We start from the raw sequence: 181,703 nt of genomic DNA on the forward strand, positions 1-181,703 counted from the left end.
CGTCGTCATAGCGCAGTGCCTCGTAAAGCGAGAGGTTGCGGTCAAGCTCCGGCTGGATGCCGTGCAGCGCCGACAGCGAGGCCTGCGGATCGAGGTCGATGGCGAGCACCCGGTGGCCGGTCAGCGCAAGATATTGCGCCAGATGCGCCGCCGTCGTCGTTTTGCCCGAGCCGCCCTTGAAATTGACGACCGATATGACCTGCATGGGATCATGGGCGCGGCGGTGCGGAACGTAGCGCTTGGACTCGCTGCGCCCATGCTTGTCGAGATAGTGCCGTAGTTCCAGCATCTGCTGCGCCGTATAGGTCCGCCGACCCGACGGCGTGGTCTGCGGGGTAGGGCCCTTGCCCTCCAGATGCAGCTTCTTGATATTGCTCTGGGTGATGCCGAGAAAGGTCGCCACCTCGGAGAGCGAGAAGGAGCGCAACCCCTTGGTGGCATTCGGTGGATATTGCTCGAAACGCAGGATGTTGAGCTTGTCCGAAATCAATTCTCCCTGTGAGAGTATGATCTCGTCAAAATCGGTTTCTGCCTGCGGATTGATCATAAGGTTCATTTCTGACGGGCCTGAATAACGCTTTTTCGAGAATATCCGAAATTCAAGCGTGAATTTGATCCGATTCTCGCCAGCCTGCAAGGAATTTAACTTTAACAAAAGGTTAACGATAATACCGGCTGCCGCCGGGCACATCGGGCGAACGAACGCGGTGATTCTATTTAACTTATTGATATAATTATTATTTTTAACGTTTTGCACGGCTGTCAAGCCGTCGCACCAATATCCAGGGCGGCGATCAGGCGTCGCAGGAAACCAGACGAGGCCGGAAGGGCAGGGCAGGGGAGCCACCCACTGGCCACGGTTCATTTCAGCACCGGAACAGTCTGCTTAACCACGAATCATCCCTCCATCATCCAACGTACGGGCATCATCCGGCAGGGCAGGGGAGGGGTGAATAGATTCTCGGAGTTTTTTTCGACGCTTTTTTACGCGACCCGCTGGTCAGCGCGACAGCCTGCCTTCGTCGTCGATCAGGGAGAGCAGGGCAGGGGCCTTTGCGCCCCACCGCCACAGGACGAGGTTCAAATCGTCTGCGTCCGCGCCTGCGGCGAAGCTGCGCACCAGCAGGCCACTGTATCCGGCGGCGATAAGCCTGCGCGCAAATGCCTGCGTCGGTGCTTCGCCGTCGCGCTTCATCCGGTCGCGCCATGCGGTGTCGGCGAGGGCAGGGGCCTTCATTCCAAATGCCGCAAGCGCCGCCTCGTCGCGACAGTCGAACACTTCCGCGACGGAGGCGTAATAGGACACGAGGGTCGTGGGCTGAAGGCTGCCGGCCTGGTTGGCTTCCCTCAGAGCAGTGACCGGCGAAAGCGATAGATAAAGCGCAGGCAGGCCCTTCGGGTTGAAGCGTCCGCCATAGAGTTCCGCGCCGCGACCGGAAAGCGGCTCTCGCGCATAGACCGGATTGAGCGCCCGGTAGAGCTTGCCTTCAAAGTGCAAGAGGGCGTCTACGCGTGAACGCCGGCATCGACCGCGTCGATATAGTCGAGCACGTCATCAGCGCGGCCCGAACGCACAAGCTGCATCGCGGACTGGCCGGAGAAGCCGGGCAGGGGCTCCGAACGATACCACGCATAGGCCATCAGGGCGGACCCGAAACGCGGCTCCACCTTGTTGAGGATCTCGACCATCTCGCGCAGGCGGCGCTGTGTCCGGTCAGACCTGACCCTGTCCTTGCGCTGGATCGCATCCTTGCCGAGACCGACCGTCCGCGCGATTTCCTCGCTGGTCGTCTGGAGCGCCTGCGCGATGCGGCGCGGCGCGAAAACACCATTGTCCGCATATTGGGCGATGCTCATGGCGCACTCCGTTCAATTTCCATGCCATTCATACTGACGCAATATAGCGTCTGAATTCGCGGAGTTCAATGTATCTTAGAATATGGGCCGGTATCGCCATGAACGCATGACGCAACAGCCAGTAGTTCCATAACATACCTTATGCGACTGGCAATCAAGACGGCGTTGCGTCGCCTATCGTCCGCCGACCCGACCAAAACACTCCTAGCCGAAGCGGCGGCTGCTCCACTGCTCCAGCCGCTCGCGAAGCTCTTCTTTTTCGGCCTCCGACAACATGCCGGTGACCTCGGTCAGGCGCTTTTGCGCTTCCTCGTTTCCTTCGCGCGACGAAAGCGTGAACCAGAACGCGGCCTCGGTCAGGTTCTTCTGCGTGCCTTCGCCGGCCATGCTCAACTGGCCGAGATTGATATAGGCGGCCTGGCTGCCGAGATGCGCGGCCTGCGTGTAGTACTGGAAAGCGCGCTTCGGATTTTTAGGCGTGCCGATGCCGGCCTTGAAGGCATTGGCATAATTCACGAGGGCCGGCGCATTGCCCAGATTGGCGCCCTTGCCGAACTCCTCGAAGGCGCGCTCCGGATCCTTCTTGACGCCCCAGCCATTCAGATAGAGCAGGCCGAGCTTGTCATAGGCGGTAGCCCAGTTCTGGGCAGCAGCCTTTTCCAGCCAGAAACGGGCCTTTTCATAGTCCTTCGCGACCCCCTCCCCGCGCATATACATGTAGCCGACATTCGACTGGTCCTCGGGGTGGCCCTTTTCCGCCGCGTAAAGATAAAGCTCGAACGCCTTGCCGATGTCCTCGGGAACGCCCAACCCCTTGCGGTAGAGATTGCCCATATTGTGAAAGGCGGCGATGTAGCCGGCCTTCATGGCGGCTTCGTTGAGCACGGCCGCCTCTTCGCCGCGCCCGGCCTTGTCCAGCGCGCGCGCCAGCAGCGACTTGAACCGCATATTGTCCGGGTTGGCCGCGACCGCGCGTTCGCAGGCCGGTATCGCAAGCTGCGGATCGAGATTGGCATATTCGACGCTCGGGCCGACGCGATCCGGGTCAGACGGATGGCCCGCCGCGAGGTCGCACGCATCGGGCGCGATGGCGACCGGCTTGTCGGCTTCCGGATAGAGCACCACGCTTTGCAGCAGCGCGGTCGCGTCCCACGGAATCTGGGTTCCGCCGCTGGAGACGACGACTCGGGCGCGCAGCATCTTGAGCAGCGAATCGAGGCCCTTGCCCTGCGATTTCAGGATCGTGGCAAGCGAGCTTGCATAGTTCGCCTTGCGTGAGGCAACGGACCCCGGTGCAGCCGAAAAGGCGATCAGCGTGCCTGCGGGCAGGTTCGTCACGCGGGCGAGGCCGTCGCCGATGGCATCCGCATCGGCCATCGCCGATTGATCAAAGGGGTTCTTGTCCGCCGCATCGACGACAACGATCGTGGAGGCCGATGCGCGACCGCCCAGTTGCTGGAGAAGGTCGTCGAGGGCGACACCCTGACCGGGAAGATCGGATGCTTGCGCGAGCTTGAGGTCGACCGGCGCGAGATAGTTCTTCTCGCCGAATTGCAGCGCACGGCCGGAATAATAGACGAACAGGATTCCGTCCTGCCCGGCCTTTGCCTTGGTGGCCGCAATGGCTGCCTCGAAGTCCTTCTTCGAAACGTCGTCCACCGCATCGACCTCGAAGCCGATCGACTTGAGCGACTTTGCCACGAGATCCGCATCGGCAACCGCCTGGCGGTCCGGCTCAAGCGCGGCATAGGCCCCGTTGCCGATCACCAGCGCGAGGCTCTTCGGCTGTTGGGCAATCGCGCCTTGAGAAAACAGGACCAGCGCGAGGCAGGCCGCGCCGAAAGCACGCAAAGGCATCATCCCGAAGCCGCTTTCAACCGCGCTCATCCTTCCTGCTCTCAATGAGTTCAATAGTCCCCGACGCCGGAGGCTTTGGTCTTGTAGCCGGTCGCCGGCTTCTTGGGCGGGACCTTGAGGCAGCGCTCGGTTTTGTTGTCACAAAGCTGAGGCTTGAAAAGGGGTGTCGCACACCCGCTCAGGATCACGGATGTCGAAAGGAAAGCCGCTGCGGAAGCGATTTTCGCCGCAAGAAACTTTGCCATGAGAGTGCCGCCTTCGTCGAAAAAAGTCGAAACACTTGCGTTTGTCAAAGTAGTCTGTTCAACGAGATGGGCCATTTGGCCTCAAGAGAACCACCCGCGTCAAGCGCAATCTCACAGGCGGAGGCACGGCGATGGTCGAAATCCGGAGACGCGCGCCGTCTTTGCCTGCAAGACATATGCAAAGGCACAGGGCTGTCACCAATGCTGCTGCCGCCATATAACGGGTTATCGGGATTGCGCCGGCTGGTCGGCGACGACCCCTGGGCAGGGGTGGCGGCGCAGCGTTTCCTGAAAGACGCAGAGGCCGTGCTCGATACCCCGCCCATCGCCCATGCGCTCGACCGCAGGGGCACGATGCTCGATGTGGCGCGGCGGATATCGACCCGCATCCAGACCCTGGGCGTAAGCTGGATGATCTCGGGCGACCCACGCTTCCAGAGACGCATCGTCCGGGAGCTTGTCTCGGTGGCCGCCTTTCCCGACTGGAACAGGTCGCACTTCATCGACACCGCTGAAACGATGGCGGCGGTCGCCATTGGCCGGGGCTGGTGCGAGCCGGTGCTGACGCGCGAGGAGGATGCTTTCATCATGGAGGCGCTGGCGCGGCTGGGGCTGGTCCCGGCGCGGTCCTCGCTCCAGCGCCCGTCGCCATGGGTCACGGCTAACAACAACTGGACGGTGGTCTGCGCGGGGGCCTCGATCCTCGGCGCGCTTTCGGCGCGCAAGGCCCGGCCCGAACTGGCCGCAGAGGTGCTGCGCGATGCCAAGGCCGTTTTCGCGGCGGCGCTCAGGATATTCGAGCCGGACGGCGGCTGGCCGGAGGGACCCGGCTACTGGGCCTATGCGACGGATTACGCGGTGCTTGCGCTCGCAGCCCTCGACGCGGCGGGCGACCGCGATGTCGAGCCGCCGCGCGCGTTCCTCGAAAGCTGGCGGTTCAATCGCGCGATGACCTCGCCCGCCGGCCTTTCCTTCGACTATGGCGACAACCTGCTCGAACCCGAACGAAGCCACGGCCTCGGCTGGCTGGCCCATCGCTCGGGCGAGGCGCAGGCGGCGGCATGGCAGCGCGCGGCCCCGGGTGCACCGCGACCCTTCGACCTGATCCGGGGAGCAACCATGGCGGCAGCACCCGCAAGCCGCGCGCAGGTGGACAGGTTCGAGGCGGCAGGCGTCTGCATGCTCCGCGACGGCGACATATGGGTCGGCCTCAAGGGCGGTTCGAACGCGGTCAACCACGCGCATCTCGACCTCGGCACGATGGTGGTCGAAATGCAGGGCCAGCGCTTTTTCGGCGAACTCGGGCGCGAAAACTACGAGGCCCCCGGCTATTTCGAACCGGAGCGGCGTTTCGGATATTTCCGCACAAGGACCATGGCGCACAACACGATTGCCTTCGGCGGCGCGGACCAGTCCATCGGCGCCAGCGCTACCTTGCTCGGGCCGCGCGCGGCGGGTTCGATCTCGGCGGTGTGCACCGTCCACGATCCTGATGCGCCCTGCCTGTTCCGCCGCGCGGTAGAGATCGTGCCGGGCGGCGGTGTGGTCGTCGCCGACAGGGTGACGCCGCGTCCGGGCGTGCGAGTTGAAGCCGACTGGCTTGCCTATACGCGCGCCGAGGCGACGGAACATGAGAGCGGCGCGGTGCTGTCGCTTGGCGGGTGCCGCGTCACACTGAAGATGGTCGCCCCGCCCGATGGCCGCATGGTGGTCGAGGCCGCGCCGAGCCCGGCAGGCGAAAGCGACAACAGCGCCTTTCGGCGCATCCGCATGCGGTTCGCGGTCGGCGGAGAGGCGGCGACGCTGACGACGGTGCTGGCGAGCGATCCTGCGGCCATCCCGCTTCTTCTCGAACAGGCAAAGCCGCTTCACGCCTGGCTCGCGGAGCAGGCTGCGGAGATATGACCTACAAGCTGTGGACGATGTGAACGGCAGTCGAAATGCCGGGCAATGCCATATAGAAAGCGAAACCCCCGGAGGGCCTCTCGGCTGTCCGGGGGTTCTATCCATCCGGGTTCGCTTGCGAGCAGTGGCGAAGTCCGGCTTGCCTGGCAAATATGGTGAACCGTGCCGATCAGTCAACACACAATCTATGAAGAAGTTCCGGAAGCCCTCATCGCAGCTTTCGAACGAACCATAACACCGGCACGGTTGACCCCATATCTTGCAGCGGCAGGCTTCGACCACCAGCGCGCGGTCCATCTCTACATATGGAACACGATGATGGGACAAAGTTTCCATTTCCCCGTCCAGACATTGGAGGTGGCCTATCGCAATTCGGTCGCCGCCGTCTTCCGCGACAAGTTTGGTGACAAATGGTGGCGCGAGAGCATCGCCGGCAAATTCCTCGACAAGCGCAGCTTGGAGGAACTCGCCAATGCCAGACGCCGCCTGAAGGCGCGCAGGATCGAGCCGAATGCCGACGAAATGGTTGCCGGGCTTTCCTTCGGCTTCTGGGTCGCCATGCTGGCGCCCAGATACAAGCCCATCCTGTGGAGCAGTCGTCTGGTGCAGGCCTTCCCCCATATGCCGGGAACGGCGGACCACAAGCAAATCTATGGCCGGGTCAACAATGTGCTGGACTTGCGTAATCGCATTTTTCACCAGGAGCCGCTTCTGGGCCTGAACCTGTCCGGAAACTATTCCGAAATCATGCAACTGCTGAAATGGATATGCCCCGAAACACAGGCCTGGGTGAAGGCGAACTGCTCCGTGCCGCGCTTCATTCGCGCCAGGCCTTGACGAAAGACCGTTGAAGGGCTGGAATTGAGGCTCAAGTGCAAGGGTGACGCGACAGAGATTTCGTGAACCGGGGAGCACGCCTTGAAATCCATCCTGAACTTTTTCTCGGCGGTGAAGGTCAATCCGGTCGCGGAGAAGGAACCCTTCATCTACAAATCCGGCGGGCCGGTCCACATCGTGATGATCGTCGTCATCGACGTGGACCCGTCCCTCATCGGCGACATCATGGCCACCGCCGAAGCGAAGTTCGGCAAGACCGACAAGCTCGTCTATGTCACCGACAACAGCGATTTCACGAAGTTCCGGGAAAGCCGCGCCGCCTTCGAATATCTGCCACCGCTCGTGCACCAGCGGCTGCATGCCGCCGATATGCCCTGGCAGGCCTATCTGCGGGAGCGCTGGGGCCTGCTGCTGGCGAAGTGGAAACCCCGCCTCGTGCTTTCCTACGGCATGAACATCGAAGCGTTTCTGAACGCGGCGCCCGCGCGGCCCGTTCAGGACCCCGTCGCTTGACACGCTTCGACATCGTTTTCGTCGCCGACCTTCGCTTCGAGGGCGGCTCCTCGACCGCGCTCGCGGTGGAGATCCGCGAGGCTGCGCGCGCCGGGCTGAAAACCGCCATGCTGTTCGTCAAGGGGCCGCTGCTCGGCGCGGCCTTTCCAGTGCATCCGCATCTTTCGGCTGTGCTGGAACAGGGGCTGACGCAGCGGCTCGACCCCGAGATGGAAACACATAGCGACCTCGTGCTCCTGCATCATCCCTCGATCATGGAGAACAGGGTCACGCGCCGCCTGCGCCTCGCGACCGAGCGGCTGGTGGTCGTGCTCCACCATCCGGCATTCGATCGCAAGGGCGCGCGGCAATATGACATCGACCGGATCGTCGCGAACTGCCGCGCCTCCTTCGACGCCGATGTGCTGCTGGCTCCGGTCAGCAGTGTCGTGCGGGATTCGCTGCCGCGCCTCTTGCCGAAGGGCGCGTCGGTGCTCGACCGCGACTGGGTGAACCTGATCCGGCTCGACGACTGGCCGCAGCGCAAGGCGGGACATCCCGCCGAGCCGGTGGTCATCGGCCGCCATGCACGGCCGCACAGGCAGAAATGGCCCGACCTCGCCGAGGCGGCGATGAGCGCCTATCCCGTCGACAGGCGCTTTCGCATCCGCATTCTCGGTGGCGGCGGCTTCCTTGAAGAGATGTATGGCCCGCTGCCCGCCAACTGGGAGGTGCTGCCGTTCGAGACCGAGGGCGTCGCGCAGTTCCTCGGCGGCCTCGATTTCTACGTCTATTTCCACTCCGACGCATGGTCCGAAGCGTTCGGCAGGACCATTCTGGAAGCGCTTGCGGTCGGGCTGGTGGTGATCCTGCCCGAACATTTCCGCGAGTTGTTCGGCGAGGCGGCGGTCTATGCCGAGCCAGCCGGGGTGCAGGCCGTGATCGCCAGATTCGTCGACAATCCCGATCGCTTTGCCGCCCAATCCCGACGCGCCCGCAAGTTTGTCGAGGAGCACCACGACGCGTCGCTGTTCGCGCCAAGGATCGCGGCGTTGTTCGACCTGCCGCGCAAGGACGGCGCGGCGCCTGTGACGCCGATGCCGCCGCTGCCCGTCAAGCCCGTTCTGTTCGTGTCGAGCAACGGCATCGGCATGGGCCATCTGATGCAGCAGATGGCGATTGCGCAGCGGCTCGGGCCGGACCTGAAGCCGGTTTTCGCCACCATGTCCTATGCGATGAAGATCGCTGCGGATGCCGGCTACCATACCCATTTCATCCCGCATCACCTCGCGCTCGACGCGAAGGTTTCCGACTGGAACGACATCCTGGCCGACGAGATGTTCGACCTGTTGACGCATCTGAGGCCGCGTGTCCTCGCCTATGATTCAACGGCCATCTTCTCCGGCATCGTTTCGGCGCTGGAAATGCATCCCGATATCTTCTCGATCTGGGTCAGGCGTCCGATGTGGCGCGAGAGCCACCGGCACCTGCTGGACGCCGCGAACCATTTCGACGCGGTGATTGAACCCGGCGAACTCGCCGCCGATTTCGACCACGGCCCGACGCGGGCGCTGCGCGACGACGCCTATCTGGTGCCTCCCGTGCTGCAACTTGCGCCGGCCGAACGGCTGGAGCGCAGCGCGGCACGGCGCTTCCTCGACGTCGCGGACGGTGTGCGGGTGGTCGCGCTGCAACTCGGCTCTAGCGCCAATTTCGACATGGGGCCGGTTCGCGAGGCGGTCATCTGGTCGGTGCTGGAAAGGCCGGACACGCTGGTGCTGGAACTGCGCTCACCGATCCGCGCGAGCTTCACGGACGATGCGCCGCGCCATGAGCGGCACCGCATCGTGGAGCTTTTCCCCGCCTTCCGATACAGCCGGGCCTTCGATGCAATGGTGGCCGCGCCCGGCTACAACACTTTCCACGAAAACATCCTCGGCTGCGTTCCGTCCATCTTCGTGCCCAACGAGGCCGACGAAATGGACCTGCAACTCAACCGTGCGCGGTGGGCCGAACTGTCCGGCATGGGATGGACACTGCGCCGCGACCACGACCTTCCGCATGTCGGCGAACTGGTCGAAAAACTTCTCGACCCGGACGAGCAGGCCGCCATCGTCGCGCGGTGCCGCCGCATCCCTTGGACCAACGGCGCGGACGACATCGCCCGCTACATCCAGGACCATGCGCGGCTGGTGCGCACGGACTGGGACATCACCAGGGCGGTCTAGAGAATATTGAAACATATCCCGCCGCCAGCAATCGTCTTCCTGTCATCGAACGGCATCGGCCTCGGCCACCTGACCCGCCAGATGGCGGTGGCAAGCCGCCTCGCGCCGGGATCTCGATCGATCTTCGCCACCATGTCCTATGCCGCTTCGCTGGCTTCCGCGGCGGGCTATCCGACGCTCTTCCTGCCGCACCACCGCGCCAACGGCACGGATGTGGACGATTGGAACCTGCAGCTCGAATTCGAGCTTGACGCACTGATCCGCCATGCGGGCGCGACAACGCTCGTCTTCGACGCCACGGCGGTGTTCGGCGGCGTCCTCGCCGCGATGAACCGGCACGAGGGCGTGCGTTCCGTTTGGCTGAGGCGCGCGATGTGGTCGGAACTCAACCGCAAATTCGTGGAACAGTCGGACTGCTTCGACCTCGTCGTGGAGCCGGGCGAACTGGCAGACGAGTTTGACGAAGGCCCGACCAAGGCGCTCCAGTCGTCGGTGGCGCGCGTGCCGCCTGTGCTGCTGGTCGATCCGGGGGCAAGGCTCGACCGCGACAGCGCGCGGCGCGAGCTTGGCCTGCCGGGCGATGCGGTGGTTGTGGCCATGCAACTCGGCTCCGGCATGAATTTCGACATGAACCCGGTGCGGCAGGCCGCGCTTCGGTCGCTCGCCGCGAGGCCGGATGTGGTGCTGGTCGAACTGCGCTCTCCTGTGCAGGCGCGGGCCGAGCCGCTTGAGGGCACGTCCGGCAGGCATGTGGTGCGGAGCGTGTTCCCGGCGTTCCGCTACAGCCGCGCCTTCGATGCGGCCATATGCGCGCCGGGCTACAACAGCTTCCATGAAAACGTGCTGGGCGCGATCCCCAGCCTGTTCGTGCCGAACGAGGCCGAGGAGATGGACCGCCAGATCGACCGGGCGCGCTGGGCCGAACGGGAGGGGCTGGGCCTCCTGATGCGCCGCGACGACCATGCGCGCATCGACGGACATCTCGACCGTCTGCTGGACGCGGGCGAACGCAGCCGCATGACCGAGAATTGCGGGAAGATTGGTTGGCACAACGGCGCCGACGACATTGCCCGCATGCTGGACAGCGGAGCCACCAACGGCATTCATCATGAAAGCGTCTAATCAGGACCGCGCAATGATGCTAGAGCATTTCATGGTCAGGTTGAATCATTCTGTTTGTCGTTTGGCGAGGCGATCCACAAGGAAGGTCGCGAAGAACGGGCTGGTTGCCCGGTCGAGCGGCATGACGAAGTGGGTGCCCGCCAAACGCAAACCCGAAGGGCCGGGCCGGTTTGCGCCAAATCCTTCGGTCTTTGTCTTGTCCGGGCCACCAGCCCGACCTGCGACAAACCCCTTGGCCTTGTCGCAAACCGTCGCCGGCAGAATGCTTCAACCTGACCATGAAATGCTCTAGTCTTTGTTTCTCGAACATGACCACGGGCCGGCGTCGGGATGACCTCTGACGACAAAACAAGGATACAGGTGAACAACCGCTTCGCGCCCGGCGTGCGGCTGAACGACACCTATCAGCTTGACGAACTGATCGCTTCGGGCGGCATGGGTCAGGTGTTTCGAGGGCATAATATCGAGACGGAAGAACCCGTCGCCATCAAGACCATCCTGTCCGAACTTGCCGACGACGACACGATCTTCGCGCTCTTCAAGAAGGAAGGGCTGATCCTCGGTCGGCTCAACCATCCGACCATCGTGCGCTATTACGCGTTTTCGCGCGACCCGAAAATCGGGCGGCCCTATCTCGTCATGGAATATGTGGAGGGGCAGTCGCTGGCCGAGCGGATGCGGCTCGGGCCCCTGCCTGTGGACGATGCGTTCCAGCTTTTCTCGCGCGTGGCCGAAGGGCTGTCGGTCGCCCACAGGGCGGGCGTCATCCACCGCGACCTGTCGCCCGACAACATCATCATCCAGCACGGCAGCCTCGCCGAGCCGAAGGTCATCGATTTCGGCATCGCGCATGCCGCCAACGCGACCACCACGCTTCTGGGCAGCAGTTTCGCGGGAAAGTTCAGCTTCGTGTCGCCCGAGCAGATCGGGCTGGCGGGCAGCCAGGTCACCAACAGCTCGGACATCTACAGCCTCGGGCTGGTGATGGCGGCAGCGCTGCGCGGCACGCCGATCAACATGGGCACGATGCCCGCCGAAGTGATCGAGCGGCGGCGCACCGTTCCCGACCTCGGCGACATCGATGCGCGGCTGCGGCCATTGATCGAGCAGATGCTGCAACCCGAAGCCGCCAACCGGCCCGAAAGCATGAGCTTCATCGCCGACTGGCTGGCGCGCGCCGGGGGGCTGGCCGCGAAAAACGCGCGGCTGGACACCGAGCCGACCGCGCCGTGGATGCCCGCCGCAGGCGGCGCGCGCTTCGTGCCGCATGTCGCGCCGATCCTGCCCGGACGCCCTGCGACGCCTCCGCCGCCCGCAGCGGAGACCGCCCCCGCCTCGCCTCAAGGCGGCAACGCGCCGCGCCGACGTTCGCCCCTGCCGCTGGTCGCGGGCGCGGGCGCGGTGCTCGCGGCGCTGGCCGTGGTCGCCTACGCAACCGGCTGGATCGGCATCGGCGAACGGCCACGCGCGGACATTGTTGCCGAAAACAGGACGCCCGAACCTGCGCCAGCCCCCGAACCTGCGCCAGCCCCCGAACCTGCACCTGTGCCCGAGCCTGCACCCACCCCTGCCCCGCCGCCTGCCGAGGATGCCGACACAGTGAAGGAAGAGCCGGTGGCCCCGCCCGACGAGCCGGATGCCGTCACGCAAGCCGCGCCACCCGAACCGACTCCCGCGCCCCCGGTGGCCGCACCCGAACCTTCGCCGCCGCCTCCTGTGGTCGCACCTGAACCCCCGCCACCGCCAAAGCCTGTCCAGGAGGCTGTCGCACCGCAGCCTGAGCCGGAACCGACGCCTCTGCCGACGCCGACCCCCACCCCGGCCCCGACCGAGACGGTCACGCCGCCGCCCGTCGCAGAGGCCCCGCCGGAACACGAGCAGAAGGATGAGGCGGTCGCGCTCAACACGCCGCAGGCCGACACCACCCCGCCCGTCGTCGAGCCGGAACCCCGGGCGCAGATCGATCCCGAGGACTGCTATTTCGCGGCGATCAAGGCGCAGTCCGACGACCGGATGGCGGTCAAGGGCGTCGGCCTTTCGCAGCAGACCTTCGACCGCATCAAGTCCGCGCTGGCGGATTCGGGGACCGGCGAGGCCAATATGGACAGCCACATCATTTCCGCCGACCAATGCCCGGCGACGAAGTTCCTGAGGACGATCCACGAAACCACCGTGGACAATCCGAACCTGTCCTTCACCTCGCCCGGAACGAAGCGCGGCGACAAGGTGGCGGGCGTGCTCGACGATATCGGAACACGCACGCCGAGCCTGTTCATGGTTGACGCCACGGGCCGTATCTATGACCTGACGGCGGAGCTGGTCGCGACCAGCGCGCCGCCGCTGTTCGACGTGACGGCGCTCGCCGCGCGTTCCGATTTCGCAGGCCCCGGCCTGATCGTGGCGGTGACCGGCGACAAGCCGCTCGACCTCGCCCCGTTCAGGACCGCAGCGGACCTGCCCGCCCTTGCCGAGCAGCTTGTGACCAGGGGCGCGGTGGACGGCGTCGATTTCGGCTTCTTCCCCTACGGCGCGGTCGCCGAATCGACGGCGCAATAGCAGCCCCTTTTTAAGTGGCCGGAACTGTGAGAAGCTAAAACCTCATGAAGCGGAGAGCCTTGAAATGGAGGCGGGCGGACGGCGGTCATCGCAGAGCTTCAAGCGCAAGGAACTTGTCGGCAAACTCAACGCGACCTGTGTGCAGGCCTTCAAGGCGGCTGCGGACAGCGCCAAGATGCGCGGCAATCCTTACGTCGAGCTTGTGCATTTCATCCAGCAACTGGTGCTTTCCGATCGCTGCGACGTGCAGATGATCCTTGCGCATGCGGGCGTCGATGCCAGCCGCATCGCCGCCGACATGACGCGGGCGGTGGACAAGCTGCCCTATGGCGCAACATCCATCGAGGAGTTTTCCGACCACATCTTCCACGCCATTCAGGAAGGCTGGAGCCTCGCCAATCTGGAATTCGGCACCGATGAGGTGCGCAGCGCCCACATCCTGCTCGCCTGCCTGAAAACACCGGCGCTCGAAGGCATCCTGTCCAAGATCAGCGGTGAGTTCGACAGGATCGACGCCGACGAGGTCATCGCCGGTTTCGCCGATGTCGTGGCAGGCTCGCGCGAGGAAACGGCGGCGGCGAGCGCTCCCGCCGAAGCAGCGCCGAAGCGCGGCCCGGGCGGAGAGTCCGCGCTGGCGAAATACGCCACCGACCTGACGCAGCGCGCGCGTGACGGCAAGATCGATCCCGTGGTGGGCCGCGACCCGGAAATCAGGCAGATCATCGACATATTGATGCGACGGCGCCAGAACAACCCGATCCTCACGGGCGAGGCGGGCGTCGGCAAAACCGCCGCCGTCGAGGGTTTTGCCATGCGCATCGCGCAGGGAGACGTGCCGCCCGCCATGCAGGGCATCAGCGTGCGCGCGCTCGACATCGGCCTCATGCAGGCGGGCGCAAGCGTCAAGGGCGAGTTCGAGAAGCGTCTCAAGGCCGTCATCGACGAGGTCCAATCCTCCGAGACGCCGATCATCCTGTTCATCGACGAGGCGCATACGCTGATCGGCGCGGGGGGCGCGGCGGGAACCGGCGACGCGGCCAACCTTCTCAAGCCCGCGCTGGCGCGGGGCGAGTTGCGCACCATCGCCGCGACCACTTGGGCCGAATACAAGCAGCATATCGAGAATGACCCCGCGCTCACCCGCCGCTTCCAGGTGGTGAAGGTCGACGAACCCTCGGAGGCGACCGCCATACTGATGCTGCGCGGCGTGGTGTCCGTGCTCGAAAAGCACCACCGCGTGCAGGTGCTGGACGAGGCGCTGGAGGCGGCAGTCACGCTCTCACACCGCTACATTCCCGCGCGCCAGCTTCCCGACAAGGCCGTCAGCCTGCTCGACACCGCCTGCGCGCGGGTGGCCGTGTCGCAGCACGCGACGCCGGCAGCCGTGGAGGATATCATCCGGCGGCGGCAGGCGCTGGAGATCGAACAGGGCATCATCGGTCGCGAGGCGGCCATCGGCATCGAGGTCGAGGACCGCAAGACGCGCGTCGAGGCGGCGCTCGCCGAAACAGCGGAGGCGCTTTCCGAAGCACAGGCGCGCTGGGACAGGGAGAAGGTGCTGGTCGGCGACATTCTCGACCTGCGCGCCCGGCTGCGTGGCGAAGGCGTCTCGCCGGATGCACCGCCGGACGAGCCAACAGGAGAGACGACGGACGAGACCGCGGAACCCCGGCCCGAAGGCGAGACCCCGGCGGATGCGCCGGACCCCGCCGCCGATCTCGAACGGCTGCGGGAACTGATGGCCGAACTGGCCGAGGCGCAGGGCGAAGCGCCGCTCATCCTGCCCTCCGTCGACCGCAACGCAGTTGCCGCCGTGGTGCAGGACTGGACCGGCATACCGACGGGCCGGATGCTCTCCAGCCAGACCGAGAAGGCGCTGAAGCTCGCCGAGACGCTTTCGGCGCGCGTGGTGGGTCAGGACCACGCCATGGAGATGATCGCGCGGCGCGTGCAGACCAGCCGCGCCGGGCTCGGCGCGCCGGAAAAGCCGGTCGGCGTGTTCCTGCTGTGCGGCCCCTCTGGCGTCGGCAAGACCGAGACGGCGCTGGCGCTGGCCGAAACGCTCTATGGCGGAGAGCAGAACCTGATCTCCATCAACATGTCCGAGTTCCAGGAAGCACACACCGTATCCACGCTGAAGGGCGCGCCGCCCGGCTATGTCGGCTACGGCAAGGGCGGCATCCTGACCGAGGCGGTGCGCCGCAAGCCCTATTCCGTCATCCTGCTGGACGAGGTGGAGAAGGCGCATCCGGACGTCCACGAGATATTCTTCCAGGTGTTCGACAAGGGCATGATGGACGACAGCGAGGGCCGACGCATCGACTTCAAGAACAGCCTGATCCTCCTGACCTCGAATGTCGGTTCGGAGGTCATCATGGCGAAGACCGACAATGGCCGCGTGCGCACCGGGATCGACGACCTCGACGACGCGCTGCGCGGCCCGCTGCTCAAGGTCTTTCCCGCCGCCTTCCTCGGGCGCGTGGTGACGATCCCCTATTATCCGCTGTCCGACGACATGATCGAGGCGATCACCCGGCACCAGTTCTCGAAGATCGCCAAACGACTGGCGACCAACAACGATGCGGAGCTTGTGATCGGCGACGGCGTGATGGACCTCGTCAAGGCGCGCTGCACCGAAATCGAGTCCGGGGGCCGCATGATCGACGCCATCCTGACCAACACGCTGCTGCCGGAACTGAGCCGCGGCGTGCTCAACCAGGCATTGGAAGGCAAGCGTTTCTCGAAGGTCACCGTGGGCGCGGCGGCCGACGGATTTACCTTTACTTTCGAATGACGTTGATCTGCCGGGCGGAAGAGGCGATCTTGCGCGAGGCCGGTTCCCTTACGGAATGCAAATGCCCCCGAGTAGACAGAAAAATAGAAAGGCGTATTCTATATTCAACCGAGGGTAGTGGGCCGGCATTCATATCTTAGACGTTTAACCATTCGATAGCCGCATGAGCAGCGGGGGGTTACGTGATTGATCTTGCTCTCTGGCTGAACCCGCTGACCGGAGACAATCCGTCTGGGGATGACTTGCGCAACGATGCCGGCTTTCACGAGCTGGAGCGGCTGGCCGAACCTGCGATCAAGGTCGAATATGACGAGCGAAACAGGCCCGTCGCCCAGACCACGGTTGCGCCCGACTGGTCAGTCATCTTTGCGCGGGCGGACGAGCTGCGCCAGAAGGGCCGCGACCTGCGCCTCATGGTGCTGGTAACGCGGGCGCTGGCGGGCGAAGAGGGGCTTGCGGGCCTCGCGCAAGGGCTTTCGCTGCTCGGGCGGACACTCGACGAATATTGGGACAGTCTGCATCCGGCGCTGCGCGGCGGTGCGCCGCGCGAGGCGGCGTTGCGGCGCACCAATGCGCTGCTCGACCTCCAGAACCCGGAAGCGGGCGTGCTCGGCGAATTGCGGCGCAAGGCGTTCTTCACACTGCCGGGCATCGGCCCGGTGTCCGGTCGCGACCTTGAAATGGGAACGCTGGACGAGCGCGTCATGCTCCAGGAGGCCGCGCAGGGGCTTGGCGTGAAGGAGAAGGCCGTGCTGGCGGAGGCCCATGCGCAACTCGTGTCGCGGGTGCGCGGCGCATGCGCGGGCTTTGCCGACCGCTCCCCCGACGATTTCGCTGCGCTCGTGCAGGGCGGGCGCGATTCGCTTTCGGCCATGGACGAACTCGACCGGGTGCTCAACGCCCGGCTGGAAACGCATGGCCCCACCGTGCCGGACCTCAAGCGCTTCGTGGAACGGGTCCTGGCGACGCTCGAACGGACCAACGCCATGAAGAAAGCCGATGCGCCTGCCATCGCCGCGAACGGGGAAGCGGCGCCCGCCGCACCCAACGGCGTCTATCGCGAGCCGCAGCCGATCATGTCGGGCGGCGGCCTGCCGGACCGCATCGCCTCGCGCGACGAGGTGGTGAAGTGCCTCGACCTCGTCGTGGATTTCTACGACCGGACGGAGCCGTCCAGTCCCATTCCCCATCTGGCGCGGCGCGTGCGGCGGATGGTTCACATGGATTTTGTGGAGTTGATGGAGGATCTCGCCCCCTCCGGCCTGAAGGAATTCCGGCTGCTCGCCGGAACGCCCGAGCCCAAGAAGGCGGCGGTCAAGGACGAAAGGTAATCCAAAATGGCTGAGAGCAAGGCAAAAGTCATCGAGCGAAACCGCGCGCCGCGCGTGCAGATCGCCTACGATGTCGAGCACTATGGAAGTCCGACGACGATCGAACTGCCCTTCGTGATGGGCGTGATGGCCGATCTGGCGGGGAAATCGGAGACGCGGGAGGCCCAGAAAATCCTCACCGACCGCTCCTTCGTGGAAACCGATGCGAACCGCTTCCCGAAATTCATGGAAGCGCTCGGGCCGCGCGTGAAGGCGCGGGTCAAGAACGTGCTGCCGCAGGCCGAGGGCCAGGAGCAGGACGAGGAACTGGCGATCGACGTCAGCTTCAGCAGCATGGGCGACTTCGCCCCCGACAAGATCGCCGAGCAGGTGCCCCAGCTCGCCGAAATCCTCAAGATGCGCCGCCAGCTCGAAGAACTGCTCGGCATGATGGACGGGCGGGTCGATGCCGAAAAGCGCATCGCCAAGCTGTTGAACAACGAACCGTTGCTGGCGCAGATCGCGAGCCAGGCGACCGACGACAAGAGCGGGGAGTAAGGTGATGGCAGAACAGCAGAAAACCGCCGCAACCGGGGCCGCCGAGGCGGAAGCCGTCGATCTCGGCGAGTTCAGCGAACTCCTCGAAAAGGACTTCAAGGTCAAGCAGGACGAAAGCGAGCGCCTGCAGCAGCTTGTGCGCAACCTCGCGCTGGCCGCCCAGTCGCGCACCGAGACGACCGCGATCTCCTCCAACGCCATCCGCTCGATCAAGTCGCTGATCGCCGGCATCGACAAGATGCTCTCGGCGCAGATGAACGAAATCCTGCATGCGCCGGAAGTGCGCGAGATGGAGGGAACGTGGCGCGGCCTCTGGTATCTGGTGAACAACACCGAGACCGACCAGAAGCTGAAGATCCGCGTCCTCAACATCTCCAAGGAGCAACTGGCCGACACGCTGGAGGACTATGAAGGCCAGATGTGGGACCAGAGCCCGATCTTCAAGAAGGTGTACACCGACGAATATTCGATGTTCGGCGGCGAGCCGTTCGGCTGCCTCGTCGGCGCCTACGAGTTCACCAACCACCCGCGCGACGTGGGCCTGCTGCGCAACATCTCGGGCATCTGCGCCTCGGCGCACACGCCTTTCATCGCCGCTGCCTCGCCCCGCCTGTTCCGCATGGATAGCTGGCAGGAACTGCCGAACCCGCAGGACCTGCAACAGATCGTGTCGAACCCGGCCTATGCGTCGTGGCAGTCGCTGCGCGAGAGCGAGGACTCCCGCTATATCGGCCTGACCATGCCGCGCGTGCTGGCGCGGCTGCCCTACGGCGCGGACACCATTCCGGTGAAGGGCTTTTCCTTCGAGGAAGAGGTGCAGGGCGACCACAATAAATATGTCTGGATGAACGCCGCCTTCCCGATGGGCGTCAACATCAACCGCAGCCACAAGCTGTTCGGCTGGGGCACGCAGATACGCGGCGTGGAAAATGGCGGCACGGTGCTCAACCTGCCGGTGCACAGCTTCCCGACGGATGACGGCACCACCGCGATGAAATGCCCGACGGAAGTGGCGATCGACGACCGCCGCGAGGCGGAACTGGCCAAGCTCGGCCTGATGCCGATCCTGCACCGCAAGAACACCGACCTCGCCGCCTTCATCGGCGCGCATTCCCTGCAGGACGACGATGCGCGCGCCGGCCGCCTCGTCGATCCCGACGCTCAGGCCAACGAACGGCTGAGCGCCAACCTGCCCTATCTTTTCCCGGTCAGCCGCTTTGCGCACTATCTCAAGGCGATTGCCCGCGACAAGGTCGGCTCGTTCAAGGAACGCGCCGACATGCAGATCTGGCTGACGGAATGGATCAACCGTTACGTCCTGGCCAACCCCGCCTTCGCCGACGACAAGGCGCGGGCAAAGCGGCCGTTGGCCGCCGCAGAGGTTCAGGTGGACAGCGTCGAGGGCCGCCCCGGCTATTACAACGCGCGCTTCTACCTGCGCCCGCACTACCAGTTGGAGGGAATTAACGCCTCGCTCCGGCTCGTCTCTGAACTGCCTTCCGTGAAGTCCTGACCAGATAATGGAAATGGAGACAAGCGATGCCAGAACCTACCATCAAGATCGACGGCTTTCTTAAAGTACCGGACATACCCGGCCCCAGCACGCGCGACGGCCATGAAGATGAAATCGAGATATTCGGCGCGGATTTCCAGATCACCGCGCCCCACGACCCCAATTCACTTTCGCGCCGGGGCCGCGTTTCCCTCGGCGTTTTCACCGTCTGGAAACATTACGACATGTCGTCGCCCTACCTGAAGCAGGCATTGTTCGAGAACAAGAAGCTCGACGAGGTGGTGTTCTCGGCACGCCGCACCATCGACGGCTCGACCAGCGACTATCTGGTCGTGACCATGACCGACGCCTCCGTCATCACCTACCACATGGAGCCGGGCGAGGGCGACGAGGCCGATCTCTTCGTCGAGAAGGTCGGCTTTGCCTACAAGGCGATCAAGTTCAACTACGATTCCGATCATGAGTATGAAATGGATGTCCATGTCGGTGTCTGACGCCGCAGGCTTCCGCCTGGCCCCGATGCCTATGGGCTGACGGCATGGCGGAAAAGACCAAAGCGCCATACCGGGCCACGCGCGAGGCGGTCCAGCCTTCCCTCTGGGACCGCCTCGTCAACGACCTGCCGGGCCTCGGCTCGGAGATCGACGGCCTTGAGCAGGGCCTGCGCGGAGAGCTTGGCGACCGGCTCGACGCGCTTGTGGCCGGCGGCGTGCGCGCAATCGACGCCGACGGCACGCTGACCACGGAGCAGCGCAAGCGGCTGCTGCGTCTCGGCTTCCAGCACCAGCGGCGCGCCGAACTGGAGCGGCGCGGCGTCGTCGTTTCGCCCGACGTGCTGCGCGAGGCCGTGCGCCGCGACATCGAGGCGCTGTTCAACACAGAGCGCTACCAGTCGCAGCCGCTGCTTTCCGACGCCGAGGAGCACAAGGCCGCGGGCTACCTGCCCGACCTGAACGACTTCCCCGAAGTGCGCCGCAGCGTCATCAATTACGGCGTGCCGTCCTTTTCGGGCCGCTCGGCGCGCGACTTCGACCGCGACGCGCTGGCGCGCGAAATCCGCGCCGTGCTCGCCACCTTCGAGCCGCGCCTCAAGGAGAGCGAGACGAAGGTGACGGTGAACACCGGCGACAAGGGCGGAGGGCTGAGGATCGAGATCGACGCCGTGCTCATCATGACGCCGACGCCCGAGCGGCTGAAGCTGCGCACCACCATCAACCTCGACAACGGCGCTGCCGACACACGCTTGCAGGAGGCCTGATGGATCGGGTCTTCCTGCAATATTATGAAGAGGAACTGACCCATATAAGGTCGCTGGCGAGCGAGTTCAGCGACATGCACCCTGCGGTCGCGCGCAATCTCTCGCTCGACACCGTGCCCTGCCCCGATCCCTATGTCGAGCGGCTGCTGGACGGCGTGGCGTTTCTGGCCGCGCGCACGCGGCTGAAGATCGACGGCGAGCGCTCGCGCTTCTGCCGCGCCATCCTCGACGTGCTCTATCCCGACCTGATCGCGCCTACCCCCGCCACGGGAACCGCCGTTCTCACGCCCGGCAAGCAGGTGCAGACCATGCTGGGCGGTCATGTGGTGAAGCGCGGCGCGAAGCTGGTCTCCAGCCTGCGGCCCGGCCTTGCCACGCGCAGTACCTTCACCACCGCGCAGGACGTCACGCTGTGGCCGGTCGAGATCGCCTCGGTCGATTATCTCCAGGACCGCAGCGCCCTTCTGTCCGCCGGAGTCCAATTGCCGGGCGCGACCGCGGAGGCCGCGCTGCGCATCACGCTCTCCGTCGTCGGCAAGGCGCGCATGGGCGAGCTTTCGCTCGACCGGCTCGACCTGCACTTTCCGCGCCGCGAGACAGCCCCGACCCTGTTCGACAGCCTGTTCAGCGCCTGCGCGGCGGTCGGCGCGCGCAAGGCGGGAAGCGCCAACCGGCTTTCGCGTGCGGCAGGCCCGGCGATGATCGGCATTGGCGACGACGAGGCGCTGATGCCGCGCACGCGACCGACCTTCGAGGGCTACCGGCTCTTGCGCGAATATTTCATGATGCCGGAGCGCTTCCATTACATGCGCATCGACGGGCTGCTGCCCGCCGTGCGGCAGGCGGAGGACAAGCTTGAGATCCTTCTGCTGCTGAAGCGCCGCGCGCCTGAACTTTCCGGCATGGCGGCTGCCGATTTCGCGCTGTTCGCGACGCCGGTCATCAATCTGTTCGAGCGCGAATGCGACATCGTGGAAACCGATCTGCGCAAAACCCGGCAAGTGCTGCACGCCGACCGCACCCGGCCCCGCGACTTCGAGATCTACCGGCCCATCCGCGTTTCCGATGCCGACGCGGAAGGAGCGGAGGCCAACATCCCCGCCCTGTTCAGCCTCGGGCAGAACAGCGGCAGGGGCTGGGTCTATTCCATCGAGCGGCGGCCCCGCCGCCCCGCCGACGACGAGCGGCGGCAGGGCATGACGCGCACCTCCTATCTTGGCGACGACGCTTTCCTCGCCATTTCCCGGCCCGTCGATGCAGGCGCTACGCCGCCTCCCGCAAGGCTGGACGTGGCGGCGCTCTGCACCAACCGTGACCTGCCGATCCTCGACGACCAGCCGACGCTGATCCTTGAAAGCGGCGATCCGGTCGAGACGATCCGGCTGCTCGGCGCGCTGCGTCCTCCGCGCCCGGCGGTGGCGGCGGCGCTGCCCACCAGCGCGGCAGGCGAATCCCGCGCCGAGGAACTTGCCTGGCGGCTCATTTCGCAGCTTTCGCTGAACTTCCTCAGCCTTGCCGAGGAAGGCCGGGGGGCCGACCCGCTGCACGCGGTGCTGGACCTCTATGCCGAGCGCGGCGACCCGGCACTTGCGCGTCATGTGCGCTCCATCGTGCGCATCGAAAGCCGCCCGGTTGTCGAACGGCTCGCCATACCGGGGCCGATGTGCTTCGGTCGCGGAACCGAGATCGTGCTGCATGTGGACCAGTCGGTGATGGCCGGCCACAGCACGCTGCTCCTGTCGGCGCTGCTGTCGCGGCTGTTCGCGCGCTATGCGGGGGTCAACGGCTTCGTGCGCACGCGCACCAGGCTTCTTCCCGGACAGGAGGATGTTGCATGGCCGATGGCGCCCGGCAACCGTCACCTGATCTGACCGCCGCCGGCGGCCCGCCCCCGGAGCTGTTCGATTTCTTCGAACTGCTGCGGCGGCTTGAGGCGGATGGCAGCCTGTTCGGCCATGCCGGGCGGCCCGAGCGCGAGCCCGCGCGGCTCGGGCAGCATGTGCGGCTGGGCTTTGCCGTGCAGGATGTGATCGGCTTCCGGCAGGCGGCGGGAGAGCCGACGCGCGTGACGGTGGCCAATCTGGGGCTGCTCGGCCCCGAAGGCCCGATGCCGCTGCACCTGACACGCTGGGTGCTCGACCGGCTTTCGCAGCGCTGGTTCGTGGGCGGCGCGGAGCGCGAGACGAGCGACACCACATTCGTGGAATTCATGAATGTGCTCCAGCACCGGATGATCGCGCTGTTCTATCGCGCATGGGCGGATTCCACCCCCGCCGTGCAGGTGGAACGGGTGGCGGGTGGCGGCATTCGCGCGCTGCTGCAATCCATGGCGGGCATCGGGCTGCCGGGAACCTCCGGCGGCGCGACCGCCGCGCTCGACCTCGTAAAGTTGCAGCAGGCAGCCGCGCTCGCGAGCCAGGTCGAGGGCCCGGAGCGGCTGACCCTGTTCGTCTCGCAGGCATTCGGCGTGGCGGCGCGGCTGAAGGAGTTCGTCGCGGCCTGGATCAAGGTGCCGCCCGCGCTGCAATCGCGGCTCGGAACGGCGCATATGGCGCTCGGCGGCGGCGCGGTGATCGGCCCGCGCGTGTTCACCCGCCAGAGCCGGGTCGAGCTGGAACTGGGGCCGATGAGCCTCGCGCAATATGAAACCTTCCTCCCGGCTGGCGCGAAGTTCGACATGCTGCGCCGCGCCGTTCTGGAACTGGCGGGCGGCGGGCTGGACGTGGATCTGCGGCTGGTGGTGGCGGCCCGCGAAGTGCCCCCGCCGAAGCTCGGCGCGGTGCGGCTCGGCAGAACCGCATGGCTTGCACGCCGCCCTGAAAAGGGGGATGCTGGCGACATGCGTCTGCGCGCTGTCGTGGGATGGCGGCCTGAACCGATGGGAATCGGCGCATGAGCCTGATACTGAAGCTGGAACATGGGCCGCGCACCCAGGCGATGCGCGAGGCCCGGCTCGACAAGGGCGAACTCCTGATCGGTCGCAGTTCGGAGGCGGACTGGCAGATCGAGGACCCCGACATGTTCGTTTCACGGGCGCACTGCCGCATCACCGGCGACCAGAGCGGCTATTTCGTGACCGACCTTTCTTCCAGCGGCCTGTTCATCGACGGCTCGCCCGATCCGCTGGGCTCCGGCAATTCCACGCGGCTCAGGAACGGCATGCGGCTGCGGCTCGGCGACTATGTGCTCTGGGTGGAGGTGGCGGCGGGCGGCGACGCCCAGCCCGCCCCAAGCGCCGCGCGCCCCGCCCCCGCCAACAGCAGCAACCTCGAAAGCGACGACTTTTTCTCCATCCGCACCGAGGAGGAACCGGCAAGGCCGCGCCCGTCCGACCTGCCCACGCCCTTCGAGCAGCAGCGCACGACCGGCCACCAGCCGCCGCCCGCCGCAGGCAATCGCAACGGCCCGGCCTTCGACGACCCGTTCAGCCTCGATCCTCTCGCCTCCCCCGGTCCCGGAAACGATCCATTCGGCGGCTCCGCGAAACCCCGCCCGCCTGTGGAGCGGACGGCGATCGACCTCCCGCAGGGCCTCGACGATTTCAGCTTCGGCACCAGCCGTTCGGAGACGTTCGGGCAGGCTGCGAAGCCGGCTAACGGAAACCCTCAGCCGGCTGCGAAGGAGCCCGCGCGGCCCGACCCATGGGAGCTTCCGGCCCCTGCCCCGGCGCCCGTCGCCCCGCCGCCGCCAAGCGTGGCGCGCGCGCCCGATCCGCCGGCTGCCGCCACGGTTTCCGAACAGGCGTTGCGCGCGGCATTCATGCGCGGCCTCGGCCTTCCCGACCATGATGCGGCGGACGCCGACCCCATCGCGGAGATGGAACGGCTCGGGCGCGAATACCGGCTGATGATGGACGGGCTGATGCAATTGCTGCGCAAGCGCGCGGAGGAGAAGAACAATGCGCGCGTCGCGCAGACCGTGGTCGGCTCGACCGAGGTCAACCCGCTGAAATTCCTGCCCGGCGTGGACGATGCGCTGGCCGTGGTCCTTTCGGGGCGCAGCCCCGGCTTCCTCAACGGGGAGGCGGCAATCATCGATTCGGTGCGCGACCTCGCGGGCCACCATGTGCGCGCCTGGCGTGGCGTGCAGGGCGCGCTGCGACGGATGATCGACCGCTTCGACCCGGCGGCGATCGAGGAGGAGCTGAAATCCGGCTCAACGCTCGGCGCGGCCCTTTCGGGGGGCCGCCGCGCGATGCTCTGGGAGCTTTACCGCAAACGCCACCGCGAAATCGCCCAAAGCGCCGAAACGCGCTTTCTGGGCGAGATCGGCGCTGATTTTCGTGACGCCTATGAGGAAGAGTGAACCATGATAAACCGTCGTGACCTCATCGCAGCCTTCGGCGCAACCGGCTTTCTCGCCGCCTGCCAGAGCGGCCCGCCGAAACCGTCCACCGTCACCGTGAACCTTGCCGGAAACGCCGGGATGAACCCCGGCCCCGGCGGCGGCGACCGCCCGGTCACGGTGATGATCTACCGGCTGCGCAGCACGGCGGCGTTCAACCAGGCCGACTATTTCGCCTTGCAGGGGGGTGCTGCGGGCGTTCTCGGCGGTGACCTGATCGGCTCGGACTCCATCGCCGTCGCGCCGGGGGCGACCGCCTCCAAGACGATCACGGTGGAGCCGGAGGCGGCAGCGCTGGGCTTTGTGGCGCTGATCCGCGACCCCGGCGGGCGAAACTGGAAAACCACCAAATCCGTCTCCGCCGGATCGACGGTAACGATCAACGTGAAACTGGGGAGCGGCGGGATTTCCGCCTGAGGCAGGCCGATGGATCGCAGGAACGTGCGGGCATGACCGACGCGAACAGGGTGTTATGGTCCGAGGGGCTGTTCCTCAGGACACAGCACTTCCAGCAGCAGGACCGCTACATGGAAGCGACGGTGCGCGGAGCGTTGCAGGCGGGCCGCCTGCAAACCTACGGGTTCCGCTCGCTGACGCTGGATCATGCGCTTCTGGAGGCCGGGCAGGTCGCGGTGCTTTCGGCGCGCGGCCTGTTCCCCGACGGCACGCCCTTCGCCATACCGGAGACGATGGACCCCCCTGCCCCGCTGGCGGTTTCCGCCGACGTACCGGCAGGCCCGGTGCTGATCGCCGTGCCGCTCGAACCGGAGGGCGGCGTCGGCTTCGACCCCGCCCATGCCAGCCCGAGCGGGGCGCGCTATCGCGGCCGCATCGTCTCGGTCAATGATGCCGTGCAGGGCGGCGCGGACCCCGAGGAAATCGAGATCGCGCGGCCCGAGGCGCTGCTGCTGCCGCCCGGCAAGTCCGTGGGCGGCTACACCGCGCTGCCGATCGCCGAGATCAAGGGGCTGAAGGCCGACGGCAGCGTGTCGATGGTCGATACGTTCCTGCCGCCGACGCTCATCACCGCCGCCGCGCCCTGGTATGCCCGGCTGTTGCAGGAACTGATTTCAGGGCTCGACGCCATTGCCGACGCGCATGGCAAGGTGGTGCTGGGCGGGCCGGGGCGCAGCGTCGAGGACCTGCTGATGCTGCAATTGGCCAACGCCGCCCGCCCGCGCCTTGCCCACATGCTGGCGCAGGACGTGTTCCACCCCGCCGAACTCTACATGGAGCTGGCGGGGCTGGCAGGATCGATGGCGACCTACGGATCGAGTTCGCGACGGCTGACAGAGCTGCCGCCCTATGACCACATGGCGCCCGCGCCTGCCTTCGTGGCGCTTGCCGACACGCTGCGCTCGCTGATCCTCAGCCTGCGCTATGTCGAGCCGAAATCGCGCGCGCTGCCGGTGATGAAGCATTCGACCAATGTGTGGAAGGTGCGCATCGACAATCCGAAGCTGCTGACGTCGAGCCGCATCGTGGTGCGGGTCGGCTCGGAGCTTTCCGAGGATGCGCTGCGCAAGATCTTCGTCAACCAGGTGACGGTGGGCGCGGCGGACGAGTTCGAAGGGCTGTGGAAATCGCGCCTGCCGGGCATCCCGCTGAAGCCGCTTCATTCGCAGCCGCGCGAAATCCCCTATGACGGCGACCGGCTGTGCCTCGAACTGGACCAGCGCAGCGAGCACTGGGCCTCGCTGCTCGACGCGCCGGGCTTCGTGATCGGCGTTTCGGGCGTGCTGCCCAGCGAGCCGCAGGTCGACTGCTTTTCGGTGAACAGGTAGGGCCATGAGCAAGGACGATCCTTTCGGACTGTCGGAGGATCGAGAGCGGACCCGCATCCGCCTTGTGGACACGCCCGCGCAGCGGCGGGGCGCGCCGCCCGAGCCTCAACCCTATGCGCCCGGCCCTGCCTATGTGCCCTCCTCGGCCAATGCGGTTGCGGTGAACCGCGCCCGCGCGCACCCAAACGCGCTGGTCAGCGCCTTTGCGCCGCTGCTTGAATTCGCGCCGGAACTGGAAAGCGCCCTGCCGCCGGAAAACCCGGAAACGCTGCGCACGCGCCTGCTCGACACGCTGGTGCGTTCACGCGATGCGGCGGTGGCCTCGGGCGCCTCGCTGGAGCGCGCCGATCAGGCCGCATGGGCGGTGGCCGCGCTGCTCGACGACCTCGCGCTCAACACGCCGTGGGGCGGCGCGAGCGCCTGGCCGCGCCAGCCGCTGGTGGTCATGCTGCGCGGCGATGTGGACACCGGGACCCAGTTCTTCGTGCGGCTGGAGGAACTGGAGCGCAATCCGGCGCGCGACCCGCAGCTTCTCGAACTGCTCTATTTCTGTCTGGCGCTCGGCTTTCGCGGAAAATACCGCGTGCCTGGCCGCGCAGGCGACCGCTCGCTGAACGCCGTGCGCGTCGCCACCGCGCGCTTCCTGCGCAACCCGGACACCGAAAGCGCGCCGATCTCGCCGCACTGGAAGGGCGTCGTCGCGTCCGACGAGCCGCCGCGCTTCATCGTGCCGATCTGGGTAATGGCGCTGGCTGCGGTCGTGCTCGCCACCGCCGTCTATGCGGGGCTGTCGATGGGCCTGTCCTCGCAGGCGACCGAGCTTTCCACGCTGGTGCGCGCCCTGCCGCCGCCCGACCGCGTCGGCATCACCCGCATGGTGGCGAAGGAGCCGACGCCGCCGCCCCCGCCGCCGGTGGTGGATTTCGCGCTTCTGCCGGAGTTTCAGGCGGCGGCTCCCGAGGCGCTGCGCGCAGCGCTCAAGGGCAATGAGAGCATCTCGCTTGCCCGCCTCGTCATACAGGCTTCCGACCCCGAGCTTTTCCAGTCGTCGCGCGCCGAGCTTTCCGACGGGTTCGATCCGCTGATCGCCTCCGTGGCGAAGGTCATCGTCGACAATGAGGAGCTGATCGGCAACGTCACCGTCGTCGGCCACACCGACAGCGTGCCGCTCCAGCGCAGCAATCCGCTGTCCACCAACCAGCGGCTTTCCGAGGCGCGCGCGGCGACCATCGCCGACATCCTCGTGCAAAACGGCGTGCCGCGCGATCGCGTGAAGTCCGAGGGCCGCGCCGCCACCGACCCGGTGGCGGACAACGCGACGCGTGAAGGGCGCGCCCTGAACCGTCGCGTGGAAGTGCTGGTCGAGAAGAGGCTGTAGGATGTTCATCTTGCGCTTCATCTGGGCGGTCCTCACCTCTCGCATCCTGTGGATGCTGATCGGGCTTGCGCTGCTTTCGCTGCTGATCTGGGTGTTCGGCCCGATCATCAGCGTGGGGTCCGCGCAGCCGCTCGCCGACGACACGGTGCGCATCGTGGTGATCGCCGCGCTGGTCATATTGTGGCTGATCTGGATGATCGTCGCGCAGCGCCGCGCTATGCGGGCAAACCGCATGTTCGTGCAGGAGATCGCCGCGCCCGCGCCCGAACCCGCCGCACCCTCCCCCGGCGAGGAAAGCGTCGCCGCCGTCGGCGCGAAGTTTCAGGGCGTGGTGAGCGAGTTGCGCCGCCGCAAGCTCGGCAAGCGCTTCCTGCGCGAGATGCCGTGGTATGTGATCGTCGGGCCGCCCGCCACCGGCAAGACCACGGCGCTGAAGCAATCGGGGCTGAACTTCCCCTTCGACCTGTCGGACGACCTTCACGGCGTGGGCGGCACGCGCAACTGCGACTGGTTCTTCACCGAGAACGCGGTGCTGATCGACACCGCCGGGCGCTATGTGCAGCAGGAAAGCCAGCCCGATGTCGACGCCACCGAGTGGCTGGGCTTTCTCGACCTGTTGAAGAAGCACCGCGGCCGCCGCGCGCTGAACGGGGTCATCGTCGCGCTCTCGGTCGATGCGCTGTCGGAAGGCGACGACGCGATCCGCGAGCATGGCCGCAAGATACGCCGCCGCCTTGCCGAACTGAACGAAAGGCTGGAAATCCGCCTGCCGGTCTACCTGATGCTGACCAAGGCCGATCTCATCAAGGGCTTCGAGCAGTTCTTCGGCGGGCTGTCCACCGCCGGACGGGAACAGGTCTGGGGCACGACCTTCGCGCTCGACAGGCGCATCGACGCCAAGGCCGTCGCCGCCGAGATTTCGGCGCTCTCGCGCGAACTCGAAGGGCAACTCGTGCCGAAGCTGGAGGCGGAGGACAATCTTCAGGGCCGCGCCGAGATTTTCCGCTTTCCGGCACAGCTCGAAAGCCTGTCCGAGCCGATACAGCTTCTGATCGAGACCGTGGCGGGTGAGACGCGCTATGAGGAAGCGCCGTGGCTGCGCGGCATCTACCTGACATCGGCGACGCAGGAAGGCGCGCCGATCGACCGGCTGACCGCTGCCCTTTCAGGCTCTTTCGGCCTGCCGCCGAAGCGCTCCATGCTGGCCCCCCGGATCGAGCGGCGCAGCTTCTTCCTCAAGAACCTGCTCACCGAAGTCATCTTCAGGGAGGCGGGGCTCGGCACGTTCGATCCGGCGGCGCTGAGGCGGCGCGCGTGGATCTGGCGCGGCGCGGCGGCCGCCTGCGGCCTCGCGGTGATCGGCGCGGGCGCGCTGTTCACGCTTTCCTATTTCGACAACCGGCAGGCGGTCACAACGCAGTCGGGCCAGCTCGAAGCCTTGCAGCGCCCGCTCGCGGCGGCTGCCGCCGAACCCGTGCAGGTGGAGCAGCCGAGCCTCGACACCGCGCTGGCGGCAATGGACGAGGTGGTCGCGGCGCGCGTCGAGCCACCATCCGCGCTGCGCAACGAGGCCGGGCCGTCCGCCGGGGCGGAACTGGCGCAGGCGCAGGCCGACGCCTATGACCGCACGCTGCGCAACGTTCTCGAACCGCGCATGGTGGCGGCGCTCGAAGCCACGATGTGGCGGCAGATTCGCGAGCCGGAATTCATGCTCGGCGCGCTCAAGACCTACCGCATGATGACCGGCCTGTCGCAGATGGACACAGATTTCGTGCAGGACTGGTGGGTCAATCAGTTGCCGGATTTCGCACCGGTCGCGCTGTTCCCGACAGAGACGGCGGAAGAGCACCAGCTGGCGGCGATCCGGCGCATGGCGATCGACGACAGCTACATCCAGCCCGACCAGGCGCTGGTCGCCGAGGCGCTGAAAAGCGTGTGCACCATCTCGCTGCCCGCCCGCGCCTACAAGCAATTGCTGGCCGATCCCGACGTCGCCGGGCTGCCGGAATGGGTCCCCGCCAATTTCGCAGGACCGAACGGGGCGAAGGTGTTCACGCGCACCTCGGGCAAGACGCTCCGCAGCGGCATTGCGGGCGCCTTCACCTATGCGGGCTTCCATGACGCGATCCTCGACCGGGTCGAGGATGTCTCGGCGCAGGCCGCGCTCGACCGCGCGGTCTTTGCGGGCGGCTGCTCGGAAAACGCGGAGACATCCGTGCCTGCCCTGACCGAGGACGTGCTGAAGCTCTATTACGAGGACTTCATCGCGCAGTGGGACAGCTTTCTGCGCGACATGCGCCTTGCGCCGCTGACCAATCTGCTGGTCGCCAGCGACAACCTCAAGGACTTGTCCTCGGCCGACTCCGCGCTGAAGCGGCTGCTGACCGCCGTCGTGCGCGAAACGGACCTGACGCGCAGCGAGGACGAGGACGAAGGCGGCGGCGACAACAAGGCGCAGAAGAAGGCCGGGAACAAGCTGCTGGGCAAGCTCGGAAAGCTCGGCAAGTTGGCGAAGGCGGGCGCGAAGCTTCTGCCCAAGGCGGGTTCGTCGGACCAGGTGGACCTGACCGGCACGCTGGTGGCGGAGCATTTCAAGCCGCTGAAAGGCACCATCGCCGAAGTCGACGGCCAGCCGCCCGCGCTCGACGCCGCCGTGGTTGCGCTGACCGCGCTTTCCAACGTGCTCCAGACGGTCAACGCGACGCCCGACCCGAGCGAGGCGATCAAGAAGCAGGGCGGACTGGCGGAACTGACCGGCGCGGTGGCGCGGCAGGCGCAGATCCTGCCCGACCCGGTTGACGACTGGCTCGGCGGCATCGCGGGCGACACGAGCGGCCTGACGCAAAAGGCAGTGACGTCCGAGCTGAACGCCATCTGGCGGGCCGAGATCCTGCCCTTCTGCCAGGCAGCGCTCAACAATCGCTATCCCTTCGACGCCAGCAGCGCGGTGGATGTCAACGTCAAGGATTTCGCCCGTCTGTTCGGGCCTGCCGGAATGATCGACGCCTTCACCAACGACCACCTGCTGACCTATGTGGACACCACGACCCAGCCGTGGAAATGGCGCGCCGATTTCGGCCTCGATCCTTCCGCGCTTGCGGCATTCGAGCAGGCCCGCCACATACGCGACGACCTGTTTCCGGGCGGGACCGGCCCGGTGATGAGCTTCACGCTCGAACCGAAGGACCTGTCGCCCACGGTCTCGCGCGTCTCGCTCAATCTCGACGGGCAGACGCTCGTCTATTTCAACAATGCGACGCGCCCGCAGCCGATGACATGGCCCGGCAAGGACGGCACGGGTGCGATCTCGCTCGCCTTCCAGCCGATCGACGGCTCGCCGGAGGTGATGGTCACCGAAACCGGAAGCTGGGCGTGGCTGCGCCTGCTGCGGGCGGGCCGCTTCACCGCCACCTCGCTGGCGGACGTCTACAATCTGCGTCTCGGCGCTCAGGGCTTCTATGCCGATTTCGAGCTGAAGGCCGCCAGCGTCGAGAACCCCTACAATCTCGAAATGTTCAAGAAATTCACCTGTCCGGCACAGATATGACCACCGGCTTCTTCGGCAAGATTCCCGCCACGGGCGACTTCATCGCCTCGGGCCTGCCGCGCGTCTTCGTGGACCGCTGGGACCGCTGGATGTCGATGGAACTTCGGGCGCGGCCCGACGACGGCGCGCTCGACCCGCGCGCCTGGCGCTTCGCGATCCGGGCGGGCATTTTCGGCGACCAGCCCTGCGCGGGCGTGTGGCGCATGAGCCGCGACCGCATCGGCAGGCGCTATCCGTTCGCGGTCGTGCGGCTCGGGGCCCCGCCCGACGCCGCCGACCCGTGGTACGACGCGGTTGCGGCGATCGTGCAGGGCATGGTCGAGGAGGAACGCGCGCAAAACTGGATCGCCGGGCGCATCGCCGCCTTGCCCGAGCCGGGCAGCGCCGACAGCCGCGACCGCATCGCCTTCTGGCTCGACGACTGGGAGGTGCACGAACTGGCCTTTGCCGACATTCACGACCTTGCCGAAAACGGGCTACCCGCCATGCGCGCGGCGCGGCCGGAAACGGAGACGCTCTAGGTGGCATGCACCGTCTTTGCAGAGAAACTGGGCTGGTTCCACCAGAGTAGTGGCGGAACCGGCACGGCGCCCGGCGACGTGTGCCTCAGCCCACCTCCGCCGCCGACCGGTCCTGTTCCCGTACCCTACGTCAACATGCTGTTTGCCAGCGACCTCACGAAAGGCAGCAAGAGCGTCAAGGCCGACGGCAGCCCGACCGCGCTGGAGAACAGTTCCGAGATCGCCACCAGCACCGGCAACGAGGCGGGCACGCAGGGCGGCGGCGTGGTCACCCACGTCACCAAGGGGAAAGGCAGCTTCTCGCTTTGGTCCTTCACGGTGAAGGTCGAGGGCAAGGGAGTTTGCCGCCATACAGATCCGATCTTGCAGAACGAGTCATGCACGCCACCGAACTGCACCGCGCCGGGCGCGAGAACGCTTCTTGAAAACAAGCTCATCGAACTCGGCATCGAGCCGGGAACGCCCTGCCCGAAACCGTATGAAAGCGAGAAGCATCGGCCCGGCATTACCCAGGCACAGGAGGACGAGGTTTACGGCAAGAAGTGTTGGGAGTGCGCCAAGCAGATCCGGGCAGGCAAAAAGCCAAAGACCCCCGGCGGCAAGTGGATGCGAAAGTCGGGCTACGAAGCGAGGTACGGCAGGAGGCGGAGGAAGATATACAAGAACCGGGATCGCAAGAGAATGACCCCGGACCACCAGCCCCCGCTAAACCGCGCATGGGAACTTGGAGGCTGCCATCTCAAGACTGCCGGGTTCAAGGAACTGATGAGCCAGCCGGAAATGGTCCGGCCGCATTGCCGCGCACATTCAAACAGCCAGGGCACCAAGGTCAAGGCAGCCGCCGACGCATTGCGAGCCAGCCGCGGAGGCTAGAGAGAGAGGCGATATGGATCAGCGCTACGAGGATATCCAGGCACGCTACCTCGCCGAAATGCGGCAGATCCTGCCCGAAATTACGGCATGGTGGAAAGCCAATGCGATACGCGACCCGAGCGACATCACGACAAAGCCGGCCAATGATTTTGAAAGACGGTGGCCCGCGGGCCCTACCGCCCACCCGCGGGTCCTGCATATCTTTCGCAAATATTTCCTCGAGATCGATGCCCTCAATGTAGAAAACGAAACGCGCGAACCATCATCGGCAACCGCTTCGGAAGAGGACTGGGGCACAGACGAGGACGAGGAAGCCGATTTTCAGCTCCCCATCGACCTCCTGGTGGATGATCTGCCGGATGTAGCGCCCGATGTGTACGGGCTGGTCAAGGCGATGGTCTTCGTGCCCATCGGGCTTTCTCCCGACGAGGAGTATTGCTGACGTGGCATTCAAGATCGTCCACAACGTTCAAAAGGCGGTGCAGCAGCTCCTCGAAGCGCCGGACGACCTCGCTCCACTGGTCACGGACCAGGGCCGCGCACGGCCTCTCACCCAGGCCGGCAGCGAACACCAATCGCTTTACGCCCAATATATTACCGACTTCGAGACCGCCTATGAGATCGGCGACGCATGGTGGCAGGACTGCGTTGACGCGTTTACGGAGGACGGTCACCCGGAAGACGAGGCCGTCGATCTGGCCTATAGCAAGCGACTTGCAGGGCCTGCCTCCGCGCCGGAAGTCGTCTGGTTCTTCCGTACCTACTGGCTGGCATTCGATGAGGTCAACCGGGCGCTGCCCCCTGAAGACCGTGTGCCGCCGCAGGTCGCCTTGCTCGGTTGGCTGGTCGAGGAGGACCGCACGGAGTATATTCGCCTGCTTACATGCATGCCTTACTGGCCGATCGGCCTTGACGAAAATAGAAACTGGTCCTGAGCGATGAGTGCGGCTGTCTGGCTTGAAAATCGCACGCCTTTTGATGCCGAAACGCATATCCAGCTCAATTCAGATGGTCAGGAAGTGCTGGTCGTGATGCTGTCGGCCAGCTTTCAGTCCGACCCGGAAGACGGTGGATTGCGCCCCGCTGATGAGCAGCTGCCCGTTACGTTTGGCGACGTGCCTTTCGGAAATCCGGTCCTTTCGTCGAACCGCTACGAGGCCGACATAGCGCCGGTCAAGCCGGCTGCGGAAATACTCGTCAACGGCACTGCGTACGCGCCGAATGGCAAGCCTGCACGCGAGATGCAGGTCGGCATCCGCGTCGGCGCGATGCGCAAGGTGCTCAATGTCGTTGGGGACCGGATCTACGATATGGGCAGCTTCAGCGCGCCCGCTCCATTCCGCACCATGCCGGTCGTCTACGAGCGCTCCTATGGCGGCACGACGCCCGATGGCAAGATCGATCAGCGCAATCCGGTGGGTGTCGGCTTTCACCATGCGCCTTCCGCCGATCCCTCGGTGAGGACGGAAGCGCCCAACATTACCTATCCGGGCGAGCCTTTTCTCAGCCCTTCGGATCGTCCAAGACCGGCCGGTTTCGGCGCTGTAGGACGCGGTTGGCAGCCGCGCCTCAGCTATGCCGGCAGCTATGACAAGGCCTGGCTCGATTCACAATGGCCCCTGCCGCCGAAGGATTTTGATCCGCGCCACAATCTTTCCACCCCGGAGGACCAGCAATTGCCGCGTCTTGCCGGCGGAGAAAGTGTCACGCTTGTTGGCCTCACCCCGTCAGGACGCTGGGATTTCCGGCTGCCGCGCGTCACTGCTCCGGTCAGGCTCATCTTCGACGACAGGATCGAAGATACCGAATTCGCGCCCGACACAGTGCTGATCGAGCCTGATTTCGAACGCATCACCCTGAAGGCCCGGCTATCCTTTACGCTGCGTCGGAACGCACCCTCGCTGAGGGAGATCGTTTTCGGCCACGTATCGCCGGTATGGCTGAGTGCTCGACGCAAGCGCAAGGCATATTTCAATCCTCTGGGCGGCGACGGCACCTTGACGGACCAGCCGGTATGGCATCCTTGAAGCGTCCTCTCTACCTGACAGGGGCCGGCGCGGTGACGCCCGCCGGGCTCGACGCACGGCAGACACTCGCCGCCATCCGTGCAAGCCTTTCCTCATTCGAGGAAATGACGCTCACCGACCCTATCGGGGCGACCCAGATCGTTGCCCGTATCCCCACTCGGCATAATCTTCGCCGCACCCAGGGCGAATGGCTGGTCAACATGGCCGCGCGCGCAATCCGTGAGGCGGTCCATGGCATTCCCCCGCAAACAGTTGCCGCGACGGCGCTGTTCATTGCACTGCCTGAGAATTTCCGAAACCATCCCGCCTTCGAGGACATACCGCCACGGAATTTTCTCGCGGCAGTGAGCGAAGCGAGCGGCCATGTTTTTCATCCCGCATCCCGTGCAATCGACGGAGGTGCTGCCGTCACCATCGGGCTTGCGGAGCGGGCCGTCCACCTTATGGAAGAAGAAGGCGTCGCACAGATACTGCTCGGCGGCGTGGACAGCCTTGTCAACAAGGCGGACCTCACGCGCCTTGGACAAGCGGGGCGGCTCAAGGGGCCGGACAATGGCCAGGGTCTCGTGCCGGGTGAAGCTGCCGTATTCGTGTGCCTGACACGTGACGGCTCGGGAAAAGCGGGGACTGCAGTCGCTGTCTCCGGCATAGGCATCGCACAGGAAGCCGACAGCGTCCTTTCCGACCGCTACAGCCAGGGCCGCGCCATGCTTGGTGCGCTGCGCAACGCAGCTTCCGGACCTGGCCCGTCCGAACCGGACATCGACTTCATCGTCTCCAACAGCAATGGCGAGCGCTATGCCGGGATCGAGACGCTGATCGCGGGACCCCGCTTCTACCGCACCCGCCGCGATATGTTCCCGATTGCATATCCCGCGATGACGGTCGGTGAAATCGGCGCGGCGGGCGGCGCGCTGGCGCTGATGCTGGCCGCCGACAGCTTCCGCAACGGCTATGCACCGGGACCCGTGGCCATGTGCGAGGTGGCGTCGGAATCCGGTCTGCGCGCCGCGGCAATCGCCAGTGCCGTGCGTCGAAGATAGAGCGTTTCACATCCACATCGGATAGGAACGCGTCCTGCGCCAGTTGCCGAGCACTCGGGCAGGTTCGGCGATCGCCTCCGTCAGCGCATCCAGTCGCTCCCGGCGCATCGAGCGGAAAGGCCGCATTCCTCGGCCACCTCCCCGTCCATCGTCCCACCATTGGGAGACTGCGTCAGCTACAGGCAGCGCGAGCGCATCGATATCGGCGAAGGTTTCGCCAAGGCTTGACGGATCGGCAGTGAACAGGCTGACGTCTCCAAAATCGACCTCGAACAGGTCGCGCAACGCCAGCCCGGCGGCCTCGCACAATTCGGGGTCACGCATCCGCTCGATCAGCCAAGGCATGATCGTCCGCTCGCCGAAAAGGCCGATCGAGCGAACCGCTTCGGCGCGCAGGTGCTGCCTGCCGAGATTGCCCTGAAGCCAGCGCTTCGCCTGCTCTTTCGGGGTGGTCAGAAGCCGCAGTTCGATGCATTCCAGCGCAGTTGCGCCGCCGGCCAGCACGATGCGGTCGAGCACCGGATGCGCCAGCCGCGCTTCACCGAGCAGGCAGGCGGCGCGCGCGGCTGCCATGCGCTCCTCCTCCGCCTCGGCGTCGAGCGCGACCTGTACGGGCACCAGCATGTCGACGCGGCCAAGCGCGCCTGCAAGCGCAAGGGCAGCGCAGCGCACGCCCGCATCCCGGTCGCCGATCAACTCCGGCAGCCGGTCGCCGGGATCGGCGCGATAGTGCCGCAGCACCGCGAGGCCCAGCCCGCACAGGAACGGATCGCGCGCGTCGATCCATCCGGGGAGGTGGCCGCGCAGCCCCTCACGCGGGCCGTGCAGCATCGCGGCCGAGAGCGCCGCGACGCCCTCCGCGCCGAGTGGGCGCGCGAGGTCGAGAGCCTTGCCGAGCGCGGCGTCCTCCCCCGAGCGTAACGCGATCGCACCTATGACAAAGAGTTCCGGCGGCTCGGCATAGTCCTCGAAACGGTTGAGCGCGGCCTGCCAGCCAGCCTCGCCCGCCGCCATCAGCCCTTCGAGGTTGGCCTCCAGCCGCTGGTCGATCCTGCCGATTTCCGTGGCGTCGAGGAACGGGCCGTCGATCTCCAGCCTGCGCCGCGACCACAGGAAGGCCGCGTCTTCCGCGTGCAGGTCGACGAGCGGGGGAATGGTGGCGACGCGCAGCATCCAGGGTCAGAGCCTGTCAGTTGAGGTGCACGGCGGCGCCCTTGATGCGATTGACGCCGCGCGCGTGGCTGGTCAACTGCGTGCCGCGAATGGAAATCCTGCCGTCCTTTTCAAGAATTATGGACGCGTCGCCGCACCGCAACTCAAGACGCGCCTCGGCCTCGATGCAGACGGTCTGCCCGTCGCGCACCACCTGCACCTCACTCTTTTTGACCGCCGGGGCGACGATCCTGCCGACGATCAGCGGCCTTGCCGGATCGCCCTCCTCGAACAGCAGCGCCACTTCCGCGCCGACCGCGCTGCCGTCAAGCTCGCACAGGCTGCGCGCGGCGAGCGCGGTGTCGGCGGGATTGGCGGCGAACACCACCAGCGGCGCGCCCGCGTCGAATCCGATCAGCAGCCCGATCGCCACGCCGTCGATGCGACTGAGAACTTCCATGGCACCCACCCTCAATTGTTGTTGATCGTACTGCCCTTGATCTTCACATCCGAGGAAGCGTTGATGTTGATCTTGCCGCTTCCCTTGATGGTGATGTCCTTGCCCGAGACCTGGATGGTCCCGTCCTTCTTCATCATGATCGAGGCGCTGCCGCACTTGATCGTCACCTCGTCGGCCACGTCGATCATCAGCTTCTTGCCGACCTTGACCGTCATGTCCTGCTCGACATTGGTGGAACTGGCCTTGCTGACGGACAGTGCATAGGCGCCGCTGACGGCGGTGCTGTCGTCATTGCCGATGGAAGACGAACGCTTCTTGGCGACCGAAAGTGTCTGGTCCCCGCCGACGGAGGTCGACTGGTTCGCGCCGATCTGGATGGTCTGCGCGGCACCGACGGAAACGCTGTCGCTGGCGCCCACCCTGTGGCTCTGGTCCGCGCCGACCGAAACGCTGCGCGTCGCGCCGACGGAAATGGTTTGCGCCGCGCCGACCGTGCGAGCCTCTGTCGCGCCCACCGTGTCGACGCGGGCCACGCCGACCGTCACCGACTGGTTGAGCGCCACCGTCTGGGAATGGTTCGCGCCGATGGTCTCGGTGGAATTTGCGCCGATGCTGATGGTCTCGTTGGAGCCGACGGAAAGCGCGCGGTTGTTGCCGACGCTCTCGGTATCGTCGTTGCCGATGGTGCCGGTGCGGTCATGGCCAACCGAAAGCGTCTTGTCGTTGCCCACGTCCTCGTCGAGATTGTGCCCGACGGAGTGCTTGGCGTCATGGTCGATGCGGTCGCTCTGGTCATGGTGAACGGTCTTGGTGCGGTCGTTCTCGATGACCAGCACATGGTCCTTCTGGGCGTGGAAATAGACCTCTTCGGACCCTGCCTTGTCCTCGAAGCGCAATTCGTTGGAACCGCCGCCGCCCAGCGACGAATTTGATTTCCAGCCCGATTGGGTGGCGCTGCCCGGCAGGCCGTAGGGCGGCATCTGCTCGTCATTGTAGACCCTGCCGGTGATGATCGGCTGGTCGGGATCGCCCTCCATGAAATCGACGATGACTTCCTGGCCGATGCGCGGAATCTGGATGAAGCCCCAGTTGGCGCCTGCCCATGTCTGCGAAACGCGCACGAAGCAGGAGCTGTTCTGGTCCTTCTTGCCCTCGCGGTCCCAATAGAACTGGACCTTCACGCGCGCATATTTGTCGGTGAAGATCTCCTCCCCCGACGGCCCGACGACGACGGCGGTCTGCGGCCCCGCCATGTGCGGACGCGGCGTGATGCGCGGCGGGCGATAGGTCAGCGATGTCGGCGAAAGCCCCAGCACGACGCGGAAGGTCGGGCCGTCCGGGTCCGCGCCCGAGCGGTATGCCGGATCGCTCAGATGATATTCCGCCGTCACCACCAGATAGTCCTGGTTCTGGTCGTCGCGCGGATGGTCCTCCAGCGAAAAGGTGCAGCCGGGGAAAAGCCCGCGCACATTTCCGGCCGCCGCGATGCGCTGGTGCGTGGCCTGCAATTCCTCGCGGCGGATCGCCGCGATGGCATCGCCGCGCCCGGTGTCGAGGTGGACGCCGGGATCGGCATAGACCTCACCCTTGGCTTCGGCATGGCCGAAGGGCTGCTCCGACTTCGCCATGAGATCGGCGCCGGGCTTCTGGAAATCATAGTCGGTGTGCGCATAGGCGCCGGGGCGCACCTCGCTGCCGCTGGCCCATTCGGTGAGGTATTCCCTGTCGCGACGGCTGTCGCCGCCGCCATAGTTGAACACGACGGTCTTGTAGTCGGGAGCAGGCTTCAGCTTGCTCATCGCATCGGCCAGCACCATCGTGTGCTCGCCGTCGCCATGCTCGAAGAAGTAGAAAATGCCCTCGTGCTCCAGAAGCCTCTGCACGAAGTCGAGGTCGCTCTCCGAATACTGGACACAATATTCGCGCGGCTTGTAGGACCCTTGCAGCCGCTTCTCGAATTTCGCGATGCCGTATTTGGAGAAGATCTTCTCGACGATCTCCACAACCGTCATGTTCTGGAAGATGCGGTTGTCGCTGGTGTTGGAAAGAAACCAGAACCAGGGCCGCACCATCGCCTCGTAATAGGCGAGCTTGCCCTCGATCCTGATCTGCCGGAACTCCGCGCAATGGCCGGTGAACCACCGCTTCGGATCGGCTTCCAGCTCCACCGACACGATGCCGCCAAGCATGGCCAGCGGATCGACTTTCAGGTCGGTGCTGACGAAGCGCACCCTGTAGCCGAACGGGCGGCTGATCTCGTCCCGACCGGCGAGATGGGTGAAGATCAGCGTGCTGTCGCCGAGCGGTGTGTGGGCAACCGCCACGCGCTCATCTGCCATGGGGCCTCTCCTGGGGCGTGGGACCCTGTATATAGTTCTATCACAACTCAACCGTGTGGCGCTATCCACCGGAGCGTGTGCGCAAACCGGACTGTAACCTTCCCGCGCTATGCTGATACAATGCGATTGACCGGCTGATCTTCCCGAACTGGACGGCGCTGTTTGCGACCCGCTGATGACCATTCGACTGACGATTGAAAATGTGGACCGGTTGCCGAACGGCGGCCCGCCCAGCTTCTCGTCCTCCGGCGACTTCCGGATAGGCCGGGAGAATTGCGACTGGGTGCTGCCCGACCCCGACCGCTTCATCTCCGGCGTGCATTGCGAGGTGCGCGCGGCGGATGGCGGCTACTGGCTGGCCGATGTTTCCCGCAACGGGACGTTCCTCAACGGGGCAGGCGCACGCATCGCCTCCCCGCACAGGCTTGCGGAGGGCGACCGGCTGCGCGTCGGGCGCTATGTCATCAGCGTCGCCATCGAGGAAGCTGCGCCCGTGCCGAAGACGAAGCCTTTCGGCGAGCCGTCCGTGGTGACGCCGCCCGTGCGCACGGAAGACGCGGCGCGGATATTGCGCGACATCGCGGCGGGCGCGGGCGTGTCGCCGGACGTGTTTCTGCAACGCGACCCGCAGGAGGTCGCCGCCGAGATCGGCGTGTTCCTGCGGATCGTCGTGGACGAGCTGGCGCTGCTGCTCAAGGCACGCGCCGCCGCGAAGGTGCTGGCCCGCAGCACCGACCGCACCATCCTCAACAGCACCGGCAACAATCCGCTGAAATTCGTGCCGGGAACGGAGGAGATGCTGGAAAAGATGTTTGCGCGGCGCAGCCAGGGCTATCTCGACGCGCGCCGCAGCCTTGAGGATGCGTTTGGCGACCTGAAAACGCATGAGCTTGCGACTTATGCGGCGATGCAGTCGGCATTGGCCGCGCTGCTCGACGAGCTGTCGCCGGAAGCGGTCGAACGCCGCATCGTTTCGTCGGCTTTCGCCTCGAAGAAGGCGCGCGCCTGGGACGCCTATGTCAAGGTCTGGGAAAACAAGGAACAGCGCAACGAGAACGGCATGCTCGACGCCTTCCTCGAACATTTCAGCGAGGCCTATGCGAAGGCGAGCAGGCAGAAGTAACCATCCGCCGCAGCCCTCTGGATTGCCCGCGAAATCTCCGGCGACATCTGGTAGACTTGCCCGAGGATCAACGGGCGGAGACCGGCTGGCGGCATGAGTTCGAAGGACGATCCCTTCGGCGACGGAAAGACGGTGATCGGCAGGGTGCGGCAGGCAGGGCGCGGCGCGGCGCCCGTCCCCCGCGCGCCGACGCCGCGCGCCGAAGCGACAGTGTTCGATCCGGGCTTCGCGGAGCGGCATGTGGCGGGCTGGAGCGAGACGCCGCCCGCCGCTTCGCGTTTCGACCGGCAGGTGCTGGAGGAAGCCGGCAGCGGCATCGCCACAAGGTCCGCCAACCCGCTGATCGCCGCCGCTGCGCCGCTGCTGATCCTGCTCGGCCAGTTCAGCCGGTCGCCGCCCGATGTCGAGCCGCAGGCGCTGGCCGACCGCCTGGCCGAGCTTGTCGACGATTTCGAGCTTGCCGTCACGCGCAGCGACGTGCACGAGGGCGATGGCCGCGTCGCGCGCTATGTGCTGTGCGAAACCATTGACGACATGGTGCAGGCGCTGCCCGGCATCGGCCCCGCGACATGGATGCCGATGGGCATGCTGGCGCGCTTCTTCCGAACCGACGCGGCGGGCGCGGGCTTCTTCGACGCGCTGAACCGCGCGCTCGGCAATCCCGAGCCGCATTGCGACGTGATCGAATTGATGTATGCCTGCCTGTCGCTCGGCTTCGAGGGACAGTATCGGGGCATGGAGGACGGCCCGGCCCGCCTCGACGCCGTTCGCCGGGACACCTATCAGGTGCTGCGCTATTTCCGGCCCGCGCCGATGCGGGACCTGTCCGCCGAATGGCAGCCGGTCGTGCCGGGCGGCAGGCGCAGCCGTCGCGCAATTCCGGTCTGGGTTTTCGCGGCAGCGGGCTGCGCGCTGGTCGCGGGCGCGTTCGTGGAGGTTCGCGGGCGCATCGCGCGGCAGGGCGAGGCCGTCGCCGCCGAAATCCTATCACTGACGCCTGCGACCCCCGTGGCAATCGAACATGCGGCGTTCGTACCCGTGCTGCGCGCAGCCCCGCCGCCTCCCCCGCCCGCGGAACCGCCGCCACCCGCCGATGTCCAGCTCGAGCGCCTGCGCGCAGCACTTGCCCGGCAGATCGAGGATGGAAGCCTGACGGTCGCCGCCAAGGGCGCTTTCATCGTCGTCGAAATCGGCAACCAGCAGCTTTTCCAGCCCGGCAAGGCCATCTTGAAGCCCGAGTTCGAAGGCCTTGCCGAACCGCTCGCCGCCGCCCTCGGAACGGAGCGCGGACCCGTCAGGATCGTCGGCCACACCGACAGCGACAAGCCGGGACGCACCAGCATCTTCAAGTCCAATTACGACCTGTCGGTGGCGCGCGCGCAGGCGGTCCAGAAGCGGCTCGCGCAAGCCATCGGCGGCAAGGTTGCGCTTGAGGTGGAAGGCAAGGGCGAGGACGAGCCGGTGGCCGACAACGCGACGCCCGAAGGCAAGGCGCGGAACCGGCGCGTCGACCTGCTGATCGCGCGCGGGCAAGGCGCATGAGCGTGGCCGGCGCGTGTTTGCGGGCAGCGCAATGCTGAACTGGCTGCTTCGCCTTGTCAGCCTCGCGGCCCTTGCAGGCTTCAGCGCCGCCGTGTGGTATGCGGGGCCGCTGATCGCCTATGACGAGGCCCGCCCGCTTGAAGGCGAGGCGGTGCGGATCGCGGTCATCGCGGGCGCGCTCGGCCTGTTCGCCGTCTATTACGGCTTCCGGTTCTGGCAGGTGCGGCGCGCCGAACGGGCGCTGGAAGAGGCGATGGCGCGGGCCAGCGACGAGGAGAGCGACGCCGCCGTGCTCAAGGAGCGCATGGCCGCAGCCGTCGCGACGCTCAAGCGCAAGCGCGGGCGCGGCTTCCTTCAGGAGCAGCCCTGGTATGTGATCACCGGGCCGCCCGGCGCGGGCAAGACCACGGCGCTGGTCAATTCGGGCCTCGACTTTCCGCTGGCCGGGTCCGACGCGGCGCAGCCGGTGGCGGGCGTCGGCGGAACGCGCTTCTGCGACTGGTGGTTCACCGACGACGGCGTGCTGATCGACACGGCAGGCCGCTACACGACGCTCGAATCCGACGCCGCGCGCGACCGCAAGAGCTGGCTGGCGTTCCTTTCGGCCCTGAAGAAGCACCGCCCCCTGCAACCGCTCAACGGCGTGATCCTGGCCATCAGCCTGCACGATCTGATGACCCTCGACGGTCATGCGCTGGGCGTCCACACGGCGGAAATCCGCAACCGGCTGGACGAGATCGCCGATACGCTGAAGATCGATTTTCCCGTCTATGTGCTGTTCACCAAGGCTGATCTGGTGAGCGGCTTCATGGAGCTTTTCGGCGACCTCGACGAGAATGGCCGCAAGGCGGTGTGGGGCGAGACCTTCCAGACCGACGACCGCACGCGAAACATGGTGGAGCAGTCGGCGGCGTCCTTCGATGCGCTGGCCGACCGCGTGGCGGAGCGCGTCACCGACCGGCTTGCCGGAACCGTGGACCGGCAGGCGCGCGCGGCGGTCTTTGCGTTTCCGGCGCAATTCGGCGCGCTGAAGGACAAGACCGTCAATTTCCTGCGGCAGGTGTTCGACCCCGCACGCCCTTCCGGCGCGATCCTGCGCGGCTTCTACTTCACCTCCGGCACGCAGGAAGGCAGCCCCATCGACCAGTTTCTCGGCACGGCGGGCCGCGCCTTCGGGACAACAGCGCCGCTCTCCGGGAAGGGCCGCAGCTTCTTCCTGCACGACCTGTTGAAGAAGGTGGTCTTTGCCGAATCCGGCTGGGTTTCCTATGACCGCGCCATTGCGCGGCGCGCAGCCCTTCTTCGCTTCGCGGGGCTCGGCGCGGTGTCGCTGGCGGTGGTCGCGGCGCTTGGCGCGATGGCGCTCGCGCTCCTGCGCGAACAGGCGCGCACCGCCGACATCCGCGCCGCGCTCGACAGCTACCGCACCGATGCACCGCCTGCCGTCGCAGAGGCGACGGTCACGCAGCCTGACCTCGAAAACGTCATCGAGCCGCTCGACCTGATCGGCGAGCTTCCCGTGGCGGGCGAACCGGGCCTGTCGGCAAGGCCCGGCGAAGCGCTGGGGCTGGACCCCGGCCGGCGGCTGCAATCGGCGCGCGGGATTGCCTACCGCCGTGGGCTGGAGCGATATTTCCGCCCTCGCCTGCTGCTGGAGCTGGAACAGGCGATCACGGCGGGCGCGGCCGATCCCGCCGGGCTCTACGAGCCGCTGAAGGCCTATCTGATGCTGACCGGGGCCGCGCCGCGCATCGACAATGATTTCATCGTCTCATGGTTCACGCGCGACTGGGAGGACAGGCTCTACCCCGGCCCGCAGAACCAGCAGGGCCGCGCGCGGCTGGAAAGGCACCTGCGCGCGATGCTCGACGTGGACGACGCCTACGACCCGCTCTATCCGCCCGACCGGCGGCTGGTCGAGGCGGCACAGCGCGCGCTCGGCACCCTGCCGCTGGCGGACAGGGCGACGGCCATCGTCGGCTCGGCGCATCACGCCGCCTCGGCTCATGACTACGCGCTTGCCTCGGGCGGCGGCGCGCAGGCGCAACTCGTGTTCGATACGACGGATGCGAGCAGCCTTTCATCGGTTTCGGTGCCGGGCTTCTACACCGCGCGCGGCTTCAACGAGGTTTTCCTGCCCGCCCTTTCCGAGATCGCCCGCAGGCTCGTGGACGACCAGTGGGTACTGGGGCCGGGCGGCGCGCTGCCGGACCTTGAGCGCGACCTGCCGAAGCTCGGCCCCGAACTGCTCAACCGCTACGGCAAGGATTTCGTCGATGCGTGGACGGGGGCAATCGAGCGGTTGAAATTCAGGTCGCTGGCGGATGATGCCCCGCAATATCCGGCACTCGCCGCGCTCGCCGCTCCCGATTCGCCGCTGGTCGGCGTGCTTCAGGGCATTGCCGGCCAGACCGCGCTGACGCAGGCGGCAGGCGACGACACGAGGCTCGCCGCCGGGCTCGCGCGCATCGGTCTGGTGCTCTCCGGCGGCAAGTCGCAAGCCCGCGCGGGCACGGCCCCCTCGGCGGCGGGGATGCCCGCGGGTGCTGCAATCGCGGCGCAGTTTCGGCCCTTCCAGTCGGTGGTGGACGGCAGGCCGGGCGAGCGGCCCATCGACACGCTGGTCCAGAATTTCCGCGACATCTATCGCAGCTTGCTGATCGCCGACGCGGCGGCGCAGCGCAGCGACCGGGCGGATTCGAATTTCGTGCTCCAGATTTCGAGCCTGCGCAACAACGCCTCACGCCTGCCGAAGGTTTTCGCGGGCATGGTGCGCGCCGCCGCCGACGAGTTCGAGGGCGAGGCCGCCGAGACCTCCATCGCCCAGATCAACGCGGCGCTCAAGGAAACCGTGACCGGCGCCTGCCAGGAGGTGATTGCCAACCGATATCCCTTCAACCCCGGCGCGAGCGAGGAAGTGCCGCTCGACGCCTTCGCCCGGCTTTTCGGCCCCGGCGGCACGATCGACCGCTTCTTCGCGCAGAACCTGTCCTCGCTGGTCGAGTTCAGCGAGCCCGAATGGCGCTGGAAGCAGGACGGCAGGATCGGGCGCGAGCTTTCCCCTGCCGCGTTGCGGCCCTTCCAGCAGGCGGCGCAACTGCGCGACGCGTTCTTCCCCGAAAGAACGGCGCTGCCCGCCGTTGCGCTCACCGTCACGCCGGTTTCGCTCCACAACGACGCCGACCTCGCATTCCTCGAAATCAACGGCCAGGTGGTGCAGAGCTACCAGACCGGCAATGCGCCGATGGTCGTCAACTGGCCCGGCGATTCGCCCGCCGCCTCGGCCAGCCTCGCCATCATGCCGGAATTGCAGGGCCGCGAATCCCGCCGCCGCTTCACCGGCCAATGGGCGGCCAAGCGGCTGTTCGACACGGCGAGTTCCGAACAGGCGGCGGACGCCACGCATCTGCGCTTCATCCTCGGCGGGCGCGATGTCGCCTATGCGCTACAGGCCGGACAGGTGGGCAATCCGTTCGGTCTGGCCGCGTTTTCCGGCTTCGTTTGCCCTGATTCATTGTGAGACGACGAGAGCTATACTCAGTTGCGTCCGGCTGTGGCACACTCGGCCCGGACTTGCATTGTCGGTGCCATTTTCGACGGGTGCAACACACATGAACAAGTTCGCCCTGCCGTTCGAGAGCTACGGCGTCACGCACAAGGGGTGCGTGCGCGAGGGCAATGAGGACAATTTCCTGATGGACCCGCCGAACGGCGTCTGGGCCGTGGCCGACGGGATGGGCGGGCACGAGGCGGGCGAAGTGGCCTCGGCCAGCATCGTGGCGCATCTTGCGACCATCGGCGCGGCCACCTCGCCGCCGGACCTGCGGGCGCGCTTCGAGGACCGCCTGCTCAAGGCGCATCACGAGATACGCGCCCTTTCGCTGGAGCGCGAGGCGACAATCGGCTCGACCTTCGCCGCGCTGCTCGCCATGGAAGGATGGTTCGCCTGCCTGTGGCTGGGCGACAGCCGCGTCTACCTCGTGCGCGACGGTTCGATCTCGCAGATTTCCCACGACCACACGGAGGCGCAGGAACTGCTCGACCAGGGCGTGATCACCGAAAGCGAGGCGAGCAACTGGCCGCGCAAGAACGTCATCACCCGCGCCGTGGGCGTCAGCGAGGACATCGTCATCGATGCGCGGCAGGGCGAGCTTCTGGCGGGCGACATATTCGTGCTGGGCACGGACGGCCTGCCCGCCCATGTGCGCGACGACGAGATCGAGGAAGCAGTCACCAGCGGCTCGCCTCAGGCGGCGGGCGACCGGCTGCTTTCGCTGGTGCTGGCGCGCGGCGGCACCGACAACGTGACCATCATCGTGGTGCGCGTCGCGGGAGAAGGCGAGGCCGCCGGGGCGGGCGAGGCATCCGGTTCCGACTGGGGCCGATGGAGCTGAAGGTGGCGCGCGCGCTTCGGCCCGCGCTGGCTGTGCTGGCGCATTTCGTGGCATTTTTCCTGTGTGCGCCCGCGCATGCGGAGTTCACCGTCTGCAACCGCACCCTCGACGTGGTGAACCTTGCCATCGGCAGGGAGGTTGACGGCGCATTCCAGACCGACGGCTGGTGGACCGTCGGGGCGAATCAGTGCGTCGATGCGGTGCGCGAGGAACTCACCACGCGCTATGTCTATGTCTATGCGACCGACGTGTTTGGGCAGGCGATCCTCGACGGCGGAACGACCATGTGCGTCGAAAAGCGCCGCTTCACGATCCGGGGCATCGACGCCTGCTGGCAGCGCGGCCACATCGCCGCGCCCTTCCACGAAGTCGACACGCAGGCCCAGATCCGCTGGACCTTCTTCCTGAGCGGAAGCGACCCGTGACGCACCAGCTCGACGCCAGCTTCAGGCAGAGGAAGCAATCCTTCGCGGCATGGCGGCGGCGCGCCCGGATGCGCAGGTTCTATGCCGCGCTCGGCGTCGCGCTGTCGCTCATGCTCGCGACCGCCGCCTATTTCGCGTGGGACTACTGGATGAACCGCGATCTCGACGAGGAAATCGCCATGACCGACGACATGGTGGACCTGCCGGACGACGCGGCGGTCTATGTTCCGGCCATCGTCGACCTCGCCGGCGATCCGATCTGGATCACGCTCTCGCAGGACGCGTCGGGTTCGCCGCGCACCGTGCTGGTCGACCGGCCGGAGCAGCTTTCCGGCTCCGGCGTCTCGCCGAAGATCGAGCTGCTGTCGGACGAGATGCTGAGTTCGAGCGAGGAATTCATCACCACCATTCCGTCGAGCCAGGAGGATTTCGCCTTCTTCCAGTCGCAGCGCGGCACGGCGGCCCCCGCCCCCGCCCCCGCTGACGACACCGACATCGACCTGCAACCGACCGACGAGCCGACGGATGCCGCCCCCGCGCCTGCGGCGGGCGACGAGCACAATGCGGGCTGGGACGATCTCGGCGGCGCGCCTGATGCCGCCCTGCCCGGCTTCGAAAAGACGGCCATCGAGAACAACACGACCGTCGCCACGACGACGCCCGAATCCGACCGCTTCGAAAGCACCCGCGACAGGTTCGTGCGCGTGCTGGCGGCCCGCTCGCTGGAAAGCGTGGCGCTGGAGGCGGGTTTCGGCAGGGACGATGCCCGCCTTGCCGACGCCGCGCTCAAGTCGGTTTTTGGCCGTGAGGGCCTGGAAGCGGGATTTGTCGTGGCGATGCGCGGCTTCCGCATGCGGCGCGGCGGACCGGAAGCGCTGATGCAGCTTTCCGTCTATGCGCGCGACACCTTCATCGGCACGCTGGTGCGCGGCGACGACGGGCAATATGCGTCGGGCGCCGATCCCTGGGTCTCGAAGGACCTGTTCAACTATTCCGGCATGCCGGACCGGGGCGGCGAGAAACGGCAGTACCGCCTGCTCGACGCCATCTATTCGACCGCCGCGCGCAACAACGTGCCGAGCGGGGTGATCGGCGAGGCGATCATGTACCTGTCGCGCGGCAACGACCTCAACCTGTTCGCCGCCGAGGGCGACCGGCTGGTCATGGCCTATTCGCAGGAGGCGCGCAGCCGGTCGGCGGGCGGGCGCGTGCTCTACGTGGCGATACGCGGCCCCGACCGCAACATAGAGTGCTACGTCTTTGCGCAGCCGAACGGCGATTTCGTATGCGTGAGCGGCGACGACAGGGTCCAGTCCGCAGCGGTGGCGAGCGGCATGACGGTGCCCGTGGACGGCGTGCTCACCTCGACCTTCGGGCCGCGCAAGCATCCGATCCTCAATGTCGTGCGCCTGCACAAGGGCGTGGACTGGAAGGCTCCAGTCGGCTCCCCTGTCGTCGCGGCCTATGATGGCGAGATCGTTTTCGAGGGCGATGGCGGCGGCTACGGCAATCTGGTCAGGATCGCGCATGAGGGCGGGCGCGAGACGCGCTATGCGCATATGCAGCGCTTCGCGATCGAGAACGCGGTGGGCACCCGCGTCAAGGCCGGAACAGTGATCGGCTATGTCGGCACCACCGGCCTTTCGACCGGGCCGCACCTGCATTTCGAGATGTATCAGGGCGGGCAGGCCGTCGATCCGCTCGGCACGGTCACGGTTGCCGTCGCCGCCGTCTCCGAGCCTCTCGTCGCCACCACCACCGCCGCCGAGGACGAGGCGGTGGAAATCCTCACCAACAAGATCATCCATGTCGAGAGCGGCGGCAGCGCGCGCGCCAAGAACCCGCTGTCATCCGCGACCGGCCTCGGCCAGTTCATCTCGAAAACATGGATCAGGATGATGAACACCTACCGCCCCGACCTTGCGCGCACCATGACCACGGCGGAGCTGCTGGAACTGCGCTTCGACCCGACGCTGTCGCGCGAGATGGTCCGCAACCTCGCCCGCGAAGGCGAGGCCTACCTGAAGCAGCGCGGCCACGGCATCACGGCGGGGCGGCTCTATCTGTGCCATTTCCTCGGCATGGAAGGCGCGCACCTCGTGCTCTCAGCCGCACGCACGGAGGCGCTGGTCAACGTCGTCGGCGCGGGCGTGATCCAGGCGAACCCGTTCCTCGCGGGCAAGGAGGCAGGCTATGTGGTTGACTGGGCGGAGCGCAAGATGCGCGGCGCGCGCGGCCTTGCCTCGGCCCCCTCGTCACAGGCGCCATCGGCCCCGGTCGCCGCCATGGTCGAGGTCAGGCAGGACTCGCCCGAGTTCCAGAGCTACAAGCAGGCCATGAGCGCGATCATCGCAATGGCCCAGCCGATCGGCCAGCCGTGAGGGCAGCGCCTTCCGCATTCGCGAACAGCCAGGATTCGATGTCGTCGAGCACCGCCTCGCGCGGCTTTGACGCATCCGCTTCCAGCGCGCGTTCGTCCGCGCCCGGCGCATCGAGCGCAAGGAACTGGCTCTCGACGAGGCTCGGCGGCATGAAGTGGTCGCGGCGCTCGGCAACGCGGCGCTCGGCGGTGGCGCGGTCCACGCTGAGATAGACGAACAGCATGTCCGGGCGGAAGCTCCGCAGCCGGTCGCGATAGGCGCGCTTCAGCGCCGAGCAGGCCGTGACGCTCACCCGCCCGCCTGCGCCAAGCTCGGCGATCCTGCCGCCGATGCGGTCGAGCCAGCCTTCCCGGTTCTGGTCGGTCAGCGGCGTGCCGCTCGCCATCAGGGCGATGTTGCCCGGCGTGTGGAACTCGTCGCCCTCGACGAAGGCCGCGCCGAGCCGTTCGGCGAGCGCCCTGCCGATCAGGCTCTTGCCCGACCCGGCGACGCCCATCACCACCACGGCAAGCGGATGCGGTTCCTCGGCCATCGGTTCAGCGATCCGCCGGGGTGCGCCCGTAGAGCAGCAGCATCAGCACGATCACCAGACCGTAGATGATCTGGCGACCGGCCTCCGGCATCTGCATCACTGACAGGATGGATTGCAGGAGCGTGATGAGTATTGCGCCCGCGACGGTGCCGAGATAGGAGCCGCGCCCGCCGAGAATGGAGGTGCCGCCCAGCACCACGGCGGCGATGGCTGGCAGCAAATAGGCGTCGCCCATCGACTGCGCCGCCTTCGAGGCATAGCCCGCGAGCAGCACGCCGCCGAAGGCCGAGAGCGCCCCGGCGATGGCGAAGGCGGCCATCACCACGCGCCGCGTGTTGACGCCCGACAGGTAGGCCGCGCGCTCCCGGTTGCCGATGCCGTAGACGACGCGCCCGAAGCCGGTGCGGGTGAGCACGAACACCATCGCCGCACCAAGTGCAGCCCAGATGATGACGGCATTCGGAATGCCCGGTATGAACGAGCCGGTTGCAATATAGCGCATGGCCCGGGTGGCCGAATCCTGTGGCGAGAAGCCGCCCGTATAGACGACCATGACGCCTTGCGCGACTGCGTTCGTGGCAAGCGTGACGATCATCGAGGGAATGCGCAGATAGGCCACACCGACGCCGTTGACGAGGCCGATCAGCACGCCGCACAATATGCCGAAGGGGATCGCCAGCGCCTCGCCCGCCGGGCCGTAGGCGGCGGCCGCGCAGGCCATCATCGCTCCCGCCGTCACCGTCCACGGCACCGAAAGGTCGATCTGGCCGAGCAGGATGACCAGCATGGTTCCGGTCGCAATGACGCCGAGGAAGGAGGCCACCTTCAATTGCTGCAAGAGGTATTCCGCCGACAGGAAACTCGGGGAATAGAGGCTGCCGACGACCAGCAAAAGCAGGATGCAGCCGAAGGCCGTCAGCACGGCGGGGTCGAGGCGGCGGATGAAGGCCGGCAGGCGTTGCTTCAGGGGTGCGCTCGTCACCTGTGTCACAGGAACCACTCCAGCCTGTTGCGCACCCTGAGAAGGGCAAGCGCCCCGATGCTGACCGCCGCGAGCAGGATCAATCCCTGGAACAACGGCTGCCAGAGCGGATCGAGGTCGAACACGAACAGCAGGTCGCCGATGGTGCGGAACGCCAGCGCGCCGAAAATGGCGCCGATGGCGCTGCCCTTGCCGCCGAACAGCGAGACGCCGCCGAGCACCACCGCCGCGATGGAAAACAGCGTGTAGGCGTTGCCGCTCGCATAGGCCGCTTCGCCCGTATAGGTGAAGAAGGTGAGGAACAGGCCGCCGATGGCCGCGACCAGCCCGGCCAGCGTGTAGGCCAGGAACTTGCCGCGCCGGATCGGCATGCCCGACATGTAGGCCGCCGCCTCCGACGAACCCGCCGCATAGGCGGCGCGGCCATAGACGGAGCGGCTGAACGGCACCCAGACCAGAAGCACCGTTGCGGCAAGCACGATCAGGCTGGCGGGCACCACGCCGAACACGCGGCCCGTCAGCGCATCGGCGAGGTCCTCGTTGACGGAGCCGCCCGGAAAGGGCCGGAGCAGCAGCGCAAGGCCGAAAAAAATCGCCCCCGTGGCGATGGTCGCGACGATCGGCTGGAGCCGTCCGTAGATGACGATGGCCCCGTTGAGGGCGCCGCAGGCCGCGCCCGCCGCCAGCACCACCACCACGCCGAAGGCGGTTTCGAGCGGCGTGCCGAGCACCAGCCACGAGGCGATGCAGTTGGTGAGCAGGAAGATCATGCCGACGGACAGGTCGATGCCCGCCGTGATGACGACCAGCGTCTGCGCCATGGCCACGAAGGCCAGCAGCACGCCCTTGTTGGCTGCCGTCTGCGCGACGCTCGCCGACAGGCCCGCCGGATGGTTCGACGTGTAGATCGCGAACATGACGAGGAAGATCGCCAGCGCCGCCAATGTGCCGCGCTCTTCGGCCAGCCGGTAGTTCCAGTCCTTCATCAGGCGGCCTCCCCGCGTTGCGGCTCGCCGGAGCCGACATTGAGCGCAGCCGCGATCAGCGCATGTTCGGTGATCTCGTCGCCGCCGAGTTCGCGCTTGACGCCGCCGTCATAGAGCACAAGCACCCGGTCGCAGCAGCCGATGAGTTCGGCATAGTCGGTCGAATAAAACAGGATCGCCGCGCCTTCGTTCGCGAGGCGGCGCAGCAACTGGTAGACCTCCTGCTTGGTGCCGACATCGATGCCCCGTGTCGGGTCGTTGAGCAGGATGATGCGCGGGTCGCGCATCAGCCATTTGGCGATGACGACCTTCTGCTGGTTGCCGCCCGACAGCGAGGCGACCGGTGCGTCGAGGCTGCCGGTCTTGATCGAGAGCAGCTTCACCATGCGCTCGATCAGGTCGCGCTCCCGCGCCGTGTCGATCACGCCCGCTCTGCCGCAAAGCCGGTCGAGCGAGGCGAAGGACAGGTTTTCGCGCACCGTCATGGGCAGCAGCAGCCCTTCCGTCTTGCGGTCCTCGGGTATGAGCGCCATGCCGATGCCCTGCCTGCGCGCCTCGGCGGGGCTGCGGATGTCGACGGGTTTTCCATCGGCCAGCACCTCGCCCGTCAACCCGTGCAGCACGCCGAACAGGGCCAGCAGGAGTTCGCGCTGCCCTTGCCCGTCCAGCCCGCCCAGGCCGACGATTTCCCCCGGTCGCAGCGCGAAGGAAATGTCATGCAGACGGTCGGTCCAGCCGAGATTGCGGATTTCCAGCACCGGCGGCCTGTCCGGCACACGCTCCGGCTTCGGCGGATAGACATTGCTGTATTCACGCCCGATCATCATTTCGATGACCTCGTGGTCGCTCCTTGTGCCCGCCACGTAGCTGGCCACCTTGCGCCCGTTGCGGAACACCGTGCATTCGTCGGCAAGCTCGGCGATCTCGTTCATGCGGTGCGAAATGTAGAGCAGCGCCAACCCTTCCGAGCGCAGCCGCTTCAGTACCTCGAACACCTTGGACACGTCGGAGGCGGTCAGCGCGGACGTCGCCTCGTCGAGCACCAGAATGCGCGGCCTGCGAGCCAGCGCCTTGGCGATCTCCACCATCTGCCGCCGCGACAGCGGCAGATCCTTCACCAGCGCCAGCGGATGGATGTCGGGAGCGCCAGCGCGCGCCAGCGCCTCCTCGGCCAGCCGCCGCTGCGCTTTGCGGTCGATCATGCCGAAGCGGGTCGGCGGGTTCGAGATCACGATGTTGTCGGCGACGCTGAGGTCGGGAATGAGCGACAGTTCCTGGAACACGCAGACAATGCCCGCATCGTTGGCCGCCGCCGGGCCGGAAAAGCTGACCTGCCTTCCGTCCAGCAACATGCGGCCTTCGTCGGGCGCAACGACGCCCGACATGATCTTGATGAGCGTCGATTTGCCCGCGCCGTTTTCGCCGAGCAAGGCGTGGATGGTGCCGGCGCGGACGGAAAGCTCCGCATCGGCCAGCGCCCGGACCCCGCCGTAGCGTTTCGATATCCCCGCCATCTGAAAGAGCGGCGTCGCGCTTTCCATGCCTCTCTCCAGGATTTCAGGTCGAAGTCGGAAGGCACCGCAAGACGCGATGCCTTCCCTGAAGGACTACTGGTTTTCCTTGGTCTGCCCCATGATTTCCTGCGCGGAGAAATTGATGCCGCATGAGGGGAACGAGTTGCCGACGAAGAAATTGTCGGATTCGCTCGGGAAATAATCCTGGCCTTCCTTGAAGTCCGGGTCGGAGACGATGGCCAGCGGAAGCTTGACCTCCTGCGGCACGACCTGTCCCTCAAGCGCGGCGATCGCCGTCTTGACGGCCACCGCGACCTGCGCCGGGCCGGACCCCGCCGACGTGCATTTCAGGCCCTCGCCCGCATATTTCGCGCAGAACTTGCGAAAGCCGTTTTCCGTCTCGCCGCCGAACGGCACGAAGGGATGCTTGGCGTCTATCATCGCCTGGACGATGCCCGTGTCGCCGCCCTGCCCGGTGATGCCGTCGAAGGGGCCGCTGGTGGCGATGGCGTCCGCCGTGACCTTCTGGGCCACGCCGTCATCCCACTTGCCCATGACTTCGGTGACCTCGAACTTCTTGCCCGATGCGTCGAGCTTTTCATGGATGCCGTTGTGGCGGTCGGTGTCGACCGACGTGCCCGCCACACCGCGCACCTCAAGCACCTTGCCGCCGTTCGGCAAATGGTCCACCAGCCAGTTGCCCCAAAGCTCGCCCAACCCCTTCTGGTCGACATTGACGTTGATGGCGTCCTCGGTGTCGAGAATGTTGTCGAAGGCGACCAGCACGACGCCGGCTTCCTTCGCGCGCTTGATGACCGGCGTGAAGGCGGTCGGGTTCTGGGCGTTGACGACGATGGCGTCATAGCCGGAATCGATGAAGTTGTTGATCGCCGAAATCTGCGCCGGAACGTCCTCGCCCGTCGAGACGACCTTGAACTCCTTGAGCTTGGCCGCGACCTCCGGCTGCGCCGCATAGGCCTTGGCCGTCTGGATCATCTGGATGCGCCACGTATTGGCGATGTAGCCATTGGCCAGTGCGATACGGTATGGCCCGTCTTTCTTCGGGAACTTGAAGAATTTCGTATCTGCCGCCCAGGGGGCGAAGCAGTCCGGTTCGGCCGCCGGGCCGGACACGACTTCCGGTTCGGCGAAGGCGGCAGAACTGAGCATGAAAAGAGCCGTGGCGGCGACAATGCCACCGGCGAGTGCTTTAACCATCGACATTTCCTCCCTTTTGGCGCGCGCCCAGCGCCGCGGACCTCCAGTTGGGGCCCTGCGTTTCCAGACCGATTTTCGACCTTTCCCGGACCAAGGCGCGTTGCTTGCCCGGCGGCCACCGACCAGCGCTTGGTCTCCTCCCAGAACGCGGCGACATTCATATGGTAGCGTTACCATTTTGGCTTGTAAAGACGCTTTCGAAAGCCCGATGGAAACGCACCGTTTCAGAAAAAACCATTTGTTTTCTGTTATATAGCGTGAATTATCCTTGACTTTCCGTTTACCTTTCGCTGTGATAGCGCTACTATTTCACAGCCATCACATGGCATGCGGGCGAAGTTGCGTTTCGCGGCTTGCGGCCCTTGAGGGAGGAACTGAGATGCCATTTGTGCGCGTCACCATCGTGCGCGAAACGCTCGCGGACGACCCTGCGGGCAAGAAGGCGAGGGTTAGCCGCAAGATCGCGGAAGCGATCTCGGAGGCGACCGGCCTGCCGCAGCATGAGATTTCGATTGTCTTCGATGAAATCGACGCCGCAAACTGGTATGTGGGCGCCAACGATGTCGAGACCTTGCGCTTCAGGACATGACGAAAGTTTCAGACGTGGCGAAGGACCCCGCCCAGACGCAAACGGGCAGCGCGCGCAAGGCGAGCCGTCGCGGCGGGGGCCGCCCGACCATCGCGGACGTGGCGCGGATGGCGGGCGTCGCCACGACCACCGTGTCGCGCGCCCTGCGCGACCCGTCGCTCGTGTCCGCCGAACTGCGCGGGCAGATCGATTCCGCCGTGGCGCGGCTCGGCTACATGCCCGACCCGAATGCGCGCGCGCTGGCCTCCTCGCGCGCCGACGTCATCGGCGTTCTGGTGCCTTCCCTGACCAACATCGTCTTTGCCGACATCGTGCGCGGCATCCATGACGAGCTGGGCGAAAGCAGGTTCCAGATCCAGATGGCCAACACGCATTATTCGCCGCATGAGGAGGAGCGACTGGTCAGGACCTTCCTCGGCCAGCGGCCCTCGGCGCTGATCGTGTCGGGCATCGACCAGACGGACATCACCCGCAAGCTGCTGGAAACCGCCGGCTGCCCGCTGGTGCAGATCATGGAATATGCGCGCGACCCCGTGGACATGCTGGTCGGGTTCTCGCATTTCGACGGCGGCAGGGCGGCCACCGCGCACCTGCTTGATGCGGGCTATCGCCGCGTCGGCTTTGTCGGCGCGCGCATGGACCCGAGGTCGCAGCGCCGCCTTGCAGGCTACAGGTCGGCGATGGAGGAGGCCGGGCTGTTCGACCCGCAACTGGTGACCACGACGCCGACGCCGTCCAGCGTTTCGCTTGGCAGCCAGTTGCTGGCCGACGCGCTGGCCAAGGCGCCGGACCTCGACGCGGTGTTCTGCAACAATGACGATCTTGCGCTCGGCGTGCTGTTCGAATGCCAGCGCTCGGCGATTCCCGTGCCGCAGAAGATGGGAATATGTGGCTTCAACGATCTGGACATGATGCGCGTCGCCTATCCGTCGCTGACCAGCGTGCGCACGCCGCGCTATGAGATCGGGCGCCGCGCCGTGCGCATGGCGCTGAGCCGCATTGCCGGCGAAAATGTCGAGGAAGGCATTATCGATCTCGGCTTCGAACTCAAGGCGCGCGAAAGCACGGGGCGCAACCGTTTCAGTCAGGATCGAGCCGCGTATTGAGCATGATGGCGGCAACGATGATGAGGCCGCTCACCGCGTCCTGAAGATGCGGCGAGATGAGAAGGATGTTCATCAGGTTCGACAGGCCGACCAGCAGCAGCGTGCCCGCGAAGGCATTAAGCACAGTGCCCTTGCCCCCCGCAAGGCTGACGCCGCCGATGACCACCGCCGCGATGGTTTCCAGCAAAAGGTCTCCGCCCGACCGCGGCGCGACCGAACCGGTGCGGGCGAGGAACAGCAGCCCCGCAATACCTCCGAGCAGGCCGCTCGCCGTATAGGCGAGAATGGTGATGCGTGCGACCGGAATGCCGGACAGGGCCGCCGCGCGCGGATTGCCGCCCGACGCATAGAGCTGCACGCTGAACTTGCTGCGCGACAAAAAGAGGCCGAGGCCGAGCGACAGGCCGAGGAAAACATAGACCGGCAGCGGCAGGCCGAGCACCTTCGTCTGGCCGAAGCGCTCGTAGAAGGCGTCCGGGTAGTGGACCGGCGAGCCGCCGGTCGCCAGCATGGCGAGCCCGGTCAGCGCAAGCGACATGGCAAGGGTCGCGATGAAGGCCGGTATCCTGAGCTTCACCACCACGAGGCCGTTGATGAAGCCGGCGAGCGCTGCCCCTGCGATGGCGATCAGGATCGACGGCAGAAAGCCGAGATAGGGCAGGATGCCGGAAAAATTCATCATGATCTGCCGCTCCGAGCCGCCCGCGCCCATGACCACGGCGGCGAGGATCGCCACGGCGGCAATCGACAGGTCGATGCCCGCGACCAGCATGACCAGCGTCTGGCCGAGCGCCAGCACGCCGAGCACCGAGCTTTGGAACAGGATGATCGTCAGGTTGGAGGGTGCGAGGAAGCGACCGCCCGTGGCGAGGCCCGCCAGCGCGATGAAAACCAGCAGCGCCGGGATGATCGCGTTGCCGGCCAGCGCCCTGCGCCAGCCCATGCCTGCCGCCACGCTCGCCGAGCCAGGTGTCATGCGCTCCTCCGGTAGATCTTGCGGCCCGCCTTGCGGTTGCGGAAGATGCTGAGGCCGACCGCCGCCACGATGACGCCCGCCCTGACGATGTCCTGATAGAAGGGGTCGAGGCCGCTGAGGTTCATGACGTTGGCGATCATCTGGTAGATCATCACGCCCGCCATGGCGCGCATCAGTCGCCCCTCGCCACCGAACAGGTTGACGCCGCCGATGACGATGGACGCGATGGTGTCGAGCTCCCAGCCCATGCCGCCGAGCGGCACGCCGCTTGACGAGCGCACCACCATGACGACGCCGGTCAGGCCGCTGAGCAGGCCGGAGGCGACGTAGACGCCGAGCTTGATGCGGTCCACCGCAACGCCGGCCAGACGCGCCGTCACCTCATTGCCGCCGACCGCGTAGAGATGCAGCGCCTGACGCGTCAGCCGCAGCCACGCGACGGCCACGGCAAGGGCCGCGAACCAGACCAGCGTCGGCGTCGACAGCATGCCCACCGAAAAGCCGCGCAGCGCGGCGACCGTCGCGTCGTTGACCAGTATGCTTTTCTCCGAGATCGACAGCGCGAGCCCGCGCGCGATGCCCATCATCGCCAGCGTGGCGATCAGCGGCTGGACGCGCCCTTTCGTGATGACGAGGCCGTTGAACAGGCCGCAGGCGCCACCTGCAAGGACCGCAAGCAGCGCCGCCGGGACGAAGCCGAGGCCGACGAAATGCGCGAACACCAGCGAGGAAAAGGCCATGACCGCCGCGACGGACAGGTCGAAGCCTCCGCTGACCACGACGAGGAACTGAGCGATGGCGAGCAGCCCGAGCAGCGCCGACTGGGTGAAGAGATTGCCCAGATTGTTGAGCGTGGGAAAGGCGGGGATGAAGAGCGAGGCCAAAAGCGCGAAACCGACGAGGATGACGAACACGTCGTTGCGGCCAAGCCATGCGCGCCAGCCGCCATGCGCGGCGATGGGGACCGTCGGGGCGACCTCAGGGGCGGTTCCGGCGCTCATGCCGCGTCCGCCCTGCGCCGCGCGCCCTGCACTGCGTAGCGCATGATCTCGACCTGATCGGTGCGCGCCGCGTCAAGCTCGGCGGCGAGCCTGCCCTGTGACATCACCAGTATGCGGTCGCTGAGCGCCAGCAGCTCCGGCATTTCGGACGACGCCATGATGACTGACATGCCCTTCGCGGTCAGGTCGCGCACAAGCTGGTAAAGCTCGAACTTGGCATTGACGTCGATGCCGCGCGTCGGTTCGTCGAGCAACAGGATGCGGGTGCCCGACGCCAGCCATTTGCCGATCACCACCTTTTGCTGGTTGCCGCCCGAAAGCGTGCGCACGAACTGGCCGAGCGACGGCGTCCGGATCGAAAGCCGCCCGACGAGTTGCGAGGCGAGCGCGGCCATCCTGCCGCGCGCCAGGATCGACAGGCGCGACAGCCGGTCGAGCACGGGAAAGGTGATGTTCTCGGCAACCGGGCGGCCGAGCACCAGCCCGCTTTCGCGCCGCTCTTCCGGCACCAGCCCGAAGCCCAGCCGGATCGCCTCGATGGGCGAGCGCACCGTCACCGCCCTGCCCTCGACGGCGATGCTGCCGGCATCCGGCCTCGTCACCCCGAACAGGCATTCCAGCACCTCGCTGCGGCCCGCGCCGACGAGACCGGCAAGGCCCAGCACCTCGCCCCGGTGGAGATCAAAGCCGATGTCCTCGAACTGGCCGTTCACGGTCAGCCCGCGCACCGACAGGACAATGTCGGGCGTGCTTGAGGAGGCCGCGCGCGCCTCGGCGTCGATGGAGCGGCCAACCATCGCCTCGATGAGGCTTTCCTTGGTGACTTCGGCGATCGGGCGCGTCGCGACATGGCCGCCGTCGCGCAGGATCGTCACGCGGTCGGCAATCGCCATGATCTCGTCCAGCCGGTGCGAGACATAGACCATGCCGATGCCGCGCCGCTTCAACTCCTTCAAAAGCGCGAACAGATGGCCGATCTCATTGTCGGTGAGCGCCGCCGTCGGTTCGTCCAGCACGAGGATGCGGATGTTGCGCGACAGCGACTTGGCGATCTGCACGAGCTGGCGCTGCGCAGGCGCAAGGTCGCGCACGATGGCGGTGGGCGAAAATGCGAGCTTGAGTTGCGCGAACAGGTGGTCCACCTCGCTCCGCATCTCCTGCTTCTTCAGGATCGCGCCCGCCTCGACCCGTTCATGGCCGAGAAAGATGTTGTCGGCTGCCGACAGCGCGGGCACGAGGTCGGCCTCCTGGTAGATCATGCCGATGCCGAGCCGGTGGCCGAGCGCAGGCGTCAGGCCGGGGAAGATTTCGCCCGCGATCTCGATTTCGCCGCTGTCGGGGGTCTGCGCGCCGGTCAGCACGCGCATCAGCGTGGACTTGCCCGCGCCGTTCTCCCCGATGAGGCAATGCACTTCGCCGGGCATGAGGTCGAAATCGACGCCGCGCAGCGCCTGCACGCCGGGAAAGGTCTTGACGATGGCCCGCATATGCAGAAGCGCCGGCCCGGCCTTCCGCGCGTCAGAGCCTGCTTTGTCAGTCCCAGCGGTATAGGTAGATGGGTGCTGCATGCGCGGTCAACCAGATGCGAGGGACGGCGAGCACACTATAAGGCCCGCCGTCGAAGCCCGAAACCCGCGCCGTGGGCGCGGGTCCGGACCGGGAGGCTTCAGCAGCAGCCGACGCCGAGCTTCTTCAGCTCTTCGATGCGCTGCTCGACGCGGGTCTTGTTGGCAGGCGAATTGGCGTCGAAGGTTTCCTTCGGCACGAACACCAGCGGCTCGACCGTCTTGCCAGCCTTGTAGTCCTCGAAGGCCTTCACGGAGTCCGCTCCGAAGAAGGGCGGCGTCTGCACGGACTGCACCATCTCGCCCGCGAGAATGGCGTTCAGGCCGTCGACCGTGCCGTCCTTGCCCCACACCCAGCCGAGCAGCTCGGTGCGGCCCGCCGCCTTGATGGCCGCGATGGCGCCAAGGGCTGCGTCGTCATTGTCGGCGATCACCACGTCGACGCCGTTCGGGAAGGCCTGCAACATGTCTTCCATGCATTTGCGGCCACCCTCGCGCGAATTGCCGCTGTCGCAGCTGGAGAGCAGCTTGATGTCAGGATTGGAGGCGAACACCTCTTCCATGCCCTTGCCCTGGTCGATGACCGGCGAGGCGCCGACATTGCCGGTGATGTGCAGCCAGTTGCCCTTGGCCGCGCCCTTGCTCGCCTGCAACTTGGCGACCACGTCCTGAGCGGCGCGCTTGCCGGAATCCACGAAATCGGTGGTGATGACCGAAATCCAGCCATCCGTGCCGGCCTTGCCCGGCAGGTTGCGGTCAACCACCAGCAACGGCACGCCCGCCTTCGAGGCAAGGCCCGGAACCGGCGCCAGCGCCTCATATTCGATCGGCGCGATGATCAGCACGTCCGGCTTGCGGGCGAGCAGGTCCTCGACATCGGCAAGCTGCTTGGCCGGATCGGATTCCGCATTGGTCCACACGAAATCGTAACCGGCGTCCTTCCACGCCTGCTCCATCTCCTTGGTGTTCATGACCCGCCATTCATTGGTCATCTCTGCCTGAGAAAAGGCGGCGAGGCCCTTGCTCTGGGCGAATGCGGGGGCCGCCAGCGCCACGGTCAGCACACCGAGCGCGGCAATCAGCCTGAAATAACGCGTAACGGACATTTCCTCCTCCTTCTCCTCGCCCGGACCGCTCGCCGGGCGTTCTGGATCGTCGGCGGAGCGACCGGGCGTCGCCTCCTCCCGCCATCGATAACTGGTGCCGGTGCGCGGCCGACCGGCGCAGTGCGCCCGGTCGTCGTCCGGCCTTTTCCTATTTGTATTACTATATGTGTAGTTTCTGTCAAGAGATCGCAGCGCGCGAATCGCTCCGCGCCTTTGGTGGCCCTTGGGAATGCGCTGCGCAGTCGCTCAGGCGACCGGCATTTTCCGCGCGGCGGCAGACGTTGCGTGCCGGATTCGCTCGATGTCGCTCGACGCGTTGCCGAGCAATGTCAGGGCGGCGGCGCGCGCAAGGTCCGGCTTACGCGCGAGGATGGCGTCGAGCACGTCGCGATGCTCCACCAGCGCGCGCGGGCGGTGGGACCCTTGCGCGGCGATGGCGAACATCTGGCGCAGGCCGAAGCTGAAGAGCTGGCCGATCGGCCAGAAGAACTCATTGTGGGTGGCGAGGTAGATCGAGCGGTGGAAGGCGAGGTCGGCCTCCACCCACGCCTCGTTGCTCTCGCCGGCGTCAACCATTGCCTGGAAATCGCGCGAAAGCCGCTCATGATCGACTGAATTCGCCTCAATCGCCGCAATTGCACAGGCTTCCGGCTCAGTGGCGCGGCGCAACTGGAACATTTTCCGAAGGTAGGTCTCGATATCCGTGACGTCCACGCGCCAGCGCAGCACGTCAGGATCGAGGTGGTTCCAGTGCGCCGGATCGCGGACCTGTGTGCCGCGCTTCGGCTTCGAATCGACCAGCCCCTTCGCGACGAGACCGCGCACCGCCTCGCGCATCGCCGTGCGGCTGACGCCCAGCATCTCGCAAAGCTGGACCTCCGACGGCAGGGCCTGGCCGGGCGCGAAATCGCCCCGCACGATGGCCAGCCCCAACTGGTCGGCCACCCGCACGTGAAGTTTCAGAATCGCAGCGTCGAGCTTCATGTTTCCCGCATTTCCACGCGGCGTCGAAAACGCCGCTTCAATCAATGGGTTTGTCCCGGGCAATGACCGGTTCCGGGAAAATAGCTTGCCACGTCCGACTTGACAATGTTTGTGGTATTGTATGAGTTATTATGGCCGAAGGCATCATTGGGAGGAAACAATGAGATTGACAAGCTGCACGGTTGCGGCCGTTCTGGCCACGAGCATTTCAGCCCAGGCCGTGGAATTGAAGCTCTCACATTCGAGCCAGGCTTCGCTGGCGTCGGAGCTTCACACGAGCGCATGGCTCTTCCAGAATTACATGCGGGAATTCGGACCCGATTTTTCCGTCACCATCTATCCGAACAACCAGCTCGGTCAGGAGCGCGAGGTCTATGAGGCCATGCAACTCGGCTCCGGGGCCGATTGCGCAATTTCCGGCACAGCCATATTGGGCAATTTCAACCAGAAGATCGGCGTCTTGGACCTCCCCTTCCTGTGGAAGGACTATGGCCATGTGGATCGCGTCCTCGATGGCGAGGTGGGCGACGAACTGAAGGCGAGCCTGCGCGAATCCGGTTTCGAGGTCGTGGCCTGGCTGGACAGCTGGGGCTACCGCAATGTCGCCAGCAAGAAAGCGGTGTCGAATGTCGGCGACCTGGCGGGGTTGAAGATCAGGACGATTCCCACCGACACCTATGTCGAGGCGGTCAATGCGATGGGCGCCAACGCAACGCCCATGGCGTTTGGCGAGATCTACACCGCGATGGAAACGGGTGTGCTCGACGGTCTTGAGCATAGCGCCGCGATGGTGCTGGCGAACAAGTTCTACGAAGTCGCCGGCAACTACACGCTGACCCGGCACCTGTTCGGCCCCATGGTATTCGCCTGCTCCACGACCTATTTCAACGCCCTGTCGGAAGATGACCGCAAGACGCTGCTGGAGGCGGCCCAGTTTGCCAGCGATGTCGAGCGGGCGCTCGCCCCGGTTCGCGAGCGCAAGGCGATCGAGGCCCTGAAGGCTGCGGGCATGACCGTCAACGAGATCGACGTGACGCCGATCCTTGAGAAAGGCACCGCCGTGCAGGACAAGCTTGCGGCCAAGCTCGGAGCCACCGACCTGCTGACCAAAATCCGCGCGGCGGCGGATTGACGCGATCCAGGCCGCGTCACCGCGCCCGGTGGCCCCATGGTCAGCCGGGCGCGGCCGCGCCGGTCGCGGGACGTCCGGGAGGGTGTTCATGCCAGAACCAGCGATCAGCACGACGAAAGATCGCCTCAACGGGGCCGACCTCGGCGAAACCCTCGTGCGCGGCCCGGTGGGAACCGCATTCTTCTGGATTCACCGCGCGGTCGAAACCTTCGTCGTCGCCCTTTTCGTCGCGATCGTCCTTGTTGCAGTGATGCAGGTCGTCAACAGGTTCTTCCTCGGACGTTCGCTGAGCTGGTCGGAGGAGTTCCAGCGCTACGGCCATATCTGGCTGGTTTTTCTGGCGGTGCCCATCGGCTACCGGCGCGGTGCCCATATCGGGGTGGATTTTCTGCAGAGCGCGCTTCGCGGCAGGAAGGCGGAGATTTTCGCGTGGGTGCTCGACCTCGCATGGCTGGCGCTCGGCGTCGTGCTCATCGTATCGACATCGATGTTGATGGGGGTGGCCTGGCGCCAGCACAGCCCCGGGGTCGGCTGGACCATGGACAAGGTATATCTCGGACTGCTTCTTGGCGGGGTCTACCTGTCGCTGGCGGTCGTGGACAGACTGCTCCAGAAGGTCATGGGGACACGAACGGCATGACGCTGATCGCGCTCCTGATCCTGCTTCTCATCCTGGTCGGCGTCGGCTTTCCGGTGCTGCTTTCCATCGGGCTAACGAGCGCTGCGGGCATCCTGCTGATCCCCGGCGTCAACTTCGCGATCTTCGCACAACGCACGTTTGCGATGGTGGATTCGTTCAGCCTGCTCGCCCTGCCCTATTTCATCCTGGCGGGCGCGTTCATGTCCCGGGGAGGGTTGTCGCAGGCATTGGTGAAATTCGCCCAGACACTGGTCGGACACCTGCGCGGCAGCCTCGGCATCACCAGCGTGGTCGCCTGCACCGCAATGGCCAACGTGTCCGGCTCGTCAACGGCGGAAGCTGCCACAATCGGTTCGATCATCATTCCGGAGATGAAGAAGCAGGGCTACCAGTCCGGCCTTGCGGCCACCATCGTCGCCTTTTCCGCCATTATCGGTCCCATCATCCCGCCTTCCATGACCATGATCGTGTATGGAGCCATGACGGGCGTATCGATCGGCGGCCTGTTCCTGGCGGGCATCGTGCCCGGCCTGCTTCTTGCGCTGGTGCTGTCCCTGTTCATCCGCTTTCTGGCGCAATTGCCGGGATATCCCGCGCTGCGATACCGCACGCCCCGCGCCACGCTGCGCGAAGTGCTGCGCGGCATACGGGGCGCTTGGGTGGCCCTGCTCGCCCCCTTCATCATTCTGGGCGGCATTTTTGCGGGCGTATTCACCGCCACGGAGGCGGGGGTGGTCGCCTGCCTCTATGCCGTTGTCGTCAGCATGTTCATTTATCGCGAGATCGGTTTCCGTGAAATCCCGCGCATCATTCTCGACGCCGCCGTGACCACGGCCATGGTCGTCGGCATCATCGCAGTGACCGGCGCGCTTGGCTGGATCCTGAGCTATGTCAGCTTCAACCAGACAGTGCTCTCCACATTGCAGTCCATCTCAGGCAACCCGCATGTGGTGCTGATCCTGATGCTGGTCATCATTCTCGTGCTGACCATGTTTCTCGAAAGCCTCGCTGTGCTGATCGTATTCGTGCCCGTGGCCACATTCGTCAGCCAGGCCTATGGATTCGATCCTCTGCATATCGGTATACTGATGGTCGTCACCAACCAGATGGGCGCGCTCACTCCCCCCGTCGCCGTATTGCTGTTCATCACGAGCGCGGTCGCCAAGGCCCCCTATACGGAAACCGTGAGGCATGCCGTCCCGTTTCTGGGACTCCTGAGCGTGTACCTGCTCATACTCGTTGCCTTTCCGCAGATCAGCACGACATTGCCGAGAATGCTCGGCCACTAGGAAGGTTTTGAAGAAATTGTCAGTTGGAGAAAAGAATGTTTGACGATCTCAAGGGCAAGGGCGTGCTTGTCACAGGGGCCAGCACCGGCATCGGCGCGGCGGCGGCAAAAGGCTTCGCGCAGGCGGGCGCGAAGGTTGCGATCCACTACAACAAAAGCGAAAAGGAAGCGCGGGCGGTGGCCGCCGACATCGAGGCGGCGGGCGGCACCGCTGTGCTGATACAGGGCGACCTCGGCGACCCGGCCGAAGGCCGGAAGGTCGTCGAGAAGGCTGCGGCGGCGCTCGGGCGGCTGGACGTTCTGGTCAACAATGCCGGCTCGCTCATCAGGCGCATGCCGTTTCAGGAGCTGGATCAGGCGCTTTACGACGCCGTGATGAACCTGAACGTGCGCTCTGTGATCACCGCATCGCAGGCCGCCATCCCCCTCATCGAGGCGCAGGGCGGCGGCGCGATCATCAATCTCGGATCGATCGCGGGCAATGACGGCGGCGGGCCGGGCTCCGGCCACTATGCCAGCGCCAAGGCCTATGTGCACAATCTGACGCGGCACATGGCCCGCGAACTCGGCAGCCGCAACATCCGGGTCAATGCCATCGCGCCCGGCGTGATCGCAACGCCGTTCCACGCCGCGACGCCGCCCGAGCGGATGGAAGCCATGCGCAAGGCCGTGCATCTTGGGCGGATCGGCGAGCCGGAAGATTGCGTCGGCCCGATATTGTTCCTCGCTTCTCCGGCTGCCAGCGGTTACATCACGGGGCAGATACTGCACGTCAACGGCGGCCAGCTCATGCCCTGACGACGGAACGGATTTCGGGAGGAAAGCAATGTCCGCAGCCGACTACCAGATACTGGACCCGCGCTTCGCGCGCCTGTTCAACTCCAATGCCAATGTCGAAAAACTCTACACCGGCTGCCGCTGGGCGGAGGGAGCCGCCTGGTTCGCCGCCGGGCGCTACCTTGTGTGGTCCGACATCCCGAACAACCGCATGATGCGCTACGACGAGACGGACGGCTCGGTGAGCGTGTTCCGCCACCCCTGCGGCAACAGCAACGGCAACACGGTCGACCGCCAGGGACGGCTCGTCACCTGCGAGCATCAGGGCCGCAGGGTGAGCCGCACCGAGCATGACGGCACGGTCACCACCATCGCCGACCGCTGGAACGGCAAGCGGCTGAACTCGCCGAACGACGTGGTGGTCCGCTCGGACAGCTCGATCTGGTTCAGCGACCCGGCCTATGGCATCGAGACGGACTATGAGGGCGACAAGGCCGAAAGCGAGATCGGCGCCTGCCATGTGTACCGCGTCGATCCGGCAAGCGGCGCGGTCGTGGCGGTGATCACCGACATGGTCAGGCCGAACGGCCTCGCCTTTTCGGTAGACGAGCGCACGCTCTACGTCTCCGACACGGGCCGCACGCACGGCGCAAACAATCCGGCGAACATTCGCGCCTACGAGGTTTCAGCCGATGGCGGCAGCGTGTCGGGCGGCAGGGAGTTCGCGGCCTGCACGGCGGGTCTGTTCGACGGCTTCCGCCTCGACACCGAAGGGCGCATCTGGACCAGCGCCGGAGACGGCATCCACTGCTACGACCCCGACGGAACGCTGATCGGCAAGATCCTCGTGCCGGAGGTCGTCGCCAATTGCGTCTTTGGCGGTGTCAAGCGCAACGTGCTCTACATCTGCGGCACGACATCGCTTTATGCCGTGCGCGTCATGGTCAACGGCAACAAGACCTATTGAGCTGAACGCGGCGCGCTCTAGCGCGCGTCGAGCCCCTTCGCGCCCAGGAACGCTTCCATCTCATCGGCGATCCGTTCGTTGTTCTTGTCGGCGAACATGAAATGCGAATTGCCGGTAATGCCCATTTTCGGCAATTCGACCACCGACGCGTCGCCGCCCTTGTCGTTCAGCGCCTTGACGAAGAGGTGGGAGATCGTGCGGTCAGCGCGCCGGCCGTCGGCAAGCAGGTCCGGCACGGGCTGGTCCGGGATGTTGTCGCCATAGAACACGTCGATGGGCATTTTGGTCAGGCTTGCGAACTGCTCGGCTGTGACCGGAACGCCGACGCGGGACTCGCCTTTATAGAGCGGTATCGGTTCGGGCATTTCATCCTTCGGAAACATATAGCTCGGCTCGAAGGAAATGATGCCGGCGACGTTCGGGGACCGCATCGCCGCCATCCATCCATATGTGCCGGCTTCCGAATGCGTCACGAGAATCGCCGGGCCGATCTTTTCCAACAGCTTGACGATATCGTCCACCACGACATCGGGATCGCGCTCGAGGTCCGGCACGACATGCAGCATGAACTGCTGGACGCTGTCATCGTCGGCGGGCATCGCCTGGTTTGGAAAAACTTCTCCCGGCTTCGGCCCGATACGCCATCTCGACCACGCATATTCGAGGCCGACCCTGCGTGTTTCGTTCGAAATGACCTCCTTGCCTTCGAGCGTGCCGAAGGGGCCGTTGAAGGTCGGAAAACCCGAGCGGCCTCGCCGCGGGGCATCAACGATATACACCGGATATCCACGCCGCACGAAGATGGTCTGATAGCCCTCGCGCCCGTCAGCCGTGCTTTCCCAGACCGCACCCGTCCCGGCGCCGCCATGCACAAACACCAGCGGATATTTGCGCGGGTTTTCCGGTATCTGGTACTGGACATACATCTGGTCCTTCCAGAAGGTGCTGCCGTCATCGGAACGCCCGGCAACCACGCCCAGCTTGTTGCCCTTGTCGATTTCCTTTGAAGGATCGTAGGTGCCGCCTGCGCGGACCATCGTGCCTCCCACATAGAAGCTCCCCTGGTCGATCACGCTGAACGGCTTCCTGTCCTGCGCATGCGACTGCGCAGTGCCGATCGCCAGCATCGTTGCAAACAGAACCGCTGCGGTTCCGGTTTTCTTGAGCTTCATCGCTTCCTCCCAACACTTCTTGGCGCGAAACATCCCGATCGTCCGATCGATGTGAGTATACACAACAATACATACTTATCCACATGTATTCTCACATTGCGTTGAGTCGCCGTTGGATGGACCTTTCGTCAGGGCAGAAGAAGGGTTGTCGGGATCGCGGCGCTCTTGCGCCTGGCAATCAGACCGGGTCGGACGGACGCCCCATCAGGTTGCGGGCAAAAGCGATGTAGCCGCTTCGCTCGAATGCCCCCCAGAAATGCGTGGCGAAGCCGTTCACCAGCACGGAGCGCACCACATGGAAAGCAGTGACCAGCGCAACCGGCAGGTGCATGGCCTGCGCGGTGCTTGTCATCTCGGAAATGCCACCCGGCGAGGAAACCAGTATGGCCGTGGCAGGGTCGATGTCGAGCAGGTATGACAGGCACAGCGCATATCCCGCCATCACCAGCAGCAGCACGAAATTGGACACCGCGCCGAAGATCGCCACGCGCGGCAGGCGCAGCAGGATTTCGCGCTTGAAGCGGGTGCCGATATTATAACCCAACAGGATTTGGCCCGCGGCGAACAGCAGCGCGGGCATGCGCCCCTCGACCACGCCCGTGACGGCCAGAACGGCGGTCGAGACCAGCGCGCCGATCATCCAGGGATTGTTGATGCGCACCAGGCTGACGGCAGCCGCGCCAAGCGCACCGAAGCCGATCACGGCGGCGGCCATGCCATAGTCGAGATGAAGCAATGAGGCGGTGGGAACGAGCCGTGCGTCCCTCGCCAGCAGCGGCGGAATGGTGAACACGACGACGGCAATGCGCAGCGTATGGACCAAAGCGATGGGTTCCATGCGCGCACCGACCGCGATGCCGATATTGCCCATTTCCGCAAGTCCGCCCGGCATCAGGGCGAAGAACGAAGTCCTGTCGTCGACGCGTGCCAGCGCGCCGAAAACCGGGCTCAATATGCCGGAGACGAGGATCGCGAAGAGTGTGGTGACGACCATCACGGGAATCCAGCCCAGCAGCCCGGCGGCGACGGAAGCGGTGACGTTCAGCCCCGCCGTGCAGCCGATGATGACCTGGCCGGCGCGGCGCAGCGACTGCGGCGCGGCAAGGGCGACGCCGCAGACCGAAAGGCCCGCGGCGAGCAGCAGCGGGCCGAGCAGCCAGGCAAGCGGCACATGCGCGAGGCTCGCCGCATAACCGCAGGCAGTGGCAGCGGCGTAACCTGCCGCCGTGCGCGCGATTGTCAGTGTCTTTGCGCTGGAACGTTTCAAGGTGCAATTCCAAAAGGCGACTCAATGCCCGGCGCGCACTGACGACCCTCCGAAGAAATACCGGACGATGACGATGACGGTCAACGAGACCGCGACGACGCTGAGCGACAGCACGGCGACCGAGGTGAACCGGGCTTCCTGCCACATCTCCACGAGGCTGACCGAGATGGTCTCTGTCCCGGGAACGAACAGGAAGATTGACGCAGACAGTTCGCGGATCATCGAAACAAACATCAGCATCCAGCCCGCCAGCACGCCGGAGCGCACCAGCGGCAGCATGATGTCGGTAAAGCCGCGCGTCGGGGTCGCCCCGCAGACGGCGGCGGCGCGCTCGAACTCCACGCTGACCTGCCGGAAGGACCCCGTGATCGTGCGCACGCCATACGGGATGTAATGGGTGACATAGGCGAACAGCAGGATCCACAAGGTGCCGTAGAGCACCAGCGGCGGATTGAGATAGGCCCACAGCATGGCGACCGCGAGGACGGGCCCCGGCATCGTCATGGGAATGACTGTGATGAACTCCAGCGCCTGCCCGAACCAGTTGCGGCGCTTGACGATGACATAGCTGACCAGCAGCGCGAGCAGGCTCGCAATTGTCGCGCCCGAAACCGCCAGGATGAGGCTGTTCCTGAAACCGGACCGGACGTTGAGGTCCGGCGAGAAGGTCTCCGCGAAATTGTGAAGCGTCAGGTGCGCGAAGGTGGGCGCATTGCCCCAGCGGTCGATGAAGGCGGCGTAGATCAGTACCGCATAGGGCAGGATCACGGCCAGGAAGATGTAGACCAGCGCATAGGCGAGCGTCACATAGCGCCATCTGCCGAGCTGCATGGGCCGTGGTTGCTGCCCCTTGCCCGCAACGGTGGTGAACTGCTGCTTGCCGCCGAGAATGCGCGCCTGCAACGCCAGTCCGAAGCCGGTCACCGCCATGATGAAGGTCGCCAGCATGGCTGCGATCTCGTAGCGCGGCGGCGTGTAGCTGATCGCCTGGTAGAAGATGTAGGTGGTGATCGTGTAGATGCCCGACGGCGTGCCGAGAATGCCCGGAATGGCGAACTCCTCCAGCGCGCGCGTAAAGACGAGGATCGCCGCAGACAGGATGCCCGGCATGGACAGCGGCAGGACCACGTAGCGGATGGTGCGCCACACGCCCGCCCCCGCGATGCGCGATGCCTCTTCGAGGCTCGAATCCATTCGGTCCATGACCGCCTTGACCGTCAGGAACACATAGGGACTGAGATAGAGCCCCATCACGAAGATCAGGCCGGCCATGCTGTAGATGTTGACTACGGGCTTTTCCGCGCCGAGCTGCCGGGCGAGCACGTTCAGCAGCCCGCTGCGGGGCGCGGCAAGCATCGACCATGCCACCGCGCCTATCAGCGGGGGCGTGATGAAGGGCATGACCGCCGCCACCTCGATGAGGCCCTTCAGCGGCGTGTCCGTGCGGGAGGTGATCCACACCAGCGGCATTGCGATCAGGAAGGAGACCGGCACCGTGCCCGCAATGATGATCAGCGTATTCCTGAACGCCTTTCCCAGGCCGGGCAGTTCCCAGAACCGCTGGAACGCAGCGACGAACCCTTCCTCGCCATAGTGAAAGCCGCCGTAGAACAGCCAGAAAACCGGGTAGAGGATCAGGAATGCGGTGACCAGGATCGAGATGACCAGGATGGCATTCGCCGGCTCCCGCAGGCTGGTCCGGAACCTCCCGATCAGCCGCGCCTTGCGTGCGCCGCGATATATGGGATCGTTCAGGCTGGACACGCTCAATGCACTCCCTCCCGCCCGGCAATGAAGTAGCACTGCTCGGGATCGATGGAGACGGCGACCTCATCGCCCTTGCTGAGCGCGTTGACGGGCGATTGCTGGACAAGAAGCTGCTGCCCGGACGGCAGGGCGACATCATATCTGCACACATCGCCGAGATAGACGACCGACAGCACCTGCCCCCGCAGATCGCCCCCGGCCGACGGCGCGGCGCTGAGCGAGATCGCTTCGGGGCGGACCGACAATATTCCGGGAACATTGACGCCGACACTGCCGCTCCTGCACTGGATCGGGTCCGCCACGCCATCGATGCGCACGCGCGCCCGGCTGCCCTCCCTTGCCACAAGCTCGGCGTCGATGAGGCTGGTCTTGCCGATGAAGCGCGCAACCCTGATTTCCGCCGGTTCGTCATAGAGCTGGCGCGGCGTTCCCTTCTGCAGGATTTCGCCGTCGCCCATGACGATCACCTCGTCCGAGAGGCTCATGGCCTCGGACTGGTCGTGGGTGACATAGACAGCCGTCACCCCGATCTCCTCATGCAGGGCCTTGAGTTCGTCGCGCATCTCCTCGCGCAGTTGCGCGTCCAGATTGGACAGCGGCTCGTCGAACAGCAGGATCTGCGGTGAATAGGCGATGGCGCGCGCCAGCGCCACGCGCTGCTGCTGCCCGCCCGAAAGCTCGTGCGGGAAGCGGTCGAACATCTTTTCAAGCCGTACCCGCGCAAGCGCCCGCCTGACCGTCGCATCGCGCTCCGCGCGCTGCACGCCGCGCATCTTCAGCCCGTAGCCGACATTCTCGGCCACGCTGAGATGGGGCCAGAGCGCATAGCTCTGGAACACCATGCCCAGTTCGCGCCGATGCGAGGGCACCGCCACGCCGTGCATCGGGTCCGCCACGGTGCGGCTGCCGAAGGAGATCGCGCCTCTGTCCGGCGCGATGAAGCCCGCAATGAGGTTGAGCGTCGTCGTCTTGCCGCAGCCCGACGGCCCGAGGACGGAGGTCAGCTTGCCGTCCTCGAACTCGACCGAGATGTCCTTGACAGCCGTGACCTGTCCGAACTGCTTGCGCAGCTTGTCTAGAAAAATGGCAACCAAGAGGGCGCTCCTCACTTGCGGATTGATTCAGGCGGATCGGCAACCGACCTAAGCGGAGCGCTTGCAGCAGCGCAACCGCGGATCAATTGCCCTGAAAATGCTTGAAGTACAGATCGAGCAACTCCCCTTTCTGCGCCCCCATCTTGTTCCAGTCGAAGCCCACCGTCTTGATCGTGTCGAGCTCCGGCTTGCCCTCGGGCGCCTTGACGTCCTTGCGCGCCGACCAGCTCAGCGTCGTCTCGGTGACGATCTGCTGGCCTTCCTGCGAGAGCAGGTAGTCGGCCAGTGCCTTGCCGTTTTCGATGTTCTCGCTGCCGGCGACAAGGCCGAGCGGAGCCGGAAGCAGGATGGTTCCGTCCTCGGGCCAGATCACGTCGACCGGCTTGCCTTCCGCCTTGAACGCGAACGCCTCATATTCCGAGACCGGCGCAAGGTCGCGCTCGCCGGTGGCGACCGCCTCGCGCGTCGCCGAACCGTCGCCCGCCACCATCACGTCATTGGCCGCGAAGGCCGCGAGATAGTCCTCGCCGTAGAGCTGCCACATGCCGTAGAGGTGCGAGAAGGACGAACCGGCGCGATTGGGATCGGAAATGGCGACCCGGCCCTTCCATTTCGGGTCGGCAAGCTCTTTCCAGGTCTTGGGGAGGTCTTCTTTCTTGATCGTATCGGTGTTGTACATCAGCGCTATGCCGGTCGCCCGCATCGCCACCCAGCCTACCTGCTTGTCGACGAAGCCGTCGCGGTACTGGTCGAGCGTCGGGCTCTCCGTGATGCTCCTGTCCAGCCAGTTCTGCGCACCGAAATAGTCGAACCCGCCCGGATCGGCGCCGTGGATGAGGTCGGTGCCGATCCGTCCGGCCTGACGTTCCGCCGTGAAGCGCTTGATGGTTTCGACGGACCCTGCCCTGACGAACTCGATCTCGAGATTCGGGAAGTGCTTGTTGAGGCCGGCGACCAGCTTCTTCATCGCGCTGGTGGAGATGGATTCATACATCCGCACCGAGCCGGTGCGTGGGTCGACAGGCGTGGCCGACTGCGCATTTGCAAGCGACGCCATCGGCGCAAGTGCGGCGGCCAGGCCGTATCCGCAAAAGCGGCGCCGCGATATGGAATGCGAGATTTTCATTGTTTCCTCCACAATGTTCCGGTTCTTCCACCCCGGTGTATTTAAGGGTATACCTTGATATAACACAAGAAACTTTGCGCTTTTTTTGTGGTTTCCACCTTTCCGATCAAGAGGGCGTGATCAGCTCCGCGACCTTGCGGGCAAATTCCTGCGTGCCTGTGCTTCCCCCGAGGTCCGGCGTTCTCGACGCCGGCGACAGGAGGGCGGCGTCGAGCGCCGAATCGATGCGCGCGGCGGCCTGCGCGAGAGCCGGGCTGGAGTGCTTTTCGGCAAGCCAGGCAAGCAGCATCGCCGCCGAGCCGATGAGCGAGGAAGGGTTTGCGACGTCCTTGCCGGCAAGCGTCGGGGCGGAGCCGTGCTGCGCCTGCGCCACCGCGTGGGCGTCGCCCGCGTTCAGGGAGGCGGCGAGGCCGAGACCGCCCGCGATTTCCGTCGCCTGATCCGAGAGTATGTCGCCGAACATGTTTGTTGTGACGATCACGTCATAGACCGACGAATCACGCACCAGCAGCGCGGCCATCGAATCCACGAGCTGCTCTTCATAGGTAACCTCCGGGAAGCGCGCAGCCACCGCGCGCACGCAGTCCAGAAACAGTCCGTCGGACGTGCGCAGCACATTGGCCTTGTGCACGGCGGTCACCTTCCTGCGGCGGCGGGCCGCCAGAACGAAGGCCGATTCGGCGATGCGCGTCGAGGCGAGCCGCGTCACCTTGCGGATCGAAAGGGCGACATCGGGCGTCGGCATGAACTCACCCGGCCCCTGGAACATGGAGCGGTCGGCATAGAAGCCTTCCGTGTTCTCGCGCACGATGACGAGGTCGATCGGCTTGCCGCAGCGCGGCTCGAACCCGGCGCGGCAGCGCGCAGGCCGGATATTTGCATAAAGATCGAGCTGGATGCGCAGGTCCCCGGAGGGGTTGCGACCTCCCTCGGCCACGGGCGGATAGGAATTGTGCGAAACAGGGCCGAGAACGACCCCGTCGGCCCGGCGGCAGGCATCGACGATGTGGGAGGGCATCGTCGTGCCGCCGGCCTTGAGCGCATCGAGACCGATCACCTCGCTGCTGAACCGCAGGTCGAGCCCGAACACGTCGCTCGCCCGGCGGAGCACCGCCTGGGTCGCCTTCGTGATCTCCGGCCCGATGCCGTCGCCCTCAAGGCAAAGAATATGCATACATCCTCCCCGGATAAGGTCCGCCGATGGCGGCGGACCCGCTTTTCGTTCTACTGTGCGGCGGCCATGCGCGGCGTGCTGCCACCGGCGAGCTTTTCGCCAAGCCACACCGCGTCGAGCGTCTGCGGCGAGCGGCTTGCATCGACGATTGCGCGGGCTGTGTCTGCCCCGATGCGCGGGGCAAGCTCGGCCTTGAAACGCTCGATATGGTCGGCGCTGGAATAGGGACGCGACACGCTTCCCTTCGGCGCCGGGACGAAGGTCTCGACCACCCTGCCGGACGCAAGCTCAACCCGAAGGGCGGCGGACACCGACTTGTCGGTCGAGGTGCGCTCGACCTCCTCGTCCACCTCGATCAGCATGCGGCCCTGCAATTCGCCGAGCGCCTCACCCAGCCCGCGCTCGAAATCGCGCACGCTGAGGCTGGTGTTCGGCTGCGGGTTTTCCACTGTCGCCGCGAGCGCGACACTGAAAGGCAGGCTCATCTGCGCCGCCTGCATGTCGACCGGGTTGGGCATGGTCAGCCGGCCGGCGATCACCGAGGGAATGCCGAGGCGGATCGAGCGGATGTCGGAGGCGGCAAAGCCGTGATCGGCGCGAAGGCCGAGCATGCCTTCCACCGCCGCCTGGACGCGCGCGCTGCAGGCGTGGCCCTTGACCATGACTTCCTCCATGCGGAAGCTGGTGCCGAGGCCCGCCTCGATGGGCGACGGGTCGAAGCCGTCGGCATAGGCGCGGGCAAAGCCGTCCTTGCCTTCGAGAATGTCCTGCGGACCGCCGAACCCCTTCGCAACCATCAGCGCGGCGGACACACCGCACTGGGCCGCATGTGCGGCATGGATGCGTTTGACCGTCGAGCCGGAGTGGTAGAACTGGGTCAGGCCGCCCGAGAAAGACGCCACCAGGCCGATCGTGTCGGCAATGCGTCCGGCGCTGTCGGCACCCTTGAACAGGAGCCGCGCGGCGGCGACGCCCGCTCCGAAGCCGCCGCATGTCGCGGTGCTCTGGAAGCCGCGCCGGAAGTGCGTCGGCTGGATGGAAAGGGCAATGCGGATCATCGCCTCGTAGCCAGCGACCACCGCCGCCATGAGATCCTGCGATGTTGCGCCGTGGCTTTGCGCAACCGCCAGCGCCGCCGAGAACACGATTGCGCCCGGATGCAGCATGGAGCCGACATGGGTGTCGTCCGAATCGATGCTGCCCGCATAGGTCGCATTCAGGAAGGTGGCGTGGACGGGATTGAGCCTACTGCGCCGGAACAGCACCGACGACCGGCCATCCGCGGCCACGGAATCCGCATAGGCTTCGGCCCAGCGGCTCCACTCCATCTCCGCGCCGATGGAGGCGACGCGGATATAGTCGAGCAGGAGGTCCCCGAACAGCACCTGTATGCGTTCGGGAAGATCGTTTCCGTCCAGTCCCGCCGCAAACCGGGCAAGCAGCCCGGTCTGCCCTGTCATATGTCTGCTCATGCGCCGGTTTCGATACGCTTGCTGACGCTGAGGCTCTGCGCGCCCGCCGTCGGGCACCACATCGACTTGCCGCCCGCGCCGCCGCCGATGATGAGGATCAGGTCGTCCGGGTGGCCGAGGATCGGAACCAGTGCATTGTCGTCGCGCTGGTCAACCCAGTTCGGGAAGAACGGCCCCTTCGACTTGCCGCGGTTCTTGGCAAGCCCCCAGGGCAGCCGAGCGCGGTCGAACAGCGCCATCTTCACGTCGCGCTTCGACCAGCCGGCAGCCGCGATATGGGCGGCGTGCTCCGGTCCCATGACAAGCACGGGATGGCCCTGCGAGTGCAGGTTGTTGCCGCCGAGCGTCGCCATGTTCGAGGCGAAGGTGCGCATGATCTCGATCGGATGCGTCTGCTCGTTCTCGGTGATGCTCTGCGGCGCTTCGGCATTGATCAGCGTCACCGTGCTGTCGCCCTCGTCGAAGCCGCGCTCGACATGCAGCGGCCCCCACGGACTGGCGTCCTGATGCTCGGCGATGCAGAAGGAGTACTTGCCCGGATGGCCGTGCTGCGCGAAATCGACCTCCGCCGGGATGGCCCCGCCGAGATTGATGAGGACGAGGCGCAGCGCGCGCCCGATGGTGGCGTTGGAGCGCCAGCCCGGACCGAATAGGCCGTTGCCGTAGTTGATGCCGAGCTTCTTGACGAGCGGGCCGTTGACGATCATCAGCGGCGCGCCGGCATGTGTCGTGGTCTGGCGATGAGCGAGGCCGTAGACCGGTTCGAGGACCGCCTGGAGGGCGGCGACGATAACCGGCAGATATTCGGGGCGGCAGCCAGCCATGACGGCGTTGACGGCGATGCGGCGCAGCGTCGCCCGGCCCATTCCGGGCGGAACGACGCCGATCAGGTCGTCTGCGCCGCGCCAGGGCATGCCGCCCAGCATGCGTTCCACCCGCTCCGCCGTCGGCGGAATGACGGGCAGGCCGTCGGTCCAGCCTTCCTTGTAGAAGCGGTCCGTCACTTCTTCGACGTCATCCGACAGGTTGAGTTCGTGGTCCGGGGATGTCGGCTTGTCCAACATGAAAAATCTCCAGGAAATGCGATGCGACCGGTTGGCCGTGCGTGTTGGGGAATAGCTTTAAAGGCGGGCGACAGCGTGCTCGGGCAGCGGAAACTGCTTCGACATGAACTCCTTCGCGGCAGCGTCGGCATCGCCGGTCAGCAGGCGAACCACCTCGGAAGCCGCATCCGTGCCCTTGCCGCTGATCTTCGCCGGATCGGGGTCTCCGATCGGATGCGACAGGCGGATGATCGGCAATGTGCCGAGGCCGTTGGAGCGCGCGACAACCTTGCTGAGCGGGCAGAACGACGCGCTTATCAGCGCCACGGCGGGCGTGCCGGCCTGTTCGAGCCGAACCGCGTCGATGACGCTCCACGGCGACGAGGAGCCACAATGGCCGACGCCGCTGACCGCCACGTCGCAGCTCGCCGCCATTTCCTCGATGAAGGGCGCGCCCTTGGCCGGAAAGCCCTTGCGCCAGAAAACGATCTCGCCAACGCCGTATTTCTGCACAAGCTCCCTGGCCAGCGCGTCGAGCACGACATCGGAAAACTCCTTGCCGTTGTCCAGCAGACCGACCTTGAGGCCGGCGAGGCTTTTCGGACGTTTGACAAGCGGGGTGACCTGGTACTCCGGCGTATCGACCGGAAGAAGGATGGGATTGGACTTGGACATGTTGGCTCCTTGATGCTGAGCGTTTCATACACGAGTATACCCGATAATACAAGAGGTTTTTTTAGTATCCAAAACCCGTTCTTCCCCTTCTCTCCTCGCATCGCAGGTGCTACGGCTTGGACGACCAACGGCGTTGGTAGAACCAGGTGGGGGTGCCAATGGGCAGCACGACAACCGACGTGAACGAAGAGCTGCGCAGGCTCGTTCAGCAATCCTCTTCTCAGGGGACGTCCGCCGATGTCGCCTATTCCGTGTTGAGGAGCGCGATCAACGGCGGGCTGCTTGGTCCCGGCGAGCGGCTGTTTGCCAACGACCTTGCGGAGGTGATGGGTTTCAGCCGCACGCCCGTGCGCGAAGCGCTGCGCAAGCTTGAAGCGCAGGACCTCATCCAGCTCCACCCGAGGGGCGGCCTCGTGGTGCGGGAAATGTCCGAGCAGGAGTTGCTGGAAATCTACGCCATCCGCGAAGCGCTCGAAGGCACCGCCGCGCGTTTCGCGGCGGAGAACATGTCGCCCCGCGACCTCACGGAAATCCGCAATCTGGTCAATGAAATGGCTGTGGCGCTCGAGAAATCCGATGTCGAGCGCTTCCGTACGCTGGTGCTGGCCGTGCACCGCACGCTGGCGCGCGCATCGAGGAACAACCGCCTGCTCAAGCTGATCGACGAGTTGCAGGAAGTCATCATACGGACCGGCGTCAGTACGCTGCGCGTTCCCGGCAAGGCAGCCGACGCGCTGAAGGTCCACCAGCAGCTTGTCGAGGCGCTGGAAAAGCGCGACGGACCGCTGGCCGAGGACATCGTCCGCAAATATCGGCGCAGCACCTTCGAGACGCGGCTGGCCCAATATCATGAGTCGCAGATCGCCAGCGGCAACGCCTACGGCCTCAACAGGAACCAATGACAGAACCGGCCTTCCCTCCCCGCCTTTCCTGCGACTGCCACGTCCACGCCATCGGCCCCAAGCGGAGCTTCCCGCTTGCCCCGCAGCGCAGCTACACGCCGATGGACGCCACCGTCGACGACCTCGCCGCCATGCTGCGGCGTACCGGCGCGGAGCGCGCGGTCATCGTCCAGCCCAGCATCTACGGGCATGACAACAGCTGTCTGGTCCATGCGCTTGCGGTGCTGGGCGACGCAGGGCGCGGGGTCGCCGTCGCGCGCGACGACTGTCCGGCCTCAGAACTCGATGATCTCCACAAAGCGGGCGTGCGCGGCCTGCGCGTCAACCTCATCAGTTCGGGACGCGCCGACGTAGCGCAAGCCCGCGAGGGCCTGCTCGCAGCCGTCCGGAAATGCGAGCGCAACGGCTGGCATGTCCAGCTTTTCGCCGAGCCGTCCCTTGTCGTGGCGCTCGCGGCCGAGATCGCGCGGGTCGGCGCGACATTCGTGCTCGACCATTTCGCGATGGTGAAGGCCGGCGACGGCGTGGTGCCGCCTGAAATCCGCAGGCTTCAGGAGGATGGCCACGTGCTGGTCAAGCTTTCCGCCCCCTACCGCATTGCAACGCGGATCGACGATCCCGCAGTGGCGCGGCTGGCGCGCGCCTTCGCCGCCGTGCCGGACTCGGTCCTGTGGGCGAGCGACTGGCCACACACGCCGCCGCACAATTCGGTCGGCTCGTCCCCTTCGGAAGAAACGCCCTATCGCGACATTGCGACCAAGGCGCTGCTCGACGCCGTTGCCGAATGGTTCCCGGACCCGGCCATGCAGCGGCGCATTCTGGTCGAGAACCCCGCCCGGCTCTACGACTGGCCGGCGGCTTCAGCCGCGCTTTGAACCGACGGCGGAGCGGTCGCCGCTTCTGGAGCCGAGCGCGAACAGCCGCCCCCAGCCCTGCTTCAGCATCGGATAGGTCAGCACCAGCACGGTCAACACGATCAACGCCAGGCTGATCGGACGCTGCAGGAACACGAAATAGTCGCCCGACGACATGATGAGCGATCGCCGCACATTGGTTTCAAGCATGCCGCCGAGCACCAGCGCGAGGATGAAGGGCGCGTAGGGGATCGCCGCCTTGCGCATGAAATAGCCCACCACGCCGAACAGGAAGGCGACGATCACGTCTCCCATGCTGTTGCTGTCGGAATAGGAGCCGATGACGGCGAGCCCCAGGATGATCGGCACGAGCACCGCCTGCGGAACGCGCAGCATCTTCGTCCACATGGGCGTCATGGCGAGGCCGAAGGCCAGCATGATGAAGGAGCCGACGATCATCGACGCGAACACCGCATAGACGAGATCGGCATGGCGCGACAGCAGCAGCGGCCCCGGCACGATGCCGTGCATCATGAAGGCGGTGATGAGCACCGCCGCGCTGCTGGAACCGGGAATGCCGAGGCTGAGCAGCGGCACGAGCGCCCCGCCGACCACCGCATTGTTGGCCGCCTCGGGAGCGGCCACGCCTTCCAGCACGCCGGTCCCGAATTTCTCGGGATGCTTCGAAGCGCGCTTTTCCTCGTTGTAGGCGATGATGGAGGCGATGGCCTTGCCTGCGCCGGGAATGATGCCGATGGCCGTGCCGATGAGCGAAGAGCGCAGATAGGTTATCCGCAACCCCCAGATCTCCTTCCATGTCGGCAGCGAGCCGGACATCTCGCGCACCGCGGCGGTCTGCGCGTTGGGCGCCTCGATCAACAGCAGCGCCTCGCTGATGGCGCAAATCCCGATCAGCACCGGCACGAAGGAAATGCCGTTGACCAGAAACTCCGAATTGAAGTGAAAGCGCGGCATGCCGACCAGAGGGTCGAGCCCGATGGTCGCGACGAACAGGCCGAACAGCCCGCTGAGCACACCCTTGATCCACGACGCGCCCAGCAGGCCCGACACCACGGTGAGCGCGAAGATGGCAAGCGCGGCATATTCCGGCGGCCCGAGCGAAATCGCGAATGTGGCGATCGGCTCGGTGAAGCCGATCAGGAACATCGAACCGATCAGCGCACCGATGGTGGAGGCGATGATGGAGATGCCGAGCGCCTTGGCCGGCTCGCCGCGCCTCGTGAACTGGTATCCGTCATAGCAGGTAGGGATGGCCCCCGGCTCACCGGGCGTGTTGATCGCGATGGCCGTGACGCAGCCGCCATATTCTGCGGCGGCATAGATCGTGGTCAGCGCCGCGATGGCGACGATCGGCTCGACCGTGTAGGTCAGGGGCAGAAGCAGCGCCATCCCCGCCGATGCGTTCAGGCCCGGCAGGATGCCGACCAGATAGCCCAGCACCACGCCCGCCAGCATGCCGACGATGACGTTGATGTCGGCGAGTGCGGCGAAACCTGTGAGCAGATGTTCAAGCATGCGATACCCTGCCGTTTGACGATCAGACTGTGAGGAGAGGAACGGCGAGAAGCCGGTAGAAGCCGAAATAGGCCATCAGCGTGAACAGCGCCGGCAACAGGATGAGCGTTTTCCAGTTGCGGATGCCGGCAAGCCAGAGCACGAAGGCGAGATAGAGCGGCGTCGCCCAGAAATAAAGTTCCATCCTGAAGGCGTAGAGATAGGCCGCCGTCGCCAGCATGGCGATGACCGACCGGAGCGTGATGCCGGGCATCACGTCATCATCCTCCTCGTCGGAAGCGGTATGGGTGTTCGGCCACAGCACAGCCGAAACACATGACCACAGGCCGATAAGGAAGATCAGCACGAGGACGAGCCTCGGCATGAACATGGTGCCCGGATCGCCCGGCCCGCCGCCGAGAACACGGTAGCTGAGGCTCGCCGCGTAGAGACCCACACTTGCCATGCAGGCTCCGAGTCCGATCGTGAAATGCGTCCGATCCAATGGATTTCTCCTCCGCGCGTCTGCTGTGCGGAACGTCCGGGCGCGGTGTTTGCCTGCGCCCGGACAGGCCGGGATCACTGGATGAGCCCGGCGTCCTTGAACGATTTGGTGATGTCCTGATATTCGGACTCGGCCCGGGTCTGAGCCTCCTTATGGTCGAGATAGGAGATGTCGACGCCCGCCAGCTTCGCCCATTCCTTGAAGGTTTCGGTCTCGACTGTCTTTTTCGTCACGGCATCGATCTGTGCCAGCACATCCTCGGGAATGCCCTGCCTGCCGATCAGCCCGCGCCAGTGCGACAGCACCACGTCGAAGCCCAGTTCCTTCAATGTCGGGGAGCCGGGCAGGAGCGGCAATTGCTCCTCGCCGGCGACGACGAGCACGCGCGCCTTCTTGGCCTCCACCGCCTGCACCATCTGGCTCGGATAGGTGGCCGCAAGGTCGGCATTGCCGCCAAGCATGGCGACCACCGTTTCGCCGCTCGACCCGAAGGGAATGATGTTGAACGAGACGTCGGCTGCCTTGGCGACCTTCATCGAGTCGGCCCACACGGTCGATCCGGCCGTGTAGGTGGCGAGGCTGATCGTGCCCGGATTGGCCTTGCCCGCCGCAACCAGGTCGCCGAAGGTCTGGTATGGACTGTCGGCCCTGACGGCGAAAACCGGAACCTCACCGACAAGGCGGGCGACCCACTGGAAATCCTCCGGCTTGTAGAAGCCCGCTCCCATCGCAAGCTCGCCGAGGAAGGCCCGGGTCTGGGTCGCGAGCGTATAGCCGTCGGCCGGGGCGCGATGCAGCGCCGGCATGGTTTCCTTGCCCTTGACCTCGACGACGAAGGATTGCCCGGTCACCTCTTCGGCGGCCTTGGCAAAGGCGCGCGCCATGAGGTCTGTCGAGGACCCGGCGCCGGAATGGACGAAGATCGTCACGGGCTTCTCGGGCCAGTCGGCAAGCGCCTCGCCGGTCAGAGCAAGTGAAAACAACCCTGTCGCCGCCACGGACATGGCGACCAGACTACGCATCAATCTCATGACTTCCTCCCTGAATAACTATCGTTCACTCGGCGGGGATGCGAACTCCCCCGGCCACCTTGTCGCCCGCCAGCAGCCTGTTGACCTCGGCAATCGATGCGACATCCTCCAGGTGCATCAGCATTTCGAGGGCACGGCTCGCAGCGCGCTGCGAAAGCACGAGCGTCGCGCAATCCATGAACTTGGTCTCAAGCTCTTCCCGTGTGAGCGGGACTTCCGGATTGCCTTTCGAGATGTCCACCGTCTTCTCGATGGTCCGGCCATCGGCGAGCGTCGCCTCCATTTTGACTGGACGGCTGCCGATCTTCCACGCACGGTCGATGTCATCGTCGACGCGGATCGAGACGCGCTTCACCAGTTCGCGCACCTTTGGATCGTTGACGGCCTCGTCGGTGAAGGTGCCGAGCGTCAGCTTGCCGTCCGTGATGGCGCGCGCCACCGTGTAGTTGGCCGAGAACTTCGCTTCCAGCCCTGTGCTCGGCAGATGGTACGACAGCTTGTCATAGGTATAGCGCGTCGCGCGGATGTCGATCGCCCGCACATCGTCGGGCCGCACCTTGTCCTCACGGTATAGCCGCAGGGCGGCGTCGATGCTGGTGTGCGCCGAGACGCAGCACGGATAGGGTTTGATGACGACACCGCGCACGTCCAGCTCATATTCTTTGCCGAGTTCTTCCAGAGCTTCCATGCGGGCGGGCAGGCCGCGCGAATAGACCGCGTGGAAGCTGCGGGGACCGTCGAAGGGATGCGGGACGGAGGTGAGGCCCTTTTGCGCAAGCAGCGCCGCCTCGACGCCGTTGCGCGCCGCAAGCCCGGCATGCAGCGGCTTGGTCATCGTGCCGAAATTGCTGGTGTTGCCGCTGGTCATCGAATAGGCGATGCCGAGCGCGTGCGCCGTCTGCTCCGCGTCGAGCCCAAGCAACTTGCAGCAGGCCGCCGTCGCGCCGAACGTACCGATGCTGATGGTCGCGTGCCAGCCGTTTTCAAGCGAATGCGCGGGCTGCGTCGTCCTGCCGATCTTGGCCATGACCTCGAAACCGGTCGCATAGGCAAGCAGCAGGTCGCGGCCCGACTTGCCCCTCGCCTCGGCCAGCGCGAACAGCGCGCCGGTCAACGACACGCTCGGATGGCCGATCAGCCCCCATGTGACATCATCGAAATCGAGCGCATGAGCCGCCGTTCCATTGACGAGCGCGGCATCGTGCGGTGCAGCCCTGAACGCATGGCCCCAGATGGTCGAACGCCCGTTGCCCGCGCTTTCCCTCGCCCATTCGGCGGTGATTTCCCCGACCGGCTCGATCGATCCGGCGACCGCGACGCCAACACAATCGAGGATCGCCTCGCGCGCCACCCTCAGGCCGTTTTCCGGGACGCGCTCCAGCGTGCTGGACACGATGAAATCGACGATCCGCTTCGTATGCGCCGTTTCGGCCTGATGTGGAAATTCACCCATTTTCGCTGCAATCTCATCTGGTATACATTGGTATAATTAAACATACGTCGTAATTCCGCGCCTCGTCAAGGTGGACGGCGGTTTAATTTCCGCAGGACGGACGACACAACGCCCAGCGGCTCCGGTGGCGGGTACCGGAGCGGTTGAAGAAAATGGATATGGTCGGCTGGTGCGGAGCGGTTCGCTCAGTGGATGGAAGCGTACATGACCTTGCGGGCGGGAGCGACCGCGTCTTCGAGGTCGAGGAAGATGGCGTCTGCCTTGGAGGCTGCGGCCTTGCTGAAAAACTCGGTGGATGTGGCGGGAACGGCGAGCAAGGACCGCTGGACGAGGCACGGCGCGCGTTAGCGCGCTATGCTGACAATGGATCGGGAAAACTGCTAACTGAGTCTCAGGCGGTCGGGTCGATGGTCACGAATTTCGACACCAGATAAGCCTCGACGGCTTCCGGGCCGCCTTCTGAGCCATAGCCGCTGTCGCGCACGCCGCCGAAATGCGTTTCCGGCTGCCCGATGCCCAGATGGTTGACTGTCATCATGCCAGCCTTGACATTCTGCATGAGCGCGTCGACCCGCTTCTGCGAGCGCGAAAACGCATAGCTCGCAAGGCCGTAGGGCAGCCGGTTGGCCTCTGAAATCGCTTCCTCGATGTCGCTGAACCGGCAGATCAGGGCGAGCGGACCGAAAGGCTCCTCGTTCATGATGCGCATCTCCGTCGACAGGTCGGCAAGCACGGTGGGCTCATAGAAGCTGCCCTGGTTCGAATGGCGTCGACCGCCCGTCAGAACCCGTGCGCCCTTGTCCGCCGCGTCCTGCACCAACGCGTCGATGGCGGTTAGCCGACGCTCGCTGACCACCGGACCCATCACTGTGTCAGCGTCGAGCCCGTTGCCGATCCTGATGGCTTTCGCGCCCGCGACGAAGCGCTCCACGAACTCGTCATAGATGCCGTCCTGCACGAGGAAGCGTGTGGGCGAAACGCAGACCTGGCCCGCATTGCGGAACTTCGACATGGTCATCGTCGCCGCCGTCTTTTCGACGTCCGTATCGTCGAACACGAAAACGGGCGCATGACCTCCAAGCTCCATCGTGGCGGGCTTCATGTGCGAGCCCGCGAGACCGGCCAGGTGCTTGCCCACCGGCACCGATCCCGTGAACGAAATCTTGCGAATGACAGGATGGGGAACGAGATAGCCGGAAATGTCGGCGGGCACGCCGAAGACAAGGTTTGCCACGCCTGCCGGCAGGCCCGCATCGGCGAAGATCTGGAATATGGCGGCAGCCGACGCGGGCGTCTCCTCGGACGCCTTGGCAATTATCGAGCAGCCCGCGGCAAGCGCCGCGCCGAGCTTGCGCGCAAGCTGGCTGACCGGGAAGTTCCACGGCGTGAAGGCGGCGACCGGCCCGACCGGCTCGTGCAGGAGCACCTGCCGCACCTTGCTGAGGCGCGCCGGTATCACGCGGCCATAGGTGCGCCGCGCTTCTTCCGCGCACCAGTCGATGACGTCGATGGCGAGCCCGATCTCCAGCCGCGCTTCACCGAGCGGCTTGCCCTGCTCTATCGTGATGAGGCGCGCCACGTCCTCGGTGCGCGCCCGCAGCAGGTCCGCCGCCTTGCGCAGCAGTTTGTAGCGGTCGAAGGCGGATGTGCCGCTCCATTCCGAAAAAGCCTTTTCGGCGCAGGCGAGTGCGTCGTCGAGGTCCGCCCTGGTGGCAACCGCGACGGTGCCGACAACCCCGCCAGTGGCCGGATTGACGATGTCGATGGTTTCCCCGCCGCTGCCGTCGCGCCATTCGCCATTGATGAAAAGCCGTATGGGATACATGCTATGCTCCAGATTCCAGACTTTGCGCCACCAGATGAGCCGTGGCCGTTGCTTCTAACGCTGGCCGTCGCCGACCGAAATCTGGTCCGCGCGAAGCCCGCCCAGCCGGTCGTGAATGCGACCGCCGGTCGCCATGACGACGCCGTAGAGCAATTCGTTCGGGCGCGGCGCGTCAAGCGCCCCGATCTCCATTGTGTTGAAGTGGCTGCGGACATAGCACGCATTGATGTGGAAAAGCGGCGTCGGCAGCCGGTAGCCCGCGGCCGCCACGGCCTTGGTCGCCGGCACAACCGCCTTCGCGCCGAGATATTCCCGCAACGACGCGCCGCCAGCCTCATGCCAGATCGCGCCATGTTCCAGCTCGCCGTTCACGCCGACGATGGCGCCCTTGCCATAGGCCTCGATGCGCTCCTTGCCGCCGAGCGCGGTGGCCAGTTCCTCGGTCAGCGCGGCACCCAGGCTGCGCGCCTCCGCCATGAAGGGAAGCAGGTCCTCCACATATCTGCCCGCAAAGGGGTTGGAGACGACCGCATATGCCGCGCCCATCAGCAAGGGGGTCGCGGGGGCAGGGCCGCCCTCGTGGTAGATTGTGTCCACGACAATCGACTTCTTGCGAATATTGATCAACGACATGAGTGCCCTCCGCTCCTGACTGGTCGTGAGGTCTTCTAAACACTTGCCGGGCTTTGTGGACATGCTAATTGCCACGTGGCTATAACACTTGGTTATGGTGTCGAGTCGAGGGGCCGGATTCCTTGAAATTCAGACTACGTCAGATGGAAGTGTTTCGCGCGGTCATGCTCACCGGCTCGATCAGCGGAGCGGCCAAGATGCTCTTCGTCTCCCAGCCGGCCGTGAGCCGCATCGTGTCACACACCGAATCGAGTCTTGGCCTTTCGCTGTTCACCCGCAAGGGCGGCAAGCTCATTCCCACCATCGAGGCGGAACGCCTCTATGCCGAGGTCGACGACTTCTATCGCGCCGCGCTTCAGGTCGACGAGTTCGCCCGCAATCTGGCGCAAGGCACCCCCAGCGCACTCAGCATCGTGGGAAGCCCGAGCCTCAGCCGCGCGGTGCTGGTGCCGGCGATCCAGAAGTTCTGCGAACTCTACCCCAAGGTCGAGATCGAGTATCACACGGTCCTGCTCAATGCGATGCCCAACGAGGTGCTGAGCAACCGCGTGGACGTGGCCGTGTCGGTGCTGCCGCTGGAGCATCCCAACGTCGTTTCGCGGCCCTTCACCAGTGGCCGCATGATCTGCATCCTGCCGACGGGACATCCGCTGCTTGGCAAGCGCACGATCAGCGTGGCCGACCTGTCCAGTGAGCCGCTGGTGCTGCATCATCCCAAGATTGCTTTCGGGCGGCTGGTGGAAAGCATGTTCCGCGAACAGAACCTCCCGATCATTCGCAGGGCCACCGTGCTCCAGACCGAAGCCGCGTGCGCATTGGTCGAGGCCGGGGTGGGCATTGCCATCGTCGATCCCTACACGCCGTGGGGAAACACGTGGCGCATCGAGAAGCGTCCGCTGGAGCAGGAAATTCCGCTGCGCCCCTGCATCGGCTATTCCATATTCGAGAATCCGAACCGCAACGCGCAACGGTTCATGAACATCATCAAGTCGCTGAGCAATGAAATGAGCTGGGCCGCCTCCGTGCCTTAGACCGCTCGCACCAGTGCCTGGAGCGGATGGGCGAGCCGTATGCCGTCGATAAGCTTCGCCTGAGAGCGGCACGAATAGCCGTCGGTCAGAAGGCGACCGGAGCCGTGGTGCAGCTTGACGTGCCTCGCCCAGCTCAGCGCGTAGATCTCTTCCGAATTGGCACGCTGTTCCGCCAGATGGCCGTAGGTGCCCGCCATGCCGCAGCAGCCGGACGGCAGGATGGTCAGCTTATGGCCGAACAGGGCGAAGAGCTTTTGCCAGTCGCGCATCGCATCGGGTGCGGTCGTCCGCTCCGTGCAGTGCGGCAGCAGCAGGAAATCCTGCGGCTCGGGGACCGCAGCGGTTCTGCCGGCCATGCGCCGCAGCAGCCATTCCTGTACAAGGTGGACCTTCGGCGCATTGCCCGCGCCAAGCGCCGCCACATATTCGGACCTGTAGGTCAGCGTCATGGAGGGATCGATGCCGATGAGATCGACGCCCGTGCCGGCCAGCCCGCGCAGTTGGGCCGCGCTTTTGGCCGCCACGCGCTCGAACCTGTCGAGGAAGCCGTGCACATGACAGGGCTTGCCGTTGGGCAGGAGCGGCGCAAGCCACGGCCTGAAGCCCAGCCCTTGCAGGAACGCCAGCACGTCGAGGACGAGCTGAGCGTCATAATGGCGCGTGAATGCGTCCTGAACCAGAACGACGCTGCGCGCCTTTTCTCCCGCATCGAGCGCATCGAGAGCCGCCACGCTTGCCGTTTCGACGCCGAGCCTCGCGCAGCCCGCGCCGAAATCCTGTGGCGACAGGAGCGGCGTCGCGGTCAGGCCGACGGCGCGCATGGCGACCGAGCCGAGCGGGGAACGCAGGAAGGCATTGGCGAGCCTCGGCATGCGCGCCGCCAGCGGCAGCAGGGCCTCGATGCCGGCGACCAGATGGTCGCGCGGATGCCGCAGGTAGCGCGTGTGGTAGAGGTGGAGAAAACGCGAGCGCAGCGCCGGAATGTCGACCTTGACGGGACATTGCCCGACGCATGACTTGCAGGCGAGACAGCCGTCCATGGCTTCCTTCACCTCGTGGGAAAAATCCGGCCTGTGCCGAAGGCTGCGCACGATCCTGCCCAGCGAACCTTTGAGGCGCGGGCGTGGCGCGGTGGGGTCGAAGCCCTCCTCCGCCAGCAGGCGCAGCCATTCGCGCATGAGCTGGGCGCGTCCCTTCGGAGAGTGGCGGCGTTCTCGCCTGCTCTTCCATGACGGGCACATCGCTTCGTCGAAATTGTAGTCATAGCAGGCGCCGTTGCCGTTGCAGTGGAGCGCGCTTTCAAAGCGGGCGCGCACATGCAGCGGGATCACGCTGTCCGCGCCGCCCCTCATGGGCACCTCGTCGATCCTGATGAGGGCGGCCTCGCCCGCAGCGGCGATCTTGCCGGGGTTGAACCGGGCATGCGGATCGAAAACCTGCTTGACCCGCTGGAGCAGCGGATAAAGCGATCCGAAGAAGCGCGGCGAGAACTCCGAGCGAACGCCCTTGCCGTGCTCGCCCCAGAGCACGCCGCCATATTTCACCGTGAGGTCGACCACCTCCTCGGTGATCGTGCGTATCATCTTGCGGTGCGTCGGATCGGTCATGTCGAGCGCTGGCCTGACATGCAGCACACCCGCATCCACATGCCCGAACATGCCGTAGGACAGGCCGCGCCTGTCCAGAAGCGCGCGGAACTCGGCGATGTAATCGGCCAGCCGTTCCGGCGGCACCGCCGTGTCCTCCACGAAGGGGGTCGGCCTCGCCTTGCCCGGCAGCGCGCCGAGCAGGCCGACGGCCTTCTTGCGCATCGCCCAGATCCGGCCCGCATCGCCCCGCGCGACGGTGAAGCCCCGGCGACCGGCCCCGGCCCGCGCCCCGTCAAGCTCGCCGACGATGGGCGCGATGCGCGCCTCAAGCTCTTCCGCGCTCTCCGCCAGCACCTCAACCAGGTTGATGCCCTTTGCGGGACCGGCGCTGTCGTCCGGGAAATAGGCGCGCACATCGCTCCAGATGATGTCATGCCGGGCAAGTTCCAGCACGTGGGAATCAATGGTTTCGATGGAAGCAGCACCCAACGAGATGAGATGCCCTGCGTCGCGAAGCGCCTTGTCGAAATCGTCGTAGCGTATGTTCACGATTGCGCTGTGGCCCGGAACGGGGAGCACGGAAAGCGTCGCCTCGGCGATCAGCCCGAGCGTTCCCTCGGAGCCGCACAGCACCGCGTTCAGGTCGAACCGGCCGTCGCGGTCGCGCAGATGGGCGATGTCGTAGCCGGTCAGCGAGCGGTTGAGGACGGGAAACTGCCGGGCGATTGCGGCGGCGTTCTCGCGCTGGAGATCATCGAGCGTGCGGTGGATTTCGCCCACGAGGTCGGTGCGGGAGCGCACCTTGCGCAAGGCGTCGTCATCAAGCGGATGCGAGCTCCAGACCGTGCCGTCGCCAAGCACGGTGGTGAGTTCGCGCACATGGTCGCGCGTCTTGCCGTAGATGCAGGACCCCTGCCCGCACGCATCGGTTGAGATCATCCCGCCGATGGTGGCGCGGCTGGATGTCGAAAGCTCCGGCGCGAAGAACAGGCCGTGCGGCGCAAGCGCCGCGTTGAGTTGATCCTTGACCACGCCTGCCTCGACGCGCACGAGGCGGCGTTCAGCGTCGATCTCCAGGATGCGGTTCATGTAGCGCGACAGGTCGACCACAATGCCGTCGCCGAGCGATTGCCCGTTCGTTCCCGTGCCGCCGCCGCGCGGATAGAGCCGGATGTCCGGGAAACGCGGATCGCCGAGCAGCCGGGCGATGCGCACGAGGTCGTCGCGCGAGCGTGGAAACACCACCGCCTCGGGGCGTATCTGATAGATCGAGTTGTCGGTCGACAGCACCTGCCGGTCGGCGCCGCGATCCGACACACGGCCCTCGAACCCGCGAAGCTGAAGCTCGGACAGGAAGGCGACGGTGCCGGACGACGGGGCCGGAACCGGCCTGAGGTGAGGGATCATGCAATGCGAAGTCGGTCAGCCGGCCTGCTTGTCCGGCGCCTTGCCGAACTGCACGCCCGCCCACTGCTCGAAATGCCGGATCGGAAAGACATTGTCCTGCTGGCCGTCGCCCTGCGAAATCGCGAATGCGAGAAACTGGCGCGCAGCCGGGCTGACCACCATGGTCGCGCCGATCTTCTCCGCCTCGTCGAGGCACATCTTGATATCCTTGTGCAGGAGTTCGGTGGTGAAGCGCACCGGGAAGCCACGGTCGAGCACGCATTGCGGGATACGCTCCAGCGTGGCGAAGGAACGACCGCTCGAAGCATTCAGAACATCCAGCATCATAGACGCGTCGAGCCCCGCCTTGACGCCGTAGACGAGCGCTTCGCAGCTTGCGACCATGCTCGTTGCGTAGAGCGTGTTGTTGATGATCTTCATGGTCTGGCCGAGCGACGCGTCCTCGCCCATGTAGAAGATGTTCTTGCCGATCACCTTGAGGACCGGCTCGACCTTGCGGAATGTTTCCTCAGGCCCGGACGGCATGATGGAAAGCGTGCCTTTTTCAGCCGCGACCGTACCGCCGCTGACCGGCGCGCCCACGAAGGAGATGTTTTTCGCATCGAGCAGCGCGGCCATTTCCTTTGTTACGGTCGGGCCGGTCGTCGAAAGATCGACCACGGTCGTGACCTTCGTGCCCTCGGCCACTTCGGATGCGACTGCCAGGACGATGGCGGGCATCGGCAGGCACAGAAGAACGGTCTCCACGGTCGAGGCAAGCGAGGCGGCGCTTTTGGCCGCGACGGCTCCCTTCGCGACGAGGCGGTTCATCGCCTCGGGGTCGCGGTCGAAGACGACGAGATCGTACCCCGCCGCCAGCAGTCGCGTGCCGAAATGGCCGCCAATATTTCCGAGACCAATCAGCCCGATACTCCCGGCCATCTTGTCTTTCCTCTCACTCACTTCTGTCATTTCGCGTTATAGGGATTGCATGCCGGAGCAGCGATTGCTGTTTCCCCAAAGGGTATAGCCTTTGGTTATTCGTCACTGCGGCGGTCATTCTGAAGGTCGCCATGCTTCGTTGCTCAATGCATGGCTGACTTCGATTTCAGGAAGAGATCGGCGCCTTTTTCCGCGATCATCAGAGTCGCGGCATGGGTGTTGCCGGAGACCATCGTGGGCATGATCGAGGCGTCGACGACGCGCAGCCCCTCGATGCCGTGGACTTCGAGGCGCTCGTTAACGACCGCAAAGGGGTCCGATCCCATCTTGCAGGTGCCGGCGACGTGGTACGACGTCTCGCCGTTGCGGCGGGCGAAATCCAGCCATTCCTCGTCGCTCTGCACCCGGCTGCCGGGGTTCATCTCCGACTTGCGGTAAGGCTCCATCAGCGGATTGTCGACGATGCGCCGGGCGATCTTCATGCCGCCCACAAGGCAGGTCTCGTCGAGCGGGTCGCTCAGGAAATTCGGGCGGATCGCAGGCGCCGCCAGCGGATCGGGCGACTTGATGTGGATGGTGCCGGTCGATTGCGGCCTCAACTGGTAGACGGCGATGGTCATGCCCGGCTCGCGGTCGAGCTTGCGGTTCGAATGGGAGGAGAAGCTGGCGAGATTGAAATGGAACTGCACGTCGGGCGTGGCGAGTTCGGGGCGTGTCTTGACGAAGCCGAAGATCACCGCGCTCGGGCTGGTCAGGATGCCGCGGCGCAGCGCATAGTATTTGGCGACCTCCATCGCAAGCGCGACGCCGTGCGCGCGGTCGTTGAACGTCACGCGCTTTTTCCCGCGCCAGTTCATGCGCGGCGTGTAGTGGTCGCGCAGGTTTCGCCCGACGCCCGGCAGACCGTGCACAACCGGAATCCCGAAGCCGTTCAGGATGTCGGGATCGCCAAGCCCGGAAAGCTCCATGATCTGCGGCGACTGCACCGTGCCCGCCGAGAGAATGACGTCATGCGCGAAAACCTGGCGGCGCTCGCCGTCCCGCACATATTCGACGCCCGTGCAGCGCCGCCCCTCGAACAGCAGCCGGGTGACCTGCGCCCCTGTGGTGATCTCAAGATTTGCGCGGCCCCGGATGGGGTGGAGATAGGCGCGCGCGGCGGATACGCGCTGGCCGTCCTTCTGGTTGACCTGCATGTAGCCGAAGCCTTCCTGGCTCTCGCCATTGTAGTCGGCGTTGAGCGGAAAGCCTTCGGCCACGGCGGCGCGCAGGAACGCATCGGTCAGCTCGTTACGGAACCTGACCTCGTGCACGTTGAGCGGTCCGTCGCTGCCGCGCAGCGGTGAACGCGGCCCCTCGAAATGCTCGAACTTCTGGAAGAAGGGCAGCACATCCTCGAACGACCAGCCCCGGTTTCCAAGCTGTGCCCAGCCGTCATAGTCGAGCGGCTGGCCGCGCACCATGATCATGCCGTTCAGCGCGCTGGAGCCACCGAGCGTCTTGCCGCGCGGCACGGGGATCGCGCGGTCGCGCGTGCCCGGCTCCGGCTCCGATCTGAAGCACCAGTTGTAGCGCTGGTTGTTCATCAGCTTGGTGAAACCGACCGGAATGGGAATCCACATGCTGTCGTCGGGCGGGCCGGCTTCCACCAGCATCACCTTGCGGCTCGCATCCGCTGAAAGCCTGTTGGCGAGCACGCAACCGGCCGTTCCGCCGCCCACGATGATGACATCGCGATCAACGGCGGGCTTGGTCTCATTCATGGCGCTGCTCAATCGTAAAAGGCCGGGAACTTCTTGATGTCCTGCCACGCATCGGGATCGTGCCCGGTGATGACCGAAGCGCCCGTCGTGTCGGCGATCAGGTGCAGCTTCTCGATGGAACGCGCGACATCCATGCCGTTGACCATCGTGCCCGGCATGCACTTCATGTTCCAGTGGTCCATGGTGTAGGCGGCGTCGATGGTCAGGAGCTGCGGGCCGGTTTTCGGAAGCGTGATGAGGAAGGACTGGTGGCCGGGCGTGTGGCCGGGCGTGAAATAGCAGCGGATGACGCCGTCGCCGTAAAGATCGAAGCCGTCCTGATGCCTGTCCTCAAGGAAGTGCCAGCGCAGGTTGGGCCGGTCGAAGTCGGCGCGGATATAGCCGCCCCTGGCGAACCAGTCCGGGGCGAAGGCGTATTGATATTCCTTGCGCTGCACGATGTAGGTCGCGTTCGGGAAATGGCCGAGCGCGCCGGTATGGTCGATGTGCAGGTGCGAATGCAGCACGAAGCGCACGCTTTGCGGATCGAAGCCCGCCTCCGTGAAGCGGTTGAGGCAGGCATCCTCCTTCTCCATGAGCGGATAGAAGGCGTCGGCGGTCTTGCCCCAGTGGCCATGGGGGTCGATTGCCGCCTCGACGGGCGTGCCGCCGTCGATGACCACATTGCCCTTCGGATGCGTGATGAGGAACCACGGTATGGGCGTGTAGAAGGTTTCCTGCGAGGCGCCGAGCTTGATGTCGACCTCGCGCTGGCGGATTCTGCCGGTCTGGAACACGTAGAGCCGGATGTCACTCATTTCAGCACCTCGTTCTGGAAGTCCGTTCTTGATTGCCTGCCGAACATTGCTTTCCTCAATGGACCGCCGCGTACATGATCTTTTCCTCGGTCGCGTCCTCGGGTGAGAACTCTTCGACGATGCGCCCTTGCCGCGAGACGAGGATGCGGTCCGACAGGTTCATCACTTCGGGCAGGTAGGAAGAGATGACGACGACCGCCAACCCCTCTTCTGCGAGCTGGATGATGAATTTATGGATCTCGGCGATGGATCCGACATCGACGCCGCGCGTGGGTTCGTCGAAAATGATGACCTCGGGCTTCTGCACCAGCGACTTGCTGATGACGACCTTCTGCTGGTTGCCGCCGGAAAGCTCGATGACGCGCGGGTCGGCGCTGGCCGAGCGCACGTTCAGCGCCTTGATCCAGGTTTGCGCCAGCTTCTGCTTTTCCGCGCTGCTCACGAAGGGCGGGCTGGAAAAGGAGGTGGCGATGCGGCCGAGGAAAATGTTGTCACTCACCGACATCGTCTCGAAGAAGCCCTCGATCTTGCGGTCCTCGGTGATGTAGGCGACGCCGTCCTTCATGGCTTCGCGTGGCGAGGCGTAGTCCACCGCGCGGTCGCCGCGCAGGATGCGTCCGCCCTGCTTGCGGTCCTTGCGGTCGAGCCCTGCGATGATGCGCGCTGTCTCCGAACGGCCCGAGCCGACAAGGCCGAAGATGCCGGTGATCTGTCCCGCATAGATCGAAAACGATGTGTTGCGGACCGCACGCCCCCGCGACAGGTTCTGCACGCTCAGCATGCGCGCGCCCCGCTGCCGCTCCTTGCCGCCGGCGTGCCGGACATAGATGTCGTCCGACAGTTCGCGCCCCACCATGGCGCGGATGACGCTGTTGCGGTCGAACTGGCCGGTTTCGCCCGTGGTGACGAGCGCGCCGTCGCGCAGGATGGTGATGCGGTCGGAAACGGCAAGCGCCTCCTCGAGCGCGTGGGTGATGAAGACGATCGCCACCCCGGTGCTCTTCAGCCGCCGCACAAGCTCGAAGAAATGGTGCTTCTCCTCCGGCGTCAGCGTCGCCGTCGGCTCGTCGAAGATGATGACATTGGCCTTGTGATGGACGGCGCGCGCGATCTCGACCATCTGCCTTTGCGCGGCACTGAGTTGCGAGACCTTCTTCGTCACCTCGAAATTGAATTTGAGGCTCTGCATGAACTGCTGGGCCGCAAGATTCAGCCGCGAGCGCATCATGAAGAAGCGGCGTTCGCCGAGATAGAGGTTCTGCGCGACGGTCAGCGAGGGAACGAGGCTCGTCTCCTGAAACACCATGGCGATGCCCGCATTCAGGGCCTCGCGCGGGCGGCTGAAGGAGATGGGCTTGCCATCGAGCAGCATCGTGCCGCTGCTCGGCGCGGCTACCCCGGCGATGATCTTGGACAGCGTCGACTTGCCCGCGCCGTTTTCGCCCAGAAGCGCGTGCACCTCGCCCGCCGCGAGGCTGAAATCGACCTCGCGCAGCACCTTGATGCCGAAATAGTCCTTGGAAACGCCTTTCAGCTCAAGCCGCATCGACATGAACGCCTCCCGATTTGGCGAGGTCGAGAATTGCCACCGCATCGTCGCCCTTGCAGGCGACGAACAGCTTACCCTTGTGTTCGACGCAGCCCGTGGTGCCGTGGCGGTTGCCGTCGGCGCGGCTCTGGACGCTGCTTTCAGGCTGGAAGGCATGGTCGAGATACACGACCATCCCGTAGGAAAAGCTCGGCGCCCAGGGCTTTGAACGACCCATCTGCTTCATTGCACCGCCCATGAGAGGCTCCCACACCGAGTTACCGGCGCGCAGTCTTGGCGCGATCCACTCGCGGCGGTCCGGCACTTCGGAAATCATCCGCGCACAGAATTCGGGCTGGCGCAGCACATAGTCGACGAGCTGGCTGCGCGGTGCGAAGATCGACAGCCACGCGCCGCCACGGCTGCTTGGCGCCAGCCGCGCCGGATAGCCCGGCAGGTCCGCCAGCACCACCTCGCAACCGGACCCCGACAGGTTCCTCGCGTCCCTCGGCAACCGGATCAGCCGGTGCCGCCAAGCTTCCGAAACGATCAGTTCGCCTTTGGCGTCCAGCAGCAACCCGTTCGGATAGGCCAGCGCGTGCGCAAGGCAGATGCTGTTGCCGTTCTTGAGCGAGACGCGCCAGACCGAGCCGCTTGCGCCGTCGCGCAGCAGGTCCTCGACCCAATCCTCGGGCGAGACCCGAGACGAGCCCTGCGCAACGATCAGGTCCTGCCCGTCGAACAGCAGCGCCGTCGGGCACACCGATTTCTGCTCGCCCAGCACTTCGATGGTGCGGTTGCTGTTGTTGTCGAACACAAGGATGCGGCCATCCACCAGCCCCAGCGCGACCGCGCCGCTTTGGCTGAAAGCCAGGCTGGAAATGGAATTTTCGCAATGGCGCACGCGCAGCGGCGGCTTGGTGCCGTTCAGCCTGTAGAGGTCGCGTCCGCTGGTGACATAGATGTTGTCGTCGAGCGAGGCGAGACAGTCGGGCGCGGGAAAATCCGACAGGCTTGGCGCGAGGTCCAGCAGCGAATTTGGCCGGAACGGCCCGTCCATGGCGGGCAGCGTCAGTTCCTGGCTTGCCGCGGGCAGGAAACGCTTCAGGAGTCCGCTCATGCCGTCACCGCCCGCGCGCCGCGACGGCGCGCTTTCCCGGCTGCCGGCTGCACGGCGATGCGCGACAGGCCCTTGCTCGTCGTGCTCGCCACATATAGCTCGCCTTGCCGTTCGGCCAGTCCGCAGATCATCGATTGCGCGCTGCCGCTTTCGTCCCACAACGTTTGCTGCACATGGCCGGATTCGTCGATGCGCAGGATGCACCCCACGTTGACGTTCGGGTAAAGCCATTCGCCGGACGCCATTTCCTCGATCATGCCCTCGCGGAAGGACGGCATGGACATGGCGATGTCGAGCACAGTCGAGCGCATGCCGAGGAAGGAGACCCAATAGCCGTCCTCCGCCGGGCGCAGGCCGACCGGATAGCCCGGCAGGTCCTCGACCACCGTTTCCTGCGCCTGCCCGCCGTCCAGCCGGATGCGGATAATGCGGCTTGCCCAGCTTTCCGCCAGCAGCACGGAGCGACCGTCATGCGACAGGCAAAGCCCGGTCGGCCCGCGCAGCCCGCCAAGGATCACCGTGGTGGCTTCGGTTTTCGGATCGAAGGTCATCAGCGCGCCGTGGCCCTGCCCTTCCAGCAGGTCGGACACCCAGTCCTCCTGCCCGAAGCGCCGGGAAAATTCGGTGAAGAGAATGCGCCCGTCGGGCAGCGCGACGAGGTCTGCCGGCGAGCGGAGCGCCACGCCCGATCCGGGAATGCGGCCCTTCACGCGGTCGACGACCTTCTCGACCGTGCGGTCGGCGGCGACCGAATAGATGCCCATGCCGGAGACACAGGCGAGCAGCCTGCCCTCAGCGTCGAAGGTCAGGCCGCGCGGATAGCCGCCGATATGCGCAAAGACTTCCGACTTTTCGAAACCGGGGGCCATGAAGCGGACGATCTGGCCCTGCCGCATGCCCGCATAGAGGTTTCCGGCGGTGTCGAAGGCGATGCCCGCGGGTCCATCCGCGCCGCCTGCCTCCATGCGCCCCACATCCTTGAAATCGCCGGCCGGCGCCTTTTCCAGCGCCCGCCTGTCCGCCCCTTCGAGGTTGACCGCGACCGGCGCGACGATCGTGTCGCTTTCGACATTCTCGCGACGGCGCACCCAGCGCACGTCCATGATGACGGCGAGCAGCAGCACCAGGCCGAACACGGCGGAAGCTGCGCCGCCGGGCATGCCGAGATGCACCATGCCGTTGGTCAGCACGACCATGATCGCCGCGCCGATCAGCGCCTTGGCGACCGAACCGCGACCGCCGCCGAGCGCATTGCCGCCAAGCACGGCGGCGGTGAGGACCGAAACTTCGAGCCCGACGCCGGTGTCCGACCCCGTGCCGTTGAGACGCGCGGCATAGAGCGTGCCGGCGATGCCGCAGAGAATGCCCGAAATCACATAGGTGCTGCACACGGTGGCGCGCACCGGAATGCCCGCATTGTGCGCGGCGCGGCGCGAACCGCCGACGGCCATGATGTTCCAGCCGGGACGCAGCCGCGTGAGCATGATGTGGGCAAGCACGGCGACCGCGGCCAGGATCACCGCACTGACGGGAATGCCCGCGAGATTGCCGTCACCCAGGAAGGTCCACGCGTCGGAATCGTAGGTTCCGCCGGAAATCGGCTGGGCATAGTCCAGCAGGATGCGGTTGACGACGGCGCGCACGACGATCAGCGTCGCCAGCGTCGTCAGGAAGGCCGGCAGCCGCAGGAAACCGACCAGCAGGCCGTTGACCAGTCCGACAGCCCCGCACACGGAGATCGTGGCGGCGACCGAAAGCCATAGCGGCCACTCGAACACGTTGAGCAAGAGCAGCACGACGACATTGCTGAGCGCGAAGGTGGAACCGATGCTGAGATCGATTCCACCTCCGGCAATGACGATCATCATGCCGATGACCATCAGCGCCGTCTCGCCGAGCTGCCGAAACGTATCGCCGAGATTGGAGCTATCGAAGAAACCGCTCGTCGTGCTTGAGATCGCGGCTGTCACCAGCACGAGGATGACGAGGGGAGCGGCGTTGTCCGTCCAGGACTGGGCGCGCATTTCCTGCATCATCCTGCGCAGGCCGGCGAGAGATACGTTAGCGTGTTTCAAAAAATATGCTCCGGCTGATGGTCACGGGATGCGGGTTACTGAAGGTCCTTCAGCTCGTAGCAGCTTCCCGCATGCAGATTGTCCTTGGTGACCACGTTGAGCGGCGTATAGAGGATCGCCTTTGTCTCGCCCGCCTTCGGCCTGGTCTGCAGCAGGTACTTGATCATGTTGTTGAGATCGCGCGCCTGCCCCGGAACGTCGAAGCTGATGTCCGCCGTCAGCGAACCGTTGCGGACGTTCTCGCACATGGACTGCTCCGAGCCGCCGCCCGACGACATGACATAGACCTCGCCGGTCTTGCCCGCTTCCTTGACGGCTGCCGCGATGCCCATGTCCTGCACGTCCCAGAAGCCGAAATAGCCGCAAAGGTCGGGGTGCTGCTGCAACACGGTGGTGGCGATGCTCTGCGCCTTGCTGGCGTCCCAGTTCGCCGACTGGTTCGACACCAGCGTGATATCCGAATGCTTGGCCAGCTCGTCCGTGAAGCCCTTGATCTGGTAGGTGCTCGCCGCCGCCGTCAGGTCGCCCTGCATGACCGCGATCTTGCCCGACTTGCCCTTGGCGGGGCTGCACACCTCGGCGAGCCTTGCGGCGGCCAGCGCGCCCATGCCCACCCAGTCCGGCCCGACATAGGCTTCGGTGGCCTGCGAGGAGTTCATGTTGATCTGCAACACATAGATGCCCTCGTCCGCAGCCTTCTTGTAGAGGCGGGCATAGGACTTCACGTCCGGGTTCTGCACGATGATGATGTCCGGCTTCTCGCCGATGGCCGTGGTGATGGCCGAAGCGCCCGCATCCGTCTTCCAGTTCGGATCGCGGATGTCGACGGTATAGCCAAGCTCCTTGGCCTGCTTGTTCAGGGCCGCGCCCCAGCCCTGGGGCAGGTCGAAGCTCATGGACTGCGGCACGAACACGACGCGCGCGCCCTTCATCGCATCGTAGAAGCTCGGCCGGACCGGATCGTCGATGCCCTCGGCAAGGGCCGCTGCGCTGGTGCCCAGCAAAGCGACGCCGATACAGGCGCGCAACACATGTTTGAAAATCATTTGCTTCCTCCAGGTTGGATGCCGGATTGTCCGGCAGTTGAAAAGATTCAGATGTCGCCGTGCTGGGCGGTCTGCTCGTCACGCGGATTGACCAGCGTGTCGATGGTGATGGCCAGCAGGAGAATGAGGCCCTTGATGATGTTCTGGGTGGTGTACTGCACGTCCATGATGGTCATGCCGTTCAGGAGCGTGCCGACCAGCAGCGTGCCGGCCACCACGTTGCGCACCGAACCCTTGCCGCCGTTCAGGCCGATGCCGCCGAGCACCACGACGAGGATGACGTCATAGACGAGCGACGAGGTGGCGATGCGGGTGTTCATGCTGGACACGGCCGCCGCCGTGATGATGCCCGCCGCGAAGGCGACAAGGCTGGAGATCACATATTGCAGCACGATTACCCGCTCGACAGGCAGGCCGATCAGGCGGGCCGCCGCGAAATTGTCGCCGATGGCGTAGATCGTCCTGCCGATCTTGGACTTGCTCAGGAACCAGCTCGCGAGGCCGGCGGTGATCGCGAACAGCACGACCGGCATTGGAATGCCCAGGACGCGGCCCTTGCCGAAAAACTCCAGCCAGGCCGAGTCCTTCGGCAGGTAGATGATGTCGAGCGGGATCATGAATGTCAGCCCGACGCCGTAGACGATGAGGCTGACGGCCAGCGTCGCGAAGAGCGGCGGCACTTTCACATAGGCGATGATGAGGCCGGTCACGAGGCCGACCGCGACCGCGAAGGCAAGGCCCAACATCAGCGAGGGAAGCAGCGGCGCGCCGTCGACGGACATGCTCAGCCCCCACGCGACCGACATGGCCATGACGGAGATAGCGGCAAGGTCGATGCCGCGCCCGATGATGACGAGCGCCATGCCCGTGCCGAGGATGCCGAGCACGGACACGTTGCGGATAAGGGCGATGATGTTTTCGGGCGAGGCAAAGCCGCTCAGGAAGATCGAAAAGCCGACCAGCATCAACAGCGACAGGGCAAAGACAATCGTTTCCTGATGTATAGCTCGGCGCATATGCCTGGCACCCTCCCGATATGCCGCTCGACCTTGTCTCCCGAAGGTCTCTTTCAGCGGGCCGGAAGGTGAAACAATTCCCTTTCAATGAAAATTGCCAATGTGAACGGCTGTATAACACATTGTTATGGGCTGCCGTAACGCATTGCCCGCCGTCCGTTACGGGGTCCGGCGGGCGCGGATTTGAAATGAAGCCGGCGTACAGTTGTCTCGTTCGCCGAACGGAACTATGCTTGCTGCCGCTGTATACACCTCCTGAAACCGCCCCACACTCACGCTCCTGCGATCTGCGAACACCCGGCCGGGCTGCGGCCAAGCGCGACCAGGACACACCAGGACAATGACATATGCAAAAGCGCAGGCTTGGCCGCACATCCCTTGAAATCACGCCGATCGTGTTCGGCGGCAACGTGCTCGGCTGGACGGTCGACGAAAAGCACGCATTCGACCTGCTCGACCGCTTCGTGGCGGCGGGCTTCAACACCATCGACACGGCGGACTCCTATTCGCGGTGGGTTCCGGGAAACAAGGGCGGAGAGTCCGAGACCATCATCGGCAACTGGCTCGCCGCCCGGCGCAATCGCAGTGAAGTCATCATCGCGACGAAGGTCGCCAGCGAGATGGGGGAAGGCAAGGCGGGGCTCGCGCCCGCCTATATCGAAGCGGCTGTCGAGGACAGCCTGCGGCGGCTTCGCACCGATGTCATCGATCTCTACCAGAGCCACTGGCATGATCCGCTGGTGCCCTATGCCGATACGCTCGGCGCGTATCAGAGGCTGATCGAGAAGGGCAAGGTGCGCTTCATCGGCGCGTCCAACCACACCGCCGACCAGTTGCGCGATGCGCTCGACACGGCAGCGGCACAGGGCCTGCCGCGCTACGAATCGATCCAGCCCTCCTACAATCTCTATGACCGCTCGACCTTCGAGGGGCCGCTGCGCGACCTGTGCATCGAGCGCGAGGTGGGCGCCATCACCTATTACGGTCTGGCAAAGGGCTTCCTGTCCGGAAAATACCGCAGCGCGGACGACCTCGGCAAAGGCCCACGAAGCTCCGGCGTCGCCGACTATCTGAACGAGCGAGGCTACAGGATCCTCGCAGCGCTTGACGCGGTTGCGCTCGATCTTGGCGCCCGGCCCGCCGAGGTCGCGCTGGCATGGCTGATCGCCCAGCCCGGCGTGGTCGCGCCGATTGCCAGCGCCACCAATGCCGAGCAGCTTCTCGCCTTCTCGCGGGCGGCGGAGCTTTCGCTATCCCCCGACCATCTTCGCCAGCTCGACGAAGCCTCCGCCTGACGCTTTACGGCGTCGACTCGACGGGAGCGGCGCGCGGCGCTCCCGCGAAAAGGAAGCTCACCGACGACATCATCGCAACGGCAGCGAGGAAGGCGACCGCAAGGCCGTAGTCGCCGGAGCGGTCGACCGCCCAGCCGACGAGTATCGGGGAGACGAATGCGAGCGGCGAGGCGATGGTCGATGCGAGGCCCAATATCTTGCCGAACGAGGCCCTGCCGAAATAATCGCCATAGGCGGAATTGAGCACCGCCGTGCGCGTGCCCCATGTGAAGCCGAAAATGGCGGCATAGGCGAAAAGCCCCGTGGCGGTCCGCAGTTCCATGAGCAGCACCGCCGCCGCCGAGGCGGCCATGTTGAGGGTCAGCAGCGCGTGCTTGGGGTAGCGGTCCCCCGCCATCCCGCCGATGACCCGGCCCAGCATGTTGAACACATTCACCTGCATCAGGACCAGCGCCGCGTTCTCGCGCGAGACGACCGACTCGAAGAACGCGAACTGGTGCACCATGACTGCCGACATCATGGCATTGGCCAGCGCATTGCCCGATGTGAGCAGCCAGAAGGCGCGCGTGCGCACGGCATGGTTCAAGGTGAAGGAGAATTGGCGCGGGGCTGCGCCGGGATGCGCCGCTGCGACGGGATCGCCAGGTTTGTCGCCATCCGGCAGCAATTGCTTCGATTCGGGCGTGTCGCGCATGAAGAGCATGATCGGCAGGCCGAGCACGCCGATCAGGCCGGCTGTCGCCAGCGCCGCGTTGCGCCATCCGAAACTGCCCTGGACCCACACGATCGCCGGGATGAACCAGACCCCCGCGACGGCGAAGCCAAGCACGGCAAGCCCCATCGCGGTCGAGCGGCGGCGGCGAAACCAGTGGTTGGTGACGAAGGCGACCATCAGCAGTCCGGCGAGGCTGTTGGCGACCGCCATCAGCAGACATGCGACGTAGAAGCCTACCAGCGTCTCGATCCGGCTGAACATGACGAATGCGCCGACATAGATCACGACGCCGGCGCTCATCAGGCAGCGCGCACCGAACCTGTCGGCCAGCCAGCCGCTCAGCGGCCCGAGGAGATTGTCCACCTGCTGGAACGAGCGTCCGGCGGCCGTCTGCGCGCTGCTCCAGCCGAACTGGCGTTGCAGCGGCTCGACATAGGTCGACAGGCCCTGCATCGACATGCTGGAAATCATCTGCGCGATGAAGGCGAGCGCAACGATGACCCAGCCGTAAAACGGCAGCCAACCCTTCTTCATCACCGCGCCCCCACCCCCTGCTTCGCCCGAAAGCCCGCCGTCCATGACACGCCGGTGCGGAGTGCCCAAAGTGCTGACGGTGATGTGGAGCTATGTCTGCGGCGTTGTCTTGGATATGTTCGAAGTTCCGCTTTTAGAGCGTTTCATTCGAGGCCGTAAAGGGTCACGGCCTTGGCGCGCGAAATCTTACCCTCCGCGAGGTCCTTTTCCACCGCCTCGCGCAGCCTCAGCGACGGATCGCCATAGCCGCCGCCGCCCGCCGACTGGAGCACATAGCGGTCGCCCTTGTTGACCCGGTAGCTGAGCATCGGCATGGTCGGCACAATCTCCTCGTTGCCATCGGTCCGGACAATCATCTGCATGGACGGCGCGCCCGCGCTTCCGCCCGCAATGCCATAGGGCGGATGGGCGCGCCGGTCGTTGCGCAACGTCAGGAGAAGGTTGTCCTCCGTGAACACATATTCGCGCCGGAACGCCAGCCCGCCGCGAAACTCCCCGTCGCCGCCCGTATCTTCCACGAAGCCGTAGGAGAGAATTTCGATGGGCATCTGGGATTCGATCAACTCGATGGGCTGGTTCGAGATATTACCAAGGAGGTTGGACACGCCCTCAAGCCCGTCCTTGCCGGAACGCGCGCCCCATGCGCCGACGATGAGTTCGTTGTGCACGAAGGGCTTGCCGCCGCTCACCCCGCCGAGCGCGATCATGGAGGGGCCGCCTTCCGAGCCTGCAATCACCCGTTCCGGGACGATGGTCGCAAGCGCGCGCATGATGGTGTCGAAAACGCGGAAGCCGACGACGCCGCGGGCGCTGCATGCCGCCGGCCAGACCGGGTTGACGAGGCAGCCGTCGGGCGCGACCACCTTGATTGCGCGCATATATCCCTCGCAATTCGGGATGTCGTCGCCGATCAGGCAGCGAAGCGCGCAATAGCTGGCGGCCTCGGTGAGCGCGATGGGGCAGTTGATGCCCGCCTGTATCTGCGGCGAGGTGCCGTCGAAATTAATGGTCAGGCCCGGTCCCGACACGGTGATCGTGGCGCGTATGCGAAGCGGCTCCGGCGCGTCGCCCACGCCGTCGATAAAATCCACCCCTTCATAGGTGCCGTCCGGTATGTCGCGGATCGCGGCTTCCATCGCCCGATGGCTGAGGCTCTGCATGTGATCGAAATAGACCTGCAACTGCTCGTGGCCGTAGCGGCGGACCAGTTCCAGCAGGTTCTTCTCAGCGATGTTGCAAGCCGATATCATGGCGCGCATATCGCCCGTCACCTCGTCGGGGCGGCGCGTGTTCTTCTCGATGATGGCGAGCACCGCCTCATTCGGCCTGCCCGCGTCGTGCAGGCGGCACAGCGGCAGGCACAGACCTTCCTGCAATATGTCCACCGCCTGGATCGCTACGCTTCCGGGTACGAGGCCGCCGACATCCGTCTGGTGGGCAAGGGCCGCGCCGAACCCGCACAGCACGCCCTCGCGAAACACCGGCTTGATGATGAACACGTCGGGCAGGTGCTGGCCGCCCGCGCCATAGGGATCGTTGCCAATGAAGAGGTCGCCTTGGGTGAGCGTCTCGCCATAGGTTTCAATCAGCCTGCGCATGATGCCCGGAAACGAGCCCAGTTGGGAGGGAAGCGTCAGCCCCTGCGCCACGACAAGACCCTTGCAGTCGCAGACGGCGGTTGAGAAATCCATCGTATCGCGGACGACCGGCGAATAGGCGGTGCGCATGATGACCAGCGCCATCTCGTCCGCGATGGACGAGACCGCGTTCTGGACGACTTCCAGCGTGATTGGATCGAAACGCATTTCCACGTTCATGCCGACTGCCCCAGATTGACCTGCACGTTGAAATCCTCGTCGAGCCGTGCGCTCGCAGACGGCGGCACGACGATAGTCGTGTCGTAGTCCTCGATCACCAGCGGCCCGCGCCGGTCGGAAGCGCCCAGATTGCCGCGCGTGATGATGGGGGTGGCGATTTCGCCGAACCTGTCGAAATAGACGTTTCGCGCGCGCGCGGGAGCAGCGCTTTCCTGCCGGAAGCTCAGCCGCGTCGCGTTGCGGGCGCGCCGCACCCTCAGGCGCGCGCTGACGATCTCGACCGCATCCCGGTCGGACATATGGCCGTAGGTGCGGCGGTGCTCCTCGTTGAACCGCGACCGCAGCGCGTTGAGGTCATCCGCGTCGACGAGCGGCGTGGTCAGCTCATATCCCTGTCCCGCATAGCGCATGTCGAGGAAGAAACGCCCGTCTCGCGCGATGCTTTCGGCGTCCACCCAGTCCGCCTGCCGTGCAAGAGCCGCGCGCAGCCTGTTGCGCACATCGCCGAAATCGAAAGCGTCTTCACCGCTCTTGAGCGGGATCACCACCTCCTCCTCCGTGTCGGCCACGGCAAGCCCGAGCGCGCTGAACACACCCGCCGTCGGTGGCACCACGACCTTGCGGATGCCCAGCGCCTCGGCGACCGTCGCCGCGACGACCGGGCCGTTGCCGCCGAACGCGACCATGGTGAATTCGCGCGGATCGCGCCCGCGATAGGTGGTGACCGCCTTGACAGCTCGCGTCATCGTGGTCGCCGCAACCGCAAGAACGCCGCTCGCCGCCTTGTGCACGTCGACGCCGAGCACATCGGCGACCCGTTCCTTCATCGCCTTGTGCGCGCTGGCCGCATCGATCTCGATAGCGCCACTCGCGAGCGCGACCGGGTTCAGGTAGCCGAGACACAGGAACGCGTCGGTCAGCGTCAGTTGCGTGCCGCCACGCCCGTAGCAGATCGGCCCCGGTGAGGAGCCAGCGCTATGCGGCCCGACCGTGAGCCGCCCGAGGCCGTCGAAGGCCACGAGGCTGCCGCCACCCGCGCCGATTTCCGACACGTCGATGAATGGAAACCGGATCGGATGCCCGCCCCCCTTGATGAGGCGGCTGGACAGGCTGATGCCCGCCCCGATCTCATATTCGGTGGTCCGCGCCGGGTCGCCGTTCTCGATCAGCGCCGCCTTGGTGGTGGTGCCACCCATGTCGAAGGTGATGAAGTTCGCCATTTCGGCTGCGTTGGTGGATATTTTCGCGCAGGCGACGACGCCCGCCGCCGGACCGGATTCCACCAACGAGGCGGCGCGCGCCACTGCGAACTCGATGTCCGTCGTGCCGCCGCTCGAATGCATCATCTGCACCGGGCAGTTGACGCCGAGTGCTCGCAGCCTTTGCAGCAGGCGCGCCGCATAGGATTTCAGCAGCGGGCCGACATATGCGTTCACGCAGACCGTCGAGGTGCGCTCGTACTCGCGCGATTCAGGAAGAAGCTGCGATCCGCAGGTGATGTAGCAATCGTCGCCCAGCATCTCGCCAAGGATCGCCACCGCGCGCCGCTCATGCGCGTCGTTGATATAGGCGTGCAGAAAACTGACCGCGACCGCATCGACCGACGCCTTCCTGAGTTCTTCGCCGACGCGTCGCACGTCGTCCTCGTCGAGCGCGGTGCGTATATCGCCGCTCGCCGCGATGCGCTCGCGAACCTCGAAGCGAAGGTTGCGCGGTATCAGAGGCTCAGGCTTGTCGTAGAAGATCTTGTACAGAACCGGAATGCGCAGCCGCCGGATTTCCACGATGTCGCGAAAGCCGGCTGTCGTCACCAGACCGACCTTCGCCCCCTTGTTCTCCAGCACGGCGTTGGTCGCCACCGTCGTCGCGTGGACCACCTCGACGACCTGCGCGGCGCGGATTGAGCCGGCGGCAAGGAAGGACTCGACGGCGGTCGCCACGCCCTCGCTGTAATCATGCGGAGTGGTCGGCGACTTCCAGGTGGTGACGGTGCCGGATGAACACAGGAGCACGAGATCGGTGAACGTGCCGCCTATGTCGATGCCAAGCGTGTAGGTCTTGTCTGTCATCATTTCCTGTGTCTGGTTCGCAGCGAGGCGCGACACGGCAGCGGTGATCCGCTGCCGCGCGAACGGCTCGCGATGGTCCGGCAATCCTCGATGGGCGCGTGGACGGCGCCCGACCCGGTCAGCCCAGCTTGCCCACCGATTCCTCAAGCAGCGCCCAAGGCTTCTCGCCATATTCGGCGGCCCAGCGCTGATAGAAGCCGCTGTCCTTCAGCTTTGCGCGGAACAGCTCCGGGTCCGTCTCGTTGAAGACGACGCCCTGGCCCTCGATCTTGGTGCGCAATTCGCTGTTGAGCCGCGCAACTTCCTGACGCTGCTTCATCGCCTCGTCATTGATGATGTCGCCGACCAGCTTGCGCATGTCGTCCGGAAGGCCCTTCCAGGTGTTGCCATTGGCAACCACCCACGACCCGTCCCAGACATGGTTGGTCAGCGAAATGCGCTTCTGCACCTCGGCATATTTCACGCTGTCGAACAGCACGAGCGAGTTTTCCTGCCCGTCCACCACGCGCGTCTGCAACGCGGTGTAGACCTCGGCAAGGTTCATGCTGACCGGCACCGCACCGAACGCCTCGAACAGCGATACGTAGAGCGGGCTGACAGGCACGCGGATCTTGAAATTGGCGAGGTCGTCAGGGCGGTTGATCTCCCTGTCGCCCGACGAGACCTGCCGGTAGCCATTGTCCCACATGCGCTCCAGCACATGCAGCCCGACCGGCTCGAACTCCGAGCGGATCAGTGCGCCCAGATTGCCGTCCATGGCCTTCCAGACCTCATCATAGCTCGGGAAGGCGAAGCCCATTCCGTTAATCGAGGCGACCGGCACCAGGGTCGAGAGAAGCAGGCCCCCGGTCGTGAAGAAATCGATGCTGCCGGCGCGCACCTGCGACAGGAGCTGCGAATCGCCGCCAAGCTGGCTGTTGCCATAGACTTCCATTTCGACGCGGCCGCCGGATTCGGTCTTGATGCGTTCGGCCGCCGCCACCAGCCCCACATGAAGGGGATGGACCAGCGGAAACCCGTGTCCGAACTTGAGTACGGTTTCGGCGGCCCATGATGGCCGGCTCAATCCGCTGATGATGGTTGCGCCGAGCCCGGCCGCAACAGATGTGTTGAAACTCCGTCTTGAGATACCCACGTTTTCCTCCCGAGAGTGTCTGGCAAGGATGTCAGGGCACCCTCGCAGCATTCAGCATAGGTCGTGGCTGGAGAAGGTCCAATTTTTTATCTTGATCCAGAAATAAGTGCTGCCTATTAAAACAGCGTGGATATCAGACGCCTTCGCTGCTTTCTGGCGCTCGCCGAGGAACTGCACTTCAATCGTGCGGCGATGCGCATGCACATGTCGCAGCCGGCGATGAGCCAGAACATAGCCGAACTGGAAAGCGAGCTTGGCGTAGTGCTGTTGGAACGCAGCCGCCGTTCCGTCAGCCTCACACCCGCGGGCGCGGTTTTCCTTGAGGAAACCCGGCGCATGCTTGAGCGTTTCGACCTTGGCGTGCAACTTGCGCGACAGGTCGCCAGGGGCGCGCGCGGGAATCTCGTCATCGGCGTGACGCAGCCCGCCCTCTTTCTGGTGTTTCCCGAGATACGCCATGCCTTCATGAAGGAACTGCCCGACGTGGTGCTGACCGTGAAGGAACTCCAGACCTCGGATCAGTTCACGGCGCTGCGCGACGGAGACATCCATGTCGGGCTGGGGCACTCCGCGCCGGAGGACGATTTCGCCAGCGAGGTCGTGGCAAAGGTGCCTTTCGATGTCGTGCTGCCGCAGGACCATCCGCTCGCGGAACTGGACGAACTCACGGTCGGCGACCTGTCGCAATGCGATTTCGTTCTCTTTCCCCGCGAACTCGCGCCGGACGCCTATGACGACATCATCGCGGTGTGCAACCGCGCCGGGTTCAGCCCGAAAATCCGGCTGGCCACGTCGCCCGCGCAATCCATCGTCGCCTATGTTTGCGCCGGTTTCGGCGTCGGGTTCATCTCGGCAACGAAGCAGCAAGCAGCAAGGCAGGGCGTGGTCTACCGCAAGCTCGCCGATCAGGCGCCCCTGCTCAGAGTGACGATTTCATGGGACGAGCGCCGCGCATCGCAGGCGGTTACGAGCTTTCTGAAGGTCGCGCGCGAGGTGGGCGCGGGACTGAACCGCATATAGTCAACCAGCTTCTTTGATAAGCTCAGCCTTTCAAGCGATTAGTTAAAATCGTTGGACCTACTTGATAAAGGTCCAATAGCGTCTGGATGGGAGGAGTATGTGTTTCGTCGATTGGCTGGGCCAATCGCGGCAGGGGTCGGTGTCCGGCCTGTTGCCCGTGCGGCGAAGCCCTGATCTCCGATTCGCATGATCGAGGCCGTGTCCGGGAGGGGACCATGGAAATCGAAGCCTACCAGACCGCGCCGGCTCCGCGCCTTTACAGTCCTTTCGCCGTGCGCATGCTGGTGCGTGCCATCGAGGCATTTGCCGCCGCCACGCTGACTGCGATGGTGCTGCTGGTCTTTGTCGCCGTGTTCTTCCGCTATTTCCTGCTGACGCCGATATTCTGGGCGGACGAGGTATGCAGCCTGTTGTTCATCTGGCTTTCGATGCTGGGCGCCGTGATCGCCATCGAGCGCAACGAACACATCAGGCTGACACTGGTGCTGCGCTCGATGCCGCCCGCGATACAGCCCTTCGTCGAGACGCTGGCGCAGGTGCTCGTCGTCACCTTCCTCGCGGCAATGATCGCCCCAGCCTATGAGCATGTGACGAGCGAATGGATCATCCGCACGCCCTCGCTGCGCATTTCCAGCGGCTACCATGTTTCGGCGCTCCTGGCAGGGCTGTTGCTCATGCTGGTGATTTCGTTGGTGCACCTGCTTGCCCGGTGCAGGCCGCGCGACATCCTGCTCGCCCTGCTGACCGTCACCGTTGCAGCCACCCTTCTCTTCTATTTCAAGGATGTGTTCGTTGCGCTCGGCAAGCTCAACATCCTTATCTTCCTCGTGGCGTTCCTGTTCGGCTGCCTCGCGATCGGCGTACCCATCGCCTTCTGCTTCGGCATCGCCACCCTGTCCTTCGTCCTGTTCACCACGCCGCTTTCCGGCGTCATACTCGTCGGGCGGATGGACGAAGGCATGTCCAGCCTCGTGCTGCTCTCGATCCCGGTCTTCGTCCTGCTCGGCTGCATCCTCGACGGCACCGGCATGGGCAAGGCGATCGTCGATTTCCTGTCCTCCATGTTCGGCCATGTCCGCGCGGGCATGTCCTATGTCCTGCTCGGCTCGCTCTATCTCGTGTCCGGCATTTCCGGCTCGAAGGTTTCCGACATGGCAACGGTCGCCCCGGCGCTGTTTCCCGAGATGAAGCGGCGCGGCGTGAAGGAGCCGGAGATGATTGGGCTGCTGTCCACCGGCGCAGTGATGGCCGACACGGTGCCGCCCAGCATCGTGCTCATCGTGCTGGGTTCCGTTGCAGGGCTTTCCATCGCCGACCTTTTCACCAGCGGCTTCGTCATCGCCTTCGTGCTCCTGGTCGCGCTGGCAATCGTCGCGCGCCTGCGCACACGGGGCGAAAAGATGGATGCGGTGCGCCGCCCCACATTCGCGAACATTTCCGCCACACTGAAGATCGCGCTGCCGATCCTGGTGCTGCCCTTCCTGATCCGCGTCGCAGTCGGCGAAGGCATCGCAACCGCCACGGAGGTCTCGACCGTCGCGGTGGTCTATGCGCTCATCATCGGCCATTGGCTCTATGGCGGGCTAACCGTGCGCGGCATTTACCGGATGCTCACCGAAACGGCGGCCATGAGCGGCGCGATCCTGCTCATCATGGGCACATCGTCCGCCGCCGCCTGGGCGCTGACGCATACCGGCTTCGCCAACCAGCTCGGCGCCTTCATGCTCGACCTGCCCGGCGGCTGGATATCCTTCATGGCGATCAGCATCATGCTCTTCGTCGTGCTGGGATCGCTACTTGAGGGCCTGCCCGCGCTGGTGCTGCTCGCGCCGCTGATGTTTCCGATTGCCGCCTCGCTCGGCATCCACGGTATCCAGTACGCCATGGTGGTCGTCGTCGCGATGAACATCGGCCTGTTCCTGCCGCCGGTCGGCATCGGCTTTTACATCGCATGCAGTATCGGCAAGGTCGCGCCGGAAAAGGCCATGCCCGCAATGTGGGTGTACCTGCTGGCGCTGGTGGTCGCGCTCGTGCTGATCGCGTTGGTCCCCGCGATCTCGATTGCCTACCTCTAGGGAAAGGAAAGCTATTCCACGTCGTGGAAGAAGTAGAACGGCTTTTCGCCTGCGCGCATCATCGCGTGGTCGCACACGATATAGTCGGCATAGTGCAGGATATAGGCTTCCCAGCTTCGGCCCGGAAACGGCATGCGCGGCGAATGCGTCGTGACCGTCGCCACCACATGGTGCGGAAAGCCAAGCTCCTTGAGCAACATGCCGCCGACGACGCCGTGCGGAATCTCATGATAGAGCGGCGTACGCACGACATGGCCGTCCTCGCGCACGAACATCAGCGGCTTGTCCACGTCATGGAGAATAAGGATCGGCACCAGAATCTCTGGGTCGACCGAGACGTTCCACTGCTTCTTGACATGTTCGGCGAGGTTCAGTCCGGTCTGCGTGACCTCGTTCACATGGTCGGCCAGCGTATAGTCGAAATCGACCGCGTCCCACGGTGCTTCCTCGATCGTCTTGAAGGGACTGGAACTCCAGGTGCTCTGCCATGCGGTGACTATCTTCTCCCGCGTTTCCGGCGAAACCAGATCGAGGCCGACGAGCCACTTCTCCACCGCCGAGCGCCATGCGTTGCGGCTGCTGTCGATTTTATAGGTCATTGCCATTCCTGCATTAATAGGCGCCCACGGCCTCCGGCAACCACAGGACGATTCCCGGGAACGCGACCATGAGCGCGATGAACACGAACATTGTGAGCACGAAGGGCAGTGCGCCGATGATGACGTCCTTGACGTTGCCGGAATCACGCGTGCCCTGCACCACGAAGAGGTTCATCCCGACCGGCGGGGTCAGGAGCGCGACCTCCATCAGCAGCATCATCAATACGCCGAACCAGACCGTGTTGACGTCGGCGGCCTTCAGCGCCGGAACGATCAGCGGCACGGTGGCGATCAGCATGGACAGCGATTCCATGAACATGCCGAGGATGAGATAGAATATGATCGCAGTGATGATCAGGCCGGTCGGCGACAGGCCCGAGGCCATGAACAGGTCCGTGACGATGCGCGAAAGCCCGACCGAGTTGAGCACGAAATTCAGGAGAAACGCCGCCACCACGATGAAGATCAGCATGGAGGTGACGACCACCGTGGATTCCGCTGCCTCAAGCACCATGCGGAAACTCAGCCGCCGCTGTGAAGCGGCGAGCGCCATGGCCATCACCACGCCGAGCGCGGCGGACTCCGTCGGTGTCGCCCATCCGGCATAGATCGCGCCGATCACCGCGACCACGATCAGCAGTGGCGGCAGGAGTTCGGGCAGGCACCTTATGCGCGCGGCCCAGTCGGTCTTGACGGGCGTACCGCCCCAGGCGGGACGGAAATAGCAGGCTACGACCACGGCAAGAACAAAGAATCCGGCAAGCAGCAGGCCCGGAACGATGCCGGCAAGATAGAGCTGCGGGATGGAGGTTTCGGTCAGCACGCCGTAGAGGATGAGCGGAATGGACGGCGGAATGAGTATGCCCAGCGTGCCGCCGGCGGCTATGGTGCCGAGGAACAGACGTTCATTGTATTTGTAGCGTGGAATCAACGGGTTCGCGACCTTGCCGAGCGTTGCCGCGCAGGCCACGCTCGAACCGCTCATGGCGGCGAACACGGTCGAGAAGCCGAGATTGGCATGCATCAAGCCGCCCGGCAGCCGCGACATCCATTGCGCGATTGCGTGATACATGCGTTCGCTGATGCCGCTGCGCAGCAACAGCTCGCCGAGCAGGATATAGAGCGGGATCGCGAACAGGGTGAATTCGCTGGCCGAACCCCAGGCGAGTTCGCCGAACACGATGCTCAGCGGCATCGGGGAAAACAGCCAACCCAGCAGCAAGGCGAGCAGGATCAGGGCAGCGGCGACCGGTATGCCCGCCGCCAGGAATGCCAGCAAGAGACTGATTGAGGTCGCGATCATTCACGTGGCCTTTGAAGTCGGAGCAAGGTTTCCATCCTACCCGGTGGTTTCCAGGACGGACTTCTGTTCCTCGACCTCTTCCTGCACCGAGCGCGGGCCGATCAGCAGATGCGCCGCGCGGTAGTTGCGCTTCCACATCGCAAGGCAGCCGGCGACCGCAACGGCAATGGAAGTCAATGTCAGGAACAGCAGGCCGGCGAACCACAACCCTTGCGGTATCGCGAGCGGAACCGCCAGCGGCGTCATCGAATGCGAATCGAGCTGCACGGTGCGTGCGAAGGGAAAGTAGGCGAACCATGTCAGCATGGCGCATGCGAAGGCAAAGGCCAGGCTGGCAACGACGTCCGCCGCCCTGCCCAGTGCACGCGGCAGCATGATCTGCAACGTGTCGATGCGAACATGGGTGCGCGCGATGAGCGCCGATGCCGCACCCCAGACGGAGATGACCGCAAGAACATAGCCGGAAATCTCGCCCACCCCGCCTTCCAGCAGCGAGTAGTTGAATAGTTTCCTGACGACCACGTCGATGGCGATCAATATCGCCATGACGACGACAACCAGACCGCAAATCCGTGTGGCGAAGGTCGCCACACGGGTGATGATCGACAGGGGACCCGGCTCGTTCAGTGCGGCCATTCTCTCACCATATCAGCTCGTGGACTCAGATCTGGTCGAGAGGGATCTCTATCCCGACCACTTTGCCCACAGTATCATTCCATTGCGCGGCGCATTCCTTGCCACAACGCTTCGCCCATTGGACCACGATATTTTCCTTGGCGATGGTCTTGAGCTTTTCCTTGTCGGCATCCGAAACCGGAACCAGCGTCATTGCCGCCTTCTTGCCGAGCGTGCAGGGGTCCTTGCCGGTGTTGCAGCTCACGCCTTCATTATGCGCCTGCTCGCCGATTTCCCAAAGCCGCTTGTCGAGGTCCTTGAACTGCTCTTCAAGGAACGCCTGCAATTCGGGCGAAAACGCCTTCCAGGAATTCATGTTGGCCGACTGGTAGGAAATGCCCCAGTTGACCGGCAGCGGGTAGAGATATTTCGTCACTTCCGCCCAGCCTGACGTGTTGCCACTCAGGCTGCCCGTGATCGCGCAGTCGAAAACGCCGCGCTGGAGGCTCGGCACCACTTCCGCAAACGGCGTCGTTACCGGAGAGCCGCCAAGCGCGGTGATCATGTCGCCCATGGTGCGGCTGTTGACGCGCACCTTCTTGCCCTTGATGTCGTCCAGGCCGGAAATCTGGTCGCGGCACCAGAAGACAAGGCCGGGATTGGGGGAAAGTCCGAGCAGCTTGGTGTTGAACTTCGTCTCCATCACCTTGCCCATGACCGGAAGCCATGCATCGCAAGCCTTGTGGACCGTCTCGACGTCGGGCGAAATTCCCGTCAGGTCGCATCCCTCGAAGATCGGATCGTCGCCCGCGAGCTTGGCGATGTCGGTCGAGGCGAAATCCGCCACGCCGGCCTCGGAAAGGCGCAGCAATTGCTGCTCCTTGATGCCCATCACGTCGTAATTGTTGTACTCGACCGTGATCGCATTCTTCGAACGCTCGGGAATGTCCACGGTCCAGAACGGCTTCTCGACTTTCTGCGTCTGCACGCCCGAGCTGAAATTGCCGAGCACGCGCAATGTGGTCTTGGGCAGGTCCTGTGCGAAGGCGGACGTGCCTAGCAGCACGGCCGCGCAAATTCCGAAAATGCTGGCTTTTCTGAAAGTCATTTCATTCCTCCCTTGGAGCTTACGTTTAAGATAGTTTCGTTCCGGGACGTTTTCCCGCGAAGGTATTCTCCAGAATTTCATATGCGACCTCTTCGGTGACCGGCACGGGATTCAAGCCGTTGTCGGTCTCCGCGGTAATGCGCGCGGTGCGGCGAAGCTCCTCTTCGTCGAAGCCGATTTCCTTCAGGCTGGTCGGCAAACCCGTTTCGACCAGAAGGTCGTAGATCGTGCCGCCCACGTCGCGCGTGCCGAGCGCATCGCCGATCCTCTGGAGTTCGGGAGCATAACGCGCGTTGAAGGCGGCGACATGCGGCAGGACGAGCGCATGGGACAGGCCGTGCTCGATGTTGTAGGAGCCGCCGAGCGTGTGGGCGACGCCGTGCTGGAGGGCAAAGCCGCCCGTCAGCGCCGCACCGGCCAGATAGGCGCCGTAGAGCAGTTCGGAGCGAGCCGCCACATCCTGCGGCGTGCGGATCACCCGGCGCAGGCCCTCGACCACAGCCCGAGCGCCATCGACGGCGGCCCATTTGATGACCGGGCTGGCGGTCTTGAGGTAAATCGCGTCGACGCAGTGGGCAAGCGCGTTCATCGCGCTCGCCGCGCTGACGCGCAAAGGCAGGCCGACCGTCAGTTCCGGGTCATAGATCACGGTCGAGGCCAGCATGTTCAGGCTGGTGTGCATACGCTTCACGCCATCGATGGTGATGCCGCAGAAGCCGGTCATTTCCGAACCCGAATAGGTCGTGGGAATTGCGATGATCGGCAGCGCAAGCTCAAGCGATATGCCCTTGCCGAGGCCGATGGACGCGCCGCCGCCAACGGATACGAGGCAGTCCGCGCCCATTTCGCGCACCTTTTCCCTGCCCCGTATCGCCAGCTCGATGGGAACCTGCGAAATCGCTTCCGGCAGCAGGCCGACGCAGGCGCTTCCAAGCGCCTTTGCGACCTCATTGGCGAATTCGCTCCTGCCGGGCGTGCTCAGCACGACCACCTTGCTGCGGGACAGGCGGGCGACTTCCTCCGCGACGCGGTGGCGTGTTCCGGGTCCGAACACGATGCGCGGGGGCGTTGCGTTGTAAACGCCGCCCGGAAGCTCGAACGAAATTGTACCCTCGGCCATCGAATTCCTCACCAGTCTACAATCGTACCGTCAGGCAGCACCGCGCCTTGCGTGTGCATCACCTCCGGCTTGAACGGATATTTCGCGGCGGCCTTTTCGTTCACCTCCACGCCGAGGCCCGGCGCATAGGGAATTTCCCAGGAATTGCCGACGCGCTTCATCGGCGTCGAGACCACCTCGTCGTACCAGGGGACCGCGCCCGACATTTCCTCCTGGATGACGAAATTGGGCGTGGACACGTCGAAGTGCAGCGCGGCTGCGCCGGCAATCGGGCCGTTCGGATTGTGCGGGGCAACGCCCATGAAGGCCTGTTCCGCGGCAGCCGCGATGCGCTTGCCTTCCAGTATGCCGCCTGTGTGGTTGAGGTCCGGCTGGAGGATGTGCACGGCCTTTTGCTGGAACAGCGGCTCGAACTCCTTGTAGCCCACCAGCCTTTCGCCCGACGCGATGGGGCATCCCGCGCGCTCGGTCACCATGCGCAGCGCGTCCGTGTCGCCGGGTATCACCGGCTCCTCGCAGAACATCGGGCGGTAAGGGACCAGTTCCTCGATATATTGCAGCGCGCCCGCAATCGAGGCCGGCCGCCCGTGGAAGTCGATCATGATGTCGACGCCTTCGCCGACGGCGTCGCGCAACGTTTCCATCATCTTGCCGACATGGCGGCGCGAGGGGATGTCCACCGAGAAATGCGAATAGGGAATGAACACGACCTTGAGCGCGTCATAGCCCATCTCGACGACGCGCAGCGCCTTGTCGCGCAGTCCGCCGGGGTCGAAGGTCTCGTAGACGGACTTCATGTCGCCGAGCCCAAGATGCGTGTAGACGCGTATCCTGTCATGCGTCTTGCCGCCGATCAGCCGCCACACGGGCAGGTCGAGGCTCTTGCCGAAAATGTCCCACAGCGCATGCTCGATACCGCTGACCGCCGTCGCCCCGATGATGCCGAGTCGATAATAGGAATGCTTGTTGAGGATGCGCAGGATCTGCTCGATGTCGCGCGGGTCCTTGCCGATGATGAGCGGAGCGAGGTCTTCCACGGCGCCGGTCACGGCGCGGGTCTTCCAGTTCAGGCTGGCCTCGCCCCAGCCATAGAGACCGTCCTGGTCGGTCTCCACCTTGACGAAAATCCAGTTGCGCATCTCCGCATTGACCACGAGCGTCTTGACGGCGGTTATGCGTATGGGGTGTTCACTCATTCCAGGGGCCTTCGTAGCTATTGGGCCTTCGCCGGGCGGACCACGTTGAGCCGTGGCTCGCCCCGCAGCAGGCGGTCGATGTTCGCGGCGATGAAGCGGTAGCGCCGTCCGGGCAGCGCGGTGGTCCATGCCGAGGAATGCGGCGTGCAGACCGCGTTGGGCAGCGCGGTGAAATCGAACCGCGACGGCGCGACCCGGTCATCCGCGCCGGTCGGATACGCATACCAGACGTCGAGCACGGCGCCCGCGATCACGCCCGTCGAAAGCGCCTCGTAGAGTGCCTCCTCATTCACGATCTCGGCGCGCGACACATTGATGAGCACGGAGGATGCGGGCATCAGCGACAGTTCGCGCCTGCCGATCAAACCCTTTGTCGTTTCCGTCAGCGGGCAGGTCACCGCGCAATAATCGACCTGCGGCAGCAGCCGGTCGATCTCGGCCGGTTTCAGTATCTCGTCGGCCAGCCCGTCGCCGGGATCGTATATGTCGAGCGCAAGCACCCGCATCCCGAACGCCTTGGCGCGCGCCGCGATTGCCCGGCCGATGCGCCCAAAGCCGATGATGCCGAGCGTCTTTCCGTAGATTTCGCCGTGCGGGACGCGGGCGCGATAAATGTCGGACCAGGTCTCGGCGGACATGGAGCGCCGCAGCTCGTCCGGGCGGATTTCCCAGCTGAGCATCTGCGCCAGCACATATTCGGCGATGGCGATTTCATGCTCGAAAACGTTGCAGACCTCGATTGAGGGATCGAGCGCGGCAAGGTCGATGCCGTCCAGTCCCGCGCCCGGCACATGCAGCATGCGGAAAGGCGGAAGCCCGCCGTCCGCGCGCTTGAGCCTCAGCGAAACGACGATGTCGTCCTTTTCGATCAGATGGTCCCAGTCCGGCTGATAGGCCGCCTCGCGCGGCAGCGTTTCGATGGCGACAGGGGAGGAGAGGGCTTCGGAAAGCCTGCCTTTATGGTTCGCGGCTTCGCCAACCAACAGAATTTTCATTGCGCTCCTCCCTGATCGCCAGCCTAGGAACGCGGTTGGAACAAGAAAGTCCAATTATTTATCTTGATTTTCTAATCTCGAATGCTAATTACAGACATGGAACGGCGTCGTCTCGTCAGCTTTCTCGCGCTCACCGAGGAACTTCATTTCCACCGGGCGGCAGCGCGCTGCCACATCACGCAGTCGGCACTTAGCCAGCAAATCATGCAGTTGGAGGCCGAGCTTCAGGTGCGGCTGGTGAACCGCACCAAGCGCAGCGTTTCTCTGACGCGCACGGGCGAGGTGTTCGCGACGGAGGCGCGCAAGATCGTGCGCTCCATGGACGAGGCGGCCAAGCTTGCGCGGCAGGCAGAGTCCGGCACCATCGGTCGGCTGGTCGTGGGCGCCACCGCGCCCGCCATGTTCACCGTGCTGCCGGAAATCGTCACCGCGTTTTGCGCTGACATGCCAAATGTCGAGATCGCCGTGCGCAACCTGACGACGGCGGAGCTGGAACAGGCGCTCAGCCGGGGCGAGATCGACGTCGGCATCGTTCACCCGCCGCTGGACGACAAGGAGCTTGTCTGCCACGACATCGCGACGCTGCCGTTCGACCTCGTATTGTCGGAAAGCAATCCGCTCAGCGCGCGCAAGGAGCTGCGGATGGGCGACCTCGTAAACGAGACGCTGATCCTGTTTCCACGCCAGATCGGGCCGCAGCTCTATGATCGCATTATCGGCCTGTGCCTCGACCAGGGTTTCAGCCCGCGCAGCATCATCGAGATGACGCCAGCCCAGTCGATCATCTCGATGGCAGCATGCAATCTCGGCGTCGGCTTCATCGCCTCTCGCCTCCAGCACTTCACGCGGCCGCAGGTGACCTATCGCCGGATCGTCGATCCGACGCCGAGCTTCATGCTGGGCATCGCGAGCCGTGCGGAAGTGGGAACGGTCGCGCTCCAGCGCTTCGTGAACCTTGCGATCGAGATCGGCGGCAAGGCGAGCTAGACTCCATGACCTAAAGCCGAAGCTTTACGCCTGCCCACCTGAGAAACCAGTAGAACAGCGCCGTCGCGCCTACCCCGAGCAGCACCGCCAGCAGCGAGCCTGACCCCGTTTCAGTGAACGGCAGCCCTGCCGTGTTCATGCCGAATATGCCGACGACCAGCGTTCCCGGAAGCAGGAAGGCGCTCATCACCGCCAGCGCCCGCAGGCTGCGATTGGACTCGTCGGCAAGTTCGGCGGAAAGCTCTTCCTGCAACAGCCGCGCGCGGTCGTTCACCGACATCACTTCGAGATCGAGCTGATCCAGCCTCCCGGCGAGACGGCGCAGCATGTCCTGCGCTTCTTCCGACAGTTCTCCGTCCGGGTCCTGGTCCCGAAACAGCGCCGCAAGCGCCGAAATCGGGCGGTGCAGCGAAACTGACAGCCGGCGCACCTGCTTCAGGATGCGCCTTTCGTCCGCCAGCCGTTCCATCACCAGATGGTCCTCGACCTCGTCAAGCTGGGCCGCCGCCTCGGCAAGCCGCCGCCCCGCATTGCGGCCAAAGGCGGCGATGATCGCCTCGAACAGGTCGAAGGCGCTGCCGGGCCGCAATTTGCCGGCCGCGAGCGCGGATTGCACTTCCTTGACCGAGGCCAGCGTGTGGCGGCGGCCCGTCACCAGCAGGTGCTCCGTAACCGCGAAATGCAGATGGCCGATCGTACTGGAGGTCTTTTCCATCTCGCCGTGCAGTTCCGGCGCGATCCCATGCACCACCCCGTCTTCATGGTCGAGCAGGAAACCTTGATCGTGCCCCTCCAGCACCGCGCAGGACGCCTTCGGCAGCGCGCACATTGTTTCGAGCCAACCATGGATGCGCTGGTCGACCAGATCGACATGCAGCCACACCCAGCCCTGCCTTTCTGCGAGGGCTGCGGGAATTTCCTCGGCGGTCAGGCGCTTTGCGGCTTGTGACGGCACACCCCCGCGAAACGCCCAGACCAGTCCGGGCGCTGTGCCCTGGTCGTTGTCCGTCAGCAGTTTCAGGTGGGAGGTCCTGTCCATTCGGCGCTTCCGTTTCCGGCGTTTTATGACGCGAGGGTGAAGCTGATGTGACATTCTCCGGCGCGGGTTGGCTCATTGTCGTGAGCCTGTCGCAAACGGGTTGGACAATGGCCGCCGAAAGGCGCGGCATGGCGCGCCGGAACAGGATGGACGAGATGGACGGCGACAGTGTGAAAAGCGGAGCGGCGGCGTGGCTCAAGGCCGAGCTGGAGGATACGCTCGACGAGGATTTCGAGCTTGAGCTTTCCGAACCGGCGCTGTCGCTCGAACTGGCGCGCATCTACAAGCAGGCGCACCCGGACGCGCTCGACCGCCACGTCTATTTCGAGGAACTGATCCGGCTCCAGTCGGAACTGATCAAGCTTCAGGACTGGGTCTCATACAAAAAGGAAAAGATCGTCATCCTGTTCGAGGGGCGCGATTCCGCAGGCAAGGGCGGAGTCATCAAGCGCATCACGCAGCGGCTCAACCCGCGCATCGTGCGCGTCGTCGCGCTGCCCGCGCCGAGCGACCGCGAAAAGACGCAATGGTATTTCCAGCGCTATGTGCCGCACCTTCCAGCAGGCGGCGAGATCGTGCTGTTCGACCGCTCATGGTACAACCGCGCGGGCGTCGAGCGCGTAATGGGCTTCGCCAATGGCGAGCAGGTCGAGGACTTCTTCCGCGACGTGCCCGAATTCGAGCGCATGCTGCTGCGCTCCGGCATAAGGCTCGTCAAATACTGGTTCTCGATCACCGACGAGGAGCAGCAATTGCGGTTCATGATGCGCATCCACGACCCGATGAAGCAATGGAAGCTGTCGCCGATGGACCTCCAGTCGCGCGTGCGCTGGGAGCAATACACCAAGGCCAAGGAGGAGATGTTCGCACGCACCAGCATACCTGAAGCGCCGTGGTACATCGTAGAGGGCAACGACAAGAAACGCGCGCGGCTGAACTGCATCGACCACCTGCTGCAACAGATCCCCTACGAGCCGGTGCCGCATGACGAGATCACGCTGCCCGACAGGGTGTTTAATCCTGAGTATGAGCGGGAGATATTGCCGCGAGAACTCTACGTTCCGCAGAAATACTAGCGCGGCACAGGCCGATTGACCCCAATATTATAATATGCGATTTCTCTTATATTAAGGCAATGCTCACTGTGTCTGAGCTTTGCGGCGGAAAGCCTTTTTCGGACGGAACCGCCGCTAAGGGACTATGAGGTCGTGGAATATGGGGCTTTCCTGTCACTGTATTCGTTACAATAGCAGCGTCATCGACATAAACGGCGTAGAGAGACGGCGGCCAACCACTGCCCAGGCCGGGTGCTGCAGTCTGATCTACAAGAGAGACGGCATCTTCGCGAGAACGAAGAAGATACGCGGGCTCAATGAGCAGGGAGGAACGTCAAGCTTTTTCCATACTGATGTACCCTTCAAGGCGGAGATCATTATAGACAGCAGGTCAAATCCAAAGACGATCTATGTCAACACCAGGATGAAAATTATCAATTCAACTGCGAATACAGATCTACATCGCCATAATCGGCATATCACCGATGAGTCGGTACGTATACTGACAAGCAATCTTATTAATTCTATAAAGCGGTTTTGGAATAACACCTACCGATTGAGAATCGAAGACAAGAAATGCGGTGAGCGTATCTTTGACGTCGAGTTCAATCCGATCTTCACGGACTACAGACCGCATTATAAAGTTAACTGTGTTAACGTTCTTGATAATAGCAATATAAATCCACTTGCGGAATACTTCAGATCAATTGTTCTTGGTATCGATCTAAAATACATCTCTAAATTCGAAATGACTCTCAATTTGGGCGTCCATAACCTCGAAACTGTTTTTTCCCATGAATATGGACATATCGTTGGAAATGCAGATGAATATCCGGAAGACAATCGCCTTTTCGTACGATATGAACACCTCAATGGCCGCGAAGAAATCCACTACATGCCTCTTGAACTGATGGGAGATTGGACAGCATCTGGAGCTTATGCCCGGCCGAAGCGCTACGTCCTTCCTGTCGGCTATGCAGTGGTTAAAGTACTAAGGCATTTTGGGGTCGAGGTTACAGACATGGAGCCTATGTCCAGGAATGATCCAGATGAATTCCGCAATCTCATCCACGACAAGTGGTAGCTATTGCTGGCAAGATCAGCCGTCAGCCTTCTGAACAACCGAAATCCATGAAAAGCCGCGATGCAGGCGGTGCGCCTCGCTGGTGCCACCCGACAGATCGGCAATGTCGCGCGCGACATCGAACAGATCGGAGCGCGGCGTCACATGATACCAGCGCAGCCATGTGTACATCGCCGACTTCGCCCAGCCGGGCAGCGCCGCCATGTCGCCGAACTCCGCCACATGAATCTCGCCGCCGGGCGCCAGATGCCGGGCGGCCTGCGCCATCACCGCGCGCCATTGCGGGATCATCGAGACCGCGTAGGACAGGAAAATCCGGTCGTATCCGTCGAACCCGAATGTCCGCGCGGGGTCGAAATCGGCAGCGTCGGCCCAGGCCAGCCTGATGCGCTCGCGCATCCCGGCGCGCTCCACATTGGCGGCGGCGGCGGCCAGCATCTCGCGCGAGATGTCGATGCCGTGGAAAGTCGCGTCAGGATAGGTGCGGGCCGCGTGAACGAGGTTGCGCCCCGTGCCGCAGCCGATCTCCAGCACCGTGCCGCCCTGCGGCGGGCGCAGCCCGGCCAGCATCGGGTCGCGCGCCAGCAGGTAATATTTGCGCGTCGCGTCGTAGAAGCCGAAGCGGCGCTGCAAGCGGTAGACGCGGTCCATCAGCGCGGCCTGGTCGACAGTTCCCATGGGCTTCAGTCCTTCAGCGAAAGCAGGTGGAACCCGCCATAGATCGACGAGCGGTCCCGAAGATGCAGCGCGCGCGAGCGTGCCTCGTCATAGCTCCAGCGGTCGAGCAGCGCCGGGTCGACGCGGCCCTGCAACAGGTTGGCATGTCCGGCGGTGCGGAAGATGACGCGCGCGCCGCGCGCCGCCGTGCGCGTGATCTCACTCCAGAGCGCGTTGAGCTGCGCGTCCGACATCCAGTCCTGCGCATCCAGCAGCACCACGCGATCCACCGAGCGCGGCGGCCTGGCCGAAAGCGCCTCGGTGATCGAGATGTTCTCGAAGCTCAGCCGGCCGATGCGCTCGCGCAGCGTCGCGAAATTCGCCATGCGCAGATAGGGCGGCAGCGGCGCGTCCTCGGCCTTGCCGTAGCTGCGCCCGAACGCCTGCCACGCGAAGTAGTTTTCCGAAAGCGGGAAGTCGCAGGCCAGCCGCTCCAGCCGGTTGCGCAGCACCACAGCCATGCTCACCGTCCTGCCATTGTCATTCGCCAGCGCGTCATATTGCCGGGGCGGTATGCCCAGCCCGAACAGCGAGGATTTGCGGCCCGTCGCCCAGCGCACCAGACGCTTGTCGAACAGGGGCGCAAGCTGCGTTTCGAAGAACAGGCGCTGTTCCTGCTGCGAGCGCGCTTCGAGCAGGTCGCGCGGGTCGACGCCATAAAGCCGCGCGACGCGATGGCCCCAGCCGATGAAATGGCCGAGCAGCCCGTGCCTGTAGAGATGGCGGCTGAACATCGAGATGCGGCGGCGGCCCGTCGGCCCGCGCCCGTCCCAATAGCCGCGCGTGAATTCGTCCAGCGCGGGCCGGATATGGTTGCGATAGCTTTCCCGGTTCCGCGCATCGTCGGCCATCGCGTAGAAGCGGTGGAAGCTCTCATAGTCGGGCAGGTTTGCGACCGCCGCGATCTTGAGTCGGTTGAAGGCGATATGCGCCGGATTGAGGTCGACCGCCTCGATGCGGCCGGGGTCCCGGAGCAGGTAGGAAAGCGCATTGCAGCCGCCCGACGCGATGGTCACGATCCTGTGCCCCGGCCCGATCTCCAGCGCTTCCATGTCTGTCTCGGGGTCCTCCCAGATCTGCGCGTAGACCAGCTTGTGGAACAGCCGCGCGAACAGATATTCGCCCGCCGCCGAGGGCGTCAGCGGCATGCTCCTGCCCACGGCCTCGCGCAGCCTGCTGCGCACTGTGCCATTTTCCGGTTTCGTCGTCCGAGCGGTTGCCGTCACGTTGGGTGCCTTTGCGGTGCGGGTTGGAGCGATGGGGCGTGAGAATGCCTGAGAAGGGGTGGCTTGCCGGCATTGAGCGCGGCGCTGAACATCTGCCAGCGGATCAACTCCATGCGTCCGTCATAATGTTCGACGATCGCCGTGCAGCTTTCCACCCAGTCGCCCGTGTTGATATAGGCGAGGCCATTGAAGTTGCGCTGTGAGGCGGTGTGGATGTGTCCGCAGATGACGCCGTCGACGCCGCAGCGCGCGGCCTCCATCGCAAGCGTTTCCTCGAAGCGCCCGATGAAGTTCACGGCATTCTTCACCTTGGCCTTGGCCCAGGCGGAAAGCGACCAGTAGGTGAAGCCGAACCTGCGGCGCACATGATTGACCTGCCGCGAAAGCTCGAGCGCCAGCACATAGGCCCAGTCGCCGAGGAAGGCGAGCCATTTGGCATGGCGAACCACCACGTCGAACACGTCGCCATGGATGACGAGATAGCGCTTGCCGTCGGCGGCCCGGTGCACGATGCTTTCGACCAGTTCGATCTCGCCGAAGTTCGAGCCGCAGAACGCGCGCAGGAACTCGTCGTGATTGCCCGGTACGTAGACGATGCGCGCTCCCTTGCGGGCCTTTCGCAGCAGTTTCTGCACGACATCGTTGTGCGACTGCGGCCAGTGCCACGAGGTCCGCAGCCGCCAGCCGTCGACGATGTCGCCGACGAGATAGATCGTATCGGCGTCGTGCTCGCGCAGGAATTCGAGAAGAGCGTCGGCCTGCGCCCCCCGTGTGCCGAGGTGAAGGTCGGAGATGAAGAGGCTGCGATAGCGCCGCGCCTCGTCCGGTTCCCTGCCTGCCGTTGTGGTCACGCTCATCGAATCAGACACTCTTGATTTGATGCGCGCGACATACATCACCGCGTTGTTACGCCACGATGACAGTGGTGCGGTGCAGCACGATTGGCCGCCGTTTCAGGAGATCAGGCGGAAAGGTCCTGCTTTCCGGCAAGGCGCGCGAACTCCGCCTCGACGGCGGTGGCGTAGCGGGCGCGGTGGCGCACCATGACGAAGCGGCGCGACGGCAGCCTATAGTCGAGCGCCTTGAGCCATCCGGCCTTGATGCTGTTTTCGACGACGCGCCGGGACAGCACCGCAGCCCCTGCCCCCGCCTCCACCGCCGAGCGGACCGCTTCGTTGGAGGGGAGTGTCAGCGCGCCGCCCAGCCTGTCCAGGTCGATACCCAGGTCTGAGAGGACCGCGGAAAGCACCGCCCGCGTGCCCGACCCTGTTTCGCGCGTCACCCATTGCGTCGTCGAAAGGTCGAGCGTCCTGAAATCCTTCAGCGCGGCCCAGGGATGATCGCTGGCGACCACGAGAGCCAGTTCGTCCTGCGCAACCTGCTCGACGGTGAGAGTCGGCTGGTCGATGTCGCCTTCGGCGAAGCCGATATTCGCCTCTCCTTCGACCACCAGCGAGGCGACCGTCGCGGTGTTGCCGATGGTCAGGCTGATGCTGATTCCCGGATAGAGAGAGTGGAAGCGCTGGACGATCTCGGGCAGCCAATAATTGCCGACCGTCTGGCTGGCGGCGATGCTGAGCGATCCGACCTTCAGCCCGGCAAGGTCTGCCAGTACCAGTTCGGCGGCCTTTGCCCGCGCCATCACGGCGCGCGCTTCGGACAGGAACAGGCGGCCAGCAGGCGTCAGCGCAATGTTGCGGCCAACCCTGTCGAAAAGCTTCGTGGCGTATCGCGCTTCAAGCGCGGCGATGGCAGAACTTGCGGCGGATTGCGTGAGGTTCAACTCCCGTGCCGCGCGCGTCATGTGCTCCAGTTCGGCAACAGCGATGAAAACACGCAACTGCTCAAGGGTCATGCAGTCATCTTCAAAAGGGCCAGCGATATTGAAGCGATAAAGACAAAGGCGAAAAACGCAAGCAGCAAAGGCTTGACGCCCTGCCGGCGGATCGCGGCGACATTCGTCTGGAGGCCCAGCGCCGCAAGCCCGATGCTGAGCAGGATAGTGGTCGTGATCACCAGTACGTTGCGAATGCCCTGCGGTATCTCCACGACGCTGTTGAACACCATGGCCGCGACGAACCACAGCGCGAACCATGGCACGGACACGCCCGGCGCGTCGGATCTGGAACTTGCACGGCGGCTGACGAAAAGGCCGAGAGCAATGACCATCGGGGCGAGCATGACGACGCGCGTCAGCTTGGCCACCGTTGCGATCTCGCCTGCCTGCTGGCTGTTCTGGAAGGCCGCGCCGACCACCTGCGCCACTTCATGGATAGAGGCCCCCGCCCATATGCCGAAGCTCTGCTGGTTCAGTTCGAGTACAGGCGCCAGCAGGGGAAATCCAAGCATGGCGATCGTGCCGAACAGCGTGATGCAGGCCACCGAATAGGCGACGTCTTCTTCCTTCGCCTGGATCACGGCATTGGTCGCAACGATGGCCGACGCGCCGCAGATGGACGTTCCGGCAGCGATAAGGCAGGTCAGGTTGCGCTCCACGCCGAGCAGGCGGCCAAGCCCCAGCGTGCAGACGAAGGTGGCGAGCAGCACGGCGACGATGATGGCCGCGCCGCTGATGCCGATCACGGAAAGCTGGCCGAGCGTCAACTGGAAGCCGAGCAACACGATGGCGAACCGCAGCAGCGTCTTCTGGCAGAACACGATGCCGACCTTGGCGTGCGCGGGCGCACCGACGATGTTGGCATAGGCGATGCCGATGACCACCGCGACGATCATCGGGCTGAACATGGCCAGCCCCGGCAGTTCATGAAGCTGGAAGGCAGCGCCCGCCGTGAGCGCAGCGATCAGCACGCCCGCCCAGATTCCCACTGCCGGAACGGCCAGCGGCCCCTGTGCCTTTGCCGCCTGATCTGAGGATACCATCGTCGCCATATGTCATCAGCCTGAAAGAATATCCTTCAAGGATGCACGACATTAGAACATAATTCCAACGCAACTTATTTGTCGAATTGATCGAATTTTCCGATCGAATGACGCTTTCAGGCGGTGCGCATCAGCCTGCGCCACGCGGCCGACACGGCGAAGTTGTTCGCCGGCTTAACCCGCCTTTGCCTCGGGGTTCATCAGGTTCACTGGCTTTCCGTCGAGAAAGGCAGCGATGTTGGCAAGGCTGGCCTTGAAATAATAGGAGAACACCTCGTCGACCACATAACCCAGATGCGGAGTCAGCACCACGTTGGGCAGGCCGCGCAGCAGGTGGTCTTTCGGAAGCGGCTCGACATTGTAGACGTCCAGCCCCGCATGGATCCTGCCCGCCGAGAGCGCGGCCAGCAATGCGGCTTCGTCGACCAGCGGTCCGCGCGCGGTGTTGATCAAGATGCTGCCCTCTTTCATCGAGGACAACTCGTCCGCTCCGACGATCCCGCGCGTGCTGTCGGACAGAGCCAGATGCATGGAGACGATGTCCGAGGTCGAGAAAAGCTCCGATTTCGAGACCAGCCGCACCCCCTTTGCGGCGGCGCGGTCGGCGGTCAGGTTCGGGCTCCACGCCACGACATCCATGTCGAACGCCTTGCAGATGCCCGCGACACGCGAGCCGAGTTTGCCAAGCCCCACTATGCCCACGCGGCGACCGGCCATCGGCAGGCCGATGGGCAGCCCTTCCTGGAAGGCGCCGTCGCGCATGTTGCGGTCCGCCGCCGGGATAGCGCGCGAGCAGGCGAGCATCAGGCCGACCGCAAGCTCGCCCGCAGCTTCAGAATCGGGACTGGTCGTGAACGACACGAGAATGCCGCGCCGCGTGCAGGCCGCGATGTCGAGCGTCGTCGTGCGATGCCCGGTCATGGAGATCAGTTTGAGGCGCGGCAGGCGCTCGATCAGCGAAGCCGGAAACGGCGTACGCTCGCGCACCAGCGAGATGATGTCGAAATCGGCCAACGCCTCGACGATGTGGTCCTGGTCGCGCCAGGGTTCGTGGAAAACGCGCACCTCGGCGTCGAGTCTCGACCAGTCGGCGGATTTCAAGGCCACATTCTGGTAATCGTCGATGACAGCTACACGCATCCCGGTCTCCTCCTATGCCTTTTCGCGCCAAAATACATTCAGCGCAAGGCAGCAATGATGAAATGTTTCATCAATCACACTTCGTGCGGTGTGCGCAAGGAGGAAAAAACAAGTGGATCGATAAAGCCCTTCCCCCGATAGTACCTGATATTTAATGATTATTGCTTCATCCGGCCTACACACCCGTATCGCGTCCGCGCCCGGAGCTTTGATGAAACGTTATCTTGACGGAGGCAATGATGCGGAGCATAGATGCCGTCGCCTGCGGGCGAGACGGCCCGGATGCGCATTCGCGCAGGCTTTGATATGGGTGCGCGGGCGAAGACGGGCTTAGGAGGTTGCAGCGAATGCCAACGGCGGCACAATATCTTGTGGATTTTCTACGGCGACGCGGCGTCGACCGCGCCTATTGCGTGCCGGGCGAGAGCTACCTGCCGATTCTGGACGCGTTCCTGGACAGCCCCATCGACCTCATTACCTGCTACCATGAAAGCTCCGCCGGGTTCATGGCGGTCGCGGACGGAAGGATAACCGGCATTCCGGGCATATGCTTCGTCAGCCGTGGCCCCGGCGCCACCAATGCGACGATCGCCCTGCACACGGCGCAGCAGGACGCGGTGCCGATGATCCTGTTCATCGGCCAGGTCGAGCGGCGCAATCTCCGCCGCGAATCCTTTCAGGAAATCGACTACGGCAAGATGTATTCCACCATCTGCAAATGGGTGGCGGAAGTTACCGACCCGGCCCGCCTGCCGGAAGTGCTGGCGCGCGCCATGCATGTGGCGACCGACGGGACGCCGGGGCCGGTGGTCGTCGTACTGCCGGAGGACATGCTGGACGAGCCGATGGACCCGCCAAGCGAGAAGCCGCATGCCGCGACCCGCACCGCGCCCGCGCCGCAGGCCGTCGATGCGGTTCTCGACCTGCTTGGGAAAGCAAAGCGCCCGCTCATCATCGCGGGCGGGCAGGTTGCCGCCGGTGACGGTCGCGCGGCGCTGAAAACCTTCGCGGAAAAATGGTCGATCCCGGTGGTCGTCAGCTTCCGGCGGCACGATCTGTTTTCCAATTCCAGCCCGCTCTATGCGGGCGACCTCGGCGTGTCCAACACGCCCGCACAGGTCGAGTCGTTCCGTTCGAGCGACCTCGTGCTCGCCATCGGCACGCGGCTCGGCGACCTGACGACGAAGGGCTATACCTTCCCCGCCTCGCCATGGCCGGAACAGACGCTCGTCCATGTCTGCGACGACCCCGCCGCGATCGGCATCAACTACCAGCCCGACATCGGCCTCGCCTGCACGGCCCTGTCCTTCCTCGAAGCCGTCAATGCCGGGCGCGCGCCCGCTGTCGCACCGGACAGGAGCGGCTGGACCGGCGAGCTTGCCGCCCACCGAGATGCCATCGCCGCGTGGCGTCCGCGCACGTCCGACGATGGCATCGTCTTCGGCAATGTGGTCGCGCGTTTGCAGGAACACATGCCCGCCGATGGCATCATCGCAACTGATGCGGGCATGTCGGCTGCGCTCATGTATCGCCATTTCCGCTACGAACCGCCGCAGCTCCTGCTAGCCACCGTCACCGGATGCATGGGCTTCGGCGTACCGGGGGCAATCGCCATGGCGCTGCGCTATCCCGACCGCAAGGTCGTGGCGCTTCTGGGCGACGGCGGCTTCCTGATGACCAGCAACGAGCTTGCAATCGCCGTCGCGCGCAAGGTCCCGGTGACATTCCTGCTGGCCAACAACCGCTCCCTCGGCTCGATCCGTGCCTTCCAGGAGCGGGTCTATCCGGGCCGCAATTCGGCGACCGACCTGTCGCCCCCCGACTTCGATCTTTTCGCACGCTCGCACGGATGCGCCTACATGCGCGTGGAGCAAGAGGCGGAGGTGGACGCCGCGCTGCAACGGGCGGTCGCGCATGACGGCGGCCCGCTTCTGGTCGAGTTCAGGACCAGCCTCTCGGCGGCGCTCCCCGAAGGCGCAAGGGAGAAGGGACAGCCTTCATGAATATCTCGCTTCGAGGCAGGACCGCGCTCGTCACCGGCGGCAGCAAGGGGATCGGGCGCGCCATCTGCGAACGGTTCCTGCTGTCGGGGGCGCATGTCGTGGCGCTCGCGCGGCGGCAGGAGGTGCTCGACGAAACCGCCGCCGAGATACGCGAGACGCACGGCCTCGAACTGGACGTGCGCGCTTGCGACGTGCGCGACAGCGCGCGGCTTCAAACCATCTTGGCCGACATCTGCGCCGCGCGCGGCGGCGTCGACATCCTCGTCAACAACGCCGCCTCTTCCATGCGCCGGCCATTCGCCGAACTGACGATGGACGATTTCCGCAGCGACATCGACCAGAAGGTCGGCGTGGCGATCCAGCTCGCGCAGGCCGTCCTGCCCCACATGAGAGAGCAGGCATGGGGCAGGATTCTCAACATCGTCAGCATATTCGGCAAGGCGCCGCAGCCGGCCAACCTGCCGACCAGCGTCAGCCGCGCCGCCGGCATCGCGCTCACCAAGACCATGTCGCTCGACCTCGCGCCGTTCGGCGTGACGGCGAATGCGCTGTGCATCGGCTATGTCGAAAGCGACCAGTGGCAAAGGCTCTTCAAGGCGTCGGGCGCAAACAGCTACGATGAGTTCATCGCCGAGCGGGGGCGGCTGGTTCCCCTCGGGCGCCTGGGCAAGGCGGAGGAAGTCGCCAATCTGGCCTGCTTCCTCGCTTCCGACGCCGCCTCCTACATCACCGGCACGGCCATCAATGTCGACGGCGGATTGTCGCCGGTCACCTGACGCCGCGCAGGTGAGGCAGGCCGCCAACCATATTTCGAATGAGGGAGAAGGACATGCCCGAACTGTTGCTTGATGACGCCCGCATCCACTACGAGGAATATGGCAGCGGCTATCCCGTCGTGCTGTTCGCGCCGGGCTTCCTGAACTCGCGTATAGAACGCTGGCGCCGCAACCCTGCCAAACCAGACACGCCGCAGGATTTTGCAGACCCGATCGAGGCGCTGGCCGACAGGTTCCGGCTGATCACCCTCGACATCCGCAATGCGGGCGCCTCGCGCGGCGCCATCGGGCCGAACGATTCCTGGGATACCTATGTTTCGGATTTCACGAAGCTCGTCGATCATCTCGGCGTGACGAAGGCGCATGTGATGGGTGGCTGCATCGGCGTTTCCTTCGCCTTCGCGCTCGGTCAGGCGCGGCCCGGCTTCGTCAGCGCCTATGTCCTCCAGAACCCCGTCGGGTTTTACGAAAACCGCGCCGCCATAGACGAGGAAGCCGACCGCTGGGCCGATCTCGTACGCACCTATCCCGAAGTCGATCAGGCGCAGGTCGGGCCGTTCCGCCAACGCCTGTTCGCGGGCGATTTCCTGTTCGCCGTCTCGCGCGAATTCGTTTCCACCTGCAAGGAACCTATCCTCCTGATGCCGGGCAACGACACCATGCATCCCAAGCACGTGTCCGACGAGATCATCCGCCTTGCGCCGCAGACCGAAGCCATCGCACCATGGAAGGGACAGGACCTGAAGGCCTCGGTCATCGCGCAGGTGAAGGATTTTCTCATCCGCCAGACGCCCTCCTCCTGACACGCAGCCATATGGCAAAAAAAGCCTTCGGACCGAAACGGTCCGAAGGCTCGCGGGTTGTCTTGGGAAGGATACGACCGGAAGCGGCGAACGCGCCTAGCCGCCCAGCGGGCCGCTGTATTTTTCGAGCAATCCGATAGCGTCGGCGCCGAGCTCCTTGCGCCACTCGTCGTAATAGCCGACTTCCTTGAGCTTGCGCTTGAAGGCCGCCGTGTCAGCCTCGTTGAACTCGATGCCCTTGGTCTTCAGGTCTTCGACAACGGTGCTGCTGACCTTGACGAGATCCTCGCGCTGAAGCACGGCAGCATTGTTCAGGTTCTTGGCGATGACATCGCGGATTTCGGGCGTAAGCCCCTCCCACATCGCCTTGTTTGCGCACAGCCATTGGCCGTCCCAGCTGTGGTTTGTCAGCGCGCAATATCTCTGCACCTCGTAAAAGTGCGAGATGTAGAAATAGCTCGCCTGAAGGTCCATACCGTCCGCCATCTTGGTCTGGAGCGCGGTGTAGACATCCGAGAACTGGATGGTAACCGGGTTGGCCTGCAGTGCCTTGTAGAGCGAGACACTGACCGGACTGACCGGCACGCGCACCTTCAGGCCGACGAGGTCTTCCGGCGTCCTGACCTGCTTGCTGCCCGTCCAGAGCAGCTTGAAGCCGAGGTCCCAGATCTTCTCCATAGGCACGAGACCGGTGTTGGCCTCGATCTCCTTGCGGATATGCGCGCCGAGATCGCCGTCGAGCGCTGCCCAGACCGCATCATAATCCGAAAACACAAAGCCGAGCGCAGGCGTCGCGGCCACCGGCAGGATGGACGACAGGATCTGTCCGGTAGGCTGGCAGAAATCGAGACCGCCGCTGCGGGTCTGCGACATCAGGTCGTTGTCGCCACCCAGCGCGCTGGCCGGGAATATCTGTAGCTCAACCTTGCCATCGGTCTCCTTGGCAATCGCCTCGGCGGCCTCAGCGACGCGGATATGGAACGGATGCTCGACCGGCGCCGAGTGTCCCAGCCGCAAGGTCACTTCCGCCGCATGGCCGAAACGTGAAGAAAAGGGCAGCACGGCCAGCGCACTTCCCGCAACGAGGAGCCCTCTCCTCGAAATATCGAATGTCATGCTTGAAATCCTCCCATCGCTCGACCGGCCCTGTCGAGCAACCTCATGGCGCCACAGGCCCGGCTGCGCTTCCACCCAACAGAAACAGCAAACCGGCGCCCCGGACATTGGGGCCGATATCCAACAGTCCGGGGCAATCAGTACGTTCGCGCGGGCCACTTGTCAAGAAAACGTTTCATCATTGTCAGTGCCAAGCGAATTTCTCCACCCGCACTATCCCGCGCAGCGTCCGCGAAGCTGTTCGCTCACGGGTCGCCTGCATCGGCCGCGACGGCGTTCAGCCAGGCTGAGGCTACCGGTCTGCATGCCGGTCAATGAGTTCCACCACGATGCCTTCGGGACCTGTGACGAAGGCCGCCCTTATATTCGGCAGAGGCCAATAGGGCTCCGTCGAAACGGTGATGCCACCATTTCTCAGTCGCTCGATCTCGCCATCTACATCGCTGACGGAGAGCGCTATATGATTGTAACCAAAGGGTGATTTGCGATTTTCACCGACCGCGTCCTCGTCTACGGAAATCTTCGTTCCGCCGATGTCGAGCCCGATGCGCACTTTGCCTTGGCGCAACTCCCTGCGCACCAGCGTTGCCCCCAGCAGTTCGAAAAAAGCGGCAACCGGATCGGCCGCATTTGCCTTCAGATGAATATGGTCGAGCACGGGCATCATGGTGATTCCTCCTTCGGGCAGGCCGTTCCGGCTGCTATTTTATCAGCCTAGCCGAATTACGATATTGATGAAACGATTTCTTGACAGGGGTTTCGGGGCATCCTAAGACCTAGGGTCAGGACCTGTTGATTTGAATGAAATGGCACCTGAAACGGCAAGAAGATGCAAGGAGAAGCGCGAAGGTCGATGGGGTTCCATCGTCCGGGCGGTTCGACGCGGCAGCTTGCAGCCGTTCCGGTGTCCTTCGGATGTGGGCCATCCGGCCCGCAACTTCGTCGCAAGGAACTTGAAAATGCTCACATTTCCTTCGTCCTTGCTCCTCGTATCGGACCGGATGGCGTCACACCATTTCGTCCAAATCAACAGGTCCTGACCCTGGTCATGATCGAGATGCAAGACACATCGGCGCACGATACGGGGCCTCTTGCCGGCTGCACGGTGATCGAGCTTGGCCACAGTGTCGCGGCTCCCTTCGCGGGCATGATCCTTGCCGACCTCGGCGCGCGGGTGGTCAAGGTCGAGAACCCCGCCGACGGCGACTATGCGCGCGGATGGGGACCGCCCTTCTGGCGCGACACCTCCTCGCTTTTCGCCGCGCTGAACCGCGGCAAGGAAAGCGTCGCCATCGACTTCCGCACCGAGGAAGGCGTGCGGCGGCTGCGCGACCTCATTCTTGGCGAGGCCGACGCCGTAATCCAGAACCTCAGGCCCGGCGTGCTGGACCGTTTCGGGATCGGCGCGGACGACCTGTGCGCGGCCAAGCCGTCGCTGATCTGGTGCAATATCGGCGCGTTCGGGCCGGTCGGGCCGCTGGCCCGCAAGCCGGGCTACGACCCGCTGGCGCAGGCATCGACGGGCATCATGAGCGTCACCGGAGAGGCGGGCCGCTCGCCCGTGCGCGTCGGCGTGTCGCTTGTCGACATCGGCGCGGGCATGTGGAGCGTGATCGGCCTGCTCGCCTCCCTGTTCGAGCGGGAAAACCGCAAGAAGGGCGCGGTCGTCTCGACATCGCTCTATGAGACAGGCCTGTCGTGGATGACGGTTCCGCTCGCCGGCTATGCGGCGGCGGGCGAAGTGCGCGGGCCGCAGGGTTCCGGCAGCGCCGAGATCGTGCCCTACCAGGCCTTCAACGTCGGCGGCGAATGGATCATGATCGCGGCAGGAAACGACAATCTCTTCGGCAGGCTCTGCCGTGCGCTCGGGCAGCCGCAACTGGCGGACGACCCCGCCTATCGCACCAACGCCGACCGGGTGAAGAACCGCGCCGCACTGATCGCCGGCATCGAGGCGGCCATCGCCGGGTTCGACATGGCGCGGCTCAGCGCCGCGCTCGACGCGGAAGGCGTTCCCTCCGCGCCGCTGCTGACCGTCGACCGCGTTCTCGCGCATGCACAGACGCTCGCCCTCAACATGGGCGTGCCGCACGGGCAAAGCGAACTCGTCACCATGGGCATTCCGCTGACCTTCGACGGCGTGCGGTTCGCCGCGCAGGCCGAGGCCCCTGCCCTTGGACAATCAAAGCTTCAGGCGGAAACCGCGTTTGCCCCACAGGAAGCGGCGGGCGCCGCTTCGCTGGCCGGCGCACGCCGGGTCTGATTTCAGGATCTTGAAAAGCATGTCTTCTTGCGTCGAAGTCGAACTGGGTGAGGACTATCCGGAGCTGCGCGAGTCGGTGCGGCGCATCTGCTCGCAATTTCCCGGCGAATACTGGCGCGCGCTCGACGAGAAGGAGGCCTATCCGACCGAATTCGTCAAGGCGCTGACGGCGTCCGGCTTTTTGGGCGCGCTGATCCCCGAGGAATATGGCGGCTCCGGCCTGCCGTTGCGGGCGGCTGCCGTGATCCTCGAGGAGATAACCTCAAGCGGCTGCGTGGCAAGTGCGGCGCATGCGCAGATGTACATCATGGGTACCCTGCTGCGTCACGGCAACGAGGACCAGAAGCGCCGCTTCCTGCCGCTGATCGCGTCCGGCGAATTGCGGCTCCAGGCGTTCGGCGTCACCGAACCAACCAGCGGCTCCGACACCACCCAGATCAAGACGCGCGCCGAGCGCCGCGGCGACGGCTATGTGATCAAGGGGCAGAAGGTATGGACGTCGCGTGCTCTGCATTCGGACCTGATGCTGGTGCTCGCCCGCACCACCCCGGCGGAAGGCGTGTCGCGGCGCACCGACGGCATCTCCGTTTTCATCGTTGACCTGCGCGAGTCGCTGGGCACGGGTGTCAAGATCCAGCCAATCAAGACGCTGATGAACCACAACACGACCGAGGTTTTCTTCGACGACCTCTTTGTGCCCGCCGAGAACCTGATCGGCGAGGAAGGAAAGGGCTTCCGCTACATTCTCGACGGGATGAACGCCGAGCGCATCCTCGTAGCGTCGGAATGCATCGGCGACGGGCGCTGGCTGCTGCGCAAGGGCGTCGACTACGCCAATGAGCGGCACGTCTTCGGGCGGCCCATCGGCCAGAACCAGGGCGTGCAGTTTCCGCTCGCCCGCGCCCATGTCGCGCTGGAGGCAGCCGACCTCATGTGCCGCAAGGCCGCCAGCCTGTTCGACGCGGGCCAGCCCTGCGGCGCGGAAGCCAACATGGCGAAGCTGCTCGCCTCCGAGGCGACATGGCTCGCCGCCGACACGGCGCTGCAGACCCATGGCGGCTTCGGCTATGCACGCGAATACGACATTGAGCGCAAATGGCGAGAGGTGCGCATCTACCAGACAGCGCCGATCTCGACAAACCTGATCCTGGCCTATATCGGCCAGCATATATTGGGGCTACCGCGCTCCTATTGAGGCCGTCGCAATGCCCGAAGACATCACGGTTGTCGAAGTCGGCCCCCGGGACGGTCTCCAGATCGCCGGAAGCATCATGGCGACGGCGGACAAGCTGCGCTGGATCGAGAGCCTCGCCGCAGCCGGCCTGCGCACCATCGAGGTCGGCAGCTTCGTTCCCCCCGCGCTCGTCCCGCAAATGGCAGATACCGGCGAAATCGTTCGCTCGGTCCTCTCGCGCCTGCCCGGCATACGGGTCGCGGCGCTCGTACCCAACCTGAAGGGTGCCCAGCGCGCCCATGCGGCGGGCGTCCATTCGATTGTCGTGCCGGTGTCCGTCAGCGAGGGGCACAGTCTCGCGAACACCAACAAGGGAACCTTCGCTCAAGTCGAGGAATTCGGCTTGATCGCAGCGTGGGTCCGCGCCCAGCCAAGGCCGATGGAAACGCTGGCGGCCTGCGCCACCGCCTTCGGATGCTCGATCGACGGAAGCGTGCCGCTGCCAAGGGTGGTCAAGGTCGCCGTGGCGCTGGCCGAGGCGGGCGCGGATAGCGTGGCGCTTGCCGACACCGTCGGCTATGCGGACCCGGCGGCGATCCGCGCAACCGTACGCGCCGTGCGCGGCGAGCTTGGTGCGCGGCTGTCGACGCTTCACATGCACGACACATACGGGCTCGGCCTTGCAAACGCGCTCGCGGGCCTCGAAGAGGGAATCCGGCGATTCGATTCCGCACTGGGCGGGCTCGGCGGCTGTCCCTTCGCGCCGGGCGCTGCCGGCAACATCGCCACGGAGGATCTCGTCTACATGCTGGAAAGCATGGGATTGCGGACCGGGATCGACCTTGGCAAGCTGCTTGAGGCCCGCCTCGTGCTGGAACGGGCGTTGCCTGCGGAACCGTTGCGCGGTGCGCTCGGCAGGGCCGGGATACCTCGGGTCTTCCGTGACAAGGCCGAACACGACCCGGCGGCGCAGGGGAGCAATCCATGACCGGACATTTCGAGACGATCCTGCTACATGAACAGGACCACCTGCTCACCATCACGCTCAACAGGCCCGAGGCGGGCAACGCGCTGAACACGGCGATGCTGGGCGACCTCTTGACGCTGTTTTCCGACCTCTATGTCGAGCCGCGCGGCATTCGCTGCATCATCGTCACCGGGGCGGGTGAGCGCATCTTCTGCGCGGGCGGGGATTTAAAGGAGCGCAAGGGCATGACCGACGAGGCATGGCGCCGCCAGCACGCGCTCACCGAGCAACTGGTCCGCCATCTGTTCGAATGTCCCATCCCGGTCATCGGGGCGATCAACGGCGCGGCCTTCGGTGGCGGATGCGAACTCGCGCTGGCCTTCGATTTCTCCTATGCGGCGGCCACCGCTCGCTTCGCCCTGCCGGAAGTGACGCTCGGCATCATTCCGGGCGCAGGCGGCATGCAGAATCTCGCGCGCGCCAGCGGCATGCGGCGGGCCAAGGAGGTCATCCTGACCGGCGCGCCGTTCACGGCGGAAGAAGCGCTGGCCTGGGGGGTGGTCAACAAGGTCTGCGAGCCCGCCGCGCTGATGGAGGAAACGACAGCGGCGGCGCGGCGCATCTGCGCCAACGCGCCGGTTGCCGTGGCGCAGGCGAAGAAGGCGATCTCCATTTCCGGCGATGTCGGGCTTGCGGAAGGCTATCGCTTCGACCTCGAAGCCTATTACCGGACGATCCCGACCGAGGACCGCAGCGAAGGCGTTCTGGCCTTCAACGAAAAACGCAAGCCCGTTTTCAAGGGCCGGTAGCGGCGCCTACAGGAAGCCGGTCGAAATCCACGGAACGGCGGCGACGATCAGCAGCCCGAGCAGAAGCACGGCCATGAACGGCCAGATGTGGCGCACCGCGTCCTCCGGCCTGACCTTGCCGATGGCGCTGGCGACATAGAAGCCGACGCCGAAGGGCGGGGCGAACAGGCCGAGGCCCATGGCCAGGATCACCACCATCGCATAGTGCACCTCGTTGATGCCGAGCGCCTTGGCGACCGGGAACAGCAGCGGCGCGAACAGCACGATGGCCGGAATGCCCTCGAGCACGCTGCCGAGGATGATGAACAGCACGATGGAGACGATCAGGAAGGTGTAGGCGCCGCCCGGCAGGTTGGACATGGACTGCACCAGCAGGAAGGAGAAACCGGACTGCGTCAGCGCCCAGGCCATCGCCGTGGCCGCGCCGATGATGAGCATGATCGCCCCCGACAGCGAGCCGGTCCGCACCAGCATCGACACCATGCGCCGGAAGTCGAACTCGCGGTAGATCAGGATACCGGCAAGGCTCGCATAGACGATGCCGATGGTCGAGACCTCCGTCGCGGTGGCGATGCCTTCCGCAACGCTGAACCGGATCACGAAGGGCAGGAAAAGCGCTGGCAGCGCGATGACGAAGCTGCGGATGATGGTGCGCCCCGAAGCTCGTGGAATGTTGATCTCGGTGCCGCGCCAGCGATACCAGACCATGGCGCACAGCATCAGGCCGAGCAGGAATGCCGGCAACAGGCCGCCCGTGAACAGAGCGGCAATCGAAACGCCCGTCACCGAGCCGATGGTCAGCAGCACGAGGCTCGGCGGTATCGTCTCCGTCTGCGCGCCCGTCGCGGCGAGCAGCGCCACAAGCTCGTTGCGATCCGCGCCGCGCTTCTCCATTTCGGGAAACAGCACCGGGGCGACGGCGGCGATGTCGGCGGCCTTCGAACCCGAAATGCCCGACACCAGATACATTGCGGCGATCAGCACATAGTGTAGCCCGCCGCGCAAATGGCCGATCAGGCTGGCGAGGAATGCCACCATGACGCGCGCCATACCTGTCAGCTCGATCAGCATGCCGAGGAAGATGAACAGCGGAACCGACAGCAGAACGAGGTGCGACATGCCCGCGTCGAGGCGCGCGACGATCACCTCCGCCGGAACGCGGGTCGTCAAGGTCAGGTAGGCGAAGGTCGCCAGACCGAACGCGGCGGCAATCGGCAGCGCCGCGAAGACAGCAATCGGAACGAGGATCGCGAAAAAGATGACGAGGTTGATCTTGCCGAGCGGCGGGAACAGCGGCTGGAGCAGCCAAAGCACAGCGATCAGCGCAGCGATGATGGCCGCCGCGAGCAGCGACTGCCGGTCCCAGCCGGAGATCAGGCGGGTCGCCGACAGCAGAAGCATGAGGCCGATGCCGGTCGGCATGGCCATGGTCCGCCACGACTGGTTTACGCCGAGAGACGGCATGATGACGCTCGCCTCGGACTGCACATAGTGGATGGATGGGACCAGCAGCAGCGCAAAGAATACGAAGGTGCCGATCCATGCGAGCTTGGCCATGAACGCGCGGCGCTCGGCCGAAAGCGTATTCACAAGGGCCGACATCGTCATGTGCTCGTTGCCCATCAGGGCGAGCGCTGCGCCAAGCATGGTCAGCCACAGAAAGAGCGTGGAGGCGAGTTCGTCCGACCAGACGAGCGGCAGGTGGAACACGTAGCGGGCGAGAATCCCCGCAAACAGGACGAGCACTTCAACAACCACGAGGACTGCGATCAGCGCGCCCAATATGCGTGCTATCCATTGCTCGAACCAGGGAATGAATGCCCCCTGTTGCAATGTCCCTATCGCTTCCGCGCCATTTTTCATGCGGGCGTCCTCCCAAACACGCGAAGCGGTTCCCGACGGTCGGCCCCGCAGTGCGCGCCAACCTAGTATCTGGATGAAAACTATGTCAAGAAAACGTTTCATCTAAATCGTGGACGAGCAGGGAGAAGATGCGAGGAATGGACAGGATCGCAGGAGCGGCGGCCATGCTCGCTGCCACGCATGCCAGGGAAAGCTTCCCCTGCCTGCCCGACGAATTGTCGCCTCGGACGCTTGCGGAGGCGCTGGCGATCCAGGACGAGATCGTCAGGCGCGGCGGCGAGACGCCGACAGCGTGGAAGGTGGCGACCCTGCCCGAGGGTGTCGCTTGGGGCGCAATCCTGCCCGGCCGGATATTCACCTCCGGCAGCGCCGCGCGGATCGGCGACGAGCCGGTCGGCATCGAGGCCGAACTCGCCTTCCGCTTCCGCAGGAACGTGGCCCGTTCCGAGTATCCGCTTGGCCGGGACGCGCTTTGCGAGGCGATTGACGCCTTTTTGGCGATGGAATTGGTCACCAGCCGCTTCAATTCCTACCAATCAGCGCCGCCTTTGCACCGGGTTGCGGACTTCATGTCGAATGGCGGCCTGGTCCTTGGCCCGCAATGGAAGGCGTGGCGAAGCGCCGACCTGTCGTCCGTCGAGGTCACGCTTTCCATCGAAGGCATTCCGAAAACGTCGTCGCAGGCGGGGCATCCGTCCGGCGACCCGTTGCTGCCCCTGCTCGCCTATGTGAACGATCGTCTGCCGGGGCAGGACATTTCCGAAGGCACGCTCGTCATCACCGGCAGCCTGACAGGGCTGACCTGGACGCGCGTTCCCGCCACGGCGGAAGCGCATTTCCACGGGCTCGGAACGGTCGGCGTCACGCTTCGCGCATTTTGATGAAACGTTTTCTTGCATTTTTGAAGCCGTTGCCTATTTTGGCGCGACCTTGATCTGCGGCCATCCGCGCGGGAGGAGAATTCGTCCGTGTCTTCACCAATCCAGACAAAGCACAACCACTTCATCGACGGCGGGCCGACGGAGCCCGCGGGAGGCGCTTTCCTCCAGGAGTTCGACCCCCGGACCGGCGAGCCTAGCTTCACCATTGCGCGAGGAAACGCCGCCGATGTCGATGCGGCGGTGCGTTCGGCCCATGAAGCGTGGCCGCAATGGCGCGACAGGCGCCCCGCCGAGCGGGGGCGGATACTTACCTCCATCGCCCGGCTGTTGCGCGAGCGCCAGCAGGACCTTGTCGAGATCGAGCGTTCGGAAACGGGCCGCCCGCTGTGGCATGCCCGCCTCGAAATCGAGACGGCGGCGCAGTATTTCGAGTTTTACGGCGGCATGGTCCATGCCTGCCGCGGCGAAGTAGTCGACCTTGGCGCAGGCTACCATTCCTACACGCGGCGCGAGCCTTTCGGCGTAGTCGGCATCATCCTGCCGTGGAACGCACCGCTCAACCAGGCCGCGCGCGGCATCGCACCTGCGCTGGCAAGCGGCAACGCCGTCGTGTCCAAGCCGTCGGAGTTCACCTCCGTCTCGCTGATCGAGCTGGCGCGGCTCGCGGTCGAAGAGGCCGGGCTGCCGCGCGGTCTGTTCAACGTGGTGACCGGCACCGGGCCGGAAGCAGGCGCGGCGGTGGCCGAGCATCCGCTGGTGCGCAAGATCGCGTTCACGGGGTCGGTCGGGACGGGCCGCGTGCTCGGCCGCATCGCCGCCGACCGCATCATCCCCATCGGCCTCGAACTCGGCGGCAAGTCGCCCAACATCGTCTTTGCAGACGCCGATCTCGAAAAGGCTGCCGATGGCGTCGTGAAATCCTTCACATTCAATGCCGGGCAGGTCTGCTCGGCGGGAACGCGCTGCCTCGTGGAGCGCTCCATCTACGACCAATTCCTCGGCCTGCTCAGGGAGCGCATCGCAAAGGTGGCCGTCGGCGCCGACGACCAGGCCGCGATGGGTCCCATCATCACCAAAGCGCAGTTCGAGCGCGTGCAGGCGTTCACCCGCATCGCGCGCGAGGAAGGCGCGGAGGTGATCGAGGGCGGCGCAGTAGCCGACCCGCAGGCGGCGGAACGCGGCTGGTTCATTCGCCCGATGCTGGTCACCGGGCTTGCCGCCGACGCGCGCACGGCGACTGAAGAGATATTCGGCCCCATCGCATCGGTGATGCCGTTTGATGACGAGGCTGAAGCCGTCGGCATCGCCAACGCCAGTGAATACGGGCTGGTTGCGGGCTTGTGGACCTCCGACGTCTCGCGGGCGCATCGCGTGGCGGCGCTGCTCGAGGCCGGGCAGGTGTTCGTCAACGAATATTATGCCGGCGGGGTGGAGACGCCCTTCGGCGGCTACAAGCAGAGTGGTCACGGACGCGAGAAGGGCGTCGAGGCGCTGCTGCACTACACACAGGTCAAATGCGTGACGATCAAACTCTGATCCCCCGCCCAACCGCACAACAGGACCGCCGGAGATTGCCTTGCCCAACATCATGTACCTGACAAACATCAATTTCGACTTCGGCGCGGTCGGTGCGCTCGGCTCCGAACTCGCGGCCGTCAGCGTGAAGCGGCCTCTCCTCGTCAGCGATCGCGGCCTTGAGAAGACCGGACTGCTGGATCGGCTGCTGTCGCTGCTTCCCGAGGGAACGAAGGCTTTCCTCGACGTGCCGTCCAACCCCACGGAAGAAGCGGTCCTCGCCGGGCTGGAGCTTTATGCGGCGGAAGGCTGCGACGGGCTGGTCGCGGTCGGCGGCGGCTCGCCCATCGATCTGGCCAAAGCGATCGCGCTGCTCGCCGGCCACAGCGGCCCGCTGTCGCGCTATGCGGCGATCGAAGGCGGCGTGGCGCGCATCACGCCTGCGGTGCACCCGGTCATCGCCGTGCCGACCACGGCGGGCACCGGGTCGGAGGTCGGCAGGGCATCGCTGATAACCTTGAGCGATGGCCGCAAGGTCGGGCTTATCAGCCCCTACCTGATACCGCGCCGCGCAATATGCGACCCGGAACTGACGCTCGGCCTGCCACCCGCGCTGACGGCGGCCACCGGCATGGACGCGTTCTCGCATTGCGTGGAGACCTTCCTGTCGCCGCGCGTCAACCCGCCAGCCGACGCCATCGCGCTGGACGGCGCACGGCGCATCTGGAGCAATATCGAGGCCGCCTGCGCCGACGGAAGCAACCGCGAGGCGCGCTGGGAAATGATGATGGGTGCGCTTGAGGGCGGGCTGACCTTTCAGAAGGGCCTCGGCGCCGTGCACGCCCTTTCCCATGCGCTCGGCGCGCTGAAATCGCCCTCCCTGCACCATGGAACGCTGAACGCCATCCTGCTTCCGCCCGTGCTGCGTTTCAACGCGGCCACCGCCGCTGCCAAGATCGAGACGCTGGCGCGGGCCATCGGTCTGCCCGCCGGCGCGGACCTCGCCGAAAGCGTCGAGCGGCTGAACGAAAGGCTGTCGATCCCGACCAGCCTCGCAAAGCTCGGCGTCGTGGAGGCGCAGTTGCAGGATGTCGTTACAGGTGCTCTGGCCGACCACAGCCATGCGACGAACCCGCGCGAACCCACCCGCGACGACTATCTCGCCATGCTGCGCGCGGTGATGGTCTGAGCGGCAAGGCAACAGGCGATTGGAGGACAAGATGAGCTATGAAATCACGCGCGGAAGCGAGGTGGCGCGCCGGTCGGTCGAGGCCGCGCTGCACGGCCTCGACCTTGTGTCGCCGCAGACGCGGGAACTGATCGTCACCGCATGGGTCAGTTCGCTCGAATCGAGCCCCTATGGAAGCCTCGACGAGGTGCCGTGGGATGTGCTCAACCCACGCTTCCGGCTGATCGACCACGTCAACGAGACGACGCGGATCGGGCTTGAGTTGGCCGCCATCGCCGAGCGCCTGTGGGGCAAGAAGGCGGACATTGAAACGCTGGCATCCATCCTCATCCTGCACGATGTCGACAAGCCGCTCTTGATCGAGCGCGAGGGCAACAAGGCCCGCTATGCGCAACTTGCCTCCGAAATCCCGCACGGCGTGGTCGGCGGAATGATGCTGAAGGAGCTTGGTTTTCCCCACAAGGTGGTCAGCACTGTGACGGTCCATTCGCCCCGCATGCCTTTCCCTGGCAGGTCGCTCGAAGCGTATATCCTGTTCTACGCGGACATGTTCAGTTGCGACAACTCCATGCTGGATGCCGGTCTCAAGCCGTTCTATTTCGGCCTGGAACTCTCCGAGTGAGCGAATCCGGGGCGAATTCGGCGGCGAGACGGCGACCTCTTTGGATTTGCATGTCCAGCCGGATTGCGGTTAGTGTCCGTGACATGCCTCGCACCGAAACGGAGAGCCTGATGAGTTTGCGCCGCCGCATCGCCGCCCCTGACACGCGGAACGGCATCCGGGTCTGATTGCGCAGACAGTCGTAGCCAGTTTCGATCATTCTTCGGTCCGACCCATATGCCGCAGGAAAAACCGACAATCCGGGACGTGGCGCGAACAGCCGGAGTGTCCATCGGGACAGTCTCGCGTGTGCTGAACGGCAGCAATACCGTGGGCGAGGAACTTCGCGCCAAGGTACTGGACACCATCCGGCAGCTCGATTTCGAGCCAAACGCCGCTGCGCAAAGCATGCGTCGCCGGACCACGCTCACGGTCGGGTGCATCGTTCGTGAAATCGTCATCCCGGCCATGGCGGAATTTGCACGTTCCTCGCAGCGCGTGCTGGAAAAGGCGGGATATTCGCTGCTGCTCAGCAATTCCGACGGACGGCCCGAAACAGAAATCCAGCTCATCAAGCGCATGCACAGCCGCCAGATCGACGGCATCATGCTCGGGGCCTATTCGTCGGTCGACCAGCAGTTCGACGACATGCTCAAGAACCTCGGCATCCCCATCGTCGTAGTCGACCGGGACAAGCCGTTCTGGGCCGATGCGGTCGTCGCCGACCACGCAAAGGGCCTGCAGGCGGCGACGGAGCACCTGCTCGACCTCGGCCATGAGCGGATCGCGCTGTTGACCGGCCAGCCGCAGATCCTGCCCGCGCGCGAGCGCATTCGCGGCTACAGGGCAGCGTTCGAGAAGCGCGGCCTCAAGGTCGATGAAAAGATGATCCACACCGGCAGCTTCCTCTCGGCAGACGGCTTCAGGACGAGTTCGATGATCCTCGGCAGCCGCACCCCACCGACCGCGATCATCGCGGGCGGCATCGAGATGCTCTCAGGGGTTATCCGAGCGGTCAGGGCGCGCAACCTGTCCATACCCGACGATATTTCCATCATTGGGGCCGGACAGTCCGAACTGGCCGAGTTCCACGTCCCGGCCATCAGCATCGAAGGCTGGGACCATGGCGAGATGGGCAGCATCGCGGCGAGCCTCCTGCTCGACCGCATGCTGGACCGGGTGGATGCCGAACCGCGCCACGTCGTGCTGCCCACCACCTTTACCGCCCGCGGATCGACGTCACTGGCCAAGAACTGACCAAAGCTACGAACCTTGGCAATTCGGGCGCGGATTTTCTGCAACAATTCGATGCTATGGACATAGGACGAGCACGCGAAGCGGCGGGAGGTCGGCATTGGCGCAGGAAATCGAACTGAAGCTCGAACTGACGCCGGAGGCAGCCGATACGCTGCTTGGCTTCGACCTGCTTTCAGGCGAACCCGCAAAGGTCGGACTGCAATCGATCTATTTCGACACGAGCGCGCAGGATCTCAGGCGCGGCGGCTTCTCGCTGCGGATACGCCGGGCGGGCGACCGCCGTATCCAGACGATCAAGGCGGCGAGCGGGCCTCCGGCGGGCCTGTTCGTGCGGCCCGAATGGGAGCAGCCCGTCGACGGCGACGTGCCGGTGCTGGAAGAAACCACGCCGGTCAAGGCGTTGCTGGGCGATGTGGTCGACCGGGTCAGGCCCGCCTTCGAGGTTCACGTCGAGCGGCGAAGCTGGCTGGTGGAAACGAACGAGGCCACGCTGGAACTTGTGCTCGACCGTGGCGAGGTCGTGGCCGCCGACCGCCATGCACCGATCTGCGAGATCGAGATGGAGTTGAAGGCGGGACCGCCCGAGGCGCTGTATGCGCTGGCGCGCCACATCGGGGAAGTCGTCCCTATGCGGATCGGCGTGGTGAGCAAGGCCGAGCGCGGATACCGGCTGATCGGCCCGCTACAGCGCTCCGTCAAGTCCGAGCCGGTCGCGGTGACGCCGGATATGAGCGCCGTCGCGGCCTTCCGGCTCATCGCAGGCGCCTGCACGCGCCACTTCCGGCTGAATGAGGCGCTGGTCGACCGCTTCAACGCGGAAGCGCTGCATCAGGCCCGCGTGGCGCTGCGACGCCTGCGCTCGGCCTTCGCGATCCACAGGCCGATCATCGGGGATGCCGGGTCCTCACGCCTGAACGAGGAACTGCGATGGCTGGCCAACGAACTCGGCGCGGCACGGGACCTGGACGTACTTGTCGCCCGCGCCGGGGCGGACGGCATGCGCGCTGCGCTGGAGCGCGCCCGCAACGCGGCATATGACGAGGCCGAGGCCGCGCTGGACTCGCCGCGAGCCCGTGCGCTGATGCTCGACCTTTCGGAATGGCTGGCCACCGGCCCCCTTTCGGAGAGCGGGGACGCGCGCGATTTCGCCGGCGCCGCGCTCGACCGCTTCCGCAGCAAGGTCAGGAAGGGCGGGCGCGACCTTGCCCGGCTTGGGGATGAGGCCCGCCACGAGGTGCGCAAGGACGCCAAGAAGCTGCGCTATGCCGCCGAATTTTTCGCGCCGCTGTTCACCGAAAAGCGCCAGCGGCGGCGATATGCGCGCCTGATCGCCGAGCTGGAGCAGTTGCAGGACAGGCTCGGCACGCTGAACGACATGGCTTCCGTCGCCGCCGTGCTGTCCCGCGCGGGACTGGACAGTGAACCCGGCGCGGAAAGGCTTGCGGCTGCGGGAAACAAGGCCCTTCTGGTCGAGGCGGCAGCGGAGGCCCAGGACGCCTTTGCCGATACAAAGCCTTTCTGGCGCTAGCGGGCTTCTGGCGCTGGGGTCCGGCCCCTTCATCGATCTGTCATCTGAGTTTCCTAGGGTCACCAAAAAACGAGGGCGGCATGGACGATCTGGACCTTTCCAAACTGCTTGAGGATGTGGAGGCGCTGCGCACGGCTGTGGTCGCCGACGCCCGCCAGTTGACCAAGCGGTGGAGCGGCTGGATCGACCGCAAGGATTTCGCTGAGAGCGCGGAGAACTTCGCGCATTACCTTGCCTTTCGCGCGCACGACATCAGGCCGCTCCAGCGGCGGCTGATGGCGGTCGGCCTCTCCTCGCTCGGGCGCGCGGAAGGTCGCGTCCTGCCGACGCTCGATGCCGTCCGCCATGTGCTGCGTGCCCTGAACGGAGCGGAGCAGCCCACCCTCAAGGCCGACCCCGCCTTCTTCGCCGGGGAGGAGCGCATCGCCGCGCGCACCCGCGAGCTGTTCGGCGAACGCAGCCATCACAGCCCCGTCAATCTGATGGTCACGCTCCCTTCAGAGGCCGCCGACGATGTCGGCTTCCTGCTGCGGCTGGCCGAGCTGGGCGTGGAGGCGGTCAGGATCAATTGTGCGCATGACGGCGAAGAGGCATGGGCGCGGATGATCGCCAATGTCGAGACCGCGGCCGAACAATCCGGGCGGCGCATGAAGGTGCTGATGGACCTCGCCGGTCCGAAAATCCGCACCGGCAATGTCCGCAAGGTCAAGGGACTGAAGCGCGTCGCGGTCGGCGGCGAGCTTGCCATTACCCTGCCCGGGCGGCTCGACGACCCGGACGAGTCCTTGCCGGCAATCGAATGCACGCTGTCGGAGGCGCTGAACGCAGCCGACATCGGGCACCGCATCTTCATCGATGACGGCAGGCTCGACACCCATGTCGTGCGGCGCGAGCCCTGGGGCGTCGTGGCGAGCATCGTCGCCGGGCCCGAGGAAAAGGGCTACAAGCTCAAGACGGAAAAGGGGATCAACTTCCCCGATACGGATTTCACCGTGCCAGCCCTGACCGACGACGATCTCGCGGCGCTCGGCTTCGTCGCCCGCCATGCCGACGGCATCGAGTTCTCCTTCGTGCAGGATGCCGAGGATGTGGTGCTTCTCCAGGAGGCGCTTTCGCACGAAAGGCCGGACGACTGGCGCAGCCTCGGGCTGGTCCTCAAGATCGAGACCGACCGCGCGGTGAAGAACCTGCCCGACATGCTGGTGCGGTCGGCTGGGCGGCAGCCCACCGCGATCATGATCGCGCGCGGCGACCTCGCGGTGGAGATTGGCTTTGCGCGTCTTGCCGAGATGCAGGAGGAAATCCTGTGGCTGGCGGAGGCCGCGCAGGTTCCCGTCATCTGGGCGACGCAGGTGCTCGAAAGCTATATGAAGAAGGGCGTGCCCTCGCGCGGCGAGATGACGGACGCGGCGATGGCGGTTCGCGCCGAATGCGTCATGCTCAACAAGGGTCCATACCTGTTCGAGGGCATCGCCGAGCTTGACCGCCTTTTCGGGCGGATGGGCGAACATATGCACAAGAAGACGCCGCAGTTGCGGCCGCTGAAAAGCTGGGCGCTGCACGCCTGACCTACCGCATCGACGCGGCGCTCAGTAACGCAGGCTCCTGCGCCACAGCGGCTTGGCCAGTTCAAGCAGGACGAACACCATCACGCCTGCGCCCAGCGCCAGCGCGAGGTCGTCGCGATGCAACGATCCGAAGCGGAACAATTCCCTCAGCGAAGGCACCAGCAGGCTGGCCGCCATGATTGCGCCCACGGCGAGCAGGATCCACCGCAGCGCCGGGTTGGGGCGGCGCAAGGCGGTGACAGGCGAGGAGCTGAAGGAGCGGTTGACGAGGATAAGGCTCACGATGGCCAGCACCAGCGACAGGAAAGAAAGCGCCCGGACCTCGTCCGCCGACAGGCCGTTGCGGAGCGCCATCAGGTAGATCGCCGCAACCAGCGCAAAGACCAGCCCGCCCTGCAGCACGCTCCACGCGATCAGCGACCATGAGAACAGCGGCTCGTCCGGCGGGCGCGGAGGGCGGTCCATCACGTCCTTCTCCTCCGTCTCCGCCTCGAAGACCAGCGAGCAGACGGGGTCGATAATCATCTCCAGAAACGCGATGTGCACGGGGCTGAAAATGATAGGCAGGCCGAAGGCCAGCGGCAGCAGCGCCAGACCGGCGACCGGCACATGCACGGCGAAGATGAAACCCATCGCCTTGCGCAGATTGTCGTAGATGCGCCGCCCAAGCCTGATCGCCTTGACGATGGAACCGAAATCGTCGTCCAGCAGCACGATGGAAGAGGCTTCGCGCGCCACGTCGGTGCCGCGGCCCCCCATCGCCACGCCGATATGCGCGGCCTTGAGCGAGGGCGCATCGTTGACCCCGTCGCCGGTCATGGCGACGATCTCCCCGCCGGCCTTGAGCGTCTGGACAATGCGCAGCTTCTGTTCGGGCATGATCCGGGCGAAAATATCCGCATCCGCCACGCGGCGCGCGAACGCCGCATCGTCAAGCGCTTCGATCTCGCGGCCCGAAAGCGCCTCGCCGGACTCCAGCCCTGCCTGCCGGGCGATTGCCGCCGCCGTCGCCGGATAGTCGCCCGTAATCATCACCACGCGGATGCCCGCCGAGCGGCATTCCCGCACGGCGGCGGGCACGCTTGGCCTCAGCGGATCGGCAAGGCCCACGAGCCCCAGGAAATCGAAGCGGAAATCGCGGGGCGAGCCGGGCAACTCACCCTGTGCGTGGGACGCCTTCGCCACGCCAAGCACCCGCAGGCCCGCAGCCGCCATCTCTTCCACGGATTGCGTCATGGCGGCACTCGCCCGCGCGTCGAGACGGCACAGCTTCGCAATGGTCTCGGGCGCGCCCTTGGTCGCGACCACGACCGCATCCCCCTCTCCGCCCGGCCGCCACGCCTGCGTGACGGCGAGCAGGTCGGGCCGCAGCCCATAGGCCCGCACCAGCTTCCAATCCTGCGCCGGGACCGCGCCGCCAGCCGCCAGCCGCTCGCGCGCCAGCTCGTGGAAGGCTCGTTCCATCGGGTCGAAAGGGTCGCGCTCGCTGGCCATGAGCCCTGCGGCGGCAAGGTCGCGGAAGCTGCCCTCAAGGCTCGCGGCGGGCGTGTCGCCGAGCCGCAGCGCGCCCTCCCCCGGCGTGCGCAGTTCGGCAATGGTCATGCGGTTTTCTGTCAGCGTGCCGGTCTTGTCGGTGCACAGCACGGTCGCCGAACCCAGCGCCTCGATTGCGGCGGCGCGCCGAGTCAGTACCTTTGCGCGCGAAATCCGCCATGCGCCCATCGCCATGAACACGGCGAGCACGACCGGAAACTCCTCCGGCAGCATGGCCATGCCGATGGTGATACCGGCCAGCACCGCGTCCAGCCAGCCGCCCCGCAACGTCACATAGAGGATTACCGCCAGGAGGCTCACAATGCCGCCGCCGACGGCGGAAAGCCGCACAAGGCGCCGGGTCTGGGCCTGCAATCGCGGCGGCTCGGCTTCAAGCTCGTGGAGCGACTGGCCGATCCTGCCGATCTCGCTCAGCGCCCCCGTCGCGGTAACCATGGCGATGCCCGCGCCGCTGACCACCAGTGAGCCGGAATAGACATAGGGCAGCCCGTCGCCGCCCGGACGCGGCTGCGCCTGCGTTTCATTCGGCTCCGCGACCTTGCGCACCGGCATCGATTCGCCGGTCAGGAGCGATTCGTCGGCCTGGAAATCGTGGCTTTCGAGAAGGCGCGCGTCGGCGGGCACCCTGTCGCCCTCGCCCAGCACCACGAGGTCGCCACGCACCACCTCGCGGCCCGCGATGCGCTGCCGCTCGCCGTCGCGGATAACCAGCGCGCGCGGGCTGGTGAGGTCGCGCAGCGCCTCCAGCACGCGCTCGGTGCGGCTTTCCTGCACAACGGTGATTACCACCGACATGCCCGCGAATATCAGCAGGATCAAGGCCTCCTGAAGGTCGCCGAGCAGCAGGTAGATCAGGCCGCCCGCCAGAAGCAGCGCCAGCATCGGCTCGCGCAGCACCTCCAGCATGATCCGCAAGGTGGTGCGCCGGGCGGCGCGGGGCAGTTCGTTGTAGCCTTCGGCCTCAAGCCTCTCGCGGGCTTCCGCCCTGCTGAGGCCGGTCATCGGGGGAGGAACGGGGCGCGGCGTGGTCATCGCCACTTATACCGCCCCGCATGGCGCGCACCAGAGCGCGCCGGACGAAACGCCCTAAACCGTGGAAAGACCGGCCTTCTTCCACCTGAGCGCGCGGCGCGTCACGAGGCTGACCAGCGAGTCGATCAGGAACGCGATCATGAGCACGCCGACAATCGCAGCGAACGTTCCGTGCGCGGCGAACTGGTCGGCATTGCGCGCCAGCAGGTAGCCAAGGCCCTCATTGGAGGCCAGCATCTCGGCCACGACCACGCCGACCAGCGCATAAGGCACCGAAATCTTCAATCCCGCCGCCACCCAGGTCAGTGCGGACGGGATGATGACGCGCGTCGCAAGCTGATAGCGCGATGCGCCCATGATCTTGACGGCGGCGATCAGCTCCGCGTTCACCTCGCGGATGCCGTAGAGCGTGTTGTAGTGCACGAGGAAGAAAACGATCGTCGCCGCGAAGGCGACGCGGAACTCCATTCCAAGCCCGAACCAGAGCAGGAAGAGCGGGGCGAGCGCCAGTCGCGGCAGTGTGTAGAGCGCCGTCACGAGAGGATCGAGCACCTCGCCCAGCCTCACCCACGTACCCGTCAGATATCCGAACGCGATGCCGCCGATTGCGCCCACCGCAAAGCCGTAGACCGTCGCCTCAAGCGTCACCCATGTATTCTTCAGGTAGGTGCCGTCGTTCAGCCATTGCCACATGGTCTGCCCGATCCTCGACGGCTTGCTGATGTAGAGCGCGGGAATCCAGCGATCCGCCGCATATTCCCAAAGGCACAATATGACGATCAGCAGGATCACCTGAAGGGCGAGGTTTTCAAGCCGCCGCCGCTTCGCGCTCACGCGCTTCGGCGCGTGCAGCAGGGCTTTCTTGCCGGCTTCCGACACCGAATATGGCGCGGCGGCGGCGCTGCCTGCCGTGGCTGTGCTCCTCATGGCTCCTCCTCCTCGCTCCCCTTAGCGATGCACGATGGTCGACATCACGCGGCGCAGGTGCTGCTCACATTTCGCATATTCGGGAGAATTGCGCACCTTGGCCAGGTCTTTCTTCTTGCCGAATCCGGGCTTCACCTCGTCCAGTATCACCAGCGGGCGGTTGCCGAGGATGATGATGCGGTCTGCGAGGATCACGCTTTCGGCAATGTCGTGCGTAACGAACAGCACGCTGCTGCCCACCCTCTCCACCGTGTTGAGCAGTTCGGCATGCATCAGCTCGCGCAATTGGGCGTCGAGCGCGCCGAACGGCTCGTCCATAAGCAACATCGGCGGGTCGTAGATCAGGCTGCGGGCAAGCAGCGTCCTGCGCCGCATTCCGCCCGACAGTTCGGACGGATATTTCCTGCCCGCGTCCTTCAAGCCGACCAGTTCCAGCATCTCGGCGATTTTTTCCTGACGCCGGGCAAGCGGCATCCCGGCCAGTTCCAGCGGCAGGCCGACATTGCGCTCCACCGTCTGCCAGGGCAGCAGCGTGTCGCCCTGCGTCATGTAGCCGACCCTGCGATTGATGCCCCGAAGCGGCTTGCCCTCGAACTTCACCTCGCCGGCCAGCGGCACCAGCAGCCCCGCCGCGAGGTTCAGCAATGTCGATTTTCCGCAACCGCTCGGGCCGAGCAGCGCGACGAACTCGCCACGATCCACGCCGAGGCTGAAATCGGCGAGGATCGGCTCCTCCTCATTGTAGCCGAACCAGGAATTCTCAATCTCTAGAAGCATGGCGGCTTTCTTCGGCGACGGCCCGCTACTGGCGGCGGGCCATCTCGGCGACCATCTTGTCGTAGGCTGCCGGTTGAGGGTCAGCTTTGGTCATCCTGCTGTTCATGTCGAGAAGCGTCGCCCAATCCTGCGCACTCACCGCTCCGTCATCATAGAGAACCTTGATGGCCTCGGGAACACTCTCGCTCCAGATCCGGTCGCTGACGGATTCGTGCCATTTCTGCTTCACCGCAGTCGCGGCGGCGGGATCGGTCTTGAGCCGCGCCACGGCGTCGACCACCGAATCGTGAATCTCCTGCGCCTTTTCCTTGTTGGCCTCATACCAGTCGCCGCGCACGAAGACCGCCATGAGCGGGATGCCGACGGCCGCCGGGAAATCGCCACGCGGAATGCTGATGAGCCTGATGCCGGACTTGTCCGCGACCAGATCGTTCAGCGAGCCGACGGACCACAGCGCCGCGTCGATCTGCCCGTTGCGGATGCCTTCCATCATGGCGAGCGGGTCCGAGAGCTTCATGGCCTCGACATCGTCGGCCACCGACATGCCGACCGAGCGAAGCATCAGGTCAAGCGTCGCCTCATGCAGCCCGAGCGCCGAAATGCGCAGGCCCTTGAGCGCCTTGAGCTTGACGTCGATGGGGTCGTTCTCCGTCACCCCGAGCCGTTCGGCCACCTTCGAGGACAGGATCAGTTCGGTGATGGGGGCCGTGGTCGCCGCGATTACCCTCAAGTCGGCGCCGTTGACCACCGCGTCGATGCCGTTGGTGGTGGCGTGCTGGCACACGTCTATCTGGCCGCCGATCAGCGCGGTGATGCAATTGTTCTGGTTCAGGAACTCGAATTCGCCAGCCTTCAAATCGTGCTTGGCGAGAATCTCGCGGTCGGTGTCCAGCATCTGGAACGTCAGGCTGGCCAGCGACCGCGTTCCGATGCCGACGCTCACCGTTTCGGGATCGGCGGCCATGGCCGCAGGCGACGCGCCGACGACAGCGACCGTGACGAGCGTCAGGGCCAGGTTTCGCAGGCGACGATAAAGTTGGTGTTGCATCAAGATTTCCTCCCTGGATGGACCGGCCTGCCGCCACGGCAAATCACCGGTCGATATGCGTTGGCTCCCCCACGCGGTTCCGGCCTTTTCGCCGGGCATCTCCTGAAATTGGCTCGCAAGCGCCGCCAAGGCGTTCCGCTTAGTGAGACATAAAACCGCTTTGTGGGATACACTCGGCGGGAAACTTACCTGTGTCAAGGGTTGGAATGAAACGGAACGATTTCCGCCAGCAGTTCGGCGGGCAGTTCCTCCGGGATGAAATGGCCGCAGTCCATTTGCCTTCCGACGACATCGAGCGCCTTGGTCCGCCACACCGCCATCGGGTCGAAGAACCGGCCCGCCGGGCTGTGCTTGCCCCATAGCACCTGCAACGGACAGCGGATGCGTGCATCGGCGTCGGCAGCGTCGTGCTCGAGATCGGTCGTCGCGCCTGCCCGGTAGTCCTCGCACATCGCGTGGATCGACGCATCGTTGTAGGCCGCGCGGTATTCCGCGAGCGCCGTTTCGGAATAGGGATGCGCCGCCTTGCTCAGGCCAAAGAGAATTGCGTCGAGATAGGTGTCGCGCGCACCTCCGATGATTTTCTCCGGAAACGGATAGGGCTGGATCGCGAGGAACCAGTGGCACAGCGCGGTCGCGAGTTCCCGGGTCACATTCCCGTACATGGAAGCCGTCGGCACGATGTCGATCAGCGTCATGCGCTGCACCACGTCCGGCCAGTCCAGCGCCATGCGATGGCCGACGCGCGCACCGCGATCATGCCCGATGAAAGCGAAGCGCTCATGGCCGAGTTCGCGCATCACAAGCACCTGCTCCCGCGCCATCGCGCGTTTGGTGTAGGGTTCGTGGTCGGCGGTCGTCTCGGGCTTCCAGCTTCGGCCATAGCCGCGCAGGTCCGTCATGACGACGGTGAAGGAGCGCGCGAGTTCGCCAGCCATGCTTTGCCACTGGACCAGCGTCTCGGGGTGGCCGTGGAGCAGCAGCAGCGGGTCGCCCTGCCCTCCGACGAGCGTGCGGATGCCGCCGCCGCAGACATCGATGGTGCGCTCGGTGAAGCCCGGAAAGAGCGGGCTTATGTCCGGCCAGGGATAACCCTCCCTTTCCGTGCTCAAAGCCATCGCGGCTTGCTTCTGCATGTTTCCATCCTCCTCCGGGCGCGCGAGCCCATGTCTCATATTCCGAGACATGAATCCATCTGATGAGACTAGAAATCAATGAGGGGTACTGTCAAGACGATGCGCCCGGCCTTGCCGGTCCGGTCAGGCGCATGTCGAAGGGAAATGTCAGGGCGTGGGCAGCGTGTCCGCGATCGACTTGAGGTCGAGCTGGGCCATGCGCGCCTCTTCATGCAGCATCGCGGCAATTTCGGCGAGCCTGCCCTCGGACATGCGGTCGGTGATCGCGGCAACGCTGAGCGCGGCGACGGTCGTAGAGCCGACCTTGAAGACCGGAACGCCGATGGCGCTCATGCCCTTGATGATCCTGCCAGGATTGAGCGCATAGCCCTGCCGCCGCGCCTGCGCGACCATTTCGCGGATCGAGGCCGCGTCAAAGCCGAACTTCGCCATTCGGTCGCCGGAGGCGGCAAGGATGCTTTCCACATCCTCGTCGGGCAGGAAGGCGAGCAGCGCCAGCGAGCCTGCCCCGACGCCGAGCGGTCGCCGGTCGCCCGGCTGGAGGCTCAGTGTCTTGATCGGATAGGTGCCTTCCTCGCGGGCGATGCAGACCGCGTCGTCGCCCATGCGGATGCTGAGATAGACCGTGTCGCCGGTTTTTTCGGCGACGCGCAGCATGGCGGGGGCAAGCCGCCGCGCGATGCCGAAGCGGTTGGAGGCGGCGTTTGCGAGCGTGATGAGCCGGAACCCCGGATAGTAGGTCTGGCGCTCCGGATCGTAGTCGATCAGGCTGACTTCCTGAAGCGCCTTGAGAAACCGATGGGCCGTGGCCCGGCCGAGATCGGTCTGCCTCACCACGTCATAGAGGCGGCAGCCCTTCTCGCCGTGCTTCGCCACCACGTCGAGCACCGCGCTGGCTCGCCTTACACTTTGTACGCCTTCCACGACGATGTCCCATCCTGTGAGATGCGATTCCCTAGCCCATACATCTCATAGTCGTCCAAAAATGGCGAGATCGCGCGCGGCGGCGTCCGCCGCAAAGTGAACAGCCCGGATTCAGGGCCAGAACTCAGACCGGGCGATCCCCCTTCTCCACCTTGAGCGTACGGTTGTCGACGCCGGGCAACATCTTCGACGGGTCGCGCGTCACCACAAGGTCGATCACGGTCGGGCTCGAAATGTTTTCCAGCCCCTCGCGAAGCGCGTCGGCCACCTTGTCGGGGTCCTCGACGCGGATGCCGCGGCAGCCCATGGCATTGGCGATCCCCGCATAGTCCATCTCGACAAGGTCCGAAGACTCGTAGTTCCCCGGGCCGTAGACCGCGTGCTGGAGCGCCTTCACATAACCGGAAGCGGCGTTGTTGAACACGCATGTCACGAAGTTCGCGCCTGTTCGCCGTGCGGTCTCCAGCTCCCCGATGGTCATGTTGAAGCCGCCGTCGCCGGTCAGGCTGACCACGCGTCGACGGGGACCGACGCCGAGCTGCGCGCCGATGCCGCCCGGAACGCCGTAGCCGATGGAGGCGAAGCCCCGGTCGGCGACGAAGTGGCGGCCACTCCGTTTCGTGTCGAACAGCAGTCCGCTCCAGTGCGCGGCAAAGCCGCCATCGGCAACCACCACCGCGTCCTCCGGCAGCAGCACGTTGAGTTCGTTCATCAGCCTGCCGACATTGATCGGCTTTTCCGTGGAATGCAGCTTTTCGGAAGCGCCCTGAAGCCAGGCGGCCATGCGGCTTGCCACTTCTTCGCAATAATCCTTGCGCAGCGCGCGCCCGGCGGCGCCGTTGCCAAGCTCGTCGGCGAGGTCTTCCAGGAATGTCCTTGCATCCGCCGCGATCGGCACATCTGCCCGCGTGGTCCGGCCCAGTTCCTCCGGCAGGATATCGACATGCACCACCGGCACATGGCCACCCGGAAGCTGGAAACGCTTCGTTGCGATCTCGCCCAGCTTGCACCCGACGACGATCAGCAGGTCGGAGCCGTCGATCAATTCGTTCGCGATGCGCGAATAGCGCCCGAACAGGCCCGCCGACAAGGGATGCACGCAGGGGATGCCCCCCTTGCCCGACATCGTGTGGGCAACCGGGATCGCATGCTCCTCCGCCAGCTTCAACAGCGCGTCGCAGGCCTGCGAGATGTGAATGCCGCCGCCCACAAGAAGCATCGGCCGCTTCGCATCCCGCAGCAGCTTCGCCACCTGCACGACGGCGGCGGCCTCTGCCCGTGTGCGGCGCGACTGGGCGGACAGCGTGGCCGGATCCAGCCAGAAATCCGCCACGTCGAAATCATGCTCGGCATGCGCGACATCCTCCGGCACATCCAGCACCACCGGGCCGGGCCGTCCGCCCGTGGCGACCGCAAAGGCCCTGCGCACCAGTTCGGGCACGCGCTCGATGGTCTCCACCCGGATGAGTTCCTTGGCGGCAGGGGTCAGGATCTCCACCTGCCGCGCCTCCTGCGTCATGTTCTTCCATGAATGCGCGCGATTCGTATTGCCGGTTATGGCGATCATCGGGATGCCCGCGTTCAGGCTTTCGACAAGGCCGGTCACCAGATTGGTTGCGCCCGGGCCCAGCGTCGCGTCGCACAGGCCGGGGCGGTTGGTGATCCTCGCATAGGCGTCGGCGGCGAAGGCCCCGCAGCGCTCGTCATTGATGAGGATGTGGCGCAGCCCGAGCACCCGGCAGGCATTGTAGAAAGGAAGGAGCTGGAAGCCACCCATGCCGAAGATCGGGCCGGCGTCGCCGAGCTTCAACATTTCGGCAAGCGCGTCGCCTCCCGTCATCGTCCGAACCGAATTGCCTGTCGTCATAATTCCTCCCACTCGCAGTCGTATTCTCACTTAGCGAGATAACATCTTGACAAATGAAACACGGGGCGGCACGGTTGGCAAGGCTTTATTCGCACGGGCCATCGCATGCCCGAGGAGGCGGCGGATCGGTGCGACCATGATAGTGTCGCGGCTCCCCGTGGACATTTCGGAGGAGGATTTGCGTTGAGGAACACTGTGCCGCGCAGGCTCGAACTGTTCCGCACGATGTGGCGCATTCGCGCGTTCGAGGAAGAGGCGCTCGACGCGCATCGGGCGCAGGAGATCGCCGGACCGCTGCATGTCTCCATCGGCCAGGAAGCGGTTTCCGCCGGCCTGTGCATCAATCTGGAGACCGCCGACCGGCTGACCTCGAACCATCGCGGCCACGGCCATGTGCTCGCCAAGGGCGCGGACCCCAAGCGCATGCTGGCCGAACTTTATGGCCGCGCCGACGGCTATTGCGGCGGCAAGGGCGGCTCGATGCACATCGCCGATTTTTCCGTCGGCATGCTCGGCGCGAACGGCGTCGTGGCGGGTGGAATACCGATTGCGGTCGGCGCCGCGCAGGGGTTGAAGCTGCTCGGAGAAAAGGCGCTGGTCGTCTGCATCTTCGGCGACGGGGCGGTCAATCGCGGGCCCTTCCTCGAAGGGTTCAACTGGGCCGCGCTGTTTCGGCTTCCGGTGCTGTTCGTCTGCGAGGACAACGGCGTCGCGGCCTTCACGCAGACCGCCACCATGACGGCAGGCCCCGGCATCGTGGCGCGCGCGCAAAGCATGGGCGTCGAGGGACGTTCGGTCGACGGCAACGATGTCGTGGCCGTGGACGAGGCCGTGGCGGAACTGGTCGAAGCCATCCGCGCGACCGGCGAGCCGCGCTTCCTGCACGCGCAGACCTACCGGCTGATGGGCCACACATCCACCGACGCCGCCGCGTGGCGGTCGCAGGAGGAAGTGCAGAGCGCGCGGCAATCCGAGCCGATCGGCAGGTTGCGAGCGCTGCTGCTCGAAGAGGGCTGCTCTGAGCGCGACCTTGACGGAATCGAACGCGCGGCCCGGCAGGAGATGCAGGAAGCGAGGCGCTTCGCACAGGCGGCCCCGTGGCCGCTTCCCGAAGATGCCTTCAGCGACGTTCAGGACATCGGAGCGGAAGCATGGCGCAGGTAGAAGCGGACGCAAGGGCTGTGGAGGCGGCGTCCGTCAGCTTCGTGGAGGCGGCGCGCCTTGCCGCGCTTCAGGAAATGCGCCGCGACCACCGGGTCTGGGTGCTCGGCGAAGACGTCGCGCGCGGCGGCCTGTTCGGCCAGTATGGCGGCTTCCTCGACGAATTCGGCCCCGACCGCATCTGCTCGACCCCGATATCCGAATCGACCATCATGGGCGCGGGGCTTGGCGCGGCGCTGGTCGGCACACGGCCCATCATAGAAATGCGCATCTTCGACTTCGCCATGTGCGCCATGGACGAACTGGTCAACCAGATCGCCAAGATCCGCTACATGTTCGGCGGACAGGCAAAGCCCGCCGTGGTGGTGCGAATGCCGTTCGGCATATGGCGCAATTCGGCAGCCCAGCATTCGCAGATGCTCGAGGCATGGTTTGCCCACCTGCCCGGCGTGATCGTGGCGACGCCCAGCACCCCGCAGGACGAGGCGGGCCTGCTGGTCTCCGCCATCCGCTGCGACGACCCGGTCATCATGTTCGAGCCGAAGCTGCTCTTCACCGACAAGGCGCCCGTCGCCGATCCCATCGAGCCCATCCCGTTCGGAGAGGCCAGCCATCTGCGGCACGGCAACCACCTGACCATCGTCACATGGTCGTCCATGGTTCCGCGCTGCAGGGAGGCAGCGGAGGAACTCCAGGCCAAGGGCGTCGAGGCCGACCTGATCGACCTGCGCACCATCTGGCCGTGGGACAGGTTCGCGGTGTGCAATTCGGTGGCGCGGACAAGGCGGCTGCTCGTCGTCCATGAGGCGGTCAGCGCGGCGGGCTTCGGCGCGGAAATCGTCGCGCATGTGACGGAGACCTTGGGACCCGGCGCGCTCCGGGCGGTGCGCCGTCTTGGCGCGCCGCGCGTGCCGGTGCCCTTTTCACCGGCCATCGAATCGGAAATCACGATCTCACGCGACCGTATTGTGCAGGTCGCACTCGACGTCGCCGGCAAGGCGGCGGCATAAAACGCTCTGACCGGGAGGATCAAGATGACCAAGCTCGCATTGCTGGGTGCCGGAGGAAAGATGGGCGCGCGGCTGTCGCGCAGTCTGTCGCAATCGCCGTTTTCGGTGAGCCATGTGGAGATCAGCGAAACGGGCCGCGCCTGGCTGAAGAGCGAACTCGGCGTCGATGCCGTGCCGCAGGCGGACGCCCTCGCGGATGCTGACATCGTGATCATGGCGGTGCCGGATTCATTGATTTCGCGCGTGCTCTCCGGTTTCGTGGGCGACCTGCGGCCCGGAACCTGCGTCATCGTGCTGGACGCCGCCGCGCCCTATGCGGGCGTCATGCCGCGCCGCGACGACATCACCTATTTCGTCACCCATCCCTGCCACCCGCCCCTCTTCATCGAGGAGACCACGCAGCCGGCGTTGCGCGACTTCATCGGCGGCATCGCCATGCAGCACATCGTCTGCGCGCTGATGCAGGGTCCCGAGGCCGACTACGCCAGATGCGAGGCGGTGGCGCGGGCGATGTTCGCGCCGGTTGGCCGCTCGCACCGCTGCACAGTGGAGCAGATGGCCATTCTGGAGCCTGCCTTGTCGGAGTCCACCACCGCCACGCTGTGCACCGCCATCCGCGACGCCACCGAACACGCAATCGGTATGGGCGTGCCCCGGCAGGCGGCGATAGACCTCATCTACGGCCATATCCGCGTGGAACTGGCCATCCTGTTCGGCGAACTGCCCGGCGCGCGCTTCTCCGACGGGGCATTGCAGGCCATCGACGAAGCACAGCCGGTGATTTTCCGCGACGGATGGATGGACCGGATCTTCGACCTCGGCGAGGTGAAGAAGAGCGTCGAGCGCATCTGCGCGCCCGACGCCTGAGCGCCGCTCAGCTCCTTCTGCGGCGAAGGCGGCTAAGCAGCGCCTCCGCCTCGCCCACGATGCCGCGCCGGAAGAACATCACGCAGAAGACGAACACGAAGCCGAGCACGACATGGATCGGCAGGCCGGATGTCGCGAGATAGTTCTCAAGGCTCACCACCACGCCCGCGCCGACAATCGGCCCGAGTATGGTGCCGACGCCGCCGACCAGCGTCATCAGCACGACATGGCCGGACGCCTGCCACCCGACATCGGTCAGCGAGGCGAGCTGGAAGACGATGGCGCGCGTGCTGCCCGCCAGCCCGGCCAGCGCCGCCGACATCACGAATGCCGCAAGCTTGTAGCGCTCGACCCGGTAGCCGAGCGAAATCGCGCGCGGCTCGTTCTCGCGGATCGCCCGCATGACCACGCCGAAGGGCGAGTTGACGATGCGCCAGACGGCCAGCGAGCCGAGCAGGAAGACGGCGCAGACGAAGGCATACATGAAGCGCGGATCGTCGAGCGGCACGAGGCCGAGCAGGCGGCCCCTCGGCACGGCCTGTATGCCGTCCTCACCGCCGGTGAACGGCGCCTGCACGCAGAAGAAATAGAACATCTGCGCGATGGCGAGCGTGATCATGGCGAAGTAGATACCCTGCCGCCGGATGGCCAGGTATCCGACGACGACGCCGAACGCCGCCGCGAACAGCACGCCGAGCAGGATCGCAAGCTCCGGCGTCAGCCCCCAGTATTTCGCGGTGTAGGCGGTGATATAGGCCGCCCCGCCGAAGAAGGCGGCATGCCCGAAGGACATCAGTCCGGCATAGCCGAACAGAAGGTTGAAGGCCGCCGCGAACAGGCCGAAGCACAGCATGTTCATGACGAATACGGGATAGACCAGCATATAAGCGACCGTGAGCAGCACGATCGCCGCAACAGTGGCGACAAGCGGCGCGCGAACGCCGTCACTGTCCGTATCGGACCGGGAAAGCGAGAGAGGCTGCGGGGTCATCGTCAGGCTCTCCCGAAAAGGCCGGCGGGCCGGGTCAGCAGGACCAGCACCATGATGACGAAGATCACCGTGCTGGAGGCTTCGGGGTAGAACACCTTGGTCAACCCCTCGATCACGCCGAGCGCATAGCCCGTGACGATGGCTCCCATGATCGACCCCATGCCGCCGATCACCACGACCGCAAAGACCACGACGATCAGGTTCTGCCCCATCAGCGGGCCGATCTGGTAGATGGGCGCCGCGAGCACGCCGGCCATCGCCGCCAGCGCCGCGCCGAAGGCATAGGTCGCGGTCATCAACAGCGGCACGTTCACGCCGAAAGCCTGCACCAGCGTCGGGTTCTCGGTCGCGGCGCGCAGATAGGAGCCGATCCTCGTGCGCTCGATCAGGTACCATGTGGCGAGGCACAGCACGGCGGAAAAGACGATCACCCAGCCGCGATAGAGCGGCAGCATCATGAAGCCGATATCCGCCACCCCCTCGAAGGCCGACGGCATCGGATAGGGTTGCCCGGAGGTTCCGAGCCAGTGCCGGAAGCCGCCTTCGACGATCATCGCGACGCCAAAGGTCAGCAACAGCCCGTAGAGATGGTCGAGCGCATAGAGCCGGGACAGCAGGAACTTCTCCATCAGCACGGCAAGGCCGGCGACGAGCAGAGGAGCGAGCACAAGGGCCGGCCAGTAGCCGATCCCCAGATAGGTCAGCATCATCCAGCTGAAGATCGCGCCCAGCATGTACATCGCGCCATGCGCGAAATTGATGACGTTCAGCATGCCGAAGATCACCGCCAGCCCGAGGCTCAGCACGGCGTAGAACGACCCGTTGATAAGCCCGATCAGGATCTGCACGTAGAATGCCTGTATCGGAATGTTGAACAGTTCCGTCACCGCCTCACCTCACAAACCCATTGCCCGGTTGACCGCTTCGGAACGGCTGGAAAGCTGGTCCGCCGGGAAACTGTCGATGATGCGGCCATCCTCCATCAGGTAGAAATGGTCGGCGACTTTCCGGGCGAAGCGGAAATTCTGCTCCACGAGAAGGATGGTCATGCCCTTCTGCTTGAGGCCGAGGATCACCTGCGCGATGCGCTGCACGATGACCGGGGCAAGCCCTTCCGCCGGTTCGTCGAGAAGCAATATGTCGGCGCCGGTCCTGAGGATGCGCGCGATTGCCAGCATCTGCTGCTCGCCGCCCGAAAGCTTGGTGCCCTGGCTGCCGGCGCGCTCCCTGAGATTGGGGAAAAGCTCCAGCAGTTCCTCCGTCGTATAGGCGGCCTGCCCGATCTGGGGCGGCAATGTCAGGTTCTCCATCACGTTCAGGCTGGCAAAGATGCCGCGTTCCTCCGGCACATAGCCGAGCCCCAGCCGCGCGACCTGATGCAGCGGCAGGTGCAGGATGGAGCGGCCCTTGAGCAGCACGTCGCCGTCGCGCTTTTCGATCACGCCCATGATGGATTTCAACGTGGTCGACTTGCCGACGCCATTGCGTCCCAGAAGCGTGACCGTCTGGCCGCTCGGGACGGTCATGTCCACGCCGTGCAGCACCTGGCTTTCGCCATACCAAGCGCGCAGGGCCTTCAGTTCCAGCGCCGCCTCAGTCATCCTCGGCCCCGATATAGGCTTCGAGCACGCGCGGATCGGCGCTCACTTCGGCATAGGTTCCTTCCGCGAGCGTGCGGCCCCGTTCGAGGACGGTGACGAAGTCGCACAGGTCCTGCACCACGGACAGATTGTGCTCGACCATGACCACGGTGCGGCCCCGCGAGGCGCGCCTGATGACCTCCGCGATGGGTCCGATGTCCTCATGCGCGATGCCCGCCATCGGCTCGTCGAGGAGCAGCACCTTCGGCTTCAGCGCAAGCGTGGTGGCAAGCTCCAGCGCGCGCTTGCGGCCATAGGGAAGCTCGCCCGCCAGCACGTCGCGCATCGCCAGCATGCCGACCGAGCCGATCAGCTCGCAGGCTTCCTCGTCGAGCGCGCGCAGCACCTTCTGCGGCCGCCAGAACTGCGTGCCGAGCCCGTGGTTGCGCTGCAGCGCGACCCGCACGTTTTCCAGCACCGTGAAGTTCGGGAAGATCGCCGAAATCTGGAAGGAGCGCACCAGCCCGCGCAGCGCGACATCCGCCGCCGGAAGCCCGGTGATGTCCGTGCCGAAAAAGCTGATCGAGCCGCGCGTCGGCATCAGGAATTTCGTGAGCAGGTTGAAGACCGTGGTCTTGCCCGCCCCGTTCGGGCCGATCAAGGCATGCACGGAACCCTCGCGGACCGAAATGTCCAGGTCCTTGACCGCAAAGAAACCCTTGAACTCCTTGGTCAGTCCTCGCGCCATCAGCGCGATCGGCCTGTCCGCCGGAACCATATCGTCTACCTCCCGGCATATGGTCCCGGAGCGCTTCCAGGCGAAGCGCTCCGGCGTGACCAAACCGTCCTGAACTACCAGTAGCCTCGCGCAGACCGCTATTCAACCAGCGGGCAACCGGAGCCTTCCATGGGCGGGGCGGCGTCGTCGCCGGGGATCTTCTGGACAAGATTGTAGAGGTCCCACGGGCCGGTCGATTCCTCGGGCTTCTTCACCTGGAAAAGGTAGAAGTCACGGTTGACCCAGCCGTCCTTGCGGATGCGGGCGTTGTCCGTCATGAAATCCTTGACCGGAAGCTCGCGCATCTTGTCGGCGACGGTCGGCCCGTCGGTGACGCCTGCTGCGGCAACGGCCTTCAGATAGTGTGCCACGGCGCTGTAGACGCCGGCCTGCGTCATGGTCGGCATGCGCCCATCGCGGCGCTCCGCGAACCGCTTGGAGAATGCCCGCGTCTCGTCGTTCATGTCCCAATAGAAGGATTCGGCCAGAAGCAGACCCTGCGCCTTTTCAATGCCGATCGAGCGCACGTCGGTGATGAGCAGCGCCATTGCGACGAGCCGCTGCTTGCCCTTGGTGATGCCGAATTCCGCCGCCTGCTGGACCGAGGCGATGGACGGCTGGTTCGAATTGGCGAGGCCGATCACATCGGCGCCCGAACTCTGCGCCTGCAACAGGAACGACGTCATGTCGCTCTGGTCGATGGGGTGGCGCACCGCGCCCAGCACCTTGCCGCCCGCTTCCTCGACCAGCTTGCTGGAGCTGGCTTCGAGATTGTGCCCGAAGGCATAGTCGGAGGTGAGGTAGAACCAGGACTTGCCGCCGGACGCCAGCACGGCGGAGGTCACGGACTTCGCCATCGGCAGCGCGCCGAAGGTCCACTGGAAGCCGGTCGGCGAACATTGCTTGCCGATCAGGTCGCCCGCGCCCGCAGCCGAGAACATGACGATCTTGCCGCGATCGCGCGCAACGGCCTGCACGGCCAGCGCGGCTGACGAGGGCGGCACGTCGACAATGGCGTCGACGCCTTCATTGTCGTACCAGCGCGTCGCGATGGTCGAGGAAATATCCGGCTTCGCCTGATTGTCGGCGTCGAGCACCTCGATGGTGCGGCCCAGCACCTTGCCGCCGAAATCCTCGACCGCAAGCTGGGCGGCGACGACCGACCCCTTGCCCGAAAGATCGGATGCGAAGGAGGACTGGTCGGTCAAGACGCCGATGCGCAGCGGCTGGTCCTGGGCCTGAGCGCCCGATGATAACACCATGCCAAGCATGGCAACGGCAGATAGCAGCAGTTTATTCACGGAACTCCTCCCTTAGCGTCTCGTGAGCATTTTTTGAAAAATGCCCGAAGGCGCGAAATGAATCAAGAGATTTTTGAGACTAAATTTCACATCGTGAGATTTCTCTTGAACTGGGTCGCGGTCTGGACTACACACCGGCTGACGGTCAGCTCACATCCGGAGGAGAAGCAATGGGGAATGGGACCTGGCTTGAAGTCGCGGTCAACGGTCCGTGGGGACGCGACACGCAGCCTTTGATTCCGGTCACGCCGGAGGAGATCATTGCCGAGGGCGTGGCCTGCGCGCGCGAAGGCGCAGCCATCATCCACGTCCACGCCTACGACCCGGTCAAGGGCCGACAGAAGGACGATCCCGACATCTATGCGCGCATCATCGAGGGCATTCGCGAGCAGGTGGACGTCATCGTCTACCCGACGCTGCCCTTTGTCGGCTCGGTCGACCTCCCCCAAATCTGCACGCCGCAGGAGCGTTTCGCCGCGGTCGAGGAATTGTCCCGCCGGGGCCTGCTCGAATGGTCGGTCGTGGACCCCGGCTCCTGCAATTTCGCGCTCTATTCCGACATCGAAAAGGATCAGCTCGGTTTCGTCTATCCCAATCCCGAGACGCATCTGCGCCACGGCCTTGCGCTTGCGCAGAAATATGCCTTCGCGCCGAGCTACGCGATCTATGAGCCGGGCTTCATAAGGCTGGGCGCAGCCCTTGCCCGCCGCTATCCCGGCGCAAGGCAGGCCATCTACAGGTTCATGTTTTCCGACCAGTACACGTTCGGCTATCCGCCCGCGCCCTATGCCATCGACAGCTATCTGAGGCTGCTGGAGGACGAGGCGGGCAAGGCGCCGTGGATGGTGTCCGGCCTTGGCGTCGATGTCCGCTCCGTGGTGGGATACGCCGTCGAGAGGGGCGGCCATCTGCGCGTCGGGCTGGAGGACGCGCCCCTGGGCACGGATCGTCCCAACCTCGCATGGACCCGCGACGCCGTCGCCGCCATCGAAGCCGCAGGCGGCAGGCTTGCCACCGCCGCCGAAATCCGCAGCCAGCTTCCCGTCCTATGAACCGGGACCGCAGCACCGGCGACACCCTGCTGAAACGCGATCCGGCGTCCGCAAACCCCGCCGATCAAGGCATAAGTCGTGCGGACACCGTGACCAAGATCGATCCGCTCGCAGCGGGACGCGTTGTGGTTTGCGGCTCCCATGGCGGCCTCTATTCAGGCTACCTCGCCGTCGCGGCGGGCCTGCGCGCGGTGATCTTCAACGATGCGGGCATCGGGCTGGAGCGGGCGGGCATCGCATCGCTCGACTATCTCCAGCGCCACAATATGGCGGGAGCTGCGCTTTCCCATCTCAGTTGCAGGATCGGCGACACGCAAAGCATGCTGGAAACCGGCGTGGTCAGCGCGATGAACGACCTCGCCGGCAGGTTCGGCGTCAGCGAAGGCATGGCTTGCGCGGAGGCGGCGGATTTGCTGCGGGCGGCATCGCTCGACCTGCGCCGGCCTGCATCCGCGCAGCAGGAAGCACGACGCGAAGCTCCGTTTCAAGGCAAGCGCCGCATCGTACTGCTGGACTCGGCCTCGCTGGTGCATGAGAGCGATGCGGGGCAACTGGTCGTGACCGGCTCGCATGGCGGCCTCGTTGGCCGCGATCCTGCCGCAGCCTTGCGGACGGACGCCTTTGTCGGCGTTTTCAACGATGCCGGGTTCGGTCTCGACGACGCGGGCGCGGGGCGGCTTCCTGTACTGGAAGCGCGCGCCATCGCCGCCTTCACCGTCTCGCATATGTCGGCGCGCATCGGAGACGCGTCATCGACCTATGAGACGGGCGTTATCTCACGGGTCAACGCACAGGCCGCGCGCCTTGGCGCAATGGTCGGCATGAGCGCGAAGGAGATGCTGCACCGGCTGGCCGACCAATAGCGTTCGGCCGTCGGCTCCCCGCTCGCCGGGTGGACTGTTTGATCGTCATCGAAGCGACGCGATGAAATTATCGATTTACGGGTCCCATTCAGCCTCGGCCGACATCGCCACCGGACCCCCGGTGCGGGCGGTCCACAGTTCGAGCCTGCCGTCGTTTTCGCGGGCATGGAGTTGGGCAGGCTCCCCCGCGAAGAGCGGAGTCAGGCCCCGGTAGGAAAAGCGGCTCGGCGGACGGCCATGGATGGCGGTCGCGAAATCCACCAGCAATGTCGCCTGCAGGGGGCCGTGGACCACGAGGCCGGGATAGCACTCCACCTGTGTCGCGTAGGGCTGGTCGTAATGGATACGATGACCGTTGAACGTGAGCGCCGAATAACGAAAAAGGAGCGGCGTCGACAGATCGACGCTTCGGACATGCGCGCCGCGCGGGGCCGGGTCGTGGGCCTTGGCCACGGCGGACCACGTGATGGCGCGATATACGAGGTCCTGCCGCTCGGAAATCAACTCCCTGCCGTCGACCTCGATCACATGATCGACGGCAACGAAGCACAGCCGACCGCTGCGGCCTTGCTTCATGGTGACATCGGCGATGCGAGAGGTGCGCCGCACGGTGTCGCCAATGTGCAGTTCGCCGGCAAATGACAGCTTTCCGCCGGCCCACATGCGACGCGGCAGGGAAACCGGCGGCAGGAAATCGCCCCGCGCCGGATGACCGTCCTCACCGAGCGTGGAGGTCGGGGCCGCCGGTTGGGCAAGGCAGAAATGCAGGAGCCGCATGACAGCCGCGCCGTGCGCGACGTCCTGGCTGCGGTCGAACGTCATGGCGAATTTGTGTGCCAGATCGGCGGTGACCATGTCGAAGGCGACCTGCTCGCGACCGATCCAGCCGCGCAGATGCTGCTCGTCCAGATCGTGTTTTGCCACCGTCTCGCTCATCCGACACTCACTCGCCCGGCAAAGGCTTCGCTTCACGTCTCAGCTTTCCGTGCCTTTCAGGCGGAAATACTCTTCCGGAAGCTCGCCCGAGCGAGCCAGTTTCTTCATCTCGTTCTTGATGCTGGAAATCATTGCCTTCATTGCGGCGGTGACGGCCCTGTCGTCACGGGTCACGATGGAAAAATCCGTCTTGATGCCGGGCTTCTTGAGCGGCGCGACGCGCAGCAGGCCGTTGACCACCTCATTGTGCACCGTGTGGTAGTTTATGACGGTGCAGCCCATGCCGTCCTGCACCAGCATCTTGACCATGGCCAGATCGTCGACTTCGAGGATGATGTTGAGATCGAGCTTGTTGGCATCCGCCTCGCGCTCCAGAAGCAGCCGCTGCGGATGGTCGCGGCTCGGCACGATCAGCGGCAATCTGGCGATGTCGGCGATGTCGTACCGATCCTTGATCTCGATGTCGAGCCTGCGCCGCGCCCGTTCCGGCGGAAGGGCGACAGCGAGGTTACTGACCACGATTGGGTCGGCAATGAAGTTGGTCGACAGCCATGGCGTGTGCATGACGGCAAGGTCGATCAGATCGGCGTTCAGCCAGTCGACCAGAAATCCGCTGAAATTGGATCGCAGGTGGATGCTGACATCGGGATAGCTGTCCCTGAATGCAACCAGCACTTTCGGCATGAGCATGGTGCCGAGCGAAGGCACGACGCCGATCCGCAATGCGCCGCGCGGAACGTTCGCCCTCGACTTTACGTCTTCCCGGCACAGGCGGACCTGCTCCAGAATGATCTCTGCATGCTCAAGGACGAGTTCGCCGGCTTCGGTCAGCTTCAGCCCACGCCTGTCCCGGATCAGAAGCGTGGTCGACAACTCCTCTTCCAGCGTCTGGATCTGTCGGCTCATGGCGGACTGCGCCACGTCGAGACTGCCGCCGCCGCGCGAAAACGATCTGCTGCGCGCCACGGCGATAAAGTACTGCAATTGCCGCAGGTTCATACGAATAGACCCGACAAAACAGGCTCCTGATCAAGGCCGCATCGCATTGCCCGTTCAAGCTGTCCGACGAAAGCGTTCCGGCAAATCGGCTTCCGGGGTTCTATACGGCTTTTCTGTCGATTGCGAGCCGGTGACCCGATGTCGTCGAACCCGCACTTCATCGGCAAGACCCGAACGCCGCCGGTCGTTCGAGATCAATAGAGTTCCATCAGTTTCGCGTTGCTGTCGAGTTCCGCGGGCAGGCCGTTCCAGATCATCCGCCCCGATTTCATCACCACCACACGGTCGCTGATGCGCAGCGCCTCGTGTACGTTCTGCTCGACGATCAGAATCGACATCTTCCGCTCGAGCTGCAACGCACGGATCGGCTGCAGCAGGTCCTGGAAGAGCTTGGGCGCAAGCCCGATCGAAGGCTCGTCCATCAGAAGCACGCGCGGCCTGTTCAGGAGCGCGCGACCGATGGACACCATCTGCTGCTGGCCGCCCGAAAGCGTTCCGGCGCGCCGGTCGAGGAAGGTCTTGAGGGGAGGAAGCACCTCCAGCACCCAATCCACCCGGTCCTTGTGCTCGCTTTTCGCCGTGCCGGCTGCCCGCATGGACATCATCATCGTCTCGCGAACCGTCAGGCTCGGAAATATCCCGCGCCCTTCCGGCACCATGGCGATCCCCGCGCGCACCATGTCGCCGGGCCGCCTCGCGCCGTCCACGCCATCGACCTCGATACGTCCCTTGCTGAGGTCGAGAAGACCGAAAAGGGCCTTCACCAGCGTCGATTTTCCCGCGCCATTGTGACCGATCATGCAAAGAACTTCGTTCTCCATGAGGTCGATGTCGACATCGGTCAACACTTCGCGGCCGCCATAGCCGGCGCAGACCTGCCGGGCCGAGAGAATTTTAGCGCTCATGTCTTGCGATCCCCAAAATAGATCGCGGCCAGCTCGGGATTGCTCAGCACCTTCTTCGGTTCATCGTCCGCCAGCAGACGCCCCCGATCGAGGAACGCTATCCGGTCCGAGATGCCGACGACGATGTCGAGATTGTGTTCGATGATGCAGATCGTGACGCCGGCGCTCACCGCGTCGCGCAGAATGTCGAGGAAGCGGTCGTAGGAAGAGCGGTCGAGCCCGGAAGCCGGTTCGTCCAGCAGCCAAAGCTTGGCGTTGGTGATCATGGCCCGCCCAAGCGACAGGAACTTTCGCTCGGCATAGGCCAAGTCGATCGACCGCGCGGAACGCCTCTGCGTCAGCCCTGTGCGATCCAGGATCCTGTTCAGGCGTTCCTTCTTTTCGGCCCGGGTCAGGCTTCCGGCGCCGAAGGGCAGGATGGTGGGCTCGATCGCCGTCAGGAGGTTGTCCTCCACGCTCATATGATCGAACAGCCGCAGGTCCTGGAATGTCCGCGCGATCCCCATCCTCGCAATGTTGTGCGGCGCAACGCCGATCAGGTCCTTGTCGAGCCACCGCACGGTGCCGCCGTCGGGGACCAGATGGCCCGTGATGAGATTGAACAGCGTCGTCTTGCCGGCGCCGTTGGGGCCGACGAGGGTCGTCACGATGCCGGCCCTCAGGTCGAGGGACACATCGTCGATGGCATGCACTCCGCCGAAAGCCTTGGCGGCATGGCGGATGCTCAGCAGCACATTGTCAGGTTCAGCCGTCGACATTTTCGCCCGACCTCTTGTGCTTGCCCGCAATGCCGCCGGGACGGAAGATCATCAGCAGCGTCATCGCCAGTCCGTACAGCAATTGCTGGAAGGACCCGACATCGGTCGAAGGCAGGAAGTGCAGATATGTCAGCGCAGCCGGAACGGCCATCAGCACGGCAGCGCCGACAATCGGCCCGATCAGGGTCCCGGCGCCGCCGATGATCACCATCGCCATGATGAGCACCGACATGTCGAGCGTGAAGCTCTCGACATTGATGAACGAGATATAGACGGCATAGACGACACCTGCCGTCGAAGCCAGCGAGGCGGAAATGACCACAGCCGCGGTCTTGATGGCCGGCACGTTCTTGCCCACCGCCGCCGCGGCGGACTCGCTGTCACGTATGGCCATCAGACTGCGGCCAAAGCTGGACCTAACCAGTTGGCGGATCGCTGCCATCACGAGCAACAGGATGACCAGGGCCAGCACAAGCACCTGAACGGGACTCTGGACGCTGAACCCGAAAACCGTCGCGGGCGGAATGCCGATCAGCCCGCCGAAGCCGCCTGTGACCGATTTCCACTGCGAGAAAACCGTGACGGCGACCATCTGCAGGCCGAGCGCGGCGGCGACGAAATACTCGCCCCGAACCCGCAGCGCCGGCAGGGCCAGCACCAGCGACACGACGCCCGTCACCAGCATCGCCGCCGGTATCAGTATGAAGATCGAGGTCGAATAGTGGATTGCGATGAGCGCGCCCGTATAAGCGCCGATCGCGAAGAAAACCGCATGCGCCACCGAGAATATGCCGGCATACCCGATGATGAAATTGAGGGTCACCGCCAATATGGAATAGATGCACGTCAATACGGCAAGGTTGATGAGGTAGGCTGTCATGTCAGGACATCAGTGGCTGCTCACCTTCTGGCCGAGAATACCGTAGGGCCGGAAGATGATGAAAAGGAACAGGACCGCGAACGTCGTCGCCTCGGTCCAGGCGGAATCGAAGGCGAGAAGCGCCAGGCTTTGGGCCAGTCCGATAAGCAGGCCCGCCAGCAGCGCCCCCACGATGGACCCCACGCCGCCGACAATCGTGGCGGCCAGCGAAATCAGCATCACATGGTTTCCAATGTTCGGGCTCAGCCCGGACGTTGCTCCGGCAATCGCGGCGGCCGGTACCACCAGCAGTGACCCGAGGGCGAACGCATAGTGGGAAATGTGGCGAGGATTCAGCCCGAAAACCCGAACCAGTTCAGGATTGTCCGCAAGCGCGCGCAAGGCCGCTCCGCTGCGTGTCCGGTTCAATCCGGCCAGTATCGCGAAGATCACGGCCGCGCATGCGAAGGCCACCCAGGTCAAGGGCGCGACATATATGCCGTCCATGATCTCGACGGAGCGGCTGAGCGGCGTCGCGATGGTCACGAAGGATCGTCCGAAGATCATGGCGATCGAGTTCTGCACGGCGATGGCCACGCCGAACGAGGCGACGAATACCGTGAAGAACGAACCCTCATGCCTCTGGATCGGTCCGTACACCAGCACGTCCATGCAGACGCCGAACAGGATCGCGACCACGCAGGCGACGGCGATCCCAAGGCCGATGCCGAAGCCGTGCAATTGCATGAAATAGATTATGTATGCGGCGAGAACGAATGTCGCGCCATGGGCAACATGAAACACCCGTGTCGCACCGAATATCAATGAGAAGCCTGCGGCGGTGAGTGCGTAGACCGCACCCACCTGCAGCCCGTTAATAACGAGTTGGAACAGCAGCATTCGGCGGTCCTATCAATCCGCACCGCTGTCGGCAATCGGGGAGAGCGCCTGATCCTTCACGACATTGATCCGGATCGGAACCGTCACGCCTCCATTCTCCTGGAACGTCACGGTGACGCCGGCCAGCTTGAACGTTCCGATCTCCAGACGCTTCTTCAGCAGATTGGCGCCGTTGACCTCAAGGCCTTCCTTTTCGAGGGCGCTTGCCAAGGCGGCATAGAGCATGATCGCGTTGTAGTAGTTCGTGCTGACGAGCGTGGGATCTCTCGAATACTTCTTCCTGTAGTCCTCGACGAACCGCTTGGTGACCGGGTCGTCCGATGTGTAGTCGACTTTTTCAGAGGTTATGATCATTCCCTGCGCCTCGGGCAACTGCAACGCTGCCGGCCACGAGTTCCCGGAATAGGTGAGCAACTGCTTGTCCACGCCATTGTCGCGGAGCTGCTTGATCACCTGCAACTGTTGGTCGCCATAGGTCGCAAGATAGATGGCGTCGGGGTTGAGGGAGCGCACCTGCGCGGCGATGCCCGAAAACTGCTGGGCTTCCGGAGGCAGGGAGTAGGATGCGACGAGTTCGCCGCCCACCTCTTTCAACTGCGTCGTCAGAAGGTCACGGATTGCGACGCCTGACGGATCGTCGATGTAGATGAGGGCGATCTTCTTCAGGTCGCGCTTGTTGACGAGATAGGAGGTGAGGGATTTGGTTTCCTGATCCACCAGCGGAATGACGTTCCAGAAATACTCGCCGAGCTTCGCGAGGTCCGGCGACAGGCCGCCCGCATTGGCGCAGACGACTTCGTTGCGCTGGCAAAGAGGCGCGATCGCCTTTGAAACGCCGGTATATGCCGTCAGCACATATTTGACCTGGTCCACATTGACGAGCTTCGTCATGCCCACCACGCCGACCTGCGGCATTGCCTGGCTGTCTTCGTAGCGAATGGACAATTTGCCGGACAGGATCTTGTCGGCATTGATGTGCTCGACGGCAAGATCCGAACCGGAGGCAAAATCCTCGCCCTGCGCAGCGACCGGCCCGCTCAGCGGGAAAAGCGCGCCGACCGTCAGGTCCTCGGCGTAACCGGGTGCATAACTCAGCGGCAGGGCAGCCAGCCCCAGCGCAGCCGCGATGAACCTTTCACGGAACTTCATACTTTCCTCCCTTTGAAATTCAGACTTGGCATGGTCTGCTACCTAACCGTAGTCCCAACTGACAGCGCCACAAAGGCGTGGAGCGCGATCTGGATTATCTCAAAATGAGATGCATTCGCCCCGCCGCCTGCGGAAAGAGACCTTTCCGGCTATCCGCTTTCGGCATAGGCAAAATGCCGGTTCAGACATTGTGTGGCGGTGTCGTCGGCAATAGGCCTACCGGATGCCCCCAATACGCGGATAAGGCCAGTGCTCCGGTATTCCATAGAACGTATCGGCGATACTCGCGACAAGCTTGGCGAATCTCCGCTCTGGGTCGAGGACGGCCCTTTTCTCTATTGGATCGACATTCGCGAGGTAAGCCTGCACTGGATGGATATGCGCACGCGCGCGCATCGCTCGCGCGCGCTGCCGAAGATTCCCGGCGCCGTCGTCACGCGCAGGAAGGGCGGGCTGCTTATGGTGTTTCGCAGCGCGCTTGCGGTGCTCGAAACCCCTGATGCGGAACCGCAATTCCTCACGCTCGACTTCGACATGGGCGACCAGCGCTTCAACGACGCGAAATGCGATGCGCGGGGACGGCTTTGGGTCGGAACGCTTGACCGGCAGTTGAAAAGTGATGCGGCGGCGCTCTACAGGATCGATGCGGCGCTCAACGTCGAGCAGGTGGATGCGCCCTTCACGCTCGGCAACGGGCTGGCCTGGAGCCCGGACTACACCAGCATGTATTTCACGGACACCCGCACCCGGACCATTCATCGCTATGATTTCGACCTCGCCACCGGCGTCGCCGCCAACCGGCGCACATTCGCTCGCGTGGATGAGGAAGGAGCCGGACGCCCGGACGGCTGCGCCATGGACGCCGAGGGTTTCCTGTGGAGCGCCATGATTGGCGGCGGACGCATCGCCCGCTTCGACCCGGACGGCCGGCTCGCGCAGGACATCCGCCTACCTATCAAGAATCCGACGAGCTGCTGCTTCGGCGGGACCACGCTCTCGACGCTTTATGTGACGAGCGCCACGGAAACGTCGATGGAAGGCCTGACGGACGAGCCGCTGGAGGGCGGGCTGTTCGCGGTCGAGACCGACGTGCGCGGCATGCCGGTTGGCGGCTACGGCGATTGATGCAGTTCAGAAATATGGGGAGAGCAGGCAAATGGTTCTCGGAAATATCTCCACCAACAACAGGAAAGCGGCTGTTGTCGGCGTGGCCAACAGCAAATTCGGCAAAGCGCCGGGCAATGATGTCTACGACCTGACGCTGTCCGCCTTCCACGATGCTCTCGCCGATTGCGGGCTGGACAAGTCGGCAATCGACGGCATCATCATTCACCGTGCGCCTGACTACCAGCGGTTCTGCGAGCTGGCGGGAATGAACCCGAAACTGATCGCGACTTACCCTTCGCAGGGTCGAATGTCGGGCGTGGCCATTCCCCTTGCGGCCACGGCGATCGCAACCGGCATGGCCGAGACCATCGCTCTTGTCTACGGCAATGTCGGCAGGACCGCCGGGCAGATATATGGCGGCGAGAACGACAATTACGGCAGCGGCGGCGCGGGCCGCTGGTTCCCCTACGGAATGACCTCACCCGGCGCGATGCACGCCATGATGTTCCGCCGCCACATGCACCAGTACGGCACGACCGCCGAGCAACTCGGCGAGGTCGCGATAACGTTCAGGAAGCATGCTTCCCTCAATCCCGGCGCTGTCATGCGCCAGCCTTACGACATGGACGAGTATCTGGGGTCCCGCTTCATCTGCGACCCGCTCAGGCTTCTCGACTATTGCCTCATCAATGACGGCGCGGTCGTCATGATCATCACATCCGCCGAGCGGGCGAAAGATCTTGCAAAGCCCCCGGTCCATATTCGCGGATATGGCGAGGCGACCGCCTTCAAGGAGTCCACCATGCCGCCGGACGACTATTGGTTCGCGCAGATGGAAACCGTGGGGCAGCAGACGCATGCCATGGCCGGCACCACGCGCGAAGACATGAACGCCTTGATGATATACGACAATTTCACGCCGACCGTATTGTTCAGCCTCGAAGGCTTCGGCTACTGCCCGCACGGGGAAAGCGGTCCGTGGGTTCAGGAAGGCCATCTTGCGCTGGGTGGCCGCTATCCCGCCAACACATGCGGCGGGCACCTGTCCGAAAGCTACATGCAGGGATGGGCGCTGAACGTCGAGGCGGTGCGGCAGATTCGGGGAGAGTGCGACCAGCGCCAGGTGCCCGGCGCCGGGCTGATCCAGTTCCTCTCGGCCGCCCCGATCGTGACATCGATCATCTACGGAGCTGAACCCCAATGAGCGATTATGCAAAACCGCTGCCGAAGATCGACGCGCTTGACGCCCCCTACTGGGAGGGCGCGAAGGCGCACGAGCTGCGTATTCTGAAATGCGGCAATTGCGGCCACTGCAGCGCGGACCCGACAAGACGCTGCATGTCCTGCGGCGCACAAGCGCTGGAATGGACGAAGGCGTCGGGGCGGGGCAAGGTCTGGTCCTACGGCGTGTTCCACAAGGCCTATTTTCCGGGATTCGCGAACGACGTTCCCTACAATGTCGCGATCGTCCAGCTCGAGGAAGGCCCGAAGCTCTATTCGAACATCGTCGCCGTGCCGAACGAGGATATCCGCGTCGACATGGCCGTGAAGGTCCATTTCGATGATGTCACCGACGACGTCACACTGGTGAAGTTCGAACCGGCATAACCCGGTAACCGGGCTCAGGCCACCCGGCTCCTGCTGGTGACGTATTTCGTCACGAGGAAGCCGCGGATGCCCTCGATCCCGGCCTCGCTTCCGAGACCGCTGTCCTTCACGCCGCCGAAGGGTGCTTCGGGCGACACCACGCCGAAATGATTGATCGCCAGCGCGCCGACCTGCAACGCGTCGCATACGCGCCGTTCTGTCGCCAGCGACGAGGTGAACGCATAGCCCGCGAGACCGTAGGGGTTCCGGTTCGCCCGGGCGATCACCTCCTCGGCGGAACCGAACCTGCTGACCGGCAGCACCGGGCCGAACGGTTCGGTGGTCATCAGCGCGGCGTCATCCGTCACGTCGGCCAGCACGGTTGGCTGGTAGAAGAAGCCCTCGTTCTCATGCCGCCTGCCGCCTGCGGCGACACGCGCGCCGTGCGACACCGCATCCGCGATGAGCTGGTCCATCGCCTCGACGCGGCGCGCATTGGCCAGCGGCCCCATCTCGGTGCTGTCTGAAACGCCATCACCGATGCGAAGGTTCGAGACCTTGCCCGCAACGCTGTCGACGAAACGGTCGTAGATCCGCTCGTGGACGTAGAACCGGCTGGGAGAGTTGCAGATCTGGCCCGCATTCCTGAACTTCGCCGCCACGGCAAGCGCGGCGACGGCCTCCGGCTCGACATCGTCGAAGATGAGCACAGGCGCATGGCCGCCCAGTTCGACCGTCGCCTTCTTGAGCTGCCTGCCGCAGGCTTCCGAGATCAGGCGTCCGACGCGCGTCGATCCAGTGAACGTCACCTTGCGGATCACGGGAGAGTCGATGCAGCGGGAGGTGATTTCCGCCGGGTCGCCATAGACCAGCGCAATCGCACCGGCAGGAACGCCCGCGCGATGCAGCGCGTCCACGACGCGCGCCGCGCTGCGCGGCGTTTCCTCGGCTGCTTTCAACAGCACGGAACAGCCGGCGGCGAGCGCTTCGGCAAGTTTGCGGGCGGGCGTGAACACCGGAAAATTCCACGGTGTCAGCGCCAGCGCGGGGCCGATCGGTTCATATGTGACCGTCTGGCTTGTCTCGGGAACCCTTGCCGGGATCGTTCGGCCGTAGAGCCTGCGGCCCTCCTCGGCGGTCCACTCCAGCGCCTCCGCGCTGGCCATGACCTCGCCCCTCGCCTCCCGCAGCGGCTTGCCCTCCTCGGCGGTCAGGACGGCGGCGATGTCATCCGCTTCGGCCCGCAGGATCGCGGCGGCGGCGCGCAGCATGTTGCTTCGTTCGAGCGGCCCGAGCGCGCGCCAGCTTTCGAAGCCCCGCCCCACCGACGCCAGCGCGTCGTCGACGTCCTCAGCGGTCGCCGCGAAAACGCCATCGATCCGCTCGCCGGTCGCTGGATTGACGACGGCGATTTCCGATCCCCGGCCCCGCCGCCATTGCCCGTCTATGTAAAGGTTGACGCTATCCATTGGACGTTACCTCCCTGGCAAGCCTGTAATTCGCTGCGTTCAAATCCTCGAAAAGCCGAAGCGCCGCTTCACGACACGCCGAACAGGCGCCGGGCATTGCCGCCGAGGATCGCTTCCTTTTCCTCATGGGTGAAATCCGAATGCAGGACTTCGGCGAGCGGGAACGGAAAGCTGAAAAGCTTCGGCTTCGTATAAAAATCCGTCCCGAGCAGCATGCGGTGCGCACCAGCGGTCTTGACGAATTTCTCAAGCGAATGTCCTGCCGATGTCAGCACGCCGGTATCGAAGATGATGTTTTCATGCCTGCTCGCAATGAGCGACATCCACTGCGCATTGTTGGGGCAGGAGAAGCCGTCGAGCGCAATAATCGTCACCTCCCGGTGGCGCTCCGCCAGCAGTTCCAGACGCCATGGCGCCTCCAGCGTGGAGCCGGTCACGATATGGATGATCGCGGGAACCCCCTTGCTCTGGAGCTTTTCCAGAAAGGCGTCCATCATCGGATGGTCGAGCACCGACCCCTGGAAGCGGTGATGCCAGGCCATGGCCTGAAACCCGAGTTCGTCGATGCAGCGGTCGATCTCGTCCAGCCCCTGCGCTCCATCGAGCGCGCTGACGGTGCCGGCGGCGACGGGAAAGCGGTCCGGCATCAGCTTGCGATATTTCGCCGTATGATCGTTGTGCTTCTTCGTGTCGGCGATTCCGGCGGCCTGCGCATAGCCGTTGGCCGGCATGAGCAGCGCCTGCGAAATGCCGAACTTGTCCATGTAGCGCAGCCGGGCCTCGCAATCCTGCGCGATGCTCTCGTCGGAAAAGGAGGTGCTTTCCGAACGGTCGCCGAAATAGGCGCCCAGCGAGCCGACATGGTGATGAATGTCAAAAACCCTGATTCCATCCAGATCATACATTTCAGGCCACGCTCCCCCTGCTTCGTTCAATTGCCGTTCACGACGGCGTCGCTGATCTTTTCGGCCACCATGATCGTCGGCAAGGTTGTGTTTGCCCTCGGAACCACGGGGAATATGGACGCATCGACGACGCGCAGTCCCGCGACGTTTCGCACGCGTCCCTGATTGTCCGTGACGGCCATGGGATCGGCGCTGTCGCCCATGCGGCAACTGCACGACGCATGCCAGACGCCGATGGCGCATTTGCGCACGAATGCCTCGCATTCCTCGTCGTCGGCCAGAATGCCGTCCAGCGTGAAACTGTCCGCCACCACCTTCTCGATGAGGCCGCGGCGAAGATAGTCCGGCCCGTCCAGGAGCCGCGCCAATATCCCCGTCAGGATCTTGTTCCTGGCATTGATCGTGCCGACCTGCCGCACCCGCTCCCCGTACACAGCCGGGAACGGGTCCGCGACGACCGCCTGCATCTCCTTCGAGGCATAGATGCGCGCAACGCGGCGCAGCCCGTCCATCAGGCGCCACAAATCGCGGCTGTCCGAAAGAAGATTGAAATTTACCGTCGGTTGGTCGTGCCAGTCCGCAGTCCTGAGCTTCACATGTCCTTCGTCGGAAAATGTCTTGTAGACGCAGATATTCATCGAGCCGATCTGGCGGCCCACCGCATGCCACGCGGTGCGGGACACCGGGAACACCGCCATGTCCGCCGCCGGGCACTCGGTCTGCCCGGACGTGTACCGCCACATGGTGAGCATGTGGCGGCGCGTGATGCCGTTCAGCCTCGCATGCGGACGGATGAAAGCGGCGACAGCGACGCATGGATGGTCCATGAGATGCTGTCCGACCCCGGGCACATTGGCGATCACCGGAATGCCAAGCTCTTTCAATTCGCCGGCGGGGCCTATTCCCGCCCTCAGAAGGTGCGTCGGAGAATAGATCGCGCCGGAGGAAAGGATGACCTCGCGTCCGCGAAACTCGCGCTGACCTTCCGGCGTCAGTGCGGTCACACCGACGCATCGGGCCTCTTCCATCACCAGCCCGTTGACGACCGTGCCGGTCGAAATCGTCAGGTTCTCGCGCTGCCTCGTTCCCGAGTCGAGATAGGCCATGGCCGAGGAAACGCGATGGTCGTAGAGGTTCGAGATCGTCGCGGGAAAAAAGCCGTCTCCAAATTCGGCGTTCTGGTCGAGCCTGTAGTCGAAGCCGGCCGCTTCGATCGCCTTGCGCACCGCCTTGATGTGCTCCGGCCAGGAGTCGGGAAAGATGCGGCGGACCGGCATGCGCCCTTCGGTCCCATGCATCGGGCCGTTGAAATCGATGTCGCGCTCGAGCTTCCTGAAATAGGGCAGCACATCCTTCCAGCCCCAGCCGCTTGCGCCCAGCGCCTCCCACTCGTCGTAATCGTCCGGCGTGCCCCGGTTCGCAAGCTGGCCATTGATCGACGACCCACCGCCCAGCACCCGGGCCTGCTCATATTTGCGCAGTTGGGGCGTTGAGCTGCCGGGATCGTTGTGCGAGATGCGCGCGGTCGTGACCCTCAGGTCGCCCCAGGTGAAGCGGGGGCCGAGATAGGCGCGCCCGGGATAGGAACTGAGAATTTCGGCGGGAACCCTGCCCTCGGGCGTGTCTTCGCCGGCTTCGAGAAGAAGGACCTTGTTCTGGCTGCGGGCCGACAGGCGGTTTGCCAGCACGCATCCCGCAGCGCCGCCACCCACAATAATGAAATCGTAAATCATCAACGAGACAGTCCGCGAAATTAACGCACGCCCCCTGCCGCGAATGCGTGTCCTCCGGTGGCCGTGCGTCTGGCATTGCGCGCCAGCGTGCGGACACTAGGAGCGATGCCGCCCGTTGCCAATGCTTCGCAGACATAGTGATGATCTTGAGTCGGCATTTCCGGTTGCGGGGAACTGCGGCGCGACCGGCTATGCGCAAACGAGATAGCCAAGTTGGCGAACGGGCATTTGCATCGCCATTCGATCTGTTTCAAATACGGACGCGAGGTAACTATCCGCCAGCGCCCGCATGAAGGGCAGCAAAGCTGCACGCGATCATGCTTCTGGAGGCCGCGTTGAGCGCGGTGGTCCCTGCCAACGGAATGATTTGAGGATCCGCGCCCGCCAAATGCCGGCGAGGCCGGAGCACGACCCATATCGGATGGAGAAATTGATGGACAAGGACGTTTACGAGAAAGGTCT

Annotated in this window: 154 protein-coding genes and 1 pseudogene (1 of these 155 running past the window's edge); 69 read left to right on the plus strand and 86 right to left on the minus strand. The window is 64.8% G+C overall.

Features of this window, described 5'->3' with window-relative positions:
• From repA to M9924_19280, 5 genes are all read right to left on the minus strand, one after another.
• On the minus strand, positions 1-556 hold the 5' end (the start) of the coding sequence (repA, locus tag M9924_19260) for a plasmid partitioning protein RepA (GenBank protein ID MCO5066524.1). The gene continues 647 nt to the left of window position 1, outside the view; 556 of the gene's 1,203 nt are visible here — the first part of the coding sequence; its start codon is at positions 554-556; its stop codon lies off the left edge, out of view.
• A gap of 444 nt (positions 557-1,000) precedes the next feature.
• Complete coding sequence (locus M9924_19265; protein ID MCO5066525.1) at positions 1,001-1,498, minus strand: RES domain-containing protein; 498 nt, start codon at positions 1,496-1,498, stop codon at positions 1,001-1,003.
• Between the two features lie 8 nt (positions 1,499-1,506).
• Complete coding sequence (locus M9924_19270) at positions 1,507-1,857, minus strand: MbcA/ParS/Xre antitoxin family protein (protein MCO5066526.1); 351 nt, start codon at positions 1,855-1,857, stop codon at positions 1,507-1,509.
• Between the two features lie 204 nt (positions 1,858-2,061).
• Positions 2,062-3,744 carry a caspase family protein gene (locus M9924_19275; protein ID MCO5066527.1) on the minus strand — a complete coding sequence of 561 codons (1,683 nt, stop codon included), beginning with the start codon at positions 3,742-3,744 and terminating at the stop codon, positions 2,062-2,064.
• Positions 3,745-3,764: 20 nt separating this feature from the next.
• A complete protein-coding gene (locus M9924_19280; GenBank protein ID MCO5066528.1) occupies positions 3,765-3,959 on the minus strand; it encodes a hypothetical protein in 195 nt (64 codons plus the stop codon).
• A gap of 201 nt (positions 3,960-4,160) precedes the next feature.
• Between M9924_19280 and M9924_19285 the strand changes: the two genes are divergently transcribed.
• The 25 genes from M9924_19285 (at position 4,161) to M9924_19405 (ending at position 36,049) form a co-directional block, all read left to right on the plus strand.
• The gene (locus tag M9924_19285; GenBank protein MCO5066529.1) at positions 4,161-5,864 is read left to right on the plus strand and encodes a heparinase II/III-family protein; all 1,704 of its coding nucleotides are present in this window, start codon (positions 4,161-4,163) and stop codon (positions 5,862-5,864) included.
• A 162-nt stretch (positions 5,865-6,026) separates the two neighbouring features.
• Complete coding sequence (locus M9924_19290; protein ID MCO5066530.1) at positions 6,027-6,701, plus strand: hypothetical protein; 675 nt, start codon at positions 6,027-6,029, stop codon at positions 6,699-6,701.
• Positions 6,702-6,782: 81 nt separating this feature from the next.
• Positions 6,783-7,214, plus strand: coding sequence for a hypothetical protein (locus M9924_19295; protein ID MCO5066531.1), 432 nt, complete (start codon positions 6,783-6,785; stop codon positions 7,212-7,214).
• Positions 7,211-9,421 (plus strand): glycosyltransferase, encoded by a 2,211-nt coding sequence (locus M9924_19300; protein ID MCO5066532.1) that lies wholly within the window; start codon positions 7,211-7,213, stop codon positions 9,419-9,421. Before M9924_19295 ends, M9924_19300 begins: the two co-directional genes overlap by 4 nt.
• A gap of 6 nt (positions 9,422-9,427) precedes the next feature.
• Positions 9,428-10,543, plus strand: a complete 1,116-nt coding sequence (locus M9924_19305; GenBank protein ID MCO5066533.1) for a hypothetical protein — start codon at positions 9,428-9,430, stop codon at positions 10,541-10,543.
• A 330-nt stretch (positions 10,544-10,873) separates the two neighbouring features.
• The gene (locus M9924_19310) at positions 10,874-13,099 is read left to right on the plus strand and encodes a serine/threonine protein kinase (protein ID MCO5066534.1); all 2,226 of its coding nucleotides are present in this window, start codon (positions 10,874-10,876) and stop codon (positions 13,097-13,099) included.
• Positions 13,100-13,163: 64 nt separating this feature from the next.
• A complete protein-coding gene (gene tssH / locus M9924_19315) occupies positions 13,164-15,893 on the plus strand; it encodes a type VI secretion system ATPase TssH (GenBank protein MCO5066535.1) in 2,730 nt (909 codons plus the stop codon).
• Positions 15,894-16,075: 182 nt separating this feature from the next.
• Positions 16,076-17,224, plus strand: coding sequence for a type VI secretion system protein TssA (tssA, locus tag M9924_19320; protein MCO5066536.1), 1,149 nt, complete (start codon positions 16,076-16,078; stop codon positions 17,222-17,224).
• A gap of 6 nt (positions 17,225-17,230) precedes the next feature.
• Positions 17,231-17,761, plus strand: a complete 531-nt coding sequence (gene tssB / locus M9924_19325; GenBank protein ID MCO5066537.1) for a type VI secretion system contractile sheath small subunit — start codon at positions 17,231-17,233, stop codon at positions 17,759-17,761.
• A gap of 4 nt (positions 17,762-17,765) precedes the next feature.
• The gene (gene tssC / locus M9924_19330) at positions 17,766-19,274 is read left to right on the plus strand and encodes a type VI secretion system contractile sheath large subunit (GenBank protein ID MCO5066538.1); all 1,509 of its coding nucleotides are present in this window, start codon (positions 17,766-17,768) and stop codon (positions 19,272-19,274) included.
• A gap of 26 nt (positions 19,275-19,300) precedes the next feature.
• Complete coding sequence (locus tag M9924_19335; protein ID MCO5066539.1) at positions 19,301-19,768, plus strand: type VI secretion system tube protein Hcp; 468 nt, start codon at positions 19,301-19,303, stop codon at positions 19,766-19,768.
• Between the two features lie 44 nt (positions 19,769-19,812).
• Positions 19,813-20,532, plus strand: coding sequence for a type VI secretion system baseplate subunit TssE (gene tssE / locus M9924_19340; GenBank protein MCO5066540.1), 720 nt, complete (start codon positions 19,813-19,815; stop codon positions 20,530-20,532).
• The gene (gene tssF / locus M9924_19345) at positions 20,532-22,403 is read left to right on the plus strand and encodes a type VI secretion system baseplate subunit TssF (protein MCO5066541.1); all 1,872 of its coding nucleotides are present in this window, start codon (positions 20,532-20,534) and stop codon (positions 22,401-22,403) included. The genes tssE and tssF overlap by 1 nt, the downstream gene beginning before the upstream one ends.
• Positions 22,367-23,428 (plus strand): type VI secretion system baseplate subunit TssG, encoded by a 1,062-nt coding sequence (tssG, locus tag M9924_19350; protein MCO5066542.1) that lies wholly within the window; start codon positions 22,367-22,369, stop codon positions 23,426-23,428. The genes tssF and tssG overlap by 37 nt, the downstream gene beginning before the upstream one ends.
• Positions 23,425-24,837, plus strand: coding sequence for a type VI secretion system-associated FHA domain protein TagH (tagH, locus tag M9924_19355; GenBank protein MCO5066543.1), 1,413 nt, complete (start codon positions 23,425-23,427; stop codon positions 24,835-24,837). The genes tssG and tagH (M9924_19355) overlap by 4 nt, the downstream gene beginning before the upstream one ends.
• A gap of 3 nt (positions 24,838-24,840) precedes the next feature.
• On the plus strand, positions 24,841-25,293 hold the full coding sequence (gene tssJ, locus M9924_19360; GenBank protein MCO5066544.1) for a type VI secretion system lipoprotein TssJ: 453 nt from the start codon (positions 24,841-24,843) through the stop codon (positions 25,291-25,293).
• A gap of 32 nt (positions 25,294-25,325) precedes the next feature.
• Positions 25,326-26,660, plus strand: coding sequence for a type VI secretion system baseplate subunit TssK (gene tssK, locus M9924_19365; GenBank protein ID MCO5066545.1), 1,335 nt, complete (start codon positions 25,326-25,328; stop codon positions 26,658-26,660).
• A 4-nt stretch (positions 26,661-26,664) separates the two neighbouring features.
• Positions 26,665-28,038, plus strand: coding sequence for a type IVB secretion system protein IcmH/DotU (gene icmH, locus M9924_19370; GenBank protein ID MCO5066546.1), 1,374 nt, complete (start codon positions 26,665-26,667; stop codon positions 28,036-28,038).
• Position 28,039: 1 nt separating this feature from the next.
• Positions 28,040-31,585, plus strand: a complete 3,546-nt coding sequence (gene tssM, locus M9924_19375) for a type VI secretion system membrane subunit TssM (GenBank protein MCO5066547.1) — start codon at positions 28,040-28,042, stop codon at positions 31,583-31,585.
• Complete coding sequence (tagF, locus tag M9924_19380) at positions 31,582-32,106, plus strand: type VI secretion system-associated protein TagF (GenBank protein MCO5066548.1); 525 nt, start codon at positions 31,582-31,584, stop codon at positions 32,104-32,106. The genes tssM (M9924_19375) and tagF overlap by 4 nt, the downstream gene beginning before the upstream one ends.
• Positions 32,107-32,979: a DUF4150 domain-containing protein gene (locus M9924_19385; GenBank protein ID MCO5066549.1), complete on the plus strand. Its 873-nt coding sequence runs from the start codon at positions 32,107-32,109 to the stop codon at positions 32,977-32,979. It begins immediately after the preceding gene.
• A gap of 13 nt (positions 32,980-32,992) precedes the next feature.
• Complete coding sequence (locus M9924_19390) at positions 32,993-33,421, plus strand: hypothetical protein (GenBank protein MCO5066550.1); 429 nt, start codon at positions 32,993-32,995, stop codon at positions 33,419-33,421.
• A 1-nt stretch (position 33,422) separates the two neighbouring features.
• The gene (locus M9924_19395; protein MCO5066551.1) at positions 33,423-33,914 is read left to right on the plus strand and encodes a hypothetical protein; all 492 of its coding nucleotides are present in this window, start codon (positions 33,423-33,425) and stop codon (positions 33,912-33,914) included.
• A 3-nt stretch (positions 33,915-33,917) separates the two neighbouring features.
• Positions 33,918-35,006 (plus strand): DUF2169 domain-containing protein, encoded by a 1,089-nt coding sequence (locus tag M9924_19400; GenBank protein ID MCO5066552.1) that lies wholly within the window; start codon positions 33,918-33,920, stop codon positions 35,004-35,006.
• A complete protein-coding gene (locus tag M9924_19405; protein MCO5066553.1) occupies positions 34,994-36,049 on the plus strand; it encodes a hypothetical protein in 1,056 nt (351 codons plus the stop codon). Before M9924_19400 ends, M9924_19405 begins: the two co-directional genes overlap by 13 nt.
• 6 nt (positions 36,050-36,055) lie before the next feature.
• On the opposite strand, the gene M9924_19410 is transcribed toward M9924_19405, so the two are convergent.
• From M9924_19410 to vgrG, 3 genes are read right to left on the minus strand one after another with little or no spacing between them, the layout of a single operon-like run.
• Positions 36,056-37,222, minus strand: coding sequence for a hypothetical protein (locus tag M9924_19410; GenBank protein ID MCO5066554.1), 1,167 nt, complete (start codon positions 37,220-37,222; stop codon positions 36,056-36,058).
• Positions 37,223-37,238: 16 nt separating this feature from the next.
• Positions 37,239-37,661, minus strand: coding sequence for a phage baseplate assembly protein V (locus M9924_19415; GenBank protein ID MCO5066555.1), 423 nt, complete (start codon positions 37,659-37,661; stop codon positions 37,239-37,241).
• A gap of 11 nt (positions 37,662-37,672) precedes the next feature.
• Positions 37,673-40,000, minus strand: coding sequence for a type VI secretion system tip protein VgrG (gene vgrG, locus M9924_19420; GenBank protein MCO5066556.1), 2,328 nt, complete (start codon positions 39,998-40,000; stop codon positions 37,673-37,675).
• Between the two features lie 175 nt (positions 40,001-40,175).
• Here vgrG and tagH (M9924_19425) point away from each other — a divergent pair, with 175 nt between their 5' ends.
• The 6 genes from tagH (M9924_19425) (at position 40,176) to M9924_19450 (ending at position 49,865) form a co-directional block, all read left to right on the plus strand.
• A complete protein-coding gene (gene tagH / locus M9924_19425; GenBank protein ID MCO5066557.1) occupies positions 40,176-41,123 on the plus strand; it encodes a type VI secretion system-associated FHA domain protein TagH in 948 nt (315 codons plus the stop codon).
• A 93-nt stretch (positions 41,124-41,216) separates the two neighbouring features.
• Positions 41,217-42,665, plus strand: coding sequence for a type IVB secretion system protein IcmH/DotU (icmH, locus tag M9924_19430; GenBank protein MCO5066558.1), 1,449 nt, complete (start codon positions 41,217-41,219; stop codon positions 42,663-42,665).
• A 31-nt stretch (positions 42,666-42,696) separates the two neighbouring features.
• Complete coding sequence (tssM, locus tag M9924_19435; protein ID MCO5066559.1) at positions 42,697-46,185, plus strand: type VI secretion system membrane subunit TssM; 3,489 nt, start codon at positions 42,697-42,699, stop codon at positions 46,183-46,185.
• 91 nt (positions 46,186-46,276) lie between these two features.
• Positions 46,277-47,059, plus strand: coding sequence for a protein phosphatase 2C domain-containing protein (locus M9924_19440; GenBank protein MCO5066560.1), 783 nt, complete (start codon positions 46,277-46,279; stop codon positions 47,057-47,059).
• A 32-nt stretch (positions 47,060-47,091) separates the two neighbouring features.
• Positions 47,092-47,484, plus strand: coding sequence for a DUF1036 domain-containing protein (locus M9924_19445; protein ID MCO5066561.1), 393 nt, complete (start codon positions 47,092-47,094; stop codon positions 47,482-47,484).
• Positions 47,481-49,865, plus strand: coding sequence for a M23 family metallopeptidase (locus tag M9924_19450; protein MCO5066562.1), 2,385 nt, complete (start codon positions 47,481-47,483; stop codon positions 49,863-49,865). Before M9924_19445 ends, M9924_19450 begins: the two co-directional genes overlap by 4 nt.
• Here M9924_19450 and M9924_19455 read toward each other — a convergent pair.
• The 5 genes from M9924_19455 to M9924_19475 form a co-directional block, all read right to left on the minus strand.
• Complete coding sequence (locus M9924_19455; protein MCO5066563.1) at positions 49,831-50,397, minus strand: gluconokinase; 567 nt, start codon at positions 50,395-50,397, stop codon at positions 49,831-49,833. The genes M9924_19450 and M9924_19455 overlap by 35 nt on opposite strands.
• 4 nt (positions 50,398-50,401) lie before the next feature.
• A complete protein-coding gene (locus tag M9924_19460) occupies positions 50,402-51,388 on the minus strand; it encodes an ABC transporter permease (protein ID MCO5066564.1) in 987 nt (328 codons plus the stop codon).
• Complete coding sequence (locus M9924_19465; GenBank protein ID MCO5066565.1) at positions 51,385-52,365, minus strand: ABC transporter permease; 981 nt, start codon at positions 52,363-52,365, stop codon at positions 51,385-51,387. Before M9924_19465 ends, M9924_19460 begins: the two co-directional genes overlap by 4 nt.
• A complete protein-coding gene (locus M9924_19470) occupies positions 52,365-53,906 on the minus strand; it encodes a sugar ABC transporter ATP-binding protein (GenBank protein ID MCO5066566.1) in 1,542 nt (513 codons plus the stop codon). Before M9924_19470 ends, M9924_19465 begins: the two co-directional genes overlap by 1 nt.
• 66 nt (positions 53,907-53,972) lie before the next feature.
• Positions 53,973-55,097, minus strand: a complete 1,125-nt coding sequence (locus M9924_19475; GenBank protein ID MCO5066567.1) for a sugar ABC transporter substrate-binding protein — start codon at positions 55,095-55,097, stop codon at positions 53,973-53,975.
• Positions 55,098-55,476: 379 nt separating this feature from the next.
• Between M9924_19475 and M9924_19480 the strand changes: the two genes are divergently transcribed.
• Together M9924_19480 and M9924_19485 are read left to right on the plus strand one after the other, a co-directional pair.
• Entirely contained in the window at positions 55,477-55,686 is a 210-nt protein-coding gene (locus tag M9924_19480) for a tautomerase family protein (protein MCO5066568.1), read from the plus strand.
• Positions 55,687-55,793: 107 nt separating this feature from the next.
• Positions 55,794-56,792 (plus strand): LacI family DNA-binding transcriptional regulator, encoded by a 999-nt coding sequence (locus tag M9924_19485; protein MCO5066569.1) that lies wholly within the window; start codon positions 55,794-55,796, stop codon positions 56,790-56,792.
• Here the strand turns inward: M9924_19485 and M9924_19490 are convergent.
• The 5 genes from M9924_19490 to M9924_19510 all read right to left on the minus strand — a co-directional run bounded on the left by M9924_19490 (position 56,767) and on the right by M9924_19510 (position 62,424).
• Positions 56,767-57,768 carry an ABC transporter permease gene (locus M9924_19490; protein ID MCO5066570.1) on the minus strand — a complete coding sequence of 334 codons (1,002 nt, stop codon included), beginning with the start codon at positions 57,766-57,768 and terminating at the stop codon, positions 56,767-56,769. The genes M9924_19485 and M9924_19490 overlap by 26 nt on opposite strands.
• Positions 57,765-58,769, minus strand: a complete 1,005-nt coding sequence (locus M9924_19495) for an ABC transporter permease (GenBank protein ID MCO5066571.1) — start codon at positions 58,767-58,769, stop codon at positions 57,765-57,767. Before M9924_19495 ends, M9924_19490 begins: the two co-directional genes overlap by 4 nt.
• Complete coding sequence (locus M9924_19500) at positions 58,766-60,256, minus strand: sugar ABC transporter ATP-binding protein (GenBank protein MCO5066572.1); 1,491 nt, start codon at positions 60,254-60,256, stop codon at positions 58,766-58,768. Before M9924_19500 ends, M9924_19495 begins: the two co-directional genes overlap by 4 nt.
• Positions 60,257-60,435: 179 nt before the next feature.
• Positions 60,436-61,440: a substrate-binding domain-containing protein gene (locus M9924_19505; protein MCO5066573.1), complete on the minus strand. Its 1,005-nt coding sequence runs from the start codon at positions 61,438-61,440 to the stop codon at positions 60,436-60,438.
• Positions 61,441-61,686: 246 nt separating this feature from the next.
• Positions 61,687-62,424: a FadR family transcriptional regulator gene (locus M9924_19510; protein ID MCO5066574.1), complete on the minus strand. Its 738-nt coding sequence runs from the start codon at positions 62,422-62,424 to the stop codon at positions 61,687-61,689.
• A gap of 160 nt (positions 62,425-62,584) precedes the next feature.
• Here M9924_19510 and M9924_19515 point away from each other — a divergent pair, with 160 nt between their 5' ends.
• The 5 genes from M9924_19515 to M9924_19535 all read left to right on the plus strand — a co-directional run bounded on the left by M9924_19515 (position 62,585) and on the right by M9924_19535 (position 67,228).
• Entirely contained in the window at positions 62,585-63,556 is a 972-nt protein-coding gene (locus M9924_19515; GenBank protein MCO5066575.1) for a TRAP transporter substrate-binding protein, read from the plus strand.
• A gap of 88 nt (positions 63,557-63,644) precedes the next feature.
• Positions 63,645-64,196: a TRAP transporter small permease gene (locus tag M9924_19520; protein ID MCO5066576.1), complete on the plus strand. Its 552-nt coding sequence runs from the start codon at positions 63,645-63,647 to the stop codon at positions 64,194-64,196.
• On the plus strand, positions 64,193-65,485 hold the full coding sequence (locus M9924_19525) for a TRAP transporter large permease (GenBank protein MCO5066577.1): 1,293 nt from the start codon (positions 64,193-64,195) through the stop codon (positions 65,483-65,485). The genes M9924_19520 and M9924_19525 overlap by 4 nt, the downstream gene beginning before the upstream one ends.
• Before the next feature lie 35 nt (positions 65,486-65,520).
• Positions 65,521-66,282 carry a glucose 1-dehydrogenase gene (locus M9924_19530; GenBank protein MCO5066578.1) on the plus strand — a complete coding sequence of 254 codons (762 nt, stop codon included), beginning with the start codon at positions 65,521-65,523 and terminating at the stop codon, positions 66,280-66,282.
• A 28-nt stretch (positions 66,283-66,310) separates the two neighbouring features.
• Positions 66,311-67,228 (plus strand): SMP-30/gluconolactonase/LRE family protein, encoded by a 918-nt coding sequence (locus M9924_19535; protein MCO5066579.1) that lies wholly within the window; start codon positions 66,311-66,313, stop codon positions 67,226-67,228.
• Between the two features lie 17 nt (positions 67,229-67,245).
• On the opposite strand, the gene M9924_19540 is transcribed toward M9924_19535, so the two are convergent.
• From M9924_19540 to M9924_19580, 9 genes are all read right to left on the minus strand, one after another.
• Positions 67,246-68,400, minus strand: coding sequence for an alpha/beta fold hydrolase (locus M9924_19540; protein ID MCO5066580.1), 1,155 nt, complete (start codon positions 68,398-68,400; stop codon positions 67,246-67,248).
• A gap of 178 nt (positions 68,401-68,578) precedes the next feature.
• Positions 68,579-69,667 carry an AbrB family transcriptional regulator gene (locus tag M9924_19545; protein ID MCO5066581.1) on the minus strand — a complete coding sequence of 363 codons (1,089 nt, stop codon included), beginning with the start codon at positions 69,665-69,667 and terminating at the stop codon, positions 68,579-68,581.
• Positions 69,668-69,688: 21 nt separating this feature from the next.
• Complete coding sequence (locus M9924_19550) at positions 69,689-71,431, minus strand: iron ABC transporter permease (GenBank protein ID MCO5066582.1); 1,743 nt, start codon at positions 71,429-71,431, stop codon at positions 69,689-69,691.
• A 2-nt stretch (positions 71,432-71,433) separates the two neighbouring features.
• Entirely contained in the window at positions 71,434-72,528 is a 1,095-nt protein-coding gene (locus tag M9924_19555) for an ABC transporter ATP-binding protein (GenBank protein ID MCO5066583.1), read from the minus strand.
• An 82-nt stretch (positions 72,529-72,610) separates the two neighbouring features.
• A complete protein-coding gene (locus tag M9924_19560) occupies positions 72,611-73,654 on the minus strand; it encodes an extracellular solute-binding protein (GenBank protein MCO5066584.1) in 1,044 nt (347 codons plus the stop codon).
• Positions 73,655-73,760: 106 nt separating this feature from the next.
• Complete coding sequence (locus tag M9924_19565) at positions 73,761-74,828, minus strand: isocitrate/isopropylmalate family dehydrogenase (protein MCO5066585.1); 1,068 nt, start codon at positions 74,826-74,828, stop codon at positions 73,761-73,763.
• A gap of 50 nt (positions 74,829-74,878) precedes the next feature.
• On the minus strand, positions 74,879-76,288 hold the full coding sequence (locus tag M9924_19570; protein MCO5066586.1) for an MmgE/PrpD family protein: 1,410 nt from the start codon (positions 76,286-76,288) through the stop codon (positions 74,879-74,881).
• A gap of 8 nt (positions 76,289-76,296) precedes the next feature.
• Positions 76,297-77,364, minus strand: a complete 1,068-nt coding sequence (locus M9924_19575) for a hypothetical protein (GenBank protein MCO5066587.1) — start codon at positions 77,362-77,364, stop codon at positions 76,297-76,299.
• A 57-nt stretch (positions 77,365-77,421) separates the two neighbouring features.
• Positions 77,422-78,018, minus strand: coding sequence for a hypothetical protein (locus M9924_19580; GenBank protein MCO5066588.1), 597 nt, complete (start codon positions 78,016-78,018; stop codon positions 77,422-77,424).
• 158 nt (positions 78,019-78,176) lie between these two features.
• On the opposite strand from M9924_19580, the gene M9924_19585 reads away from it, so the two are divergent.
• Together M9924_19585 and M9924_19590 are read left to right on the plus strand one after the other, a co-directional pair.
• Positions 78,177-78,920, plus strand: a complete 744-nt coding sequence (locus tag M9924_19585) for a GntR family transcriptional regulator (protein ID MCO5066589.1) — start codon at positions 78,177-78,179, stop codon at positions 78,918-78,920.
• On the plus strand, positions 78,917-79,795 hold the full coding sequence (locus M9924_19590) for an amidohydrolase family protein (GenBank protein MCO5066590.1): 879 nt from the start codon (positions 78,917-78,919) through the stop codon (positions 79,793-79,795). Before M9924_19585 ends, M9924_19590 begins: the two co-directional genes overlap by 4 nt.
• On the opposite strand, the gene M9924_19595 is transcribed toward M9924_19590, so the two are convergent.
• The 7 genes and pseudogenes from M9924_19595 to M9924_19625 all read right to left on the minus strand — a co-directional run bounded on the left by M9924_19595 (position 79,781) and on the right by M9924_19625 (position 86,736).
• Positions 79,781-81,310: a tripartite tricarboxylate transporter permease gene (locus tag M9924_19595; protein MCO5066591.1), complete on the minus strand. Its 1,530-nt coding sequence runs from the start codon at positions 81,308-81,310 to the stop codon at positions 79,781-79,783. The two genes, M9924_19590 and M9924_19595, sit on opposite strands and share 15 nt — an antisense overlap.
• A gap of 22 nt (positions 81,311-81,332) precedes the next feature.
• Positions 81,333-81,794, minus strand: coding sequence for a tripartite tricarboxylate transporter TctB family protein (locus M9924_19600; GenBank protein MCO5066592.1), 462 nt, complete (start codon positions 81,792-81,794; stop codon positions 81,333-81,335).
• Between the two features lie 74 nt (positions 81,795-81,868).
• Positions 81,869-82,825 (minus strand): tripartite tricarboxylate transporter substrate binding protein, encoded by a 957-nt coding sequence (locus M9924_19605; protein MCO5066593.1) that lies wholly within the window; start codon positions 82,823-82,825, stop codon positions 81,869-81,871.
• A gap of 25 nt (positions 82,826-82,850) precedes the next feature.
• Positions 82,851-84,278 carry an MmgE/PrpD family protein gene (locus M9924_19610; GenBank protein MCO5066594.1) on the minus strand — a complete coding sequence of 476 codons (1,428 nt, stop codon included), beginning with the start codon at positions 84,276-84,278 and terminating at the stop codon, positions 82,851-82,853.
• Between the two features lie 218 nt (positions 84,279-84,496).
• A pseudogene (locus M9924_19615) lies at positions 84,497-84,595 on the minus strand (CoA ester lyase).
• 74 nt (positions 84,596-84,669) lie between these two features.
• Positions 84,670-86,103, minus strand: coding sequence for an NAD-dependent succinate-semialdehyde dehydrogenase (locus M9924_19620; GenBank protein MCO5066595.1), 1,434 nt, complete (start codon positions 86,101-86,103; stop codon positions 84,670-84,672).
• A gap of 54 nt (positions 86,104-86,157) precedes the next feature.
• Positions 86,158-86,736 carry an amino acid synthesis family protein gene (locus tag M9924_19625; protein MCO5066596.1) on the minus strand — a complete coding sequence of 193 codons (579 nt, stop codon included), beginning with the start codon at positions 86,734-86,736 and terminating at the stop codon, positions 86,158-86,160.
• Between the two features lie 122 nt (positions 86,737-86,858).
• Between M9924_19625 and M9924_19630 the strand changes: the two genes are divergently transcribed.
• A complete protein-coding gene (locus tag M9924_19630; GenBank protein MCO5066597.1) occupies positions 86,859-87,767 on the plus strand; it encodes a LysR family transcriptional regulator in 909 nt (302 codons plus the stop codon).
• Here the strand turns inward: M9924_19630 and M9924_19635 are convergent.
• The 9 genes from M9924_19635 to M9924_19675 form a co-directional block, all read right to left on the minus strand.
• Positions 87,764-90,763 (minus strand): FAD-binding oxidoreductase, encoded by a 3,000-nt coding sequence (locus M9924_19635; protein MCO5066598.1) that lies wholly within the window; start codon positions 90,761-90,763, stop codon positions 87,764-87,766. The two genes, M9924_19630 and M9924_19635, sit on opposite strands and share 4 nt — an antisense overlap.
• 15 nt (positions 90,764-90,778) lie before the next feature.
• Positions 90,779-91,684: an NAD(P)-dependent oxidoreductase gene (locus M9924_19640; protein MCO5066599.1), complete on the minus strand. Its 906-nt coding sequence runs from the start codon at positions 91,682-91,684 to the stop codon at positions 90,779-90,781.
• A 143-nt stretch (positions 91,685-91,827) separates the two neighbouring features.
• The gene (locus M9924_19645) at positions 91,828-93,447 is read right to left on the minus strand and encodes a GMC family oxidoreductase N-terminal domain-containing protein (GenBank protein ID MCO5066600.1); all 1,620 of its coding nucleotides are present in this window, start codon (positions 93,445-93,447) and stop codon (positions 91,828-91,830) included.
• A gap of 8 nt (positions 93,448-93,455) precedes the next feature.
• Positions 93,456-94,244: an N-acyl homoserine lactonase family protein gene (locus M9924_19650; protein ID MCO5066601.1), complete on the minus strand. Its 789-nt coding sequence runs from the start codon at positions 94,242-94,244 to the stop codon at positions 93,456-93,458.
• A gap of 55 nt (positions 94,245-94,299) precedes the next feature.
• Positions 94,300-95,796 (minus strand): sugar ABC transporter ATP-binding protein, encoded by a 1,497-nt coding sequence (locus tag M9924_19655; GenBank protein MCO5066602.1) that lies wholly within the window; start codon positions 95,794-95,796, stop codon positions 94,300-94,302.
• Positions 95,780-96,892 carry a hypothetical protein gene (locus M9924_19660; GenBank protein ID MCO5066603.1) on the minus strand — a complete coding sequence of 371 codons (1,113 nt, stop codon included), beginning with the start codon at positions 96,890-96,892 and terminating at the stop codon, positions 95,780-95,782. The genes M9924_19655 and M9924_19660 overlap by 17 nt, the downstream gene beginning before the upstream one ends.
• On the minus strand, positions 96,889-98,967 hold the full coding sequence (locus M9924_19665; protein MCO5066604.1) for an SMP-30/gluconolactonase/LRE family protein: 2,079 nt from the start codon (positions 98,965-98,967) through the stop codon (positions 96,889-96,891). The genes M9924_19660 and M9924_19665 overlap by 4 nt, the downstream gene beginning before the upstream one ends.
• Before the next feature lie 35 nt (positions 98,968-99,002).
• Complete coding sequence (locus M9924_19670) at positions 99,003-100,013, minus strand: sugar ABC transporter substrate-binding protein (GenBank protein ID MCO5066605.1); 1,011 nt, start codon at positions 100,011-100,013, stop codon at positions 99,003-99,005.
• Positions 100,014-100,060: 47 nt separating this feature from the next.
• Positions 100,061-101,029 carry an ABC transporter permease gene (locus M9924_19675; protein ID MCO5066606.1) on the minus strand — a complete coding sequence of 323 codons (969 nt, stop codon included), beginning with the start codon at positions 101,027-101,029 and terminating at the stop codon, positions 100,061-100,063.
• A gap of 347 nt (positions 101,030-101,376) precedes the next feature.
• Here M9924_19675 and M9924_19680 point away from each other — a divergent pair, with 347 nt between their 5' ends.
• Positions 101,377-102,324 carry an aldo/keto reductase gene (locus tag M9924_19680; protein ID MCO5066607.1) on the plus strand — a complete coding sequence of 316 codons (948 nt, stop codon included), beginning with the start codon at positions 101,377-101,379 and terminating at the stop codon, positions 102,322-102,324.
• A gap of 4 nt (positions 102,325-102,328) precedes the next feature.
• Here M9924_19680 and M9924_19685 read toward each other — a convergent pair whose 3' ends face one another.
• The 4 genes from M9924_19685 to M9924_19700 all read right to left on the minus strand — a co-directional run bounded on the left by M9924_19685 (position 102,329) and on the right by M9924_19700 (position 108,594).
• Positions 102,329-103,618: an MFS transporter gene (locus tag M9924_19685; protein ID MCO5066608.1), complete on the minus strand. Its 1,290-nt coding sequence runs from the start codon at positions 103,616-103,618 to the stop codon at positions 102,329-102,331.
• Positions 103,619-103,716: 98 nt separating this feature from the next.
• The gene (locus tag M9924_19690) at positions 103,717-105,378 is read right to left on the minus strand and encodes a hydantoinase B/oxoprolinase family protein (GenBank protein MCO5066609.1); all 1,662 of its coding nucleotides are present in this window, start codon (positions 105,376-105,378) and stop codon (positions 103,717-103,719) included.
• Positions 105,379-105,386: 8 nt separating this feature from the next.
• Entirely contained in the window at positions 105,387-107,459 is a 2,073-nt protein-coding gene (locus M9924_19695; GenBank protein ID MCO5066610.1) for a hydantoinase/oxoprolinase family protein, read from the minus strand.
• 118 nt (positions 107,460-107,577) lie between these two features.
• Positions 107,578-108,594 carry a TRAP transporter substrate-binding protein gene (locus tag M9924_19700; protein ID MCO5066611.1) on the minus strand — a complete coding sequence of 339 codons (1,017 nt, stop codon included), beginning with the start codon at positions 108,592-108,594 and terminating at the stop codon, positions 107,578-107,580.
• Positions 108,595-108,720: 126 nt separating this feature from the next.
• Here M9924_19700 and M9924_19705 point away from each other — a divergent pair, with 126 nt between their 5' ends.
• Positions 108,721-109,614, plus strand: a complete 894-nt coding sequence (locus M9924_19705) for a LysR substrate-binding domain-containing protein (protein ID MCO5066612.1) — start codon at positions 108,721-108,723, stop codon at positions 109,612-109,614.
• Positions 109,615-109,829: 215 nt separating this feature from the next.
• Positions 109,830-111,689: a TRAP transporter large permease subunit gene (locus M9924_19710; GenBank protein MCO5066613.1), complete on the plus strand. Its 1,860-nt coding sequence runs from the start codon at positions 109,830-109,832 to the stop codon at positions 111,687-111,689.
• 11 nt (positions 111,690-111,700) lie between these two features.
• Here M9924_19710 and M9924_19715 read toward each other — a convergent pair whose 3' ends face one another.
• Genes M9924_19715 through M9924_19745 form a run of 7 tightly spaced genes read right to left on the minus strand, consistent with a single transcriptional unit; the run spans position 111,701 to position 118,625 of the window.
• Complete coding sequence (locus M9924_19715; protein ID MCO5066614.1) at positions 111,701-112,288, minus strand: HD domain-containing protein; 588 nt, start codon at positions 112,286-112,288, stop codon at positions 111,701-111,703.
• Positions 112,289-112,301: 13 nt separating this feature from the next.
• The gene (locus tag M9924_19720) at positions 112,302-113,591 is read right to left on the minus strand and encodes a TRAP transporter large permease (protein MCO5066615.1); all 1,290 of its coding nucleotides are present in this window, start codon (positions 113,589-113,591) and stop codon (positions 112,302-112,304) included.
• Positions 113,592-113,627: 36 nt separating this feature from the next.
• Entirely contained in the window at positions 113,628-114,227 is a 600-nt protein-coding gene (locus tag M9924_19725; GenBank protein ID MCO5066616.1) for a TRAP transporter small permease, read from the minus strand.
• 25 nt (positions 114,228-114,252) lie between these two features.
• Positions 114,253-115,314, minus strand: a complete 1,062-nt coding sequence (locus tag M9924_19730) for a TRAP transporter substrate-binding protein (GenBank protein ID MCO5066617.1) — start codon at positions 115,312-115,314, stop codon at positions 114,253-114,255.
• Positions 115,315-115,339: 25 nt separating this feature from the next.
• On the minus strand, positions 115,340-116,434 hold the full coding sequence (locus M9924_19735; GenBank protein MCO5066618.1) for a maleylacetate reductase: 1,095 nt from the start codon (positions 116,432-116,434) through the stop codon (positions 115,340-115,342).
• An 8-nt stretch (positions 116,435-116,442) separates the two neighbouring features.
• Positions 116,443-117,630, minus strand: a complete 1,188-nt coding sequence (locus M9924_19740; GenBank protein ID MCO5066619.1) for a D-galactonate dehydratase — start codon at positions 117,628-117,630, stop codon at positions 116,443-116,445.
• A gap of 17 nt (positions 117,631-117,647) precedes the next feature.
• Positions 117,648-118,625 (minus strand): 2-hydroxyacid dehydrogenase, encoded by a 978-nt coding sequence (locus M9924_19745; GenBank protein MCO5066620.1) that lies wholly within the window; start codon positions 118,623-118,625, stop codon positions 117,648-117,650.
• 96 nt (positions 118,626-118,721) lie between these two features.
• On the opposite strand from M9924_19745, the gene M9924_19750 reads away from it, so the two are divergent.
• The gene (locus M9924_19750; protein MCO5066621.1) at positions 118,722-119,612 is read left to right on the plus strand and encodes a LysR family transcriptional regulator; all 891 of its coding nucleotides are present in this window, start codon (positions 118,722-118,724) and stop codon (positions 119,610-119,612) included.
• Positions 119,613-119,622: 10 nt separating this feature from the next.
• On the opposite strand, the gene M9924_19755 is transcribed toward M9924_19750, so the two are convergent.
• Positions 119,623-120,651, minus strand: coding sequence for a hypothetical protein (locus M9924_19755; protein ID MCO5066622.1), 1,029 nt, complete (start codon positions 120,649-120,651; stop codon positions 119,623-119,625).
• 155 nt (positions 120,652-120,806) lie between these two features.
• Between M9924_19755 and ppk2 the strand changes: the two genes are divergently transcribed.
• The gene (gene ppk2 / locus M9924_19760) at positions 120,807-121,727 is read left to right on the plus strand and encodes a polyphosphate kinase 2 (GenBank protein MCO5066623.1); all 921 of its coding nucleotides are present in this window, start codon (positions 120,807-120,809) and stop codon (positions 121,725-121,727) included.
• Positions 121,728-121,866: 139 nt separating this feature from the next.
• Positions 121,867-122,790, plus strand: a complete 924-nt coding sequence (locus M9924_19765) for a hypothetical protein (GenBank protein MCO5066624.1) — start codon at positions 121,867-121,869, stop codon at positions 122,788-122,790.
• Between the two features lie 15 nt (positions 122,791-122,805).
• Here the strand turns inward: M9924_19765 and M9924_19770 are convergent, their stop codons facing one another.
• The 6 genes from M9924_19770 to M9924_19795 all read right to left on the minus strand — a co-directional run bounded on the left by M9924_19770 (position 122,806) and on the right by M9924_19795 (position 128,753).
• On the minus strand, positions 122,806-123,468 hold the full coding sequence (locus tag M9924_19770) for a class I SAM-dependent methyltransferase (protein ID MCO5066625.1): 663 nt from the start codon (positions 123,466-123,468) through the stop codon (positions 122,806-122,808).
• A gap of 5 nt (positions 123,469-123,473) precedes the next feature.
• A complete protein-coding gene (locus M9924_19775) occupies positions 123,474-124,655 on the minus strand; it encodes a DUF3419 family protein (GenBank protein ID MCO5066626.1) in 1,182 nt (393 codons plus the stop codon).
• Positions 124,656-124,729: 74 nt separating this feature from the next.
• The gene (locus tag M9924_19780; protein ID MCO5066627.1) at positions 124,730-125,590 is read right to left on the minus strand and encodes a UDP-2,3-diacylglucosamine diphosphatase; all 861 of its coding nucleotides are present in this window, start codon (positions 125,588-125,590) and stop codon (positions 124,730-124,732) included.
• 104 nt (positions 125,591-125,694) lie between these two features.
• Positions 125,695-126,588 carry a LysR substrate-binding domain-containing protein gene (locus M9924_19785; GenBank protein ID MCO5066628.1) on the minus strand — a complete coding sequence of 298 codons (894 nt, stop codon included), beginning with the start codon at positions 126,586-126,588 and terminating at the stop codon, positions 125,695-125,697.
• Positions 126,585-127,622 (minus strand): YeiH family protein, encoded by a 1,038-nt coding sequence (locus M9924_19790; protein MCO5066629.1) that lies wholly within the window; start codon positions 127,620-127,622, stop codon positions 126,585-126,587. The genes M9924_19785 and M9924_19790 overlap by 4 nt, the downstream gene beginning before the upstream one ends.
• 165 nt (positions 127,623-127,787) lie before the next feature.
• Entirely contained in the window at positions 127,788-128,753 is a 966-nt protein-coding gene (locus M9924_19795) for a D-2-hydroxyacid dehydrogenase family protein (GenBank protein MCO5066630.1), read from the minus strand.
• A 347-nt stretch (positions 128,754-129,100) separates the two neighbouring features.
• On the opposite strand from M9924_19795, the gene M9924_19800 reads away from it, so the two are divergent.
• Genes M9924_19800 through M9924_19810 form a run of 3 tightly spaced genes read left to right on the plus strand, consistent with a single transcriptional unit; the run spans position 129,101 to position 132,335 of the window.
• Positions 129,101-130,756 (plus strand): thiamine pyrophosphate-binding protein, encoded by a 1,656-nt coding sequence (locus tag M9924_19800; protein MCO5066631.1) that lies wholly within the window; start codon positions 129,101-129,103, stop codon positions 130,754-130,756.
• Positions 130,753-131,532, plus strand: a complete 780-nt coding sequence (locus M9924_19805) for an SDR family oxidoreductase (protein MCO5066632.1) — start codon at positions 130,753-130,755, stop codon at positions 131,530-131,532. The genes M9924_19800 and M9924_19805 overlap by 4 nt, the downstream gene beginning before the upstream one ends.
• Before the next feature lie 53 nt (positions 131,533-131,585).
• Positions 131,586-132,335 (plus strand): alpha/beta hydrolase, encoded by a 750-nt coding sequence (locus M9924_19810; GenBank protein MCO5066633.1) that lies wholly within the window; start codon positions 131,586-131,588, stop codon positions 132,333-132,335.
• Between the two features lie 96 nt (positions 132,336-132,431).
• On the opposite strand, the gene M9924_19815 is transcribed toward M9924_19810, so the two are convergent.
• Entirely contained in the window at positions 132,432-133,451 is a 1,020-nt protein-coding gene (locus M9924_19815) for a TRAP transporter substrate-binding protein (GenBank protein ID MCO5066634.1), read from the minus strand.
• Positions 133,452-133,743: 292 nt separating this feature from the next.
• Complete coding sequence (locus tag M9924_19820; protein ID MCO5066635.1) at positions 133,744-134,118, minus strand: VOC family protein; 375 nt, start codon at positions 134,116-134,118, stop codon at positions 133,744-133,746.
• A gap of 186 nt (positions 134,119-134,304) precedes the next feature.
• On the opposite strand from M9924_19820, the gene M9924_19825 reads away from it, so the two are divergent.
• From M9924_19825 to M9924_19840, 4 genes are read left to right on the plus strand one after another with little or no spacing between them, the layout of a single operon-like run.
• Positions 134,305-135,714: a CoA transferase gene (locus tag M9924_19825; GenBank protein MCO5066636.1), complete on the plus strand. Its 1,410-nt coding sequence runs from the start codon at positions 134,305-134,307 to the stop codon at positions 135,712-135,714.
• A gap of 19 nt (positions 135,715-135,733) precedes the next feature.
• The gene (locus M9924_19830; GenBank protein ID MCO5066637.1) at positions 135,734-136,909 is read left to right on the plus strand and encodes an acyl-CoA/acyl-ACP dehydrogenase; all 1,176 of its coding nucleotides are present in this window, start codon (positions 135,734-135,736) and stop codon (positions 136,907-136,909) included.
• A 10-nt stretch (positions 136,910-136,919) separates the two neighbouring features.
• Complete coding sequence (locus M9924_19835) at positions 136,920-137,876, plus strand: hydroxymethylglutaryl-CoA lyase (protein ID MCO5066638.1); 957 nt, start codon at positions 136,920-136,922, stop codon at positions 137,874-137,876.
• The gene (locus tag M9924_19840) at positions 137,873-138,664 is read left to right on the plus strand and encodes an enoyl-CoA hydratase-related protein (protein MCO5066639.1); all 792 of its coding nucleotides are present in this window, start codon (positions 137,873-137,875) and stop codon (positions 138,662-138,664) included. The genes M9924_19835 and M9924_19840 overlap by 4 nt, the downstream gene beginning before the upstream one ends.
• 6 nt (positions 138,665-138,670) lie before the next feature.
• On the opposite strand, the gene M9924_19845 is transcribed toward M9924_19840, so the two are convergent.
• A complete protein-coding gene (locus M9924_19845) occupies positions 138,671-140,527 on the minus strand; it encodes a TRAP transporter large permease subunit (GenBank protein MCO5066640.1) in 1,857 nt (618 codons plus the stop codon).
• Positions 140,528-140,664: 137 nt separating this feature from the next.
• On the opposite strand from M9924_19845, the gene M9924_19850 reads away from it, so the two are divergent.
• The 7 genes from M9924_19850 (at position 140,665) to M9924_19880 (ending at position 149,066) form a co-directional block, all read left to right on the plus strand.
• Positions 140,665-141,408, plus strand: a complete 744-nt coding sequence (locus M9924_19850; protein ID MCO5066641.1) for a hypothetical protein — start codon at positions 140,665-140,667, stop codon at positions 141,406-141,408.
• Between the two features lie 87 nt (positions 141,409-141,495).
• Entirely contained in the window at positions 141,496-142,944 is a 1,449-nt protein-coding gene (locus M9924_19855) for an aldehyde dehydrogenase family protein (GenBank protein MCO5066642.1), read from the plus strand.
• Positions 142,945-142,984: 40 nt separating this feature from the next.
• A complete protein-coding gene (locus M9924_19860; protein MCO5066643.1) occupies positions 142,985-144,112 on the plus strand; it encodes an iron-containing alcohol dehydrogenase in 1,128 nt (375 codons plus the stop codon).
• A gap of 31 nt (positions 144,113-144,143) precedes the next feature.
• Complete coding sequence (locus M9924_19865) at positions 144,144-144,734, plus strand: hypothetical protein (GenBank protein ID MCO5066644.1); 591 nt, start codon at positions 144,144-144,146, stop codon at positions 144,732-144,734.
• A 264-nt stretch (positions 144,735-144,998) separates the two neighbouring features.
• Positions 144,999-145,970 (plus strand): LacI family DNA-binding transcriptional regulator, encoded by a 972-nt coding sequence (locus M9924_19870; GenBank protein ID MCO5066645.1) that lies wholly within the window; start codon positions 144,999-145,001, stop codon positions 145,968-145,970.
• Between the two features lie 97 nt (positions 145,971-146,067).
• Positions 146,068-147,498 carry a CHAD domain-containing protein gene (locus M9924_19875; protein ID MCO5066646.1) on the plus strand — a complete coding sequence of 477 codons (1,431 nt, stop codon included), beginning with the start codon at positions 146,068-146,070 and terminating at the stop codon, positions 147,496-147,498.
• Between the two features lie 80 nt (positions 147,499-147,578).
• Positions 147,579-149,066 carry a pyruvate kinase gene (locus M9924_19880; protein ID MCO5066647.1) on the plus strand — a complete coding sequence of 496 codons (1,488 nt, stop codon included), beginning with the start codon at positions 147,579-147,581 and terminating at the stop codon, positions 149,064-149,066.
• Between the two features lie 21 nt (positions 149,067-149,087).
• On the opposite strand, the gene M9924_19885 is transcribed toward M9924_19880, so the two are convergent.
• From M9924_19885 to M9924_19915, 7 genes are all read right to left on the minus strand, one after another.
• Positions 149,088-151,652 carry a cation-translocating P-type ATPase gene (locus M9924_19885; protein ID MCO5066648.1) on the minus strand — a complete coding sequence of 855 codons (2,565 nt, stop codon included), beginning with the start codon at positions 151,650-151,652 and terminating at the stop codon, positions 149,088-149,090.
• 54 nt (positions 151,653-151,706) lie between these two features.
• The gene (locus M9924_19890; protein ID MCO5066649.1) at positions 151,707-152,579 is read right to left on the minus strand and encodes an ABC transporter permease; all 873 of its coding nucleotides are present in this window, start codon (positions 152,577-152,579) and stop codon (positions 151,707-151,709) included.
• A gap of 21 nt (positions 152,580-152,600) precedes the next feature.
• Complete coding sequence (locus M9924_19895) at positions 152,601-153,356, minus strand: ABC transporter ATP-binding protein (protein MCO5066650.1); 756 nt, start codon at positions 153,354-153,356, stop codon at positions 152,601-152,603.
• 25 nt (positions 153,357-153,381) lie between these two features.
• Positions 153,382-154,404 (minus strand): ABC transporter substrate-binding protein, encoded by a 1,023-nt coding sequence (locus M9924_19900; GenBank protein MCO5066651.1) that lies wholly within the window; start codon positions 154,402-154,404, stop codon positions 153,382-153,384.
• Between the two features lie 194 nt (positions 154,405-154,598).
• Entirely contained in the window at positions 154,599-155,540 is a 942-nt protein-coding gene (locus M9924_19905) for an alpha/beta hydrolase (GenBank protein ID MCO5066652.1), read from the minus strand.
• A 147-nt stretch (positions 155,541-155,687) separates the two neighbouring features.
• Positions 155,688-156,464, minus strand: a complete 777-nt coding sequence (locus M9924_19910) for an IclR family transcriptional regulator (GenBank protein MCO5066653.1) — start codon at positions 156,462-156,464, stop codon at positions 155,688-155,690.
• Between the two features lie 124 nt (positions 156,465-156,588).
• The gene (locus tag M9924_19915) at positions 156,589-158,331 is read right to left on the minus strand and encodes a thiamine pyrophosphate-binding protein (GenBank protein ID MCO5066654.1); all 1,743 of its coding nucleotides are present in this window, start codon (positions 158,329-158,331) and stop codon (positions 156,589-156,591) included.
• 183 nt (positions 158,332-158,514) lie between these two features.
• On the opposite strand from M9924_19915, the gene M9924_19920 reads away from it, so the two are divergent.
• The 3 genes from M9924_19920 to M9924_19930 are packed head-to-tail and all read left to right on the plus strand — an operon-like array spanning position 158,515 to position 161,369.
• Entirely contained in the window at positions 158,515-159,495 is a 981-nt protein-coding gene (locus M9924_19920; protein MCO5066655.1) for a thiamine pyrophosphate-dependent dehydrogenase E1 component subunit alpha, read from the plus strand.
• On the plus strand, positions 159,483-160,502 hold the full coding sequence (locus M9924_19925; protein ID MCO5066656.1) for an alpha-ketoacid dehydrogenase subunit beta: 1,020 nt from the start codon (positions 159,483-159,485) through the stop codon (positions 160,500-160,502). Before M9924_19920 ends, M9924_19925 begins: the two co-directional genes overlap by 13 nt.
• Positions 160,503-160,526: 24 nt before the next feature.
• Positions 160,527-161,369, plus strand: coding sequence for an NAD(P)-binding domain-containing protein (locus M9924_19930; GenBank protein MCO5066657.1), 843 nt, complete (start codon positions 160,527-160,529; stop codon positions 161,367-161,369).
• 7 nt (positions 161,370-161,376) lie between these two features.
• Here M9924_19930 and M9924_19935 read toward each other — a convergent pair whose 3' ends face one another.
• From M9924_19935 to M9924_19955, 5 genes are all read right to left on the minus strand, one after another.
• Positions 161,377-162,360 carry a branched-chain amino acid ABC transporter permease gene (locus tag M9924_19935; protein ID MCO5066658.1) on the minus strand — a complete coding sequence of 328 codons (984 nt, stop codon included), beginning with the start codon at positions 162,358-162,360 and terminating at the stop codon, positions 161,377-161,379.
• Positions 162,361-162,362: 2 nt separating this feature from the next.
• On the minus strand, positions 162,363-163,247 hold the full coding sequence (locus M9924_19940) for a branched-chain amino acid ABC transporter permease (GenBank protein MCO5066659.1): 885 nt from the start codon (positions 163,245-163,247) through the stop codon (positions 162,363-162,365).
• 9 nt (positions 163,248-163,256) lie between these two features.
• The gene (locus M9924_19945) at positions 163,257-163,961 is read right to left on the minus strand and encodes an ABC transporter ATP-binding protein (protein MCO5066660.1); all 705 of its coding nucleotides are present in this window, start codon (positions 163,959-163,961) and stop codon (positions 163,257-163,259) included.
• Complete coding sequence (locus tag M9924_19950) at positions 163,954-164,718, minus strand: ABC transporter ATP-binding protein (GenBank protein MCO5066661.1); 765 nt, start codon at positions 164,716-164,718, stop codon at positions 163,954-163,956. The genes M9924_19945 and M9924_19950 overlap by 8 nt, the downstream gene beginning before the upstream one ends.
• Before the next feature lie 98 nt (positions 164,719-164,816).
• Positions 164,817-166,019 carry an ABC transporter substrate-binding protein gene (locus M9924_19955; protein ID MCO5066662.1) on the minus strand — a complete coding sequence of 401 codons (1,203 nt, stop codon included), beginning with the start codon at positions 166,017-166,019 and terminating at the stop codon, positions 164,817-164,819.
• A 170-nt stretch (positions 166,020-166,189) separates the two neighbouring features.
• Between M9924_19955 and M9924_19960 the strand changes: the two genes are divergently transcribed.
• Together M9924_19960 and M9924_19965 are read left to right on the plus strand one after the other, a co-directional pair.
• Positions 166,190-167,071 (plus strand): 3-keto-5-aminohexanoate cleavage protein, encoded by an 882-nt coding sequence (locus tag M9924_19960; protein MCO5066663.1) that lies wholly within the window; start codon positions 166,190-166,192, stop codon positions 167,069-167,071.
• Positions 167,068-167,934 carry a hypothetical protein gene (locus M9924_19965; protein ID MCO5066664.1) on the plus strand — a complete coding sequence of 289 codons (867 nt, stop codon included), beginning with the start codon at positions 167,068-167,070 and terminating at the stop codon, positions 167,932-167,934. Before M9924_19960 ends, M9924_19965 begins: the two co-directional genes overlap by 4 nt.
• Positions 167,935-168,009: 75 nt before the next feature.
• Here the strand turns inward: M9924_19965 and M9924_19970 are convergent, their stop codons facing one another.
• The 7 genes from M9924_19970 to M9924_20000 form a co-directional block, all read right to left on the minus strand.
• Positions 168,010-168,870: a MaoC family dehydratase N-terminal domain-containing protein gene (locus M9924_19970; GenBank protein ID MCO5066665.1), complete on the minus strand. Its 861-nt coding sequence runs from the start codon at positions 168,868-168,870 to the stop codon at positions 168,010-168,012.
• 39 nt (positions 168,871-168,909) lie between these two features.
• Positions 168,910-169,869, minus strand: a complete 960-nt coding sequence (locus tag M9924_19975) for a LysR family transcriptional regulator (GenBank protein MCO5066666.1) — start codon at positions 169,867-169,869, stop codon at positions 168,910-168,912.
• A gap of 194 nt (positions 169,870-170,063) precedes the next feature.
• Positions 170,064-170,774, minus strand: a complete 711-nt coding sequence (locus M9924_19980; GenBank protein ID MCO5066667.1) for an ABC transporter ATP-binding protein — start codon at positions 170,772-170,774, stop codon at positions 170,064-170,066.
• On the minus strand, positions 170,771-171,532 hold the full coding sequence (locus M9924_19985) for an ATP-binding cassette domain-containing protein (GenBank protein MCO5066668.1): 762 nt from the start codon (positions 171,530-171,532) through the stop codon (positions 170,771-170,773). Before M9924_19985 ends, M9924_19980 begins: the two co-directional genes overlap by 4 nt.
• Positions 171,519-172,412: a branched-chain amino acid ABC transporter permease gene (locus M9924_19990; protein MCO5066669.1), complete on the minus strand. Its 894-nt coding sequence runs from the start codon at positions 172,410-172,412 to the stop codon at positions 171,519-171,521. The genes M9924_19985 and M9924_19990 overlap by 14 nt, the downstream gene beginning before the upstream one ends.
• Positions 172,413-172,421: 9 nt before the next feature.
• Positions 172,422-173,291 carry a branched-chain amino acid ABC transporter permease gene (locus M9924_19995; GenBank protein ID MCO5066670.1) on the minus strand — a complete coding sequence of 290 codons (870 nt, stop codon included), beginning with the start codon at positions 173,289-173,291 and terminating at the stop codon, positions 172,422-172,424.
• Between the two features lie 12 nt (positions 173,292-173,303).
• The gene (locus M9924_20000; GenBank protein ID MCO5066671.1) at positions 173,304-174,440 is read right to left on the minus strand and encodes an ABC transporter substrate-binding protein; all 1,137 of its coding nucleotides are present in this window, start codon (positions 174,438-174,440) and stop codon (positions 173,304-173,306) included.
• Between the two features lie 249 nt (positions 174,441-174,689).
• On the opposite strand from M9924_20000, the gene M9924_20005 reads away from it, so the two are divergent.
• The 3 genes from M9924_20005 to M9924_20015 are packed head-to-tail and all read left to right on the plus strand — an operon-like array spanning position 174,690 to position 177,155.
• Positions 174,690-175,565 carry an SMP-30/gluconolactonase/LRE family protein gene (locus M9924_20005; protein ID MCO5066672.1) on the plus strand — a complete coding sequence of 292 codons (876 nt, stop codon included), beginning with the start codon at positions 174,690-174,692 and terminating at the stop codon, positions 175,563-175,565.
• A gap of 31 nt (positions 175,566-175,596) precedes the next feature.
• Positions 175,597-176,751 (plus strand): thiolase family protein, encoded by a 1,155-nt coding sequence (locus M9924_20010; GenBank protein ID MCO5066673.1) that lies wholly within the window; start codon positions 175,597-175,599, stop codon positions 176,749-176,751.
• Positions 176,748-177,155, plus strand: coding sequence for an OB-fold domain-containing protein (locus M9924_20015; GenBank protein MCO5066674.1), 408 nt, complete (start codon positions 176,748-176,750; stop codon positions 177,153-177,155). Before M9924_20010 ends, M9924_20015 begins: the two co-directional genes overlap by 4 nt.
• Positions 177,156-177,169: 14 nt before the next feature.
• On the opposite strand, the gene M9924_20020 is transcribed toward M9924_20015, so the two are convergent.
• The 3 genes from M9924_20020 to M9924_20030 all read right to left on the minus strand — a co-directional run bounded on the left by M9924_20020 (position 177,170) and on the right by M9924_20030 (position 181,238).
• A complete protein-coding gene (locus M9924_20020; protein MCO5066675.1) occupies positions 177,170-178,603 on the minus strand; it encodes an NAD-dependent succinate-semialdehyde dehydrogenase in 1,434 nt (477 codons plus the stop codon).
• A 68-nt stretch (positions 178,604-178,671) separates the two neighbouring features.
• The gene (locus M9924_20025) at positions 178,672-179,508 is read right to left on the minus strand and encodes an amidohydrolase family protein (protein ID MCO5066676.1); all 837 of its coding nucleotides are present in this window, start codon (positions 179,506-179,508) and stop codon (positions 178,672-178,674) included.
• A gap of 26 nt (positions 179,509-179,534) precedes the next feature.
• Positions 179,535-181,238 (minus strand): GMC family oxidoreductase N-terminal domain-containing protein, encoded by a 1,704-nt coding sequence (locus M9924_20030; protein ID MCO5066677.1) that lies wholly within the window; start codon positions 181,236-181,238, stop codon positions 179,535-179,537.
• Between the last annotated feature and the right edge of the window lie 465 nt (positions 181,239-181,703).

The sequence above is a fragment of the Rhizobiaceae bacterium genome (genome assembly GCA_023953835.1).
Classification (GTDB): Bacteria; Pseudomonadota; Alphaproteobacteria; order Rhizobiales; family Rhizobiaceae; genus Mesorhizobium_G.

Bases quoted from the DNA above. Each gene is read 5' to 3' on its own strand.
- M9924_19270 (MCO5066526.1), bottom strand. From the start codon at position 1,857: ATGAGCATCGCCCAATATGCGGACAATGGTGTTTTCGCGCCGCGCCGC.
- M9924_19275 (MCO5066527.1), bottom strand. From the start codon at position 3,744: ATGAGCGCGGTTGAAAGCGGCTTCGGGATGATGCCTTTGCGTGCTTTC.
- M9924_19280 (MCO5066528.1), bottom strand. From the start codon at position 3,959: ATGGCAAAGTTTCTTGCGGCGAAAATCGCTTCCGCAGCGGCTTTCCTT.
- M9924_19285 (MCO5066529.1), top strand. From the start codon at position 4,161: ATGCTGCTGCCGCCATATAACGGGTTATCGGGATTGCGCCGGCTGGTC.
- M9924_19310 (MCO5066534.1), top strand. From the start codon at position 10,874: ATGACCTCTGACGACAAAACAAGGATACAGGTGAACAACCGCTTCGCG.
- tssH (MCO5066535.1), top strand. From the start codon at position 13,164: ATGGAGGCGGGCGGACGGCGGTCATCGCAGAGCTTCAAGCGCAAGGAA.
- tssB (MCO5066537.1), top strand. From the start codon at position 17,231: ATGGCTGAGAGCAAGGCAAAAGTCATCGAGCGAAACCGCGCGCCGCGC.
- tssC (MCO5066538.1), top strand. From the start codon at position 17,766: ATGGCAGAACAGCAGAAAACCGCCGCAACCGGGGCCGCCGAGGCGGAA.
- M9924_19335 (MCO5066539.1), top strand. From the start codon at position 19,301: ATGCCAGAACCTACCATCAAGATCGACGGCTTTCTTAAAGTACCGGAC.
- tssE (MCO5066540.1), top strand. From the start codon at position 19,813: ATGGCGGAAAAGACCAAAGCGCCATACCGGGCCACGCGCGAGGCGGTC.
- tssF (MCO5066541.1), top strand. From the start codon at position 20,532: ATGGATCGGGTCTTCCTGCAATATTATGAAGAGGAACTGACCCATATA.
- tssG (MCO5066542.1), top strand. From the start codon at position 22,367: ATGGCCGATGGCGCCCGGCAACCGTCACCTGATCTGACCGCCGCCGGC.
- tagH (MCO5066543.1), top strand. From the start codon at position 23,425: ATGAGCCTGATACTGAAGCTGGAACATGGGCCGCGCACCCAGGCGATG.
- tssJ (MCO5066544.1), top strand. From the start codon at position 24,841: ATGATAAACCGTCGTGACCTCATCGCAGCCTTCGGCGCAACCGGCTTT.
- tssK (MCO5066545.1), top strand. From the start codon at position 25,326: ATGACCGACGCGAACAGGGTGTTATGGTCCGAGGGGCTGTTCCTCAGG.
- icmH (MCO5066546.1), top strand. From the start codon at position 26,665: ATGAGCAAGGACGATCCTTTCGGACTGTCGGAGGATCGAGAGCGGACC.
- tssM (MCO5066547.1), top strand. From the start codon at position 28,040: ATGTTCATCTTGCGCTTCATCTGGGCGGTCCTCACCTCTCGCATCCTG.
- tagF (MCO5066548.1), top strand. From the start codon at position 31,582: ATGACCACCGGCTTCTTCGGCAAGATTCCCGCCACGGGCGACTTCATC.
- M9924_19390 (MCO5066550.1), top strand. From the start codon at position 32,993: ATGGATCAGCGCTACGAGGATATCCAGGCACGCTACCTCGCCGAAATG.
- M9924_19400 (MCO5066552.1), top strand. From the start codon at position 33,918: ATGAGTGCGGCTGTCTGGCTTGAAAATCGCACGCCTTTTGATGCCGAA.
- M9924_19405 (MCO5066553.1), top strand. From the start codon at position 34,994: ATGGCATCCTTGAAGCGTCCTCTCTACCTGACAGGGGCCGGCGCGGTG.
- M9924_19410 (MCO5066554.1), bottom strand. From the start codon at position 37,222: ATGCTGCGCGTCGCCACCATTCCCCCGCTCGTCGACCTGCACGCGGAA.
- M9924_19415 (MCO5066555.1), bottom strand. From the start codon at position 37,661: ATGGAAGTTCTCAGTCGCATCGACGGCGTGGCGATCGGGCTGCTGATC.
- vgrG (MCO5066556.1), bottom strand. From the start codon at position 40,000: ATGGCAGATGAGCGCGTGGCGGTTGCCCACACACCGCTCGGCGACAGC.
- tagH (MCO5066557.1), top strand. From the start codon at position 40,176: ATGACCATTCGACTGACGATTGAAAATGTGGACCGGTTGCCGAACGGC.
- icmH (MCO5066558.1), top strand. From the start codon at position 41,217: ATGAGTTCGAAGGACGATCCCTTCGGCGACGGAAAGACGGTGATCGGC.
- tssM (MCO5066559.1), top strand. From the start codon at position 42,697: ATGCTGAACTGGCTGCTTCGCCTTGTCAGCCTCGCGGCCCTTGCAGGC.
- M9924_19440 (MCO5066560.1), top strand. From the start codon at position 46,277: ATGAACAAGTTCGCCCTGCCGTTCGAGAGCTACGGCGTCACGCACAAG.
- M9924_19455 (MCO5066563.1), bottom strand. From the start codon at position 50,397: ATGGCCGAGGAACCGCATCCGCTTGCCGTGGTGGTGATGGGCGTCGCC.
- M9924_19465 (MCO5066565.1), bottom strand. From the start codon at position 52,365: ATGAAGGACTGGAACTACCGGCTGGCCGAAGAGCGCGGCACATTGGCG.
- M9924_19470 (MCO5066566.1), bottom strand. From the start codon at position 53,906: ATGGAAAGCGCGACGCCGCTCTTTCAGATGGCGGGGATATCGAAACGC.
- M9924_19475 (MCO5066567.1), bottom strand. From the start codon at position 55,097: ATGGTTAAAGCACTCGCCGGTGGCATTGTCGCCGCCACGGCTCTTTTC.
- M9924_19480 (MCO5066568.1), top strand. From the start codon at position 55,477: ATGCCATTTGTGCGCGTCACCATCGTGCGCGAAACGCTCGCGGACGAC.
- M9924_19485 (MCO5066569.1), top strand. From the start codon at position 55,794: ATGGCGGGCGTCGCCACGACCACCGTGTCGCGCGCCCTGCGCGACCCG.
- M9924_19490 (MCO5066570.1), bottom strand. From the start codon at position 57,768: ATGACACCTGGCTCGGCGAGCGTGGCGGCAGGCATGGGCTGGCGCAGG.
- M9924_19495 (MCO5066571.1), bottom strand. From the start codon at position 58,769: ATGAGCGCCGGAACCGCCCCTGAGGTCGCCCCGACGGTCCCCATCGCC.
- M9924_19500 (MCO5066572.1), bottom strand. From the start codon at position 60,256: ATGCGGGCCATCGTCAAGACCTTTCCCGGCGTGCAGGCGCTGCGCGGC.
- M9924_19505 (MCO5066573.1), bottom strand. From the start codon at position 61,440: ATGTCCGTTACGCGTTATTTCAGGCTGATTGCCGCGCTCGGTGTGCTG.
- M9924_19510 (MCO5066574.1), bottom strand. From the start codon at position 62,424: ATGAAGCTCGACGCTGCGATTCTGAAACTTCACGTGCGGGTGGCCGAC.
- M9924_19515 (MCO5066575.1), top strand. From the start codon at position 62,585: ATGAGATTGACAAGCTGCACGGTTGCGGCCGTTCTGGCCACGAGCATT.
- M9924_19520 (MCO5066576.1), top strand. From the start codon at position 63,645: ATGCCAGAACCAGCGATCAGCACGACGAAAGATCGCCTCAACGGGGCC.
- M9924_19525 (MCO5066577.1), top strand. From the start codon at position 64,193: ATGACGCTGATCGCGCTCCTGATCCTGCTTCTCATCCTGGTCGGCGTC.
- M9924_19530 (MCO5066578.1), top strand. From the start codon at position 65,521: ATGTTTGACGATCTCAAGGGCAAGGGCGTGCTTGTCACAGGGGCCAGC.
- M9924_19535 (MCO5066579.1), top strand. From the start codon at position 66,311: ATGTCCGCAGCCGACTACCAGATACTGGACCCGCGCTTCGCGCGCCTG.
- M9924_19540 (MCO5066580.1), bottom strand. From the start codon at position 68,400: ATGAAGCTCAAGAAAACCGGAACCGCAGCGGTTCTGTTTGCAACGATG.
- M9924_19560 (MCO5066584.1), bottom strand. From the start codon at position 73,654: ATGAAAATCTCGCATTCCATATCGCGGCGCCGCTTTTGCGGATACGGC.
- M9924_19565 (MCO5066585.1), bottom strand. From the start codon at position 74,828: ATGCATATTCTTTGCCTTGAGGGCGACGGCATCGGGCCGGAGATCACG.
- M9924_19570 (MCO5066586.1), bottom strand. From the start codon at position 76,288: ATGACAGGGCAGACCGGGCTGCTTGCCCGGTTTGCGGCGGGACTGGAC.
- M9924_19575 (MCO5066587.1), bottom strand. From the start codon at position 77,364: ATGTTGGACAAGCCGACATCCCCGGACCACGAACTCAACCTGTCGGAT.
- M9924_19580 (MCO5066588.1), bottom strand. From the start codon at position 78,018: ATGTCCAAGTCCAATCCCATCCTTCTTCCGGTCGATACGCCGGAGTAC.
- M9924_19585 (MCO5066589.1), top strand. From the start codon at position 78,177: ATGGGCAGCACGACAACCGACGTGAACGAAGAGCTGCGCAGGCTCGTT.
- M9924_19590 (MCO5066590.1), top strand. From the start codon at position 78,917: ATGACAGAACCGGCCTTCCCTCCCCGCCTTTCCTGCGACTGCCACGTC.
- M9924_19595 (MCO5066591.1), bottom strand. From the start codon at position 81,310: ATGCTTGAACATCTGCTCACAGGTTTCGCCGCACTCGCCGACATCAAC.
- M9924_19605 (MCO5066593.1), bottom strand. From the start codon at position 82,825: ATGAGATTGATGCGTAGTCTGGTCGCCATGTCCGTGGCGGCGACAGGG.
- M9924_19610 (MCO5066594.1), bottom strand. From the start codon at position 84,278: ATGGGTGAATTTCCACATCAGGCCGAAACGGCGCATACGAAGCGGATC.
- M9924_19620 (MCO5066595.1), bottom strand. From the start codon at position 86,103: ATGTATCCCATACGGCTTTTCATCAATGGCGAATGGCGCGACGGCAGC.
- M9924_19625 (MCO5066596.1), bottom strand. From the start codon at position 86,736: ATGTCGTTGATCAATATTCGCAAGAAGTCGATTGTCGTGGACACAATC.
- M9924_19635 (MCO5066598.1), bottom strand. From the start codon at position 90,763: ATGATCCCTCACCTCAGGCCGGTTCCGGCCCCGTCGTCCGGCACCGTC.
- M9924_19640 (MCO5066599.1), bottom strand. From the start codon at position 91,684: ATGGCCGGGAGTATCGGGCTGATTGGTCTCGGAAATATTGGCGGCCAT.
- M9924_19645 (MCO5066600.1), bottom strand. From the start codon at position 93,447: ATGAATGAGACCAAGCCCGCCGTTGATCGCGATGTCATCATCGTGGGC.
- M9924_19650 (MCO5066601.1), bottom strand. From the start codon at position 94,244: ATGAGTGACATCCGGCTCTACGTGTTCCAGACCGGCAGAATCCGCCAG.
- M9924_19655 (MCO5066602.1), bottom strand. From the start codon at position 95,796: ATGTCGATGCGGCTTGAGCTGAAAGGCGTTTCCAAGGACTATTTCGGC.
- M9924_19660 (MCO5066603.1), bottom strand. From the start codon at position 96,892: ATGAGCGGACTCCTGAAGCGTTTCCTGCCCGCGGCAAGCCAGGAACTG.
- M9924_19670 (MCO5066605.1), bottom strand. From the start codon at position 100,013: ATGATTTTCAAACATGTGTTGCGCGCCTGTATCGGCGTCGCTTTGCTG.
- M9924_19675 (MCO5066606.1), bottom strand. From the start codon at position 101,029: ATGCGCCGAGCTATACATCAGGAAACGATTGTCTTTGCCCTGTCGCTG.
- M9924_19680 (MCO5066607.1), top strand. From the start codon at position 101,377: ATGCAAAAGCGCAGGCTTGGCCGCACATCCCTTGAAATCACGCCGATC.
- M9924_19685 (MCO5066608.1), bottom strand. From the start codon at position 103,618: ATGGACGGCGGGCTTTCGGGCGAAGCAGGGGGTGGGGGCGCGGTGATG.
- M9924_19690 (MCO5066609.1), bottom strand. From the start codon at position 105,378: ATGCGTTTCGATCCAATCACGCTGGAAGTCGTCCAGAACGCGGTCTCG.
- M9924_19695 (MCO5066610.1), bottom strand. From the start codon at position 107,459: ATGACAGACAAGACCTACACGCTTGGCATCGACATAGGCGGCACGTTC.
- M9924_19710 (MCO5066613.1), top strand. From the start codon at position 109,830: ATGGAAATCGAAGCCTACCAGACCGCGCCGGCTCCGCGCCTTTACAGT.
- M9924_19715 (MCO5066614.1), bottom strand. From the start codon at position 112,288: ATGACCTATAAAATCGACAGCAGCCGCAACGCATGGCGCTCGGCGGTG.
- M9924_19720 (MCO5066615.1), bottom strand. From the start codon at position 113,591: ATGATCGCGACCTCAATCAGTCTCTTGCTGGCATTCCTGGCGGCGGGC.
- M9924_19725 (MCO5066616.1), bottom strand. From the start codon at position 114,227: ATGGCCGCACTGAACGAGCCGGGTCCCCTGTCGATCATCACCCGTGTG.
- M9924_19730 (MCO5066617.1), bottom strand. From the start codon at position 115,314: ATGACTTTCAGAAAAGCCAGCATTTTCGGAATTTGCGCGGCCGTGCTG.
- M9924_19735 (MCO5066618.1), bottom strand. From the start codon at position 116,434: ATGGCCGAGGGTACAATTTCGTTCGAGCTTCCGGGCGGCGTTTACAAC.
- M9924_19740 (MCO5066619.1), bottom strand. From the start codon at position 117,630: ATGAGTGAACACCCCATACGCATAACCGCCGTCAAGACGCTCGTGGTC.
- M9924_19745 (MCO5066620.1), bottom strand. From the start codon at position 118,625: ATGAAAATTCTGTTGGTTGGCGAAGCCGCGAACCATAAAGGCAGGCTT.
- M9924_19750 (MCO5066621.1), top strand. From the start codon at position 118,722: ATGGAACGGCGTCGTCTCGTCAGCTTTCTCGCGCTCACCGAGGAACTT.
- M9924_19755 (MCO5066622.1), bottom strand. From the start codon at position 120,651: ATGGACAGGACCTCCCACCTGAAACTGCTGACGGACAACGACCAGGGC.
- ppk2 (MCO5066623.1), top strand. From the start codon at position 120,807: ATGGACGGCGACAGTGTGAAAAGCGGAGCGGCGGCGTGGCTCAAGGCC.
- M9924_19765 (MCO5066624.1), top strand. From the start codon at position 121,867: ATGGGGCTTTCCTGTCACTGTATTCGTTACAATAGCAGCGTCATCGAC.
- M9924_19770 (MCO5066625.1), bottom strand. From the start codon at position 123,468: ATGGGAACTGTCGACCAGGCCGCGCTGATGGACCGCGTCTACCGCTTG.
- M9924_19775 (MCO5066626.1), bottom strand. From the start codon at position 124,655: ATGCCGCTGACGCCCTCGGCGGCGGGCGAATATCTGTTCGCGCGGCTG.
- M9924_19780 (MCO5066627.1), bottom strand. From the start codon at position 125,590: ATGAGCGTGACCACAACGGCAGGCAGGGAACCGGACGAGGCGCGGCGC.
- M9924_19785 (MCO5066628.1), bottom strand. From the start codon at position 126,588: ATGACCCTTGAGCAGTTGCGTGTTTTCATCGCTGTTGCCGAACTGGAG.
- M9924_19790 (MCO5066629.1), bottom strand. From the start codon at position 127,622: ATGGCGACGATGGTATCCTCAGATCAGGCGGCAAAGGCACAGGGGCCG.
- M9924_19795 (MCO5066630.1), bottom strand. From the start codon at position 128,753: ATGCGTGTAGCTGTCATCGACGATTACCAGAATGTGGCCTTGAAATCC.
- M9924_19800 (MCO5066631.1), top strand. From the start codon at position 129,101: ATGCCAACGGCGGCACAATATCTTGTGGATTTTCTACGGCGACGCGGC.
- M9924_19805 (MCO5066632.1), top strand. From the start codon at position 130,753: ATGAATATCTCGCTTCGAGGCAGGACCGCGCTCGTCACCGGCGGCAGC.
- M9924_19810 (MCO5066633.1), top strand. From the start codon at position 131,586: ATGCCCGAACTGTTGCTTGATGACGCCCGCATCCACTACGAGGAATAT.
- M9924_19815 (MCO5066634.1), bottom strand. From the start codon at position 133,451: ATGACATTCGATATTTCGAGGAGAGGGCTCCTCGTTGCGGGAAGTGCG.
- M9924_19820 (MCO5066635.1), bottom strand. From the start codon at position 134,118: ATGATGCCCGTGCTCGACCATATTCATCTGAAGGCAAATGCGGCCGAT.
- M9924_19825 (MCO5066636.1), top strand. From the start codon at position 134,305: ATGGGGTTCCATCGTCCGGGCGGTTCGACGCGGCAGCTTGCAGCCGTT.
- M9924_19830 (MCO5066637.1), top strand. From the start codon at position 135,734: ATGTCTTCTTGCGTCGAAGTCGAACTGGGTGAGGACTATCCGGAGCTG.
- M9924_19835 (MCO5066638.1), top strand. From the start codon at position 136,920: ATGCCCGAAGACATCACGGTTGTCGAAGTCGGCCCCCGGGACGGTCTC.
- M9924_19840 (MCO5066639.1), top strand. From the start codon at position 137,873: ATGACCGGACATTTCGAGACGATCCTGCTACATGAACAGGACCACCTG.
- M9924_19845 (MCO5066640.1), bottom strand. From the start codon at position 140,527: ATGAAAAATGGCGCGGAAGCGATAGGGACATTGCAACAGGGGGCATTC.
- M9924_19850 (MCO5066641.1), top strand. From the start codon at position 140,665: ATGGACAGGATCGCAGGAGCGGCGGCCATGCTCGCTGCCACGCATGCC.
- M9924_19865 (MCO5066644.1), top strand. From the start codon at position 144,144: ATGAGCTATGAAATCACGCGCGGAAGCGAGGTGGCGCGCCGGTCGGTC.
- M9924_19880 (MCO5066647.1), top strand. From the start codon at position 147,579: ATGGACGATCTGGACCTTTCCAAACTGCTTGAGGATGTGGAGGCGCTG.
- M9924_19885 (MCO5066648.1), bottom strand. From the start codon at position 151,652: ATGACCACGCCGCGCCCCGTTCCTCCCCCGATGACCGGCCTCAGCAGG.
- M9924_19890 (MCO5066649.1), bottom strand. From the start codon at position 152,579: ATGAGGAGCACAGCCACGGCAGGCAGCGCCGCCGCCGCGCCATATTCG.
- M9924_19895 (MCO5066650.1), bottom strand. From the start codon at position 153,356: ATGCTTCTAGAGATTGAGAATTCCTGGTTCGGCTACAATGAGGAGGAG.
- M9924_19900 (MCO5066651.1), bottom strand. From the start codon at position 154,404: ATGCAACACCAACTTTATCGTCGCCTGCGAAACCTGGCCCTGACGCTC.
- M9924_19905 (MCO5066652.1), bottom strand. From the start codon at position 155,540: ATGCAGAAGCAAGCCGCGATGGCTTTGAGCACGGAAAGGGAGGGTTAT.
- M9924_19915 (MCO5066654.1), bottom strand. From the start codon at position 158,331: ATGACGACAGGCAATTCGGTTCGGACGATGACGGGAGGCGACGCGCTT.
- M9924_19925 (MCO5066656.1), top strand. From the start codon at position 159,483: ATGGCGCAGGTAGAAGCGGACGCAAGGGCTGTGGAGGCGGCGTCCGTC.
- M9924_19930 (MCO5066657.1), top strand. From the start codon at position 160,527: ATGACCAAGCTCGCATTGCTGGGTGCCGGAGGAAAGATGGGCGCGCGG.
- M9924_19935 (MCO5066658.1), bottom strand. From the start codon at position 162,360: ATGACCCCGCAGCCTCTCTCGCTTTCCCGGTCCGATACGGACAGTGAC.
- M9924_19945 (MCO5066660.1), bottom strand. From the start codon at position 163,961: ATGACTGAGGCGGCGCTGGAACTGAAGGCCCTGCGCGCTTGGTATGGC.
- M9924_19950 (MCO5066661.1), bottom strand. From the start codon at position 164,718: ATGGTTCCGGCGGACAGGCCGATCGCGCTGATGGCGCGAGGACTGACC.
- M9924_19960 (MCO5066663.1), top strand. From the start codon at position 166,190: ATGGGGAATGGGACCTGGCTTGAAGTCGCGGTCAACGGTCCGTGGGGA.
- M9924_19965 (MCO5066664.1), top strand. From the start codon at position 167,068: ATGAACCGGGACCGCAGCACCGGCGACACCCTGCTGAAACGCGATCCG.
- M9924_19970 (MCO5066665.1), bottom strand. From the start codon at position 168,870: ATGAGCGAGACGGTGGCAAAACACGATCTGGACGAGCAGCATCTGCGC.
- M9924_19975 (MCO5066666.1), bottom strand. From the start codon at position 169,869: ATGAACCTGCGGCAATTGCAGTACTTTATCGCCGTGGCGCGCAGCAGA.
- M9924_19980 (MCO5066667.1), bottom strand. From the start codon at position 170,774: ATGAGCGCTAAAATTCTCTCGGCCCGGCAGGTCTGCGCCGGCTATGGC.
- M9924_19985 (MCO5066668.1), bottom strand. From the start codon at position 171,532: ATGTCGACGGCTGAACCTGACAATGTGCTGCTGAGCATCCGCCATGCC.
- M9924_19990 (MCO5066669.1), bottom strand. From the start codon at position 172,412: ATGACAGCCTACCTCATCAACCTTGCCGTATTGACGTGCATCTATTCC.
- M9924_19995 (MCO5066670.1), bottom strand. From the start codon at position 173,291: ATGCTGCTGTTCCAACTCGTTATTAACGGGCTGCAGGTGGGTGCGGTC.
- M9924_20000 (MCO5066671.1), bottom strand. From the start codon at position 174,440: ATGAAGTTCCGTGAAAGGTTCATCGCGGCTGCGCTGGGGCTGGCTGCC.
- M9924_20010 (MCO5066673.1), top strand. From the start codon at position 175,597: ATGGTTCTCGGAAATATCTCCACCAACAACAGGAAAGCGGCTGTTGTC.
- M9924_20015 (MCO5066674.1), top strand. From the start codon at position 176,748: ATGAGCGATTATGCAAAACCGCTGCCGAAGATCGACGCGCTTGACGCC.
- M9924_20020 (MCO5066675.1), bottom strand. From the start codon at position 178,603: ATGGATAGCGTCAACCTTTACATAGACGGGCAATGGCGGCGGGGCCGG.
- M9924_20025 (MCO5066676.1), bottom strand. From the start codon at position 179,508: ATGTATGATCTGGATGGAATCAGGGTTTTTGACATTCATCACCATGTC.